A 226,255-nucleotide genomic window follows, 5' to 3' on the forward strand; every position below is an offset into this window, starting at 1 on the left:
CCATCCGCCTCGCTGGGCAAGGGCACATCGGCGTGGCCCGGCAGGAAACGGTCGGACAGGCCCTGATACATCAGCGGCCGGTCGGTCTCGATCGGCGGCAGGTCGAAGGCGCGCTGCATAAGCTCGCCATGCTGCGGAAACGCCGATCCATCGAGCCATTGCCAGGAACGCGGCAGGGGAGCCAGCAGCGCTGCGGGATCCAGCGCCTCTCCCTCCCCCGCTTCCAGCCGGGCCGCCAGCCCCCGCATCGCCCGTTCGGCCTCCCCCCAATGCTCCATCGCCGCAAGGAGGCTCGCAAAGCGCCCACCAACCGGCAGCAGGCGATCGCCACCGGCCGATATCACCACAAGTTCGCCATCCGCCTGACCGTTGGCCCGCGTTGCAACCCTCATGCGGACTGTTCCCCCTTGATCATCATTTGCAGCTTCCGGCGCGCCCGCGTCCCGCCGGAGTCTATGCCCAGCGAAAGCGGCTTTGCCGTCCAGAAATCCTCACCCTCCAGATTCTCGTAGGCGGCCTTGATGATCGGCTTGTCCTCCTCATCAAATGCCTGGGCGAAAAGCGCCTTGAGAAACGCGTCCGTCTCCGGCGAGTCCAGATCATGCGCGCGCGCGGAGGCCCAGAAATAATGCGCCGTCGTCGCGCTCGCAGGCGTCAGCACATGCGCCTGGTGCGCAACCACCCCCGTCTCGCGCAGCCCGCCCGACGGACAGGAGCCGATCTCCAGCAGCATCGTCGCGGGCGCGTTCCACCGCATCTCCAGCCAGTGGTCGGTAATCATGTCGGGGGGATAGATGCCCATCGTGTGGCTCGGGGCGGGCACGCCGGGCATCCACCAGTTGGATCGCAGCGTGTCGCCTTCGTCGATCACCTCGTGACGGCCGGCAAATATGACGCCACCCCCGGCAAAGGACCCCTTGTGCACGAACTCGATATGCGAAAGGTCCATCAGATTGTCGGTGCCGAACTCATAGGGCGCCTCCAGCAGCGTATAGCCGCGCACGACGCGCACGGTGTCGCTGTCCTCGACCAGGCCAAGGTCCGGTATCATCGCGGGATCGGCGGATTGCGGCTCGCCACCCCATAGCCAGATCGCGCCATGACGTTCGGCGCACAGCCACGCGTCGATGCGGGCGGCTGCCGGAATATTCTCCGAAAAGGGGTTGCGGACGCAGCCGCCCGATCCATTGAAGGTCAGGCCGTGATAGGGGCAAACCAGCGCGTCGCCGTGCACCTCTCCCAGGCTCAATGGCGCAAAACGATGGGGACACCGGTCCGCCACCGCGCTGACGGCGCCCGCATCCGTCCGGAACAGGGCAATCCGGCGGTCACGGATGCGGCGGCTGATCACCTGGCCGGGACCAAGTTCCTCGCTCCATCCGGCCATGTACCAGACGTTGCGCAGATACTCGGCCATGGCCTTCACTCCTCGAAAATGGCGACGGCGCGGGTCCAGCCGGCCGAGGCGCCCTTGATCTTGTGCGGGAAGCAGCTGACGGTGAAGCCATCGGGCGGCAACACCTCCAGATTGTGCAGCTTTTCAAGGTGGCAATAGCCGATGTCGCGGCCCGCCTTGTGCCCTTCCCAGATCAGCGAGGTATCGCCGGTTTCCTTCACCTTTTCCGCCGTGTGGACGAAGGGCGCGTCCCACGACCATGCGTCGGTCCCTGTCACCCGCACGCCCCGGCTGGTCAGGTAGATGGTGGCCTCATAGCCCATGCCGCAGCCCCGGCTGACATAGTCCGGATCGCCCAGCGCCTTGCCCGCAGCCGTGTTGACCATCACGATTTCCAGCGGCTTCAGCTCATGTCCGATGCGCTTGAGCTCCGCCTCGACATCCGCCGCCGTGACCACATAACCATCGGGAAAATGACGAAAGTCCAGCTTGACCCCTGGCTGGAAACACCATTCCAGCGGCACCTCGTCGATGGTCAAGGCCGGTTTGCCGCCATCCTGCGTCGGATGGAAATGCCAGGGCGCATCAAGATGGGTGCCGTTATGGGTGGTCAGCCTGACTGATTCCACCGCCGCAAAACCCTCGCCCCCCGGCGTTTGCTCCGCCGTCACGCCCGGAAAGAAAAAGCCAAGCTCCTGCATGGTTTCGCCATGCTTCTGATAGGTGATCTCCGGTCGCAGGAACGGCGGATCGCTCACCACCTCATTGCACAATGTGATCGACAGATCGACGAAGCGGCGCGTCATGCCGTATGTCCTCCCAGCGTTTCGGCAAACCAGTCGGCAATGCAATCACGGCCATAGCTCATATTGTCCGCGCCGACATGCTCCACCCCGCCCTCGCGCGCGGTGAAGATCACCTTCTCGCGCCGGGGGGAGTTCACGAGCTGCTCATAGAGATCGTCGGCATAGCTGACGCTGATCTGCCGGTCCTGCGCGCCATGGGTGACGAGGAAGGGCACCTTGATGCGGTCCATATGGCCGTTGAGGTTCATGCCCCGCGACTTTTCCAGAAATTCGTCCATGTCCTTCGCGCCGAATGCCCACATGACATGCGCCCAATAATGCGGCACCGGGTTCTCACCCTCGCGCTTCATCCGCTTGTCCTGCACCTCGCGCCAATTGTGGTTGGCGCCCCAGACCGCGCCGGAGGCGAAGCGGGGTTCATAGGCGACCGCGCGGGGCGCGAAATGGCCGCCCAGCGAAATGCCGGTCATGCCGATGCGCCTGGGATCGACGTCGGGCTGCTGCTCCAGCCAGTCCACCGCCCTGCTCGCCCAGCTTTCGCTATGCGGATCGACGGGAAGATTCTGCAGGCGAAGCGCCTCGCCGCTGCCCGGCTGGTCGACGCAGAGCGTCGAAATCCCCCGCCGGGCGAGAGCCTCCGGCAGGCGCGACCAGTAAAGCAGTTCCTTGCAGCTATCGAGGCCGTTGCAATAGACGACCACCGGATGCGGCCCATCCCCCGGCGCGCGGGTGTAGAGTGCGGGCATGGTTCCCCTCTCCAGCGGAATGTCCACCCGTTCCCGGTTGATCCTGCCCAGGACCGTCGAGCGGTCGAAGGTCTCCCGCGCCTTGGCATAGGTGGCCTGGCGTCCCGGATGACCATGGCCCTGCATCCGCTCCGCATTCAGGAGGTAGAGCGCGGCGCGTTCCAGCTTGTTCGACGCCGAAAAAGCCCGTCCCTTCGCCTCGTCCTCGGCGGCGAGGTCAATCAGCTTGTCGCCCATCGCCGCCCATTGCGCCATGAACTGCGGCGTCCCTGCATCCGCGCCGCTTGCGGCCGCGTCCCGGATCGGCTGGCACATGTCCACGATCTCGCCGATCTGGCCGCCGCTCTCCATCGCGATGGCAACCGACAGGTTCCAGATATAGTTGGGGAAATATTCGAACAGAGCCATGCGATCAGGCCTCCACCGCCACGAACAGCCCCGGATTGGGCGTAGGATGCGGCAGGGTCTGCGGCCCGCCGGTGCCGATCCCCCATTGGTCCATGACCATCGGCGCGGGCGTGTAGACGGTCGGCTCCCGCGCCTCGAAATCCACTTCTTCCAGCTCCGACGTATATTCCGTGACAAAACCGTTCGGCGTCACGAAATAGCTGAACGTGTTGTTGCCGGCCGTGTGCCGCCCCGGACCCCAGCCGATGTCGACATTCTTCAGCTTCAACCGATGCGCGCCGCGCATCATGTCGTCGACCGAAAGCATGTCATAGGCCACATGGTTGAGGCACGGCGGCCCCGGAAGAATGGCGATGCGGTGGTGCGCCGAATTGCAGCGCAGGAAACACATGAAATCGCCCAGCCAGTCGGAGATTTTGAAGCCCAGCACGTCGGTGAAGAATTTGACCAGCGCCGGATGGTCCGGCGAATGCAGCACGATATGGCTGATCTTGACCGGCAACCCTTCCCAGCGCGCCAGTTCGCGCTTCGGCCCGGTTTCGACATCGCTCGAAATCTCGAACTGAAGGCCGTCGGGCGAGAAGAAGCGAAAGCCATAGCCGCCGCCCGGCGTCGTCAGGTCGCGCGGTTCATGCACGATCTTCGCGCCCGCCGCCGCCACCTTGCCGCACAGGGCATCGACATCGGCACGACTCTCCGCGGCGAGGGCGATGACATCCACCCGGTTTTCATCGGATTGCCGCAGCCGCACGACATGATGCTCGCCATGGCCGGGCGCCTTGAACCAGGCAAGGCCATCGTCGGAGGGAACGGGATCAAGCCCGAAGACTTCGCCATAATAGCGGCGTTCGGCCTCGATATCGGTGACGCCATAACCAATATAGCGGATTTCAGTGACGCGGCTCATTGCCGGCTTCCTTGTTGCATGAGGGATTTCACAGCGGCTGGGATACGACGGCGAACATTTCCGCCGTCGCCTTGTGGTTGTCCACCAGCGGGCCCTTGCCCAACTGGCCGTAACAGATGGCCAGGCTGCTCTCGACGATATAACGGCAACGCTCATGGCGGCGATCGCGATAGGCCTTCAAGGCCGCCTCGACATTGTCGTGCTTCCCAAGCTCGTCGACGATGACGATCGCATCCTCGATCGCCATGCCCGCCCCCTGCCCCAGATGCGGCGTCGTGGCATGGACCGCATCGCCCAGCAAACCCACGCGTCCCCTGCTCCACGGACCATGAACCATCATGCCTTCAAGCGGGCGGTAAACGACGCCATCATCGTCGGTGATCTGTTGGGCCAGTGCGCGGATCGCCGGCGCGCAATTGGCGAGCTTGCCGCGCATCGCCGCCGCCAGCCCCTGGCGCGGATAGCGCGGATTGTCCGGCTCGGGCGTGGTGACATACATATACATGAGTTCCGGCCCGATCGGCACCAGTCCCACCCCGATAGGGCCGTTATAGGCCCGCAACGCATCCAGATCGGTATCGCGCGGCAGATTATATCGCCATACCGCCTGCCCGGTGAACACCGGGCGCTCCGCGTCGGGCAGGATGAGGTCGCGGACCTGCGAATAGACGCCGTCCGCGCCGATCACCAGGTCGAATGCGCCCGCCGAACCATCGGAAAAGGTCACATGGACTTGCGCACCATCATCCGAGAGGCTCTCCACTGTCACGCCGAGCCGGATTTGCGCACCCAGCCCCTTGGCGCAGTTCCCCAGCACGCTCTGCAGGGCGCGCCGGCCAATCCCGACATTCGCCGGCTTGCCCTCGACCAGCCGGGGCGACGGAATACGCGCCACCCGAGCTCCGTCAGGGGCAAAAACCTCGACGGCGTCGAAACCGCAGGCCGCATCAAGGAAATTCTCCAGCACGCCAAGCTGATCCATGGCCCGCAGGACATTGGATTGCTGGATGATGCCGACGCCATAGACCGACCATTCAGGATCGCGCTCGATCACCAGCACGTCATGGCCGGCGCGGCGTGCCGCAATCGCGGCGGACAGGCCGCCAATGCCCGCTCCGACGATCAGCATGATCAATTTTTGCATTCCAGGCTCTCCGTGAAGGCGTCGCACGGACCGATGCCGCCACCGCCGCATCCCTCCCCGCAGGCAGACCTTCTTCCAGGTCACTGCCGCACGCCGTCTTTTCTATTGCCCAAAAACTAGCCGGAAACGGATCATCCTCAAAAATAATTCTTTTTATAGTCTTTTATCGATTTCATGGATTTTGAGGGGCAGCCTCCATCAGCGTCCCGATCAACCAGCGCAGACCCGCATCGTCAGCCCGCGCCCTGTGATATTGCACCATTTCCCGCATGCCCGGCATGTCGAACGGCAGCGGCGCCGATTTGATCGGATAATGGAGCGAAGCCCTCTCCGCCAATCGTCGATGCATGACAGCCAGACGAGCCGTTCCGACCAGAAATTCAGGAATGAGGGTGAAGGAGGAAACGCGAATCTCGATCCGCCGCTCTATTCCTCGCGACCGCATGAAGGATTCGGCAAAGGACGCGCGGTTGACGCGCCCGATCTCCACGGCGACATGGCCGGCGGCCTGAAACTGGTCCATGTCGATCGCGCCTGCGAACATCGGGTTTTCATTCCAGCCGGCAACGACATGTTCTTCCTCGAACACCAGTTCGGCGGGATGATCCTCGCTGATATAGATTTCAGGCGCCAGCAGCATGTCGGTCTCGCCCCGGTCGAGCTCCGCCGTGGCCTCGTCACTCAGGGGCACGAGTTGTATCCGCAAATTGGGCGCCACCAATTCCATCTTCGGCAGCAGCGGCGCGATCAGCACGCTGGACAGAAAGTCCGACACGCAAAGCTTGAACGTCCTGTTGCTCGTGGCCGGATCGAAATAGGGGGACGTACTGATGAGCGAATCGACGTCGCCCAGCAAAGCCGTGATCGCCGGCAGCAGCCGCATCGCATGCGGCGTCGGCAACATCCGCTTGCCATGCGGAACCAGCAGCGGATCACCGAAGAACGCCCTGAGCCGGGACAGGGCTGCGCTGATGGCAGGCTGGCTGAGATTGAGCTGCTCGGCCGCGCGCGTGACGCTCTGCGCCTCCAGCAACGCGTTGAGGCAGACCAGAAGGTTCAGATCCAGACCCTTGTACCGCATTGTCGCTCCATTTTATCCATAACCAAATTTGTTACATAACAATAAAAACTAATCATTTCCATTATGACAACTCCCCTGCAAGGATGAAAATAACGATAGTCAAGAACATCTGGGGAGAGAGAAATGCTGTGCAGAACCTTGTTCCGCTCATCAGTCGCAATCACCGCGCTGGCGCTGGCAAGTCCGGTTGTCGCGCAGGAAGGAAGCGATGCCCGGCCTGATCCTGCCGCCTCCGGCAACGGCCTTTCCGATATCATCGTCACCGCGCAGCGCCGCGAGGAAAATCTCCAGCGCGCCGCCCTTGCGGTCAGCGCCGTGAACGGCGATGTGCTGGTCAACCAGAGCGTCACGCGGGCCGATGACCTGACCCGCCTCGTGCCCGCGCTGCAAGTGGCGCCGGCTTCCTCCTTTACCCAGATCTACCTTCGCGGCATCGGCACCTTCGGGGCGAACGCCTTTGCCGAACAAGGTGTCGCCTTCAACCTCGACGGCGTCTATCTGTCCCGTCCGGCGGCACCGGCCGCCCTCTTCTATGACCTGGAGCGGTTGGAGGTGCTGAAAGGGCCGCAGGGCACGCTCTATGGCCGCAACGCATCGGGCGGCGCCGTCAACGTCATCACCGCCAAGCCGAAGCTGGGGGAAAGCTCCGGCTTCCTGACCGGCGAATATGGCAATTACGACACCTTCAAGACCTCCGGCGCCATCAACCTGCCGCTGGGCGACCAGGCCGCCCTGCGCATTTCGGGCCAGCGCGCCAGGCATGACGGCTATATGAGCGACGGTTATGACGACGAGGACACATGGGCGCTGCGCGGCCAGTTGCGCTTCGATACGGGCGGCGGGTTCAATGCCAATCTGATGGTCGATTATGGCCATGTCGGCGGCATGGGATCGGGCGGCACGATCATGCCTCTGCTGGCCGGCAAGAAGCGGCTGGGCCCAAGCGACCCGGCCGTGATCGCCGCCTATCTGGCGAGCCCGCCCACACTTCCAGTGCCTCAGATCATCGCCCGCGACGATGGCTATCAGGACAATGAATATTATGGCGCGATCGCGACCCTCAACGCCGATCTGGGCTTTGCGGAACTGACGGTCATTCCTGCCTGGCGCAGGACAAATCTGGATTTCCTCGGCTACGCTTCCAGCTTCCTTATCGACGTGACCGAGAAATCGGACCAGATGTCGCTGGAAACCCGCCTCGCCAATCAGAGCGACAGGCTGAAATGGGTGCTCGGCTCCTATTATTTCGTGGAGGACGTGTCGGCGCGCCAGTTCTTCGACCAGGGCAGCAACGGCACGCGCATCAACTCGGAACTGGAAACAAACAGCTATGCGGTATTCGGCGAGGCGACCTATTCGCTGACCGACCGTTTCCGCCTGACCGGCGGCTTGCGCTATACCCATGACAACAAGAAGCAGGATACGGAAGCGCACACCTATCCCTTTGTCGGCTTCGTGCCGCCCGCCTTCCCCAACTTCACGCCAATCATCCTCGACCTGCGCACCGACGCCACTTCCGACGTGAATTTCAGCAAGGTGACATGGAAGGCGGGCGTCGAATATGACGTCGCCGACCGCTCGCTGCTTTACGCGACCGTCTCCACGGGCTTCAAATCAGGCGTGCTTTTCTCTGCGCTGGGGCAGAATTTTTCCCGCCCCGAACGGCTGACCGCCTACACCATCGGCAGCAAGAACCGGTTCCTGGACAATCGGCTGCAACTCAATGTCGAGGCCTTCTACTGGGATTACAAGGACCAGCAGATTTCGCATCTGGCGCCGGTCCAGGTCGCCATGACGCCGGGCGGCCCGATATATGGCCCTGTTTTCGCGACGGAGAATGCGGGCGCCGCGACCCTCTATGGCGCGGAACTGGAAATGCTGTGGAAGGTCATGCGCGACGGCGTCCTGTCGCTCAATGTCCAGTATCTCCACACCAAATATGACGACCTCAACTATCAGGCCTATTCCACCAGCGGCCCCGCGCCGGTGATCGGTTGCGCGGTGACGCCATCATCGCTGACAGGAGCCTCGCCCGCCGCGCGCATCTACAATGTCGATTGCTCCGGCCGTCCGCTGGTGAATGCGCCGAAATGGGTGGTGAACGCCGGCTATGAACATAGTTTCGACCTTGGCGGCACCGGCCGGATCAGGGCGGGCGTCGACACCCGCATCGAAAGCTCGCGCTATCTGTCGCTGGATTATCTGTCGCTGGGCCGGCAGGGCAGCTACATGATGTCCAACGCGCGCCTCACCTATGAAACGGCTTCGGGCAAGCTGGCGGTGACCGCGTTCGTGAACAATATCGAAAATAAGCTGGTATTCGCCAATTCGGTCCAGAGCCCCGCCAAGTCGGGCGTGATCTACAATCAGATCCGTCCACCGCGCACCTATGGCATCCGCGGTACGGTACGCTTCTGATCGCGTCGCGGGGCGGGTTGGCACCCCCGTCCCGCGCGCTTCTCTCGGCATGAAGCCAACGGGTTCGCAACAGCAGACTGGCGGAACAACCGGCATAGACCGGGCCAGCAATATACAGGTCAGCAAATGGAGGACATCATGGCAGGGACCGGACCGACTTTCCCAGGCGTCAGCATGGATCGTCGCGCCCTGCTAGCGGCTGGCGGCGCGACCGTGGCGGGGGCATTGGCCACACGCGCCGCCGCCGCACCCCCCTCCCCCCTGCGCCTGATCGCCGTCGAAGAGGCCTGGGCCTGCCCGGAGTGGATGGAGGCGATGGCGGCACTGCCGGCGCGCGGGCTGGAGGAGGATGAGGTCCGCGCCTTCCAGATGCTTGCGCATATCGGGGACATTCATGCGCGCCTCCTGGACATGCAGCTTCGCCAAGCGGCAATGGACGAAAATGCCGTGGACATGCACGTGCTCAGCCTGACCGCGCCGGGCGTGCAATCGTTCGACAATGCTTCCGCGCTTCGGCTCGCGCGGCTGACCAATGACCGGCTGGCGCGGATCGTCGCGGACCAGCCCCGCAGATATGCGGCGCTTGCCTCCGTGCCTCCCCAGGACGTTCCGGGCGCGATCATGGAAATCCGCCGCGCCCGGCGCGAACTGGGGCTGAACGGCATCATCATCAATTCCCACACGCGCGGCGAATATCTGGACGACCGCAAATATTGGCCGTTGTTCGAAGCCGCGGCCGAAACCGGCGCCCCGGTCTACATCCACCCGCGCACGCCCAATCCGACCATGGCGCCGCTGTTTCGCGATTATAATCTGTGGGGCGCGATCTACGGATATGGCGCGGAAACCGGGCTTCATGTGATCCGCCTGATCTCCAGCGGCCTGTTCGACGCCTATCCCGACCTCAAGGTCGTGATAGGCCATATGGGCGAGGGATTGCCTTACTGGTTCTACCGCATCGACCATATGCACCATAATATGGTGACGCTGGCCAAACCGCCGCTCCGGCCGGTGCTCAGGAAAATGCCCAGCGAATATTTCAGGTCCAATATCTCGATCACCACCAGCGGTGTGAACTGGCACCAGGCCCTGGCCTTCGCGGAGGAGGTCGTCGGCGCGGACAACATCATGTTCGCAATCGACTACCCCTATGAACGAACGGAACCGGCGGTTTCGTTCATCCGCTCCGCCCCCCTTCCTCCCGACAAGCTGGAGCGGATCGCCTATCGAAATGCCGAGAGAATTTTCGGCATCAAACCGGTCTCCTGAAAAGATTTGCGGGCGGACACCATGGGTGCCGCCCGCAAATCATATCCCTTTGGTCGCCGACTTTTTTTCAGCGTGACGCGTATTGGCGGCCCCTGGTCGCCAACGCCCAGCGCTGCGGCGTTGCGTCGGCCACATTTTCGCGCACGAAGCACTGGCCACGACGCGCCTGGATCGCGCGGCAAAGCGCAACCGCCTCGGCACGTGCGTCGAAACCGCCGACCGCCAACCGCGCGAAAGTGGCGCCGTTCACCGTGATCTGGCTGGTAACGACCGGCAAATTCGCCAGCACGCCGTTGCGGCGAGCCATGGAGAACCATTTTTCCTTGGCAATGGCCGCATTGTCATAGGCGCCAAGCTGGACCACCCAATGACCATCGTCCTTTCCGCTGAAGCGGAAGGCAGCCTGCTGGAACCGTGCGGCCGCCGTGGCACGGACGGGCGCCATCCCACGCGAAACCTCGCGAACCGGTGCGGCGATCGCCTGGATCATCGGTGCCGGCGCCTCGGATATAACCGGGGAAGGTGCGGGTGCCGGATCGGCGGCGGCGATTTCGACTGGCGCGACCTCGACGGCCTGCTCGGCCGGAGCGGCTTCGGCGGACCGGACTTCGGCGGACTGGACTGGCGACGACTCAACGGGTGCCGACACCGGCGCCGCCAGCGCAAGGGCAACCGGCTGCCCGGCGTCCGCGCCGTCGATCGTCACGCCCATCAGGGCGGCGACCCGCTGTTGCGAAAGGCCCGGCGCGGCGGTCTGCGCCCATTGGGTGATGCGCTGGTTGGCGGCAAGCGGATCAAGGTCGAAGCCCGCCATCATGCGCGCATCCTTCCATCGTCCGGCCAGCGCATAGGCATAGGCCAGGTTCTGGCGGGTGCGGGCATTGGCCGACGGATCATGGATCATCTCGGACAGGATGCGCACGCCCTCCGGCGCGTCGCCCGCCATCGCCATGGCCAGGCCATAATCGGCGGCGGGCAGGACGTCGGCATGGCTTGCGAGCAGATCGCGCGCGGCGCGATCCTTGCCCAGCCCTACCTGCACCAGCGCAAGGGTGATGATGGTCCGCGCATCGCCATTGCCCAGCGTCATCGCGTCAGACAGAGCGGTTTCCGCCGATGCGAAGCGACCGTCAGCGACATAGGCGCGACCCAGCAACTGGCGGTAGCGGGCATCCTGCGGCGCCGCCTGCACGGCCGCCTCGGCCAGGTCGACCGCGCGGGCGCCGTCGCGATCCGCCAGCGCCTTCTCGACGCCGGCCGCAAGACGGTCGGGCTGTTGCGGCGCGACCGCGGCGGTGCGGAACGCCGCCCCGGTGCATCCCACCATGGTCGTGCCGATCATCATCGACGCGACCGCTGCTTTGGCGAAGGCGTTGCGCTTCATCGCTTCCCAACCCTTAATTGTCGCCGCGGGCGCGCGGCAGTTGCTGGGCCAGCCGGTCGACGTCCGGCAGGCTGCCAAGATAAGCGTCCAGTGCTTCGGTCACCATCTGCTGCGCGGACCGGCCGACAATGGCACTGGCCAGACGCAGCTTCAGATGGCGGTCGGCATCCAGCCGCAGGGTGAAGGCGGCCTTGCGCCCCTTCGCCACGGCGGAGGCGCGGGGCTTTTTCCCGGCCTTTTCGACCTTGGCGGGCACAGCCGCTTCGGCAATGCGTTCGGCCAGTTCCTCGCGTTCGGTGACCACGGCGGGCACCGGCGCTACGGCGGGAACCGCCGTCATGGGCGTCAAGCCGGCAACGGAGCGGGCTTCGGACGGCGCCGGTTCCGGCTGCGTCACGTCAAAGCCCATGTCGTTCCAGCCCAGATCCTCCTGCAGCGCCGTCGCTCCGGCGGTCATGCCGAAGACGGGGCGGCGCATGGCGGGCGAGGCGGCGCCCTTGCGCGCCAGCAGGCCGGAAGTCAGCGAAGCGAGAGGTTTCGGTTCGACCATGATGCTCCCCTTCCCTTATTGCGAGACCCGGCGGCCGAAGCCACCGCTTGTCGGACGGGCCGTCCCCGCCGCGCCGACCGCATTGTGCGGAACGGAAAAGACGGTGCGACGGAAATTCTTTTCCAGCCGGTCGGACACATAGGTCCAAAGCTGCGCGACTTCGCCGGCGGATCGACCATTGGGATCGACCTCCATCACCGTGCGGCCATCGATCATCGATGCGGCGAAATCCGTGCGGTGGTGCAGCGTGACCGGCGCGACGGTGCCGTGCTGCGACAGCGCGACTGCCGCTTCGGATGTGATGCGCGCCTTGGGCGTGGCGGCGTTGACCACGAAGATCAGGGGCTTTCCCGCCCTTTCGCACAGGTCCACCGTGGCGCCCACGGCACGCAGGTCATGCGGGCTCGGACGGGTTGGAACGACAATCAGCTCGGCTACGGAAATGACGCTCTGGATCGCCATGGTGATGGCCGGCGGCGTATCGATGACGGCCAGCTTGAAGCCCTGCTGGCGAAGGATTTCAAGATCCGCCGCCAGACGCGCGACCGTGGTCTGGGCAAAGGCGGGATATTCGGCCTCGCGCTCGTTCCACCAGTCGGCCAGCGAACCCTGCGGATCGATGTCGATCAGCACGACCGGACCAGCGCCAGCCATCTGCGCCTGAACGGCCAGATGCCCTGACAGGGTCGTCTTGCCAGATCCCCCCTTTTGCGATGCCAATGCCAAAATGCGCACGCAACTTCCCCCAGAAAACCAATGCATGGCAGGATTGCCACAGGCCCGCCTAAGAATTGGTTAATCCGCGTGGAAGCCTGACAGCCGGTAAAAAGGCGATGTTCTTAATGCTAAGTCGCTATTAACCTTGCCGTGGCATAGACCGGGCAGGAACCCTTGGGAGCATGAGCATGAAGCAGATCTGTGGCGTGCTGGCCGCCGGCGCGGTGTTGATCCTGGCGCAGCCTGCGCTGGCCGACGTCAAGGCAGGCGTCGATGCCTGGCAGCAGGGCGACTATGCCAAGGCCGTCGCCATATGGCAGCCGCTGGCGCAGTCCGGCGATCCCGACGCGCAGTTCAACATGGGCCAGGCCTACAAGCTGGGCCGTGGAGTGAAGACCGATCCGTCCGCCGCGATCGACTGGTACGGCAAGGCCGCAAGGCAGGGCCATGCGCGGGCCGAGGACAATCTGGGGCTGCTGATGTTCCAGCAGGGTGACCGGGCTGGCGCCCTCCCCTATCTTCAGCGCGCCGCCGAGCGGGGCGAGCCGCGCGCGCAATATATCGTCGGCACGGCCCTGTTCAACGGAGACCTGACCGCGAAGAACTGGGTGCGCGCCTATGCGCTGATGACGCGGGCGTCCGAATCCGGCCTCGCCCAGGCAACAGCCAGCCTCCGCCAGATGGACAAATATATTCCGCAGGATCAGCGCGACCAGGCCATCGCCATGACCCGCTCCATCGGCCAGCAGAACAGCAGCCTGGCGGCGGATGAGCCTCGCCGGCCCGCGCCGGTCATGCGGGAAGCTCCCGCCCCGGTGCGGAGCGCGCAACTGCCGCCCTCCGCTTCGTCCGCACCCAGGACGGCCGAACCGGCCCCCCGGCCCGCACCCGCGAAGACAGCCGCAGCCAAGCCCCCGGAAGCCAGGCCGACCGCCTCCAAGCCCGCTCTCCCCAAGCCCGCAAGCGGCGGCTGGCGCGTGCAGATCGGCGCCTTCAGCGCGGAAGCGCGCGCCCGCACGCTCTGGACGCAACTCAGCGCGAAGGTGGGCGGCCTGTCCGGCTATCAGCCCTATATCATGACCAGCGGCGGCGTGACCCGCCTGCAGGCAGGCCCCCTGGCGAGCAGCGCGGACGCCACCCGGCTGTGCAGCGCGATCAAGGCGGCCGGCGCGGAGTGCATGCCAAAGAAGATGTAATTCTTGCTACGACTTGGAATTTTATTTCAACCATGCGATAATGGAAACTCAGCACGGAGCGTCCCATGTCGGTGGAAAATCTGTCGGTGATCAATGCGCTGGTCGAGGGGTTTCTTGGCCCCGAACCGGCCCGGGCGGCGCTGGCCGCGCTCGATCTGGACAGCCGCCTGACCGAACAGAGCGGCCCCCATGTTTCCCGCGCCGCCTTCGCCATGGCGATGAACGTCGCGCTGTTCCACGATCTTCTCCAGCGCGTGCCGAGCGGGGCGGCCTATGTCGCGGACCGGCTGGCGCGCGGCGGCAGGGTGGTGTTCGACCATGGCGCGCTGCGCACCGTAAGGCTGGTCGAGGGTGCGACCGGGCAATTGCCGCCGGGCGAGGAGGCCTTCACCCGCATATTGCTGCCCCTGGGCTATGAGATGGCGGCGGTCTACCCGCTCGACCGGCTGCGGATGACGGGCCGGGCCTATCGCCATGTCGACCTGCCCGAATCGATCCCGCAATTCTTCCTGTCGGAACTGCATGCCGACCGCTTCGACCCGGAATTTGCCGAAGCCGCGGCGCGGGTGTTCGGCACGTCCCGCGATCCGCTGACGCCGGAAGCGCAGGCCGTGCTGGAAAAATTCGCGGACAATCGCCCCGTCACGCGGGCGGAGGCGGCCGCCGCCCTGCCCGCGATCGTGGCCGCCTTCGACCGACAGCACCAGCCGCCAAGCATGGAGGATTATGAACTGCTGCTCTCCCGATCTCATGAGGCGGGCTGGATCGCGACGGAGGGCAATGCCTTCAACCATGCGACGGACCGGGTGGCGGACGTCGCCGCTTTGGCGGAACGGCTGAAGACGCAGGACTGGCCGATCAAGGAGCGTCTGGAGATCTCGATCACCGGCCGGGTGCGGCAGACCGCCCTGCGCGCCGACACGGTCGAACGGCTCTTTGCCGGCAACGAACTGCGCCGCGTTCCCGGCTCATTCTACGAATTCATCAGCCGCGACATCGATCCGGAAACCGGCAGGCTGGACCTTGCCTTCGACACCGGCAACGCCACCGGCATCTTCGCCATGACCAGCGCGGCGGACGAGGGACGCCCGCAACAGGGTTGATCGGCGGGCGCGCTTGAGGCAACGGGTTCGCCGAATTTGCGGGGAGATGCACGTTGACTGATCCGGTTGTCCCATCCTGGGTGCTGACCCTGGCCTGCGCCGACCGGGTCGGCATCGTCGCGGCCGTCAGCCAGTTCCTGGCGGAACGTGGCGGCTTCATCACCGACAGCCAGCAATATGCCGACCGGGAGGCAGGCCGCTTCTTCATGCGCGTCGCGTTCGAGGCGACGGACCAGCGCATGGGCGACACCGACCGGCTGCGCGGCGAATTCGGCGATATCGGTACCCGTTTCGCGATGGACTGGCGGTTGACCAGCGCCGATGAAAAGCCGCGCATGCTGATCGCCGTGTCCAAGGGGTCGCACTGCCTGGCGGACCTGCTGCACCGATGGCAGACGGGAACACTGGCGGTCGACATCATGGGCGTGGTGTCCAACCATCCCGACATGCGCCGGATCACCGAATGGCACGGCATCCCCTATCATGAGCTGCCCCAAAATGGCGACAAGGCCGCGCAGGAGGAGGCGCTGTTCAACCTGTTCGAACGGACGCGCTCGGAATATCTGATTCTCGCCCGCTATATGCAGGTGCTCTCGGGCGAACTGGTCGAAAGGCTCGCCGGGCGCTGTGTCAACATCCACCACAGCTTCCTCCCCGGTTTCAAGGGCGCGCGCCCCTATCACCGCGCGCATGAGCGGGGCGTGAAGCTGATCGGCGCCACTGCCCATTTCGTTACCGCCGACCTCGACGAAGGGCCGATCATCGAACAGGCGGTGGAACGCGTGGACCATCGCGCGACGGCGGAGGACATGATCCGCATCGGACGCGACATCGAAGCGCAGGTGCTCGCCCGCGCCGTGACATGGCTGGCGGATCGCCGCGTCCTGCAGAATGGCGGCAAGACGGTGGTGTTTCGCTAGGCTGTTATGCCCCCACCGTGCTCCTGCGAAGGCAGGAGCACGGCAGACATGGGGTACCCTGCGTTTGATCGGAAGGCAGGTCGTGAATCGCCCGATCCCGCCTCCCCCATATCAAGCCAGCTTCCGCGCCCGTTCCCGCCATGCCTCGGCCAGCACCGGCATGTCCGCCAGCGCCCGCACGGCGTCCGGCTCACCCTTGTGCCCGCCCCCGATCAGCAGCCGGAACACTCGTGCGATCGACCATTGGGGCAGGGGCCGCTCCAGCAATTCCATCATCGCGCCGGCCTCCGCCTCTCCCTCCCGCAGCACGCGGAAATAGATGCCGCAGCGGGCGGTCTTCACGATCGTCGCCATGACGTCGCGCGCGCCGAAACGATGGTCGAGCTTCCAGCAGGGCTGCCGGCCATGGCTCACCTCGACCACTGCGCTGCCCAGCGAAAAGCGGTCACCCAGGCAGACCTCCTCCTCCGTCATCCCGTGGGAGGCGATATTCTCGCCAAAGGCGCCGGGCTTCTCCAGCAAGGGATGGCCGGGCTTGCGCTCGCGCCACCAGCCATAATGGTCCTGCGGATAAAGGTGGATCGCCTTGTCCCACCCGCCATGATGCACGGGGTCGGCCACGCTGTCGCCCGCCAGGCCCAGCCAGCCGATCCGCACCGCGCCCGACACCGGCTGCTTCGCGATCGCGCTGTAATCGCCATCGCGGAAGGGAACGGGTATCCCCGTCAGCAGCGCGTCAACAGTCATGGAGGAAGCGGTCATGCCTCCCCATGCCACGGAAGCAACCGTGAGGAAAAGGCCGCCTGATGGAAAAAGGATTCAGCCGGGGGAAAGCTCCGAACCCAGCTTCAGCACTTCGGAACCGCTGTCGGTGGTCACCAGATAGGCGGGATTGCGGCTGGACCCGTTACGCCTGATGACCGCGCCTTCTATCCGGCACTCCACCTGCCGCTCGAACCGCTCCGCTATTCTCCCACGGCCGACGCCCTGCCCCCAATTCCACTTGACCCTCGCTCCTTTTCGAAAGCTTTCGGTCATCAAGCATCTCTCCTTCGGGGAACAACCACGCCGGCCGTCATCGCTGCCGCAAAGGCAAAAATCCCGAATGCCGCGCTGGTTCCCTTGGGTTTTGCGCTTGCCTGGGTTAAGGGCGGCGGATGGATGTCACGGGGCTTCGCGTCGCACTCTTCAGCGGCAATTACAACTATGTGCGCGATGGCGCGAACCAGGCGCTCAATCGCTTCGTCGGCTACCTGCTGCGGCAGGGAGCGAATGTGCGCGTCTATTCACCCACCACCGATACGCCGGCCTTCGAACCGGCGGGCGATCTGGTCAGCACTCCGTCCTTTCCGGTTCCGGGCCGCCGCGAATACCAGGTTCCCTACCGCATGTCGGGCGCGGTGCGCCGCGACCTCAAGGCCTTTCGTCCGAACCTGGTCCACGTCTCCAGCCCCGATCCGCTCGGCCATCGCGCCGTCGCCTGGGCGCGCCGCCACGGACTGCCGGCGGTCGCCTCCGTCCACACGCGCTTTGAAACCTATCCGCGCTATTATGGCCTCGCCTTTCTGGAGCCGGTGATCGAATCGCTGCTTCGCCGTTTCTACCGCCGCTGCGACGCCATCGTCGCGCCGTCCGAGTCGATGGCGCAGCTCCTGCGCGAACAGCGGATGAGCTATGATGTCGGCATCTGGACGCGCGGCATCGACCGCGAAATCTTCCATCCCGGCCGCCGCGACATGGCCTGGCGCCAGTCGCTCGGCATCGCCGACGATGAACCGGTGATCGGCTTCATCGGCCGCCTGGTGATGGAAAAGGGCCTCGACGTCTTTTCCGACACGATCGATCATCTGGCGGCGAAGAATGTGCGGCACAAGGTGCTGATAATCGGCGAAGGGCCGGCGCGGGAATGGTTCGCGAACCGCCTGCCGAACGCCGTCTTCACCGGATTCCAGAAGGGCCCCGACCTGGGCCGCGCCGTCGCAGGCATGGACATGCTGTTCAACCCCAGCGTCACGGAAACCTTCGGCAACGTCACGCTGGAGGCGATGGCCTGCGGCCTGCCCACCGTCGCCGCCCGCGCCACCGGCAGCGAGAGCCTGGTCGCGGACGGGATCACAGGCCGGCTGATCCGGCCGGGCGCCATCACCGCCTTCGCCAACGCGCTGACCGTCTATTGCACCGATTCCGCTGCCCGCGCAGCCGCCGGTGCCGCCGCCATGGCGCAGGCGGAACATTATGGCTGGGATCAGGTGAACCAGGCGCTGGTCGACACCTATCTGCGCATCATCCGCCAGCGCGAACATGGCGCGCTGGTCCGGTCGAGCCCTGTTCCCTGAAAGCAAAAGCCTGACTATATCCGGGGCAATGGCCGATCTTTTCGCTCCCCACGATCTCCCCCCTGTTCCAGCCGACGCGCCGCTGGCCGACAAGCTGCGGCCCCGCACCCTGGCGGAGGTCGTCGGCCAGGATCATCTGACCGGGCCGGAGGGCGCGATCGGCCGCATGGTCGCCGCCGGCCGCCTCTCCTCGATCATCCTCTGGGGCCCGCCGGGCACGGGCAAGACCACCATCTCACGCCTGCTGGCGGATGCCGTCGGCATGCGTTTCGAACCGATCTCCGCCGTCTTCTCCGGCGTTGCCGACCTCAAGAAGGTCTTTGCCGCCGCGAAGGAACATGCCCGGCGGGGCGAGAAAACCCTGCTCTTCGTGGATGAGATCCACCGCTTCAACCGGGCGCAGCAGGACAGCTTCCTCCCCTTTGTGGAGGACGGCACGGTGACCCTGGTCGGCGCGACCACCGAAAATCCCAGCTTCGAACTCAACGCCGCACTGCTCTCCCGCGCACAGGTGCTGATCCTGCGCCGCCTGGATGCGCCCGCGCTGGAACAGTTGCTGGAACGCGCCGAAACGGTGATGGAACGCGCCCTGCCGCTCGACACCGCCGCCAGGGACGCCCTGCTCGCCAGCGCCGACGGCGATGGACGCTTCCTGCTCAATCAGGTCGAGACCCTCTATTCCATCGACATTCCGCAGCCGCTCGATCCGGCGGGCCTTTCGGCCCTGCTCCACCGCCGCGTCGCGGTCTATGACAAGGATCGGGAGGGCCATTACAACCTCATCTCCGCCCTTCACAAATCCCTGCGCGGTTCCGATCCGCAGGCCGCGCTCTATTATCTGGCGCGCATGCTGACCGCGGGTGAGGAGCCGCTCTATGTCCTGCGCCGCCTCGTCCGCTTCGCCGTGGAGGATATCGGCCTTGCCGACCCGCAGGCGCTCGTCCAGTGCCTCGCCGCCAAGGACAGCTACGACTTCCTCGGCTCGCCCGAAGGCGAACTCGCCATCGTCCAGGCCTGCCTCTATTGCGCCACCGCGCCCAAATCCAACGCCGCCTACAGTGCCATGAAATCCGCCTGGAGGTCCGCCCGCGACACCGGCTCGCTCATGCCGCCGCAGAATATCCTGAACGCCCCGACCAAGCTCATGAAAGACGTGGGCTACGGCAAGGGCTATCACTATGATCATGACGCGGCCGACGGCTTTTCCGGTGACGATTACTGGCCCGAAGAGATGCAGCCCCAGACCTTCTACGCCCCCACCGAACGCGGCTTCGAGGCGCGCATTGCCGAACGCATGGCCTATTGGGACCGCCTGAGGACCGAACGCCGCCAGAAATGACGCCCCGTTTCACCCGCTACGCTGTCATCGACTGGTCCGGCGCAAAGGGATCGCGCCACAAGGGGATTGCCGTCGCCCTGTGCGAAGCCGGCGATGCGGCACCCCGGCTCCAGCATCCCGACGGCGGCGGCTTCTGGTCGCGCCGCGCCGTCGCGGACTGGCTTGTCCGAACCGCGCGGGAGGCCCCGACCCTGTTCGGCTTCGATTTCAGCTTCGCCCCGCCCTATGTCGCGCGCCAGAGCTATCTGCCCGGCGACATCGTGCCCACCACCGCTCCGGCCTTCTGGGCCTATGTCGACAGCATTTGCGCGGATGAGGATCTGGGCGCCGCCAGCCTGCTCGAACACACCCACCGGCGGCATTTCTATTTTGGCAAGGTCGACGGCATCAAGGCGGACTATATGCACAACCGCGCCTGCGAGGCGCACTATAATGCCCAGGGCGGCGGCAAGCCCTCCACCGTCTATGACGCCATCGGCGCGGCGCAGGTCGCCAAGGCGAGTTTTTCGGGGATGCGCCTGCTCCACCACGTCCATCCCCATGTCCCGGTCTGGCCGTTCGACCCGCCGCCGCCAAAGGGCTCCCTGATCGTGGAGATCTACACCAGCATCGCCGCCCGCGCCGCCGGACGCCCCAAGGGAAAGGCCAAGATGCGCGACCTCCCCGCGCTGAACGACGCGCTCCTCGCCGTCGGATCGCAACCGCACAGGGGCCTCCCGCCTGACGATCATGGCGCCGACGCGATCCTGACCGCCGCCTGGCTGCGACGCATGGCCCCGCGCCCCGGCCTGTGGAACCCGCCGTCTCTCGACGAAAAAATCGCCGCAACAGAGGGCTGGACGTTCGGCATCATCTGATAGTAAGGCGCTCCCCGTCCGAAACGGATATGCCGGATTAGCACAGCGGTAGTGCAGCGGTTTTGTAAACCGAAGGTCGGGGGTTCGATCCCCTCATCCGGCACCATATTCCCCTCGCGCCCACGACGCGACGATCGCCACCCCAACGCACTCCAGCTTTCAACCGATCCTGCCGCCGCTTCACGCGCTGCCCCGGATCGCCCGCCGCGCCAGAAAAATAGCCCGAAAAGCAAAATGGGGGCCGGCATTTCTGCCGGTCCCCACTTCCGTCGTGTCTCTCGATCCGCTTCTCTTTCAAGATGCGATCATCGGACTCGGCGCGCGATAGGTCCGCCGCAAGGGCTTTGCTATCGTGTCGGCTCCGTTTGTCCGGCCGGTCGGCCGTTTTCCCGCAGCCTGTCCTCTTTATTCGATGCCCGACGTTCACTTTCGCGCGTGCACAGCATCGTCTATTGAGGCTCATCGGATTTCCGCATTTTCCTTCCGGTCCATGCTTCTTTCCCGACGCTCGAAAATTCCTTCAAGTCGCTGATTTCTCACCGACTTTGGCATCCAGATTTCTCTGTCTCCCGGTCTTTCCGATAGGGAGATCGTCTCACCAAAAGCGAGTCGCTCAAAGCGGAATCTTGCACCCTGAAGACCGTGTCACGCTAAAGCTGTGGATAAATGTGGATAAATTTTCCAGAAGGCTCGGCGGCCATGCGATCAGCCTCGCGGCGCCGGCGCTACCCCCCGAAAATTCTGATCGCCGAACCAGGCCGCGCCCTGGCAACGTCCAGCCCTCTACACGCGGCCAGATCAACCAGCAGATCGATGCCGTCCCCGCTTCATCGGAGCCGCCCATCGCCTCGTCTCAAAATTTATTGCTTCAGAAACAACATGCTGCACCGTTGTCGCAGGTTCATGCAACCTCCATCAATATGCGCGGGTTGAACGATCAAAACACGCCTTTTTGGAGGAGAAAAAATGCGTAAAGCCCTTATGGCACTGGCCGCCGTCTCGCTGGCCATTCCCGCTTCCATGGCGATCCCGACAGAGGGCGCCAATGCCCGCCGTCATTATGAATATCGCGAATGGCGCGGTCGCGACGGCCGCATGTACTGCCGCAAGTCCAATGGCACGACCGGCCTCATCGTCGGCGGCGTGGGCGGCGCGCTGGTCGGCCGCGCGATCGACACCCGCGGCGACCGCGCCACCGGCACGATCCTGGGCGCCGCGGGCGGCGCGCTGCTGGGCAAGGAAATCGACAGCAAGCGTCGCTGCCGCTGAGATATGCGAAAAAAGGGGGGCGGCTTCCGATCGGAAACCGCCCCCCCCCTTTTTAATCCGAAATGCCTGGGGCTTATTCGGCCGAGGCGCCGCGCGCGTCTTCGACCTTGAACGTCACGGCCTGACCGCCGGACATGCCCGACACGCGGCCATTCTTCACCGCAAGGTTGAAGGCAACGGCATCGGGGTAACGACGGCCCGAAATCACCCTGCCGGTCTTGGTGTCCTTGACGGCATATACATAGGTATAGCCCTCATGCGTGAACTTCTGCTTGGCAGCGTCTTCGGCATGGGCCGGGGCGTTGGCGGCGCCGGCGGCGAACAGGGCGGAAAGAACAAACTTGGACAGCATTCGCATGGGTAAACTCCTTGTGAATGCCGATCAAACACCTCTGGAATATTCTTTTCTGTTGACGTCGATTTATGGAGCGCCGCCAAAGGAGCACAATCGCAAACAAGGGCGGAACGATTGCGTTTCCCGCAATCGCCTTTCAACCCTTTGGCCTTTCAACTCTTTGACAGGGCGACGATATGCCTGAACTCCGCCTCTGTAAGCGGGGACACGGAAAGCCGCGACTGGCGGATCATCGCCATATTGGCCAGCGCCGGATCGGCCTTCATCGTCTTCAACGTGACCGGCTTGGCGAGCTTTTCCTTCGGCCCGACATGCACCGCCATCCACTTGCCCGTTTCGTCCGTGCTGTCTGGCGCCGCCTCCTCGACGATCTCCATGATGCCGACCGCCTCGACCCCGATATTGCTGTGGTAGAAGATGGAAAGGTCGCCCTTGCGCATCGCCCTCATATGGCCCTGCGCGGCATGATTGCGCACGCCGTCCCACTCGGCCTTCCCCTTCTTGACCAGATCGTCATAGGAAAAGACATCGGGTTCCGATTTCATCAGCCAATAGTTCATGGCTTCTCCTTGCATCAGCCGCCAAGGACGATCAAGGATGCTCGCATGGCCAGCATGGCGCCGGACGGCGCGTCGGCTCTATCCAGTTGAGTTTCGGAGAATAACGTGTCGCAAACGGTGCCCGGACAAGTGCCCGTCCTGTCCATGGGCAATATGGACAAGGCCGACTTCGCCGCGGCTTTCGGCGGTTCCTTCCAGCGCTTCGGCTTCGCCATGGTGAAGGATCATGGCATGGACCAGGCGCTGATAGACAGGGGCTGGGCACTGGTCCGCCGGTTTTTCGCCCTGCCGGAGGGGGTGAAGCGCCGCTACGATGCCGCCAATAATGGGGGTCAGCGCGGCTACACGGCCTTTGGCGTGGAAATCGCCAGGGGCGCGAGCGAGAATGATCTCAAGGAATTCTGGCATGTCGGACGCGACCTGCCCGCGGGCGATCCGCTGGCGCAAAGCATGCCGCCCAATGTCTGGCCGGACGAACTGCCGGAATTCCAGGCGACATTCGCGCCTCTCTATGCCGAATTCGACCGCGTCGGCGGGGAACTGCTGTCCGCCATCGCCCTGTTTCTGGGGCTGGAGGAGCAGTGGTTTGAAAAGCCGGTCAAAAACGGCAATTCAATCCTGCGCCTGCTCCATTATCCGCCCGTCTCTGCGGAAGCGCCGGGCATCCGCGCCGGCGCGCATGAGGATATCAACCTCATCACCCTGCTCCTGGGCGCGGAGGAAGGCGGGCTGGAGCTCAGGGATCGCGACGGCAACTGGCTGCCCGTGGTCCCGCCGCCCGGCGCCCTTGTCATCAATGTGGGCGACATGCTCCAGCGGCTGTCCAACCATTATCTCCCTTCGACCAGCCACCGCGTCGTCAACCCGCCGCCGGAACGGCGCGGCCATTCGCGCTATTCCATGCCCTTCTTCCTGCACCTGCGACCGGATTTCCTGATCGACGCGCTGCCCCAATGCGTGGATGCGGACCACCCCCGCCGCGACCCGCCGATCACCGCGCACGACTATCTGTCGGAACGGTTGCGCGAAATCGGCCTGATCAAGGGGTAAGGGCGGCGATTCAGGAAAATGTGGGCCGGGAAAACCCGATGGAACAGGCTATCTGCGCCCGCGCGCCATGGTGATCCCGATCTCCTCGCCCTTCTCGCTCAGGGCCAGCTTGACGATCTTGACCTCGACATGGGTCACCTTGTCATCCTGCAGGAAGATCGTCTCGATGATATGGTCGGCCACCGCCTCGATCAGCGTGAAATGCTGCCCCTCCGGCAGAGCGGTGGTCGCGGCATGTTTCAGGTCCATGTAATTTTTGGACCGCGACAGCGGCGTGTCGGGATCATAATGATCCGCGATCTTCAACCGCGCCCTGATCGATATGCGCAGCGGTTGCGGCAGGTGCGTCTCCTCCGAATAGATGCCGGTCAGGACATCCACGTCCAGATTATTCACCTCCAACGTCAGAAAATCGTCAAATACGCTGTTCATAGCTCGCCACATTCGGGCCCTCCCTGCCGCGGGCGGGCCCCAGTTTAGACTTTTATTTTGCCAGCCACGCGCTAAAGCCCGCCGCTCTCGGCGCGTCCATGCGCCATTGAGGACGGATCGGCAAGACGTGTCTGTGATAGTGCCCCTCAAGATAATGTCGCATGACGCGGTTGAGCGGTTGCTGGATGCGGCCTTCGGCCCTGACCGGCACGGGCGCACCGCCTATATGATTCGCGACGGCATGCCCTGGCTTCCCGAACTCTCCTTCGGCATGAGGGATGAGGACGGCCGGCTCATCGGTTCGCTGCAAAGCTGGCCCGTGGCGCTCGTCCATGCGGACGGCGGCCGGATGCCGCTCATCATGGTCGGCCCGGTCGCCGTCGATCCGGCGGTGCAGGGCACCGGGCACGGCCGCGCGATGATGGACGCCGTCGTCGCGGCCGCCCGCGCGCAGAACAGCGCCCCGCTGATGATGATCGGCGATCCGGAATATTATGGTCGCTTCTGGGGCTTTTCGGCGGAAGGGACCGGCGGCTGGAACTGCCCCGGCCCGTTCGAGCCGCGCCGCCTGCTGGCGCTGTCGGTCGACGGCCGGCCCATAGGGGGCACGGGCATGCTGGGTCCGCGCGCCATTGCCCGCGCCTGAAATTTCCCTTTTGCCTTCGCCTTCAAGCGCCCCTATCTCGGCCCCATGCCGATGGAGCCGCCCCCTGATCTTTCCAGCCTGTCGCTGACCGACGTCGCCCGCCTGCTGGCGGAAAAGCGCCTGCCGCCGGTCGAGAAATGGAATCCGGACCATTGCGGCGACAGCGACATGCGCATCGCCCGCGACGGCATCTGGTTCCACCAGGGTTCGCCCATCGGGCGGGAAGCCATGGTCCGCCTCTTCTCGACCATCCTGCGCCGCGAACCCGATGGCGGCTACGTCCTGGTCACGCCGGTCGAAAAGCTCTCGATCGAGGTGGAGGACGCCCCCTTCCTCGCCGTGGAGCTCAAGAGCGAAGGCGAAGGCCGGGCACGCAGCCTCGCCTTTCGGCTCAACACGGGCGATCTGGTCGCCGCCGGGCCGGACAACGCCCTTGTCCTGCGCGAAACGCCTGACGGACCGCATCCCTATCTCCACGTCCGCGGCGGGCTGGAGGCGCTGGTCGCCCGCAGCGTCTATTATGAACTGGTGAACCTGGCGCTGGACGAAGGCGCCGAACCAGTCGGCCTCTGGAGCAACGGCGCCTTCTTCGCGCTGGACGGGTCGGCATGACGCTGGCGGAACGGCTGCGGATCGCCCTGAAGGAGGGGCATGAGCGGGAGATCGGCCTGATGCCGTCCGACACCCGTGATCCCCGGATCGACGGCGACATCATGCTGTCTCCTGCGGCCGTGCTGGTCGCGATCACCGACCGTCCCGAACCCGGCCTGATCCTGACCCAGCGGTCCGCCAGGCTGCGCAAGCACGCCGGGCAAGTCGCCTTTCCGGGCGGCCGGGTCGACGACCACGACCCCGACGAAATCGCCGGCGCGCTGCGGGAAGCGCAGGAGGAAATCGGTCTCCTGCCTGACCTGGTCGACATCATCGGCACGTCGGACCGCTATCACACCTTCACCGGCTTCGACATCGTCCCCGTGCTGGGCGTGATCCCGCCCGACCTTCCCCTCCTCCCCCAGGAGGCCGAGGTCGCGGAACTGTTCGAACTACCCCTCTCCTATGCCCTCAATCCCGCCAACCGGATCAGAAAGTCCATGGAGTTTCAGGGCATTGAGCGGCATTATTACGAAATATTCTGGGAAGGACGACGCATCTGGGGCATCACCGCCGCCATCCTCGCCAATCTGTCGCGCAGGCTAGGCCATGACCAGCCTGCTGCCTGACGCCGACTGGCGCCACCGCCCCGGCCTGGACGCGCTGCTCGACGCGCTTGGCGCGGAACAGGGCCTCGTCCGCTTCGTCGGGGGCGCCGTCCGCGACGGCCTTCTGGGCCTGCCGGTCAACGATCTCGACATCGCCACCATATCGGAACCGCAGTCGGTCATCGACCGCCTCAGGGCCGCCGGAATAAAGGCCGTGCCCACCGGTATCGACCATGGCACGATCACGGCCGTCATCCATGGCTGGCCGGTGGAGATCACGACCCTGCGCCGCGACGTCAGCACGGACGGCCGCCGCGCCACCATCGCCTATACCCATGACTGGCGCGAAGACGCCGCCCGGCGGGATTTCACCATCAACGCGCTCTATGCCGACCCGCTCACCCACGCCATCACCGATTTCTTTGGCGGCGTCGCCGATCTGCGCGCGCATCGCGTCCGCTTCATCGGCGATGCAAACGCCCGCATCGCGGAGGATCATCTCCGCATCCTGCGCTATTTCCGCTTCCTGGCCCGCTTCGGCCATGACGAGCCGGATGTGGAGGCTTATGCCGCCTGCCGCGAAGCCGCCAACAGCCTGATGGCCCTGTCGCGCGAACGCATCGCGGACGAACTGCTCAAGCTGCTCGCCCTGCCCGCCCCGCTGGCCTCGTTCCAACTCATGGTCGACGGCGGCATATTGCTGCCCGTCCTTCCGGAGATCGACCAGGACGGGCTGGCCCGCCTGTCCACACTGATGCAGCGGGAAGCCGCCTCCGGCACCAGTCCGTCAGCCCTGCGCCGTCTTGCCGCCCTGCTCGCCCATGATCCGCGCACCGCCGAACAAGTGGGCGCGCGCCTCAAATTGTCCAACAAGGCCCGCAAGCGCCTGGCCACCGCGCTGGAGGGCGCCACGGCCCCCATGCCCCCTCGCGCCCTCGCCTTCCGAGTCGGCTTGGAGGGCGCGATCGACCGCATCCTGCTCGATCCTTCGGCTCCGCTCGACGGCCTGAAGACACTCGCTGACTGGACGCCGCCACGCCTGCCTCTGGGCGGCGGCGCCCTCATTGCCCGCGGCCTTCAGCCCGGCCCGGATGTGGCAAAAGCCCTGGCCGAGGTCCAGGATATCTGGGTTGCGGAGGGTTTTCCCGACGAAGCCCGCCTCGCCGAAATCGCGGATCAGACCGTTTCGAAATTCCAGCGCGCCCGCCAATAGTCATAGGCGTCGCTCTCCGGCATCGGCCGCGCGAAATAATATCCCTGCCCCTGCCAGCAGCCCATATTCTGCAGCGCATGGGCAAGCTGCTGCGTCTCGATCCCTTCGGCCGTGACACGCAGTCCCAGCGATTCGGCCAGCGACAGGATGGTGCGGACCATGACCACCTTGTCCCGGTCCTCCAGCATGGAGGTCACGAAACTGCGGTCGATCTTCAATATGTCGATCGGCAGGCTGTGCAGGCTCGCCAGGTTGGAATAGCCGGTGCCGAAATCGTCCATGGCGATCGGCATTTGCAGGTCCTTGAGCGCGAACAGCAGCTTACGCGCCTTTTCCGGGTCCGCCACGATCGCGCTTTCGGTCAGCTCCGCGGTCAGGCGATTGCCCGAAATTCCCGAATAACGCAGCGCTTCCTCGAACATGGAGGCGACATCGTCCCGCGCCATCTGGATGGGGGACAGGTTCACATTGATGCCGACGGGCAGCGACTGTCCGAATTTCGCGTCCCACCGGCTGAGCGCCTGCGCCGCCTCATAGGCAGCCCAGCGACCCAGCGAGGTGATCTGGCCACTCTCTTCCGCCACGGCAATGAACTCGGCGGGCGACACATGGCCCAACTCTTCATCCTGCCATCGAGTCAGGGCCTCGAAGCCCGTGATTTCACCAGTCTGCAGATGGATCAGCGGCTGGAATGCCAGGGTCAGTTCTCCCTGCGCCAGCGCGTCGCGCAACCGGCTCTCGACGGAAAAGCGCCGCTGCGCTTCCTTCAGCACGCCGTTGCGATAGATTTCCACCTTGCCGCTGCGCTTGGCGATCTTCACCGCGGCCTGCGCCTTGCGCACCACATCTTCCGGGTCTTCGGTCAGGCTGGTCGACAGGGCGCATCCGATCGCGCAATCGACCCGGATCTGCAAATCGCTCAACCTGATCGGATAGCTCAGCCCATCACGAATACGCTGAACAATATGAAGAGCGTCCGACAAGCCATTGTTCAGGCGTGCAAAAATAGCAAAGTCATTACCGCCGATGCGGGCCAGCACGTCCCCCTGCCGCAGGCTGGACTTCAACCGCTTGGCCACGGTGATCAGCAATTCGTCGCCGGCCATTGGCCCCAGCGACTCATTGACCCGACTGAACCGGCTCAGGTCGATGGCAAGGATGCCGAACTGCGCATTGTCGGGCCAGCTCGTATTGGCCAACCGGTCCTCGATCTCCTCGCCGAACCCCGTCCGGTTGGGCAATGCCGTCAGACCGTCGGACAGCAATTCTCGCCGGAGATTCTTCTCCATCGTGCGGTCGCTGGTGCGATCAAGCGCCGTGAACAGGAAAAGGTCGGACTCGCCGTCCCGCTTGGGCAGGCGTCCGACCGAGCAGCAGAAATATTCCGGCCCCAGCGATCCGTCGCGGCGCAATTCGAAACTTTCCGAATCACGGCCCGACCGGACGCTCTGCACGATCCGGTCGCGCCATTCGGCCGCGTGCGGTTTTTCCGGCTCGCCTGAACCACTCACCCTGAAACGGTGGTGGAACGGCGCATTGGCAACTACCGTTGATAAATGATTGTTTGCAAAGGAAAGTACCGCTGCGGGATAAGGCAACGCCGCCAGCCATTCGGTGATCGCCAACCCATGCGAAAGATGCGCTCCGTCCTGCCCCGCAAGGAGCTGTCCGCCCGGCATTGAGATTGGCCGATCGCGCATCGACATGGATTCCATAGGGCCGGCGATAGGCCCAAAGGGTAAATTTTCGGGAAACAACATTCCCGATTCCGACGCGATGGCAACAAAAAATCGCTTTCTCAGAAACGGTTATCGCGTGGAAAGCCGGTTGGCGGCATCCGCCCCGCCGCGCCCCTTGCAACGCGCCATGGCGTCATGTCCGCTTCCGTGCGAACCCGCCCGGATTCTCCCCCCATGGCCCAGCTCAGGCCATCCGACAGGCGGAACGCGATCGCGTCGGACAGGCCGCCGTCACGATAGCGCTGCATCTGCACGCCCTGCCCCCGCGCCATGCGCGGCATTTCGATCAGCGAGAAGACCAGCAGCTTCCGGTTTTCACCCACCACGGCGACGCTGTCCGCCTCCGGCGCGATGGGATGCACGACACTCAGCTTCGCGCCGGTGCGTACATTGACCACCTGCTTGCCTTTGCGCGTCTCCGCGATCACATCGGCGACCGTCGCAACGAAGCCGCGCCCGTCCGAGGATGCAAGCAGCAATTCGCCGCCGACGCGGGCAGGCAGAAGCGCCACGATATTGCCGGTGCCGTCCATGTCGACCAGCGATCGCACCGGGTCGCCAAAGCCGCGCCCGCCCGGCAGCTTGTCCGCGCCCAGCGTGAAGATGCGCCCGGTCTCCGTCGCCAGCAGCAGCTTGTCGGTGGTCTGCGCGTGGAAGGCGATCATCGGACCATCGCCTTCCTTGAATTTCAGCGTGTCGGCCGAGGCCAGGTCGCGATGCCCGCTCATCGCCCTGATCCAGCCGCGTTCGGACAGGATCACGGTGATCGGCTCGCGCTCGATCATCGCCTCCAGCGGGATTTCCCGCGCCGGCGCCGCTTCCTCGACCAGCGTGCGCCGGCGGCCGAAATCGCTTTCGGGCGAATAGCGCTTGCGAAGGTCGGCCAGGTCCTTCTTCAACCGCGTCCGCTGCCGCGCCGGGCTTTCGACCAGCCTGGTCAGCTCGTCGCGTTCCTTCAGCAATTCGGAATGCTCGCGCCGCAGCTCCATCTCCTCCAGCTTGCGCAAGCTGCGCAGCCGCATGTTGAGGATCGCCTCGGCCTGCCGGTCGTTCAGGCCGAACTCGGCCATCATCACCTCCTTGGGCTCATCCTCGGTCCGGATGATCTCGATCACCCGGTCCAGGTTCAGATAGGCGATAATATAGCCGTCCAGCAGCTCCAGCCGCGCCGCGATCTTGTCCAGCCGGTGCTGCGCGCGCTTCACCAGAACGTCGATCTGGTGCCTCAGCCATTCGACAAGGACGGTCTTCAGGCCCAGAACGCGGGGCGTGCGCGTCGCGTCGAGCACATTCAGGTTCAAGGGAAAACGGTTTTCCAGATCGGTCAGCCGGAACAGGCTGTCCATCAGCACGTCCGGATCGACGGTGCGCGCGCGCGGCTCGATGACGATGCGGATCTCCGTATCGCTCTCGTCGCGCACATCGGCCAATATGGGCAGCTTCTTGTCGTTGATCAGCACGGCGATCTGCTCGATCAGCTTGGATTTCTGCACCTGAAAGGGGATCTGCGTGACCACCGCGACCCAGGTACCGCGCCCGCCATCCTCCTTGTGCCAGCGCGCACGGGTTCGAAACGATCCCCGCCCCGTCGCATAAGCCTCTGAAATTATGGAAGCACTGTCCACCAGCACGCCACCAGTGGGAAAGTCCGGACCGCGCACGATCTGCATCAGCTCGGCATGTTCGGCTTCCGGATTTTCAATCAGCAGGCTCGCCGCATCGATCAGTTCCGCGACATTGTGCGGCGGAATGCTGGTCGCCATGCCGACAGCGATACCGGTGGCGCCGTTGGCCAGCAGATTGGGGAACAGGCCGGGAAAGACCTCCGGCTCCTGGTCCTCGCCATTATAGGTCGGGCGGAATTCGACGGTGCCTTCGTCCAGCCCCGCCATCAGGTCGGCCGCGGCCTGGGTCAGCCGCGCCTCGGTATAGCGCATCGCCGCCGCATTATCGCCGTCGATATTGCCGAAATTGCCCTGCCCATCCACCAGCGGCGTGCGCAGCGAGAAATCCTGCGCCAGACGCACCATGGCGTCGTAGACCGAGGCATCGCCATGCGGGTGATATTTGCCGATGACGTCACCAACCACGCGGGCGCATTTCTTGTACGACGTGGTGTTGCGCGCCGGATTGGCGACCAGCACATCGGGCGACGCGCCGCCCGGCTCCATCCGCAGCAGCCGCATCGCCCACAGCAGCCGCCGGTGCACCGGCTTCAACCCGTCGCGCAGGTCCGGCAACGACCGCGCCGTGATGGTGGAAAGCGCATAGACGAGATAGCGCTGGGACAGCGCATCGTCGAACGGGTGATCCTTGATAGCGTCGAACGGGTCGCGAAATTCGGTCATCGCAGGGGGGAATAGCAGTGCCGCGACGAAACGGAAACGGGGTTTAATCCCGAAGATGCCGACCGGAATGGCTCAGGCCGGTCGCCACCTGCCCCGCGACCGCCACGCGCGCCTGCCACTCCGCCGTGCTCCCACCGCCCTGCCGTGCTCCTGCGAAGGCAGGAGCCCAGTTCCGACGCCGCGATTTCATGCCGCGACAGAAACAGCATCCCATAAACCGCTAGCCCGCGTCCCACCCCTCCGCAACACCACCCCCATCATCGCGGCAGAAACCGGGCCTCCGGGTCCGCGGCGATTTCCCGCCTGAATTCCGCGGAAATCCAGTCGCGAAAGGCCTTCACCTTGGCCGTGTTGCGGGCGTGGGCAGGATAGACCACCCAATAGCTCGCCCGTTCCCGGACATAGGATGGCACCGCCTCCACCAGCAATCCCGCCTCCAATTCCGTCCTCCACATGAAGGGATTGACGATGGCGACGCCATGCCCGGCCATCGCGGCGCGGCCCTCCATTACCTGGGAATCGAGCGCGATGGCGGGCGGCAGCCCCCTGCCGTCCTCGTCCACCCCCATGGCGACGAACCATTCCTGCCACCAGCTATCGCCGGGCGACAGCCGCGGCATGGCGTGCAGCACCCGCGCATCGGCAATCGGCCCATTGGCCGCCAGCCATGCCGGGCTGCAAAGTGGCGCCAGCCGGTTATGGGTCAGCAGCTTGGCCTCCAGCCCCGGCCATTCGCCCCGCCCGCCCCGCACCGCCACGTCGACGCCGTCGCGGGCGAAGTCCACCACCCGGTCGGTCGCGTCGATCCGCACGGCCAGCCCCGGCTGGCGCATCTGGAACGTCCCGATCCGCTGCGCCAGCCAGAGATGGGCGAAACTGTTGGTGCAACTGATCGTCAGGATGGTCGAATGATCCTGCGTCAGCGCGGCGAACCCCTCCCGCATCTGGTCGAAGGCGCGGGACACGACCATGGCGATCTCGCGCCCCTTCTCGGTCAGCGTCACTTTCCGCCCCGTCCTCTGGAACAGGCTGATGCCCAGCCGCTCCTCCAGCAATTTCACCTGATAACTGACGGCCGCCTGCGTCATCCCCAACTCCTGCGCGGCGGCTGTGAAATTCTCCAGCCTTGCCGCGGCTTCGAACACGCGAACGGCCGACAGGGGAGGCAATGGGTTCATCCGGTTCAGATAAGCCAGACTTATGATTCGCGTCCATCCTTTTGTTGGCTGCCGCTACGGAAATCAGCGATAGGAATTGCCACGAAACGCAATCCATTCACCGGATCATTCATGGAAAGGCACGTCATGCACTTGTCGAACGACGCCCGGTTGCCCACCCGCAGCCTTGAAACCACCAGCGGCCTTTCAGGCCTCCTCACCTCCATCATGCAGGCCTTCTGCGCGCTTCATCGCATCAGCTGGTCGGCCCCCTGGACGGAACAGGGGCAATGAGATCCGCCAAAAATCGCCAGGATCGTTCAACAGGGCTTGCACTATCCGCGCCACGCGCCAACTTGCGCCCGTGCCCGATTCCCGTCTTTCCCCTGTTCCCGATCTTCCCCCTCCGCCGCCCGGGCTGCTGACCGGCGCCGCCTTGTTCCTCGATTTCGATGGAACCCTGGCTCCCATAGCGGATACGCCCGACGGGGTGGTGGTCGATGACGATCTGCTCACCCTTCTGGAGCATTTGCGCGACCGGCTGGATGGCCGGCTTGCCATTGTCAGCGGCCGTTCCGTCGCGACGCTGCGCGATTTCGGCTTCGACCAATTCCTGCTGGCCGGCACGCACGGACTTGAGCTGGCGGAACCCGGCCGCCCGGTCGAGGCGCCTGCCCGCCTCCCCGCCATCAACGAGGCCGAAGCCGCCTTCCAGACCTTTGCCGCCGGAAAAGCCGGCGTCCTTGTCGAACGCAAGACAATCAGCGTCGGCCTTCATTTCCGCGGCGCACCACAATGGGGTCAGGAGGCCGGCGACCTCGCCACCGGCCTGGCGGATCGGCTCGACCTTGCCCTGCAACCGGGCAAGATGCTCTACGAATTGCGCCCCGGCGGCGCCGACAAGGGCAGCGCCATCCGCGCGCTGATGCGCCGCGCGCCCATGGCAGGCGGCACACCGCTGTTCATCGGGGACGACGTGACCGACGAAGAGGGTTTCGCCGTGGCGCGCGACCTGGGCGGCGCCGGCATTCTCGTCGGCGTGCCCAGGGCAACGCTCGCCGCATTCTCTTTGGAACAGGTTGCCGCCGTCAGGCATTATCTTGCCCAGGGGGTTGCTGGCGCCGTCTGATCCGATCGTCCGGCACCCCTGTCATGCACGAACAAGGGGGACGGACCAATAGCAACGCAGAAAAACGAACTTCCGGGCGGGAATGAACGCTCGCTCGACCTGTGGCCCATCGGCAATTGCCAGGCATCGGCGCTGATCGACTGCGCCGGGCGCATGATATGGGCCTGCGTGCCCCGCGTCGACGGCGACCCCGTATTCTCGGCCCTGCTGGACGATGGGGCCTGGGACGAGCCGGATTCGCGAGGCTTCTGGGCCATAGAGCTCGAGAATTGCGTCCGGATCGAGCAGCATTATATCCGCAATACTCCCGTGCTGGTGACGCGCCAGACCGATGGGCAGGGCAATGCGATCGAGCTCTATGATTTCTGCCCGCGCCACAAGCATCAGGGCCGGATGTACCGCCCGGTGGCGTTCGCCCGCGTCGTCCGGCCGGTGTCAGGCAGCCCGCGCGTACGGGTCAGATTGCGTCCCACCACCTCATGGCATTCGGAACGGGTGCCGATCAGCTATGGCTCCAATCACATCCGGCTGGTACTGTCCTATATGGCAATGCGCGTTTCCACCAATGCGCCCATCGGCCTCATTTCCCAGGAAAGCTGGTTCCGGCTGGAACATGACATGCATTTCTTCCTGGGTCCGGATGAGAGCTTTTCCGACGCCCTTCGCCCCGCCGTGGAGCGGATGCTGGACGACACGATCCACGAATGGCAAATCTGGGTCCGCGGCCTGGCGATTCCGGCCGAATGGCAGGAGGCGGTGATCCGCTCCGCCATCACGCTCAAGCTTTGCCAGCATGAGGAAACCGGCGCCATCGTCGCCGCGCTGACCACCAGCATCCCCGAACATGCCGACAGCGGCCGCAACTGGGATTATCGCTATTGCTGGATCAGGGACGCCTATTACACGGTGGAGGCGCTGAACCGGCTGGGCGCGCTGGACGTTCTGGAAAGCTATCTCGTCTATCTCCGCAACATCGTCGATGGCGCGCGGGGCGGCCATATCCAGCCCCTCTACGACGTGCGCGGCAAAGCCACGCTGGAGGAGCGGGAGGCGCAGAACCTGCCCGGCTATCGCGGCATGGGGCCGGTTCGCGTCGGCAATGCCGCCTATTCCCAGGTGCAGCATGACGCCTATGGCCAGATCGTCCTGTCCTCCGTTCAGGGTTTCATTGACCAGCGCCTGCTGCGCATGGCGGGACTGTCGGACTTCGAGGCGCTGGAGGCGGTCGGCGAACGAGCGTGGCAGGTCTATGACCAGCCTGACGCCGGCCTGTGGGAATTGCGCACCCGCGCCCATGTCCACAGCTATAGCGCGGTGATGTGCTGGGCGGCATGCGACCGCCTCGCCCATGCGGCAGCTGCTCTCGACCTGCCGGAACGCGAGGTTCATTGGCGCGAGCGGGCGGAGGTCATGAAGGCACGCATCCTCCAGTCAGCGTGGCGGACCGACAGCAATGCCATCTCCGCCAATTTCGAGGACGATGCCAGGGACGCCTCCCTGCTCCAGTTGATCGACCTGCGTTTCCTGACGGCCGACAATCCCATGTTCCTGGGAACGCTGAAGGCGCTGGAAAAGGATCTGCGCCGCGGCAATGACATGTTGCGCTATAGCGCGCCGGACGATTTCGGGGAGCCGGTCACGGCCTTCAACGTCTGCACCTTCTGGCTGATCGAGGCGCTGCACCGTACGGGACGCGGCGAGGAAGCCCGCGCCCTGTTCGAGGAGATGCTGTCCCGCCGCACCGCCGCCGGGCTGCTTTCCGAAGACATCGATCCCGTTACCGGAGAATTGTGGGGGAACTATCCCCAAACCTACTCATTGGTCGGCATCATCAATTGCGCCGTGCTCTTGAGCAAACCGTGGAGCGTGATGCGATGAGGCGATTGCTGTGGAGGCGCTCGGCATGAGCCGCCTGATAGTCATTTCCAACCGGGTCAGTCGCCCGACCAAGACCGGCAACCAGGGCGGCCTCGCTGTCGCGCTTTCCCAGGCCCTTAGGGAAAGCAGGGGCATATGGGTCGGCTGGTCCGGAGAGGTCACCGAGAATTTCACCGGCCAGATCGGCTTTTCCGAGGATGAAGGGGTCAAGACCGCGACGATCGACCTGGAAGAGCAGGATGTCGACGAATATTATAATGGCTATGCCAACAAGACGCTGTGGCCGCTGTTCCACTTCCGCATCGACCTGGCCGAATATGCCCGCGATTTCGAGGGCGGCTACAACCGTGTCAATCAGCGCTTCGCCGACACGACCAGCCCGCTGATCGAACCGGACGACATCATCTGGGTCCAGGATTATCACATGATCCCGCTCGGCCGGATGCTGCGCGACCGGGGCCATGACAATCGCATGGGATTCTTCCTGCACATTCCCTGGCCGCCGACGCGGCTGCTGGTGTCGCTGCCCCATCACAGCAAGCTGGTTCAGACGCTGTTCGCCTATGATGTCGTCGGCTTCCACACGGAGGAATGGCTGGAGTCCTTCCGACACTATGTGGAGCGGGAGATGGGCGGATCGGTGGACGGCGATTTCGTGACGCTGGGAAACCGCACGATCCAGGCGATCGCCTGCCCGATCGGCATCAACGCGCAGGAATATGCCAGCGCCGCCGTCAGCGACGCGGCGAAGGATATGTATGAAAAGGTCCGCCGTTCGCTTCAGGATCGTCCCATGATCGTGGGCGTCGACCGCCTCGACTACAGCAAGGGGCTGGAAGAGCGGTTCAACGGCTATGCCCGCTTCCTGAAGGATCATCCTGAACAGCATCGCAACATCGTGCTGACGCAGATCGCGCCGCCCTCCCGCGGGGAGGTGGAAAGCTATCAGCAGATCCGCGCCACGCTCGACGCGCTGGCGGGCCGCATCAACGGCGAATATAGCGACGTCGACTGGACGCCGATCCGCTACGTGAACCAGGGCTATCCGCGCGACAAGCTGGCAGGGATATATCGCGCGGCGAAGATCGGCCTGGTCACGCCGCTGCGCGACGGCATGAACCTGGTCGCCAAGGAATATGTGGCGGCACAGGATCCCGACGATCCGGGCGTCCTCATCCTTTCGCGCTTCGCCGGCGCCGCGCAGCAGCTCAAGGACGCGCTGCTGATCAACCCCTACAGCCCGGAGGAGATGTCGGACGCGATCACCCGCGCCCTTGCCATGCCGCTCGACGAACGCAAGCGCCGCTGGCGCGCCATGATGGACATCGTCGAGAAACAGGACATCAGTTGGTGGCGGCAGCGCTTCACAGAACGGTTGATGGCGGTACAGCGCAATGGCGAGCTGAAGCCGGAGGCGCAGCCCGCTTAACTTTCCCGCACATGCCGCTACTGTAGGTGTAATGGAAGACGAGGAAGAAGCGGGCGGCACCCTTGCCGCCATTCGCGCCAGATCAGGTGTCATATTGGGCATTCTCGGCCTCGCGGCGTGGCTGGCACTGATCTGGTTCATGTTCGGTGACGTGTTGTAACGAACTTCCGGGCCTGAACGGGGCCATTTGCACCCCCGCCCCTTTTGGTCTAAGGGCCAGCCCAAGCAGCCCCGGCACCCGCTGATCCTTCCCGATTCGCGTTTGCCGGGGCACATTCTTTCCGGAGCAGGCCATGATCTGATTCATCGGTTCTGGGCCTGCTCCAGTTTTTGATTCACCGCGTTTTTGAAGCAGGTGATTCCACCTGCTTCAAAAACGCTCCAGGGAAGACAGGAACCGCATATGGCCCGTCGCCGCCAGATCTATGAAGGCAAGGCAAAGATCCTTTACGAAGGCCCCGAGCCGGGTACGATCATCCAGTATTTCAAGGATGACGCGACTGCCTTCAACGCCCAGAAGAAGGGCACGATTTCAGGCAAGGGCGTCCTTAACAACCGCATTTCCGAGCATATTTTCACGCTGCTCGGCCAGATCGGCGTTCCCACCCATTTTATCCGCCGGCTCAACATGCGCGAGCAGCTCGTCCGCCAGGTCGAGATCGTGCCGATCGAGGTCGTGGTGCGCAACGTTGCCGCCGGCTCGCTCAGCAAGAAGCTCGGCATCGAGGAAGGGACGCAGCTTCCCCGCACCCTGATCGAATATTGCTACAAGGACGACGCGCTGGGCGACCCGCTGGTGTCCGAAGAGCATATCGCCTGCTTCGGCTGGGCCAGCCAGGACGAGATGCACGACATTGCCGACATGGCGATCCGCATCAACGACTTCATGTGCGGCCTGTTCGCGGGCATCGGTATCCGCCTGATCGATTTCAAGCTGGAGTTCGGCCGGTTGTGGGATGGCGAATATAGCCGCATCATCCTGGCTGACGAGATCAGCCCCGACGGTTGCCGCCTTTGGGACATGGCCACTGGCGAAAAGCTGGACAAGGATCGTTTCCGCCGCGATCTGGGCGGCGAAGTCGAAGCCTATCAGGAAGTCGCCCGGCGCCTGGGCCTTATGCCCGAGGGCGTTGATACGACGGTCCTGGACCTCGACACCCACCGCAAGAAGCGGAGCAAGGACTGACGCGAATGGCGGACGCGCCGTTCAGGCGAGCAGCGCGTCCGCCATCAGCTTGATCCCCAGCAACACCATCAGCACATAGATGAGCGTGTAAAATCGCGCGGCATCGACGCGACGCACCAGTACGACGCCCGCCAGAGTCGATGCGATAGCCACGGGGATCAGGGCCGCCGTCGCCAGCAGATTGGCCCTGGTGAACTGCCCCAGCGCCGCATAGGCGGGCACCTTGATCCAGTTCACCGCGGCAAATGCGATGGCGGTAGTCCCGATGAGCGTGTCGCGCGGCAAACGCTTGGGCAATACCCACATCTGGAACGGCGGAGATCCGGCATGGGCAATATGGCTGGTGAAGCCGCTCGCCACGCCGAACAGCATACCGATCCAGCCCGGCGAATTGGACGGCAGCACCATCGCGCCGCCGCGCTCGGCCCATAGTCGTTGAAGCCCGAAAAGAGCCGAAATCAGGCCCAGTACACCGAGCACCGCGACTTCGGACACCTGGGCCGCAAAAAGATAGCCGATCGCAACCCCTGCGGCCATTCCCGGCAACATAACCATCAGAACATGCCTGTCCCAATGATGGCGGAACGACCAGACGCTGACGACGTCCTGCAGGATCAGGATAGGCAGCATGATCGCCGCCCCCCTCACCGGATCCACGCCCAGTGCCATGATGGGCATGGCGAGTGCCCCGATCCCGGCAAATCCGCCCTTGGCGAGACCAGTGAGGATCACGGCGGTGATGGCGCAGGCATAATAGAAATAGTCCGGATTCATGGAGCCCGCCTAAAGCAAAGCATCCCATCCGGGGAGCAAATTTTGTTGTCGAACAATCAGCTCTGGGCGCGATAGCCGATCAGGACGCCGAAGGTGAAGGTCGCAAGGAGCGTCAGTTGAACCCGGCCATGAGGATCATCATAGCCCATGATCTGCTGACCAAAGGCGAAAAGCCCCACGAACATCGCCAAAGCAAGACCGGCCATGCGAAAATCCTTCCCTCCGCTGGCCACCATAGGGGCACGGCGCTAACAAAAGCATAATGCCAGGGTTAAGGCCGCGCAGCACCTGGGCGTTACCAAGAGGCTGATGCCTCAGCATCACTGCATCCTGGTATAATGCCTTGCCTGCGGAGCGCTCCGCGACTAGAGGGCTGGACGATTCAAACGATCGCCAGCCCTCCGGTTTTCGCGGCTTGTGCATTCTGCAAGCAGGATGCCCTGGGGGCGCGAAAGACTGTCTTATGGAGTCCCACGCTCATGAAAGCCCGCATCTTCGTCACCCTCAAGGGCGGTGTCCTCGACCCGCAGGGCAAGGCGATCCATCACGCGCTCGAAGGCCTGGGCTTCGCTGGCGTCAATGATGCGCGCGCGGGAAAGCTCATTGAACTGGATCTGGCCGACGGCACCAGCGACGAGGATATTGACGCCATGTGCCGCAAGCTGCTGGCGAACACGGTGATCGAAAATTACCGCATCGAAAAGGTGGCCTAAGCCATGAAGAGCGCCGTCATCGTCTTTCCCGGCAGCAATTGCGACCGCGACCTCGCCGTGGCGTTCGAGAAAGCGACCGGCGCGAAGCCTGCCATGATCTGGCATCGCGATACGGAACTGCCAGACGATATCGACCTGATCGGCGTGCCGGGCGGTTTTTCCTACGGCGACTATCTGCGTTCGGGGGCGATGGCGGCCCGCTCGCCGGTGATGCAGGCGGTGGCGAAGGCGGCGGATCGGGGCGCCTATGTGCTCGGCATCTGCAACGGCTTCCAGGTATTGACGGAAAGCGGGCTGCTGCCCGGTGCGCTGCTGCGTAATGCGGGCGGGCATTTCGTCTGCCGCGACGTGGCGCTTACGGTTGATAATGCGCAAAGCGCTTTCACCAGCCGTTATGGGGCGGGGGAAGCGATCAACTTCCCGGTGGCGCATCATGACGGCAATTATTTCGCTGACGCGGAAACGCTGGACAGGCTGGAAGGCGAAGGCCGCGTGGCGCTGCGCTACGCGGAGAACGTCAACGGATCGGCGCGGAACATTGCGGGCATCCTGAACGAAGGTGGCAATGTGCTGGGCATGATGCCGCACCCGGAGCGCGTGATCGAGACCGCCCATGGTTCGACCGACGGCCGCCGGCTGTTCGAAGGATTGGTGGAAGGGCTGCTTACCCAAGCCTGAGTCCGACGGATATCGCGTTCGACAACTCGACCGGGTCTGGCAAGCAGGGACGGCCTTGTCCCCGTCATTCGCACGATCATTCTTAGCGCACTAAGAAAATTTGCCGTCTTAGTCGCGCCGCGCTACTTGGCTCACCCGCCACGATGATAGTCATATTCAAAGGCACGGCCTTCCTGTTTGGTGAGGATCGCGCCAATGATCGCCCCGCCCGCCCGGCGCAACCGATCGACGGCGACGCGCAGGCCGCCATGATGATTGCGTCCCCATTCGACGACCAGCAGCGTCACCTGCGCCTTGCTCGCCAGCAGGCAGGCGTCGGACAGGCCCAGAACGGGCGGCGCATCGATCAGCACGGTGTCGTACCGCCCCCGGACGGTTGCCAGCAGGGAGTCCATCGCGGGCGTCACCAGTAATTCGGCGGGATTGGGCGGGATCGCGCCGCAGGGCAGCAGGGCTACCCCCGGCAAGCCGCTGTCCACGACAACCTCCTCCATCTTCGCCTGGCCCGTCATCAGTTCGCTGATCCCCCGCGCCGGCGAGATGCCGAACAGGCTGTGCTGCTTGGGCCGACGCATGTCGGCATCAATCACCAGCACGCGCTTGTCCAGCTTCGCCAACGCCTTGGCCAAGGCATATAGGGTAGAGGACTTCCCCTCCCCCTCCTGCGCGCTGGTGACCAGGATGGAACGCGGCAGCCCCGCCGCAGACCCCAGAAGCAGGGAGGAAGCCATCGGCGCGAAAATCTCCGCCGCCGGCTTCTCGCCCGCCGGGACCGCGCCGAGCAAAGGCAGGTTCACCCGCTCCGCCAGCGTGTCGGCAGACGTAACGGCGTCATCAAAAATATGCCGCCCGACCACTGCCATCAGCCCGAGGATCAGCCCGCCCAGCGAAGCGAACAGCATCGTGATGCCGATATTGGGCGAGGATGGCCGGGAGGGCACGGCCGCCCGGTCCAGCGGCTGGATACGCCCCGCCTGGAACCCGGCTTGCGATGCCATGTCGCGATAGCGCTGGAGCAGGCTGTCGTGCAGCAGGCGATAGGTATCGACCTGCCGTTCCAATATGCTCATCTGCACGCCGCGCCCGCGTTCCGCCGTGGCCTGCCGCTCGACCTTGGCGATCTCGGACTGGATCTGCTTTTCGCCATGGACGGCGACGTCATATTGTTCCTTGAGCGACGCGCGGATCGTGCCCGCCATTGCTTCGGCCTGATCATCCAGCGCCGCGAGCCGGGCGCGCGCCTCGCGCATCTCAGGATGGGCGTCCTTGCGGAACTGGCGTTCCTGCACGACCTGAGCCCGCGCCTGCGCCCGTTCCGTCATGATCTGCTGCATCGCGCCATTGTTCAGCACTTCGGGCAGGGTCTCGACACTCGACATGCGGGCGCTTTCCCAGCGCTTTTGCGCCGCGATCCGATCCGCCGTCGCCTGCGCGCGGAAGGCGTTGAGCTGGGCAAGCCGCGTTGCCGTAGTGCCATCGGGCGCGGGATCGGCGCCGCCATTGCGATCGGATTCGGGTGGCATCATGGCTCCGGCATTGGCCGCATAGACCGCCAGGTCGCGCTCCGCCCGTTCCAGATCCTTGCGCGCGCCGTCCAACTCTCCCAACAGGAATCGTCGGGCCTGAACCCCGGATTCGAATCCACGCTTCAAGTCCGTCCGGATCAGGCTGTCCGCATAGCTGTTGGCAACCCGCGCCGACAGCACCGGATCAGCGCTTGTGAAGCTGATGCGGATGACCCGCGACTTGCCGGGCAACTCAACGTGTAGATTGTCGCGTAGCAGGCTGACGACGGTTTCGGTTTCGACCTGCCGCTGGCTGAGCGAGCCAGTCCCCTGTTCCGGCCGCCGGACATTCATGCCCTCGAAGAAGGTGCGACTGCCGATCAAGGCCAGTTCGCGCGCCACATCTTCAGCCAGAGCACGGCTGCGCAGCACTTCCAATTCGGTCTGCATCAGCGCTTCATTGTCGGACGGCGCCGTCTGCCGCTGCGCTGCGGCAGCTCCCGCGGCACCCGCCGGGACATCCTCTACCTCCACGGAAGCGGTGGCGCTATAATCAGGCGTGGACAGCAGGATGAAGACCACGCCAGCCAGCACGCAAAGCGCCATGGTGACGAACAGGATGATGCGATGCCGCCGTACCGCCGTCCACGCCGCGCCGGCCGTTGTCGCGAAACGCGCGGCGCGCCCCTCCATGGAGGAAGACGCGCCGCTGTCGTCGATCAGCAGTCCCGATCGCGCCATCAGAGCCCTCCATCCAGCGCGACGAACCCTGCACCAACGGCAGGAAGCGCCAACAGCGCGCCACCCAGGATCGCCTTCGCGCGCGACAGGCCGACGATGATGGTGTCGCCCGGCAGGATTTCGGGATCGGGCGCCTCTCCCTTGCGAATCGCGCCAAGGTCGAACATCGCGGCCTTGCGCTCTCCCTCCGCTTGCCGGACCACGACGATCTGCCCCATGCTGGCAAGGCGGGTCGGGCCCCTGGCCATCGCGATCGCCTGCAGGAGTCCGACGCGACCGTCCACGGGAAACAGGCCCGGCTCGCGAACCTCTCCATCCACGGTGATGCGGCGGCCCACCGCCTTCTTGATGAACACCGTCACCTGTGGCGAGACGAGATAGCGCTCACCGAGGCGCCCGGCGATGACATCGGATGCTTCACTGGCGGAGAGGCCAGCCACGGAAACGTCGCCGACCAGTGGCATGCGCACCATGCCTGCGGCTGTCACCTGGGCGTCCTCAAGGGACAGGCCCGGTTCGTGATAAACCTGTATGCGCAGGACATCGTCGGGCGAGATGCGATAATCCATCCCCACGGCAGGAGCGGGCGGGATGACGGCATAAGCCGCCTCGCCCTTCGGCGCATCCTCCACGGTCGAGCAGGCGCTGAGCAAGAGGCAGGCCGTGACCATGATCCTCGCTCGGCTCTTGCTGTCGGTCGGCCACCTCATGCCGCTAAAGTCCCCCGCAATTCAGTGGGCACGCGCAAAGCCTGCCATTGCGGGCGGGGTTAACGACGCGACGGGGACATGGCAACCATTCGCCGGGCGAACGCGGCGCCGATGCGCCGGATCAGATGGCGATCCGGGCCTGTTCCAGGACGGCCTGACCCGAGGTCGGCCGTCGGGGCTGATCCGGCCAGACGCCGCGGGTGTCGTAGACCGCCTTGTCGGCGCGTTCATCCACCGGAACCGATTTGAACATGTCATGATCGACAAGAATGACGAAAACGCCGCATTGTTCCAGAGCCGTATCGAGATCGGTCAGTTCAGCGCCGGTTCCGGCAAATTCCATCGGCAGGTCATGGGCATAGGGTTCGACCAGCCTGATGCGGCGGCCATAACGCTTGGCGAGGCGCGCCGCGACCTTCACGGCCGGGCTCTCGCGGAAATCGTCGATATTGGGCTTGAAGGCAAGACCAAGGCAGGCGACCGCTTCGCCCGGAAATTCATCGATCAGGTCGGACGCCTTTGCCACGACATAGTCGGTCTTGCCGTCATTGACTTCGCGAGCCGTGCGGATGAGACGGCTGTTTTCCGGATCGCCATGGACGATGAACCAGGGGTCGACAGCGATGCAATGCCCCCCGACGCCAGGCCCAGGCTGAAGGATGTTGACGCGCGGGTGACGGTTGGCGAGGCGGATGACCTCCCACACGTCGATGTCCATCCGCTCCGCGATGACGGACAGTTCGTTGGCAAAGGCGATATTGACGTCACGGAAGCTGTTCTCGACCAGCTTCACCATTTCAGCCGCGCGGGCGGACGTGGTGATGCAGGCACCGCGAACGAACTGGCGGTAGAAACCCAGCGCCTTGCGGGCACAGCGCGGCGTGATGCCGCCGATGCAGCGGTCATTGTCGATCAGTTCGACCAGGATGCGTCCGGGAAGGACGCGCTCCGGACAATAGGCGACGGCGATGTCGCCCGCGACGCCAGGCTCCGGCATTTTGAGATCGGGGCGAAGTTGCGCGAAAAGGTCGCGCATGGCTTCGGTGGTGCCGACGGGGGAGGTGGATTCGAGGATGACGGTGTCCCCAGCCTTCAGAACCTGCGCGACCGTACGAGCGGCCTTGAGGACATGGCTGATGTCAGGGGCGCGATCTTCAGCCACGGGAGTTGGCACGGCGATGATGAAGACGTCGCTGGCTTCCACTTCCAGGCTGGCGCGGAGATTGCCGCGCGACACGACACCCTGGACCAGGCCATCCAGGTCAACTTCCTCTATATGGACGCGGCCGGAATTCACCGTCTCCACGACATGGGCGCTGACATCCACGCCGACGACCTGCGCGCCGCCGCGGGCGATCAGGGCGGCGGTCGGCAGGCCGATATAGCCGAGGCCGATGACGGATACCTTCTGCTGGAGTTTATCGAGGGGCATTGGGAGGGGTCCTGGGGAAGCCGATGATCTGCACCGGTTTGTGACGGGAAATGCTGAAGATTTGGGTAACAGAACGTCGAGTCCCATCGCCAGTTCGTCGCGGGCCTGCGCTCAGGCGGCCCGTTCCAAATTCCCTTGCGATCTTGCGCTTGCGGCTATGATGCCCGCAATGCGTTCCGACGCATGACCGTCGCCGAAGGGATTATGCGCGCGCGACATGGCGGCATAGGCAGCTTCATCATCCAGCAAGGTGACAACGGAGCGGACGATCCTGGCGCGATCCGTGCCAACCAGCTTCGCCGTGCCGGCCTCCACCCCTTCCGGACGTTCGGTGGTTTCGCGCATCACCAGCACCGGCTTGCCGAGTGAGGGAGCCTCCTCCTGCACGCCGCCGCTGTCGGTCAGAACCAAGTCGCTCATGTCGAGCAGGCGCACGAAATGCGGATAGTCCAGCGGCTCGATCATCGCGACGTTGGCAAGGCCACCCAGCACGGCGTCCATCACCGGACGGACATTGGGATTGGGATGGACGGGGAAGATCACGGCGACGTCAGGGCGCGCCGCGATGTCGGCCACCGCACGCGCAATCGCCTCCATCCCGCCGCCGAAATTCTCGCGGCGGTGACTGGTGACCGCAATGATGCGCTTCCCGGCGAACCGCCGGGCAAGGCCGTCCAGGCCCGATGCAAGAGGGGGTTCGGACAGCACCCGTTCGCGAGTGGCGAGGAGAGCGTCGATCACCGTATTGCCGGTCACGAATATGCTGGCCGGATCGCGATTTTCCGCCAGCAGCGCATCCGCGGCCGCCTGGGTCGGCGCGAAATTCATGTCCGCAATGCAGGCGACCACACGGCGGTTCACCTCTTCCGGCCAGGGGTGATGAATATCGCCGCTGCGCAGGCCCGCCTCGACATGGGCCACGGAAATCTTGCGATAATAGGCCGCCAGGCTGGCGACCATGGTGGTCAGCGTATCGCCATGCACCACCACACGGTCGGGCTTTTCCGCGTCGAACGCCTTCCCCAGTTCCACGATCAACTTCGCCGTCAGGCCATCCAGAGTCTGGTTCGGCGTCATCACGTCGAGGTCTATGTCAGGCACGATCCCGGCGATCTCCAGGACCTGATCCAGCAGGCCTCGATGCTGCGCGGTCACGATGACGCGCGGCTCTACATCGTCCCGGGCCTGAAGCGCGTGTATCACGGGAAACAGCTTGATCGCCTCAGGGCGCGTCCCGAACACCAGAGCAACCTTCATATCTTACCCTTTGCAAGCCGTCTTTCGGGTAAGTGCCTGGCAGAAAATGGTAACCATCCCCTGAACATGAGTACTCCCGACGCCCGCTTTCGCTTAGGCAAGCAGCTGTGCTAGAGGCCAGTCGGACCTTTTCCCATTCGAGGGCTCAGTTACTATATGAAGATCACGATGATCGGCACGGGCTATGTTGGGCTGGTGTCAGGCGCCTGCTTTGCCGATTTCGGCCATGACGTGGTGTGCGTGGACAAGGATGCCGGCAAGATCGCCGCCATCGAATCGGGCCGCATGCCGATATATGAGCCGGGCCTCGACCATCTCGTCGCAAGCAATGCTTCGGCAGGGCGGTTGAACTTCACCACCGATCTGCCGGCAGGCGTGAAGGGCGCGGATGCGATTTTCATCGCCGTTGGCACGCCTTCACGACGCGGCGATGGGCATGCGGATCTGAGCTATGTCTACGCAGCGGCGAAGGAAATCGCGGATTCGCTCGACGGGCCTACCGTCATCGTGACGAAATCCACCGTGCCGGTCGGCACTGGCGATGAGGTCGAACGGATCGTCCGGGAAGCCCGACCCGATCTGGACGTACAGGTCGTGTCCAACCCGGAATTCCTGCGCGAAGGCGCAGCCATCGGGGATTTCAAGCGGCCAGACCGCGTCGTGGTCGGCACCACCGGGAGCCAGCGCGCGATCGACGTCATGGGGCAGATCTACCGTCCGCTGAACCTCAACCAGGCGCCTGTCATGTTCACGGGGCGGCGAACCGCTGAACTGATCAAATATGCCGCAAACGCCTTCCTTGCGACGAAAATCACCTTCATCAACGAAATGGCGGACCTGTGCGAAGCCGTGGGCGCGGAGGTACAGGACGTGTCGCGGGGGATTGGGCTCGACAACCGCATTGGCGCGAAATTCCTGCACGCGGGTCCGGGCTATGGCGGCTCCTGCTTCCCCAAGGATACGCTGGCACTGGTGAAGACCGGCCAGGATTATGACACACCGATCCGTATCGTCGAAACCGTGGTGCAGGTGAACGATCTGCGCAAGCGAGCCATGGGACGAAAAATCGTGAAGGCCTTGGGCGGCGACGCGCGTGGCAAGAAAGTTGCGCTGTTGGGCCTGACCTTCAAGCCCAATACCGACGACATGCGCGATGCACCGAGCCTTGCCATCGTGCTGGCGCTGGAAGATGCGGGCGCGCAGATCGTCGCCTATGACCCGGAGGGCATGGATGTCGCCGCGCCGCTGATGCCGGGCGTGACCATGACGAAGGATGCCTATGAAGCCGCGACCGGTGCCGACGCGCTGGTGCTGGTGACGGAATGGGATGCATTCCGGGCACTGGATCTGAAACGTCTGGCCGCCTTGATGAACGAACCGGTGCTGGTCGATCTGCGCAACATCTATCCGCGTAGGGAGGCGGAAACGGCCGGCTTTGCACTCACGCGGGTCGGCGGCAAGGGCGTCCTGGCCTGATGCTGCTGAAGCCGAGGGAAGGACGCGATGAGCCCGCCCTTCCCCGGTTGCATCATTGGCTGGTGGCAGCCATTGCCTTGTTCGCGATCATGCTGATCGTACCCGTCATTGCCGGGCTGACCTGATCCGGTCCGGCCGGTTTCAAGTTCAGGCTTACGCCTTCAGCTTCCAGCCGCGCTTGAGCAGCACATAACACAGCACGCCCAATGCGACATTGAGTCCCAGCAGAACCACGCTGCCCACCACGACATCGCCGTCCGCCGCAGCGACGAAACCATAGCGGAAGCCCGAAATAGCGTAGAAGAAGGGATTGGCATGACTGATCGCGCGGAAAATAGGGGCAAGGCGATCGATCGAATAGAAGGTGCCCGACAATAGCGTCATCGGGCCGATCACGAAATTGGTGATGGCGGCGGCATGATCGAACTTTTCCGCCCAGATCGACGTCAGCACGCCGATAAAGGCCGTCAGCCCTGTACCCATCAGACCGAACCAGAGGATGGCCCAGGGATGCGCCGGGGTTACGTGCACGCCCGGCCACAGCGCCATCGCGCCCCATAGGGCAAGGCCGACGCAAAAGGCCCGGGTCACCGCCGCGCCGACCAACGCCAGCAGTAGCTCGCCGACCGACAGCGGCGGCATCAGATAGTCGATGAGCGTCCCCTGCATCTTTCCCGCAAGCAGGGAGAAGCTGCTGTTCGCGAAGGCATTGTTCATCATTCCCATGATCATCAGGCCCGGCGCGATGAAGTCGGCAAAAGGAACGCCCAGCACATGGCGATTGGCTCCGCCCAGCGCCAAGGTGAAGATGACAAGGAACATCAGCGTCGTGACGGCTGGCGCCCAGATCGTCTGGAGCTGCACCTTCATGAAGCGTCGCACTTCCTTGCGATAGAGCGCGCGCGTGCCGGCCCAGTTTACATTGCGTATCACCAGCTCTCCAGGTTCGTGGAAAGGCGCCTGATGCGATGGGGAGGCAGCAATTTTGGACTGGTCGTTCATGGTCGGATCGACTATCGGCTGAGGGGTTGTGCCGCAAGGGCGTTGTGCACGGGAAATTGAACCCCGCGCCGGCGCGCCCCATATAGGGTGCGAATTTGAAATTTTGAGGAGTCATTCATTGTCCTGGACCGACGAGCGCATCGACCAGCTCAAGGCAATGTGGGAAAGAGGCCTGACCGCCAGCCAGATCGCCGACGAACTGGGCGGCGTCAGCCGCAACGCCGTGATTGGCAAGGCTCACCGGCTGGGCCTGCAATCGCGTCCTTCGCCGGTGAAAGCCAACGAAGTACCCAAAAAGGCGGCCCCGCCTCTGCGCAAGCCAGCGCCCGAAGCCGAAGCGCCAAAGCCTGCCGCGCCTGCGCAGCAGGCCGCACCCGCGCCCGTTCGTCCGACCGCGCCTGCGCCAACCCCTGCCGTTGCAGCTCCCGCAGCAGAAGCGCCGGCCACGCCGCAGCCGCGCATTATCTCGGTCGGCCCCGGCGGCTTTCTACGCCAGGGTCCGGGCGACCAGCAGGCACCGATCCCGCCCGCCCCACCACGCCGTCTGGTGCCGGCAAAGCCCAGCCCTGACATTGCCGGCAAGACCACGTTGCTCGATCTCACGGAACGCATCTGCAAATGGCCGATGGGGCATCCGGGCGAGCCGGATTTTCATTTCTGCGGCGAAGCGGTGAACCCTGGCTTTCCTTATTGCGTCGAACATTGCGGGCGCGCCTATCAGGCACAGTTGCCGCGCGGCACCCGCCGTCCGCCGCCGCCCCTGCCCTTTGGTGGCCCGCGGGTTCGCTGATCGCTGGCTCCCCAACATGAAAAGGGTCGCCCCTCCGGGAGCGGCCCTTTTTGCTGGGCAATGCAGCGATCAGCCCCAGGCTGCTGCTTTGCGGACCAACGCGCTTGCGCCCGCCGTCCGCCGGCTTATAGCTTGTGCCCATGTCTGAAGACCTGTTCGCAGCCAACACCTCCTCCACGCCGCAATATGACGCCTCCGCCATCGAAGTGCTGGAAGGGCTGGAGCCGGTCCGGCGCCGCCCCGGCATGTATATCGGCGGCACGGACGAACGGGCGCTGCATCACCTGGCGAGCGAAGTGCTGGACAACAGCATGGACGAGGCGGTGGCAGGACATGCGACGCGGATCGAGGTGTTGCTGGAGCCGGGCAACAGGCTGACCGTCATCGACAATGGCCGCGGAATCCCGGTCGATCCGCATCCGAAATTTCCGGGCAAGTCGGCGCTGGAGGTGATTCTGACCACGCTCCATTCCGGGGGCAAGTTCACCGACAAGGCCTATGCCACCTCTGGCGGTCTGCACGGCGTGGGCATCAGCGTGGTCAATGCGCTATCAGTCGTCACCGTCATCGAGGTGGCACGGAACAAGGAATTGTTCCGCCAGAGCTTTGCCCAGGGCTTGCCCACCAGTGGGCTGGAAAAGGTCGGTGCCGCCCCCAACCGGCGCGGCACGTCGGTCAGCTTCATCCCCGACCACGAGATTTTCGGGGAGCAGAAGTTCAAGCCCTCTCGCCTCTATCGCCTCGCGCGGTCCAAGGCCTATCTGTTCGCGGGCGTGGAAATCCGCTGGAAATGCGCGCCGGAACTCATCACGGACGACACGCCGGTCGAGGCGGTGTTCCAGTTTCCCGGCGGCCTTGCCGATCACCTCAAGGAACAGGTGGGTGACCGGGAATGCGCCACCAGCGCCTTTTTTTCCGGATCCCAGGATTTTCCAGACGCCGCAGGCCGGGTGGAATGGGCCGTGGCGTGGCCGCTCTGGTCGGACGGTTCCTATTCCTGGTATTGCAACACCATTCCGACGCCCGACGGCGGCACGCATGAAACGGGGCTGCGCGCTGCATTGGTTAAGGGCATCCGTGCCTTTGGCGAACTGGTCGGAAACAAGAAGGCGAAGGACATCACCGCCGACGACATCGTGACTTCTTCGGAAATCATGCTGTCGGTCTTCATCCGCGATCCCCAATTCCAGAGTCAGACCAAGGACCGACTCACCAGTCCGGAGGCAGCGCGGCTGGTGGAAAATGCGGTGCGTGACCATTTCGACCATTACCTCTCCGACCATATGGAGCGTGGCAAGGCGCTGCTCGCCTATGTGCTCGACCGGATGGACGAGCGGCTGAAACGCAAGCAGGAGAAGGAGGTCAAGCGCAAGACCGCCACCAGCGCGCGCAAGTTGCGGCTGCCGGGCAAGCTGACCGACTGTTCGAACGACGATCCGGAGGGAGCGGAAATCTTCCTGGTCGAAGGTGATTCAGCCGGCGGCTCGGCCAAGCAGGCCCGTGACCGCAAGACGCAGGCAATCCTGCCCCTGCGCGGCAAGATATTGAACGTCGCCTCCGCCAATACCGCCAAGATCCTGGCCAATCAGGAGATTGCCGACATGATCCTGGCGCTGGGCTGCGGCACGCGCAAGGACTGCAATCCCGACAATCTGCGGTACGAACGCATCGTCATCATGACCGATGCCGACGTCGACGGCGCGCATATCGCGACGCTGCTGATGACCTTTTTCTTCCAGGAAATGCCGGAACTGGTGCGGCGCGGCCATCTCTATCTGGCGCAGCCGCCGCTTTACCGCCTGACCGCCGGCGGCAAGAGCCTCTACGCCAGGGACGACGCCCATCGGGAAGAAATACTGGCCAAGGAGTTCAAGGGCAAGAAGGTCGACATCAGCCGCTTCAAGGGCCTGGGGGAGATGAACCCGGCGCAGCTTCGCGAAACGACAATGGATCTCAAGACCCGCAGCCTGATCCGCGTCACCCTGCCCGACGACATTGAGGACCGGCAGCAGGTCCGCGAACTGGTCGACCGGCTGATGGGCACCAACCCGGCGCATCGCTTTGCCTTCATTCAGGAGAATGCGGCAACAGTCGATGAGGGGGCAATCGACGCCTGACGAGTGATTTTCCGGGAAATTCCGGAAAACCGGATTGTCGTGATTTGCCTGAAAAATGGCCGGGCAAAAATTTGCCGGCAATTTTTTGCCTACTGCCGCGTTAACCAGCGCGGGGCACCGGATGTTCAATTTTCGGCGCGATACGGGCAAGCATGTCAGGCTTCGTCCCGCTCACTCGCTCATCGGCCCTGCGCCGCCTCGCGCTTGGCGCCACCTCCTCTCTGCTATTGGTTGCAGCGAGCGGGCATGCGCTGGCGCAGGCGCCCCTGGGGGCGTTTCCGGACGTCTCCGCGCAAAATCGAACGGCCTACGCGCCCGCCGACCGCGTCACCGCAAATCTCCTCGCGGGCGGTATGAGCCGTCTGGCGGCCATCAGTGCGCAGCAAGGGGGCGCGGTCAGTTCGGTGCCCTGGGGCACGCAGCCGGTCGCTCCGGATACGATCGTCAACGATCGGCGCATCAACGACTTCAGCGGCAAGTTGCACGGCTGGCGGCTGGAGGGCATCCAGCTTTCCGTGCTGAGCTTTCGTCAACCAATGCTGGTGCCGGGCTTCATGCAGGGATTTTTGACGACGCAGACGGCTACCGCAATGCCGCAGGCCAGTGCCTTCGTCACGCCGGCACGATCGATCCACGCGCCTTCGGACCGGATGATCGCACCGCGCAATGGGCAGCCTGACGTTTTCAGATCGGTCGCCATGCCGATTTCCCGAACATTGCTCGACAGCAAATGGGCTTCCGTTTCGACAGCGCTGCCCGGCAAGGGGGTGTGGAGCGCTATTCTGAACACGGCGCGCGGTTCGGCGGCGCAGCAGCAGGTGGAAACGATCAACAGCTGGGTCAACCGCCGGCTGCATTTCGTCGACGACAGGCAGGGTGGCGACAACTGGGCATCGGCAGCGCATACATTGCAAAGCGGCACCGGCGATTGCGAGGATTATGCCATCGCCAAGATGAAGCTGCTGGAAGCGGCCGGCTTCGACCGTCACGCCATGTTCCTGGTGATCGCCCGTGATCTGGTGCGACAGGCTGACCATGCCGTCCTGGCGGTGCGGATCGGCGATGAATTGATGATCCTCGACAATATGACCGACCGGGTGCTGCCATCCTCCAGCGTCAGCGACTATCGCCCGATCATGAGCTTCAACGCCTTTGGCCGATGGACCCACGGCTATCGCGTGACGTCGCCTGCAAAGGTGCAGTTCGCGTCGCGGTGAAACTCAAGCGCACCCACCCTTTCAAAGGAAAGTGCCGCTCTCTGGCAGGCTCAGAGCGAAGGGTGAATTTCGTCACCTTTCCCTGAGCGCTTCCGATCGAGCCTTCATGATCGGCTTCAGCAGGTAGGCCAGCACTGATTTGCGGCCGGTCAGTATCTCCACATCGCATACCATGCCGGGCGTGATCGGCAGCTTGTGCGCGCCCGATCCGAGCCAGGCGCGATCCGTCTCCACGACCACGGTGAAATAGGCCTCCCGCGTCGCTTCGTCATAGACGCTGTCGGCCGACACCTGCTGCACCGTGCCGGTCAGCCCCCCATAGATCGAGAAGTCGTAGGCGGTCACCTTCACGACCGCCCGGTCGCCGGTCTTGATGAAGGCGATGTCGTTCGGCTTGACCCGCGTCTCTACCAGCAGCTTTTCGCCAATGGGCACGATCTGCATGATCTTCTGACCCGGACTGACATAGCCGCCGATGGTCGTCACCTGCACGTCATTGACCACACCGTCGACGGGCGAGCGGATCTCCGCCCGCTGCGCCCGTCCCCTCGCGCCCCGAAGAGACTCGCTGTTGACGGCGATCTTCGCCTCCAACTGGCTACGCTCGTTGAGCGCGTCCTGACGGAACTGGAAATTCGCTTCCGAAAGCTGTGCCTGCGCCTCGCGGATCGCAGCCCCGGCGCGGGAGGCCTGCTGCTGCGCAGCGTTCAGGCGACCCTGCGCGTCGACCAGATCACGCCGGGCATCGAGCAATTCGGTCTGCGGGATGATCGACTTGGCGGCGAGCGGTTCCAGCATCGCCACGCGCTGACGGGCCAACTGGACGCTGCCGGTCAGGCTGTCGATGGTCGCCTGCGCCTCGCCCTGTTCGCGGCGGCGCTGGTCGACCTGGGCCGCCATCGCATCCTGCTTGCTGCGAAGCGCCGACTGGCGAACGGCGGCGAGGGCCTGCTCCTGCTGGCATTCCGGCCCGCCGGTCGTGCAGGCGGCGCCTTCACCTGTACCCTCCCTCTCCAAACGTCCGGCGCGGGCGGTCAGCGAACGCGTCTCCGCCTGAAGCTGGCCCAGTTCGGAGGCGAGCATCGCATCGTCAAGCCGAACCAGCAGCTGCCCCTTGCTCACCTTCTGACCGGAGCGGACCAGGATTTCCTCGATCGTGGTCGGCTCTGCGGACTGTATGACCTGCGCCTTGCTGGACGGGATCACCCTGCCCTGCCCGTGTGTCACCTCATCCACTGGGGCGAGGCTGGCCCACATGAGGAAGACCAGCAGGCCGCCGCCGCTGTAAAGGATCACCTGCTTGTTGCCCGGTTGCCCCCGCAGCCAGCTTATCCAGCGCGAAATCATGGTTGCACCCCTTGGATATGATGGTCGTCAGCGGCCAGCGTCACTGGCGCGGCCTTCTGCTGGGCGGCGAGCAAATTGCTCAGGGCGCCCTTTGTTTCTGCAGGATCGGGAATGGACAGCTTCCACCCCTTGGTCGGATCCATGCGCCCGCCGACATCATTGACCGCCCGACGTTCGGGCAGCGCAGCGACCGGCGGATAGTCGATGACTGGCTGGGACGCGGCGGCAAAGCGCGACGGATCGAAGGCCGGAATGATCTCGCCGCCGGCATAGCGGCCCGTGAAGGCCGTCGGCTGGCCCCAGCCTCCTGGCCAGCGATAGAAGATATGCGCGCCGATCTGCGCCAGCTTCGCCAGATGCGGCGCCCAGCGCGGGAAGACATAATCGGCGTGATAATGGGTCGCGGTGCCCACCTGCTTCTCGACCCGCCCACTCAGCGCGTCGGCAGCGATCCGCTTCGCCCGATTCCAAAGGTCTGGCAGGGGATGCCGCGCCAGCGATCCGTCACAGACGAAGCTGAACTGGCAAACGGACGCGTCGAAACGCTGATAGACCACGCCGCATACGGTCTTCGCAAAGGCGGGATGGCGAACGCGGTTCAGCACCACTTGCGCGACGGCACGCTGACCGCTTTCCGGCTCGCGGGCGGCTTCATAATATACCGCCTGGGTCAGACATTGGAGCGCGTGATCATGATCCTCACCAGCCGCAATCAGCGCGCGAAACGGCTTGGCGACGCCGATCACACCGCCGGAGAAGCCGAGACGCTGATTTTCCTCGCGAGCCCTGTCACCTTCTGCGGCCGGGGTGCCCTGCTCCGTCATCTGAACAAGAGCGAGATATTGGCGGGGAATGGCGGGGGCGGTTTCCACGATCTTCGTCTGAATGGCAGGGTGCTGGGACTCTTGAGGCCAGAGAGCGACCGTCGCCATCGTCGCGATTCCAAGCCCAAGGAACCACGCGCTCCAGGTTCCTGCGAAGGCAGGAACCCAGTTCAGACGGCGGGGCTGGGTCGAGCCAAGCGACTTGTCTCGCCCCGATGCCTTCGCAGGAGCACTTCGGATGGAATGGACGGGATGAGTGCTCATTGCCCGGCCACCCGCTGGAGTTGGCCAATGATCTCGTCACGTGGCCCATCCGCCAGCACGACACCCTGATCGATCACGATCAGTCGATCCACGATCCGCAACAACGCATGACGGTGTGTCGACACCATCAGTGTCTGGCCGGGATCGAGCGCCTTCTCCAGATGATCGATGAAGAGATTTTCGGTCTGGTTGTCCATCGCGCCGGTCGGCTCGTCGAGGAAGAGCAGCTTTGCAGGCTCCACCAGAGCGCGCGCCAGCACCAGAAAGCTGCGCTGACCGCCGGACAGGCGGTTGCCGCGCTCTCCTATATGCAGGTCGAACCCCGCCGCATCGCGTCCGAAGAACCGCGCCGCCCCCGATCTCTCCAGCGCTTCCAGTAGCTTTTCGTCGCTGGCCTCGCGGGCGCCCAGCAGCAGGTTTTCGCGCACCGACCCGCTGAACAGTTCGGAATCCTGCCCGACATAGCGGAAGGCGGAGCGCAGTTCATGGGGATGATATTGACGGCTGTCGATCTCATCCAGGTTGAGGGCGCCGCCGGTCGGCGGATAGAGACCACAGATCACGCGACCCAGCGTCGACTTGCCCGACGCCACGCGGCCGATGATGCCGATGCGCTCGCCCGGCTCGATGCGCAGGTTGATGCCCTTGAGGCTGGGCTGGCTGGAGCCCGGATAAGCAAATTCAAGGCCCTCTGCGACGATGGCGCCCTTGCGGATCCTGGGGATGATGCCGCGCGCGCCGTCCAGCCTTTCGTCGGGCTGGTCGATCAGCGTCTGCAGGCTGTCGAGCGTCGTCATCGCCTGCCGCGCCCGCACGATCACGAAGGCAAGCTGCCCTACCGGCGCCAGCGAACGGCCGGCCAGCATGACGATGGCGATGATCGCACCCATTGAAATGTCGCCTGCCGCGAACATGTAGAAGCCGCCGATGACCAATGCGATGCTTGTCACCTGCTGGCACAGCGACGCCAACGTCACGCTCTTGGACGACAGGCGCCGCAGCTTTTCCTGCGTGGCCGCGCTCATCCGGGCATAGCGGCGCCAGCGCTCCAGCATTCGTCCTTCGGCACGGCAGGCCTTCAGCGTCTCAATGCCGCCGATGGCCTCCACCAGCGCGGCGCTTTGCAGGCTGGAATCCGCCTGCGCATCGCGGGACAGGCGGGCCATGGACCGCTGCAGGAACCACCCCGCAGTCGCCATGATCCCCATCATCACGACCGGTACGATCGCGAGCCAGCCCCCCAGGAGCGCGATGATGGCGACGAAGAAATAGAGGAAGGCGATGTCCACCACCAGGACCACGGTGGTCGAGGTGAAGAATTCGCGCACGGATTCGAATTCCGACACGCGCCGCGCCAGCGCCCCGGTGCTGCCGGAACGGCTTGCGAGCGGCGTGTTCAGTACCTTTTCAAACAGGCGTTGCGAAAGGCGTTCGTCAATCTCCCGCCCCGCCTCGTCCACCAGTCTTGCCCGGGCGATGCGCAGTGCGAAATCCAGGCTGAAGGCCAGCATCACGCCGATGCCAAGCACCCAGAGGCTGGAGGCCGCCTTGTTCGGAATGATCCGGTCATAGACGTTCATCGTGAACAGCGGCAGCGCGAAGGCGAGCAGGTTGATGATGCCCGCCGCCAGCATGACATAGCCAAAGCCGCCGCGTGCACGCCAGACTTCGCGCCAGAACCAGTGCTGCCGCACCCGTTCGTCCCAGGGACGCTCCTCTGCCCGTTCACGACCGTGATCGGCCATGACGACAAGCGCTTCCCCGGTGAAAACGCCTTCCAGATCGCTCAACGGCGCCCAGACCGCTTCATCCGCATGAGGAAGCTGGACCAGCGCGTCGCCGGCCTTGATGTCCATCAGCAGCAGGAACCGCCCGCCCCGTAGAGGCAGGATGGCCGGCAGATTGCCAGGACGCCATTTGTCCAATCGACCGCGGACGTGGTCGCTCAGCAAGCCGATCTGGTCGAGCGCCGATTCCGCCTGATGAAAGGGCAGGCGCCCGGATTCATCGACGGCGAGGCCGGCTCGCAGTCCCACTATGCCGGGCGAACGGTCGAAATGCCGCGCCGCGTGGGCGATGCTCTCGACCAGTTCGTCACCGGGCGTGCCTTGATGGTCCAGCCATTCGGCCAGACTGAGTGTGCTTCGTTCCAACATTGTTTACCCCGCGCCATCCCGGCTTGCGCCAGGATGGCCCCCAATAATGAAACTCAGCCCGGATAGCGCCGCCGCTGCAATTCAGCGGGCGGCAGATCAGGGACATTATAGGTCTTCCGCGCATCGGCCTTGGCGTCCGAAGGCGTGGCCAGGCCCAGCGTATCCAGCAGCGTGTTGGTGGCCGCCAGGATCTGATATTGCGCGAACATTTCCGAGAAGCGGGCCGTTTCCGTCCGCACCTGCGTGTTGAAGCGGGTGTTCTGGCTGTCCAGAACGTCCAGCAGCGAGCGCCGGCCCACGTTGAACTGCTCGCGATAGGAAACCAGCAGTCCGTCGGAGACCGTGCCCTGACGCGACAGGTCGGTGACGCGCTTCTTTTCCGTATCCCAACGGTTCCAGGCGGTGCGGACATCCTCCTCCGCCTCGCGCAACCGCTGGCTCAGGCGGAAGCGCGCTTCGCTTGCCCGGCGGGTCATTTCCTGGACCTTGGCCCGGTTGATGCCGCCATTGTAAAGCTGCCAGCGCAGGACCACCCGGCCCTGGATGTCGTTGGTGCTGCCCCGGAAGCCGTCGACATCCTGGCCGACGCGGCCGGTGCCCTCCACGGAGACCGTCGGCCCAAGCTCCGACTTGGCCTCATCCACCACGGCATGCGCGGCCTGGATATCGGCCTCAGCCTCGCGAACCAGCGGATTGTGCGTCCGCGCGGCGGCTATGGCTTCGTCCAGCGTCGGAGGCAGAGCGCTCGTCACAGCATCAGGCATGGTCACCTGATCGATCGACAGGCCGGTCAGGGTGCGGAACTGAATGGCCGCATTGGTCATGTCCTGCTCCGCCTCGCTCTTGCGGACGAGGGCGGCCTGCAGCCTTTCCTCCGCCTGCTGCTGGTCGGCAATGCTGATGGACCCCTTGGTCACGCCCTCGCCCAGATCACCGAGCAGCTTGCGATGGAAGGCGATATTGTCCTCCGCCGCCGCCACGACCCGCTGCTGGAGCATATAGTCCAGATATTGGCGGGTGACGTTGAGCGCCACGAACTGCGATCGTTCGCCGACCCGCAACGCAGCGCCATCGGTGCGGGCGGCCTGCCGGCGCTTCTCAGCGCTGCGATAGCCCGAATCCCAAAGCGTTTCCTCGGCGCGAACGCTGGCTTCAAGCGGCCAGAGAGTCTCATTGTCGAGATTGAGCGCGCGGCGGGTGGCGTTTTCCAGGCGGCGGACGCCAGCCGACCCCTCAACGCTGACGCGGGGCAGGTAAAGGCCCTGCGCCTGTTCGCGTTCGAATTCGATGGCCTGCTTGTTCTCTATCGCCTGGTTGATCTCCGGATGGCTGTCGAGTGCAGCAGCGATCGCGCTCTTGAGATCCGTCGTCTGGGCCCAGCCCGTACTCACCATGGCCGCCGCACAAAGGGCGATCAGGCTGCCACATGTTTTGCGCATGATAGTCATGCCGTCCTCCCCTTAATTCGCGCTGGCGGTGATTTCGACCCGACGGTTCATCGGTTCGCGCACACCATCGGCGGTTTCGATCTTGAGCTGGGTTTCGCCCAGGCCGTTGACGGTCATGGCATCCGTGGGGATGCCACCCTGGCTGAGCAGATTGGCGACATTCTGCGCGCGGCGCAGCGAAAGGCCGTCATTATAGCGGTTGCTGCCCGAAGTATCGGTATAGCCGGTCACGCCAAAGCGCTTCCACCCGCATTGCGCCGCCGTCTGGGTCAAGGTCGTGACAGTGTTCACCCCTTCCGGCAGCGGCATGTCCATGTTCCAGTCGAAGAAGATGGACACCGCCGGCGCCGTGCAGTCCAGCGCGGGTGGGGCTGAAGCTGCCGACACCGGCGGCGGTGGCGGCGCCGTGAGGCGTGCCACAAAGTCGTCGCACTTGTTGATGCTTTCCGCATCCTTCGTGCCGGATTTGATGAAGCCGATGGCGATGCCGCACTGGTTCTTCGCCTCCACGGCGTAGGTCCAGCGGCTGTCCTGGGCCGCGCGGATGCTGGCGTCGCCCACGGCCTTGACCGCCGTGTCGTAACGGCTGTCCAGCGCATCCCGCAATTCGGACTTGCCCAGTTGCAGCAAGGGCGAAGCAGGCGCCGCCCAGGCCGCTGTCGTCGTCAGCATGGCGGTCGTCAGCCCAACGGCCACCGCCTTTCCAACAGCATTTCGCATATTCACTCTCCCCAAAATTCCCCGCGAGAAAATTTCTAGATCAACCCCAAGTTCAGGCATGCCCGGCCGCCATCGCTTCATGCGCGACCATCGCCGCGTCGAAGATGGCTGTCGCCGCCGCCAGATGCCCGCTGTCCACTGCCTCGCCCGCGACGGGGTTGAGCAGGAAGGGCGCGGCGGCATGTTCGCCGCCCGGCAGCGCCGCCAGCAGCGCATCGATGTTCGGCGCGTCATGGGCGCCCAGCGCTTCCTTCACGACCTCTGCCGCATCGGCAGCCGGAGCCGCCTGCTGCGCCGCCAGAACCGCCGCGGCATTGCCGTCGAAGGCGGGAGGCAGGTCGATCGATTGCGCCAGCAGCCCTTCATGACCGCTGAGCTCGGGCTGAGCCGCATCCGCCGTTTCGACAGCAGCATGCGCGTCGTTGCCGTCGGACAGGCTGGCATGTTCCGGCGCGGCTTCCTCGCTGGCATGGCCAGTCGGCGCAGGCTGCTCATGCACGGCCTGATCGTCGTTCGCGGCGAGCGTGGTCGGCGCGCTTTCCTGCGTGGCGGTCGGCTCGTCCGAAACGGTAGCGGTCGGCGCGGTTTCCGTGACTGGAACGTTGCTTTCGGTCACGGTCGGCTCAGGCTGCTGCTCGGTCGTCGCCTCGGCGGCGCCCGCCACCGCAACCAGGCTTGCCGCAACCAGCGCCTGGTTGAAGCCGCTGCTCGTGCTTTCCGTCTTGCTGGCATCGCTGCTGGTGCCGGTGCGGAAAGTGACGTCGCCGATCGTTCCGGTTGTGCCATCGGTGCGGGTGAAGCTTGCCTCGCCCAGAACCGTCACATCGCCATCGGCAGCGACATAGCCATTGCCATCGGCCGTCAAGTTGATGGAGGCGATGCCCATGTCGGCAAGCGACTTGAACTCGCCCGCATCCACAACGCCGTTGCTGTTCGCATCCTGCCACACGCCGAACTCGGCAAATGCGGTATCCGTTGCGTCGAACACGCCGTCGCCATTGCTGTCATAGGCAAGGCGCAACCCTTCCAGGTCGCTCGACGCATTGGGCGCGTCGTCGGCGAAGACGATGTCGTAGCCGCCGCCCGTCGCATGGGCGAGCAGGCCGTCGTCGGAGGACACCCAGGCGGTGTTGACCGCACCGGCGCCATAGTCGTGCGTGACACCAGCGGAAAGGCCCAGAAACTCCAGCCCGTCTCCATCCAGGTCGATGGCGACCGGTGGAACGGCGACCGGGTTCAGCGTGACGCTGATCGCGCTGTTGACGCTGTCGCCATCGGCATCCGAAGCCACGATGGCATGGTTGATGTTGATCGGCGTGCCGCTGTTCAGCGTCTCGACGGAGAAAATGCCGAGGTCGAACGGATTGTTGACGTGCGGCGATTCCACCAGCACCGCGTCAAAGCCCTGGGCGCCGACAATCTCATATTTGTCGTTCACCTGCAGGCCGGAGATGAAGACGCTGCCTGAGGAGAAGGTGACGCCGAAGCCCGCCTGGGTGCCATCGGCGGTGAAGGTATAGACATTGCCCGTGCTGAAATCGGTCACCGAGACCTTGACGATGCCTACGAAGCTTTCACCCGCCTCTGGAGATGCGGACGAGTAACCCAAATCCTGGTCATTGTCGGCATTGATCGCCGTGACCTTGACCGTCACGGTATTGCCGGGGCTGCCACCGACCTGGGCGATGCTCTGCTCGAAGCTGATAACGCTCTGGTGATCGACATAGGCAAAGCCCGTCGTCGTGCCCGCGCTGGTTGTCAGGGTCTTCACCAGGTCGATGCGAACCGCTTCGTCGGGATTGACCGAGTTGTTATCGACGCCGATGGAGTCAGCGTCGGTATTGACCGACCCACGCCCACCGGAAGAGTTGCGTCCGGAGAGGAGTACGTCGATGGCGTCGGTGGTGTCGACCCCCAGCCCGCGATAATCGGTATTACCGGCCTTGGCGGAACTGAAGCTGCTGATCGAGATTTCGCTGCCATTGGTGATCGTGCCATGCAGGTCGAACACATATTTGTCCGTCCCCGGCTGCAACGTCACCGTATAGCCAATGTCGCCATCGGCCGTCCTGGCGGTCAGCACATTGGTGCCATTGCCGAAGATGAACAGGTCTTCGCCATTGAACCGCAGCGTTGCGCCGCTGGTGTCCTTGGCGGGCGCACCATCGGTGATGTTGAACAGCGCATCGCCGACACCGTCAGCCCCCGCCACGCTGGCAAAGTTCAGGTTGAAGGCCGTCGCCGGGCTGTCATTGTTGGCGACCGCCCCCGCCGCGGGCGTGAAGGCGCTGGGCATATCGTCGTTGAAGACGATCCGGAGCTGGCCGACAGCCGAGGAGGTCGGGTTGGTCGTCGCGTCATAATCGCTGTCGGTCACCAGGAAATTGAGGTCGACCTGCGGCGCGTCGTTTTCATTGCCGCCCGCAGCGTGCAGCACATTGTCGAGCAAGGTCACCGTGTAGGCGCCGGTCGTGGGGTTGACGACCACCTGGAACAGCGGCGTACCGCGCCCGCCAACCGTCGTGATGGTCGCGGTCAGCGTGTTGCTGGCGCCGTTCCAGCTATAGGAAACCGTGTCCGTGCCAACAGTGCCGGTCAGGCCGTTCATGTTGGCGAAGGTCACGCTGCCGCCGCCGTCATCACCGAAGGTGAATCCCAAAGTGCCGCTGAAGCTGGCCTCGCTGGGGCCTGCGTCGTTGTCGCCCACATTGGCGTCGACATCGCCAATCGTGCTCAGCGGATTGCCGCCCGTCAGGCCGTCATCGTCGACCTTAGCCGCCCTGTTGTCCGCCGTCGGCTTGTTCGCGTCGCCCTGGAAGGTGAACTTCAGCGTCGCGCTGGCCGTATCGTTATCGGCATCGCGCATGACATAGGTGAAGCTGTCGGTCGATCCCGAAGGGACCGAAACCTTGGGCGTGTAGATGTAGCTGCCGTCTGAGAACAACTGCAACGTACCATAGGTACCGACGATCGTCTGGCTGCCGCCCAGCGTTATGGCGCTGCCGCCAACCGAAACCACCGCGCCGGGCGTGTCCGCGCCGACATGATCGTTGGTGAGGACATTGCCGGTCGATGCCAGCGCCTTTTCGATGGTCGTAACATTGTCATCGGCGGCTGTCGGGCTGTCATCCTCGATAGTGACGGCTATGCTGGTGCCGACCGTCGTGGTGCCGTCGCTGACATTCACGGGGACCGAGAAATTCTTCAGATCCTCTACATTGATGCCGCTGTGATCGACGGACTGGAGCAGCGTGACCGTATAGGCGCCCGCATTGTTGATCGTGATCGTGATGACCGGCACACCGCCAGCCGATCCGGTCAGGGACTGCGTGCCGACACCAGTCCAGGTGACGGGCAGGCCGTCAGCGCTGAGTACCGCGCCGGGGTCGCCCAGGGTCATGGTGACGGCATCGCCATCCACATCGGTTGCGGTGATCGTGCCGCCCGCCGTCACCGAGTTCGTCGTATCGCTGGGGGTGCCGGCCGTGTCCGCATTGGCGCCTGACAGCCCCTCTTCGGAAACCACCGCAACCCCGCTGCCAACCTGCGGCGCGTCATTCGTGCCCTGGATCGTGATGGTCAGCACGGCAGTGGTGCTGTCCCCGTCTCCATCGGTGATGGTGTAGGTGAAGCTGTCCTGCAGCGTTTCGCCATCGTCCAGTTGCTGGACGGCGGCCAGGCCGTTGTTCAGCGTATAGGTATAGCCGCCCGTGGAATTGAGGACGAGCGTGCCGTAGCTGCCGATGGCATTGCCGCCGATGGCGCCCCCGGTGACCGCCGTGACCGCGCCGCCCGCCGCCGAGCCATCAGCGCCCAGCGAGTCCGCACCCGCCGGATTGCCGTCGCTGCCCGCGCCCGTCAGCACATTGCCGCTGGCGCTCAGCGTGACGTCTTCCTTCACGACGTCGGTATCGTTGGCCGCGACCGGCGTGTCGTCGTCGACATTGATGGTCAGCGTGCCGGTGGCGGTGTCATTGTCGGCGTCGCTCACCCGATAGGCGATGTCGAAGCTGACATTATTCTCGTCGCCGCCAAGCGGATGGACGATGGCGGCATTCTGCACCACCGAATAGGTGCCCGCGACCGGATCGGTCAGCGTCACGGTCAGCACGGTGGTGCCGCCCTGCTTCACCAGCAGGACAGTGCCATTGCTTTCATAAGTGAAGCCGACCGGCGCGCCCGTGCCGAGCAGGGTAATGCCGCCCGGACCGTCCGCGCGATAATCATGCGCGAGCGTGCCCGTGGCGTTGACGCTGTTCGCATCGTCGCCCGTGCCATTGGCGTTGCCGCCCAGCGCATCGTCGTCCAGTTGCACGGTCGGATTGGCGCTGACGACCGGCAGATCGTCGGACACGCTGACCGACACGGTGCCGGTAGCGGTGTCGCCATCGCTATCCTGCGCGATCACCTGCACCGAACCAAGCGCGACCAGATCGTCAGCATTGATGCCCGGATGGGTGTCGTAATTGTCGTTCAGCGTGGCCGTCACGGTTGCAACGGTGCCGACGACCGACAGGTTCAGCGTTACGACGACGCCGCGCTCATCCGAACCGGTGATCTGCGTGTCGGACACCCGCAGCCAGGTCAGGTCGCCCGTCAGGCTGCCCGTGCCGCCGAAAACGATCGAGACGATCGCATCCGAACCGGGTGTGAAGGTGATGGAGCCGCTGTCGAAATCAGGGTTAGCCTCGCTGGTACCGCCAGCCAGGTTCTGGTCGTCCAGCGCCAGGCTGATCGGGCCGCTCGCGGTCGGAATCGCACCATCGGTGACCGTGATCGGCTGGTTCGCCGTCGACTGGTCGCCATCGCCATCGGTGATGACATAGGAGAAGCCCGCGTCGACACCGCTCGCATTGTTGAGGTTGGTGGACGGGTTGAAGGTCCAGGCACCCGCCGCCGTGAACGTGTAGGCGCCGAACGCCGTGTTCACATTGGTCGTGCCCACAGCGTTGATCGCCGTGGTGACGCCGCCGATGGTGACCGAAGTCAGCGTGGCGCCATCCGCGCCCAGCGTGTCGTTGGCCAGGACATTGCCGTTGATGTCTGCGCCATCCTCCGCCACGGTCCGGGCCGCGTCGTTCACGGCGGTCGGAACATCGTCCACCACATCGATGGTGATGGTGCCATTGGCGACATTGCCCGCACCGTCGACCGCCTGATAGGTGAAGACTTCGGCGCCCAGGAAAGTCTGCGGACCGTCATTGGTGGTCGGGCCATCGACAGGCGAAGTCAGCGTATAGGTATAGCTGCCATTGCTGTTCAACTGGATCTGCCCATAGCCGCCATTGGCGGAGCTGGTCAGCGTGTAGCTGACGGCGCCGGTGACATTGAGCTGGCCAGTCGTCGTCTCGGTGGTTTCGCCGGGCGTGCTGCCGGTCACGCTGCCCGCCGCAATGTCGTCGCCGGTCACGCTGGTGTCCAGTGCCGCCTCATAGACAGTCTTGGTCTGGTTGTCTGCCGGCAGGGCAACGTTCGCGACGTCGATGGTCAACGTCGCCGTCGCCAGATCGCCGTCCGCGTCGCGGATCGTGTAGACGAACACGTCCTGCTGATCCGCAGAGATCGCGTTGGGCGTCGCATCATAGCGATAGCTGCCGTCCGCGAAGAGGGTCAACGTGCCGTAGTTGCCCGCGACCGCCGTGCCGACATGGCCGCTGACGGGGGTGTTCGCATCGCTGCCCTTCGCCACGCCGACCACGCCCGGCGCATAGCCGTCCGCGCCCGGTTGGTCGTTGACAAGCACGCCATTGGCCGCCGAGACGATCAAGGAGCCGCCCTCATCGACCGAGCCGCTGTCCGCTACCGCGATGGGCGCATCGTCCAGCACGGTCACGTTGATCGCATCGGCTGGCGAGACATCGCCATCGCTGTCCGTCACGCGCACGGCGAAGGCATCGCCCGCCTGGGGGTCGGCCGCGCCGCTGATCCCGTCGCCGTCCAGCGGATCATTGTCGGGATGGGTGGGATCGTTGACCGCCAGCGTATAGCTGTAGCTGTAATGGCCCGCCCCGTCCGAAGTCACGGTCAGCGTGCCCGCCGCGCCCGCGACCACGACCGGCGTTCCCGCCGTCGCCGCGGTCACATCAACCCAGGCACCGTTCTTGTCCTGCACCTCTACCTTGGTCAGCGTGTCGCCGCCGGTCGCGATGGTCATGGAACCGGTCGCCGTCTCGCTGTCCCCGGCTGCCTGCGTGCCGCCGGGCAGGCCGGCTTCCGACACAGTCATGTCGGTGACGCTGACGGTTGGCGTCGAATCCCTGAGCAGGTTGATCGTCACCGTCGCGGTCGACGTGTCGCCATCGCCGTCGGTGATGGTGTAGGTGAAGCTGTCGCTGCCCTCAGCGCCCGCATTGGGGGTATAGAGGAATACGCCATTGCCCTGATAGACGACGCTGCCTTTGGCCGCGCCGGTTTCCAGCGCGACGCCGCTGGCGAGGTCGACGCCATCGGCCCCGGCCACGTCATTGGCGAAGACATTGACGGTTACCGACGCATTTTCAGCAAGCTGGCCTGCACTGTCGTTCACCGCGGTCGGCACATCGTCCACCACGCGGACGTCCAGGCTGGCCGTGTCAGTCGATCCGTCGGTGTCGGTGACGACCACCGCAAAGCTGTCCGTCAGGCTGCCATCATTGGCGCCCGCATGCAGCAGCGTATTGTCGTTCAGCGTATAGCTATAGCTGACCGTCCCGCCGGTGACGTCGCCATCCGCGCCGATAACGGGCGTGAAGCCGGTGATGGTCAACGTGCCATAGGCGTTGGACAGGGTGACGCCGCTGATGAAGCCGCTGGCACCGAAGATCGGCTGGCCGCCGACGGTTATGGTCGCCACGCCGTCCGGCGCGGAGAGGGAGAGATTGCCCGTCTGGGTCAGCGCCGCCGCATCCGCCGAGCTGCCGTCCGCCAGATCGTTTTCGAAGACGGTTTCTTCCGCGCCCTCGCCGTCCAGGCCATTGATGGTCACGCCATCATCGCTGCCCTGGATGGTGATGGTGATGGTCGCGCTGGACGGATCGCCATCGCCATCGGTCAGCGTGTAGGTGAAGGTTTCGGTCAGCGTCTGGTTCTTGTCCAGGCCCTGGACCACGCCATTTTCATTGTCCAGCGTATAGGCATAGCTGCCGCCCGGCTGGATCACCAGCGAACCATAAAGACCGGCGAGTGGTGCGCCGACCGTGCCGTTCGTCCCGGCAAAGGCGATGGCGGTGACCTGCGCGCCGTCGGCGCCCTGCACGTCAGCATTGCCGTCGGTGGCGTTGGCGTCCGTGCCGCCCGATCCGGCGATGACATTGCCGTCGGCGACCAGCGGACCATCCTCACGCACCGAATCCACGTCATTGGTGGCAGTCGGAACGTCATCGATGATCGTGATGGTCAGCGTGTCGGTCGCCTGGTCGCCGTCCACATCGGTGACGGTGACGACGAAGCTGTCGGTCACATCGTCGCCATCGGTATTGGTGGTCAGCGTATAGCTGTAGTCGATGCTGCCGTCGCTGATGCCGGTGACGGTCAGAATCCCCTTGTCGGTAACGATCTGCTGGCCGGGGCCAGTGATCAGGACACCGTTGATGGTGACGGTCGCGGGGCCGTCCGGCGCGGTATAGGTGATTGTGCCGTCAGTGGTCTCGACATCGGTGCCCGCCTCTGACCCGACCGGGTCGTTGAGGCCTGCTTCGTCGACGATCGTGCCCTCGCCAACCTTGGGGATGGAGATGATCATGACGTCGCCATCGGCGATATCGATCCGCAATATGGCGCTGGACGTGTCGCCATCGCCGTCGAGCAGCGTGTAGCTGAAGCTGTCGCTGACGCCACCCGGCGTGCCTGCGGCACGGACATAGCTGTAGCTGCCATCCGCATTGAGCGTCAGCGTGCCATATTCGCCTTCAAAGGTGCCGGTGGTTGAAACCATCGCCCCGTCCGCGCCCTTGACGTCATTGGTCACGACATTGCCGGTGACCGGGCCATAGGTGCCCGCGGCAATCGACCCGGCATCGTTGTTGGCGGTCGGGACGTCATCGACGATCTGCACGTCGATACTGGCATTGGCGGTCGATCCGTTGCGATCGGTCGCCACCACGGCAAAGCTTTGCAGGATGCTGTCCGCGCCCGACGCGTCATGGTCCAGGCTGTTGTCGGTCAGCAGAAAGCTGTAGGTGAAGGTGCCCGCGGTCGGCACGCCGCCCTGGGTCGCCGTCGCGGTGAAGCCGGTGATGGTCAGCGTGCCGAGCGGCGTCGTAACCACCTGTCTGGCAACGAAGGCGCCATTGGCCAGCACCGAAACGCCGCCAATGGTGACGCCCGACAGGCCGTCCGCGCCGCTGACGGCAAAGGAACCGGTCTTCGTCAGCCCGGTCGCGTCAGGCGAACTGCCGTCCGACAGGTCATTTTCCAGCACCACGAGTTCGGCGCCCTCAAGGCCGGGCGCGCCGTTCAGGCCGGTGATGGTGATGCCGTCATCGGCGCCGTTGATGGTGATCGTCAGCGTTGCGCTGGACGTGTCGCCATCCGCGTCGGTGATCGTATAGCTGAAGCTGTCGGTCAGCGTCTGGCCAGGCACCAGGAACTGCACCGCCGGGTTGGCATTGGCCAGGGTATAGCTGTAGGCGCCCGACGCCGTCAGCGTCAGCGTGCCATAGGTGCCCTGGAAGGTGCCGGTGGTCGTCACGGCCGCGCCGTCCGCGCCCTGCACGTCGGCCACGCCGTCCGTGCCGTTCGCGTCGCTGCCACCGCTGCCGGTCATGACATTGCCATCCGCGACCAGCGGGCCATCCTCGGTCACGCTATCGGCATCGTTGACGGCCGTCGGCGCATCGTCGGCGATGGAGATGGTCAGCGTGGCGCTTGCCTGATCGCCGTCATTGTCGGTGACGACGACGGTAAAGACTTCCGCAGGCGGCGCGCCGACGACATTGTCGCTCAGCGCATAGCTGTAGCCGATCGAACCATCCGCGATCGAGGTGATGGTCAGCACGCCCAGCGGCGTCGTTACCGTCTGCCCCACGGTCGTGATCGCCACACCGTTGATGGTCACGCTCGCCAGCCCGTCATTGGCGTTGATCGCGATGGTGCCGATCGTCCGCTCGCTATCCCCCGCAGCCGCCGAACCGGCCGGTTCGTTGCCGCGCGCGGGAAGGCCCGCCTCGCTCACACCGGCCGTCGCGGCCGTCGCCCCAGCAGGCTGATCGGGCGTGATGATGGTGACTTCCGGCGGATCGTTCGGCGCAATCGGCAGGATCTCGCGCTCTTCGGGCTGGCTGAAAAGCAATTCGGTCGGCGGCAACAGGTCGCCCAGGCCATGGGGATCGCCCACATCGCCGTCAGGACCGATGAAATTGCCGCCGGAACTGCGCGGCGGACCGGCCGCAGGCTGCGGTTCCTCCCCGATCAGGAGAGCCGCCAGGTTGACGGAAGGAATTTCGACATCGCCGACAACCAGGCGCGGCATGACCACCGCCCCCTCCAGGATCACCAGATCGGTGCCATCGGGCAGGTGGACGATCAGATTGCGGCCGGAAACCTCGATCTGGTCGATATCCGTGCCCGCAGGCAGAACAATGGTACCGTCCGGATTGGGCGCGACCGTCCTGACGACATCCGCGGCATGCGACTTTCCGGGCTGGGCCAGCTTGGGCTTCGCCGCCAGTGCGGCTGCCTCCGGGTGAAGGGCCTGCTGATGGTCAGCGGTATCTTTGCCATCCCAATCGCGCTCGTAATCCATTGTCCATCCCACCTGTCGCCATGGGGGCATGGAAGAAGCGCGCAAAAGGGCTTGCCCCGAATGCCTGATGCATTCGGACCTGACGCCTTTTCCCGACATTGCGGCAATCAGCGGATCAGCTATTGCCCCTAGTCAACGTTCTCCCGCCGGCAGGACCGTTTGAAAGTCGGCTGCCGCCCCGGATTAACATTTTGCATCTGTATTTTTACTGACCCGATGGCTGATCTTATTCGTCGTCCTCGAAATGAGTCACGCAGATTCCAGTTTTGTTAACCATTTTAATACGATACAGCCGAAAAAATAACTTTGGTATTATTACTAAAGATATATATAGTTTCAGAAAATTATATCTTTTCGACTATGCCGATCTTGGCCTTGGTTAACAAATTGGGCTGAGGGCATATGCGACTCGGACAATTCGTTTGCGGTTCGACTCGTCGCGAACCTGGCACGAGCGGACTTTGGCAAATAACGAATTTGGATCGGGACCAGATGAAACGACGGGCGCTTTCCATCCGGAAATGGAAACGGGCGGCCGGTTTACGCAACCGACCGCCCGCCCTAATGCGACCCATAGGCTTATCTTTCGGAGCCGTGCTTTCCTTCCCGCGGCTTCGTCCAGTCGGCCTGTGACCGGCGATAAGCTATGGAAATTCAATCCCCCTCCGACAAGAATCAGGAATAACGGTTGCGTAATTTTAAACAATTGACCCGATGACTTATATCCAAGGTTAATCGTTCAAACCACTGCGGCAGAACGCAAGGATATTCTTCGTCAGGGACGAATTTGGTCTATGGCCGTTGCTGCATCGGGCGAAGGTTTTTCCACATCATTCCCCTGCCCTGTGGATTGATCGGACGATTTGATTGCATGATCCTGTTCATTCGCCCCGCCGCCCGCGACAATTTCGACCGATCCGGCGGAAGGGAAGGAATCCATCGTCACAGCGGGCCTGGGCATGTCGGCCAATATCCGTTCCATCCGCTGACTGCGTGCGCTCCCCGAACCGGTGGTGCGCCGGAAACTGGCCAGGGCATAACCCGCCAAAGGCTCAGCTGCGTCATAGCGTTTGCGCGCCATGTAGAAATCAACAAGATTTTCCAGGGCAAGCTGCGTGTTGGGATCGTCACCCCCCCTGGTCCGCAAATAGCTGTCGAACACGCGCCGATACAGGCTTTCCGCCTCCCTGAACTGCCCGATGGATTCCAGTTGCAACGCCAGGTCGTTGGCGGAAATCAGCGAGCGGGGATCATCCGGGCCGAATAGTTCATCGGCCAGCGCCAGGCCTTTCCGTGCGGGATCGATGCCATCGGTCGCCTTGCCCGACGCATAGGCAGCCTGGGACGCCGCCACCAGCTTGCGCCATTCCTTTTCCCGCGCTTCGGTCACGTCCGGGACATAAGGCGCTTGCGCGTGCGCGGGCGAAGCAATGCACAGCAGCAGGGCGCCTCGCACCATCCAGACCCTTTTGCCGACGCCCAAGCCACTCTCCCTTCGCAATCTTTCGGCTGATGGATGCTATGTCCAACAGGCTTAAGAAAGTGCAAGCGCGGACTTTTACGCTGTCAGCGCCTCGACCAAAGCCCTGACCTTCTTTTGCCGCCATTGCGGCAGGGGCGCGATCAGCCAATAGGCCAGTATCGAAGGCGCAGCGTCGCCCACCTGCCGCACGCGCCCAGCCGCGATATCCGCCTGGGCCAGCAGGAAGGGCACGCAGGCATGGCCGAATCCGTTGGCGGCCGCTTCGATCGCCAGCCCCGCATCGGCGACGCGGATCGTTGATGGCACATCCTCCTTGGGACAACCGGGCCATTCGATGCGATAATCGGAACCGTCCTTGACCGCTTCCACGGTTACAAAGGCCGCCTCGCCCAGCTTCACGCCCTCATTCTCGCCCGGCCCCTCGGCCAGACGCAAGGCGAGGTCGAGATTGGCTTCGGTGAAGTCCAGCGCCTCGTCAGCCGCGACTAGCGCGAACTTGAGGTCCGGCTGGCTGGCCGCATAGCCCGCCAGACGGGGCTGGAGCCATTTGGCCGTGATGTCTCGCGGCGCCGCTATGGTGAGCGAACTGCTGGACTGACCCGCCTGCATGGCGCGCACCGCTTCCTCGAACTCCAGGAAACCGGCACGCAGGGCAGCGAGGCCCGCTTCGGTCTCAGGCGTCAGTTCCAGCCCCTTGGGAGTCCGGCGAAACAGGACGACGCCCAACAGATCCTCCAGCGCGCGAATCTGCTGCCCCACGGCAGCTGGCGTCACGGCCAGTTCATCCGCGGCGCGCGTAAAGGACAGGTGCCGCGCCGCGGCATCCAGCACGCGCAGGCCGTTGAGCGGCAAATGGGTACGCTTCATTCGGCCACCGCCGGCGCGATCAGCGCGAAATGCGGGATGGCGATGTCGAACGTCTCGCCGCTGGCGCCGATCATGTGATAATGCCCCTTCATCGATCCCGTCGGCGTATTGAGCGGGCAGCCTGATACATAGTCATAGCTCTTGCCTGGCTGCACCACTGGCTGTTCCCCCACGACACCGTCTCCATCGACACGATGCTGCGTGCCGCGCCCATCGGTAATGATCCAATGACGCGTCAGCAGTTGCACCGGCTGGTCCCCGTCATTCTCGATACGGATATGATAGGCCCAGAACCATCGGCCCCGGTCCGGCTCCGACTGTTCGGGCAGGAATGTGACCGCGACGTGCACGTTGATGTCGCGCGTTGTCGCGTGGAAGGGAAAAAGTGCGTTCACGGGTTAAGAAATGCGCCTTTCACCCCTGTCCCGTCAACGCCCTATCGACTTCAGCGCGCGATCCAGATCCTCGATGACATCCTCCGGATCCTCCAGCCCGACGTTGAGGCGCAACATGTCCTCGGTGATGCCGACCTCCAGCCGCGCCGCTTCCGCCATGCCGTAGTGCGTAGTGGATGCGGGGTGCGTCATCAGTGAGCGGGCGTCGCCGATATTGTTGCTGATGTCGACCAGTTCGAGACCGTTGAGCAGACCATGCGCTTCGGCCCGGCCGCCGCCGACATAGAGCGAGAAGATGGGCCCGGCCATCGCCATCTGCTTCATGGCGAGCGCGTGCTGGGGATGGCTTTCCAGACCCGGATAGAGCACCCGAGCCACCCGGCCTTCCAGGAATTTCGCGACCTTCAATGCATTTTCGCTCTGTCGGCGGATGCGCAGGTCGAGCGTCTCCAGCCCCTTCAGCACCACCCAGGCGTTGAACGCACTGAGCGTCGGCCCGGTGTTGCGGTGAAAGGGCAGCAGCGTGTTGATGATGAAATCTTCCGTGCCGCAGATCGCGCCCGCGAGGACGCGGCCTTGCCCATCCATCATCTTGGTCGCGCTATAGGCCACCACGTCCGCGCCATATTCCATCGGACGCTGGAGCGCGGGCGTAGCGAAGGCATTGTCGACAACGCTGGTGATGCCATGGGCCCTGGCGATGCCGCAGATGGCGGCAAGGTCCGCCACGTCCATCGTCGGATTGGCGGGCGTCTCAAAGAAAAACACCTTCGTATTTGGCCGAACGGCAGCTTCCCATGCAGCCTTGTCGGTCGCATCGACCGTGGTCGTCTCGATACCGAATTTGGGCAGCAGCGTGTCGGTCAACCAGCGGCAGGACCCGAACAGCGCCTTGCCCGCTACCACATGATCACCCGCGGAAAGCTGGCACAGCAAGGCAGCCGTCATCGCCGCCATCCCCGTTGCGGTCGCGCGGCAGGCTTCGGCCCCTTCCAGCAGGGCGATGCGCTTTTCCAGCATCTCGACCGTGGGGTTCTGAAGGCGCGAATAGGTCATGCCCTGCTGCTCGCCGGCAAAGCGCGCCGCAGCGTCCTCAGCCCGGTCGTAGCTGTATCCGCTGGTCAGGAACAGCGCCTCGGACGTCTCGCCATATTCGGTCCGGGCACTGCCGCCCCGCACAGCAAGGGTCGCGGGACGCCAGGTCCGGGTGATTTCGGGATTCTGCCCGCTCTTGCGCTTCATTTCCTTATCCTCGGATCCCGAAATTTCAGACCAGAGCCGCCAGCACGGCATCGCCCATTTCAACCGTATTCATCGTGCCGCCCAGATCGAAACTGCGCGCGCCATCGGCAAGCGCCTTCGCCACGGCGGCGTCGATCCGGTCGGCCTGCTCCGGCATGCCGAGCGAGTAGCGCAGCATCATGCCCGCGGACAGGACCGTTGCCAGCGGATTGGCCTTGCCCTGTCCAGCAATGTCGGGCGCGGAGCCGTGGATCGGCTCATACAGTCCCTGATTGCTATCGTTGAGCGTGGCCGAAGCCAGCATGCCGATGGATCCCACACACATGCTCGCCTGATCCGAAAGGATGTCGCCGAACATATTGCCGGTGACGATGACATCGAACTGCCCAGGATTGCGCACAAGCTGCATCGCGGCATTGTCGACATACATGTGGCTAAGCGCGACGTCGGGATAGTCCGCCGACACCTCTATCACCACGTCGCGCCAAAGCTGGCTCGTCTCCAGCACATTGGCCTTGTCCACCGAGCAGAGCTTACCCCGGCGCGCGCGCGCTGCCTGGAACCCCTGATGCGCGATCTTGCGCACCTGCTCCTCATTATAGGACATGATGTCATAGCCTTCGCGCAGCCCCTCCGGCGTTTTGCGCATGCCCTTTTCGCCGAAATAGACGTCGCCATTGGTCTCGCGCACGATCAGCAGGTCGATGGCGCTCGCCACCTCCTGCTTGAGGGCGGAGGCGTCAGCCAGCTCGGGAAAGACCTTTGCCGGGCGCAGGTTGGAGAAGAGACCGAGTTCCTTGCGCAGGCCCAGAATCGCCTGTTCGGGGCGGAGATGGCGTTCCAGTGAGTCGCAATCCGGATCGCCCACGGCGCCGAAGAGGATCGCGCTGGCACGCCTGGCAAGGTCCAGCGTTTCGGGCGGCAGCGGATGGCCAACGGCCTTGTAGGCCGCGCCGCCGACCAGCCCTTCCTCATAAATGATGCCATCGATCGCCAGCGCATCGAGCACGCGCCGTGCCTGCGCGACGATCTCGGGACCGATACCGTCTCCGGGGAACAGGGCGATCAACATGGGGCAACTCCTTCAAACGCGTGGCTGCCCCTTATGAAGCGCGTGCGGCCAGCGCAAGCGTTTAGGCGAAGGAGAAAGCGCCCGCTCCCGCAAAGGCAGAAACGCGAAACAGGCAAATTCAGGCAACAGCTCTTTTGAGCCGCTCCACCAGACGCTCCCGCGCGGCCAGCACATCGCTCCGCCAATCGGTCAGCACCGATCGTTCGAGGAAGAAGCCCGTCAACCGCAGCCCGTCCAATATGGCGGGCCAATCCCCTGCTCCACCCTCCAGCAGAAAAGCGGGCAGAGGCAACAGCCGGTCCTCATAGCCCGCAGCGCCCGCGCGGCTGACTCCCGCCGCACTGCGAGGACTGACATAGGCGAGGTCGTCGTTCCCGCCAGTCGCAGCGCACCGGGTTAGATCCAGCCCGAAGCCCAGTTCCGCCAGCAACAGCAATTCATAGCGGACCAGCGCCACTGCCCAGCCCCGCGCGGCGGGCGCGGCCTCCACAGCGCCCAGCACGCCGTCCAGCGCCGCATAAAGCGCTGGATAGGGCGTCCCCTCGGGCAAGGCCACGGCCGTGAGCGCGCAGACCCAGTCGATCGCTGCCGCAGGCAAGGGCTCCGCCAGAAGAGGAGCGCGGCTATGGTCCAGTTCGACTGTCAGTCCGGCCAATTGCTCCTCGGTCCGGGCGCGGAACTCGGCCTTGACGGCATTGCCGGGAAGCAGGACGGGGCGGAGCTGGCGCGACCGCCCGCCTCGGACGTAGCCTGCAAGCAGGCCATGATCGGGCGTCAGAAGACGCGCGACCGCCCCATGTTCGCCATGGGGCCGCAACGCGCACATCAGGGCCGGAGTGATCAGCGTTGCCATATCCCTTCATATCGGCCCGCAGCCCCCCGCGCCATCCATCTCCTCTTCGGCTCGACTGTCCCAGAATCGCGCAGAAATCGCCGCCCAGGGCAAGGCCGCCTTTTGATATAGGTTGCTTTTCCATCAGGCCATGCGCACAATCATGCGGGGACTTGTCGGGGGACAAATTTCACCATGTATCACATGCCCTTGGCATCATCTTCCGCGATGGACCGCCTGGTGCTTTGGCTGGGACGTTCGCCGACGCTGGGTTTTGCCATATCCCGCGTCGCCTTTTCGGCTGCGGCGACGTGGCAGATCGAAGCGATGTTCAGCAACGAGCCGGATTTCGCCCACACGGCCTTGCTGCTGAAGGCTGCCGTGTGGACATGGACGGCGATCAGCATCGCGCAAAATTCGCTGACGCCGCCTCTGGGCCTGCTGCTGCGTCCCATTTTCCTGATATTCGACCTTATCGCCTTCCTGACGGTCATCGTGCTGTGCGAACCCTTGCAGATCGCGGCGCTGGGTTGCCTGTTCTTCGTCGCCTGGTCAGCATCCGACCGTTTCGGTCGCGGGGCGGTCCTCATCCTGGGGATATGCCTGATCTTCGCTTTCATCGCGCGGGGATATTATGAAAGCTGGGCTTCGGCCCGCCACGTGGCCGCAGTGGACCGCGCGATCGACAGCCTGACCATCGTCATCGGCTGCGTCATCGCGGCATCCATGTTGAGCATGAACATATTGGAGCGGCGACTGATAAGCTGGTCGGAAAGGCTGCAAGGGGTCGGCCTGTCCTTCCAGAAGTCGCTGGCGCAATTTCTGGTGGAGCAGGTCTCCCAGTTGATGAACTCCCGCTATTGCGCGTTCGTGTGGGAAATGATGGACGATACCACCGTCCACTGCGAACTGTACGACGGCGACGGCGTGCGGCATCTCATTCTGCCACAGAAGCAGATTGACGGGCTGTCGAATGTCACCCCGCGCGAAGCGCCCTTCCTCTATTCCACCCAGTCGCCACGGCTGTTGCTGCGCAGCCGCCTCGGCATATTGCGGAACGAGCGGGCACCGGATCTGGTCGACAGCATATCCGACGTCTTCGGCGCAGGTCAGGGCGCGAGCATCCATATCCAGGCGGGCGAACTGCGCGGCAGGCTGTTCATCGGGACCAGCCATGGCTGGTCGCCCGCCGTGCTGTTGCGTTGCCTTCGCATACAGGAGGGGATCGACCTTTTCCTGGAGCGCCATTTCTTCTTCCTCGCCTGGCGCCAGCGCACCTTTGCCGAAGCGCGCCAGGCGCTGAGCCGCGATCTTCACGACAGCGTGCTGCAGACATTGGCCGCGCTTCGCGTCCGGCTGGCGACCACTATCCATGGCCTCTCCAACGCCGCCGTTCCTGACCAGTTGACGGAACTCAGGTCGATGGAGGAACTGGTGACGGCCGAACAGGCGCATCTGCGTCGGTTGCTAAGCCAGCAAAGTCCGGTTGCGGCTGAGACGGATGTCGACCTTGGCCGGGAGGTCGAACGCTGCTGCCGCTTCATCGCCCTGCAATGGGCGATAGATTGCCGCCTGAACCTGGCCGAACGTTCGATGACCGTATCCGCCGAAACGGCGGCGGAAGTCGAATATCTGATCCGCGAGGCCGCGGCCAATGCCGTCAAGCACGCAAATGCGCGCCACATCACCGTATCGATCGCACAGGTCGAGGATGAGATATTGATTGCATTGAAAGACAATCCCGGGCCGCAGGCGGTCGCCCGCGAAAACTATACCGGCGATTTCGAACTCCAGTCGCAGTCCATCATGAAGCGACTGGGCAAGATCGGCGGAACAGCATATTTTCATAATCTGAGTATGAATTCGCTGATCTCGATCAGATTACCCTCCTCCTTACCAAGGTCTCCGATATGATGGCCCAGATAGCGATAGTCGACGATCATCCGATCTTCCTGGATGGCATGGCCCAGTTCCTGAGCTCCCACGGCCATGACATATTGTTCTGCGCCCGGTCGGTCGAAGAAGCGCTGGAACGGATGCAGGCGGGCGAGCCCGACCTGCTCATCCTGGACGTCAGCATGAAGAGCGGCGGCGGTCTTGCGATCCTTTCTGCCGTCCGGAATAGCGGCAGCACCGTACCGGTCATCTTCATGACCGTGCATATCCGCCCGGAACAGACGCTGGAAGCGATCAAGCTGGGCGTTGACGGGGTGGTGCTGAAGGACAGTGACCCCAATGATCTGCTAGGCTGCATCCAGCAGGTCCTGAGCGGCAACAAGAGCATCGCACCCTTCGTCATGGAACAGGCGCTGGTGCACAGCATTTCCGCTCCCGCCAGCGAAGCCAATGTGCTTGCCGTCCTGACCGACCGGGAACTGGAGATCGCCGGCCTGATCCGCGCAGGCCTGCGCAACCGCGAAATAGCGAACCGGTGCGGTTTGACCGAGGGGACAGTGAAGGTCCACCTGCACAGCATCTTCCAGAAATTGAACATCAAGTCGCGATCGGAACTGATCATCATGATGATGTCGATGGACAGCGAAATACCCGCCGTCGGCATGGAGCATTAGAGGACGCAGATCGCGCGCTTCAAATCGTTGCTCTCACATCATTTGAAGCGTAATCCGATCCCTACCTTTCTGCTCGATGCTTCCTTGTTTTCAGCGATTTTCTTAACCAGCAACAGGTTGCGATCGCGTGAAAATCGCCATTGTCTTTTAATGCCGCATTTTCCGAGCCGTTGACCGTAAACGGTCGACTTGAAAATACTCTAGCTGAGCCCGCGAACAAAATCGGGCAGGCGTGCCGCGCCGCTGGGATTGGGGCCGGCCATGTAAAGGGCCATGATCGTGCCCAGGGCAATCGCTACGCCATAGGGTATCGGTCCCTTCTTGTCGAACAAGGCAATGGGGGAGCCTTCCCGTACTCTCTGCGGCACCAGCCGCCGTCCGGCCATGAGCACCAACGCCAGCAAGCCGCCGCCTATGGTGACATAGATCAGCCACGGTATCACGCCCGTCCAGTCAAACCACAGCGCGCATGCTGCCATCAGCTTGACATCGCCACCGCCCATCGCGCGCATGGCGAACAGGCCGCAGCCGACCGCGAACATCCCCAGGAAAACGGTGCCGTTACGCCATATGTCATTTTCCCAGCCGACCGTGGCGACCCAGACCGCATAGAGCCCGACAACCAGCAGGGGAAAGACATTGGATATGCGCAATCGGGCCATGTCCTCCACCGCCGCCGCGATGAGCAGGAGTGAAAGGGCAAGCAGAACCAGATCCTTCATCATTTCCCCGCAGTTTTCATGCCGTCCAAAGCCGCAGCGGCATCCGGCACGAAGCTGTCGCCTTCGGTCATCGCCCGGCTTAGATAGGCCTGCGCCTTGGGCAGGTCGCCCATTCGCATCGCAACCTGTCCGGCGTTGCTGAGCCGGCGCGCCCATTCATCGGCTGTGTCGCCGGGCCGGCGGCTGATATCGCGGCCCGCCATGACATAGGCGGTGTCGCCATTGGCGATGATCCGTACATCGTCCGGCGCGGTTTCGCGCGCCTTGTCGAATATCACCGCGGCCTTCGCTGCCTTCCCCTGCTTGAGCAGCGACAATCCGTAATTGTTGAGAACCTGGGACGGCTTGTCCGTCAATTGATACGCCCGCTCATAAGCGGCATTGCTCAGCGCCCAGGATTGGGCCTCGTCATAAGCAACGGCCAGCGCATTCCAGGAACGCCAGCGTCCCTCGCAATCCGCCACGGCCCGCCGCAACGACTCCAGCGCCTCCTGTGCCCGGCCCAGCCGCAGCAAAGCGATCCCTTTTCCCTCACCGACGCGGCAGTCATTGAGACCGCCCCGCTCCAGCGAGGAGAAACGGGCCAGCGCCTCCTCGTCACGCCGTTTTTCGAGCGCCATGCGCGCATCGGCGATCTCTATCGCCTGCAGCGCGTCCGGTTGCGCGGCGACCCGCCACTGGCCCAACATCGCATCCGCCTGGATGATGCGGCCACCGTCAATCGCGTCATCCACCAGCCGGGCATAATCGAGCGGCGCAGGCGCCGCCCCGGCGACCGGTGTCGCGGCCGCCAGAAGCAGCGCCAGGATCATCCCCTCCGGCCTTTCCGATCGGGCTGCGCCATCGACTTCCACAGCCGTTCAAACAGTCCGTCATAAGCCGGCTTGACGTCCTCGCCTGCGGCAAACTTCGGCAAAGACGCCGCATCCGGCCTGCCGACGGTGATGATCGGAGCCGTCAGTTCAGACCGTGCCTGGCTTTCCGCCACCGTGACGATCCGGGTCGTCAGTTGCGGGTTTGTACGTTCCGTCGCGGCCGCATCCATCGTCCGCAACCGCACTTCTCCCAGAGACATGCGTTCCAGCTCGACGCTTGCCGTTCGTACCGGAGAGCCGACCGGAACCGCCGACGCCAGTTGCGCCAGGGTCGGACGAGCGACGACAGTCGCGCCCTTTGGCGCTGCGCCTGCCTGGGCGAGCAAAGCGTCAGCTTCGCTGTTGAAGCCCTGCGCCGACAGACTCCGCGCGAAATTGCGGGCAATGCGCTGATCTTCCGGCGCACGCGACAACGCCAGTTCGAAAAACTCCCGCGCCAGATCATGCCGTCCCATGGCCGCATAGCTGATCGCGACCCCGTTCAGCCCATGCGCATCGGTCGGATCGCTGCGCACAGCGCGGCGGAACGCATCCAGCGCCAACGCATACTCTCCGCGCGAAAACAGCACGTCACCCCGGACCAGCGCATCCTGCGCTGGTCCGGAGGCTTGCTGGTTGACGGGCCTGATCGAAAGGACGCCCTTTTGCGGCCCGCTGCACGCCGCTGTCGCAATGATGAGAGCGACTGCCACTATAGCTTTGTTCATGGTCCCCCCTCCCCCTTTCTAACGAGTCATGACTGGCAGGATGTCGCGCGCCACGCGAACCACCGCCGGCAACATCAGCACGCCAATCATCACCGGCAGCATGCAGGCGACCAGCGGCACCGACAGCAGAACCGGCAGGCGATGCGCCTTTTCCTCGGCGCGCATCCGCCGCTTCTCGCGCATCTCCGCCGCATAGACGCGCAAGGTCTGTCCAATGCTCGACCCCAGTTGATCGGACTGGATCAACAGCGTCGCAAAGGAGCGGATCTCGTCCACATCGACATCATCCGCCATGCGCCGCAAGGCGTCCTGCCGGCTACGCCCCGCGCGCAGTTCCAGAACGACCTTGCCGAGCGCAGCCGATACCAGCGGATGCGATACCGCCAGTTCCCGGCCCACGCGATCCATGGCCGCCTCCAGTCCAAGCCCCGCCTCGACGCAGACCAGCATCAGGTCCAGGGCGTCGGGAAAGCCGTGTACGATCGCCTCCTGACGCCGCGAAGCCTTTGCCGAAATGTAGAGGTTGGGCATGTAGAGCCCGAGTACCGCCAATATCGACGCCACCATATAGAGCGTCAGCGGAGTGGGCGGTTCCGGATTGCCGAGCGATGTCAGCACGAATATCGCAGGCAAGGTGAATGTCAGCACGAGACGGAAAAAGGTGAAGAGCTTGGGTGCATCCGGCGACATATAGCCGGCCGCGATCAGCCGCCGGCGCAGAGTCACATTGTTCGTGTCGACCAGCGAGATGCCCATTTTCTCGATGCGGTCGATCAGCTTCTTCCATTCGCTGTTGTTGCGATCACCACGCAGCGTCTGACTGCCGGATTGGGATGAGTTGCCTTCACCTACCACGTCCAGCCGGCTGCGCACCCGCGCGTTGCGCATCACCAGTTCCGACAGGCCGAAAACTAATGCAACGATGGCGATGAACAAAAGGCCGAGAATGAACGGCCGCAACTGGGTCAGGAATGCGGGATTCAGCATCGCATCACACCTTTAGATCGACCATGCGGCGTATCGTGACGAAGCCGATGATGTAGAGCAGGATCAAGCCGGTAAAACCGATGATGAACATGTTGTCCTGGGCAACGTCCAGATAAAAGGCCGGATTGACCAGGAACAAGCCACAAAAGGTCAGGATCGGCAATGCGGTCAGCATCACCGCAGTCATTCGACCTTCCGAACTGAGCGCCCGAACCTTCATGAACAGGCTGGCCCGCTCCCGGATCACGGTCGAAAGATTTTCGAGGATCTCGGCAAGATTGCCACCCGTCTCGCTCTGCACCGACAGGGAAATGACGAACATGTGCATCTCGTTCATATCCCAGCGCTCCGCCATGCGCTGCAACGCATCGCGCAGGTCGGCGCCATAGGTGACTTCGTCCACCACGATACCGAATTCGCTGCCGATCGGATCGCGCATCTCCTTGGTCAGCAGGTCGAGCGCAGCGGCGATTGGATGCCCGGCACGGAGACCGCGGACGAAGGTATCCAGCGCCACCGGGAACTGCTCCTCCATCTTCTTGCGCCGCCGCTGGGCAAGGCGGGTCAACACCATCATCGGCAATGCGATGCCCAGCGCACCCGCGAAGGCCAGGGCCATCACGAACATGCCCGCCGTCAGCGCATAACCGGCGACCATTCCGCCGATCATCACCAGCAGGAACAGCACGCCCGCAGCAATCAGCATCAGGGTCAGCACGGTACGCGCCGGAAAAGTCAGTCCGGCGCCATGCAATACCCGCATGACCCCCAATCCAGCACGGCCGAAAAGGGAGCCGCGGTCGAAACTCACCGCCTCATCGCTGCGCCGCAATTTGGAGAGCACCGTGCTGCGTTCGAAACCGGCCGCAATCATCTTCAACCGCCGGTTGACCACGCGATCCGTAGTCGCGCGAGCGCGCATCCAACCTGCAATGCCTTCTATCGTCAGGATCACCGCCGCGAACAGCAGGACGAGGACGAAGGCGCGGATATAGAGCGGTGTCATCAGTGGATCACCGCATCGGGCCGGAACAGTTCCGCCGGAAGCGCGATGCCCCGATCGGCCAGTTCGCTCATGAATTTGGGTCGAATGCCCGTTGCTTCGAAATGACCGCGCACCATGTTGTTCTCATCGCGGCCGGTCATCTTGAAGCGGAAGATTTCCTGCATGGTGATGACTTCCCCCTCCATGCCGGTGATTTCCGAAAGGCTGAGCAGACGGCGACGCCCGTCGGCCAGCCGCCCCACCTGCACGATCACGTTCAATGCAGACGCGATCTGCGCACGGGCGGAGCGCGGCGAAATGTCGATGCCGCTCATGCCGATCATCTGCTCGACACGGGAGAGCGCGTCGCGCGGCGTGTTGGCGTGCACTGTCGTCATCGACCCGTCATGACCCGTATTCATCGCCTGAAGCATATCGAACGCCTCACCTGCTCGGACTTCGCCCACGATGATGCGGTCGGGACGCATGCGCAGGGCATTCTTCACCAGATCGCGCTGGGTGACTTCTCCCTTGCCCTCGATATTGGCGGGACGGGTCTCCAGCCGCGCGACATGGCGCTGCTGCAACTGCAGTTCGGCCGAATCCTCGATGGTGACGATGCGCTCATGCTCGTCGATAGCGGCGGACATCGCGTTGAGCAGCGTCGTCTTGCCTGAACCAGTACCACCGGAAATCAGCACATTGCGCCGCGCCTCCACCACCGCCGACAGGACCTGCGCCATGGGCGCCGGCACGCTGCCCAATTCGGTCAGGCGCGCCATGCTGATCGGCACCTTGGCGAATTTGCGGATGGAAAGCAGCGATCCGTCGATGGCCAGCGGTGGAACCACCGCGTTGACGCGGGAGCCATCGGCCAGGCGGGCATCGACAAAGGGCGATGACTCGTCGATCCGTCGACCAACCGCCGCCACGATCTTCTGGATGATACGCAGAAGATGCTTCTCATCCTTGAACCGGGTGGGCGTTTCGACCAGTCGGCCGTTTCGCTCCACGAAGACGACCTTATGGCCATTCACCAATATGTCGGTGATGCTGTGGTCCTTCAGCAGCGGCTCGAGCGGCCCCAGGCCCAGCAGTTCGTCCAGAATGTCGGAGACCAGGCGGCGGCGCTCCTCCAGGTTAAGCGCATGTTTCTGAAGCGCGAGTTGCTCATGGACGATCTCGCCCACTTCGGCTTCCACCTGTGCCCGCGACATGTTGTCCAGAGCGGAAAGATTGATGAGGTCAATCAGCTTGTGATGCAGCGCCACCTTGAGTTCGGTGTGCCGGTCCTCCTCCAGATGCGAGGCCTCCATCTCGGTCGGCCCGACCTCATCGCGGGGATCGCCACGTTCGCTCTTTCGAATCTGCCACATCAGCCCTTCTCCGCCTGACGTTCGGCCTCAGCGGCCTGAACGCAGCAATCGACAATGTCCTGCATATCCTTGCAGATACGGCTGCGCGCCTTCAGTTCCTGGATCAGCACGCCCTGATCAAGCGCAGAGCTGACCAATGGAAAGTCGTTGGCGATGCTGAGCTTCACCGGATGGTCCAGCGCCGCCGCCGCGTCCTCCAGACCGATGGCGCGGAAGAATTTTTTTTCCACGCGATTGGCGATGACATGGATGCGGGCGGGATCGATGTCCTGATCGCGCAACAGCGAAATCTGGCGCCGCGCCTGCCGCAGGCTGGCGATGGTGAGTTCGCACACCAGGAAAACGACCTGCGAACGGGCCACAAGCGACATTGACCAGTTTGTCCAGTTGCCCGGCAGGTCAAGATAGACCGTATCGAACTGCCGTTGTGCAAGTTCGACGATGCGGAAGACCTGATCGGCATTCACCGCTTCGATCGGCATGATCTCGGTCGGGGCAGTCACCACTCTCAGGCCGGTTGCGGTTTCTACCGTGACACTCCGCAACAGTTCATTGTCGACGCGGCTGCCCGCGTTGAGGAGGTCCGCCAATGTCAGCGTGGAGGAAATCCCCAGGAAGGTGCCCGCATTGCCGAACTGGACATCGAAATCGAACAGGCAGACTTCGCCACCTTTCGCCTTGGCCGAACGCGCGTGCAGGCTAGCCGCCTGCGTCGCGATGGTCGTTGCGCCGACGCCGCCCACGCTCTTGATGATCGACACGAGCTGGCCGGTCTTTACTTCATCCTGCCGACTGGCCGCGATGCGGCTGCGCAGATCGTCCAATATCGCCGTCAGGTCATGGGCGCGCAGGGGCAGTTCGATGACGTCGTTGATCCCGCTGCGCAACAAGGCGCGCACCACGGCGATCTGCGCACCACGCACGGCCGCCACCAGCATCAGCCTGGGATTGGCTGCCCGCAGCCCCGCGAGCCTGATCATGGATGCTTCATCGTCGGGCTGAACCTCGATGATGATCGCCTTGGCTTCGGCCACCAGTTGCGCGGGCACGGCCTCGTTGGCGTCGAGCATGGACAGGGCGAGCGACTGGCCCACCAGTTGATCACCCAATATGTCAGACGCCTGGACCTCCTGCTCCGACAGGATGAGATGAAGCCCCTCATCCCCGATATTGAGGGTCCAGTTCTCGGCGGGTTCCGCTGTGTTTGTCACGATGCCCACTATCTTGTCCCTCAATTTGATGTCGTGCCCTGGCCGTCTTCCATGGTCAGAGCGGCGCTGAAGCTGGGTAGAGTGATGGTGCCTCTGAAAAGCATCAAAAGCATGGGTCGGAAGGTAAGCTGCTTCAGCGAAACCTTCACCAACGGGGAAACGTCCGATCCATTGGGATCGCCTGCATAACCCAGACCCGAATAATCATAATCGACGGTAACATTGGTCGAAGCGATTTCCGGCATGAACAGGCGCATTCGGTTGACGATGTTATTAAATGCCGTCAGCGCGTTGGCTTGGTCGCTATTGCTGGTACCAATTAAATTAGTCGGGCAAATCGCGCCAGTCTTGCAGGAACAATTCACCGCACCGGCATTGATCAAGCAGGACGCACCACCGAATGCCGACTGCGGAATAGGATCGCCTTGGGTAATCGTCGAACCATTTACGAAACTGTAACTTGCAAGCCCATTAGGCACCATATCCGTCGCCACAGCGTATCGCACGCCCATCTGGGTAGCTTTCTCTGCACGGTTCCAAGTCCACATCAGTCGGCCCACATCAACGATGCCGAGCAAAAAGATGATCAGAAGCGGCAAGATCAACGCAAATTCCGCTGCCGAAGAAGCTCGTGTATCGCGAAAGAAGAGAAAGATCTTTTGCATCAAATTCCCTGCACCGTAGCTTCCGATTCAGAAACAAGTTGAGGCGTCAATCTTGTAAAACCAAGCACGTAGAACAGCGATCGATATGGAACGATAGCTGAAACCTTTACCTTGGGTAGATTGGGCATACCCTTGTATATGCCAGAATAATTACCACCCGAAATTGCCGTGCAACTCACGGTTACAGATACGGTCGTGGGAGTTGTCCATCCTGCAAGGCGCGCAGTTCCGCCACTTGTTACCTGACCTGTACGTGTCAAATTCTGCGTGTTCGTGACAACGCTGCTATTGACGCTGCTAGGACAAGTGAAATTGGCGAAAGCCTGCCGCGACGCATAACGTGCGCCATCCCGAACCGCTTTGGCAACGACATGTTCGCTAAGGAAATAATTGCCGAGTTCAAACGAACCGAACATCAGGATGATCAGCAATGGTGTCACCAAAGCCATTTCAGCAGCCGCGGCTGCTTCGGTGCTGTGAATGAGGCGAGAGAGAATCGACCGTGGCATCCCGTCACTCGATCAAATAGGGGACGTTGCGCAGAAATGCCTGCGCAGCGCCGGTTTCACTCAATGGCTCCGCTTCACCTTTGATTTCGACGTAGATATCGCCTTTGTCGGTACGACTCCTGGTCAAGGAAGGTTCTACCAAGAAAACATCGACAAATTTTTCTACTTGGACATTTTTAGTTTGCCCCTGAACACCCTGCGCTGCGCAATTAACCACTGCAACCGACAATATCCGGCGATCGCGAATCTGCGCGCTTGGCGCAACGCCCGTGGCACATACGGGCGCTGAATAGGAATAATAGTTGGTCGTGTTGCCATTACCGTTACCTTGCGAAACCGCAGAGGCAAATTTTGGAGCGAGCGCGCCTGAGGTGGCCTGTTCCCAACGATAGACATCGTATCTCGTCAGGTTGCTGATGCCGCTTTTACCCGCCCAACTGGCTACGGTTGCGGGCGATATACCCGGATGGTTGACTTGGAAATAAAGCGCTCGATCCCACAAACCATCGCCTATGCGGCCATTAGCACAATCTCCGGTGGAACTGACAGCGTGGCATATGTCGCGGGGAAAGCCCATATTGCTTGGTGTGCTCGACACTCGCGATACAGGATCGGGTAAATATTGTGCAGATGGCAACTGCCAGGGATCCGTACCATTACCCACGGAACAATTTAGAGCTGATCCGTTCCCATTACCATTACCATTACCATTGCTAGTTATATCTGGCCGGACCACATCTTTACGAGTATTAAGTGCCGGGCTGCAATTACCTGAGCCGCTCGCGCAATAATTAACCAGTCCATTTTCGTAAATGTCGAACCGCGTATTGACTGCATCGGTCACCGAAACAGACAAACCGGGCTTGGTGGTGACCTGATCAGCGCTGATGCAATCTCCGCCAGGAACGTTCGCCCCCAACGCAGCTTCAAGCACATTGGCGCCAGAACCAAGATTTGTTTCTAGATATCCAAAATTTCCGGGTGCCCAAGTTCCCCCGCTGCCTCCTGCGACCAGTCGAATACCCTTGCCGATGTCGGTGCTAAGAGGAAAATCCTGCCCGGTTCCTTCCGCCGGGTTGCACATCATCACCGGTGGCACCTTGCAGATCGCGCCGCCCACGCCAGCATAAGCCTTGGCCGATAAGGGGCCGGACGAAAACATCGCCACAATAGGCGTCAAGGCAAAACGAGCCGTGCGCGAATTGACAGTAACCTCGACGAAATTGACATCCGCATCGGTCAGCGTCCCCGTGTCGCTACGATCCTTATTCTTGTAGAATTTGATGAAGCCGGTGCGGTCGCAGGTCGCCTCGTTCGCAACGGTAATGGCGAGACCACTTGCATTGCCATCGTTGGCGAAGCGGGCATCGTTCCGAACAAGCGCACTGGCCGCGCTCGCGGCACGGCTGCATGCTCCCGTCTTTCCATCCAACTGCGTCGCCGCCGCCAGCGCCGCCTGATCCGCTGCGTTCTGCAACTCCGAATCCAGCCCCGCCATCCGCGCATAGTCAAAAGCGATCCCGCCCGCCGCGATCAGGCCGAAAAGCGACAGTGCAACCGTCGGCGCAACAGCGCCGCTAGTCGACTGCAACAGGCCTTTCCCACCGCCGGACATGAATTCACTCCTTCTCTCTCGATCAGTTCGCGCCGCCGCCAGAGGAGCCCCCGCTAATGCCGCTGGTCGTACGGATCGACTTGGGCTGTTTCACCTTGTCGGTGCGATAGCGTTCGACCGCCGCCGCGGAAGTCTGCCCGTTACCACCCTCGACCAGCGTTCCTTCATAATGGGGGTCGGGATTGATGACCTGCATCGCGTAATTGCTGCGCACCGCGCCGCCGAAGGTCGGGTCGTTCGCCGTACAGCCCGCCAACAGCGGCAGCAGCAGGGCGCTTCCAAGGTAAAGTGCACGCATCGTCAGCCTCCTGCTCACAGCTCATAGCCGCTGGGCGCCTTGCCCGAAGCGGGCGCTTCCTTCGCCGGCGCCGGTGCAGGCGCGGGTGCATTTTTCGGCGCCTCGGGCGGCATCGCGTTCGGATCGAGCGGATTGATACCCACCGCCTTGTCCGTCCGTCCCATCAGGAACAGGTCCAGTTCATGCGGCGGCGCCACGCGATCGGTGGGCAGGCGCACATCCTCCGCGCGCATCGGTTTCACGAGGCGGGGCGTCACGATGATGACCAGTTCAGTCTCACTCTTCTGGAAACCACTCGACCGGAATAGCGCGCCGATGATCGGGAGCGAACCAAGAATCGGAAATTGACGCACCGTATCCTGGAAATCCTTGCGCAGCAGGCCCGCCAAGGCGAAGGATTGGCCATCGCGCAGTTCTAGCGTCGAACTGGCCCGACGGGTCTGCAGCCCAGGAACGGTGAGGCCATTGATCGTTACCGACGCCGAAGGATCAATGGAACTGACCTCCGGTTGCACCACCAGGTTGATGATGCCGTCATCCAGCACTGTCGGCGTGAAACCCAGGCTAACGCCGAAAGGTTTGAACTCGACGGTGATTGCATTTGAACCGCCAGTGCCGCCCGTGCCGCCGCTGCTGCTCTGAGCGACTGGTATAGGAAATTCGCCACCTGCCAGGAAGGATGCAGTCTCGCCGGAAAGCGCAATCAGCGTCGGCTCCGCTAATGTTGTCGCCAAACCTTTGCGTTCGAGTGCATCAAGTGCCGATGCAATATTCAGACCTGCAAATTCCGTCAAACGGCCCAAAACCCCCGCACCGTTGGTCAACGGAGTGAGATCGACAGTGCCCCCCGACACTATAGCAGCAGCACCTTTTGATCCTACATCGCCGATACCGCCTACGAATTTGCCACTATCATTCACGAAGCTATGATTAATGTTCAATTGCTTGGCCGCGTTGCGCGACATTTCAGAAAAGCGCACTTCCAGCATCACCTGCTGCGCCGCGCCCACCGACATCATGTTGACGACCTTGTCGCCCGCATAGGTCTTGGCGATCTGCATCGCCCGATCGACCGCCGCCGCACTCGACACCGTGCCGGTCAGTACGACTGAATCATTGGAGATCCGCGCCCCGATGGGCTGACCGGGCAGCAGTTCCGACAATTGCCGCTTCAGCGTCACGACATCCGGCCCCACGGCGACATCGACGACCGCGATCATCATATTGCGGCTGTCGTAGAGTGTCAGGCTGGTCGTGCCCATCTTCTTGCCCAGCACATAGACCGATCGGTTGGTCATGGGCAGGACATCGGCGATTTCCGCGTTGCCGACCAATGCCTTCGCAAAGGGCCGGTCCACGGTCAGCACCTGGCTCTTGTTGAGCGGCACGTCGAGTTGACCGGCATGACTGGCGTTGTCGACGCCCAGCGAGGCGATCTGCGCCTGCGCAGGCATGGGCAGCATCGACGCTCCGGCGCCCAGCGCCAGCACGGATGCCAGCATCGGCAAGGATTTAGCGGGAACCATAGCGCTTCACCTCATAGCTGGTGCCAGTCGTGCCGCGCACGATCTCGACCGATGCGGTCGAAGGCAGGGCGTTCGTGTTCTTGGGAACGGCGCGCCGGGCGGGCCGGAGGCCGGATGCGACACGTGGTGGCAGATAGGCAAGGTCCGCGACGCGGGCACGAGGGCCAGCATAGCCGCCGACATAGGCGCCGTCGCGCAAATCCTCTATGCCGACGGTCTGTACCGCCGGATTGGGTTTGTCGGTAAGGTTGCGCAGCACGAGCGTGAGTTGCCCGACCTGTTGCGCCAGAACCAGCTTCTGCGCATCGACCTGGTTGACCTCCAGCGTGGCCGTCTTGCCGACCGCGGGGTCTTTCGTGCTGTCATTGGCGTTCTGGTCAATCGCGATCACCCGCGTCCCTTGAAGCAGAACGTCCGTGATCTGCTGGCTGCCACCACCCATGGGATCCTGAAGCGTGCGCGTCACGAACACATCGACGGTGTCGCCGGGAAGCACAAAGCCGCCCGCGGCGGCTACATCGCTTACGCGTACGGCGACGGCCCGCATTTCCGGGGCCAGGACTGCCGACATTGTGGCTCGCCCCCCTTCGCCGGAGAGCTTGGAGGCCAATATGGGTTCGCCCGGTTCGATCTGCCGGATGACCACCCGCCCCTTGCCCAGCGATGTCAGCTGGATAGGGTCACGGAATGATCCGGGTGGCACGGAACTGGCAGGCCAGTCGACCATCCGGATCTTTTCAGGAGTTACTGCCGTGCCAAAGGGCAATGGTACAGTTGCAACGACGATTTTCGCCATACCGCCATCCGCCTGCTGCACCTTCTCGGCGCTGGTCAGATAGCTGTTGGCGATGAAAACGGCTGCGAGACCCAGCAAGATCGCGAAGGCCAAGACAATGAGAGATCTGCGGTGCCCCACGACAACTCCCCCCGGAATTGCAAAGTTTGTTGGAAACCAGCAGCCATCTGGCTGCCAGCTTCCAATCGATAATTAGCAGTTGGCGGTGCCAGTGCTGGAAGTCGGCGGAGTTTTGATGCAGTTGCTCGCCTCGTTCATCGCGGTGGAAATAGACTCACCGAGACCGACAGCAGCAAGTGCAATACCTGTGCCCACGATCGCAAGGATCAGCGCATATTCAGCAGCCGATGCGCCATTCTGGTCGTTCCACAAGTTCCTAAAGAAGGTCATGTCACTACTCCCCTTACACGAATTAGCAGTTGGAGGTGCCAGTGCTGGACGTGGGAGGCGACTTGATGCAGTTGCCAGCTTCATTCATCGCGGTTGAAATGGACTGCCCCAGACCAACAGCCGCAAGTGCGATGCCAGTGCCAACAATCGCCAGGATCAACGCATATTCAGCCGCCGAAGCGCCGCTCTGATCATTCCAAAGGCTCTTGAAGAAAGTCATGTCTTTTACCCCTATTTCACCGGAAACCATTTCCCCGGCCGCTCTTGCTCCGCTCCACGGTAGGGGCCTGTCCACCTCGCGACCCCGGTGCCGGTATGCTCCGGTCACCAGGCAGTTGGCAGTTCCCGTAGAACTTGGGCTCAAATTGAACCAATGCTGACCCAAGTCAACATGGTAAAAAATATCTCTATTTTTCAATCTGTTACGGCAATTTTTTGTTAACCATTTGCCTCAACTACGTTCGTTACCATAAGTAAATGATAGTAGTCACTGAATATATCTTTGGATATATACTTTTGGAAAATGACGGGTTTAAATGAAATTTATTGTAGTTTTTATTTCTCTATATTTCTTACAAAGACAATAAAACGCCCAATAAACAGAATATATCGTGTTTTTTATTTGGAATACGTTAAGATATCTGCGTGATCCGATCGAACCTATTTGCGTATAATATTTGCCGTCGGAAAGCCGAATTACCGGGCAGACTAATACCTTCGGTGTAGGCTATTCGGGACAGTCTGGTTCGAAGACTTGAGCAGCAGAGACGCCCGCCAGCGCACGGGTCGTCGCGAATCAGATACGACTCGGCGCACAAAGGCCCGTAAACAAAGAGCTTTGCATCTGTCCCGTTCAGGGACAATATTGCCGATATCGTTACGTGACACTCACCCGATGACGGAAGGTGAGGTTCACGCGATCGGACAACAGCAGATAGGGCAGCCAGATCGCGGCACTGATCAGGACCTTCTTCACATTGCCCGTCAGCATGTCCAGCAACGCGGCGTCCACGCCCCGCGGCACTTCATTGATCCCCGCGACCAGATGCGCAATGCCCAACTGGGCAAGCAGATCAACACCCCATACCATGACCAGAAAGCGCGGGAACAGAGGCACCAGGCGCAGCGCCATGGCGAAGGCAAACATGTAAAGGCTGGACAGGATCACCACATCGGCGAGCATCACGGAATAAAGGCTGACGAACCAGGTCGGCGAATAACTGCCCAATGCCGGAATGGAACTCAGAAATTCCAGCGTGCGCACCGGCACGTTCACGGCAATTCCAACCAGCAACGACGCCATCACGCCGTAAAGGCCGAATTGGGACATCTCCCGCGCCTTGAGGCAGTCGACCTTGCGCCAACGTCCTACCTGCGCCAATCGAAAGGCGGGCTGCGCATGGATGCGCCCAGCCGGAAACAGCTTCAACCCCAGCAGCAGCGATCCGACGGGTGCACCGACGACCAGCAGATAGGGCAGCAGACCCACACCGCTGCCCCACGGCGTTCCGCTATAGGGCGTTGCCGGAAAGGCCAGCCGCATGCCGCAGGCAAAGGCAGCGATCATGATCCAGATTGCAACGATCCGTTCCAGATTGACCTGCATGGACAGCACGACGGTCACGCTCTTGCGGTAAAGATGATCCCTCACCATTCGCACCATGGAACCGGACCCCCTTCCCAACGCCGAAATCTGATCGCGACTATCCGCGATGTTGGTAAACGCCGGGTAAATGCGCAGCCGCGAGGAAAGTTCTGCGCGAACTTCAGATATGGTCTGCAAAAGAAGAAAATAAAGCCCGCCGGCGGCTCATTTACGGGGCACGGTGATGCGGATCGTCGTGCGGCCGCCAATATTCTGAAGGAACACTTCCCCGCCCAGCATCTGTATCCGCCGCATCAGTGACCGCGAAGGCACCGCCCCGCTCGACCCGAGCCGGGCCATATTCGGCACGCCATCGTCGCTCACCTGAAGGGCAATGCGGTTCCCGTCCGGTTCCAGCGCGAAATTCACGCTGGCGGCCCCGGCATGGCGAACGGCATTGGCGACGATCTCCCGCACGGCGAAACTCAGTTCCCTGCCGATCAGCGCGCTGGTCGCGCAATTGCCGTCCTCCACCTTCAGCTGGCAATCTATACTCCACTGTTCGCCAAGGGAGCGCACCACCATCGCCAGCGTCTCTGGCAGATAGGCGAAATCCTCCTCATCGACCTCCGGATTGATGATCCAGCGAATGGTGGCGATCTGGTCCTTGGCGATGCGGTCGACATTTTCGATCACGGGACGCGCCTCGACCTCGCGCCCGCCCAGCAAGGGGGCGATCTGGAAACGGATGCTGGCCAGCGCCTGCAGGACGCTGTCGTGCAGTTCGCGTTGCAAGCGCTCCCGTTCCCGCGCGCCGGCAATGACATGGGCCAGGTCCAGGCTGTTGCGAACGGTAAGTTCCTCGCACGCGCTTTCGAAAACGCGCTGGGCGATGGCGGCGCGATCTTCATGACAGGGATCGTCCAGGCAGGCCGCGCCGACCGCCTCGAAGGTGCCGATGGTGACCCTGACCGTCAACAGCGTTTCGGCATTCAGCAGGGCCGCCCATGCCCGACCGCCTGCCGACAATGATCCCAATGTGGCTATCCCGTCCGCCGCCAGCGAGATCGACGCGTCCCGGGCTCGATCGTGCCAGCCGGTCTGAACGGCCAGAAAATTGCCGACGCCCATGGAAGGCATTTCCCGCGCAGCGCTGCTGGCGAAGCGCAAGGGCTCATGACTCGCCAGCCGGAACAGCACCGCTCCCCCCTGCCCGCCGGTGGCAAGCCGCAGGGCATGGAGCAGGAACGGCCCGTAATCACGCTTAGCGGGTGGCAACTCCCCCTCCAGCAGCAGCCGGTCGCGCTCGAATTCCAGCAATGTTTCCCGGCGCGGCCCCAGCAGCACCCCCGTCACGAGGATCGCCACCGCCAGATAGCAGGCGCGAAGCACGACCCGCTCCGCTTCCGGTTCTGACGGCAGGGAGGCGATCTGGTCCAGCCATGTCATGGAAACCGCAGCCAGGCCGGCCGCCACAGCGACAAGCAGATGGAGCCGCCGCCGCACGATCAGCGCCACCTCCACCGCAACGAAAAAGCTGCCCGAAAAATAGGGGCTGTTGGAGGGATTGGTGACGAGCAGCAGGGTCAGGAACAGCAAGGTATCCAGGCAGATGACGGGCCGCCTGATCCGCATGTCCATCACCCATGACCGCGACGACAGGAAGACCGCCGAAAGCGCCAGCGCCAGCATGAGCAGGATCACCCCATGCTCCGCAGGCTCCGCCCAGTGACGCGCGCTGGAAAAGCCGAAGCTTACCGCCGCGTAGATCATGGCCAGCAACAACCGCGTATAATCCAGCGTCTGCCAGGGCCGCAGCGCCGACAGGGTCCGCCTGTCCCACCTGCTCAAGCGCATCGCGATTTCGTTCCGCCCGTTCATCGCGTGACGCACATCCCCGATCCGACCCGACGCATGTGTCTGCCGGGCAGCTTCTTATGGAAAGGAAATCATGTTTCGGTCAAATGCGATGATGAGATGCCGACGGGTTCATCGCAAGCGCGGCGGACGCTTCGCGCAGGGCAGCGGCCATCCGCCCCCTCCCCTGCAATCGCTCAGCCGTGAAAATAGTCATAAACCTGCTGCGCCACGGCCTTCGAAACACCCGGCGCCTTCAACAGATCTTCCAATGCCGCGCTTTTGACGGCCTTGGCGGTTCCGAAATGCATCAGCAGCGCCTTCTTGCGGGAAGGACCGATGCCCGGCACCTCATCGAGAGAACTGACGGTGATCGCCTTGCTGCGTTTCTGCCGATGCGCGCCGATGGCGAAGCGGTGCGCTTCGTCCCGCAGACGCTGGAGGTAGAAGAGCACGGGATGATTGAGCGGAAAATTGATCTCCCGCCCGTCAGGCATGTGAAAAACCTCCCGCCCTTCGCGCCCGTGATGGGGCCCCTTGGCGATGCCGATCATGCAGACATCCTCTATGCCCATATCCTCCAATATCGCGCGAGCCGCGGACAATTGCCCCTTGCCGCCGTCGATCAGGACCAGGTCTGGCCATTCGCCGCTGTCGCGATCCGGATCCTCCCGCGCCGCCCGGCCGAAGCGTCGCTCGAACATCTCGCGCATCATCGCGAAATCGTCCTGTGAGATTTCGGGATTTTTCATGTTGAACTTGCGATAGGCGTTCTTGCGGAAACCCTCCGGACCCGCCACCACCATCGCCCCCAGCGCATGGCTGCCCTGGATATGGCTGTTGTCGTAGACCTCTATCCGGTCCGGCACGCCGTCCAGGCCAAATGCCTCGACCATTTCCTCCAGCACCTTCGCCTGCGTCGTCGTTTCGGCGAGACGGCGGTCGAGCGCCTCCACGGCATTGCGCTGCGCCTGTTTGATGAGACGTGTACGGTCGCCGCGCTGAGGGACTTCGATCCTGACCTTCGAGCCGATACGCTCGCGGAGCGCTTGCGCAATCAGGTCGCATTCCGCCGGAGCGCGATCGGCGAGAATCAGCTTGGGCGGTGGCACCTCCTCGTAAAATTGCGCCATGAAGCTGGCCAGCACCTCCTCCTCCGCCACTTCCGCGGTGTGGACGGGGAAAAAGCTGCGATGCCCCCAATTCTGCCCGCCGCGGATGAAGAAGGCCTGTATGCACATGGCGCCGCCCTTGGTCGCGAGCGCGAAAATATCGGCGTCGCCCAGCCCTTCGGCATTGATGGCCTGGCTACCCTGGATGAAGGTCAGCGCCTTCAGCCGGTCACGCAGAACCGCCGCCTGCTCGAAATCCATCGCATCGGACGCCGCCTGCATCGCCTCGCCCAGCTTCTTCTGCACGGCTGTCGATTTGCCGCCGAGGAAGTCCTGTGCATCCTTCACCAGTTCGCCATAAGCGGCATCGTCGATCCGGCCCACGCAGGGGGCGGAGCAGCGGCGGATCTGATAGAGCAGGCAGGGCCGGGAGCGATTGGCGAAGAAACTGTCGGTGCAACTCCTCAGCAGGAACAGCTTTTGCAACGCATTGATCGTTCGCGTCACCGATCCGGCGCTGGCAAAGGGCCCATAATAGCGTCCCTTAAATTTGCGCGCGCCGCGATGCTTCTGAACGCGTGGAAAATCATGATCTTCACGCAACAGGATGAAGGGGAAGCTCTTGTCGTCGCGCAACAGGACATTATAGGGCGGCCGGAAACGCTTGATAAGTTGCGCCTCCAGCAACAGCGCCTCCGCCTCGCTGTTGGTGGTCACGATCGTCATGGACCGGGTCTGCGCGACCATGCGCTGGAGCCGCTTGGGCAAGCGATCGACCTGCGTATAGTTGGTGACCCGGTTGCGCAGCGCCCGCGCCTTGCCCACATATAGCACGTCGCCCCGCGCATCCTGCATGCGGTAGACACCCGGTCGCGTCGGCAGGGTTTTGAGCGTCGTGCGGATCGCCTCCACGCCAGCGTCGATGTCGGGCTGACTGCCGGTGACGGTAAAGGTAGCCTTGTCTTCGTGAAAGCGATCGGGTGACTGGGGACGCGACATGAGGCAGAAATAGCGGCGTACGCCCGGATCGCAATGGCATGCAGCCAAATTTAGCGTCCGCGTCGTTGATCCCTCGCCAGCTCCGATCCGAATGGGCGGCACGCGCTATCCCTGCGTTTCCGGGCATGAGGTCGTTGATCATGTCACCGCCGTCGGCGGCGCAGTCACCCGGTTCAGGGTCAGCGACACGGTGGGCGTCGGGTGTATGGTCGACAGTTGCCAGCTTGTTCGGCCTGCAACAAAGGGGCGGAGCAATATTGCGAGAACGGCTTTGTCGGAACCTATAATGATGCACGCAGGACGCACCTGGCCATATGTTCGGCGCTATTCGCAGAGCATCACCATCAACGAAAAGTTCGTCCTGAGGATCAGCCATCCCGCGGATCAACTGGGGCCGGTGCCCCCGCTGCTCCGCGCAGGCATGATCACCTACTCGCCATTGGCCGGACCCGGCAAGAAAGTCGGCATCGTCGGGATCGGCGGATTGGGTCATATGGGGATGAAGCTCGCCCATGCCATGGGCGCCCATGTCGTGGCCCTCACGACGTCAGAGAATAAACGGCAGGATGCGCTGGACCTTGGTGCACGACATCGAAAGCGCCTATGGCAGGATACTGAAAAGCGACGTCAAATATCGCTTCGGCATCGACAACGCGTCACTCGCGGGAAGCTGATAACGGGATCGATGGTCAACCTCATCGCTGGTGCTTGATCGACCCCGCATATGTACAGCTTGAAGACGCCACCCAGAGACGTGCAGAGGAATTTAGTCCCTGTCGATTAAGGTCATGCGGAGAAGTGGAAACCGGCTTTCCGTCGAAATGATGCAGTAACATAGTGAGCGGATTTCGATCTGATTGAAGCAGACCAGCATCCAGATGCTTTGCTTCCCACGATGTCTTGATCAGCAAATGGTTTCTATAGCTTGGGAATCGCACATGAGAAAAAACCGGCGCGTACACCGCACCGGCTTTTCTTTCAGTCTTTGCCGGCCGGTCAGACGGTCGGACCAAGTCCCTTGATCGCATCATCGATCAGCAGTTTGTCTGCCTTGGCATCATGGCCCTGGACGATCAATGCTGCGGCTGCTCCGGTTGCGGCGTTCACAGCTTTCGTCCGAATAGCTGCGACCGCTGCCCGCTCTGCCGCGCCGATCTTGTCCTCCGCCATTTTGTGACGGCGAGCCACCAGCGCGACAGCATTGGCCTTCGCGTCCTCCAGCAGCGTTTCCGCTTCATGCTCGGCCGATTTGCGCATCGCTTCGGCCTCGCCTGCGGCAGCCGCCAGCCTGGCCTCATATTCGGCCTTGAGCGCTTCCGCTTCGGCACGCAGCTTGGAGGCTTCCTCCAATTGCGTCTTGATCTGGGCGATCCGACCATCCAGCGCACCGCCGATGAGACCGGGAACCTTCTTGATCACCAGGATCAGGATGAACACCGTCATCGCCAGGCTGACCCAGGCAGTGGCGTCCATGCCAACAGCCTTGGGGTCGGTATGCGGAACCACGCCCTCATGAGCCACGGTACCGACCGGCTCCATCCCCTCGGAATGGATCGCCTGGTTCAAATGCGGGGCGTCCGCCTCGCTATGCTGTGCTGCTGCCTCAGCCATGGACCAGTGCCGCCTTTACTGCGTTGCGGGCCGCATCCTCCGACGCGTTCACGCCGGAAATACGAGCCACCATGTCGCGCGCTGCATCAGCGGCAACGGTTTCAATCTCTGCCATGGCTGCATCGGTTGCAGCCTTGATGCGGGCTTCGGCCGCATTGATCTGGCTTGCAATATCCGCATCCGCGGCCGCCAGCTTGGCTTCGGAAGCCTTGGCGGCCTCCGCCTTCGCCCTGGCCAAACTTGACTGGGCGGCAGCGCGGCTTTGGGCGTCACGGGCGCGATAGTCGGCCTCCGCCTCGTCGGCGCGAGCAAAAGCTGCCTTGGCGGCGTCCAGATCGCCGGTGATCTTCGCGTCGCGCGCATCAGCCGTCGCCTGGACTTTGGGCACCATGCCGAGGCCGATGACGAAGAAAACGAAACCAAAGGTCAATAGCAGCCAGAAGATCTGCGATGAATAGGTTTCGGCAATTTGCGCGATTTGAGGCATTTTTCGGGTCCGTCCGATCAGGGCGCGGTCAATCAGGGGATAGGCGTGGCGACCAGGCGGCCGTCCATGCCCATCCCAAGGCGACTGTTCAGGCCACGAACACCAGGATCATGGCGATAACGAACGCCAGCAGACCCAGAAGTTCTGCGGCGGCGAAGCCGATGAACAGGCGGCCCTGCTGACCGTCGGCGGCGCCGGGATTGCGCAGTGCGCCTTCGAGGAATGAGCTGAAGACGTTGCCCACACCGAGGGCAGCGATGCCCGCACCGATTGCGGCCAGACCAGCACCGAGCAGCTTTGCGGCTTCTGCGTCCATGTTCTAAACTCCTTTTCTAAACTCTATTCGAACGTTGAGGTAATGGCGGAAAATCAGTGCAGGTTCTCGGCATCGTTGATGTAAACCGAGGTCAACAGCGCGAAAACATAGGCCTGGATCACTGCGACCAGCACTTCCAGAGCGCTGATGCCGATCATCAGGATGAAGCTGGCGCTGCCGACGGTGAGGCCATAGCCGACACCCGCATTCGATGCGTTGATGACGAAGCCCGCCAGCACCTTGAGCAGCACGTGACCGGCGGTCATGGCGACGAACAGTCGCAGGCCGAGACTGAACGGACGCACCATGAACGAGATCAGCTCGATCGGGAAAATGACCGGGATCATCGGCAATGGCGTGCCGTGCGGCACGAACAGCGAGAAGAAGTGCAGGCCATGCTTGTAGAAGCCCACCGCCAGCACGATCGAGAAGCTCATGATCGCGAGCACGCCGGTCGCGGTGAAATGGCTGGTGAAGGTGAAGGGGTGGAGGCCGACGAGACCCAGCGGCAGCAGGCCTAGCAGATTTGCCAGCAGGATGAACATGAACAGCGAGAAGACATAGGGAATATACTTCTTGCCGCCTTCGCCAACATTGGCGATCAACAGGCTCTTGATGAAGCCGGTCATATATTCGACGGCCATCTGCCAGCGACCGGGCACCAGCTCGCGCTTCATGCCGCCCACGACGAAGATCCAGAGCACCACAGCAGCCGCCACCATATAGAGCGCGCTGTTGGTGAAGGCGATGTTGAAGCCGCCGACCGACAGATGATCCGTACCGAACAGCGGTTCGATCGCAAACTGGTGCATCGGATCGATTTTACCGGATTCTGCCACGCTGGACCCCTGTAACGTCTGTGCAATCGGACTAAGACAAAAGCGTCCCTATTCGTCGGGACGCTTTGTCGTCGTCAATCTGATGATGTTCCTGAACGCAGCCACGATCCCAAGACCGAGAAATGCCAACAGGAGCCAAGGGGATGTCCGCAGAAAGTAGTCCAGAGTCCCACCAACCACGGCACCGCCAGCAAGACCACCGATCAGTTCCGCGAGAACCCTGTTGCCGAGGCGGGACCCATCGTCCGCCTGCTGCACCTGTGTCCCCTGTCTGACCTTTTCGGCATGTTCGGCCTGCGCGATCCGCTCCTCCAGAGAAGCGATCCGCGCATCTTCACCCGCCGGGTCCTGCCCCGGTGCATCCGCCGCCATCCAGCCATCCTTTCCGTTCGGGCTTTGAACCCAACGTCAGGCGGCATGGCGCTTGCGGCTGCACCCGTCAAGGCGCGGCCCGTTTAGAAAGGGCTTTCAGGAGTGTCAACCATCGTTGGACAGGAGAATTTCCTGTCCGAACGAAGCCGGGTCCAAAGTCCACTAGCCGGGCGAGACCGGCGTGAAGTAAATCAGCCGGCCGTGGCGCAATAACCCGGCAGCGCAATAGGCCCTGCGCCCTTGGTCTGCCACGCACCCGCGCCGATCCGATAGACCTGTCCGGGCTTCACCCGACTGCTGAGCGTCTGGCAACCCGTTGCGGCCGCCACGTCCTGCACCGTCACGCCCCGCTTGCCGGCGAGGTCGGTATAAGCGGCCCTCCGCTTGATGTTGATTGATTCGACTTCCTGCCGGACCGCATCGCTTACCGAACCGGCAATGCCCAGATAGCCGTCGGCCTGCTCGCCCACCGTCCCGGCGCTGAGCGCCGCGGCCACAGCACCCGACTGAGCGCGGGCCGGAGAAGTCATGATCAGGCCGGTGGCCAGCGCGACCGCGACCGAGGCGGCGATCATCAAAAACTTGCGTGTCATTGCGGGAACAACTCCGGGTTATTCTGGATCAAATCCTGCGCATCGCGCTGGAGCCGAACGACGACCTCCTGCTGCACCTTCACATTGAGGTTGATTTCTATCGGCTTGTCGGGCGCCTTCACCTGGATGCAGCCTCCCAGGGCCAGACCGGCGAAGCCCGCCGTTATGATCGTTCGCTTCTTCATTTCTGCTCCCCGTTTCGCATAGTCTCGCTTTCGGCAGGCTGAACTGCAACCCCCTGTTGCCCGATCCCGGCACGCATCTTTTCCTGCATCTGGTCGCCTATACTATTTTGTATGAGCGTCGAGGGGTCGATGAAGGATTGCGCGGTTCCCAAAAGTCCCCGGAAGGGCGCCGCGATCCGCACGTTGAATATGAAGGGCAGCCCCGTGAAATTCCGCGCCAGACCCGCTGGCGCCCCACCGATCTGACCGCGATTGACGCCGTTGAAGACGACGTTTGTGACCATCTCTCCATCCAGCGCGCCGTCCATCAGGATCGTCAGACATTTATACTGCAGGTTCTTCAGCGCGTCGAAGGCCAGACGCCCCATTGCACCCAATTGCTCGTTCGACACCGGTCCTACATAGGAAAGCGTGCCTGACTGTCGCGACGGATCACAGGGGACGGTGGGCAACACGCCTTCCGGCATCATCAGGGGCGGCATGCCTTGCTGCCTTGCGGTCAGAACGCCGCCCGCGACGCGTCCGCCCTGCCCATTAAAGATCAGAGGCATGATGCCGTCGAACGTACCTGTCGCGGAAATATTTTTGAGGTCCATCGCCTGAATGAAGGCGCCCGCATCCAGGCCGATGACGCGGAAAGTCAGATAGCGGTCCACATCGGCGCTGAAATCCATGGTCGTCGGCAACAGCACCAGTTCGCCGCCGGAGAACGGCCAGCCGCCGCCTTCGACGCGCACCTTCTGCCCTGCCTCCAGCCGGTAACGCACAATGCCGTCGCGAACTTCAACGCCGGGGTTGACCGATCTGATTCGCGCTTCCTGCCCTGGCGCGCTGACCAGTCCAAGCAGGTCAGTGAAGCGCAATTGTCCCGACAGCCCCTCCACCGGACCGAAGGCCGCGGCAAGGCTGGCATTGTCTGTCCGGAACACCCCATCGCTGGTCACATGCGTTCCATCCCAGCGAACATGCCCTTCCCCGCTGACCCGCGCAGTCACATTCGCCACTACGCCCAGCGCAAGGCGAGTCACATCTTCCGGCTGAAGACCAGGACCAAAGGATAATCCCGGCACCGCCAGATCTGCCTTGCCCCGCCCATTGCCCAGATCATGTGCAATGACGGCATGCGCCACCAACGTGTCGTTGCGCGGCGCCTGCAACGATCCCGTGGCGGCAATCTTCCCATCCTTCAGAATCAACGCGAAATCAGGCACCTTGAGCGGCTCGAACCGACCCGGCGCCTGCGCGTCACGCACGGTCATTCGCGCCGCCAGCTTCAGTATTCCTGCGGTAAAGCTCCAGTCCCCCGCACCATTTTCCACGATCAACGGCACGGACCCGATCCGACCGCCCGCTCCGGTCAATGTGCCGCCCAGCCCCTTGTCCGTCGCTTTCCCGGCGAGCATCGCCGCGCTCAGTCGAACCGGCGAATCCTGCGGCCCGATCGCCAGATCGGCATTGACGAGCGCGAAACCCTGCTGCCCTATGGCAAAGCGCGCCTTGTCGGCGGAGAGCCGCATCGGGCTGTCTCCGCTCTTGCCATCCAAAGCGAGCTTGCGGATTTCCGCACCACCGCGCACACCGCCCGAACCCATGGCAATCAGCGATTGCCCGATCGGACAAAGCGTCTGCTGCGTGCGGCCGAGGGAGAAATTGCCGTAACGCGCCTCTATCAGCGAGACCGGGACACATCGCTGGTTGATCGCCAGCGCCCCATCGGCGCTCACCTGCCCTTCGACCGGCGCCACCAACCCACGCAGCCTTCCTCCGGGGAGTGGACCATCCAGCCGCACCTGCGTCACAAAGCGTGTATCGCCCTTCGGCCCGGCAACGAAGCGCACCGGCTCCAGAGACAGCCGGGCATCCCCCGCGGCATAGGGTTCAAGAAATAATTGTCCGCCAAAGCCTCCGCCCTGCCTGCGCCCAAGCCGAAGCGCAGCCCTTGGCAACCCGCCGCCTTCTGTCGTGATCGCTCCATCCAGCGCCCAGTCGATCGCCCGCCCGCCTTTGGCCGGCCAGCCGATGGTCACGCGCCCTTCCCGAGCCACAGCAATCTTCGCACCGCTGCGCGCCCAAAACCGAGTGCCTGTCAGGACCAGACTGCCGCCCTTCCCCTGCTGCGCAAAGGCCAGGCTGGTTTGCAGGATATTGTTCTCGGCCGCCCGTCGCACCGCATCAGCCAATCGCGCCGCGAGCGGCCCTACAGGGGTCCCGGTGGTCGATTCGCGCACAGATCGCAGGGGATCACGGCCCGCAGTCCGCAATTGCCGGACATCCAGTTGCCCCTTCAACGCAGCATTGCCTTTGTCGATGTGCCAAGCGCCCTGGAACCTTGAAGTGCCTGCCATCGCGCTCCCGAATGACAGGGCGGTCGCCCCGATTCGGGCTCGCCCGGCGGTCGCGGCGGCAGTCCCGTCCAAGTCAATCAGGCCCGAAGGCTCGACCAGGACCATCTTGCCGGCTCTGAGCGCCTCCCCCGACAGATAGACATGGCCAGTCCAACGATCCAATGCCTTGCCAAATCGCACATCCACGTCCGCCGCTGGTTTTGCGACGGCAATGCCGGCATCGCGACAGGCCAGTGCCTTGCCGCGCAACGGGCCAGAAAGATGCGGGCGGCCCTCCTGCATCGCCACCTCCAGCGTCGCCCGCAGATCAGCCAGGCCGCAGCCCCCGGCCCCGGCATCAGGCATGACCGCTATCAGCCGCCCACGGAAGCCCGAGTGAAGATTTCCCCGCCCGTCGATCTGCATGCTGACCGGCCCGGCATCGGTGTCCAGCTTCAGCCGCGCATCGCTGAGGGCCAGCAGGACGTCGGGCAGGCTGAAGGGAGCCGTGGATCGGACATCGCGGAACTTGTCGATCTCTCCCAGTTTCAACATGCCATCGTGAAGCGAACCGCGCATCCGAACGCCCCCCGCCCGCACGGCCGCCACTTGCGGTGTAAGTCCAGTGAAGGCGATGTCGACCTCTACCCAGCGCGCGGTCAGGTCGGGATGGGCAGGATCGCCCAGCACGATATTCTCGATCCGCTGGGTCCGCAGGCCGATATCCGCCAGATCGTAGCTGCCCTGCACGCCGCGCCTGTTAAGTTCGCGGCTGATGAAGTTTTCGGCGATCGGCGCGCGCTGCGTCCACAGCGCGGCCAGGATCAGCGCCAGCGACCCTGTCCCCACTCCAAGCCAGCGAAGCCAGCCCCGGCGAACCTCCTTTTCGCCGTCCTCGTCGTCCATGCCTATGGTCAAACCCGCGTGCTCAATTCCGTAACGCCTGCATAACGTATGATCTGTCCTAAATATCCTTGCCCGATAAATCCGCAATGAATAGCGTCGATCCGAATGTGGGGAACAGGTAAGACCTTGTCGGATCAGGATTTGAAGTCCACGCACGATGGCGTGGGGCACCGTGCCCGACTACGCCAGAAGCTGGCGGAGAACGGTGGCGAAGCTCTGCACGACCATGAACTGATCGAATATCTGCTGGCGCTTGCCATACCCCGCCGCGATACAAAACCGCTGGCCAAGGCGTTGCTGCGGGAATTCGACGGCATCGGCGGGTTGATGACCGCGGACTGGCAGGCGATTGCCCGCGTGCCCGGCATGGGCGAAACCAGTATTGCCGCGATCAAGATCGTCCAGGCCACCATGTTGCGGCTGCTGCGGAACGAAGTGGCGGAAAAGCCCGTGCTGGCAAGCTGGCAGGCGCTGCTCGATTATCTGCGCACCGACATGGCTTTCCTGACCGTGGAAAGGGTGCGCGTGCTGCACCTCAACAGCCGGAACATGCTGATCCGGGACGAGCATATGGGCGACGGGTCGATCGACCAGGCGGCGATCTATACGCGGGAGGTTATCAGACGGGCGATCGACCTCGGCTCCGCAGCGTTGATCCTGGTCCACAATCATCCAAGCGGATCACCTGAACCCAGTCGGCAGGACATAGAGATCACCCGGCAGATCGCGGAGGCGGGCAAGCGACTCAACATCGCCGTGCACGACCACATCATCATCGGAACCCAGGGGCACAGCAGCCTGCGCGCCAAAGGATTGATCTGAAGCATTTTCAAGGTGACGGTTTGGAGTCAAAGGCACGGGAAATGCGGCATAGGCCGTGCCTTTGAAGGCTTCAGGCAAGCACCTCAGTAATTCCACTGCACCTGCGTGCGGACGAGATTGCCCCTGGCGCGCCCGGTTCGGCGTTCATCGGCTTCGGCGCGCCTCATGCGAGCGAAGGCGAGAGTGAATTCCAGTACCTTCCACGGTTGCCATTCGATGCCCAGTTCCAGTTCGTCGGTTGCCAGGCGCGGGGCGTTGGTGCCGGCCTTCCACCCTCCGCGATAATATTGCCAACGCGCATAGGGTATCAACACGCCAAGAGAATCCGTGGGCGCGCGGTACATCATCTGGACATATCCGCCATTCAGGTTCCTGGTCAGGATAGACTGAGCGACGCGGTCATATTCAGGCCCTTTGCCCCAGTTCCATTCAGCCTGAATGCCGAAAGGTTGCGGATAGAGCATGGCATGGATGCCGACCCGATCATCATCATAGGCCACCGCACTGATCGTTCCGCTGCGCAGTTCGGGCTGAACCTCGTTCATCATCGCAGAGCCACCGATTTCGAACACCTGCCCGGCAAATGCGCTGCCCAGCCCGTCCAGCTCGAACGGCCATGTGGCGAAAGCCACCTTCATAAGGCCGCGATTTTGTTCCGTCCTGTTGGTGCCTTGTCCGTTGAAGGCGCCGATGCCGAAAGCGCCGTAATTGCCAAACAGCTTTTGCCCGTCATGCGCCAGCCGGTCCCAGATCTTCTGGACCGAAGGCGGGGTATAGTAGCCAACGATGCCGAGGTCTCGCTCGCTGGGCACCGCGCTATTGACCGCATCGCTGCGGTCGAGGGTGAGCCGGTTGGAGGAGGATTGCATGTTCTCCCAGCCGAAGGGGACCTTGGACTGACCGAAGCGCAGGCGAAAGCTTTTGCCCTTGTCCAGAAAGACGTCGGCATAGGCGTCACGCAGTTGCGCAAAGCCCTCCCGCCGCTCGCTGCCCGCCTGATTGTTCACGGCCGTGGCGAAATCGGATTGCAGATAGAGCGAGACTCGATCGGAAATGTCGCCCTGAAGAACCAATCTCGCCCGGCGCAGCGAGAAGCCGCTGCGATCGGAGATCGAACCGTCATGCACCGAACGAAGACGGGAAACACCTGCCGGAGCAACATCGTCGCCGGAGAGGAAGGCATTGTAGCGCATCTGGGTATAGCCACGCAGCGAGAGCCGTTCATACCATGGCTTCGACTTTGGTGCGGGGGTCGATGGGGGGGCGGCCGCCGGCAATTGGGCGGAGGCGGCAGCCAGTTCAGGAGACGGCACAGCAGCAGGCGCAGGAGCGGCCGCGAGAGGTTCGGCCGAGGCGGCGACTTGCCTGCTCTCGGCGAGTGCGGACGTCAGCACCTTTACCTGCGCCTTCAATTCATCAATCTGGCGCTGCAGGTCCGCATTGCTCTGGGCGAGCGCCGCCTCCGGCATGAGCGCCAGCAGGCTGACCATCAAAATTCCGCCACCAAATGACTTTCGCCGCACTATCCGACTCCCCTGAACAAGTCGGATGAGGCAGCTATGGCATTTCAGTGACAGAAAAGTGACAATGTTATTTCATTTTGGTGACAAACCCGCCGAAACTGAAAGTCATGAGGAGCGACAGCCCTCCTCCGTCAATGGCCCCTGAGGCGTGTAGATCGCCCAGAAACCGCCATCGAGTCCGCCCTTCTTCATGCGCGGCAGGTCGACCTGGGTATAGTCACCATGGACTTGATGCTCCTCCTCGATCGACCAGCCGGGCAGATCGAGAGAGGTGGGCGTATCGAGATAGCTGTCGAGCGTCAGCATCTTCTGATGAAGCTGATAGACCTTCTTCGCCACTTCCTGCGCCTGAGCCGCAACAGGAAGGAGCGCCATCAGCGCCGCTTCCGCCATCAATCTTTTCCGCATCAAATCTCGCCCGAATTGGTGAACTGGAAAGTGCGTGGAGGCTGCGACCGGGAGAAGCCGTCGCCCGTTGTGGAAGAGGAGATAAAGGACAGTCTGTCCTTATCGACGATATTATCGACATCGAACCGCGTCCTCATGACATCAATGTTGAACATGATGAAACTCTCAATCTGCGCTAGGCTGACGGTAGACGGATGACGGAATGGATTTCCTCCATACGCAGGCAAACCCGCGATCACTGTCATTTCCAGCACCCATGATACTACTGTTTCTAAGAACCAGAAATTATGATACATATGAATCATGAAAATGACCGACGCCACCGCATGGCTTGCGCTGCTGCATCAATTGCCTGCCAAGCCGCCTTATCTGCGCGTGAAGATTTGGCGGAGGCTCCAGGCCATAGGTGCGGTACCGCTCAAAAATGCGGTCCATGTACTGCCTCGTTCAGAAGAAAGTGCAGCCGCCTTCCACAGCCTGATGACGGAAATCCTCAACAATGGCGGCGACGCGACGCTCGTCGAAGTGCGGTTGCTGGCCGGCCAGTCAAATGGCGACGTACGCGCCCTGTTCGATGCGGCGCGGCGCGCGGATTATGAAGAGATCACCCAGCTTGCCCGCCGGTTGTTGGAAACCGGCCCCCCCAGCGGAACGGACATCGCGCGGCTGCAGAAGCGGCTGGAGGATGTCGGACGGCTCGATTTCTTCAACGCATCCGGTCGACAGCAAGCCGAAGCGGCGCTCATGGAACTGGACCAACGGCGCTTCCAGCATCCGGACGTCGGCCGAACCCATCCTGCCGTCGGAACCGAGCCGATCGATCTCGCCGAAAAAACATGGGTGACGCGCAGCGGCGTCCATGTCGATCGCATCGCCTGCGCATGGCTGATCCGCCGCTTCATCGACCAGAACGCCCGATTCAAATTCGTGGATAAGCGCCGTTATGATCCGGCCGACGGCGAGCTGCGCTTTGACATGGCCGACGCCGAATTCACCCATGAAGGCGACCGGTGCAGCTTTGAAACATTGTTGCTGCGGGCGGGTCTTGCGAACGACCCCGCGCTGGTTGCGATCGGCGAGGTCATCCATGATCTCGACATCGGCGACAGCAGGTTCGGGCGACCGGAAACCCCCGGCCTGGGAGCCATATTGGCGGGCGTCTGCGCATCGACCGACGACGACCTGCAGCGCATCGCCATGGCAAGCGATGCGCTCAACCAGTTTTATTCCTTTTTCAGCAGCAGAAGGGCGGACCGATGACGTCCAAGACATCCTCCACCATTCCGGCACATTCTCCGTCCGATGGTCATCACGGAATATCGTTGAGCGAAGCAACGCGCCTATGGGCGCGGATCGCGGCGCTCAGCTTCGGGGGACCGGCAGGACAGATCGCCGTAATGCATAGGCTGCTGGTCGAGGAAAAGCGCTGGATCGGCGAGGAACGGTTCCTCCACGCCCTCAATTATTGCATGCTGCTGCCGGGACCGGAAGCGCAGCAGCTTGCCGTCTATATTGGCTGGCTCCTGCACAAGACCAGGGGAGGGCTGATCGCTGGGATATTGTTCGTGCTGCCGGGCTTCCTGGCTATCCTAGCGCTCAGCTACATCTATGTGCTGCTGGGCCATGTTCCAATCATCGAAGGGCTCTTCTTCGGCCTTAAGGCAGCGGTACTGGCCATCGTCATGCAGGCGGTGGTGCGGGTGGGATCACGCGCGCTGAAGAACAATGCGATGCGCGGGATCGCGGTCGGCGCCTTCCTCGCCATTTTCTTCCTTGGCGCGCCTTTTCCGCTGATCATAGTGGCGGCTGGCCTCATCGGCTTCCTCGGCGGGCGCAAAGGGCTTGCAGCCTTTCGGGGCGGCGGCGGTCATGGCGCTGCGAGCGGACATGTGGTCCATGATTGCGACACGGCATTGGGCGAGCGATTACCGGATCATGCGCGCCCTTCCCTCAGCTGGTCGCTGCGTATCTCGGCGCTGTTTCTGCTGCTGTGGCTGGGGCCGGTGCTGGCGCTGTTCCTGACGCTGGGGCCCGACAATGTGTTCACCCATATCGCCAGCTTCTTCAGCCAGATGGCCGTCGTCACTTTTGGCGGTGCCTATGCGGTCCTTGCCTATGTCGCGCAGGAGGCGGTCGGCACCTTCGGCTGGCTTCGGCCGGGCGAAATGCTCGACGGCCTGGGCATGGCGGAAACGACGCCGGGGCCGTTGATCATGGTCACGCAGTTCGTGGGATTTCTGGCTGCGTTCCGCGAGTCCGGGGCGATGCATCCGCTGCTGGCAGCGACCCTGGGCGCCATGCTGACCACATGGGTGACGTTTGTGCCCTGCTTCCTCTGGATTTTCGCTGGCGCTCCTTTCGTCGAGCGCCTGCGCGGCAACCCCGCGCTTTCGGCGGCGCTGACGGCGATCACGGCCGCCGTGGTGGGCGTGATCCTGAACCTTGCCATCTGGTTTGCCATTCACACCCTCTTTCGGCAGGTCCAGCGGCTGGGTTGGATCGACATGCCCGTGCTGTCCAGCGTCAATATTCCTGCTGTCCTGCTGTCGGCGGGCGCAATGATCGCGGTATTCCGGTTCAGGATCGGCGTGTTGCCGGTCCTGGGTGTCTGTGCGGGCATCGGTGCCGCTTATATCCTGCTGGTCTGAACATGGGGCCGACATGAAAGAGCCGGCGGAGCAACGCTCCACCGGCCCTTTTCATATGAGAGCTTTGAGAACTTCCCCGGTTGCGGGCGAGCCGCTGGCCCGCCCGCAACGCGATCTTAAAAGTCCATGCCGCCCATGCCGCCCATGCCGCCGCCGGGCATGCCCATCGGCGCCTTGTCGTCGGAGGGCAGTTCAGCGATCGTGGCTTCGGTCGTGATCAGCAGGCCGGCCACCGAAGCGGCATCCTGCAGCGCGGCGCGGACGACCTTGGTCGGGTCGATCACGCCAGCGGCGACGAGGTTCTCATAGGTGTCGGTCGCAGCGTTGAAGCCCTTGGTCTCGTCATTTTCACGCAGCAGGTTGCCGGCAACGACCGCACCATCGACGCCCGCGTTCGTGGCGATCTGGCGCAGCGGCGCTTCGATGGCCTTGCGGATGATGTCGATACCGCGGGTCTGGTCGTCATTGGCGCCCTTGAGGTCCTTGAGGGCCTTGACAGCGTACAGCAGGGCCGTGCCGCCACCGGGGACGATGCCTTCTTCCACAGCCGCGCGGGTCGCGTGCAGCGCGTCGTCGACGCGATCCTTGCGCTCCTTCACCTCGATTTCGGTCGCACCGCCAACCTTGATGACGGCAACGCCGCCAGCCAGCTTCGCCAGACGCTCCTGGAGCTTCTCGCGGTCGTAGTCCGACGTGGTCGATTCGATCTGCGCACGGATCTGCTCGGTGCGGCCCTTGATCGCGTCGGCGTCACCGGCGCCATCGACGATGGTGGTGTTGTCCTTGTCGATGGTGATGCGCTTGGCGGTGCCGAGCATGCCGAGGGTCACGTTCTCGAGCTTGATGCCGAGGTCTTCGGAGATCACTTCGCCCTTGGTCAGGACGGCGATGTCTTCCAGCATGGCCTTGCGGCGGTCGCCGAAGCCCGGAGCCTTGACCGCAGCAACCTTCAGGCCGCCGCGCAGCTTGTTGACGACCAGGGTCGCCAGCGCTTCGCCTTCGATGTCCTCGGCGATGATGAGGAGCGGACGGCCCGACTGCACCACGGCTTCGAGGATCGGCAGGATCGACTGCAGGTTCGACAGCTTCTTTTCGTGGATCAGGATGTAGGGGTCAGCCAGTTCGACCTGCATCTTTTCCGGATTGGTGATGAAATAGGGCGACAGGTAGCCGCGGTCGAACTGCATGCCTTCCACGACGTCCAGTTCGAAATCGAGGCCCTTGGCTTCCTCGACGGTGATCACGCCTTCCTTGCCGACGCGCTCCATCGCTTCGGCGATCTTCTGGCCGACTTCAACGTCGCCATTGGCCGAGATGATGCCGACCTGGGCGACTTCGTTCGAACCGGCAACCGGCTTCGAGCGGGCCTTGATGTCCTCGACGACCTTGGTGACGGCGAGATCGATGCCGCGCTTCAGGTCCATCGGGTTCATGCCGGCGGCGACCGACTTCATGCCTTCGCGAACGATCGCCTGGGCGAGGACGGTCGCGGTGGTGGTGCCGTCACCGGCGATGTCGTTGGTCTTCGAAGCGACTTCGCGGACCATCTGGGCGCCCATATTCTCGAACTTGTCCTTCAGTTCGATTTCCTTGGCGACCGAAACACCGTCCTTGGTGATGCGGGGCGCGCCGAAGCTCTTGTCGATGACGACGTTGCGGCCCTTGGGGCCCAGGGTCACCTTGACCGCGTCGGCCAGGATGTCGACGCCGCGCAGGATGCGCTCACGAGCGTCACGCGAAAACTTTACGTCCTTCGCTGCCATGATCTTCTACCTCTCTTTGAGAATTGCAAATCTTGCGAAGTTCACACCGTTACAGGCACGAAAATCCGCCAAAAACTGGAATGTCAGTCCGGTTCGCCGCTTTACGCGACGATGCCCAGAATGTCCGATTCCTTCATGATCAGCAGGTCTTCGCCATCGACCTTGACCTCGGTGCCCGACCATTTGCCGAACAGGATGCGGTCGCCGGCCTTGACGTCCAGCGGGGTGACCTTGCCGTCTTCCGACTTGCTGCCGATGCCGACGGCGACGATTTCGCCTTCCTGCGGCTTTTCCTTGGCGGTGTCGGGGATGATGATGCCGCCGGCAGTCTTCTCTTCCGCCTCTACGCGGCGAACGAGAACGCGGTCATGCAACGGACGAAATGCCATGTTGAGTGCCTTTCCCTCTTTACAACGTTGAAGGGGATCGGATGGAATCGCTGCGCGAATCCGGTTCCTTCTCCCCGATGAACCCGTGTCTGTTAGCACTCCTCTTCAGGGAGTGCCAGCGCCGTTGCATATGGACAGGTCGGATCGGGGATCAAGGGGGGACGAGGAATTTTTCCGCGAAGATTTTCCCTGCGTGGCATCGCCGCCGGTCGCCATCCTCTTCAGGCAAATAAACACGGACGCCGCCCATAGCACAGCCCCGTCCCCTCGGATGCCGGAAACTGTTGCAGATATGCCTCAACGTGCAGAAAATGCGACAAGTGATTGAAGTCGGCCGAAGATTGTTACTTTACGATAATAAAACAGGAAGGCACCCTTTCCCGCAGCCATAGTCCATATGGCGTAAAGCAGGGGTCGCGCGATGACCGGCACGCATAGCCGGCGCGCGCGCAACAGGGGTATTTTCATGTCCATCAAGAAGACGTTCGCCGGGCTGCGCCATGGGGTCGCCATTTCCGCCTTTGCCATCGGCACCATCGGGACAGTGCCCGCTTTGGCCCAGTCGTCACCGCAGACCGCGACCCCAGACGAGGAAGGCGCAACCATCGTCGTCACCGGGTCGCTGCTGAGCCGCGCAAATGCGGAAACACCCTCCCCCGTCAGCGTGATCACCGCCGAAACGCTCAAGCGCGCGGGCGTTACCAACATGGCCGACGCGATCCGCCAGGCCTCGGCCGATGGCGCCGGCTCGATCGGCATCGGCTTCACCAGCGGCTTCTCCGCCGGCGGCTCCGCCGTTTCGCTGCGCAACCTGGGCGTCTCGTCGACGCTGTTGCTGGTCGATGGCCTTCGCTCCGCCAACTTCCCGCTCAGCGATGACGGCCACAACAGCTATGCCGACCTTGCCAGCATCCCGCAGGTCAACGTCCAGCGGGTCGAAGTGCTGAAGGATGGCGCATCGTCGACTTACGGCGCCGATGCGATCGGCGGTGTGGTGAACATTATCACGCGCAAGCAGTTCAATGGGATCGAAGGCAGCGCCGAGTCCGGCGTCAGCCAGGAGGGCGACGGCCAGAAATACCGGCTGAGCCTGCTCGCCGGCTATGGCGACTATGACAGCCAGGGCTGGAACCTCTATGTCGGCGGCGAATATGAGAAGGGCGGAAAGGTCACGGCCAACTCGCGCGGCTTCCCCTTCAACACGCAGGACCTGCGCGCCATCGGCGGCATCGACAACAACCGCGCCGACGACACGCTGACCAGCCCGACGACCAACGCCGTCGTCACGCGCGTCACCCAGACCGATCTCAACAATCCGCTGGCGGGCAGCGTCGCAAACGCCACGTCGCCGGCGATCTTCACCTCGCTGACGCCGCTCGCGAACTGCCCCTACGGCACCTTCTCGGAGAATACGACATCGCGCGTCGGCACCGCCTGCGCGCACGACCTGACCCGCGAATATGTCCAGATACTGCCCAAGCAGGAACGCTATGCTGCCGTCGCCCGCTTCAGCTTCCGCCTGAGCGACAATATCGAGGGCTATGTCGCGGGCAGCTATTCGCACAACAAGGTCGACATCACCCTGCTGCCGCGCGGCATCCGGCAGAACCAGGCGTTTGGCGGCTCGCCATCGACCTCGACGTCGAACCCCGGCATCGTGCTGCCCGTGTGGATCTGTCCGTCGGGCGTCAACTGCGCCGATCCCGCGACGCCGGGCCGCACGCTGAACCCCAACAATCCCTATGCCGCCGCCTATGCCAACAATCCCGCAGCCGGCGCGGCGCGCATCTATTATCTGTTCGGCGACGTGAAGTCGGGTTCTGTCCGCACCAACGAGTTGTATCGCATCACCAGCGGCCTCAACGGCACGTTCGGCGACAGCTGGAAATGGAATCTGGAAGCAGGCTATTCGCGCGACGACCTGAAGCTGGTCCAGACGGGCTGGGCCAATCTCGCCGGTCTCACGCAGGCGATCAACACCGGATCGTACAACTTCGTCAATCCAGCCCTGAATTCGCAGGCCGTCCGTGATTCCGTGCTTCCGCCGATCACCTCGCTCTCCAATTCGAGCGAATTCACGGTCGATGGCTCGCTCAGCCGCAGCCTGTTCACCCTGCCGGGCGGTGACCTCCAGGTCGCCGTGGGCGGTCAGTATCGCAAGGAGAAGCTGACCAACCGGAGCGCCAACCCGAATCTCGACGTTCCTGGCCTTTCGACCGCGCAGGCCTTTGGCAACCGGGACGTCTGGGCCGGCTATTTCGAAATCGACGCGCCGATCCTCGACTCGCTCGAAGTGAACGCGTCGGGCCGCTACGACCATTATTCGGAAGGCTTCAGCCACTTCTCGCCCAAGTTCGGCGCGAAGTTCACCCCGATCAAGCAGATCTCGCTGCGCGGCACCTATTCGGAGGGCTTCCGCGCCCCGACCTTCGCCGAAAGCGATCCGCGCAGTTCCTTCTCGGGCTTTGTCGGCTACACGCCAAATGCGGCGTTCCGCGCCGATCATAGCCAGAATGCAGCCTACTTCGCTCCCTATTCGGTCGGTCGCGGCTTCGTCGGCAATCCCGATATCAAGCCGGAAACCTCGACCAGCTACACGCTGGGCGCGGTGTTCCAGCCGACCAACAGGATCAGCTTCACCGTCGACTATTTCCACGTGAAGAAGAAGGGGCTGGTCACGGCCGGGCCGTTGGCGGGTGACGCGATCAATGCCTATTACTCGGTCGCGGGCCAGACCTTCGCCTCGGCGGCGGCGGCTTCGGCGGCCGGGTGCGCCGCGGTCGCTGCGGTCGGCGCGGGCTATTCGTGCAACGTCATCGACGGTGCCGATCCCTTCGCGCTCAACGCCCTGCCGCGCCTGCTGGTGGTCAATGCGCCTTATGTGAACTCGAACTTCGACGTCACCACGGGTCTGCAATTCGGCGCCGACGCGCAGTTCAATATCAACGACAACGTTCAGTTCCAGAGCCGTCTGGACCTGCAGACGACGCTGAAGTTCAACCGCCACCTCGCCAGCGGCGCGGTGCAGCGCTTCGCCGGCACGGTCGGCCCGGCGGATCTCTCGTCGGGCGGCGGCACGCCGAAGTGGCGCGGCAACTGGCAGAACACGCTGACCGTCGGCAAGGTCTCGCTGACCGCGACGACCTATTATGTGGGCAGCATGAAGGGCGTCGCGACGGACCAGGGCAATCTGGACACGTCCTGCGCCGCCACGCTCTACGGTGGCGGACCCGCTTTCTGCAAGATCAAGACCTTCGTCTATGCCGATCTGAACGCCACGGTGGAGGTGAACGAGAATTTCAGCTTCTTTGGCTTCATCGGCAACTTCACCAATGCCGGGGCGCCGCTTTATGCGAACACGCTCTATACGACGCAGCCCAACTATCTGGCCTCGTGGCACTTGCCGGGCCTGATCGGCCGCACCTACCGCGTCGGGGCGAACTTCAAGTTCTGATCCTCGGCAAGGGGAAAGGAACGGAAAGGGCGGTCTCCCTTGGGCCGCCCTTTTTGCAGATCGAGATAAGGTAAATATGGGCGGGCTGCGCTTGCGGCCTACCCTTCTGCTCCCTACCTGCAGGGCCATTGCCAATCAGCGGAGCACGCCTGCATGAGCCAAGACTATATACCACCGCGCGTCTGGACCTGGGACAAGGAGAATGGCGGCGCCTTCGCCAGCACCAACCGGCCGATCGCGGGTCCGACCCATGACAAGGAACTGCCGGTCGGCAAGCACCCGTTCCAGCTCTATTCGCTCGCCACGCCCAACGGCCAGAAGGTGACGATCATGCTGGAAGAGCTGCTGGCGGCGGGCAAGGATGCCGAATATGACGCCTGGCTGATCCGCATCAGTGAAGGCGACCAGTTCGGCAGCGGATTCGTGTCGGTCAATCCCAACAGCAAGATCCCGGCATTGATGGACCACAGCGTCTCGCCGCCGCGGCGGGTGTTCGAGTCCGGGTCGATCCTGGTCTATCTGGCCGAGAAATTCGGCGCCTTCCTGCCGACCGATCCGGCGAAGCGGACCGAGACGCTCAACTGGCTGTTCTGGCAGATGGGCAGCGCGCCGCTGCTGGGCGGCGGATTTGGGCATTTCTTCGCCTATGCGCCGGAGAAGTTCGAATATCCGATCAACCGCTATGCGATGGAAGTGAAGCGGCAGCTGGACGTGCTCGACCGGCAACTGGCCGAGCATGAATATGTCGCGGGCGACGAATATAGCATTGCCGATATCGCGATCTGGCCCTGGTATGGCGGGGTCGTGCTGGGTCGCGCCTATGATGCGGCGGAATTTCTCGACGCGCAGAGCTACACCAATGTGCTGCGCTGGGCGCGGCAGATCGATGCGCGGCCCGCAGTGGCGCGCGGACGCATGGTCAACAAGGCGAACGGGCCGCTGGAAGGACAGCTTCGGGAGCGGCATGACGCCGGCGATTTCGAGACGCGGACGCAGGACAAGCTGGAGCCAGCGGACTGAGACTCCCGTCGGAGGGGCGGGTCCGGCACGGCCGGGGCGCCGCCCCGCCCTTCAGTCCCCTCCCCTGACGGGGAATTTCGAGTGCCTGTCTAGCCGGCGGCCTTGACGATTTCTGCCCAGGCGGCTTCATCGATGACGTCGATGCCCAGCGCCGCCGCCTGCTTGAGCTTCGATCCGGCGCCGGGGCCCGCGACCACAAGGTCGGTCTTGGCGCTGACCGAACCGGCCGCCTTGGCGCCCAGCCTCTCGGCCTGCGCCTTGGCCTCGTCGCGGCTCATGGTTTCGAGCTTGCCGGTGAACACCACCGTCTTGCCCGTGACGGCGCTGGCCGTGGTTTCGACCACATAGTCGGGCGGGGAGACTTCGTTCAGCAGGTCGTTCCAGACGTCGACATTATGCGGTTCGTGGAAGAAATCGGCCAAGGCGTGGCCGACCGCCGATCCCACATTCTCGACGCCGATATGTTCCGCAATCGCCTTGTCGAGGCGGTTGCGGAAGCGGGATTCCTCCTCCCCCTCCGCAGGGGCGGCGGCATCGCGCAGCGCGATGATCCCGACAGCGAGCGCGCGGACCCCCTCCAGCGTGGTATAGCGCTTGAGCAGGTCGCGGGCAGTGACCGCGCCGATATGGCGGATGCCCAGGCCAAAGAGCAGGCGCGCGGCGTCGGGCTGGCGCTTTGCCTCTATCGCGGCGAGGAGATTGTCGACCGACTTTTCCTTCCACCCCTCCCGGCCCAGCAGGTCGGCCCGGCGTGATTTCAGGCGGAAGATGTCGGCCGGTTCCGCGATCCAGCCGAGGTCGAGAAATTCCTCGATGCTCTTTTCGCCCAGCCCCTCGATATCCAGCGCGGCGCGGCTGACGAAATGGCGCAGGCGTTCGAACCGTTGCGCCGGGCAGATGAGGCCGCCGGTGCAGCGTATGTCGACCTCCCCTTCCTCCCGCACGGCCTCCGACTGGCAGACGGGGCATTGGTCGGGAAAGGCGAAGGGCGCGCGCGGTTCGTCCCGCGTGAGGTTGTCCACCACCTGCGGGATGACGTCGCCGGCGCGCTGGACGATAACGCGATCGCCGGGGCGGACGCCCAGCCGCGCGATCTCATCGGCATTGTGCAGGGTGACGTTGGAGACGACGACGCCGCCGACGGTGACGGGAGTGAGGCGACCCACGGGGGTCAGCTTGCCGGTGCGGCCGACCTGTATGTCGATGGCCTCCAGCGTCGTCTGGGCGCGTTCGGCGGGGAATTTATGAGCGATCGCCCAGCGTGGGGCCTTCGCGACGAAGCCCAGGCGCTGCTGCCAGTCGAGGCGGTCGACCTTGTAGACCACGCCATCAATGTCGAAGGGCAGGTCGGCGCGAGCGGCTTCGATGGCGCGATAATGGGCGATGAGCGCCTCCAGCGTGTCGACGCAGGCCAGGCGGTCGGACACGGGCAGGCCCCAGCTTGCGATCGCCTGCATGACGCCAAGCTGGGTCTCTGCGGGGACGGCGCTGACCTCGCCCCAGCCATGAGCGAGGAAGCGCAGCGGGCGGCTGGCAGTGACGGCGGCGTCCTTCTGACGCAGCGAGCCGGCGGCGGCGTTGCGGGGGTTGGCGAACTGGCGGGCCTTTTCAGGGTCATCGGCTTCGGCGAGAAGGCGGGCGTTGAGCGCGACGAAATCGGCCTTCGCCATATAGACCTCGCCCCGCACCTCGAACAGGTCGGGGATGCCGGGGCCGGCGAGCGTCTGGGGAATGTCGGCGATGGTGCGGACATTGGCGGTGACATCCTCCCCGGTCGTGCCGTCGCCTCGCGTGGCGGCGAGGACCAGTTCGCCCTTTTCATAGCGCAGCGAGCAGGACAGGCCGTCGATCTTCGGTTCGGCGGTGAGCGCCACGGCGGCGTCCTCCGGCAGCGCGAGGAAGCGGCGAACGCGGGCGACGAACTCGGCAATGTCCTCATCGGAAAAGCCGTTGTCGAGGCTCATCATGCGGACGGCGTGCTGGACCTTCCGGAGGGCGGAGGTCGAGGCGGCGCCGACCAGGGCATTGGGGGAATCGCTGCGGACGAGATGCGGGAAGGCGGCTTCCAGCGCGTTGTTCTCGCGGATCAGGGCGTCATAGGCGGCGTCCGTGATCTCCGGTGCGTCCTGGTCGTGATAGAGCCGGTTGTGGCGCGCAATCTCCCGCGCAAGGCGCATCAAGCGGTTGGCGGCTTCGGCTTCTGTCATTTGCGCGGGGTCGGTCATGGACACGTCTTTAGCGTCGGCCTTTGCGCGCGGGTAGCGGATATTCGGGGGTGGCAGGGGAGAGCGGGCGTTGTGGCGGTGATGGGTGAGAGTGGACCCGCTGAAGGAGCGCAACGTGTTCCTGCGCAGGCAGGAACCCAGTCCCGCCGGCAGAACTGGGCTCCTGCCTGCGCAGGAGCACGACAGCGTTTGCGGAAAGGGTGGTTTGACGACGGGCGGCTTATGTGCCGATAATGCAACAGATAATATTGCAGTAGGGGAGCATTCATGAGCGTGGCTGTTGGATTGCTCGTTGCGGCTTTGGCCGCCAACCCTGACAGATGGATAGACGAACATGGCCCTGCCAGCGCCAAGACAGTGATCGGGGAGTGTCTTACAGAGGCCAACCGCCCACTCTCTGATCCCTTGGTGTGCGTGCGCCGCGCCTTAGATACCTGTGAAAATGAGCATGGAACCTATCAGAGAGCGATGAACGATTGTGCGACATTCTCGCGTTTGGCGTGGGAAGCTCGGCGCGCGGCGGTTGCGAAGCAGCTTATGACCGCGCAACAGGTTTCCACGAACTTTCATTCGCCAGACCGGCTCGTTGCTCTGTTGGCCGAGAGTGAAAAGCACTGGGATGCTTGGAATAGCCCTGACTGTGAAATGCAGGCAGCGTTAAGCGAGGGCGGCACTTTCCACCGCTTCGCTCGCGATATGTGCCTTTCGGATCACGCGGCCTACCGCACCCTCGAACTTGAGGCGCTGGCCGAAGACTGGGGAAAGATTTTCAATGTTGATGGTTATGACTGGCCAGGCTGAATGTCCGCAAATGGTCGAGAGTTGCCGTTGCGAGGGTGCTCGTCGTGCGGCAGGGTTCGCGAAAACCGGTCAGTCGGGAGGCTACATTTGTGGACGGCCCCCTGGGGCAAGTCTTTTGGCCGGGCGTGGTTCTGATCGCGAATGGTGCGTTCATATGTCCGGTCTCAAGGGAGCGCCGAACCCCCATCCATTTGACTTGCCCCGCTCGATATCAGAGGCCTGATTGCTGGAGTTCGGCATGATATGCCGCATAGGCTCGTCCCGAGCGACTGGCGCCTTCCAGATATTCCGCGGGGACAAGATGGTATGGCGGACGAGGGTCGCCAATCCGCACCCAACCGGCCGCGTTCATCCGCCCCCTTTCGAGCCCCACGGCGAACTTCGAAAATTCCGTGAACTCACCACGCGGGAACAGGCCCTGTTCGCATTGCTGGAAACGGTCGGCGATCGCCTTGGCATTGCTCCAGTCACCGCTGACTTTGGCCTTGGCCACCGCGTCGCGCAACGCCAGCGCCGGGCGTGGCCCACACAGCGCGCTGCTTGACCAGAACGCAGTCATCCTGTCCGGAGCAATACGCGAGGCGGCATAATAGTCCGCCTCGTGCGTCAGGAAGCGGATATCGGGAGCAAGGTTGAGGTCGGCCGCCAACAAACCGATTCCGAGATATTTGCAAGCAACGACCTGCGGCAGCTTGCCGACCTGGGCCCAGAACGGACGGGGGAATTCGAACTTGAATGCCTCACTGTTGGCATAGATCATGATCGCCGTGTCGGGGCAGGCTTCGCTGACATCATTATAGAATTGAACGGCTGTCGCGACATCGTTCTTGCACCACATCGGCACGCCCAGCATCGTCCCCGAAACGCCAAGCTCGTGCATCGCCCGGGTCTGGGCAATGACCTCACGGGTATTGAGTGCTGTCGTGCCAGCGAAAAACGGGATGCGTCCGCCAATGGTCTCCATGACGCAGCCGACGAAGGCCAGCTTCTCATCCCAGGTCAGGCTATGGCACTCACCATAGGTGCCCAGGCTCAAAAGCCCATCGACTCCCGCCTCGATCAATGCCTCAACCATTCGCGCCGTTTCGTCGAGATCGACAGTATCGCGGCTACGCCAGTCCGAAGCGCCTTCCTTCGACGGCGTGGGCAACATCGGCCACAGGCCATTGATGCCGGCAGATTCGATCCTGAGCTTCGGGGCGGACATTATCTTCTCCTTGAAGGGTCATCCGGGGCACTAAAGCGATTTCCAAGCGATCGGAACCGGTCGCTGATAAAAAATCGCGGCAAACAAGGATCCAGAGCGGCAATCTGATTCAATCAGATCGAAACCCGCTCTAACGCGGGTAATGCTGTCAGAACAATCGCCATTGTCTCCGTTTGACGCGAAGGGGACCAATGCGGGTGCTATTTCTGGATGGACGGGCGCGTTACAGCTTTTCGAGCAGCCGTTCCGCCTGTGCCCGCGCTTCTGCCGTGATCTCCGCGCCGGACAGCATGCGGGCGATTTCCTCGCGGCGTTCGCCGTCGCTCAGCGCGTGGACGCCGGTTCGCGTTACGGTACCGTCGCTGGATTTTGCGATCAGCATATGGTCCTGCCCCCGTGCCGCGACCTGCGGGCTGTGGGTGACGACGAGGATCTGGTTGGTCTGCGACAGGCGGGCGAGGCGTTCACCGATGGCGGAGGCGACGGCGCCCCCTACCCCGCGGTCGATCTCGTCGAAGATCAGCGTGTCCGCGCCGCCCTGCTGTGCCAGGGCGACCTTGAGCGCGAGGATGAAGCGGGACAGTTCGCCGCCGCTCGCGATCTTGACCAGCGGGGCGAAGGGCGCGCCGGGATTGGTGGAGATTTCGAATTCCACCCGGTCCATGCCATGGGCGCCCCATTGCCCTTCCTCCTGCGGCGCGACGACGGTGCGGAAGCGGGCGGCGTCCAGTTTCAGCGGGGCGAGTTCGGCGGCGACGGCGGCATCGAGCTTTCCGGCCGCCATCTGGCGTTCGGCGGAAAGGGCCTGCGCGGCGGCGCGATAGGCGGCGGCGCGTGCCTTCACCTCGGCCTCCAGGGCGGCGAGATGTTCCTCCCCGCCTTCGATCGCGGCCAGTTTCGCCGCCATGTCGTCGCGCAGTGCGGAGAGATCGTCGGGCTGGACATGATGCTTGCGGGCGAGGCCGCGCAGGTCGAACAGGCGGGTTTCGATGGCGTCGAGTCGGGCGGGGTCGAAGCTGAGCGCTTCGGCGGCTTCATTGAGGCGATCCTCCGCCTCGCTCGCCTCGATCACGGCGCGGTCGAGGGCGGCGAGAACCTCGGCCAGCGGTTCATATTCGCCGGCGATGCGGTCGAGGCGGCGGGCGGCCTGCCGCAACTGGGCAAGGCCGCCATCGGAGCCGGTGAAGCATTGGGTGACGGCGGAAAGATCGTCGGAAAGGCGCGCGCCCTTCTGCATGGTGGCGCGTTCTTCGGCCAGCGTCGCTTCCTCACCGGGTTCGGGGGCGAAGCGGGTGAGTTCGTCCACCGCATGGCTCAGATAATCGCGGTCGCGGGCTTCGGTCTCCACGCTGGCGCGGCTTTCCGCAAGGCGGTCGGCGGCGGCGCGCCATGCATGATAGGCCTGCGCCGCCGCGCCCGTGTCGCAGCGGCCATAGGCGTCGAGCAACGAGCGGTGCCCGCGCGGGTTGAGCAGGCCGCGATCGTCATGCTGGCCGTGGATTTCGACCAGCGCGCTGCCAAGGTCGCGCAGCAGCGCCGCCGAGCAGGGCTGATCGTTGACGAAGGCGCGGCTGCCGCCATCGGCCTTTACCATGCGGCGGATGATGAGCGGTTCGCCGGGTTCCACGTCTATGCCATTGTCGGCCAGCAGGTCCGTCGCGCGATGATCGGCGGGAGGCGCGTCGAAGGTGGCGGTGACGCTGGCCTGCGCCTCCCCGCTGCGGACAAGGCCGCTGTCGGCGCGGGCGCCCAGTGCGAGGCCCAGCGAATCGAGCAGGATCGACTTGCCCGCACCCGTCTCACCGGTCAGCACGCCCAGGCCCGACCCGAAATCCAGGTCCAGCGCCTCTATCAGCACGACGTTGCGGATGGACAGGGCAGTCAGCAAGGGCGAGCGACTCCCCCCTCCCGCAGGCGGGAGGGGCCGGGGTGGGTGCACCGCGCCAGCGGCGCTGAATTGGGCAGGAGGGAACGCTCGCTTTGCTCGCGATCCTCCCCTGAACAGAGGCGCGTGATGCCGTTCGACCCCGCCCGCCTGCGGGAGGGGGAACAGGACAGGTCAGGCCTTGTTCGGATGTTCGCGCATCAGCTTGAAGCTGCGCTCATACCATTTCGAACCCGGATAGTTCCGGCCCAGCACCGCAGCGGCCTTCTGCGCTTCGGCGGGGATGCCGAGCGAGAGATAGCTTTCCACCAGGCGCTCCAGCGCCTCCGGCGTGTGCGTGGTCGTCTGATATTTGTCGATGACCGTGCGGAAGCGCAGAGTCGCCGCCAGCCACTGGCCACGACGCTGGTAGAAACGGCCGATCTCCATCTCCTTGCCGGCAAGGTGATCGTTGACGAGGTCGAGCTTCAGCCGGGCATCGGCGGCGTAACGCGTGTCGGGATAGCGGCGGATCAGTTCGCCCAGCGCGTCCAGAGCCTGTTGCGTGATCTTCTGGTCGCGGGTGACGTCGGCAATCTGTTCATAATAGCAGAGCGCGATCAGATAATAGGCGTAGGGCGCGTCCTTGTTGCCGGTGTGGATCGACAGGAAGCGCTGCGCCGCTCCGATCGATTCCGGATAATCCTGATTCATGTAATAGCTGAACGCGGACATGAGCTGCGCGCGGCGGGCCCAGGGCGAATAGGGATGCTGGCGCTCCACTTCGTCGAAGAGCGCGGCGGCAAGCTTGTACTGGCCGCGATCCAGGCGGTATTTGCCCGCATTGTAGAGCGTCGACACGTCGCGGGCGACATATTGCGTGTCGGATTTGTTCTTCGACGTCGCGCAGCCCGAGAGCAGGGCGGCAAGCAGAAGCGGTGCGGTAGCCGCGCCGATGCGCGTCATGGTTTTCGTCAGCATGGCCGGGTCATAGCGGAGCGAATGCGCCTCGCCAAGCGGCAGAATGTGCATGTCGGTCGCTATGCGCGGGCAGGCAGGTCAAGCCGTGCTATCGCGCCGCCCTTTACCGAGGGCATCAGGGAGAAGCGGCCGTTCAGTTGCAAGGCCAGTGCATTGGAAATCCGCAGGCCCAGACTCTGGCTGAAGCCGGGATCGAAATCGGCGGGCAGGCCCCTTCCATCGTCGGTGACGTCAAGGATTATCGTGCCGTCGCTGACGTCCAGGCTGACGTGGATGCTGCCGCCCCGATGCGGCAGGCCATGTTCGATGGCGTTGTTGACCGCTTCGGTCACGATCAGCGCCATCGACACGGCGATGTCGGGTTGCAGGGTCAGCGCATCGGGCGCATCGACAGTGAGAGCGATGTCGTCGCGACCGCTGGCCGCCAGCACGTCGGCGGTCAATGTCGTCAGGAAGGCGCGGACGTCCTGCCCCTCCCCCGATGGATTGTAGAGCTCCCGGCTGATCCGGCCGACCAGCGCGAGCCGGGCCGAAGCGTCGTCCAGCGCCCGGCGGGCCAGGTCATGGTCGACATGGCGTCGCTGGAGCGAAAGCATGGCCGCGACGACCTGAAGATTGTTGGACACGCGGTGCTGCAATTCGTGGAACAGCAATTCGCGATTTTCCGCCAGGGCGCGGCTGCGTTCCCGCTCCAAGGCCAATTTGAAGTTCGCCTTCTGCAAGAGATGGATCAGCGCGATGTCGATGATCACGACGATGCCGTAGAAGGCGAGCGCCAGCAGCACGCCTGGATGGAAGTCGAACGTCATGCGTGGCGGAATGAAGAAATACCAGGACAAGAGGCCGCACAACACGCCCGCATAGATGCCCGGCCGCACCCCGAACAGGAAGGAGGTCAGGATCACGACGGGAAAGAAGGAGACGAAGGGATAGCCGACCGGCATGGCGATTTCGGCGACGGCGCGAATGGCGAGGGCGATCAGGCAGAAAACGGTCGCCAGCAGATAGGCATGCCAGGGTCGACGCAGGGCCAGCGGCAGGCGCTCCACGAATCGTTCGTTCCTGCGCTGCATAAATCCCCCCACAGCTTGATCGTTACCCTATCACAACTTCCGCCCAGGCCAATTGGAGATCAGAAAAGCATTCAAATTCATCAAAAAGGGCGCCCGGATGACCGGGCGCCCTTCCTGTATTATCGGGCCTGATGGACCGGGATCAATCCTGGGTCAGGAAGTCCGGCAGACCGGCATTGGAGCCGTCGTCATCGCCATTGCCCCGGCCTTCGCCGCGCGGGCCGCGGTCACGGCGGGGGCCGCGATCACCCCGGTCGCCACCGCGTCCGCCGCGGTCGCCGCCACGGTCGCGGCGATTGCGGTCGCCACGGCCGCCTTCACGCTCACCGCCGCGATCGCCCCTGGGTTCGCGGGGAGGACGGGTATCTTCCAGTTCCTCGCCGGTTTCCTGATCGACGACGCGCATGGACAGGCGAACCTTGCCGCGCGGATCGATTTCGAGAACCTTGACCTTCACTTCCTGGCCTTCGGAGACGACGTCCGTCGGCTTTTCGACGCGCTCATTCTTCATTTCGGAGACGTGGACGAGGCCGTCCTTGCCGCCCATGAAGTTCACGAACGCACCGAAGTCGACGATGTTTACGACCTTGCCGGTGTAGACCTTGCCGACTTCCGCTTCCTCGACGATGCCGAGAATCCACTTCTTGGCGGCTTCGATCTGGTTGATGTCGGACGAGCTGATCTTGATGATGCCCTCATCGTCGATGTCGACCTTCGCGCCGGTTTCCGCGACGATCTCGCGGATGACCTTGCCGCCGGTGCCGATGACGTCGCGGATCTTCGCCTTGTCGATCTGGATCGTCTCGATGCGCGGGGCATGGGCCGACAGCTCGGTGCGAGTCGAGGACAGGGCCTTGCTCATCTCACCCAATATGTGGGCGCGGCCTTCCTTCGCCTGGCGCAGAGCGACCTCGAAGATTTCCTGCGTGATGCCGGCAACCTTGATGTCCATCTGCATGGTGGTGATGCCCGCTTCCGTGCCCGCCACCTTGAAGTCCATGTCGCCGAGATGATCCTCGTCGCCCAGAATGTCGCTGATGACAGCGAAATCCTTGCCTTCCAGGATCAGGCCCATGGCGATGCCGGAAACGGGGCGCTTCAGCGGCACGCCGGCGTCCATCATCGAGAGCGAACCGCCGCAGACCGTCGCCATCGATGACGAGCCGTTGGACTCGGTGATGTCGCTGAGGACGCGGATGGTGTAGGGGAATTCTTCCTTGCTGGGCAGCACGGGGTGCAGAGCACGCCATGCCAGCTTGCCATGGCCGACTTCGCGACGGCCCGGCGCGCCGAAGCGGCCGACTTCACCGACCGAATAGGGCGGGAAGTTGTAGTGCAGCATGAAGCTTTCATAATGAACGCCGGTCAGGCCGTCGACCATCTGCTCGGCGTCCTTGGTGCCGAGCGTGGTGGTGCAGATCGCCTGCGTTTCACCGCGGGTGAACAGGGCCGAACCGTGGGTGCGCGGCAGGAAGCCGACCATCGCCTCGATCGGGCGGATCTGCGTCGTGTTGCGGCCGTCGATGCGCTTGCCGTCCTTGAGGATGGCGGTGCGGACGATTTCCGCTTCCAGCTTCTTGGTCAGCTTGATGCCGGCCATGACCGTCTGGGCGTCGAGGCCTTCCTCGGCGAACCAGGCCTTTGCCTTGGCGCGGGCCTCGTTCAGCGCGTTGGAACGGGCGGACTTGTCGGTCAGCTTGTAGGCGGCCGTGATGTCCTTGCCGATCAGCTTCTTCAGCTTCTTCTTGAGGTCGTCGAGATTGTCGCCCTTGGCAACGTCCCACGGATCCTTGGCGGCCTGCTCGGCGAGGTCGATGATCGCATTGACGACCTTCTTCGACGCTTCATGCGCGAACAGCACGGCGCCGAGCATGACGTCTTCCGACAGTTCCTTGGCTTCGGATTCGACCATCATCACGGCATTGCCGGTGGCGGCGACGACGAGGTCGAGTTCGCCTTCCTTCGCCTGGTCCAGCGAGGGGTTCAGCTGATATTCGCCATCCTTGTAGCCAACGCGGGCGGCGCCGATCGGACCCAGGAAGGGAACGCCCGACAGGGTCAGCGCGGCCGAAGCGGCGATCATCGCCACGATGTCGGGCTCGCTTTCGCCGTCAAAGCTCAGAACCTGGGCAATGACGTTGATTTCGTTGTAGAAACCTTCGGGGAAGAGCGGGCGGACCGGGCGGTCGATCAGGCGGGAAACCAGTGTTTCCTTTTCCGTCGCGCCGCGTTCACGCTTGAAGAAGCCACCCGGGATGCGGCCGGCGGCGGAATATTTTTCCTGATAATGGACGGTCAGCGGGAAGAAGTCCTGCCCTTCCTTCACCGACTTGGCGGCGGTCACGGCGCACAGCACCACGGTTTCGCCATAGGTCGCCAGCACGGCGGCGTCGGCCTGACGCGCAATACGGCCGGTTTCGAGCGTGAGGGTCTTTCCGCCCAGCTCGATTGATACCTTCTTTACATCGAACATGTTGTTTTCCTTCGCCCGCCTGGCCCTATTGCCGGGCGGGGCCTGTCATGCGGGCTAAACCGGCCCGCAGCGGTTTCGGAGCATCGTCTGGCCCCTTGGTCGGAACATCCTGCCGAATTGCAGGAACCCCGGAATCGGAAACGGCCCCGACATGGGGGCCGCTCCTTCTTTAGCAGGCTTACTTGCGCAGGCCCAGCTTGGTGATGAGGTCGGTATAGCGACCCGCATCCTTTTTCTTGAGATAGTCCAGCAGCGAACGACGCTTGTTGACCAGCATCAGCAGGCCGCGACGGCTGTGGTTATCCTTGTGATGACCCTTGAAATGCTCGGTCAGGTTCGAAATGCGCTCCGAGAGGATCGCAACCTGGACTTCCGGCGAACCGGTATCGCCTTCGGCGCGGGCATGTTCCTTGATCAGCGCTTCCTTGCGCTCGGCAGTAATCGACATCGGCTTCCTTTCGTAACATCTAGAGATTGAAGCCGCGCACCACCCTGATTTCCCTAAGGGTTTCTGGGCCACTGGCCTCCACCAGCGCGACGGGCGTTTCGCCCTCCATCGCCAGTAACAAGCCGGTATGCGGTTTCCCCACGAGCACCTTCCCCTGTCGGAGAGCCAGCGCATCGTCGGGAGAGACTGCTAGAGCCGGGATGTCGTCCAGCCCTGCGGTCAACGGCAGCATAAGCTGCGCGATGCCGCCGCCCGTAGCAGCTTCGTCCAATTTGTCCAGCGAAATCGCGGTTTCCAGGGTGAACGGCCCGGCCTTCACCCGGCGGAGCATGGTGACATGGCCGACCGTGCCGAGCGCCAGCGCGATGTCGCGCGCGAGGGAGCGGATATAGGTGCCCTTCGACACATGGGCGCGCAGGGTGACCTCCCCTACCATTTCCTCCTTCGCGATCTCGCGGGAGGGACGAAGGTCAAGGCGGTGGATGGTCACGGCGCGCGTCTTCATTTCCACCTCCTGCCCCGCGCGGGCCAGGTCATAGGCGCGCCGGCCGTCGATCAGGATCGCGCTATAGGCGGGCGGCACCTGTTCGATGGGGCCGGTGAAATCGGGGAGGACGGCCTCCACCTCCGCCAGGGTGGGGCGATGCGCGCTGGACGCGACCTCCCTGCCCTCCCGGTCCAGCGTGTCGGTCTGCACGCCCAGGCCGATGGTGAAGTCATAGATCTTGTCGCTGTCGAGCATCCGCCCGGCGAGCTTCGTCGCCTCTCCCACCGCCACCGGGAGAACACCGGTCGCCAGCGGATCGAGCGTGCCGCCATGGCCGACCCTAAGCTTTCCCGCGCCGCTTTGCCGCAAGGCGCGCTTCACCGCGCTCACGGCCTGCGTCGAGCCGAGGCCCAGGGGTTTGTCGAGGATGATCCAGCCATGCATGGCGGGCCCTCTATAGCGGGCGCCGCCTGCTGTCAGCCCTTCTTTGTCCTGGCGGGCGGGCCGGCGCTGTAGGTGAAGCTGGTGATCGGGCAATGCTGGCCGCGCACGACCAGCGTGCCGAACCTGTCGAGCGTATCGATGCCGCGCGTTTCGAAGCCGATGGCGTTGGCGAAGGGCAGGTCGAAACAGTTGCTCATCAGCTTCGCATAATACCATTGGCGATGCTGGTCCTGCACATAGACGCCGCGCGATCCATCGGCTTGCCAGTTCCAGACCCCGCCATGATTGACGAAGGGAATGGATGCTTCACCGCTTGCCGGCTGCTGCATCGCGGCCATGGCCGGGACGCTCGCGAACATAAGGGGAAGGGCCAGGAAAGCGGCCCGATATCTGGCGAACATGCTCTGTCTCCTGCAAGAGCGGATTTCGATCTGATGGGATCAGATCGCCGCTCCATCTTCATGACGCCGATATGGGTAGAAGGCCGCTCCGTCGGGAGGACGAGGCGACAATTTGATACAAGATTCAGCGCTGCATCCGCTCCGCGAAATGGCGGCGGCAGAGCGCGACATAGCGGTCATTGCCGCCGATTTCGGTCTGCTCGCCCCGTCGGATCGGCGCGCCCTGCGCATCGACGCGCAGGTTCATCGTCGCCTTGCGCCCGCATTCGCAGATCGTCTTTATCTCGTTCAGCGTGTCGGCCAGGCCCAGCAGCGCGGCGCTGCCCTCGAACAACTTGCCCTGGAAATCGGTGCGGATGCCGTAACAGAGTACCGGAATGTTCAGCCGGTCGCAGACAGTGGCGACCTGCCAGACCTGTTCTTCGTTCAGGAACTGCGCCTCGTCGATCAATATGCAGGACAGCGGGCTGTGCGCCTGCTGGGCGGCGATGGCGGCAAAGAGATCGGTCGCGGCATCGAAGATATGGGCCTGCGCCTCCAGCCCGATGCGGGAAACGATGCGTCCGGCTCCGTAACGATCGTCCACGGCGGCGGTCCACAGCATGGTTTCCATGCCGCGCTCTCGATAGTTGAAGCTGGACTGGAGCAAAGTGGTCGATTTGCCCGCGTTCATCGAGCTGTAGTAGAAATAGAGCTTCGCCATGGTCAGCGCGCCATTGGCGCGATCTGCTTGAGGAAACGGACCAGGGCGTCGGCCAGCGCGATACGCTTGTCGGAAAAGCTGTGATCGGTCGGCCAGACCATCAGCCGCGTGTCGGGATTGGCCGATTGCGCGTCCGCCGTCACCTTTCGCGCCATGGCGCCGATGCCCCGCTCCGCCCCGATGATGACCAAGGGGCGGCGGCCATAGCCCACCAGCCTGCGGCCGAGGTCGAACTTTTCGACGTTGCCGCTGATTTCGGCGGTCAGGCTGTCATAGCTGGCGCCATGGAGCGGGGGCAGGTCGTCGGCAACTTCGGCCTTCCAAGCGGCTTCGCCCTGCGGCGTGGAGAGGGCGGCGGCGGTTTCGGCCGGATCCCAGGGATCGATCAGGAAGAGGCCCGCGACATGGGGTTCGGCGGCGGCGACGTCGGCGGCCATGAAGCCGCCCATGCTGTGCCCTGCGACGACGATGGCGCTCGTGTCGATGCGATATTTCACCACCGTGGCGGATTGCTGGAGATATTGCAGCGCGTTCCAGGCGTCTTCCGAAGCGTGGGTGAAGGAGAAGTTTCCGGGACTGCCCCAGGAGCCGCGATAGTGGAGCGTCAGCACATTCCAGCCGGCGCGGCGGGCCGCCTGCGCTAGGTCCAGATTCTGCTCATTGCCGGGAAAACCGTGGAGGAGGAGGAGCGTCGGGTGCAGGCCCGAACCGGCGGCGGTATAGAGGACAGCGTTGAGCGCGCCGTCCCCGGAGGGGATGACGAAGGCGCTCATGCCGGCGGGATAGGCGGGATCAGGGGCCGGGTCCGTGGTGACAGCCGGATGGACCGGCGCTTCCCTGGCGGCGGCGGGCGTGGCGAGCGCCAGAAGCGCGGTTGCGAATATGCCCGTTCTTTTCATCTGCCCTGCCCCTTGCCTTGCCTTGCCTTGCTTTGCCTGCGGACAAGACGCTGTTAGCCGGGCTGCGCCGTCGCGTCGATGGGGACGATGTTTGTCGGGCAGCGGCCTATTCGCCCTCGGCCTCGGGCTTGTCCAGATCGCGCGCTACCTTGGGATCGCGCAGCAGCCTGTCGATATGGTTGCCTTCGTCGAAGCTTTCGTCCGCAAGGAATTTGAGCTTTGCCGCATATTTGAGGCGCACGCGGGTCGCGACTTCGCGCTGGAGATAGGCGGTGTTGGTGCGCAGCGCCTTCAGCACGGCCTCCTCATCCTGGCCGAGCAGCGACTTGATGAAGACCGTCGCGTGGCGCAGGTCGGGCGACATGCGAACTTCCGTCACGCTCACCACATGGCTGGCGAGCACATCGTCATGGACGTCGCCGCGCTGAAGGATCTCGGAGAGCACATGGCGCACCTGTTCGCCCACGCGCAGCAGGCGGACGGAGGGACCTTCCTGCAAATTGTTCATGCCATTCACTCCGGCAAATCGGTAAAGAAGGTCAAATTATTTCCGGCCGGGTCCGTGATCGTGATTTCAAGGCTGCCCCATTCCGTCTCGACCGGTTCCCCCGGCCGGGCGTTGCCGAAATGCTTGGCGCGCAGCTCCGCCGCATAGGCCCGCACGTCATCGACGGCGATGCGAATGCCCGAACCCGGCGTCCCGTCACCATAATGTTCGGACAGGTGCAGTACGCATCCCTCACGCGCCACGCCCATGTAGAGCGGCATGCCAGGTTCGAAGCGATGTTCGAACACCACCCCGAACCCCAGGAAGTCGCAGTAAAAGGCGCGCGTCCGCGTTTCATCGAAGCTGCGGAGGATTGGCGTGACCTTGCCTAGCATGACCATGTCCTTTTCCTCCGCGCCGCGTCGCGCGCGCTGTTGTTACAGCGTCCGGGCGCGTTCCTCGACCTCGAACAGCTCGAGCGTGTCGCCAGGCTTGATGTCGTTCGTGTCCTGAAGGACCGCGCCGCACTCCATGCCGGCGCGGACTTCGGCCACGTCGTCCTTGAAGCGACGGAGCGAGGCGATGTTGGTGCGCGACACGATGACATCGTCGCGGGTAAGGCGCGCGGACAGTCCCTTGCGGATGATGCCGTCGAGGACGAGCAGGCCCGCCGCCTTGTCCTTCTTGCCCGCGGGGAAGACCTGAAGCACCTCGGCCCGGCCGACGATGGTTTCGATGCGTTCGGGGGCAAGCTGGCCCGCCATTTCGCCGCGAACCTCTTCGAGCAGGTCGTAGATCACGTCATAATAGCGCAGCGAGATCTTCTCGCGCTCCGCCAACTGGCGCGCCTTGGCATTGGGACGGACGTTGAAGCCGATCAGCGGCGCGCGGCTGGCGGCGGCCAGCGTGACGTCGCTCTCGGTGATCGCGCCGACACCCGAATGCAGGATGCGCACCTTGATCTCGTCGGTCGAAATGCGGTTCAGCGACGACACGATCGCTTCAACCGAGCCCTGCACGTCGCCCTTCACCACCACCGGATATTCGATGACGGTCGTGTTGAGCGCCGAGAACATGTGCTCGAAGCTGGTCGGCGCGGCAGTGGTGCGCTTCTTGGTCGCCTGTTCCTGACGATAGGCGGCGACTTCGCGGGCGCGCGCCTCATTCTCGACAACGGTGAGCTGGTCGCCCGCCATCGGCACGCCGGAGAGACCCAGCACCTCGACCGGCGTCGAGGGACCGGCGACCTTCACCTGCTGGCCCTTGTCGTTGATCATCGCGCGGACCTTGCCGCTTTCCGAGCCGATGACGAAAGTGTCGCCGATCTTCAGCGTACCCTTGCGCACCAGAACGGTGGCGACGGCGCCGCGCCCCTTGTCGAGCTGCGCCTCGATCACATTGCCTTCGGCGGCGCGATCCGGATTGGCGGTCAGTTCGAGCAGTTCGGCCTGGAGCAGGATCTTTTCGATCAGCTCGTCAAGGCCGGTCTTCTTGAGTGCCGAAACCTCCACGTCCTGGACGTCGCCGCCCATATCCTCGACCACGACCTCCTCGCTCAGCAGGCGCTCGCGCACCTTCTGCGGATTGGCATCGGGCTTGTCGCACTTGTTGATCGCGACGATCATCGGAACGCCGGCCGCCTTGGTATGGTTGATGGCTTCGATCGTCTGCGGCATCAGGCCGTCGTCCGCCGCCACCACCAGGATGACGATGTCGGTGACGTTGGCGCCGCGGGCGCGCATTTCCGAGAAAGCCTCGTGACCCGGCGTATCGAGGAAGGTGATGATGTCGCCGCTCTTCGCCTTGATCTGATAGGCGCCGATATGCTGGGTGATGCCGCCGCTTTCGCCGGACACGACATTGGTGCCGCGCAGCGCGTCGAGCAGAGAGGTCTTGCCGTGGTCGACATGGCCCATGATGGTCACGACCGGCGGACGCGACTTCAGCGTTTCGGGTGCGTCAACCTCACCCTCCATGCCGATTTCGACGTCGGCATCGGACACGCGCTGGATGCGGTGACCGAATTCCTCCACCAGCAATTCGGCCGTATCCTGGTCGATCGCCTGGTTGAGCGTGACGGCGGTGCCCATCTTGAACAGGGCCTTCACCAGGTCCGCGCCCTTTTCGGCCATGCGGTTGGCGAGTTCCTGGACAGTGATGCTTTCGGGGACCACCACGTCGCGCGACTGCTTTTCCCGCTGCTGGGCGCCGCCCGAATAATGGGCGCGGCGTTCCTTCTCGCGGGCGCGCTTGAGCGCGGCGAGGCTGCGGGCGCGGGCGCTGTCATCATCCGCGAGGGCGCGGGTGACGGTGAGCTTGCCTGCCTGACGGCGATTGTCGTCGCCGCGCTTGGCCCGCTCCGGCTTGGCCGGTTCGGGGCGCTTGACCGGGGCGACCGGCGTGAAGCGGCGCGGCGGGGGCATGGTGGACGTTGCGGGCTTCGTTTCGGCAGCGGCCGGCGCGGCCTCGGCCGGGGCATCGGCCGCGACAGGCGCGGCTTCCTCAACGTTCGCCTTGGCCGTTTCCTCGACGGTCCCCGCGTCCACTTCGGGCTGGCGCGCGACTTCGGCCTCGGAAGCCTCTGCGGCCAGGCGATTTTCCTCGGCGCGGCGCTTTTCCTCCTCGCTTGCGGCAAGGCGCTGGGCGTCTTCGCGACGGCGCGCGTCCTCCAGCGCGGACATGCGGGCTTCCTCCGCCTCGCGCAGCAGCTTCGCCTGCAATTCCTGACGGGACATCAGGCTCTGCGGCGGGGCCGGGCGTGCGGGAGCCGGCTGCGGCGCGCGCGCCTGCGGCTGGGGCGCCGCCGGAGCGGCGGGGGCAGCCGCGGGCGTGGGATCAGCCTGCGGTTCAGGCGCAGCGTGGCCGGCTTCGCCCGGCTTGCCCAGGATGCGGCGCCGCTTCACCTCAACCACGACCGTGTTCTTGCGGCCGTGGCTGAACTGCTGCTGCACCTGACCGGACTCGACCGTGCGCTTGATCCCCAGCGGCTTGCGGCCCAGAACCGGCTTGTCTTCCTTGCTGTCACTCATACGACTGAACTATACCCTTCACATCAACCCGACCGGCAAGGCCCGTCGGCGCCTTCATTCCAATGCCAACTCAGGCATTCCAATACCAACTCAGGCGCCCAATGCCCCTGCGGAGTCCTGCTCCCCATGCACCGGCGCTCCGTTAGCGCAACCCAGATAGCTTTCCAAGCGGCCTATGGCGCCGCGCAGACGTGACGCCGCACGCGAGTCGGTCACCGCGATATGGACGACATTGTCCCGCCCCATTGCCATAGATAGGGCGTGTCGGTCCACAGGCAAGACGATGCCTGCCAAATCCGTGCCTTCCGCCTCCTGCCCGACGCGCAAAGCCTGGTCGAGCTTGCGGTTGCCGTCGGGGGCGGCGTCGGCGGCGTGGAGCAGCATCGTCACTTCCCCCTTGCGGCAGGCGACATCGATTTTTTCAGAGCCCGTGAGGACCATGGACGCCTTCGCCTCCAGTCCCAGCCGGTCGAGCAGCGCCTTGCGCAGGCCGTCCTCGATCAGCGCGGGGAGGTTGTCGGGGATTTGCAGGTCGCCGGTCTTGAACGCCCGAGCGAGCGCGCCCTTGAGCTTGCCCCTGGCGAGCGCCTGTTCGACTTCCGCGCGGGACACTCCGATCCAGGCGCCACGGCCGGGGGCCTTGGCGCGGATGTCGGGCAGGATTTCACCATTCGGGCCGCAGGCGAGGCGGACGAGCATGTCCGGGTCGGCGCGGTCGCCCGACAGGATGCATTTGCGTTCGGTCATGACGCGCCCTTTCCGAACGAAATCCGTGTTCCTGCCAAGGCAGGAATCCGGTTCCACCTTTTCGGGTGCGCACGACCTCTGGACTGGGCTCCCGCCTTCGCAGGAGCACGGCTGTCCGTCAGTGTTGGGGAAGCGCTTAGCCTCTCATTGGGAAGTGACCGCGGCATTGGCGTCCTCCCCTGTCGGCCGGGGCGCGACCCGATCGGCCATGAGCTGGCCGGCCGAGCCGTAATTTTCCATCGAGATTTCCGAAATCACCACCTGCACGGCAGAGGCCGGCTTCCCGAGACGCTCGACGAGCGACCGGGTGACGTCGGCGACGATGGCCGACTTCTGTTCGCGGGTGGCGTTTCCGGCCAGACGGATATCGACGAACGGCATCTGCGCTTATGCTTCCTCGTCTTCGAACCAGTGGGCGCGGGCGGCCATGATGATCTCATTGCCCTGCTCTTCACTGAGGCCATATTCGGCCAGGATGCCGCCCTTGTCCTCGCTGCCTTCGTTGCGGCGGCGGCGCTGGTCGACGCGCTTCTTGGCGATCAGTTCGTCCGTGGCCAGATCGGCCAGATCGTCCAGCGTCTTGATGCCCGCCTTGCCCAGCGTCACCAGCATCGCCTCTGTAAGGTGCGGCATGTCGGCCAGCGCATCCTCGACGCCCAGCGCCTGACGCTCCTCGCGGGCAGCGGCCTCGCGGCGGTCCAGCGCTTCCTGCGCGCGGCTTTGCAGTTCCTGCGCCAGTTCCTCGTCAAAGCCCTCGATCGCGGCCAGTTCGTCGATGCCGACATAGGCCACTTCCTCCAGCTCGCCAAAGCCCTCGGCCACGAGGAGCTGCGAGAGGGTTTCGTCGACGTCCAGTTCGTTCTGGAACAGTTCGGAACGGGCGACGAATTCCTTCTGGCGCTTCTCCGACGCGTCGGCCTCGGTCATGATGTCGATGGCCTTGCCGGTCAGCTGGCTGGCGAGACGGACATTCTGGCCGCGACGGCCGATGGCGAGCGAAAGCTGATCGTCGGGGACGACGACCTCGATGCGTTCCTCTTCCTCGTCGATGACGACGCGGGCGACCTGCGCGGGCTGAAGCGCGTTGACGACGAAGGTCGCGGTATCCTCCGACCAGGGGATGATGTCGATCTTCTCGCCCTGCATTTCCTGCACGACGGCCTGCACGCGGCTGCCCTTCATGCCGACGCAGGCGCCGACCGGATCGATGCTCGAATCGCGGCTGATGACGCCGATCTTGGCGCGGCTGCCCGGATCGCGGGCGGCGGCCTTGATCTCGATCACCCCGTCGTAGATTTCGGGCACTTCCTGCGCGAACAGCTTCTTCATGAATTCGGGATGCGCGCGGCTGAGGAAAATCTGCGGCCCGCGGTTTTCGCGGCGGACGTTCAGGATCACCGAGCGGATGCGGTCGCCGACGCGGACGACTTCGCGGGGGATCTGCTGGTCGCGGCGGATGACGCCCTCGGCCCGGCCGAGATTGACGACGACATGGCCGAATTCGACGGACTTGACGACGCCGGTGATGATCTCACCCACGCGGTCCTTGAATTCCTCATGCTGGCGCTCGCGCTCTGCGTCGCGGACCTTCTGGAAGATCACCTGCTTGGCCGACTGGGCGTCGATGCGACCAAGGTCGATGGGCGGCAGCGGATCGACGATGAAATCGCCCACGACCGCGTCCTTCTTCAGCTTGGTAGCCTGCTTCAGGTCGACCTGCTTGAAATAGTCGTCGACCTGCTCGACCACCTCCACGACTCTCCAGAGACGAAGATCGCCGGTGTCCGGGTCCAGCTTGGCGCGGATGTCGTTCTCCGCGCCGTAACGGGCGCGGGCTGCGCGCTGAATCGCGTCTTCCATCGCCTCGATGACGATCGCCTTGTCGATCATCTTCTCGCTGGCGACGCTGTTCGCAATGGCGAGCAGCTCGGCCTTGTTGGCGGAAATGGCGTTGGCCATGGTCGTAAACCCTTATTCTTCGGTTTCGAACTCGTCCGCCCCATCGGAGGAGAGCGGCATGCTAGCAGAAATCAATGCGTCGGTCAGTATCAGCTTGGCGTCGCCTACCAATGCGAAGGGGATCACCACATCGCCCGCCTTGACGTCGGTGAAGAGAATGCCCTCCCCCTCTATCCCGTTCAGAACACCACGGAAGCTCTTGCGGCCCCCGACGGCTTCGGTGGCGGAAATCTTCGCCTCATGCCCGGCCCATTCGAGAAAATCGGTGAGGCGGGTCAGCGGACGGTCGATACCGGGCGAGCTGACTTCGAGGCGATAGGCCTCCTCGATCGGGTCGGCTTCGTCCAGCACGTCGGACAGGCGGCGGGAGATGGCGGCGCAATCCTCAATGACGAGCTGCTTCGTCTCCGGCCGCTCGGCCATGATCTGCAGCGTATACTCGTCACCCGAGCCGAACAGCTTGATGCGCACGAGGTCGAAGCCCAAGGCCTTCACCTCCGGTTCGATCAGGGCTGTCAGTTCGGCGATGTCCGCCATGGGGTCTCCAAAAGAACAAAATTGCAGCTTCCCGTCGCCGCAGGCGATCCGCCCGCGACCCCGACATGTTTGACGATGTAAGGAAGCAGGGGCGATATAGGCGGGATGCCGCAAAGCTGCAACATTATTTGTCGCGAGGCATTTGATAAGCCTTCTGTTAGCGTCATCAGCGCCGAAATTCAGCCCCGGAGGAGACGATATGCGCCATCTTGCCCTGACTGCCCTGCCGCTGGCCCTGATCGCCTGTTCGGCTGACAATGCCGTGGGGCAGAACAGCACCACCTCCGCGACGAAGCCGTTCAAGACCTCCGTGATCGCGGATTTCGATGCGCCCTGGGCCATGACCTTCATGCCCGACGGGCGGATGCTGGTCACCGAAAAGGCGGGCGAGATGATCCTGTTCGATCCGAAGAACGGAACGAAAATTCCCGTCGCGGGCATTCCGCCGGTCGACAGCGAGGGTCAGGGCGCGCTGATGGACGTGGTGCTGGCGCCCGATTTCGCGCGGAACCAGGCGGTCTATTTCAGCTTTTCCGAGGCGGGTCAGGGCGGCAAGGGCGTGGCGCTCGCCACCGGCGCCTTCCACCAGGCGAGCGATGGGACGACGAAGCTGGACGGCGTGAAGGTGATCTTCCGCGCAAGCCAGTATGTGGATGGAAACGGCCATTATTCCGGGCGGATCGCCTTCTCGCCCGATGGCAGATATCTGTTCTTCACCAATGGCGAGCGGCAGAAATTCGATCCCGCGCAGGATCCCAAGTCGACATTGGGCAAGGTGCTGCGGCTGAACCTGGACGGCACCCCGGCGGCGGGCAATCCGCTGGCGGCGAAGGGCTTTCATCCGGCGGTCTGGTCCTATGGCCATCGCAATCTGCTGGGCATCGCCTTCGACAAGGACGGACGGCTGTGGGAACAGGAAATGGGGCCGAAGGGCGGCGATGAGGTGAACCTGATCAAGCCCGGCCTCAACTATGGCTATCCGCGGGTTTCCAATGGCAGCCATTATGACGGGCGGGACATTCCCGACCACAAGGCAGGCGATGGCTATGAGGCGCCCAAGCTCTGGTGGAACCCGGTCATCTCGCCGGCGGGGCTGGCCTATTATTCGGGCGACCTGTTCCCGCAATGGAAGGGGTCGCTGTTCATCGGCGGGCTGTCGAGCCAGGCGCTGATACGGGTGAAGCTGGACGGGGACAATGCGTCCAAGGCGGACCAGTGGGACATGGGTGCGCGAATCCGGGAGGTGGAGCAAGGGCCGGATGGCGCGCTCTGGCTGCTGGAGGATGGCGGGCGGGGTTCTGAGGGGCGGTTGTTGAAGTTGACGCCTGCCCAGGGTTAGGGTGAAACGGGGCCATTCCGGCCCCGATCCTCCTTTATACCAGCCGGCTCTGCTTCACCGCCGCTTCGATGAAGCTGGCGAAGAGCGGATGCGGGTCGAAGGGCTTGGACTTGAGTTCGGGGTGGAACTGCACGCCGACAAACCAGTGATGGTCGGGACGTTCGACGATTTCCGGCAGCGTGCCGTCCGGCGACATGCCCGAGAAGATGAGGCCGCCCTTTTCCAGCGGCTCGCGATAGCCGGCATTGACCTCATAGCGATGGCGGTGCCGCTCGCTGATTTCGGTCGCGCCGTAAATGCCCGCCACCACGCTGTTGCCAGCGAGCCTGGCCGGATAGGCGCCGAGCCGCATGGTGCCGCCCAGGTCGGTTTCGGCGGTACGCTTCTGCAGGCCTTCCTTGCTCATCCATTCGGTGATGAGGCCGACCACCGGCTCGCTGGTTTCGCCGAACTCCGTGGTGGAGGCGTTCGCGATTCCCGCCGTGTTCCGCGCGCCTTCGATGCAGGCCATCTGCATGCCCAGGCAGATGCCGAAAAAGGGCACGTTGCGTTCGCGGGCGAATTTGACCGAGGCGATCTTCCCCTCCGACCCGCGCACGCCGAAGCCGCCGGGGACGAGGATGCCGTGCATCGGCTCCAGGCGAGCGGCGATGTCCGCGCCCTCTTCCTCGAACAGTTCGGCGTCGAGCCATTTGATGTTGACCTTGACCCGATTGGCGAGGCCGCCATGGGTCAGCGCTTCATATAGCGACTTGTAGGCATCGGGCAGGCCGACATATTTGCCGACGACGCCGATGGTGACTTCGCCCTCCAGATTCTGCTGCCGGTCCATGATGTCGTGCCAGCGGTCGAGCTTGGGCGCGGACGCGCCCTCCATGCCGAAGGCGCGCAGCACTTCGTCGTCCAGCCCCTCTGCATGATATTGCATCGGGACCGCGTAGATGCTGCTGGCGTCAAGCGCCGGGATCACCGCTTCGGGGCGGACATTGCAGAACAGGGCGATCTTGCGCCGCTCGCTTTCCGGCAGCGGATGTTCGCAGCGGCAGAGCAATATGTCGGGCTGGATGCCCAGCGACGTCAGTTCGCGCACGCTGTGCTGGGTCGGCTTCGTCTTCAGTTCGCCCGCCGCCGCGATATAGGGGACCAGCGTCACATGGACGAAGATCGACCGGCCGCGGCCAAGGTCGTTATGGAGCTGGCGGATCGCCTCCATGAAGGGCAGCGATTCGATGTCGCCCACGGTGCCGCCAATCTCGCACAGCACGAAATCGAGATCGTCGGATTCGGCCATGGCAAAGGCCTTGATCTCGTCCGTGACGTGCGGGATCACCTGGACCGTCGCGCCCAGATAGTCGCCGCGCCGTTCCCGCTGGATGATGGTCTGATAGACCCGGCCCTGCGTCACATTGTCCGACTGCCGCGCCGAAACGCCGGTGAAGCGCTCATAATGACCAAGGTCGAGGTCGGTTTCCGCCCCGTCGTCGGTCACATAGACCTCGCCATGCTGATACGGGCTCATCGTGCCCGGATCGACGTTGAGATAGGGATCGAATTTCCGAATGCGCACACGGAAACCTCGCGCCTGCAGCAGTGCTGCGAGCGAAGCGGCCATCAGGCCCTTGCCAAGCGAGGAGACCACGCCGCCGGTGATGAAAATATACCGCGCCATGGGGGGAGAGGCTTAGCCTTTTACAAACGAGTTGGGCAAGCGCGCGAATCATCGCGCGTGCGAAAAAAGCGAAATTGGGAGTGTCGCGCGCCTAGTTGGCGAGCGGGACAGCGCCGTTGGAAGCCTTGCCGCTCGCCGCGCCGGCAGCGCCCGCCAGCGGATCCTTGCCGGTCGCCGGGGCCGGCGCGGACGCCGGAGAAGATGTCGGAGCCTGGGGCGCCTGCTTCACCAGCGAGGTGTCGATGTCGCTCGGCCGGTGCTGGATGGAGGCGATCACCGCCAGCACGATCGACAGCGTCACGAAGATGCCGGCGAGAACCGTGGTCGAGCGCGTCAGGAAATCCGCCGCGCCGCGCGCCGACATGAACCCCGCCGGGCTGCCGCCGACGCCCAGGCCGCCGCCTTCCGACTTCTGCATCAGGATGACGGTGACAAGCAGGGCTGCGACAAGGGCCTGCACGACGAGGAGGAAGGTGAACATGAGACGAATATCTGTCCGGTAAAGGGAGCGTTGCCGCGCACATAGCGATGATAGGGCGCGGGGGCAACCGCCCCTGTCTTTCCCGCCCCCCTCCCACAGGCGGGAGGGGATTGTCATCCGTCGGCGGTCAGGCGGCAGCCGCGATCACCGGAGCGAATTTCGCCGCCGCAAGGCTCGCGCCGCCGATCAGGCCGCCGTCGACGTCCGCCAGCGCCAGAAGCTCCGCCGCATTGTCGCCGTTCATCGATCCGCCATAGAGGATTCGCGTCGCGTCCGCCTGCGCGCCGATCCTGCCCGCAAGAGTGGCGCGCAGGGCAGCGTGCATCGCGGCGACCGCTTCCATGGTGGGGATTCGGCCCGTGCCGATGGCCCAGATCGGTTCATAGGCGATGGCCAGCCAGTCCGCCGCCGCTCCATCCGGCAGGGAGGCCAGCAATTGCGCCGCAACCACCGCCTCCGCATTGCCGGCGTCGCGCACGTCGAGGCTTTCGCCCACGCAGAGGATGACCTTCAGACCCGCGGCCCGCGCCGCCAGCGCCTTTGCCGCGATGTCGGCGTCGGTTTCGCCCTGGTCCTGTCGCCGTTCGCTATGGCCGACGATGGTCCAGCTTGCCCCTGCCTCCGCCAGCATGGCCGCGGACAGGCAGCCGGTATGCGCGCCGCTTTCCTTCATGTGGCAGTCCTGCGCGCCGATGAAGGCCGCACCCTTGACGCCGTCCGCCGCCGCAATCAGCGTCGCGGGCAGGCACAGCCCGACCTCCACCGCCGGATAGTCGCGCGCCAGGGCGCCGATCGCCTCCACCTCGCCCAGCTGGGCGCGCAGGCCGTTCATCTTCCAGTTACCGACAATCAGCTTCCGCCTGCTCATCGATCTTTCCCCTTATTGTTTATTGCTGCACGGTCCCCCGCGGCGCAGCTCTCCAATCCGAACCGCCGGGTTGGCCGAGCCGATGAACGGCGTGCGGCCATTTGTCCAGCCTTGCAGCCCCAGCGCCCCTTGCCCGCGCGACGATCCGCCCTTAAAGCGGGCCGCCATCAAAGCCGCTTTTACGGACTTTCCTCCATGCTTTCAGTCTTTCGCCGTTTCATCCACTCCAAATTCGGCGCCTTTGCTGCGCTGATATTCCTGGGGATCATCGCGGCCGCCTTCATCATGGGGGACATTACGAGCGGCAAGTTCGGATCGTCCCTTGGAGGCGGCGAAACCGCCGCCAAGGCAGGCGGCGCGCGCCTGACCATGACCGAATTCCAGGACCGTGTGCAGCGCGTGTTCGAAAATGCGCGCCGGTCCAATCCGGGGTTGCAGATCGGCGATTTCCTGGCGCAGGGCGGCGCGGCGCAGGTCTATGACCAGCTTGTCGCGTCCCTGACGCTGAAGGAATATGCGAGCGACCAGAAGGTTCATATCTCCAAGCGGCTCGTCGACGCCCAGATCGCGCAGATTCCCGCCTTCCAGGACGCAGCGGGCAATTTCAGCCAGGAAAATTTCCGGCAATTGCTGCTGCGCGAGCGGATCACCGAGCAGGCGCTGCGCGATGACATCAGCCGCGAGATATTGGAGCGGCAGATGCTGGCGCCGCTGGGACTGGGCGTGAAGCTGACCGATTCCCTGGTGCTGCCCTATGCCTCGCTGTTGCTGGAGGCGCGTCAGGGCACCATCGCCCTTGTCCCCGCGACGGCGTTCAAGGACATCGCGGAGCCGACCGACGCGCAACTCGGCGATTTCTACAAGAAGAATGCCGCGCGCTATACGATCCCGGAACAGCGCCGCATCCGCTATGCGGTGATCGACGCCGAACGCTTCGCCCAGGCGGCACAGCCCACCGATGCGGAGATCGCGGGCTATTACAACCAGAACAAGGCCGTCTATGCCGCGAAGGAAAGCCGCAGCTTCGAGCAGTTGATCCTGCCGACGCAGGCGGCGGCAAAGGCGATCGCGGAACAGGTGAAGGGCGGCAAATCGCTCGCCGCAGCGGCGCAATCGGCCGGCCTTTCGGTCGCCGAACTGGCCGACCAGAGCCGCGAGAAGCTGGCCGCCGCAGCGTCCGCCTCCGTCGCCGATGCGGGCTTTGCCGCGAAGCAGGGCGATCTGGTCGGGCCGCTGCGCGGGTCGCTGGGCTGGGTGCTGCTGCGGGTCACGGCGGTCAGGACGACCCCTGCCCGTGCCCTGGCCGCCGCGCGGGACGAGATCGTCACCACGCTGCGCGCCCAGAAGGAAAAGCGGCTGCTCAACGACTTCACCGGCAAGATCGAGGATCAGATCGCCAATGGCGGCAGCTTCGAGGAAGTGGTGAAGGACAATGGCCTGAAGCTGGAAACGACGCCGTTCCTCCTTTCCTCCGGCAAGCAGGTAGAGGATGCGGCCTATCAGGTGCCGGCCGACGTCAAGCCGCTGCTTGCCCCTGCCTTCGGCATGAGCCAGGACGATGACGCGCAACTGGTGCCGATCGCGGCGGACAAGCGCTATGCGCTGGTTGCGCCCGGCGACATACAGGCCCCTGCGCCGCCGCCGCTTGCCAAAGTCAAGCCGCTGGTGGCGATGCAGTACAAGCTCGCCCAGGGCAATGAAAAGGCCAAGGTGCTGGCCGAGCAGATCCGCGCCAAGGTCGCCAAGGGCATGACGCTGGACCAGGCGGTCGCCTCCGCCGGCATCGCCCTGCCCAAGCCGCAGATGGTGGGCGGGCGCCGTGCCGACATCATGCGCGACGGCCAGCGTCCCCCCGCGGAAGTGGCCATGCTGTTCACCATGGCGACCAACAGCGTGAAGACGCTGCCGGCCGGGCAGGATCGCGGCTATTTCGTCGTGCAGTTGAACGGCATCAAGCGCGGCGATGCGGGCACGGACAAGGCGCTGGTCAATCAGGTTCGCGACCAGCTCAGCGAAGTGGTGGGCCAGGAATATGACCAGCAGTTCGAGCGCGCGGTCGAGAAGGAACTGGGCGTGAAGCGCAATGCCAATGCCGTCGCCTCCGTCCAGCGCGCCCTGGTCAGCGCCAATGGCAGCGGTCAGTAAGATGGGCGCAGGGGGACCGGCGGCAATGGACGGCATAGAAAGCGCACGCAGGGCACTGGCGGCGGGACAATCCGCGCTGGTGTGGCGGCGCCAGATTGCCGACACCGATACGCCGATCTCCGCCGCGCTCAAATTGTTCGAGGCCGATCGCGGCGACTTCCTGCTGGAATCGGTCGAAGGCGGGGCGGTGCGGGGCCGTCACAGCCTGATCGGCCTGGCCCCCGACCTCGTTTTCCGTGCGCAGGGTCATGCGGCGGAGATCAACCGGCAATGGGCGACCGATCGGGATGCCTTCGTGCCGGAAGAGGCCGATGCGCTCGACGCGCTGCGGGCGCTGGTCGCGGAATGCCGGGCGGAGCTTGACCCCGTCCTGCCCGCCGCCCTGGCCTGTCTGGTGGGCTATTTCGGCTATGAGACGGTCGGGCTGGTGGAGAAGTTGCCGCGTCCTCCCGAAAATTCGATCGCGCTGCCGGACATGCTGTTCGTGCGGCCGACCGTCATATTGGTGTTCGACCGGCTGGCCGACGCGCTGTTCCTGGTCGCGCCCGTTTGGAAGGGCAGTTTTGCCGATGCCGACCGCGCCGTCGAACAGGCGCTGGAACGGATCGACGCCGTCGCCGCGCGGCTGGCGGCGCCCCTGCCCGCACAGACCGCCCCGGCCGAAATCGCCGATGTCGCGGTGACGCCAATGCTGGAACCCGGGCGCTATGCCGCGATGGTCGAGAAGGCGAAGGACTATATCGTCGCGGGCGACATTTTCCAGGTGGTGCTGGCGCAGCGCTTCACCAGTCCATTCACCCTGCCGCCCATCGCGCTTTACCGGGCCTTGCGACGGATCAATCCCTCGCCCTTCCTCTATTATCTCGACCTGCCCGGCTTCGCCCTGATCGGGTCGAGTCCGGAAATCCTGGTCCGGGCGCGTGATGGCGAAGTGACGATCAGGCCGATCGCCGGCACCCGTCCGCGCGGCCGCAATGCCGTCGAGGACGCGGCCAATCGCGAGAGTCTGCTGGCCGATCCCAAGGAACGGGCGGAACATCTGATGCTGCTGGACCTGGGCCGCAACGATGTGGGCCGGGTGGCGACGGCGGGCAGCGTGACGGTGACGGACAGCTACAGCGTCGAATTCTACAGCCATGTGATGCATATCGTGTCGAACGTGGTAGGACGGCTGGCGCCCGGCAAGGACGCGCTGGATGCCCTGTTCGCGGGCTTTCCGGCCGGCACGGTGTCGGGTGCGCCCAAGGTGCGGGCCTGCGAGATCATCGCCGAACTGGAGCCGGAAACGCGGGGCGCCTATGCCGGCGGCGTCGGTTATTTCGGGCCGGACGGCAATATGGACAGTTGCATCGTCCTGCGCACGGCGGTCCTCAAGGACGGGGTGATGCACGTGCAGGCGGGCGCCGGCATCGTCGCGGATTCGACGCCGGAATATGAGCAGCGGGAATGCGAGGCGAAAAGCGGCGCACTGCTCGCGGCCGCGCGGGAAGCCGTGACGCTGGCCCGTGCTTCGGGATTTGGGCAATAAAAGTTGGATGGGCGACGGCGGGGAGCGAATAGTCCGTCGCTGACATTCGCGGTTCCCTGAACCGGGCAGAGCTGGGGGACCAGAACCGGCTGCCGCCTGTAATTCGCTATCGCAACGACCGGATCAGACCCAGCCTTCCAGCACCTGATTGGGCGGTCGATGGCCATCGACCCAGCTGCGGATATTGGCGATCACCCGTGCTCCCGTGGCGTCGCGACCTTCGATGGTGGCGGACCCCATATGCGGCAGCAGCACGACGTTCGAAAGGTCCAGCAGGCGCGGATCAACAGCCGGCTCATGGGTGTAGACGTCCAGCCCCGCCCCCGCGATCCGTCCTTCCGCGAGCGCGCCGATCAGCGCGGATTCATCCGTGATCTCTGCCCGCGACGTATTGATCAGATAGGCATCGGGTCGCATCAGCGCGATCCGACGGGCATCGATCATCGCCCGGCTGTCGGCATTGAGCGGACAATGTATCGACACGATGTCGCTCGCCGCCAGCAGGGAATCGACATCCTCGTGCCAATGGGCCTGCAATTCCTGTTCGACCTCAAAAGGCAGGCGATGGCGGTTGTGATAGGCGATGGACAGGCCAAAGGCCGCCGCGCGGCGGGCGACGGCGCGGCCGATGCGGCCCATGCCGATGATGCCCAGCTTCTTGCCGCCGATGCGATGCCCCAGCATGCCCGAGGGGCTCCAGCCGGTCCACGCGCCGGATCGCACCAGCTTCTCCCCCTCCGCCAGGCGGCGCGGCACCGACAGGATCAGCGCCATGGTCATGTCCGCCGTATCCTCGGTCAGAACGCCGGGCGTGTTGGTGACGATGATCCCCTTCTTCCGCGCGGCATTGAGGTCGATATGGTCGACGCCGCTGCCGAAGCTGGCGATCAGTTGCAGCCGTTCGGGCGCCGCATCGATCAGCGCGGCGTCGATCTGGTCGGTGACCGCGGGGACCAGCACGTCGCATTGCGCCATGGCGCGGGTCAGCGCTGGCCGGTCCATCGGCACGTCGCCGATGTTGAAGACGGTGTCGAACAGTTCGGCCATGCGCGCCTCGACATTGGGAGGCAGGCGGCGCGTGACAATGACGCGCGGCGTGGCGGGGCGCGGTTTCTTGGCCATGTCTGGCCGCTATTCCCCGTGAGGACGATGGTCAAGCGCTTATCCATATGCGCAAGAGAGCGGTTGTCGCTGGCGGCCGCGAACGGCTATGGTCGGGCGGTCAGATGATGGGGACGATATGGGCATGAAGGGCTATCTGGGCGCGGGCATGGTCGCGGCGCTGTGCTGGGCGGGCGGAGCATGGGCCACGCCAGCGAAGCCGGTGCCCTATTGGGCTTCGCTGACGCAGGCGGAGGCGCGCATGCGGGTCGGCCCCAGCCTCGATTACCCGTCCAGCTGGGTCTATCGCCGCCGCGATCTGCCGGTGAAGGTGGTGCAGGTGCTGGGCCTGTGGCGCAAGGTCGAGGATTCGACCGGCACGCAGGGGTGGATGCATGTCCGCTTGTTGAGCGATACGCCGACCGCCATCGTCACCGCCGACATCGCGCCGATGCGCGATTCCCCCAGTGACGACGCCCGCGCCCTGTTCCGCGCGCAGAAGGGCGTGGTGGGGCAGCTTTCCTCCTGCGGCAAGGGTTGGTGCGCATTCGACGTCGGCGGCCAGAAGGGCTTTGTCCGCGCCAGCGACATATGGGGCGCGACGCAGTAGCGCGGCCTTATTCGCCCTCTTGATCGAAGCGGTCGGCATGCATCAGGCGCTTCGCCAGGGGCGCCAGCGCCATGACGGCCAGCCCCGCGCCCACCGACCACCAGCCGATCGTCCCGTAGACCGCCAGCACATCGCCGCGGGAGGCCGCACCGCCCTCCCCGCCCGTGGCGGCCGCGATCAGCCCGGCGGCATATTCGCCAAGAGCCATGGCCAGGAACCAGATGCCCATCATCAGGCCGATCATGCGCGAGGGCGCCAGTTTCGACATGGCGGACAGGCCGACCGGCGACAGGCAGAGTTCGCCCAGCGTGTGGCAAAGGTAGAGCAGGAAGATGAACAGCACCGGCGTGAGCGTGCCGGGCGCGCCGGCCCCCGTCACCAGGATAAGGAAACCGGCACCGACAAGGGTGAGCGCGATGCCGAACTTGGCCGGGGTGGAGGGTTCCCATCCCCGCTTCGCCAGCCATATCCACAAACCCGCCAGCACGGGTCCGAACATCAGGATATAGGCCGCGTTGACCGACTGGAACATCGATGCGGGAACATTGAAGCCCCATATGTTGCGATCCGTATAGCGGTCCGTGAACAGGCTGAGCGATGATCCGGTCTGTTCATAAAGACCCCAGAAAAGCGGGTTGATGACCAGCAGGAACAATGCCGCCAGCATCCGGTCGCGACCGATCCGCTCCATGCGGCCAAAGGCTTCCCACAGGATGTACAGCACGACGGCGGCGCTCGCCATGGCAAGCATCCAGCCGACGATCACATGGTTCTGGATCAGGGCCCAGCACAGCCCGATCGACGCCAGGCTGGAGAGATAGACCAGCCATTCGCGGCTGACGATGCCGCCGACCCGTTCCTTCAGATGAACGGGATCGCGGGGTTCCCCCCTTCCCTGCAACAGTGGCTTGCACAGCATGAAGCCGATGACGCCGGCGATCATGCCGACCGATGCCGCGCCGAAGCCCCAGTGCCAGCCCCATGTCTGGCCCAGATAGCCGCAGATGACGGGACCGATGGTCGCGCCGGCATTGATGCCCATGTAGAAGATCGTATAGGCCGGGTCGCGCCGCATGTCGTCGCGCGGATAAAGCTGTCCCACCAGCGCCGACGCGCTGGACTTCAGGAAACCCGTGCCGGTGATCACCGTCGCCAGGCCGAGCCAGAACAGGCCAAGGCCCATGGCGCCCGCATCGTCGCTTTCCATGCCCAGGATGAGGTGGCCGATGGCGATCACCACGCCGCCGAACAGCACCGCCTTGCGCTGGCCCAGATAGCGGTCGGCCAGATAGCCGCCCATCAGCGGGGATATGTAGATCAGCGACATATAGGCGCCATAGGCATGGCTGGCGTCGCGGTCGGAAAAGAGGAAATGCTGCGTCAGGTAGAAGATCAGCAGCGCGCGCATGCCGTAGAAGGAGAAGCGTTCCCACATTTCCACGAAGAACAGCAGGAACAGCCCGCGGGGGTGGCCGAGCCAGGTCTTGCCCTTACCCGGCGCGTCGGCATTTGAAACTGAGGTCGCCATCCGGCCCCTTATCCTATCCTGTTGCGGACGCGCGAAGGGCATCCCTGGTCGGCCCCAGCCTGCCGCATTTTCCGGGCGGATGGAATCATCTGCGCGCCGGGAAAACACTGCAAAACAAACATCTGGAGCAGCCGAGCCGACAAGGCCGGACCGGCACCTGCTCTTCTAGAACCCGAATTATTCATCTGTCAAAGAGCGGCCATGCCCTTGCGTCATGGTCTCCGCCGCTCCATTTGGGCCAGCATGTTCAATGATCGCAGCTCCCCCCTCTCGCTCCTGCAGACCCGTCGGTCCGGCAAGCCGCGCGACCTGATCGCGCCGGGACCGGACGAAGACCAGCTTCGCACGATATTGGAAGTCGCGCAGCGCACGCCCGATCACGGCAAGCTGGCGCCATGGCGCTTTGTCATCGTGCCGCTGGAAAGGCGTGACGCTCTGGCAGCGCTGCTCGAACGGGCCTATCGCGCCGAGAAGCCCGATGCCGGGCGGCTGGAGATAGAGGCCATGCACCAGTTCGCGCACCAGGCGCCGACACTGGTCGTCGCGCTTTCCGCGCCGGTGGAGGGCAGCAAGATCCCGCTGTGGGAACAGGAGCTTTCGGCGGGTGCCGCGATCATGAACCTGCTTCACGCGACCCATGCCCTGGGATTTGCGGGCGGCTGGCTGACCGGCTGGGCCAGCTATAATGAGGATGTGCGCGCGGCTTTCGCCAAGGGGCAGGAAAGGATTGCCGGCTTCATCTTCATCGGCACGCCGGGCCGGCCGCAGGACGAGCGGCCCCGGCCAGAATATGACAATATAGTTTCGGTCTGGGACAGATAGTTACAGGATTGACGGGGTATTAGGTAAGGCCATCGCTTGACGCGCACCGCTGTATTATGGCACTGATGCACCCATGGCCGACGATACAAAACCCGTCTATCTCCGCCTTCGGGAGATCATCGCCGCTTCGATACTGGACGGGGAATTTCGCGACGGAGACATGCTGCCGTCGGTGCGCGCGCTTGCCGCGCAGCAGGGCGCCAATCCGCTGACGGTGGCGAAGGCCTATCAATGCTTTCAGGACGATGGACTGATCGTGGTGAAGCGCGGCGTGGGCATGTTCGTTGCCGACGGCGCTACCCGGCGACTGCGGGAGGCCGAGCGCATGCGCTTCCTGGAAACCGTCTGGCCGCCCGTGGCGGAACAGATCAGGCGACTGGGGATCAGCGCGGCCGATCTGGGGGTCGAGCGGGTCTAGGGATCGGCATTCTGTGCCGGGCAGGGGCGGAAGGCCGGGCCGGGTGGATGAATTCGGGATGTCGGCAAACGACCAGTTGCGGACGTTTAGAGCTATTCAGGTTGATGCTGTTTTACGGACTTATCCCGGCCCGACACACTCCCTTTGGCAAATTTCTTGGTCACGCCTATGAGACAGAGGAGTGCGAATTCTATCAGGATAAAATAAGCGTTAGCATGTTCCTCGCCGACCATATTTTCAAAGTGCCGCCAAAATATGGCGGCAGCAAACACCACACCTATCGCTATGCCGCAGGTCACGTCATAGATTAAATTTCTCATGGCGGTATGTCTGCCATAGCTTTTGTTTAGCCTCAACCTGCTGGTCGGTTCAGGGTTAGAAAGTTGCCCAGCGGCAAACGACCATTTTTCGCCGTCAGCGCCGATCTGCGCAATTCGCGATTGCCGACATTCGACCAACGATGCAGTTTGGTCGAATGCAACACTCCTCAATTGTCGGATTCTTGTCAGGTACTGTCTCACCGGAAATTCTGGCCGCAGAGATCGCTGCTGAGGTCGCGGCCTTTAGAGCATCCCTCAAGGCAACTGCGAGCGGGCATATCGTGATTTCTGACGGCCCGTTGTATCTCGTGACAAGGGACGGCGCGCGTAGACTGCTTGAGGCAGTCGCCAACGGACAGTTAACCTTCGACGCGGCGAACTACGTCGCAGATTGCATCGTCATGAATGATGATTTCGACTTTGCAGACGAGGCTGTGCGGGCTGCCATATACTTTGTGGAAGACGATAGCGGGCGCTTTGTAGCGGGCGAAGATGATTGGAGTCCGACACGCGACGAAACCCTTGCTGCGCTGGCATGGCTCGATTGAACGTCCGATTATATGGTTGTGATTACCGGAAGGAGACAGTCTCCTACCCACCCAGATCAGTCAGTCCGCACAGCGGGGAACGCCCTCAATTCTGCATCTGATATTGCTTCAGCAGGTCGTAGAGTGTCGGCCGGCTGATCCCCAGCATCTTCGCCGCGCCTGATATGTTGCCGTCCGTCCGGGCGATGGCGCGGCGGATCGCGCGGCGGTCCGCCATTTCGCGTGCCGCCTTCAGGTTCACCGCATCGCCCCCTTCGGCGCGATCTCCGTCGAGGTCGAGATCCGCGGCGGTGACGTGCTTGCCGTCCGCCATGATGACCGCGCGCTTCATGCGGTTTTCCAGCTCTCGCACATTGCCGGGCCAACCCCAAGCGTCAAGCGCCGCCAGTGCATCCGGCGCAAGGCCCTTGACCTGCGGATTCATGTCCTTGGCGAAGCGGCGCAGGAAATGTCGCGCCAGCAGCGCAGGGTCGCCCGGCCGCTCCCTGAGCGCGGGAATGCGCACAACGATCTCCGCCAGGCGGTAATAGAGGTCCTCGCGGAAGGTGCCTGCGACGATCATGGCGTCGACATCCTGGTGCGTGGCGCAGACGATCCGCGTGTCGACCGCAATGGGCTGGCGTCCGCCGATCCGCTCGATCGCCCGCTCCTGCAGGAAGCGCAGCAATTTGACCTGCAAGGCGAGCGGTATGTCGCCCACTTCGTCCAGGAAGAGGGTGCCTCCCTGCGCCTGCTCGATCTTCCCCGGCACGGTCTTGATCGCGCCGGTGAAGGCGCCCTTCTCATGGCCGAACAGCTCTGCCTCCAGCAAGGCTTCGGGGATCGCCGCGCAGTTGATCGCGACAAAGGCCCCTTCCCGGCGCGGGCTGGCATCATGCAGGCCCTGAGCCAGCAATTCCTTTCCGGTTCCACTTGCCCCCAGCAGCAGGACGGAGACGTCCGCGGCCGCCACCCGCTCTATGGTGCGCGCGACCTTCATCATTTCCGGCGCGGCGGTGATCAGCCGACCCAGCACGCGCCCGCTTTCCGGCGCGGTTTCGGCCATCCGGGCATTTTCCCGCTCCAGCGCATGGACGTGGAAGGCACGGCGGACGATCAGCCCCAGTTCGTCAATATCCACCGGCTTCTGGTAAAAATCATAGGCGCCGCCGGAAATGGCCTGAAGCGCGCTTTCCCGCGCGCCATGGCCGGAAGCGACGATGACCTTGGTATCCGGCTTGATGCGCAGGATCTCAGCCAGGGTCGCGAACCCCTCGCTGGTGCCGTCGGGATCAGGCGGCAGGCCGAGGTCCAGCGTCACCACATCGGGCGCCTGCTCGCGCAGCATCTCGATCGCTTCCTCGCGGTCGCCGGCGATGAAGAGCTGATATTCCTCATAGGCCCAGCGCAATTGCCGCTGCAGGCCCGGATCATCCTCCACGATCAGCAATTTCGGTCGCGTGTCGCTCATCAGGCGGCCTTCCCCCTCATATCCTGTTGCGCCAAGGGCAGGCGCAGCGTGAACCGGCTTCCCACGCCGGGCTTGCTTTCCACATCGATGCTCCCGTCCATGGCCTGCGCAAGCGCCCGTGCCTCGAACGCGCCGATGCCAAAGCCCCCCGCCTTGTTGGAGGAGAAAGGCTTGAAAAGTTCGCGGCGAATGAATTCCGCGGTCATCCCCCGGCCCTGGTCGATCACCGCCAGCGAAGCGCCCTGGTCATCGGCGGACAACCGCAGTTCGACGGAACTTTGCGGCTCGCTGGCGTCGATCGCATTCTGAAGCAGGTGGGTGACGATCTGTTCGACCCGCGCAGGATCGGCCATTACGGGCGGCGCGTCTCCGGTCACGCTTATCTCATGCTGGCGCGAGCGGGTGCGCGCGACCTGTTCCGCCACATCGCGCAGCGCCATGGGACGGGGTTCCTCCGCACGCCCCTTGTTATGCTGCGACAGGCGGGCGAGCATATCGTTCATCTTGCCCACCGATTCCTTCAGCGTCAGCACCATGTCGGCCCGGAAATCCGGATTGTCGGCGTGCCGCTCCGCATTGCGGGCAAGCAGGGAAAGCTGGCTCACCAGATTCTTGACGTCATGCATGATGAAGGCAAAGCGGCGGTTGAACTCCTCGAAACGCTGGGCATCGTCCAGCGCCTGTTGCCCCTGCGCCTCGCTCAGATAGCTGGCCGCCTGCCGCCCGGCGGCGCGCAGCATGTCGAAATCCTCCCAGTCCAGGCGCCGGTCGATCGGCGGGCGGGCCAGCAGGATCGCGCCGATCAGCCGGCCGAAATGGATCAGCGGCACCAGCGCCCAGGCGCGGCGGTCGAGGCTCATCCAGCCCGGCGCGCTGATTTCCCCGGCGCCCGAAGGCGGGCGGTCGATGTCGATGATCCAGCCGCTCCGTTCGATCAGGGCGGCGAGCGGTGCGGGCACGACCGATCCGTCAGGCCTCTCGCCCTGCCAGTTCCAGTGCGTTTCGAACGCCAGCGCGCCGTCATCCGCGCGCAGCATCAGCAGCGCTGCGGGAGAATCGGTGATGTCGGCCACTGCCTTCGCCACCCGTTCCCCCAATGGCAGGGCATTGTCGCCCGGACGGCCTATGGTGTCGCCAAAACGCATCCATTCGGTGCGATAGTCATAGCGGTGCTGGAAAAAATGCTTGGCCACCTGCACCTTCCAGAAGGCGCGCAGCCGGCGGGAGGGCAGCAGCACGAGCGCGCTGACGGCCAGGAAGAAGACGCAGCCGATCTCCACGACCCGCGCATAGGGGCCGGCTACCAGTTCCAGCAGCACCGCCGCAGCAGCCAGCACCACGACGTAGAGCGCGATCGCCGCGAGCGAAAGCGACTGGAAGGTCAGCGCGCGCGACAGTTGCAGCCGTCCGGCCATGTCGGCGCGCATGCCCGCCCCGATCACCGGCGCCAGCAGCGCCATCATCGCCCCGCGCAGGGCATAAAGGTCGCTCGCCCGATCGATGGCAAAGGTGGCGATGGCATAGAGATTGAGGTCATATGTCCACATCGCCGCCAGCGCGCCCAGCAGCAGCGCCACCCGTTCCTTTTCCCGCGCCGGCCAGCTGACATAGAGGTGATGGACCAGCATCAGGCCGCCGATGGCGGTCATCATGTGCAGCACCAGCGAGACGTGAAGAAGCGCGCGGTGCAGATCGCTCGATGTCGGCAGTTGCCGCCAGATGAGATCGGTAAATGTCTGGAGCAGGATGATCCCCGCCACGGCGGCGTAGACCGAGCCGATCGCCAACAGGGGTTCGCCCCGCGCCGCGCCGTTCCGGCGCATCATCGCGAAGAGCAGCAGCAGCCAGGCAGCGTTGCGGATATTCTCGCCGATGCCGGTCAGCGGCTTTTCGACCCCGCCGAAGGAAACATAGAGCGACCAGCAGGAGGTCAGCAACAGCGCGGCCGCCAGCAGGCGCTGTTCGGCTGCGTCGTCCCGGCGGCGCAGGACGAAGATACCGAGCGCCGCGAACAGCACGGCGGCCAGGGCATGACCCCAGTCCCCGATGAAGTGCAGCAGGCTGCTCACCGCGCCCCCTCTGGCCAGAGCACGACGCGCAGGGTCTGGATGAGGATCAGCAGATCAAGGAACGGCGTGTAGTTCTTGGCGTAATAAAGATCATATTCCAGCTTGTTGCGGGCATCCTCTATCGATGCGCCATAGGGATAGTTGATCTGCGCCCAGCCGGTGATGCCGGGCTTTACCATATGGCGTTCCGCATAATAGCGCAGATGCTGTTCCAGATCCTCGACGAACTGGCGGCGTTCGGGCCGCGGCCCGACGAAGCTCATCTCGCCCTTCAGCACGGTCCAGGTCTGGGGCAGTTCGTCGATGCGCAGCTTGCGCAGCCAATAGCCGAGGCGCGTGATGCGCGGATCATCCTTTTCCGCCCACACCGCCTGGCCTGACAGTTCGGCATCCTGCCGCATCGTGCGCAGCTTCACGATCCAGAATTCCTCGCCATAGAGGCCGATGCGCTGCTGGCGGTAAAAGGCAGGCCCCTTGCTGTCGAGCTTCACCAACAGCGCGGCCAGCAGGATCATGGGCCCGGTCAGCAGCAGCAGTATCGAGCTGGCGATCACGTCGAACAGCCGCTTGGCGATGCTGGACAGGCGGCGACCGGCGGAAAAGCCGTCGGAGAAGATCAGCCAGCTCGGATTCACGCTGTCCAGGTCGACGCGGCCGGTTTCCCGTTCCAGGAAGGTGGAGATCTCGTTCACATGGACGCCAGTGGTCTTGATGCGCAGCAGGTCGCCCAGCGGCAGGGCGTTGCGCCGTTCCTCCAACGCCAGCACGACCTCGCTCGCTGCCAGGCGGACCACGAAATCGGCGAGATTGTAGATGGCGCTGCGGTTGATCGCCTCCGGGATCACCTGCACGCCATCGTTCATGGCGATATAGCCGACGACGAGGAAGCCCGATCCCTTGCGCTGCTCGATCTCGCGGATGCGGTCGGCGCGATTGCCCGCGCCCAGCACGACCAGACGGCGCTTGAACGCCTCGCCACCCAGCATCGAGCCCAGAAGAATGCGGATCGCCAGCAGCAGGGCAATGGAAAGCCCCATGGCATAGAGCGAATTGGACCGCCACAGGGTGATGTCCGGCAGCAGGAAATGCATGACCGACAGGAACAGCACGCCCAGCGAAATCGCCACCAGCAGGCGCGCCAGCGCGTAGCGGATCGATTGCAGCGCCTCCGGCCCATAGACGCCGACCGCGATCATCGCGGTCTGGATGGCGATGCTGAAGCTGAGCAACGGCGCGATGCGAGTCGCGATATGATCGACGTCCATGCCGATCTGGCGCGCGCGCAGGATCCACCCGCCCTCGGCCGCCGCCATCAAGAGCATGAAGTCCAACAGGCCGAGCAGCAGAACAGCGTGCGGCACATAATGTTTGAACAATCTGATCATTCGTCGCGCGTTCCCGCTGCGCCCTGCGGGCAGGTGATGGCCGGATCATCTTACAGGCACTGTAAGAAAATCCGACACTGGCCGGCAGAATGCACGACAATCACAAAGATTTTCTGAACGACATCATCGCTGCGGGCCTTTCCCCCGCGACAGCGCGCTGGAAATGGGAACCCGTTTTCCGCTTGTTACGAATGACCATGAAGGCGCAACGCGCTCCATGCCCGGCTGGATGCCGCGGGGCGATCAATTGCGCTTGTGGAGGGTGTCGGCCGCGTTCCTGGCAGCATCGCCCACCACATGGGCGGCGCTGTCGACGGAACCCGCCGCCTGCGTCAACGCGTCGGCGCGGCTCGCATCGCGTTCCTTGGTCATGTAGAAGAAGCCGATTGCCAGCACGAGGGCGATGGCGACCAGCAGGAATATGATCAGGCTCCCCCGTGACCGGCGTGGCAAGGACCCCGGCCCGAAGGATTCGTCGTCACGACCTCCGTCCATTCTCCTTCTCCTGATCCTCGTATGCCGAGGTGGAGAGTATAGCACAGATCAATCGGGATCGGAGTCGGTATCTGCGTTGCCTTCCCTGACTTCCCGGCCGCGGCTCAATCTGTCCACATCGTCCATGATCTCGTCCAGCACGGCGCCCTCGCTGCTTTCCTGGCTCCGGCGTGACGGCAGTTCGCCATTTTCCAATATATGTTCGAGCGCGGCCCGACCGCGCGCCACCCGGCTCTTGATCGTGCCCACGGCAACGCCGCAGATTTCGGCGGCCTCCTCATAGGCGAAGCCACCCGCGCCGACCAGGATCAGCGCCTCCCGCTGGGGCTGCGGCAATTGCAGCAATGCGCGCTGCATGTCGGACAGTTCAACATGCTTGTCCTGTCCGGCGGGCGCCGCGAGCAGGCGGTCGGCCGCCAGATCATCCCAGTCGCCCCGGAAGCGGGAACGGCGCATCTGCGACAGATAGTGATTGCGCAGGATGATGAAGGTCCAGGCACGCATGTTGGTGCCCGCCTGGAAACGGCTGCGCGCGGCCCATGCCTTCAGCAGCGTTTCCTGCACCAGGTCGTCGGCAACGTCGCGATTGCCCGACAGCGATCGGCCGAAGGCGCGAAGATGGGGAATGACGGCGGCCAGTTCCCGCTTGAAGTCCGTGTCGGACAGCGTCTCCCGCTCAACATCCTGACCTACGCCTTCGCTCATGGAAACAACCCCTTCACCGGCTGTCGCCCTCGCTGCATGAACGGAAGTCGTCAAAGCCATATGTCCGCCCGCATCCCAATCTTTTTCTTCTCAAGGACCAATTGCCGCAGAAGCATTCAATAGCCCCACAATATCACAATCATCACGATGATCGCGAGTGTCAGCGAAACGCCGAGAATATATCGCACCACATGCGGCGTGGAGCCCGCACGGGCCTCTTCCGTCGTAATGTGCCGCTCCTGTTCGGCCATGGAGTCTCTCCCGATCGTTACGCATCAATAACGCGAGTCGCGGACGGGGGTTCCCCTTTTTCCAGCCTATTTCGAACGCCGACCTGAATGTCAGGCCGGGGCGGTGGCTTCGTCGAAGAACAACGCCTGCGAAATCGCGGCCTTGACCGTCGAGCGCTGAAAGGGCTTGGTGATGAGGAAGGTCGGCTCCGGCCGCTCGCCCGTCAACAGGCGTTCAGGGAAAGCGGTGATGAAAATCACCGGCACGGAGAATTCGGCCAGTATGTCCTTTACCGCGTCGATGCCGCTCGAATCATCGGCGAGCTGGATGTCGGCCAGCACCAGGCCCGGCCGTTCGGCCATGGCCTCGCGAACCGCATCTTCCCGCGTCACGGCGATGGCGGTGACTTCGTGGCCCAGGTCGCGGACGATGGTTTCTATGTCCATCGCGATGATCGGCTCATCCTCTATGATCAGCACCTTGGCGCGGGTCTGCGCCTCGATCTCGCCCAGCGCTTCCTTGACAAGCGCCTCGACATCGTCGCTGTCCAGGCTGATCAGATAACCGACGTCGTCGACGGTAAAGCCCTCCAGCGCGGTGAGCAGCAGCGCCTGGCGCGGCAGCGGCGTGAGGCGGGCAAGCCGCGCCTGCGCGATCGCCTCCTGCCCGTCCGCGCCGTTCAGCACCGGCACGTCTTCCAGATGGGATGACGACCAGATCGCGTGAAAAGTCTTGTAGAGCCCGAGACGTGGGTCGACATTCGACGGAAATTCGTCGGGCGCCGCCACGATCGCTTCCAGCGTGGCGCGGACATAGGCGTCGCCATGCGCCTGGCTGCCCGTCAACGCGCGCGCATATCGCCGCAGGAAAGGAAGGTGGGGGTGCAGTTGCTGACCAAGCGACATCTGTAAAACTTCTCCCAGCCCATCGGGCGCCTTGTCCCATGTTAAAGCGATGCCTTAACCCAATTCCGAAACATTCGCCGGATCGGGAGGATGGATGGACGATGCCGACGTGGCAAGCCCCCTGCCCCCCTTTTCAGAATGGAATAGCTTCGGGCATGAGCGCCCAAATCCCCTCCATTCTCGCCGCCGACTGCGCGCGGCGGGCAAAAAATGCTTCGCGAAGGGAACCAACAACCCACCGATTTGTTTCACTGCCGTTCGGTTTTTTCGAAAAACTTTGGAATTTTGTGTTTTTATTTCCCGGACGTCGAATTGACGTCAGTCGGGGAAAGCCGCAAACAGAGCAGGCTGGCATGACATTGGCTGCAGAGGGACGTGTTTTGGTTGCTTCAACGACGGAACGGAATGTGACGGGAGGGGACAGGAAAGATGTCGGCACCAACACTCCGGATTCTGGTGTGAAAGGCAATGTCGCCCGAAAGAAGCGCGCCTTGGCCGCAAAGGACGAGGGGCAGGTCGCCAACGCCCTGCGATCTGTCTATCAGCGCGCAGTCGATGAGGATATTCCTTCGGAAATGCTTGACCTTCTGAGCAAGCTCGACTGACTCTCTCTGACGGCCGGACCCGGGGAGCCGGCAAAAAGCGGAGGGGACATGGGGCATCTGGTAAAATCCGGCAGGCGGGTAACGCTTCCTCGAACAGATCGGCGTTTGATGTTCAGCGTCAGATAAATGGACAAAAGCCCTCCTCCGCCGCCAGAAGCAGGCCCGCCGTCAACGGCCGCCGCTTCCTTGCTCAAAAGACTGAACACCCTGTCCCAATCGACCGGCGTCAAGATGTTCCTGATCCTGACGCTGGCGCTGTTGCCGCTGGGCCTGATCGCGCTGGTGGCCTCGCTCCAGGCGATCCGCACCACTGATCTGGAAAAGGAAGCGCTGCTGCGCATCGCGGTGACGCAGAGCGCGCGGAAATTGTCCGCCGACCTTGCGTCGGATCGAACGGCGCTGATGCTGACCGCCAATGCTTTCGAGACGTCGGGGCTTGATCCGGCGATGTGCGCGCGCCTTTCCGACTTCCTGTCCTCTCACGATCGTGGCGGGGGCCGCTATTATATCTACGACCGGCTGGGCCGGAAGTTCTGCGGATCGAGCCTGCCCGAGCCGGCGGGGCTTTCGCTGTCGGACCGCTTCGACGATGCCGCGGCGCAACTGCTGCCGGGCTCGCCCTATCTGGTCAGCCGGGCCAGGAGCGCCAATGGCGCGGTGGTCGCCATCGCTTATTATTCGCGCGCGCGTCTGGAGACCATGACCAACCCGGCGGGCACCATGCAGAACCGGCAGATCAGCTTGCACGACGGCGAACGCAGCCTGCTCATCACCCACCCGGCCAGCCTTGAGGGCGGACGGAGCACGACGCTGTCCGCCCGGCTCGACCCGCCCAACATCGTCCTGACGATGACCGTGCGCGATCCGCCGGTCACGATCGCGCGCATGTTGTCGCTGTTCCTGCCGCTGGTGATGTGGTTCGCCGCGGCGGCCATTGGCTGGTTCGTCGTCAATCGCCTGCTGATCCGGCCCCTTGTGCTGCTTCGGCGCACGGTGGCGGCCTATGAGCCGGGCGAAGTTCTGGAGCCGATGCGGCGCATCCGCACGCCGGCGCAGGAGATCGTCGCGCTGGGCAACACATTCCGCGCCATCAGCGAGGATGTCGCCACCCATGAGGCGGAGATGGCAGAGGGCCTGGAAACGCAGCGCAAGCTGACACGGGAAGTCCATCACCGGGTCAAGAACAACCTGCAGATCATTGCCAGCCTGATCAACCTGCATGCGCGATCAGCCCATGACGCCGAAGCGGTCGAAGCCTATGCGACCATCCAGCGCCGCGTCGACGCACTGTCGGTCGTGCACCGCAACCATTATGCGGAGCTGGAGGAGCATCGCGGTGTCGGCGTCCGGTCGCTGATCAGCGAACTGTCGGCGAGCCTGCGCAGCACTGCCCCGGCCGAAGCGCGCCGATTCGGCATTCAGATCGACAGCGACAATCTGCATATCAGCCAGGATGTGGCCGTGCCGGTCGCCTTCCTGCTGACCGAACTGGTGGAACTCGCCATGCTGTCCGATCCACGCACGGCCATGCGCATATCCGTGCAGCTGGAACAGGGCCGGACGGACCGGGCGGTTCTCCATATCCTGTCCCCTGCGCTGCGCGGATCGCCGGACATGACCGCGCGGCTGGAGGAACGCTATGGCCGCGTGCTTACCGGCTTGTCGCGCCAGTTGCGCGCGCCGCTGGATCATGACCCCGACACCGGCGACTATGCGATCGCCATCACCGTGCTGCAATAGCCGCCGGGAAGGCCATCCATCCGGCACATTGCGCGAATTCCCAAGGCGTCAGGCCGTCAGGCCCGCTGATAATCCCGCCGGAAATCAGCCGCGAAGCGCGCAAAGCGCCCAGCGGCGATGCTGTCGCGGATTTCCTGCATCAGCGCCTGGTAGAAATGGATATTATGCTGCGTCATCAGCATCGCGCCCAGCATTTCTCCGGCCTTGACCAGATGATGCAGATAGGCGCGGCTCCAGGTCGCGCAGACGGGGCAGGCGCAGCGGGGATCGAGCGGCCCCCTATCCTCTGCGAAGCGGGCGTTGCGGATATTGAGCGGTCCGGCCCATGTGAACGCCTGTCCGTTGCGCCCGCTGCGCGTCGGCAGGACGCAGTCGAACATGTCGATCCCGCGCTCCACGGCACCGACAATGTCATCGGGCTTGCCCACGCCCATCAGATAGCGCGGCTTGTCGACGGGCAGCATGCCGGGGGCGAAATCGAGCGTGGCGAACATCGCCTCCTGCCCCTCACCCACCGCAAGGCCGCCCACGGCATAGCCGTCGAACCCGATATCGATCAGCTTTTCCGCTGAAGTCCGCCGCAGCCCCTCATCCAGCGACCCCTGCTGGATACCGAACAAGGCGGCGCGTTCGGCATGCTCGCCCCCCGCGTCGAAGCCGTCGCGCGACCGCTTCGCCCAGCGCATCGAACGCTCCATGGACTTGGCCGCCTCGTCATGGGTGCAGCCGTTCCGTGTACATTCGTCGAAGGCCATGACGATGTCGCTGTCCAGCAACCGCTGGATCTCCATCGATCGCTCAGGGGTCAGCATATGCCTTGACCCGTCGATATGGCTGGAGAAGGCTACGCCATCCTCGCTCATCTTCGTCAGCGCGCTGAGGCTCATCACCTGGTAACCGCCGCTATCGGTCAGGATCGGGCGGTCCCAGCCCATGAAACCGTGCAGCCCACCCAGGCGGGCCACGCGTTCCGCGCCAGGGCGAAGCATCAGGTGATAGGTGTTGCCCAGGATGATGTCGGCACCGGTCGCACGCACCTCGGCCGGGCGCATTGCCTTGACCGTGGCAGCGGTGCCCACGGGCATGAAAGCGGGTGTGCGAATCTCGCCCCGGCGCATCTGGATGGCGCCGGTGCGGGCCTTGCCGTCAGTCGCGGCGATCGAAAAGGAAAAGCGGGAATGGGTCACGACCCGCGCTGTACGGTCCAAAGACGCGCCAGACAAGGTCGCAAAGCGGGGGTTCACCCCTTCTTGCGCAAGCCGTCCAGCGCCACGATGGCGTCTATGTTGAAGCCTTCGACGCGGCGATAATTGCCGATGAAGCCCAGGCAGTCGGCAGCCAGGCTGAGCTGCCATGACTCCCCTTGCGCGTCGTGCAGCAGCAGCGTCACAAGCTGCCTGTCGGTTCGGTGCGTGTTCATGACTCGGAGGGGTAATTAATAAAGGTTAACAAAAGGCTGAAGCGATTTTCGGTCGCTTGCCCCCATGACGTGAATGTTGCACAAATGCAACATTCAGCGATTAAATGCTGATATAACGTGATGTTTTCGCAACTTGCGCCGATTAATTGGTTAATTCCGGAACAATCTGCACCGCCGCGATTGCATAAGCGCCGCAACCCTGTTTTGTTTGCTGGCAGTCGTAATTTGGGGGCTCATATGGTTGATTCCGGGCGATTTAATTCCGCGCGCGAACATATGGATGACCTGACGCCCGCCCATCTTCCGGCAGAGGAGGATGCGGCCTTGGTTGCCGTAACGGAAAGCCTGGTGACCGCGCCGGATATCGGCACGTCTTCGATGTTCGACCTGGGCCAGATCGATGTCAGATGGGAGCCCGATGCGGCCACGCTCTGGGCGTTCATGACACCTACGAATCGACCGAATTTCAGCCCCGCCATGTTACGGGACGTGCGCTATTGGTACGTGGAGACAAAGCGACTCTTCGACGCAGGCAAGCTGCCGGTAAAGTATATGGTCGCGGGTTCCCGCTTTCCCGGCGTTTTCAACCTGGGCGGAGACCTGGAACTGTTCGCCGGCTGCATTGAGCGCGGGGATCTGCCCGGCCTCGTCGACTATGGCCATGCCTGCATTGATGTGGTGCATCGCACCTGGCGCAATGGTGACCTGCCCGTCGTCTCGATTGCACTGGCGCAGGGAGATGCCCTGGGCGGCGGCTTCGAAGCCTTGCTTTGCTTCGATGTCGCCATTGCCGAACGCAGCGCGCGCTTCGGCCTGCCCGAAATGCTGTTTGGCCTCTTCCCGGGCATGGGGGCATATTCCATCCTGTCACGCAAGCTGGGTCGAATTGCGGCCGAACGGATGATCCTGTCAGGCAAGGTCTTCACCGCGCAGGAGATGTACGACATGGGCATCGTCCACACGTTGGTGGAGGATGGCGAGGGCGAACAGGCCGTGCGCGACTATATAGCCGCCACCCTGCCTCACCACGCCGGTCATGTTGGCGTGTTCCAGGCGGGCCGGCGCGTTCATCCCCTGGAATATGAGGAACTAAAGGACATTGTCGAGAACTGGGCCGCCACGGCGCTCAAGCTCGACCTGAAGAGCGTGCGGATGATGCGCCGCCTGGCTTCGGCCCAGACCCGCTTGCACAGATAGGATCAGGCGCGGCGCCTGTCCTGCAGCATGGCAATGCTGCCGCTCTCGCTATCCATGCTCTGCATCATCCTCAGCACCTGCGCTGCGGGAATCGGCCGGCTCAGCACGAAGCCCTGGACATTGGTGAAGCCCATCTCACGGGCGCAGCGCAGTTGATCATCGGTCTCGATCCCCTCGGCCACCGTTTCCACGTCCAGAGAATGGGCCAGATAGGCAACCGACTGGACGATCGCCCTATGGCGTGAATTGCCATCCACGCCGCGCATGAAGCTCTGGTCGACCTTGATCGTGTCGAAGGCATAGTCCCGCAGATAGCCGAGGGAGGAATAGCCCGTCCCGAAATCGTCCAGCGCCAGCCGCAGGCCAATGCGCTGGAGGTCGGACAGGATGAGGTTGGTCCGGCCGCTATCCTCCAGGAAGATCGACTCGGTCACTTCCAGCTCGAGCCGGCGAGCCTTCAGCCCCGATAGCATCAACGCCGCGATCACCGCACGGGGCAGGCCGTCACTCTTGATCAGCGCCGGGGATATATTGACCGCGACGCGGACATTCTCATCCCATTCCATCGCGTCCTGGCAGGCTCGTTCCAATGCCCAGGCAGTGATCGGCTCGATCATCGAGCAGCTTTCCGCGATAGGAATAAACTCCGCCGGAGAAATACGGCCGAGCGTCGGATGGTCCCAGCGCATCAACGCTTCGCAGATCGCGATCTTGCCCGTCTTCGTATCGAAGATCGGCTGGTAGTGCAGCATAAGTTCATTGTTCGCCATGGCGCTGCGCAGACCCATTTCCAGCTCATAGGTCCGGTTCTGCCGCTCCTTCATCGACCAGGTGAAATGCGCGTGACGATTTCGCCCGGCATGCTTCGCCTGGTAGAGCGCCATGTCCGCATGCTGAAGCAATTCGTCGCTATCGCCGCCGTCTCCCGGTGCAACAGCTATCCCCATGGAGGCAGTCACGCCCAGCGTATAGCCGCCCACGTCGAAGTCATGGGTGAATTCCCCCATGACATCACGGGCAATCAACTCCGCATCCTGCCGGTCCGCGTCCGGACAGATCAGCACGAATTCGTCTCCGCCAAAGCGCGCGACATGGCCGCGCCCGTCCAGCGCATGAGACAGTCTTTCGGCGACCCTGCACAAGAGCTGGTCGCCGATCATATGTCCAAGGGAGTCGTTGATTTCCTTGAAGCGATCGAGATCCATCCAGAACACCGCCATCGGATCGTGACTGGATCGTCGTCCGTCGAACAGTTCGCGCAAGCGCATCTGCATCGCCATGCGATTTTCGACGCCGGTCAGGCTGTCGAACCGGGCCAACCGCTCGAACTTGGTGGCGAGCTGGGATTTCTCATATTTGCCCTGCAACGCCTCCAGCACGATGCGGTGCGTCGTCTTGGTGATGTCCGCCATGGCGAAGATCATCAAAAAGCAAAGGATTCCAAGAACTTTATAGCCGATCCCTCCTGCAAGAACGAGGCCCAGCGATGTTGGCAGCAAAGAGAGACATGTCTGGCCCACGGCAACATGAATGCGACCCGCATTACGACCGGAGATACCACCGGAATAGGATGCCACCAGACAAACGGCCAGAACATGGAGCGTGGCATCCGGCGACATGAGCAAGGTCGCGAACGTCAATATGCCCAGAAGCGCGGCGTAGCACCATGCTCCCAATTCATAAGCCAGACCCCAGATCGGCTGTGTCACGCCTGTTTGGTGGGCAAGCTGCCGTTGGAAATAGACCGCCGAAATCGACCGGCTGAGGCCGACGAGGCAGATCAGGATCGCGATCACGGTGATGGCGGTGAGGTGCGCATGCCAGGCAATCACCAGCCCAAGCGCACCGCCGGCGACCGCGCCGATCATCAGGGAAGCCGGGGAAGCGTAGAGAGATTTGACGAGATTCGCTTGCACTTCAGCACTTTGCTGAGTGTCGGGCGTCATGCGCCCGCGCAAGAATGCGATCAAGTTTCGTCCAGGGCGTGACACGTTGGCACCACCATTGCCCAAACATGATTTCCATTTGGTAAATCGGCGCGCCCGGAAGTGCCGTAAAAAAGGGGATCGTTACGGAATCGATCGGGCATTGAGGATGATCCGGCAGGGTGATGCAGCAAGGGCTTGCTTTCCCGGACTCCAACCAGGAAAATGGCGCCATCATGTCATTCCATCCTCTTCACCGCCCCATCTGGCACGCCCTCAACAGCGGCTGGGCGTCATTGGCCGAAGGGGATGGGTTCGCGCTGCGGATCGACCCGCGTTATGGCCCATTCGCCGCCGCGGTCGACGGCAGCCCCGCAGCGCAGGCGGCGCTGGCTGCCCTGGTGCCCGAAGGGGGCGAGTTGTGGATCGTGGAACCCGAGCCGCAAAGCCCCCCACCGGGTACGCGCCTGATCCGGGAGGCGATGCTGGCGCAGATGGTGGCGGAAGATATTGCCGGCGAGGCCCCTGCCCTGGAACCGGCCGTTCTGACTGACCAGGATGCCGCGGAGATGCGTGCCCTTGCCCTGATGACGAAGCCCGGGCCGTTCCTGCCCCTCACCCATCGTCTTGGCCGTTTCGTCGGTATCAGGGAAGAAGGCAGGCTGATCGCCATGGCCGGCGAGCGGATGCGCGTGCCGGGCTTTGCCGAGGTCAGCGGCGTCTGCACCCACCCCGACCATCGCGGACGGGGCCATGCGAAAGCGCTGATGCAGGTCGTCGCTCGCGCCATGCTGCAACGCGGCGAAACGCCCTTTCTCCACGCCTATGCCGCGCATGAGGCGACAGTGGCGCTCTACGAAACGCTTGGCTTCCGCATAAGGGCGCGGATGCACATGATGGTGATCGCCGCCGGCTGAATTTCCTGGCGGCACTCGCTCAGGGCGCTTGATCAGGCGACGTCAGCCTGACTTTCAGCTGATATGCGTGAAGCGCTCCAGCGTGACCCAGCCTTCGACATAATTGGCGTAATAGAGGCCGAACAGGGCAGCCGAGAGGATCGTCGCGCGAATCGCCACGCTGCCGGGGCGGAAATTGCTCGGCGCGCTGTCCGCCTGTCCCGGGTGCAGGACCTCACCCGTTTCATCGGGCGTGCGGATGCCGAAGGGCAGCACGATGAAGGCGCTGATCACCCAGAACAATATATATATCGCAAAGCTGGCATACCAGTTCATGGGCGCAGGCTTAGGCCCTAATGAGCAGCACGTCCACCACCGGCTTCTTGCCGGTCCAGCGCGTCGCGGTGCGCCGTACCGCCAGCCTTACCCGCTCGCGAAGCGCCTCTTCTTCCTGCGATCCCTTGGCAATGGCGCCCGCCGCCTCTTCGGCAGCTTCCTCAAGAAAGGCGGCCTTGTCTTCCTCCACAGGCACGCCCTGGGTGCGCAAGGCCGGAGAACCGATGACCCTGCCCTTGCCGTCCAGCGCCACCGCGACGCTGATCTGGCCATGCAGCGCGACCTTGCGCCGCTCGTTCATCGTCGCGCCGTCAGCCGGCAGGATGACGTCGCCATCCAGCACCAGTCGCCCTGTCCCCTGATTGCCGATAATCTCCGGCCCGTTGGGCGCGAGCCGCAGCACATCGCCATTGGATTGGACCACCGCACGGGGCACGCCGCTCGCCAGGCCCAGGCGGGCCTGTTCCGCCATATGCCGCCGCTCGCCATGGACCGGCAGCAATATCTGCGGCCGCACCCAGCGATACATGGCCTCCAGCTCCGGCCGCCCCGGATGGCCCGATACGTGGACCTCCGCCTGGCGGTCGGTGACCATCAGCACGCCCTTGGCCGCCAGCGCATTCTGGATGCGGCCGATGGCGATTTCATTGCCCGGAATCTGCTTGGAGGAGAAGACGACCAGATCGCCCTCGCCCAGCTTGATCGGATGGCTGTCGAAGGCGATGCGCGACAAGGCCGCCCGCGCCTCCCCCTGCCCGCCCGTGGCGATGATCATCACCTCATCATGCGGCAGTGCCATGGCATCGTCCCAATCGACGGTGGGCGGGAAATCCCGGAGATAGCCAGCCGTCCGCGCCGTCGAGATGATCCGGTCGAGCGAGCGCCCGGCCACGCAGAGCTTGCGCCCGACGGTGTTGGCGACCTCGCCCAGGGTCTGCAGGCGGGCGGCATTGGAGGCGAAGGTGGTGACAAGCACGCGCCCCTTCGCGCCCCTGATCGTCTCCATCAGTCCTTCGCGGACATCGCCCTCCGACCCGCTCGCCTCCGGATTGAAGACATTGGTGCTGTCGCACACCAGCGCCAGCACGCCCTCGTCGCCGATCGCCGTCAATTCCTCCGGTGTCGAGGGCTGGCCCAGCAGCGGCGTCTCATCCAGCTTCCAGTCGCCGGTGTGGAAGACCTTTCCAAAAGGCGTGTCGATCAGCACCGCATTGCCCTCGGGAATCGAGTGGGCAAGCGGCACATAGCGGAAACCGAACGGCCCCAGCGCGAAGCTGCCCTCATTGTCGATGACGTTGAGTTCGACCTCCGCCGTCAGCCCTTCCTCTTCCAGCTTCAGCCGGATCAGCCCCGCGGTGAACGGCGTCGCGTAGAGCGGCACGCCGAGATCCGCCGCGAGATAGGGTATGGCGCCGATATGGTCCTCATGCCCATGGGTCAGGACGATGCCCAGCAGGTCATCCTTCCGATCCTCGATGAAGCTCAGGTCCGGCAGCACCAGTTCCACGCCGGGATAAGCGGGATCGGCAAAGGTCAGGCCCAGGTCGACCATCACCCATTTGCCCTGGCAACCATATAGATTGACGTTCATGCCAATCTCCCCCGAACCGCCAAGGGCCAGGAAGATCAGCTCATTTCCAGGTGTCATTCTGATTTCAAACTCCGTTCATACAGCAATGCGAGGCCCTGGATCGTGAGATCGGGCGCGATCGCATCGAAAATATCGCTATTGTCGTCGAAGAGGACCGCGAGGCCCCCGGTTGCAATCACCTTCGAAGGACGGCCGATTTCGGCGCGAATACGAGCGACCAGCCCTTCCATCATCGCCACATATCCCCAGAATACGCCGATATGCATCTGCGCTTCCGTGGTGCGGCCGATGACCGATCGGTTTTCCGGCGGGGCGATCGCGATCTTCGGCAACTTCGCGGCCGCAGCAACCAGCGCGTCCAGCGACAGGTTGATGCCCGGCGCGATGATGCCGCCCTTGTAGGCGCCGTGATAGTCGATGACGTCGAAGGTCGTGGCCGTGCCGAAATCGATGACGATCAGGTCTTCGGCATGAAGATGGTGCGCGGCGATGGCATTTACAACCCGGTCCGCACCGACCGACGCCGGTTCGGCGACGTCCAGTTGAATGCCCCACTCCACTGGCGCCTGGCCCGCAAGAAGCGCCGTCGTCTTGAAATATTTCTCCGCCAGCACCTGGAGATTGTGCAGCGCGCGCGGGACGACGGTCGCTATGATCACCGCCTCGACATCCGCGATCCTGTAGCCTTCCAGCATCAGAAGCTGGTTCAGCCACACCGCATATTCGTCGGCCGTGCGCCGGGGATCTGTCGCGATCCGCCAGCGGGCGCGTATATCCCGCCCTTCGAGCAGCGCAAAAACCACATTGGTGTTACCCGCGTCGATCGCGAGAAGCATGGCCGATCCCCGATGTCAGATGAGAAGGATATCGCCGGCATGAATGGCACGGCTCTCACCGTTCGCCAAGCGCAGGATCAGCATGCCGTCGCGGTCAAGGGTATCGAAGCTGCCTTCGACCGTCGCGCCGTCGGGCGGCACCACCCGCATCAGCGTGCCGGCGGGATGCGCGTTGGCGAGCCAGTGCGCGCGCACCGGATCCAGCCCCTGCACCCGCCAGATCGCCAGCCAATGGGCAAAAAGCTCGGCAAGCCGGACCTGCAGCGCGGCCGCGTCGCCATCCGGCATTCCCTGCGCAAGGAGGCTGGTCACTGGCCGGTCCAGTCCGACCGGATGCCCCGTCACATTGATGCCAATCCCGGCGACAACGGCATCGCCGGTCCGTTCGAGCAGGATACCGGCGATCTTCGCGCCGTCGGCCAGCACGTCATTGGGCCATTTGATCCGCACTTCTCCCGCGCAAAGCGGCGCCAGCAGGGCATGGACAGCATTGGCCGCGACCAGGGCCAGCGTATGCGGCGGGGGATCGCCATCTCGCAGGCGGATCACGGTCGAGCAGTAGAGATTGCCTTCAGGACTTTCCCAATGGCGTCCCATTCGACCGCGTCCGCCGGTCTGCCGCCCCGCGCGCAGCCAACAGCCCTCAGAAGCGCCTTGCCCCACCAATGCAAGCATGTCGGCATTGGTGGAGCCAGTCTCCGCAACGAAGCGAAGCTCGGTCAGAACAGCGACGCCGCTGCCGCCGCGCTCGCCTTGTCGAGGACGGGATTGAGGAAGTAACCAAGGACGATCACTGCGGCGCATGCCGTCAGGATGATATTCTCGACAGCACCGCCGCGCGCTTCATAGGGCGCCGCCGGCTCATCGAAATACATCGTCTTGATGACCTTCAGATAATAGAAGGCGCCGATCACTGACATGGCGATGCCGAAGGCGGCCAGTGCCGTCAGGCCGGCCGCCACTGCCGCGTCGAACACCAGGAACTTCGCCCAGAAGCCGAAGAGCGGCGGAATGCCAGCCATGGAGAACATGAAGATCGCCAGCGCCGCCGCCAGTCCCTTGCGGGAGCGCGACAGGCCGGCAAGGCTTGCAATGGTCTCGACCGGACGACCATCCGCATCGCGCATCTGCAGGATGCAGGCGAAACCGCCGATGGTCATGACCACGTAGATCGCCATATAGCTCATCGTCGCCGCCGCGCCGGCAGGCGTCCCGGCAGCGAGACCGATCAGCGCGAAGCCGACATTGTTGATCGACGAATAGGCCATCAGGCGCTTGATATTGGTCTGGCCGATAGCCGCGACCGCGCCGAAGAGGATCGAGGCGAGCGCCACGAAGATCACCACCTGCTGCCAGTCAAGTCCGGCCGGACCGAGCGCCTCTATCGCGACGCGGACGGTGAGGCCCATGGCCGCAACCTTCGGCGCGCTGGCGAAGAAGGTCGTGACCGGCGTCGGCGCGCCTTCGTACACGTCCGGCGTCCACATATGGAACGGCACGGCGCTGATCTTGAACGCCAGGCCCGCGAGCACGAACACCAGGCCGAACAGCTCGCCCTTCGACACGCCATCGCCCAGCGCGACCGCAATGCCGTCGAACGCGGTGCTGCCGGTGAAACCGTAGAGCAGCGCAATGCCGTAGAGCAGGATGCCGCTCGCCAGCGAACCGAGAACGAAATATTTGAGGCCCGCTTCGGAGGAGCGTTCATCCTGACGCATGAAGCTCGCCAGCACATAGGAGGCAAGGCTGTTCATTTCGAGGCCGACATAGAGCGTCAGCATGTCGCCTGCCGACACCATCATCCCCATGCCGATGGAGGCGAAGAGGATCAGGATCGGATATTCGGGACGCAGCGCCCCGCCGGTGATGAAATAGCGAGGCGCCAGCAGGATCGCCGCCGCCGCTGCGCCATAGATCAGCGCCTTCGCAAAGACCGAGAAGGCGTCGGCCCGCACCAGCCCGTCAAAGGCCACCGGCCCATGGGCGAGCGAGCAGGACAGCGCCACGCCCGCAACCGCCAGCGTCAGCACCGACAGCCAGTTGATGACGCGGGCCGTCGCATCACCGCCATAGGCCGCGACCAGCATCAGGATCAGGCCACCGGCCGTCAGGATGAGTTCCGGCAGGACTGCCAGAAGGGAAGCGGAATCAATCATCAGTGCGCCTCCCCATGCGCGGCAGCAGCTTCTTCATGATGGGCCTCCGCAGCCGGGATGGCCGGACCCATTTTGATCTTGGAGTCTCCCGCAGGCGCGGCAGAGGCGATGCGCGCTTCAAGCGCACGGATGTCGGACCGCATGGGCGCCAAGAAGCTCTCGGGATAGATGCCCATCCATAGCACGGCGGCGGCAATCGGCGCCAGCAGCCAGACTTCGCGCATCGACAGATCGGGCATGGCGGCCGCGTCCGCATTCTTCTGCTCGCCATAGCAGATGCGGCGATAGAGATAGAGCATATAGGCCGCGCCCAGAATGATGCCGGTGGTGCAGACCAGTGCGACCCAGCTCGACGCCTGATAGATGCCCATCAGCGAGAGGAATTCGCCCACGAAGTTGCTGGTGCCCGGCAAACCGACCGACGCCATGGTGAACAGCATGAACAGAACCGCATATTTCGGCATGTTGATGCTGAGGCCGCCATAACGGCTGATCTCGCGGGTATGCAGCCGGTCGTAGATGACGCCGACGCAGAGGAAGAGCGCGCCCGACACCAGGCCATGGCCCAGCATCACCATCATCGCGCCTTCGATGCCCGCCTGGTTGAACGCGAACAGGCCGGCGGTGACGATGGCCATATGCGCGACCGACGAATAGGCGATCAGCTTCTTCATGTCGGACTGAACCAGCGCGACGAGGCTGGTATAGACGACCGCGACCATCGAGAGGCCCCAGACCAGCGGCGCGAGTTGCGCGGACGCTTCGGGGAACATCGGCAGCGAGAAGCGGATGAAGCCGTAGCCGCCCATTTTCAGCAGCACACCGGCCAGAATGACCGACCCCGCCGTCGGCGCCTGCACGTGCGCGTCGGGGAGCCAGGTGTGGACCGGCCACATCGGCATCTTCACCGCGAAACTGGCGAAGAAGGCGAGCCACAGCCAGACCTGGACATGCGGGTCGAAATTATAGGCCATCAATGTCGGGATGTCGGTCGTGCCCGCTTCATGCACCATCCACATCATCGCGATCAGCATCAGCACCGAGCCGAGCAGCGTGTAGAGGAAGAATTTGTACGAAGCGTAGATGCGATCCGCCCCGCCCCAGATGCCGATGATGAGGTACATCGGGATCAGGCCGGCTTCGAACATGATATAGAAAAGGTAGAGATCCTGCGCCGTGAAGACGCCGATCATCAGCACCTCCATGAACAGGAAGGCCGCCATATATTCGCCGACGCGCTTCTCGATCGCGAGCCAGCTCGCCCCGATGCAGATCGGCATCAGGAACACCGTCAGCATGATCAACACCAGCGCGATGCCATCGATGCCCAACGCCCAGGCGAAGCGGCCGAAGATCGGCGCATATTCCTGGAACTGCCACTGGGCCGCCGTGCCCGACTGGTCGAAATTCATCCAGAGCACGACGCCCAGGACGAGATCGACCAGCGTCGCCACCAGCGCGATCAAACGCGCCTGACTGGCTCCTGCATAGAGACAGGCGATGGCCCCCGCCATCGGCACTGCCATCATCAGGGAAAGGATGGGGAAGCCGTCCATTATCGTGTCATCGCCCAGGTTGCGGCCGCGGCGAGGCCAATCAGCATCACCAGCGCGTAAGTGTAGAGGTAGCCGGACTGAAGCCGACGGGTGACTTTATTGCCCTGCACGACCAGCGCAGCCAGACCATTCGGGCCGAAGCGATCGATGAAGCCCACATCACCGAACTTCCAGAAGAAGCGGCCGATGGCGAAGGCAGGCTTGACGAACAGGAAATGGTACAGCTCGTCGAAATACCATTTGTTGAGCAGGAACTGGTACAGCGCGCCGAAGGTGGCGACGAAACGCCGCGGCCAGTCAGTGTTCTTAATGTAGCTCAGCCAGGCGATCGCGAGGCCGGTGATCATCACCGCGAAGGGACCGAATTTGACCCAGGTCGGAACTTCATGGCTCGCATGCATCAGGTGACTGTCGAACGCGAGCGCGCCCTTCCAGAACTCGATGCCGCCTTCCGGACCGATGAACTGGTCATGGAAGAGGAAGCCGGCAAACACCGCGCCCAGGCTCAACAACACCAGCGGGATCAGCATCACCCACGGACTTTCGTGTGGATGATAGCCCGCCGTGCCGGTCTGCTCATGAGCATGGTGGTCATGATCGTCATGACCGTGGGCATGGGCATCGTGACCATGGCCGTCCTCTTCGTCCACACCCTCATGATGGCCGTGGACGGCATGCTGGATATGTTCCGAAGCGGCCCAGCGAGGCTTGCCGAAGAAGGTCAGGAACACCAGGCGCCAGCTGTAGAAGCTGGTGAGCAAAGCCGCGAACACGCCGACCAGATAGGCGCCAACGCCCGATCCGCCCGAAGCATAGGCCGCTTCGAGAATGCCATCCTTCGAATAGAAGCCGGCAAAGCCATAACCGGCCAGCGGGATGCCGACGCCCGTGATGGCGAGCGTGCCCAGCGTCATCGTCCAGAAGGTGATCGGGATCTCCTTCCTAAGTGCGCCATAGTAACGCATGTCCTGCTCATGGTGCATCGCGTGGATGACCGAACCGGCGCCCAGGAAGAGCAACGCCTTGAAGAAGGCATGGGTGAAGAGGTGGAACATCGCCGCGCCATAGGCGCCGACGCCCGCCGCGAAGAACATATAGCCAAGCTGCGAACAGGTCGAATAGGCGATGACGCGCTTTATGTCGTTCTGCACCGTACCCACGGTCGCCGCGAACAGGCAGGTCGCCGCGCCTATGAAGGTCACGAAACCCAACGCCGTCGGCGAGGTTTCGAACATGGGTGACAGGCGGCACACCATGAACACGCCAGCGGTCACCATGGTCGCGGCGTGGATCAGCGCCGACACCGGGGTCGGGCCTTCCATCGCGTCTGGCAGCCAGGTGTGGAGGCCAAGCTGCGCCGACTTGCCCATCGCGCCGATGAACAGCAGCAGGCAAAGCACGGTCATGGTGTCGAAACGGTGACCGAGGAAACCGATGGTCGAACCCGCCATGGAGGGCGCTGCCGCAAGGATTTCCGGGATCGAGATGGTGTTGAACACCAGATAGGTACCGAAAATCCCCATCATGAAGCCAAGGTCACCGACGCGATTGACGACGAACGCCTTGATCGCGGCGGCATTGGCCGATGGCTTGCGGAACCAGAAGCCGATCAGCAGATAGGAGGCAAGGCCCACGCCTTCCCAGCCGAAGAACATCTGAAGCAGGTTGTTCGCCGTCACGAGCATCAGCATCGCGAAGGTGAAGAGCGACAGATAGGCGAAGAAGCGCGGCTGGTCCGGCTCCTCCTCCATATAGCCCCAGCTGTAGAGGTGGACGAGGCTCGACACGCTGGTGATCACCACCAGCATGACCGCGGTCATCGTGTCGACCCGCAGGGCCCATTGCGCGTCGAAGCTGCCTGACTGGATCCAGGTGAAGGCCGGCGCCACATAGGGTTCGGCATGGCCGGTCAGGAAGCTGATGAAGATCGGCCAGCTCATCGCGCAGGAGGCAAAGAGCGCGCCGGTGGTGACGATCTTCGCCGGCAATTTGCCAAGCGCCTTGTTGCCAAGGCCGGCGATGGCAGCAGCCAGCAAGGGGAGAAGGACGATAAGCTGGATCATCGAGCTTTAGCCCTTCATCCGATTGACATCGTCGACGGCGATGGTGCCGCGACCGCGGAAATAGATGACGAGGATGGCAAGGCCGATGGCCGCCTCACCCGCCGCGACGGTCAGCACGAACATGCTGAACACCTGTCCGACCAGATCGCCGAGGAAGGCGCTGAAGGCGACAAGGTTGATGTTCACACTGAGCAGGATCAACTCGATCGCCATCAGGATGATGATGACATTCTTGCGGTTGATGAAGATGCCCAGCACCCCCATCACGAAGAGGATCGCGCTGACCACCATATAGTGCTGAAGGCCGATCACAGCTCCACCCCCTGCCCGACTGGCTGATTGACGTTACGCACGGCGTCTTCGGGACGACGGCGATTCTGGCGGGCGATGTTCTGGCCGCGCACGCCGCCACGGGCACGATGGGTCAGCACGATCGCGCCGATCATCGCCACCAGCAGGACTATGCCCGCCGCTTCGAACAGGAAGATGTAGCGCGTATAGAGCAGCGTCCCGATCGCCTGGATATTGCTGAGCTCCGGCTTCATCGGCGCCGCGCGCTGCGCCAGTTCGATGGGCCCGGCACGCCAGAGGCCGATGCCCAGCACGATCTCCGCCAGCAGCACCAGCGCGATCAGCAGCCCGAAGGGAAGATAATCAACGAAACCGGCACGCAGTTCGGCGAAGTCGATGTCAAGCATCATGACCACGAACAGGAACAGCACGGCGACCGCCCCTACATAGACGATGACCAACAGCATCGCGATGAATTCAGCACCCAGCAGGACCATCAGCCCCGCCGCGTTGAAGAAAGCGAGGATCAGCCACAGCACCGAATGAACCGGATTGCGCGACAGGATCGTAAGCGCGCCGCTGCACACCACGATCGCGGCGAACAGGTAAAAGGCAAGCACGTGAATCACAGGATCATGTTCCCCTTCGGCGGCTGCGGCTTAACGGTAGGGTGCATCGGCGGCAAGGTTCGCGGCGATCGCGCGCTCCCACTTGTCACCATTTTCAAGGAGCTTGGCCTTGTCGTAGATCAGCTCCTCGCGGGTTTCGGTCGAGAATTCGAAGTTCGGACCCTCGACGACCGCGTCCACCGGGCAGGCTTCCTGACAGAAGCCGCAATAGATGCACTTGGTCATGTCGATGTCGTAGCGCGTGGTGCGACGGCTGCCGTCCTCGCGCGGCTGCGCCTCGATGGTGATCGCCTGCGCCGGGCAGATGGCCTCGCACAGCTTGCACGCGATGCAGCGCTCTTCCCCATTGGGGTAGCGGCGCAGCGCATGCTCGCCCCGGAACCGCGGCGAGATCGGGTTCTTCTCATAGGGGTAGTTGATCGTCGCCTTGGGCTTGAAAAAATATTTCAAGGTCAGGGCGTGCGCCTTCACGAACTCCCAGAGGGTGAAGGATTTGACGTAGTAGCCGAGGCTCATTGAGCGCCTCCGTAACGCGTGAACATGAGGAAGCCCGAAACCAGGAAGACGAAGAAGAGCGAGGTCGGCAGGAAGATCTTCCAACCCAGCCGCATCAGCTGGTCGTAACGGTAGCGGGGCACCGTCGCCTTCACCCAGGAGAAGACGAAGAAGAAGAAGGCGATCTTGGCGAGCAGCCAGATGATGCCCGGCACATAATAAAGCGGCGCCCAGTCGAGCGGCGGCAGATAGCCGCCCCAGAAGAGGATCGCGTTGAGCGCGCACATCAGGATGACGTTCGCATATTCGCCGAGCCAGAAGAGCGCGAAGGCCATGGACGAATATTCGGTCTGGTAACCCGCGACGAGTTCCGATTCCGCTTCGGTCAGGTCGAACGGCGCGCGGCCGGTTTCCGCCATGGCGGAGATCAGGAACATGATCGCCATCGGGAAGAGCAGCGGGTTGAAGCCGTTGCCGTTCAGGAAGCCATAATAGCCCTTCTGGCTTTCGACGATCGCGGTCAGGTTGAAGCTGCCGGCCCAGAGCACGACGCAGACCAGGATGAAGCCGATCGAGACTTCATAGGAGATCATCTGCGCGCTGGCGCGGATCGCGGAATAGAAGGGATATTTGGAGTTGGACGCCCAGCCCGACAGCACGATGCCGTACACGCCAAGCGAGCTGACGGCCAGAATGTAGAGCAGTCCGACATTGATGTTGGCGACCACCACGCCGACCTGGAACGGGATCACCGCCCAGGCGATCAGCGCCACCGTGAAGGTGATGATCGGCGCGATCAGGAAGAGCGCGCGGTTCGCGGCCGACGGGATGATGGTTTCCTGAAGGAAGACCTTTGCGCCGTCCGCGAAGGACTGGAGCAGGCCAAAGGGACCGACGACGTTGGGACCACGGCGCAGCGCCATGGCCGCCCAGATCTTGCGGTCGGCATAGATGATCATCGCCACCGCCAGCATCAGCGGCAGGGCAATCACCAGAATGCCGATGATCGTCGAAAGCAGCCAGGCGCCTTCAAAGGGGAGGCCGAGACTTTGGAAGAAAGCGGTCACTCTGCGGCCTCCGCATAGGTCTCGCCATGGACCAGTTCGGCCGAGCATTGCTGCATCGTCGGGCTGGCGCGGCAGATGGCGTTGGTCAGGTAGAAATCCTTGATCGGCGAACCGAATTCACCGGTGGCGCCGGTCGGAAGCCTGGGGCTGGACCAGCCATAATCGGCCAGGCCCTCGACGCCCAGCGCGGGAACCGCCTTGGCCATTTCGGCGCGCAAAGCCTCGAAGCTGTCGAAAGGCAGGGTCGCGCCCAGCACTTCCGACAAGGCCCGCAGGATCGACCAGTCCTCGCGCGCGTCGCCCGGCGCGAACACGGCCTTTTCGCCACGCTGCACGCGGCCTTCCAGGTTGACGTAAGTGCCTGCCTTCTCCGCATAGCTCGCGCCCGGCAGGATCACGTCCGCCGCATGCGCTCCCTTGTCGCCATGGTGGCCGACATAGACCTTGAAGCTGTCCTCGAACGCCGAATAGTCGACTTCGTCCGCGCCGAGCGAGAAAAGCAGCTTCGGCTTGGCCGCCGCCACCGCCTTGACGCCGCCCTGCGTCGCATAGCCGAGCATCAGCCCGCCCATGCGCGCCGCCGCGAAGTGCAGGACGTTATAGCCGTTCCAGCCATCCTTGATGAGGCCCAGCGTTTCGACCAGCGCCAGCGTGTCGCCATGTGCGCCGTCCTTGGCCAGCACGCCGCCGCCAACGATCATCGCCGGACGCGCGGCCTTGCCGAAGGCTTCCACCACTGCTTGCGGAAGCTTCGCGAGCAGCGAGGCGTCATTGCCCAGCCATTCGACCTTGTAGGTGAGGTCGACCTGCGGGCCGAGAGCGAAGACCTTGGCGCCCTTCTTGATCGCCTTGCGGATGCGGGTGTTCACCAGCGGCGCTTCCCAGCGCAGATTGGTGCCCACCAGCAGGATGACGTCGGCCGTCTCGATGCCGTTCAGGGTGGTATTGAAGTTGACCGCGCTCAGGCTGGACACGTCATAGGCAAGGCCGGTCTGACGCCCTTCCAGCATGGTGCCGCCGAGCCGTTCGACCAGCAGCTTGCCGGCGAACATCGTCTCGCAATCGAGCAGGTCACCCGCCAGCGCCGCAACGCTGCCGCCATGCTGGACCGCGGCGATGGCGGCAAAGGCCTCTGCCCAGGTCACCGGAACCAGCTTGCCGTCCTTGCGCACGAACGGCTTGTCGAGACGCTTGCGGACCAGCCCGTCGACATTGTGCCGGGTCTTGTCGCTCGCCCACTCCTCGTTCACATCATCGTTGATGCGCGGCACGGCGCGCAGCACCTGGCGGCCGCGGCTGTCGAGGCGGATGTTGGTGCCGACAGCGTCCATCACGTCGATGGCGTGGGTCTTCTTCAGTTCCCAGGGACGCGCCTCGAACGCATAGGGCTTCGACGTCAGCGCGCCGACCGGGCAGAGATCGACCACATTGCCCGACAGCTCGCTCTTGGCGGCATGTTCGAGATAGGTGGTGATCTGCATATTCTCGCCGCGATAGATGGCGCCGATTTCCGGCACGCCCGCGACTTCCTCGGCAAAGCGCACGCAGCGGGTGCACTGGATGCAGCGGGTCATGACCGTCTTGACGATCGGACCCATATATTTCTCGGTAACGGCGCGCTTATTCTCTTCGAAGCGGCTGCCGCCACGGCCATAGGCCACCGACTGGTCCTGCAGGTCGCACTCGCCGCCCTGGTCACAGATCGGGCAGTCGAGCGGGTGATTGATGAGCAGGAACTCCATCACCCCCTCACGCGCCTTCTTCACCATCTCGGTCTGGGTGAAGATTTCCTGATTTTCGGCAGCGGGGAGCGCGCAGCTTGCCTGCGGCTTGGGCGGCCCAGGCTTCACCTCGACCAGGCACATGCGGCAATTGCCCGCAATGCTGAGGCGCTCATGATAGCAGAAGCGCGGGATTTCCTTGCCCGCCAGCTCGCAGGCCTGGAGGACCGTCGCGCCCGCCGGAACTTCGAGTTCTACGCCGTCTACTTTGACCTTCGGCATGGTTACTCCGCTGCCTCCATGACCGGGGCGTTACCCTTGTTTTCATTGATCCGCCGCTCGATCTCAGGCCGGAAATGCCGGATCAGGCCCTGGATCGGCCAGGCCGCCGCGTCGCCGAGCGCGCAGATGGTGTGGCCTTCGACCTGCTTGGTGACCTGGAACAGCATGTCGATCTCGCTCTGGTCGGCATCGCCGGTGCGCAGCCGCTCCATCACCCGCCACATCCAGCCGGTGCCTTCGCGGCAGGGCGTGCACTGGCCGCAGCTCTCATGCTTGTAGAAGTAGGAGAGGCGCGAAATGGCGCGGACGATGTCGGTCGACTTGTCCATGACGATGACGGCGGCGGTGCCAAGGCCCGAGCCCAGCGCCCGCAGGCCGTCGAAATCCATCGGCGCGTCCATGATCTCCTTGGCCGGCACCAGCGGCACCGACGAACCGCCGGGGATCACCGCCAGCAGATTGTCCCAGCCGCCGCGAATGCCGCCGCAATGCCGGTCGATCAGTTCCTTGAAGCTGATGCCCATCGATTCCTCGACGACGCAGGGCTTGTTCACATGGCCGCTGATCTGGAAGAGTTTGGTGCCCTTGTTGTTCTCCCGCCCGAAGCTGGAGAACCATGCGGCTCCGCGACGCAGGATGGTCGGCGCGACCGCGATCGATTCCACATTGTTGACCGTGGTCGGGCAGCCATAGAGGCCAGCGCCGGCCGGGAAAGGCGGCTTGAGCCGGGGCTGGCCCTTCTTGCCCTCCAGGCTTTCGATCTGCGCGGTTTCCTCGCCGCAGATATAGGCGCCCGCGCCGCGATGGACGAAGACGTCGAAATCATAGCCCGAACCGCAGGCATTCTTGCCGAGGAAGCCCTTTTCATAGGCCTGCTCGACGGCAGCGAAGAGCACCTTCGCCTCGTAAATGAACTCGCCCCGAATATAGATGTACGCCGCGCGCGCGCGCATCGCGAAACCGGCGACCAGCGCGCCTTCGATCAGCTTGTGCGGATCGTGGCGGATGATCTCCCGATCCTTGCAGCTACCCGGCTCGGACTCGTCGGCGTTGATGACGAGGAAGCTCGGACGACCGTCCCTGCTTTCCTTGGGCATGAAGCTCCACTTCATGCCGGTCGGGAAGCCAGCGCCGCCACGGCCGCGCAGGCCGGACGCCTTGATGCGCTCGATGATCTCGTCCTGGCCGATTTCCAGCAGCTTCTTGGTATTGTCCCAATCGCCGCGCTTGATCGCCGCGTCGATGCCCCAGTCCTGGAAGCCATAGACGTTGGTGAAGATGCGATCCTTGTCGCTGAGAGGCGCAATCACGTCGCTCATGCCTCCGCTCCCACATTCCATTGGCCGCGATAATCGTGATTTTCGCTGACCATTTCCCTGAGGGTCGTCGGCCCACCTTCCGGCGCACTCGTCTGACGCTCGATCTGCGGCCCGATCTTCGGTTGCTTGCCAGCGGCGAGATCGTCGAGGATCGCGCTCATGCTGTCATAGGTCAGATCTTCGAAATTATCGTCGTTGATCTGGACCATCGGCGCATTGGCGCAGGCCCCCAGACACTCGACCTCAGTCAGTGTGAAGAGACCGTCGGGCGTGGTACCGCCCTTGACCAGCCCCTTGTTCTTGCAGGCGGAGAACACGTCGTCCGAACCGCGCAGCATGCAGGGCGTCGTGCCGCACACCTGCACATGGTAGCGGCCGACCGGCGCGAGGTTGTACATGGTGTAGAAGGTCGCGACCTCGTAAACGCGCATATAGGGCATTTCGAGCTGGTCGGCGATATATTCCATCACCGGCACCGGCAGCCAGCCCTGCGTCCGGGTTTCCGCGCCGACCTGCCGCTGGGCGAGGTCAAGCAGCGGCATCACCGCCGACTGCTGACGCCCGGCGGGATAGCGGGCGATGACCTTCTTCGCCTGCTCGGCATTTTCGGCCGTCCACGCGAACGCGCCCCAGCGCGCGCGGGTCTCGGCCTCGTCCGGGATATGAACTGCGTCAGCCATTAGCGGTCACATTCTCCAAACACGATGTCCATGGCGCCCAGGACAGCGGTCGTATCGGCCAGCATGTGGCCCTTCATCATGAAGTCCATCGCCTGCAAGTGCGAAAAGGCGGTCGGGCGGATCTTGCAGCGATAGGGCTTGTTGGTGCCGTCCGCGACCAGATAGACGCCGAACTCGCCCTTGGGGCTTTCAGTGGCGACATAGACTTCGCCCGCCGGGACGTGGAAGCCCTCCGTATAGAGCTTGAAGTGGTGGATCAGCGCTTCCATCGAGCGCTTCATCTCGCCACGCTTGGGCGGCACCACCTTGCGGTCGAAGCTCGCCACCGGACCTTCGGGCATTTCGTTCAGGCACTGCTTCATGATCCGCGCGGATTGGCGCACTTCCTCGACGCGAACCATGAAGCGGTCGTAGCAGTCGAAATTGGTGCCTACCGGAACGTCGAACTCCATGCGGTCATAGACGTCATAGGGCTGCGCCTTGCGGATGTCCCAGGGGATGCCCGAACCACGGATCATCGGGCCGGAGAAGCCCCATTTCAGCGCATCTTCCTTGCTGACCACGGCGATGTCGACATTGCGCTGCTTGAAGATGCGGTTGTCGACCACCAGGCTCATCGCATCCTCGAACAGGCGCGGCAGGCGGGTATCGAGCCAGTCGGCAATGTCGGTCAGCAGCTTGAGCGGCACGTCCTGATGCACGCCGCCGGGACGGAACCAGGCCGCATGCATGCGGGCGCCCGAAGCGCGCTCGAAGAAGTTGAGGCAATCCTCGCGGATTTCGAACAGCCACAGGTTCGGCGTCATCGCGCCGACGTCCATGACGTGCGAACCGAGGTTCAGCATGTGATTGCAGATGCGGGTCAGTTCCGCGAAAAACACGCGCAGATATTGCGCGCGCAGCGGCACTTCCAGGTCCAGCAGCTTTTCGATGGCAAGGACATAGCTATGCTCCATGCCCAGCGGCGAACAATAGTCCAACCGGTCGAAATAGGGCAGCGCCTGGAGATAGGTCTTGTATTCGATCAGCTTTTCGGTGCCGCGATGCAGCAGCCCGACATGCGGGTCGCAGCGCTCGACGATCTCCCCGTCCAGCTCCATGACCAGGCGCAGCACGCCGTGGGCAGCGGGATGCTGCGGACCGAAGTTGATCGTATAGTTCTGGATTTCCGTATCGCCGAACGACGGGTCCGCCGCATCGGTAACATGGTCCAGCTTTTCCAGATAATCGGACATCAGGCCTTGTCCTCGGACTTCTTGTTCGCCTCGCTGTCGGCCGGCTCCCCTGCCCCGCTGACGCCTGGCTTATCGGTCGTCTTGGGCGTGCCGCCCTTGGGAGCGGCGGGCGTCGGCGGAGCGGCGGCGGGCGTTGGAGCTCCGGGCGCCTGTGGCGCCTTCTCATCGCCCGGCAGCACATATTGCGCGCCTTCCCACGGGCTCATGAAATCGAACTGGCGGAAATCCTGCGCCAGCTTCACCGGCTTGTAGACGACACGCTTGTCCTCTTCGGAATACCACATCTCGACATAGCCGGTCAGCGGGAAGTCCTTGCGCTGCGGATGGCCCTTGAACCCATAGTCGGTCAGGATGCGGCGTAGGTCGGCATTGCCCTCGAAGATGACGCCGTACATGTCGAACACCTCCCGCTCCAGCCAGCCGGCGACCGGCCAGATGTGCGTGACGGTGGGAACAGGCATGTCCTCATCGGTCTGTACCTTGACCCGAACGCGGTGGTTCCGCGTGACGCTCAGCAGATGATAGCAGACCTCGAACCGCTCCGGGCGGTCGGGATAGTCGACGCCGGCGATTTCCATCAGCTGCTGATATTGCGCGCGGTCGCGCAGCAGGACCATCGCGTCCGCCAGCTTTTCCCGAACGACGGTGAAGCTCAGCTCATCGGCATGGTCGACGGTTTCGACCAGCATCGATCCCAGCAGGCCGGCGATTTCCTGCGCGATCCCGTCTATGGTCGCGATTCTAGGAGCAGAATGACCCATATCAGCGCTCAATCGTCCCGATGCGGCGGATTTTCCGCTGCAGCTGCATTACGCCATAGAGCAGGGCTTCCGCGGTCGGCGGGCAACCCGGCACATAGATGTCGACCGGCACGATGCGGTCGCAGCCGCGCACCACCGAATAGCTGTAGTGATAATAGCCGCCGCCGTTCGCGCAGCTGCCCATCGAAATCACATATTTCGGATTGGACATCTGGTCGTAAACCTTGCGCAACGCCGGAGCCATCTTGTTGCACAGGGTGCCTGCCACGATCATCACGTCGGACTGGCGCGGGGAAGCGCGCGGCGCGGCGCCGAAGCGCTCCATGTCGTAACGCGGCATGTTGACGTGGATCATCTCCACCGCGCAACAGGCGAGGCCAAAGGTCATCCACCAAAGCGAGCCGGTGCGGGCCCATTGGAACAGTTCCTCTGTCGAGGTGACCAGGAAGCCCTTGTCGCTCACCTCGCTGTTCAACGCGTTGAAGAAATCCTGGTCGGGCTGGGTTCCGGCGGGCAGCAGGGTGCCAGGCGCGGGCCGCTCAAGTTCTACTCCCAATCGAGTGCTCCCTTCTTCCACGCATAGACGAGGCCGAGCACCAGCTCCGCTATGAAGATCATCATCGTCGCCCAGCCGGCCCAGCCGATCTGCTGCAGGCTGACCGCCCAGGGATAGAGAAACGCCGCCTCCAGATCGAAGATGATGAACAGGATCGCGACGAGATAGAATCGCACGTCGAACTGGCTGCGCGGTTCCTCGAACGCCGGGAAACCGCATTCATATTCGCTGAGCTTGGCCGGGTCGGGCTGATGCGCGCCGGTAAGGCGCCCCACCAGCATCGGCAGGAACACGAACGCGCTAGAAAGCAGCAAGGCGATCCCGAGAAAGATCAGGATCGGCAGATATTGGGCTAGATCGACCAACGGAATCCCCTGGGCGAAAATGATTTACGGCCGCGCTTTAGGCCCGCTGCATATGCGAAGCAAGGCCCGGAGGCATGAGAATGATTCGCAACAATTGCTGCTATGTCTTCACGCTATCAAAGGCCCTGCCTCAGCGCAGCGCTCCAGCCACCAACTTATGCAATTTGCTGTGGATGGCATCGTTGCCGGCGATCACTTCCTTGCGCTCGATCGGCTGGTCACCGCCGCGGAAGTCGGACACGAAGCCGCCCGCCTCCCGCACCATCAGCAGGCCCGCCGCGACGTCCCAAGGCTGAAGGCCGCTCTCCCAGAAGCCGTCATAGCGACCGGAGGCGACATGGGCGAGGTCCAGCGATGCCGCGCCGAACCGCCGGATGCCCGCCACCGAAGGAGCGACCGCCCCGAAGATGCGCGTCCATTGCGCGAAATCGCCATGTCCCAGGAAGGGGATGCCCGTGGCGATCAGGCAATCACCCAGATCACGCCGCGCCGAAACGCGCAGCCGCTGGTCGTGGCGCCAGGCGCCCCTGCTCTTTTCCGCCCAATAGCTTTCGTCGGTCACCGGCTGATAGACGAGGCCGGTCGTCACCTCCCGCTTGCCGCCATACAGCGGCTCCTCGACTGCGATGGAGATCGCGAAGTGCGGGATGCCGTGGAGGAAATTGCTGGTGCCGTCGAGCGGATCGATGATCCAGCGCGGCTTGTTGGGGTCGCCGGCGATCTCGCCGCCTTCCTCCAGCAGGAAGCCCCAGTCGGGCCGGGCCTTCTGCAATTCCTCGACCAGCGTCTTTTCCGCCTGCTGGTCGGCCTTGGACACGAAGTCCGCCGGTCCCTTGCGCGACACCTGCAGATGTTCGACTTCGCCAAAGTCGCGGCGCAGCCTGGAGCCTGCCTTGCGCGCGGCGCGTTCCATGACGGTCAAGAGGCCCGAGTGCGATACCATTTTTTTGTCTCCCCCCTCCCGCAGAGGGAGGGGCCGGGGGTGGGCGGCCGGGTCAGCGGCCTTTTTGAAAACGGAAAGGGCAGGAAGCTCGCTTATGCTCGCCACCCACCCCTTGACCCCTCCCGCCAGCGGGAGGGGGAATCGGATATCAATCCGCGCGCTTCACATATTCGCGCTCATACACGTCGACGACGATGCGCGTGCCGGTGACGATGTGCGGCGGCACCATGACGCGCACGCCATTGTCGAGGATGGCGGGCTTGTAGCTCGCCGAAGCGGTCTGCCCCTTCACCACGGCATCGGCCTCCACGACGGTCGCCTCGACCGTTTCGGGAAGCTGCACGGAGATCGGGCGTTCCTCATACATTTCCAGCATGACCATCATGCCGTCCTGCAGGAAGGCCGATGCGTCGCCCACCAGATCCTGGGGCAGGTTGATCTGCTCATAGGTTTCCGTGTCCATGAAGACGAGCATGTCGCCTTCCGCATAGAGATACTGGAAATCCTTGGTGTCGAGGCGGATGCGCTCCACCGTCTCGGCGGAACGGAAGCGGACATTGTTCTTGCGCCCGTCGATCAGGTTCTTCAGTTCCACCTGCATATAGGCGCCGCCCTTGCCGGGCTGGGTATGCTGGATCTTCACGGCGCGCCAGAGGCTGCCGTCATATTCGATGTTGTTGCCGGGACGAATCTCGACGCCGCTGATCTTCATGGGAAGAGCCTGCCTATATGTCTGAAGGTGAAAAGAGCCGGCCTCTGGAGGCTGGCCGCGCCCTTACATGGATGAGGGCGAAAGGGCAAGAGGCGGCGCCTATCGCCTTGCCGCCAGCAACGGATAGGGATTGATCGCCCGCCCCCCATGCCAGGGTTCTCCCGGACGCATTTCATGCACCGCGAAGTGCAGATGCGGCGCCGCCGGATCGGCATTGCCCGTGCTGCCGACGCTTGCGATGCGCTGTCCGCGCCTTACCGCCTGCCCTTCCGTGAGATCCGGCGCATAGCTGTCCAGATGCGCATAATAATAGATGCGCCGACCGTCCGCCGACCGTTCATAGATCGTGCGCCCGCCCTCCCCGCTCCAGAACAGCTTTTCGATCCGTCCGTCCGCCGCCGCCAGCACCGCCCTGCCCCGCGCCGCCATGATGTCGATCGCATCATGCGGGCGCGCGCCGCTTGCCCGCGCCTGGGTGAAGCTGTCGTTGAGCGCGGAGGGCGGCACGCCTTCGACCGGGATCAGCAATCCCCCTGCCCGCACCGTCGCGGGACGGGACGGCTCGGGCGCTCCCGCCGGGACGATCCGCACGCAACTGCGCAGCACGGCAGCGCCGATCAGCACGGCCAGGCCGATACCGGCCCAACCGCGCGCCCTCATGGCTGGAATACCGCCTTGACGCCGGACTTCACCATCTGCGCCAGCCGGGCGGCATCCCAATTGGTGAGCCGGATACAGCCATGGCTTTCGGTCCGCCCAATCAACTGCGGCTCGGGCGTGCCGTGGATGCCATAATGCGGTTTGGAAAGGTCGATCCACACCACGCCCACAGGGCCGTTGGGACCAGGCTTCAACACCGCCTTCTGATCGGTCGAGGCCGCATCCCAGAACAGGTTGGGATTATAATGGAAGTCAGGATTGCGGCTCAATCCCTTGATTTCCCACGTTCCGATTGGCAGGGGATCGTGCTGCGACCCCATGGTGGCGGGGAGCTGGGCAATGAGTCGATTGTCGGCGTCATAGGCCCTCAGCACCCCGTCCGACTTGTCGACGACTATATGGTCGGCCTGCGGCTGGTCCCGGGCGACGGCAAGGCTCGCAAGCGTCGCGCCCCATCCCCGCTCGTCACCCTCGATCCGGGCGACCGGCTGGTTGGCGATGGCGGGCACGCGGACCGTGGCGCCTGGCCCGATCCTGCTGTTCGGCGGGTTGAGCGCGACCAGCGCCTCCGGCCAGGTGTGGAAACGCTCGGCCAGCTTTTCCAGCAGATTGCGATAGCCGAGCGCGGGCAGCTTCGCCTGATCGTTGAGATCCCTGGGGATGGCGTAGAACGGGCCGCGGGCAAAGGCGGCGGGTATCTTCACCAGCCAGGTGGCAGGAGGCGGCCTGTCACCCAGAAGGGCCTTTGCCGTCGCGTCATCATATTGCCCCGTCGGTGGCAGGCCCCTGGCCTCCTGAAAACCCTTGAGCACGGTGGAGAAGGACATGCCCTCCTTTCCATCCAGCACGCCCGGCGAGAAGCCGGCCCTGTCCAGCGCCACCTGCGCCTGCAACACCCGATCCGCACGCGCTGGCGCACCGACCGGCTCTGGCAGGATGACGAAGGCGTAGGGATCGCCGGCTGGCGCGGACGGGCGCGAGGCGGTCTCCTTCGTCTGCTTCTCCGGCGCGCTGTCGTTCGCGTCCGTCACCGTCATATTGCAGGCCGCACAGAGCAGCGTCAGGATCAGCGGACAGGTTTTCAAGGCGATACTCTCCCTATTTCGGCCCTGTTGTGGCCCTATTGCGGGAGAGAAAACGCGTGAAATGCGGGAAAGCTGCCTGCCTGCTTTCCTGGCTGCCTTCCTCACATGCGCCTGCCAGGGCAGGAGCGGGAGAAACTATGGCTGCGCCAGCACCGGCCCGAACGCCGCCACGCCCGCCTGCGGCCCCTGCGGATGGGCCCATACCGCCGAACTCACCGCCAGGAAATCCGCGCCGGCCTTCACCAGCGGCGCGGCATTGTCCGGCGCGATCCCGCCGATCGCCACGCAGGGCAGTTCGAACAATGCGGTCCACCAGCCCAGGATAGACGGGTCAGGCCGGTGGAGCGTTTCCTTGGTGGTCGTGGGAAAGAAGGCACCGAAAGCGACATAGTCTGCGCCCGCCTCCCCCGCCTCCATCGCCAGATGGCGGCTGTCATGGCAGGTGATGCCGATCTGCACCGAAGGACCGAGCAGCTTGCGCGCTTCACGCGCATCGCCGTCGCCCTGCCCCAGATGGACGCCGTCGGCGCCCAGGCGCTTTGCCAGCGTCATGCTGTCATTGATGATGAAGGCCACGTCCCGATCCGCGCAGAGCCTTTGCAGCGGCTCTGCGGCGCGGGCGACGGCATCTTCGTCCAGTCCCTTCAACCGCAACTGGAAGGCCGCAACCCCGCCGCCGTCAAAGGCAGCGGCAAGGTTGCCGACAAAGCCCGTATCGATTGCCTGCGGGGAAATCAGATAGAGCTGACAGGGCGGCCGCCGGTCGTTGCTGTCGAACCGGGCCGCAAAATCGGGATCGAGCGCCAGCTCTTCATCGGTAAAGTCGGTCATGGGCTTCGCCTTAGCCGCTTTTGATGGCGTTGGAAAAGGGTGGAGCCGATCCGCCCTCGCCTGCGTTCCTCCCGCATGATCAGGATGGGATGTTCGGGATGGAATTACCGGGATTGGCGCGGCCGCTTCTACCCGGAGAAAATGGCGGCGATCATGACGCGCAGGCGATAATCGATGCCCGCATCTTGAAGGAGTTGACGGAGGGCAGTTAGTCTTTGCCCTGCCGGAGCCGAACCGTGCTCCGGCGAAGGCACTCGAACGAGACAGGCGGCTCGTTAGGGCCCAGTTCAGCCGCTGGGGCCATTAACTGGCGTCGGAACTGGGCTCCTGCCTTCGCCGGAGCACGTTGCGCCTTGGCCGTATGACGGCCACGAACGCTTAACCCGCGCTCGCGGCCGTCATCATGGATCAGGCCGCCTTCTGGGTCGAAGCGCCGTGGATCTCGTCGATCGCTTCACCCAGCGAGGCGTTGAACTCGGCGTCGCTCATCTGGTGACGCAGGTCATTCAGCAGCGCACGGCTGAAGCTGGCAATGATGCCGCGATTCCTGGCCAGCTCGTTGCAGGCTTCCGAACGCGAAAAACCGCCCGAAAGCGCCACGACGCGCAGCACGCGGGGATGATCGACCAGCGGATCGAACAGGCCGGCCTTGGTCGGCAGCGACAGCTTCAGCATCACCTTGTCGTCGCCCGGCAGCGCGTCCAGATTCTTGAGGATCTCTTCCAGCAGGATCTGGTCGGCCTCGGCACGTTCAGGGCTCTTGATATTCACTTCCGGCTCGATGATCGGGACCAGGCCTGCGGCCAGAACCTGGCGTCCGACCTCGAACTGCTGCTTCACCACGGCGGCGATGCCCTCCCGATTGGCGAGGTTGATCACCGAACGCTCCTTGGTGCCGAACACGCCCAGCGCCTTGGCGCGGTGCAGCAGCGTGTCGAGCCCCGGATTGGGCTTCATCAACTGCACGCCGTTCGCTTCGTCCTCCAGGCCCTTGTCGATCTTGATGAAGGGCACCACGCCGCGCTCGATCAGCGCCTGCGGCACGGATTTGCCGCCCGCTTCGCCGTCCATGGTACGCTCGAACAGGATCGCGCCCAGCACCTTTTCACCCGAAAAGACGGGCGCGGTGATGATGCGGCTGCGCATGTCGTGGATCAGTGCGAACATCTCCTCTTCGCTGCCCCATGCATCTTCCTCGATGCCATAGCCCTTCAGCGCCTTGGGCGTCGATCCGCCGCTCTGGTCGAGCGCCGCGATGAAGCCGTTGCCGCCCTCGATCTTCGCCTTCATGTCCTCGAACTGCATCTGCACATACCTCTTCGTTGGATGCGCCGCCCTCCCGGCAGCGCGTCTAGGGGAAAGGACGCCCTTGCACGGCGTCCACGGTCGAGCCGGACCGGCCACTCTCCACAGGCCGGTCCCGCAATCCGGTTCAGGCCATCAACGCCTTCACGCCCGGCAACTCCTTGCCTTCCATCCATTCCAGGAAAGCGCCGCCGGCGGTCGAGACGAAGCTGAAATCGCCAGCCACGCCGGCATGGTTGAGCGCCGCGACGGTGTCGCCACCGCCCGCGACGGAGGTCAGGCCGCCTTCCTTGGTGAGCGCGGCGGCCGTCTTCGCCAGCGCCACGGTCGCCTTGTCGAAGGGCGCGATCTCGAACGCGCCGAGCGGACCGTTCCACACGAGCGTCCGGCAATTCTTGATCGCGTCGCCCAGCGCCTCGACAGCGGCGGGGCCGACGTCGAGGATCATCTCGTCCTCCGCCACTTCATGCACGTTGCACGTGCGCAAGGACGGCGGATTGGCGGCGAATTCCTTCGCCACGACGACATCATAGGGCAGATGGATGGTGCAACCCGCCGCTTCCGCCTTGTCGAATATCGCGTCCGCGGTCTGCGCCAGGTCCTTCTCGCACAGCGACTTGCCGACATCCACGCCGCGCGCGAACAGGAAGGTGTTGGCCATGCCGCCGCCGATGATGAGATGATCGACCCTGGCGACCAGGTTGTTGAGCACGTCGAGCTTCGTCGAAACCTTCGCGCCACCGACGACCGCGGCGACCGGCTTCACCGGCTCGCCCAGCGCGGCCTGCAGCGCGTCCAGTTCCTTTTCCATCGAACGGCCGGCGAAGGCAGGCAGCTTGTGCGCCAGCCCCTCGGTCGAGGCATGCGCGCGGTGCGCGGCGGAAAAGGCATCGTTGACATAGAGGTCGCCAATCGCCGCCATCGCCTCTGCCAGTGCGGGATCATTTTTTTCCTCGCCGGCATGGAAGCGGGTGTTTTCCAGGATCGCGATGTCGCCGTTGCGCATCACCTTGATGCCATCGGCAGCCGCCTCTCCCTGGCAATCAGGGATGAACTGCACCTCGCGGCCCAGCACGGCGCTGAGCGGGCGAGTGATCTTGGAAAGCGAAAATTCCGGGTTCTTCTGTCCCTTGGGGCGACCGAAATGCGCGAGGATCAGCACCTTGGCACCGCGATCCGCCAGTTCCAGCACCGTGGGCATCGCCGCGCGCAGGCGGGTGTCGTCGGAGACGGAACCGTCCTGCATCGGCACGTTCAGATCCTCGCGCACCAGCACCACCTTGCCCGTGATGTCTCCCATGTCGTCGAGTGTCTTGAACGGCTTTGCCATGATCGCTCCCTGCTGCGAAATAAGGATGATGTTGAAAAACCCCGCCGGAGCGGTCCGGCGGGGTTCGTGTCGTTTTAGAGGAACTTCGCCACGACGCCGGTGGTGTCGATCATGCGGTTCGAGAAGCCCCATTCATTGTCGTACCAGCTGAGCACGCGGACCAGCGTGCCGTCGATTACCGCCGTTTCCAGGCTGTCGACCGTGGAGCTGCGCGGGTCGCCATTATAGTCGATCGACACCAGCGGCTCTTCCGAATAGCCCAGAATGCCCTTCAGCGGGCCGGCTTCCGAAGCGGCCTTCAGCAGTTCGTTGACTTCCTGGACGGTGGTGGCGCGCCTGGCGATGAACTTCAGGTCCACGACCGAGACGTTCGGGGTCGGCACGCGCACCGACGAACCATCCAGCTTGCCCTTCAGTTCCGGCATCACCTCTCCCACGGCGCGCGCGGCGCCGGTGGTGGTCGGGATCATCGACAGGGCAGCGGCACGGGCGCGGCGCATATCCTTGTGAAGCTGGTCCAGCGTGTTCTGGTCGTTGGTGTAGCTGTGGATCGTGGTCATGAAGCCCTTTTCGATGCCGATGGCATCATGCAGGACCTTCGCCAGCGGCGCGAGGCAGTTGGTGGTGCAACTCGCGTTCGAGATGACGACGTCGGCGGCGCTCAGCGTCTCGTGATTGACGCCGAAGACCACGGTCTTGTCGACGCCCGTGGCGGGTGCGGAGATGACGACGCGCTTGGCGCCCGCGGTCAGATGCGCGCTGGCCTTTTCCTTGTCCGCGAAAATGCCGGTGCATTCCAGCGCGATGTCCACGCCCTGCGCCGCATGGGGCAGCTTGGCCGGGTCGCGTTCGGCGGTCACGGCGATACGCTTGCCGTTGATGATCAGGGCATCGCCGTCGACGCTCACCTCGCCGGCCCAGTTGCCGTGCACGGAGTCGCGCTTGAACAGCAGGGCGTTCGACTTGGCGTCGCCCAGGTCGTTGATGCTCACCAGTTCCAGATCATGGTCGGTGCGCGAAAGGATCGCCCGGGCCACCAGACGGCCGATGCGGCCGAAACCGTTGATTGCTACCTTCGTTGCCACTGCACTTGTCTCCCGGTTGGTTTGAATTTCAGTCGAGCGCGGCCACGATCTGCGGCGCGATCTTGGCGGCGGTCAGGCCGAAATGATCGTAGAGTACCTCCGCCGGAGCCGAAGCGCCGAACGTATCAATGCCGAAACGCAGGCCGGCGATGCCGACATAACGCTCCCATCCGAAAGTGGTCCCTGCCTCAATCGAGGCGCGAAGGACATGGTGCGGAAGGAGATCATCCTTATACGCCTGCGGCTGCGCATCGAAATGCGCCCAGCTCGGCATGGAGACGATATCGGCGCCGATGCCCTGCTCTTCCAGCAGCGCGGCGGTGGCGACGGCGATCTCGACCTCCGACCCTGTGGCGACCAGCACGACCTTGCGCTCGGCCGTCGCCGCCTTCAGGCGATAGGCGCCCCTGGCGGAGAGATTTTCGCCCGCCTTTTCGGTGCGAAGCTGCGGCAGGTTCTGGCGGGTCAGCGCCAGAACCGACGGGCCGTCTGCATCCTTCAGCGCCAGTTCCCAGCACTCCGCCGTCTCGACGATGTCCGCCGGGCGATAGACGTCGAGGTTCGGGATCATGCGCAGCGACATGACATGCTCGATCGGCTGGTGGGTGGGGCCGTCCTCACCCAGGCCGATGGAGTCATGGGTCAGCACATGGATGACGCGGATCTGCTGAAGCGCCGCCAGGCGAATGCCTCCGCGCATATAGTCGGAAAAGACCAGGAAGGTGCCGCCATAAGGGATGACGCCGCCATGCAGCGCCATGCCGTTCATCGCGCAGGCCATGCCGAACTCGCGAATGCCGTAATAGACGTAACGGCCGGCATAATCGTCCCTGGTCAGCGGCCCGGTCGACTTGGTCTTGGTATTGTTGGAGCCGGTGAGGTCCGCCGAGCCGCCCAGCGTTTCAGGCAGAAGGTCGTTGATCGCGCCCAGCGTCAGTTCGCTCGCCTTGCGGGTCGCGACCTTCTGCGGATTGGCGATCAGCGTGTCGATATAGGCGTCGAGCGAGAAGCCGGCGGGCAGTTCGCCCGCCATGCGGCGCTCGAACTCGGCCTTCTGCGCGCTGGAGCCAAGGCGATCGGCCCAGGTCGCATGGGCGTCGCCACCCTTGGCGCCGATGGCGTTCCAAGCGGCGGCAATGTCTTCGGGGATCACGAAAGGTTCGGCCGACCAGCCGAGGAACTCGCGGGCGGCCGCCACTTCGGCTTCACCCAGGGCAGAGCCGTGGACGCCCGAAGTGCCCGCCTTGTTGGGAGCGCCATAGCCGATCTTGGTGGCGCAGGCGATCAGCGAGGGACGCGGATCGGCCAGCGCTTCGTCGATGGCGCGGCGCACATCGGCCACGTCATGACCGTCGCAGGACACGACATGCCAGCCGGTCGCGGCATAGCGGGCGCGGACATCCTCGCTGCTCGACAGATCGACCGCCCCGTCGATGGTGATCTTGTTGTCATCCCACAGCACGATCAGCCGGCCGAGGTTCAGGTGCCCCGCAAGACCGATGGCCTCATGGTTGATGCCCTCCATCAGGCAGCCGTCGCCGGCCAGCACCCAGGTGCGGTGGTCGACCAGATCGTCGCCGAACTGGGCATTGAGATGCCGTTCGGCGATCGCCATGCCGACCGCGGTGGCGAGGCCGGAACCCAGCGGCCCCGTGGTCGCTTCCACCCCAGCCAGCTCGAAATTCTCCGGATGGCCGGCGCAGGGGCTGCCCAATTGACGGAAATTCGCGATATCCTCGATGGTCGGACGCGCATAGCCGGTCAGGTGCAGCAGCGAGTAGATCAGCATCGATCCATGGCCCGCCGACAGCACGAAGCGGTCGCGGTCAGCCCATTTGGGCGCCTTGGGATCGAACTTCAGATAATCCTTGAACAGCACGGTGGCGACGTCGGCCATGCCCATCGGCATGCCCGGATGGCCGCTGTTCGCGGCCTGCACCGCGTCCATGGAAAGCGCCCGGATGGCGTTGGCGAGGGACTTGTCGGAAACAGTCATGGAAGCGGCGTCTTTCCTGGCTTGTCTATGGCCCCCTGTTAAGGCCAGCGAATCGAAATTGCGCCCCCTTTGTCGCCTCCGGGACAAGGCGTCAACCACGGGTGGCCCCCAGGCTGCGCCAAGCCGCCGAATGACGGCTTTTGCGCGGTGAAAACTTTGTCTATGCGTAGGGCATGGCAAGTGACCGAATGATGCAGGCGATCCGGGCCCTGGAAGGCGCGATCGACCGGCTCGAACAGGATGTGGAGGGCCTTGTTTTGGCCGCACCCGGCCCCGCCTCCGGCATCGACGCTGCGGCCGCCCGCGCGGCGCTGCGGTCGCTGGATGGCCTCATCACCGAGTTGAAGGGGCAGGATGTGAAGGAGCAGGCAAGTGGCTGAAACCACGTTGCACATCGCCGGGCGCGTCTATGACCTGCGCTGCCGTGACGGGGAGGAAGCGCACCTGGCGCATCTCGCCAATCTGATCGAGCGCAAGGCGCGGCTGGCGCAGCAGAACACGCCGGGCCTGACCGAAGTGCGCACGCTGCTGTTCGCCGCGCTGTTCCTGGCCGATGAACTCAACGAGTTGAAGCGCGAAGCGATAGGGCGGCAACAGACCCTGGCGCTGGAGCCCGAGGACGAGCCCGCCGTCCGTGCAGTCGAATCCCTCACCACGCGCATAGAAAAGCTGCGCGAGAGGCTTGTCGCCGCCGCGTCCCGAGCCTAAATAGGGAAGCGACGGGTACTGCGCGGTATCGAGCTTTAGCGAACATCCCTGAGGCGATAATCACATCCACGGGGGCTGTCCCTGGGCGGGCTCTGGCCCGATCTACATGGTTCCCACCTGACGTTGAGGCGTCAGAGGATTTTCCAGCACACGGCCGAGGCGGTCCCGTCACCCTCCCTCCCCCGGTTCAAGGCCCCCGATGAACGACGATACCGACAAGGCGACCCTGCGTGCCATCGCCCGGCAGAGGCGGCGCGCCTTTGTGGCTTCGCTCGATCCGCTGGCGCACCGGCTGGCCTTCAAGGTGGTTCCTTCGCCCCTGGCACAGCGGCTGGCGCAGGCCAGGACCGTGGCTCTCTATATGGGACTGGACGATGAGGCGCCCGCGCAGAGGCTGGCCGCGCCCTTGCAGGCCATGGGCAAGACGCTGGCACTGCCGCGCGTGCTGGATCGGCTGGGCAGCATGAATTTCGTGCACTGGAACCCGGAGGATCAGCTTTTCCCGGGCCTGTTCGGCACCAGCCATCCCGAACCCGTGGGCGATCCGGCGACGCCCGACGTCATCATCGCGCCCCTGGTGGGATTTGACCGGGCGATGAACCGGCTGGGCCAGGGCGGCGGCTATTATGACCGGGTGTTCGCCCGCTATCCCGATGCCTTGAGGGTGGGGCTGGGCTGGTCGGTGCAGGAACATGACTCCCTCCCCGCCGATCCATGGGACTTGCCGCTCCACCTGATGCTGACCGAAGTCGAACTGATCGAAGGATATGAGGCATGAACCCGGACCCACGGCCCGCCTACAAGCCAAGCTGGCGCAAGCCGGCGGGCATGTTCATGATCCTGGGCCTGATCGCGCTCTGGGCCGTGCTGGTGGGCAGCCTGTCGGGCCCGATCGGGCGGCTGCCGATGGTGGTGCAGGTGCCGGTTTACGTCTTTCTTGGGCTGGTCTGGATATGGATATTGCCGCTCAAGCGCCTGCTAGCCTGGATGGAGACCGGACGCTGGCGCGGTTTTTAGGCAATTTTGGGTGGGAAGCGGACGGTCCGGTTTCGACTTTATCGAAGCAAAAGCAGACGCAGCCTTCAGTCGATAAATTTGCCGGTCGTAACCGCTGTTGGTTCCTCTAGCTCAGAACCAAAGCTCCTGAAAATCTCGCGAAGCGCAGTGTCCCGATTTCGAAGTCCCTCTTTGGCAAGGGCATCTGCGAGATGCTTGGCAACATCAGCCAGTATGATGCCCCACGCTGTGTCTTCGGGTATTGGGCCATTTTCTTCGTAGACGCCGACCTTCAACGAGCAATGTAGCTTTTGCTCAGCAATCCAAACGCGGAGAGGCTCCCACGCATCAGAGTCACGCAATGCCGCATCGGGGATCGCTCGTTCGTCCATGGTGACTCCAATTCACGACCACTGCTAATTACATGCTGGTTGTCCGTCCGCAATTAGGAAGTGATGGCGATGCCTCGAACGGCAAAACATGGTCGCTTCCAGACCGTCTGTCATCCCCACCGTCCCTGACGGCCGCCGGGAATGATGCGTGACCCATCGGCCACAACATCCTCGAAAAACTTCCTATTTTTCCAACAGCCCGAAATTCAGCCTGTCCTATTTCACCCCGACCGGCCTATCCTCCCAGCCTCTTTGAAATGTCCGATACGCAACGCATACGCGCGCCCAGGCACGCGCGCGCATACACTGTGAACTTCGACGAAAAACGTCGGAAATCAGCCATTGTTGATGAACGAAAGGCGAAGGCCTCGTCCAACAGCATATCATTTTGATCTTGAAGAATGGCGCGAGTGACGGGGCTCGAACCCGCGACCTCCGGCGTGACAGGCCGGCGCTCTAACCAACTGAGCTACACCCGCGCAGGGCGGCATCTTGGCGTGACCCATGCGGGCCACCAGACGATGCTGATCTGGAAAACCTTCCAACTCTCCTGAAGAGAGTGGCGCGAGTGACGGGGCTCGAACCCGCGACCTCCGGCGTGACAGGCCGGCGCTCTAACCAACTGAGCTACACCCGCGTTCGGTGTGGGCGGGCATCTATGCGGCCCCGTTCCCCCTGTCAACTGCCTGCAACATCAGTTTCGCGGCTTTCGTCATTTTCTTTGCGCGGGTCGACCGTCAGCGTCCCGCGCTCGAACAGGAAACCGGCGATATCCGGCGTTCCGGCGGCTGACACGACGGTCTGGATGATGATCAGCAACGGCACGCCCAGCAAGGCGCCCGGCGTTCCCCACACCCATCCCCAAAAGGTCAGCGACACCAGAATCAGCAGGGGATTCATGGTCAGCCGCCGGCCCAAGATCGTCGGCGTTATGACATTGGCCTCCACCAGATGGAATCCGACCTGCAAGGCCGCCGGCAGCAGCGCCTTCCACACATCGTCGAACACCATGAGCCCGCCGAGCGCCAGCAGCGCCGCCGCCAGCATCGGCCCGAAATAAGGGACGAAGTTCAGCAGCGCGACGATACCGCCCCACATCAGCGGCGAAGGCATGCCGATCAGCCATAGCGCCAGCGCGACCGCCAGGCCGAGGCACAGGTTGATCGTCGCGATGGTGAGGACATAGGCGGATGTCGCGTCGACCACATTCTGGATCACCCGCGCGACCGCCATGGCGCCGTCGAAACTGCCCCGGCTGTTGATCGTCCGCCGCCGCAGCCGCGTCCAGCCCGCAAGGAAGAAATAGATGATGAGCAGCGCGAACACCATCTGGATGATGGCCGCCGGGGCGGAGGTGGCCGCGAACTGAAGCAGCGATCGGGGCGCGTCCACCGCGGCCGTCTGCGCCGCTGCCACCGGGCCGGTCGCCAGCATCTGCACCGTCTCGTCCACGAAGCGCTGGAGCTGCGAATAGAAATCGATCAGGGGCGCGAGATTGTTCTGAATCTGGGGTAGACGCTCTGGCAGCAACCGGAACCAGTCGGCCGCCGGCACGACGATCAGCACCAGGGCCGTATTCGCCACCACCAGGAAGGCGATCAATGCCGTCAGCGCCGCCAGCGTGGATGGCACGCCTCGCCGTTCCATCCACTCCAGGAACGGCACCAGCGCAATGGCGATCACCAATGCGGCCGTCAGCGGCAGAAAAAATTCCGCCCCTTCCCGCAGGGCAAAGGGCAGCGCGAGGATCAGCCCGATGCCGGTCGTCAACGCTATCGACGCCAGCAATCGGTCCCGCCGCCGGTTGATCTCCTGCTGCTCCTGGGGTGTCACGCCTGAAAATGTCCTTGCCCGCCGCCCCGTTTCTGCACCGGCAGTTCCGATCCGTCAATTTCGAGCATCGTGCGGGAAAGCAGGAACCGGTTTTCGGCTTGAAAAGAGGCGGCAATGAAATCTGGAGCACGCGACCTGCGCCTGATTCAGCGCAGCGCTCCCCCGACCGGGCGATTTACATCAGCGAAACGGACGGATAGCAAGGGAAACAAGGTTTTAACCAAATCTTCGGCACCTGCTGCCACATTCGGCCACGCAACAGCATGGGGGACTGTGATGAAATCGGGGGCTTTGCTCATCGCCCTGGCCTGCGTGGCAGTGCCGGAGGCGGCGTCAGCGCGGCAGGACGTCCGGCTGGACCGGCAGATGTTCGTGGAACGGGTCAGCACCGACATCAACGGTCGCGCCCGCCGGGTGCTGGAAAGCGCCGATCGGGCGGGATCGGGCGACCAGCTTATCTTCGTCGTCAACTGGCGCAATGAGGGCAGCCGTCCGGTGCGCGGCCTGGCCGTCACCAACGCCGTGCCGCGCGGGACGCAGCTCGACCTCAGCGATCCGGCCATGCAGGTGTCTGTGGATGGCGGCGCCCATTGGGGCCGCATTGCCGACCTTTGGCTGCCGACTCCCCTTGGCGGCAGCCGCCGGGCCGTGCCCGCCGACATCACCCATGTCCGGTGGACCGTGCCGGACGAAATCTCACCGGGGGAGAGCGGCCGGCTGAGCTATCGCGCTACCGTTCGCTGAGCGATATGGCGACCGGGACAGGATCGGCAGATCCGGCGCGGTCGCCTTTTTCTGAACGGGAGGAGAAACGGCTTGGAACCGCCCCTCCCGACATATCAATCCGCAAACAGCAGGACCGGCGTCTCCAGCAATTTCCGCACTGCCTGGACAAAGCTCGCCGCATCCCAGCCGTCGACCACCCGATGGTCGCAACTGATCGACAGATTCATGAGCTTGGCGGGGACCACTTCCCTGCCGCGGAAGACCGGCCGCTCGATGATGCGGTTTGGACCGATGATCGCCACTTCCGGCCGGTTGATGACCGGCGTGGTGGCCACTCCGCCTAGCGGCCCCAGCGAGGTCAGCGTCAGGGTCGAGCCGGACAGTTCCTCCGGCTTTGCCTTGCCGGCGCGCACCGTATCGGCCAGCCGCTTGATCTCCGCCGCGAGCTGCCAGACATTGCGGTCCTGCGCATCGCGGATCACCGGCACCATCAGCCCGGCGTCGGTCTGGGTCGCGATTCCCATGTGCACGGCGCCGTAGCGCGTCACCACCCCCAATTCATCGTCATAGCGGGCATTCAGCATCGGAAATTCGGGCAGCGCGCGGCAGATCGCGACGATCAGGAGCGGCAGCAGGGTAAGCTTCGGCTTGTCGCCGCGATGGGCATTCAGCTGCTCGCGGGTTGCCTCCAGCGCCGTGACGTCGATCTCCTCCACATAGGAGAAATGCGGGATGGCGCGTTTCGAAGCGGCCATGTTCTCCGCGATGCGGCGGCGCAGGCCGATGACCTTCACCTCCTCATCCGCCCGCCTTGCCCCACGCCCGGCCGGGCGATAGCCCTGCCCCGATCCGTAAAGGAGGAAAGCGTCGAGATCGGAATGGCGGATATGATCGCCGCTCGGCTTCACCTGCGACAGATCGACGCCGAGTTCCCTGGCGCGCGCGCGAACGGCGGGGGAAGCCAGCACATCGGCCTTCGCCGCCGCCCTTTCTTCCTGCGAGGGGGCGGCAGAGGGAGTGGCCGAGGGAACCGGTGCGGCAGGCTTTACTTCTGCGACGATCGGAGCAGGCTCGCTCTGCCCGTTACCCTTCCCCGCCGGTTTCGCAAGGGACGTCATGGCGGCTGGGGCCGGAGCCACCTCGGCACGGGGAGCAGGCGCTTCGCCCTCTCCTTCCGTCTCGATCTCCACCAGCATCGATCCGATGGCGATCTGCTGCCCCGGCTCGCCGGCCAGCCGGACCACCGTACCGGCAACCGGCGATTCCATTTCCACCGTCGCCTTGTCGGTCATCATGTCGGCGATCGGCTGGTCTTCCTCGATCCGGTCGCCGACCTTCACATGCCAGCCGACAATCTCCGCCTCTGCGATGCCTTCGCCGATGTCCGGCAACCTGAACGTATAAAGCGCCATGACAGCCCCTCAATCCTTCAAAATCTTGTTGATGGCCTCGCGAATGCGCACCGGGCCAGGGAAATAGGCCCATTCCAGACTGTGCGGATAAGGCGTGTCGAATCCGGTCACGCGCTCGATCGGCGCTTCGAGATGGTAGAAGCACCGCTCCTGCACCAGCGCGGAGAGTTCCGCGCCGAAACCGCTCGTCCGGGTCGCCTCATGCACGATCATGCAGCGCCCGGTCTTGCGCACCGACCGCTCGATTGCGCCGATATCCAGCGGCACCAGCGTGCGCAGGTCGAGGATTTCCGCGTCGACGCCCATTTCCGCAACGACGTTCTCGACCACATGGACCATCGTGCCATAGCAAAGCACCGTCAGCGCCTCGCCCGAGCGGGCCACCCGCGCCTCGCCCAGCGGAATACGGTAATAGCCCGTGGGAACCTGCGCCTGCGCATGCCCGGCCCAGCTTCTGGCCGGGGTGTCGTAATGTCCGTCGAACGGCCCGTTATAGATGCGCTTGGGTTCGAAGAAAATCGTGGGATCATTATCCTCTATGGACGCGATCAGCAGGCCCTTGGCGTCATAGGGGGTCGATGGAATCACAGTCTTCACGCCCGACACATGGGTGAAGATACCTTCAGGCGACTGGCTGTGCGTCTGCCCCCCGAAAATGCCGCCGCCAAAGGGCGAGCGTACCGTCATGGGCGAGATGAACTCCCCGGCAGAGCGGTAGCGCAGCCGAGCCGCTTCGGACACAAGCTGGTCGAGCGCAGGATAGATATAGTCGGCAAACTGGATTTCCGGCACCGGCCTCAGGCCATAGGCGCCCATGCCCACCGCAACGCCGATGATGCCGCATTCGGTGATCGGCGTATCAAAAACCCGGTTCTTGCCATATTTCTGCTGCAACCCCGCCGTCGCGCGGAAGACGCCGCCGAAATAGCCGACATCCTCGCCCATCACGACCACATCGGGATCGCGCTCCATCATCACGTCCAGCGCGCTGTTGATCGCCTGGATCATGTTCATCTGCACGGTATCGCCGCGGGCTTCCGTCACAGCTTCGCTCATCATGTCGCTCACAGGCCGGCTGCCTTCCATTCGTCGAGCATTTTCTGCTGCTGCTCGCGCAGGTGCCAGGGCATCTCCTCGAACACATCCTCGAACATCGATTCCATCGGATGGTGGAGACCATGACCCAGAATGCCGTTCTTCTCCGCCTCCCGCGCAGCGTCGCGGACCATTTCGGCCAGTTCCCTGTCCATCGCAGCGTGCCGATCCTCGTCCCAGATGCCGAGCGCGATGCAATGCTTTTTCAGGCGCGCGATGGGATCGCCCAGCGGCCAATGGCTCGCCTCGTCAGCGGAGCGATAGGCGCTGGGATCGTCCGACGTGCTGTGCCCTTCGACCCGATAGGTGAAATGTTCGATCAGGGTCGGCCCCGCATTGGCCCGCGCCCTGTCCGCGGCCCAGCGCGTCGCGGCATAGACCGCCAGCGCGTCGTTGCCGTCGACCCTGAGGCCCGCAATGCCATAGCCGATGGCCCGCGCCGCGAAGGTCGTCGCCTCTGCCCCTGCAAAACCGGAAAAGCTGCTGATCGCCCACTGGTTGTTCACGACATTCATGATGACCGGCGCCCGGTAGACGCTGGCGAAGGTGCAGGCCGAATGGAAGTCGCCCTCCGCCGTCGATCCTTCCCCGCACCAGGTTGCCGCGATCCGCGTATCGCCCCGCGCCGCGCTGGCCATGGCCCAGCCGACCGCCTGCGGATATTGCGTGGTGAGATTGCCGGAGATGGAGAAGAACGCCGCGTCCCGCGCTGAATACATGATCGGAAGCTGGCGGCCCTTCAGCCGGTCGCCCTTGTTCGAATAGATCTGGTTCATCATGTCGATGATCGGCCAGCCCCGCGCGATCAATATCCCCTGCTGGCGATAGCTGGGGAAGCACATGTCATCGCTCGCCAGAGCCGCCGCCGCGCCGATCGACACTGCCTCCTCGCCGGTCGACTTCATGTAGAAGCTGGTCTTGCCCTGCCGCTGCGCCCGGAACATGCGCGCGTCGAACGCCCGCGTCAGCGCCATGGCGCGCAGCATCCTGAGCAGCGTCTCAGGCGGCAGTTTCGGGTCCCAGGGGCCGACGGCGGCGCCATCTTCATCCAGCACCCTGACCAGCCCATAGGCCAGGTCGCGCATCTCGCCGGGCTGGGTCGTTTCATCCGGTCGCGCCTGCGCGCCAGCGAGCGGGATATCAAAATCGCTGAAATCGGCGGTGTCGCCCGGCCTGAACTTCGGCTCCGGCACATGCAGCCGCAGCGGCGGCAGATTGCGTCCCGCCCCAGCCCTCGCCGCGTCCGAATCGATCCGGTCGCTCATCCTGCCTCCTTTGTGCATTGCAATATTATTGCTGACTGCAATTATTATATTACAACGCCGGTAAAGGCAAGCCTTACTGACCCATTTCGTCGCGTTTCCGCTCTGCGCTAAACAGCGACGGGCGCGGCGATATGCCTTTGCGGCGCGTAATCAAGGACCTCGAAATCCTCGATCCGATAGTCGAAAATGCTTGAAGGCCGCCGGTTGATCCGCAGCCGGGGATGGCCCGACGGATTTCGTCCGATCTGTTCCTCCACCAGATCGGCATGGTTGAGATAGAGGTGCACGTCGCCACCCTGCCAGACCACCTCGCCCGCCTCCAGATCGCATTGCTGCGCGAGCATCCGGGTGATCATCGACAAGCCGAAGATGTTGAAGGCAAAGCCCAGCCCGAGATCGCAACTCCGCTGGAACAGCAGCCCGTTCAGGCGCCCGTCGGCAACCTGGAACTGATAGGTCATGTGGCAGGGCGGCAGCGCCATGCGCGAAACCTCCGCCACATTCCAGCCCGTGAACAGCAGGCGCCGCGAACCGGGACTGGTCCGAATCGCCTCGACCAGGTCGGCGATCTGGTTATGCCCCTGCGCAGCCCGGCGGTAGAGCCCGTCCCCGGCCTCTTCATAGCGCGGCCAGTTCACCCATTGCGCGCCATAGACCGGGCCCAGATCGCCCCAGCGGGCCGCGAAGGCATCGTCCTCGATGATGCGCGCCTCGAACGCGTCGCGGTCTATCTCCTCCCCCGTCGCCCTGCGGTAGCTGTCCAGCGGCCAGTCCGTCCAGATATGCACGCCCTGGCGCACCAGTTCGCGTATGTTGGTGTCGCCGGTCAGGAACCACAGCATTTCCCGCGCCGCGACCTTCCAATAAACCCGCTTGGTCGTCAGCAGCGGCACGGCCTCGTCAGCCAGCGAGAAGCGCATCGTCGCGCCCAATATGGATCGCGTGCCCACGCCCGTCCGATCGATCCGCTCATCTCCATGCAGCCAGATCTGCCGCATCAGGTCCAGATATTGCTGTTCATAATGGGGTGCGGAGGATGCCATGCGGACACTTTCATGATTCTGGCGGATACTGTCCCCCTGTAACGAAGCGACCGGCCGACGCCAAATGCTGCGAAACGGATGAGATTGCCCGCGCTTCACTCGAAAAGGGACCAGCCTTCCCCTACCGGCCGCGTGGCGCAGGCCCATTCTGCGCGCCATGCGCGAACCTGCTTCCCTCAACCTGCTCGTCCTGGATGACGAATGGCGTGCACTCCATCGGCTGCCCGTAGACCTGGACTGGCAAAGGACAGTGGATGCGCTGCTGCGGTGGGACAGCCATTGGTTGGCGATCGAGCAGCAGCGGCCCGGCAGCCCCCTTCCCTGCTGGACCGACATCCGGCTGACCCGGACCTTGTCGAAGCGCCTGCGACCGATCGAGATCGCATTGGCTGACCATGTCATCCGCACCGGGAAAGGCCGGTTCAGCTTCCGCCAGGCCGGGCTTTTATAGCATGCCCCAAAAAAAACGCGTCGGCCGCTTGCCAGCCGGAAAAGCCGCCTCTATAGGCTGCGGCCTGCCCGGCGGGACCGCCTTTAAACGGACCCGCCATCGGTCGGGGAGTAGCTCAGCCTGGTAGAGCACTGTCTTCGGGAGGCAGGGGCCGGAGGTTCGAATCCTCTCTCCCCGACCAATATTTCTATCAGAAAATCGGCGGCTCTCCGCGACCACATGCTGTCACAGCAAAATCCGTCTCTGACCTGCCCCATATCGCCAGCGCGTCCGCCTATGGCCTTGCTGGGCGCGAGCGACCATAACCGGCGCAGCAACATAATCTGACGCGGTGCACGGGCATGATGGCGGATTTTGCTTAGTATCGGTCGAGCTTCCCGTTACCATTACGCGCATGGAACCGAGAAGCTCTAGGCGGCAGCGCAACGCCCCTACCATCAATGATGTTGCCAAGCATGCGGGCGTGTCGCCCATGACCGTGTCGCGGGTCATCAACGGTGAACAGATCGTAAGGAGCGCCACCAGGGAAAAGGTGGAAGCGGCCATCGCCGCGCTCAACTATTCGCCAAGCGCCGCCGCGCGCAGCCTGGCCGGCGGGGAAGACACCCGCATCAGCCTGCTCTACAGCAACCCGTCGGCTTCCTATCTGAGCGAATTCCTGGTCGGCAGCCTGGATCAGGCCAGCCGCAGCGGCGTCGATCTGGTGGTGGAGAAATGGGACGAGGAAACCGCCGTCGACACGGTCGTCGAGCATTTGCTGCGCGGCCGGATCAACGGTGTCATCCTTCCGCCGCCGCTGTGCGACCACCAGGCGATGAAGGATGCGCTGAAGGCGGCGGACATCGTGGCGGTCGCCGTCGCCACGGGCGAAGCGCCCGCCGACATGTCGGCCGTCAGCATCGACGATCATGCGGCGGCACTGGCGATGATGCGCCATCTGATCGCGCTTGGGCATCGGCGCATCGGTTTCATCAAGGGCCACCCGAACCAGAGCGCCAGCCGGCGCCGCTTCGAAGGCTATGGCGACGCGCTGGTCGAAGCGGGCATCACGCCGGACGAGACGCTGGTCCAGCAGGGCTATTTCACCTACCGCTCCGGGCTGGATGCGGCGGAGCGAATCCTGGCGCTGCCCGAGCCTCCGACCGCGATCTTCGCCAGCAATGACGACATGGCGGCGGCAGCCGTGGCCATTGCCCATCGCAGCGGGCTGGACGTGCCGGGCGACCTGACCGTCTGCGGCTTCGACGACACGTCGCTGGCGACCACGATCTGGCCGGAATTGACCACCATCCGCCAGCCGATCAGCGCCATGTCGCGCGCGGCCGTCGAATTGCTGGTGAAGCGGATCAGGGCGCGCAAGGGCAAGTCGGACGAAACGCCCTCTCATCTGCTGCTCGACTATGAACTGGTCCGGCGGCAATCGGACGCCGTTCCGCATTGAATCCTTCGAGAAGGACGGCCCGGCATGACGTGCCGGGCCCGCGCGATCCCTATTCCCCGAACACCCGGCGGAAGATCGTGTCGACCTGACGGAAATGATAGTCGAGGTTGAATTTCTCCTCGATCTGCTCGGCCGGGAGCGCCGCAGCCACGTCCGCATCGGCCTTCAGCAATTCCATCAAAGATAGCTGGCCGTCCGATTCCCACACCTTCATCGCATTGCGCTGGACATAGCGGTAGCTGTCCTCGCGGCTCACGCCGGCCTGGGTCAACGCCAGCAACACCCGCTGCGAGTGGACGAGGCCGCCCATCTTGTCCAAATTCTTCATCATCCGCTCAGGGTAGACCAACAGCTTGTCGATGACGCCGGTCAGGCGGCCCAGCGCGAAGTCCAGCGTGATGGTGGCATCCGGCCCGATATAGCGCTCCACGGACGAATGGCTGATGTCGCGCTCATGCCAGAGCGCCACATTCTCCATCGCCGGCAGCGCATAGCTGCGGACCATGCGGGCAAGGCCGGTCAGATTCTCCGTCAGCACCGGATTGCGCTTGTGCGGCATGGCGGAGCTGCCCTTCTGGCCGGGCGAGAAATATTCCTCCGCCTCCAGAACCTCGGTGCGCTGAAGGTGGCGGACCTCGGTGGCGAGCCGCTCGATGGAGGAGGCGATCACGCCCAGCGTCGCGAAGAACATCGCGTGACGGTCGCGCGGAATGACCTGCGTCGACACCGGCTCGATGGCTAGGCCCAGCTTCTCGGCCACATGCTCCTCGACGCGCGGGTCGATATTGGCGAACGTGCCGACCGCACCGGAAATGGCGCAGGTCGCAACCTCGGCCCGAGCCGCGATCAGCCGAGCCTTGCAGCGGCTGAACTCCGCATAGGCCTCGGCCATTTTCAGGCCGAAGGTGACCGGCTCGGCATGGATGCCATGGCTGCGGCCGATGGTGGGCGTCAGCTTATGCTCATAGGCGCGGCGCTTGATGACCTCCAGCAGCTTGTCGAGATCGTCGATCAGGATGTCGGCGGCGCGGCTCAGTTGCACGGCAAGGCAGGTGTCCAGCACGTCGCTGGAGGTCATGCCCTGATGCATGAAGCGGGCTTCCTCTCCCACCTGCTCCGCAACCCAGGTCAGGAAGGCGATGACATCATGCTTGGTCACGGCCTCGATGGCATCGATGGCGGCCACGTCGATCGCGGGATTTGTCGCCCACCAGTCCCACAGCGCCTTGGCGGCGGACGGCGGCACCACGCCCAGTTCGCCCAGCTTTTCTGTCGCGTGCGCCTCGATCTCGAACCAGATCTTGAAGCGGGCCTCCGGCTCCCAGAGGGCGGTCATTTGCGGGCGGGCATAACGGGGAACCATCGGGCGAATCCTGCGTGCATGAGTTGAAAGTCGATGCGCGGCCTAGCAGCAGCGCCTTTCGGGGGCAAATCAGCCGGAAAGGCGGGATGGAACCCACTGAATTCCCGTACTTCATCCCATTAATCGCAGCATCGGCGGCGAACCGATGCGAATCGAAAGACCAGTGGTGCAACATGAACAAAAATTCAGGAACCACATGTTTTATTTGGCTATTGTCCAGGATGACATCAGACGGTGGATGTGGAGCAGGTGATGATCCGCGCATTTTTTCTGGCGAGCGCCCTTTTGGTTGCGCCATCGGCATGGGCGCAGGCGGCCGCGCCCCAGCAGGCGGCTCCCGCCGCGCCGGAAGGAAAACAGGCGCAGCCTGCGACATCGGGCGACGCGGTGGCGTCGATCGTGGACACGGAATTCCCCGCCTATGACCAGAATCATGATGGGCAGCTCGACAAGGCGGAATTTTCACGCTGGATGGTGGCGCTGAAGGATCAGGAACTGAAGGCGACCGGAAAGTCCCTTCCCCCCGCAGAAGTCACCGCCTGGGCCGACGGCGCGTTCGTCACCGCCGATACCGACAAGAGCGCGACGATCAGCAAACCGGAGTTGATCGTCTATCTCAGCGGCGGCGCCGCATAGGATAAAATAGCCCGCCCAGGCGGGACAGAGCCCCGTGAGGGTCGCATCATGGGGCGGCATGGAGCGAAGGCCATGCCGCCTCTTTTTTTGCCATTTGCAGGGCGCGCGGGCATGCGGCGTCAGATATGACGCAGGTCGGGCGCTCCTGGTTTTCTGTCGCGCCACTGTAAGCGGAAAACCGTTGCCGCTTTCCCGCGCAATGCGTCAGCCGCGCTTCTTGTTCGCGTAGAGCAGCGCCGCGACGATCGCAGCCGATCCGATTCCGACGGCCGTCCCCATCCAGACGGCCTTGCCGGCTGATTTGCGCGCTGCGGAAGCCATGTCGGGCTTGGCGGTGGTGGAGCTAGGGGTTGCCGCGCCGCTTTCGGGCGCTTCTTCGATCGGCTTCGTCATGGTGATTCCCGATATGCAACAAAGCGTCGGCGCAGAAAAGGCGGATGCGGCGAAAATCCGTCAGAGTATCCAGCGCCGGGCTGGATCGGCCAGAATTTACGCTGCGTGCCTAATGCGACGGCAGCACCTGATGCGCTTCGCCCCAGCCGCGCAGGTCTCGGGAGGATTGGCGATCCAGCAAAAGTGCGACATCCTTCACGGTGAAGTGGGCCGCGCTCTCAATCCCGTCCAGTTCCTCCCAGGTGACCGGAGCAGCGATGGAGGCATGTTCGCGGGCGCGCACCACATAAGGAAGCACCGCCGTCGCGCCGCGCTGATTGCGCAACCAGTCGATGAAGATGCGGCCCTTGCGCTTCGCCTTGCTCATCGTCGCGGTGAAGCGATCCGGTTCCTGGACGGCAAGAGCGCGGGCGAAGCGGTCGGCGAAATCCTTGACCTCCGGCCATTGCGCCTCCGGCTTCAGCGGCACGACGACATGAATGCCCTTGCCCCCCGACAACATGGCAAAGCTGGTGAGGCCCAGATCCTCCAGCGTCCGCCGAATGTCCCGCGCCGCCTTCTTCACATCCTTGAAGTCCAGCCCTTCGTCCGGATCGAGGTCGAATATCATGCGGTCCGGCCGCTCGACATCCGCGATGCTCGAACCCCAGCCGTGAAATTCGATCGCGCCCATCTGGACGCAGGCCAATATGCCGTCGCCATCCTCTATATAGAGATAATCCTCCTCATTCCCTTCCTTCTCGCGGATCGGCACATGTTTGACATGGTCGCCGAAACTGCCGCTGTCATGTTTCTGGAAGAAGCATTTCTTCGCTCGGCCCTGCGGACATCGAACCAGGCTGATGGGCCGATAGGCGATCCAGGGCAGCATCACGCTCCCCATGCGCGCATAATAATCGGCCAGTTCGCCCTTGCTGATCTTCGCCTCCGGAAAGATCAGCCGGTCGGGATTGCTGATCCGGATCGAGCCTTGGGCTTCGGGTATCTCCATCATTTCCTCGCGCTCGACCTCGTTGGCTGCCTTGTCCTCACGAAGACCCAGGAAACTGGCATGTCGGACGACATTGTCCGCCGTGAATTCTGCGAAGGCGACTTCCGCCACCAGATCTGGTCGGACCCATCGGGCGCCCATGCTTTCGCTGCGCGGCACAGGGAGCGCGGCGGTCTTGCGCTCCCGCTTGCCCAATAGCGCGATCAGTCCGGCGCTGTTGGCGGCATTGAACCCCGTGCCGACCTTCCCCACATAGACCAGCCCGGCCCCTTCCCGCTGACCGAGCAGCAGGTTGCGGATGGACCGGCCGGTCGCGCTGCTGGGGGTCCAGCCGACAATGACGAATTCCTGCCGGCGGGTGCATTTGACCTTCAACCAGTTCTTCGTGCGTGCACCCCGATACGGAGCGTCGGCACGCTTGGAAATGATGCCCTCCTGCCCTGCGTCACACATCGCCTGAAACAGCCTCTCGCCTGCGCCGACCACATGGTCCCCGACATGGACATGCGCGGAACCGTCGCCCAGAAGGGCGGCCAGCTTTTCCTTGCGGCTGACATTGGGCATGCCGGTCAGGTCCTGCCCGTCCAGATGGAGCAGGTCGAAGGCGAACAGGTGCAACGGCGCCTTCCCCTCCCCCTTCAAGGCCCGTTGAAGCGTGGAGAAATCGGGATTCCCTCCGCTGTCCAGCGCAACGATCTCTCCGTCGATCAGGGCGCCCGGAAGGTTCATCGCTGCTATTTCCGCGGGAAGCGGTGCGAACCGATCCGTCCAGTCGAGACCAGATCGGGTGAACATCCTGACATGCTCGCCGGATGCCGAAACCAGGCACCGATAGCCGTCATATTTGATCTCGTGCATCCAGCCATTGCCAGTCGGCACGGCGTCGACCAGCGTTGCCAGTTGCGGCGGCCGAAAGGCTGGCAGGCCCCTCTTTCCCGGCCCTCGCTTTCCCGGCCCACTCTTGCCCGACAGAGCGCGCCGCTTGACGGGAACGGCGCGATCCGCCTGCGCCATGGCCGCGTCAAATGCCTTCCCCTTCTTCCCCTTCAGCGATGTGGCCGGCGCACCCGCTGCGATCTCCGCCATGGTGCGTCCGCTCTTGATGCTGGTCAGGTTGCGGGCAGTCAGATCGTCCGCGCTGCCGGCATGGCCATCCTCGACCTTGCGCAGCAGCCAGTTTTCGCCCTTCTCCCGGCCCCGCGGCTTCAGCCGGATCAACAGCCATTCGCCGCGCATCCGATGCCCATGCAGGATGAAGTGGAGATGGCCATTTTCAAGGTCGCGGGCGCTCTTTCCGGGAATCGGCTCCCATATACCCTCATCCCAGAGCATGACGGTGCCGCCGCCATATTCCCCCTTGGGAATCGTCCCCTCGAATGTCGCATAGGACAGGGGATGATCCTCCGTACGGACAGCGAGCCGCTTGTCGGCGGGATCGATGCTGGGGCCGCGCGTCACCGCCCAGCTTTTGAGCACGCCGTCCATTTCCAGGCGAAAGTCGTAATGCAGGCGAGTCGCATCATGCTTCTGCACGATGAAGCTGTTGCCCTGGCTGCGCCCCCGCCTGCCCGCGGGCTCCCGGGTGCGGGTAAAATCGCGCTTGCGGTTATAGGCGCTGAGCGGATCGGCATCGGCCATCGCTCAGGCCCGTTTTCGGCTGGCCGGCCTTGCAGGCGCCTTTCGCGCCGCAGCCTTTGCGGGAGCCTTGGCGGCGGGGGCTTTCTTCGCCGCCGGTTTCGGGCCCGCCCCGGAAGCGCCCGTGCTTACCGATTTCTTGAGCGCCGCCATCAGGTCAATCACATTGCTGCCGCGCGCGGCCGTGCCTTCCTCCTGATCCTCGATGATACGGCGACCCTTCGACTTTTTCTTCTTTTCGATCAGGCGCTCCAACGCGTCCACATAGCGATCGTGAAAACTGTCGGGTTTGAAGGGCGCGGTCTTCTTCTCGATCAGCGTCTCGGCCAGATCGAGCAGTTCGCTATCGGGCTTCGCATCCTCTATATCGCGGAAATAGCTTTGGGCGCGGTTCACCTCATCGGCATAGCGCAGCGTTTCCAGCACCATGCCCCGGCCGCAAGGCTTCAAGGAGACGATATATTCCCGTCCCCGCATGGCAAGCTGGCCCAGCCCGACCTTCTTCGTCCGCCGAAGCGCCTCCCGCAGGACTATGAAGGCTTCCTCGGCCAGATCGTCTGCGGGGACGACATAATAGGGTCGTTCATAATAGAGCACGTCGATCTCGCTCGCGTCGACGAACTGGATGAGTTCGAGCGTCTTCTTGCTCTCCAGCTTGACTGCCTCGATCTCGTCGGGCTGCAGCAGCACATAATCGCCTTTCGCCACCTCATAGCCCTTGACGATGTCATCCGGATCGATGGGACCAAGTCCTGGCACCGTCTTTTCGTACCGGACCCGCTTTCCGCTAGGCTGGTGGATCTGGTGGAAGGCGATCTGCGCGCCGGATTTCGTGGCGGCGTAGATCTCCACCGGAATCGACACCAGCGCCAGGCGAATCTGCCCCTGCCAATATGCGCGAGCGGCCATGATCGTGCTGCCTCCTTTTCCAGGGGAAATGCGCGGATCAAGACGCAGTTCCCGGTGTACCACCCCAGCACCCTTGACTTCCGCCGCCAGTCATGTTGGTAGCGCTATCAATAACCTATTGTCTTAGGAGTCGATAATGCCGGGGGTCTCCACTTTGCTCGATTGCCTTCCCGCCGACTGGCGGTCCGGCCTGTTTCTGGGCCGCGTGGAAACGGCAGAAGGCCCGACGCCCCTGCTGGTCGAGGGTGGTATCGCCTATGACATGAGCCGCGCCGCCCCCACGGTATCGCAGTTGATCGACATATTGCCGACCGAAGGGCTTTCCGGCTTCGGCGCGGCAAAGGGCGTGTCGCTGGGCGCGCTCGGCGCGCTGGACCTGCCGCTGCTGAGCCCGGTCGACCTGCAATGCATCAAGGCGTGCGGCGTGACCTTTGCCCTGTCCGCGATCGAGCGCGTGATCGAGGAACGGGCGCGTGGCGACGCGGGCGCGGCGGCCGACATCCGGTCGCGGCTGGAGGGCCGGGTCGGCGGGTCTATCCGCGCGGTCAAGCCGGGCTCTACCGAAGCGGCGGCGCTCAAGCAGGCGCTGATCGAAGACGGGCTCTGGTCGCAATATCTGGAGGTCGCGATCGGTCCCGACGCTGAGGTATTCACCAAGGCGCCCGTGCTCTCCACGATTGGTGCGGGGGAGGAGATCGGAATCCGGTCCGATTCCACCTGGAACAATCCGGAGCCGGAGATCGTGCTGATCGTGGGGGCGAATGGGCAGGCCGTCGGCGCCACGCTGGGCAATGATGTCAATCTGCGCGATTTCGAGGGGCGTTCCGCCCTGCTGCTCGGCAAGGCGAAGGACAATAACGCCTCCTGCTCCATGGGGCCGCTGATCCGGCTGTTCGACGGCGGTTTCACCATCGACGATGTGCGCGATGCAGTGGTGGAACTCACCATCGATGGCCCGGAGGGCTACAGGCTGGAAGGCACCAGCAGCATGAACCAGATCAGCCGTGATCCGCTGGAGCTGGTGCGCCAGACGCTGTCGGAACATCAATATCCCGACGGTTTCGCGCTGTTCCTGGGCACGCTGTTCGCGCCGGTGCAGGATCGGGATGAGCCGGGGCACGGCTTTACCCACAAGGTGGGCGACAGCGTCGCCATTTCCACTCCCCGGCTGGGCAGGCTGGTGAACAGGGTCGTGACATCGAAGGAGGCGGCGCCCTGGAGCTTCGGCCTTGCGGCGCTGATGGCCAATCTTTCCAAAAGGGGTCTCCTCGCATGAGCGGCGCAGTCTATCCCAGCCTGAAGGGCAAGCGCGTCTTCATCAGCGGCGGCGGCAGCGGAATCGGCGAAGGCCTGGTCCAGGCCTTTGCCGCGCAGGGCGCCCGCGTGGCGTTTTGCGATATTGCGCAAGAGGAAAGCCGGGCGCTCGTCGAACGGCTGAAGGATGCGGATTTCGCGCCGGCCTTCCATCCCTGCGACCTCAGGGACATCGAAGCCGTGCAGGCGATGATGGCCGCGGTCGAGGAGCAGCTTGGCGGCATCGACATATTGATCAACAATGCGGCCAATGACGACCGTCACAGCATAGAGGAAGTGACGCCCGCCTATTGGGACGAGCGGATGGCGGTGAACCTGCGCCACCTCTTCTTCGCGGCGCAGGCCGTGGTGCCCGCGATGAAGCGCGCTGGCGGCGGCGTGATACTGAACTTCGGGTCGATAAGCTGGCATCTCGCCCTGCCCGACCTGGTGCTGTACCAGACCGCCAAGGCGGCGATCGAGGGCCTGACGCGCAGCCTGGCCCGCGATCTGGGACGCGACAATATCCGCGTCAACACCATCATTCCCGGCAATGTGAAAACGACGCGCCAGATGAAATGGTATACGCCCGAAGGCGAGGCAGAGATCGTCGCTGCGCAATGCCTGGATGGACGGATCCTGCCAGCCGACGTGGCGGCGCTGACTTTGTTCCTGGCGTCCGAAGATGCCCGCATGTGTACCGGGCATGATTATTTCATCGACGCGGGCTGGCGCTGAAGCCATGGGCAGCGTTCCGGAAAGCGTACTGGCCATCGGCGCAACGCTGGGCGAAGGCCCCGTCTGGGTGGCGCGGGAAGCGGCCCTCTGGTTCGTCGACATCAAGGAGAAGCGCATCTATCGCTTCGATCCCGGTCTGGGCGTGGCGCGCAGTTGGGATGCGCCCGCGCAGGTCGGCTGGATATTGCCGACGCAGGACGGCCTCTTCGCGGCCGGGCTCCAGTCCGGTGTGCATCGTTTCGATCCGGACGACGGCAGCTTCGCCCTGCTCCATGCGCCGGAGGCCGACCGGCCCGGAAACCGACTGAACGATGCCACCGTCGATCCGGCCGGCGGCCTGTGGTTCGGGTCGATGGACGATGGGGAAGAGGCCGATGAGGGGCGCTTCTACCGCCTGTACCAGGGGCGGCTGACCGAAAGTGGGCTGCCCCCCGTTTCCATTACCAACGGCCCTGCCGTCTCGCCCGACGGCACTCTGCTCTATCACACCGATACGCTCGGCAAGCGGATCTGGCGGACGCGGATCGCCGCCGACGGCACGCTGCATGATACGGCTGCGTTCGTGGATATAGAGGAGGGCGCCGGCTATCCGGACGGCCCGACCATCGATGCGGAAGGCTGCCTTTGGACAGGGCTGTTCGCCGGCTGGGCCGCGCGGCGCTATGATCCCGCCGGAAAGCTGATGTCGGAGGTCCGCTTTCCCGTCGCCAACGTCACGAAGATCGCCTTTGGCGGGCCTGACCTGTCGGTCGCCTATGCCACCACTGCGCGGAAGGGCTTGACGAACGACCAGCTTGTCGCGCAGCCCAGTGCGGGTGATCTTTTCGCTTTCGATCCCGGCGTACGCGGCCAAACATCCCATATCGCAACCATTTAGAATATAAATCGGAGGAGGAGCAGGAATGTCGGAAGGGAGTGCCGAGAAGGTCAATATGGCTTTCATCGCCGCCATCGTCGCCGTCGCGACCATCGGCGGTTTCATGTTCGGTTATGACAGCGGCGTCATCAACGGCACGCAGAAGGGGCTGGAAAGCGCCTTCGACCTTGGCAAGCTGGGGATCGGCGTCAATGTCGGCGCCATTTTGGTGGGCTCCTCCGTCGGCGCATTTCTGGCCGGGCGCATGGCCGACCTGATCGGGCGGCGCGGCGTGATGATGCTGGCGGCCGTGCTTTTCCTGTTCAGCGCATTATTGGCGGGTGCGGCGGGATCGTCCGCCATCTTCATCATCGCGCGCATCATCGGCGGCCTTGGCGTGGGCGCGGCGAGCGTGATCTCCCCGGTCTACATTTCCGAAGTCACGCCCGCTGCGGTGCGCGGCCGGCTGTCCAGCGTGCAGCAGGTGATGATCATCTCCGGCCTGACCGGCGCGTTCGTCGCCAATTTCGTTCTGGCGCGCTATGCCGGCGGATCGACGGCGCAGTTGTGGCTGGACTTTCCGGCCTGGCGTTGGATGTTCTGGCTCCAGGCCATTCCGGCCGCGATCTACTTCCTGGCGCTGCTGGTCATCCCGGAAAGCCCCCGCTATCTGGTGGCGCGCGGGCAGGAAGAGCGCGCCCATGCCGTGCTCACGCGCCTGTTCGGTGCGGAGGCCGCATCGCGCAAGGTGGTGGAAATCCGCAACAGCCTGGCCGCCGACCATCACCGGCCCAAGCTCAGCGACCTGGTCGACAAGGCCAGCGGCAAGATCCGCCCCATCGTCTGGACCGGCATAGGCCTGGCCGTTTTCCAGCAGCTCGTCGGCATCAACGTCGTCTTCTATTATGGGGCGACGCTGTGGGAAGCCGTGGGCTTTTCCGAAGATTATGCGCTGCAGACCAACATCCTGTCGGGCGTGCTGTCGATCGGCGCCTGCCTTGCCACCATCGCGCTGGTCGACAGGATCGGGCGCAAGCCGTTGCTGCTGATCGGATCGGCTGGGATGGCGGTGACGCTGGCCACTGTCGCCTATGCCTTTTCCACGGCGGTCACTGCGCCAGGCGGGGCGGTGACGCTGCCCGGCAATAACGGCGTGATCGCACTGGTTGCCGCCAATCTCTACGTGATCTTCTTCAACATGAGCTGGGGTCCGATCATGTGGGTCATGCTGGGCGAGATGTTCCCCAACCAGATCCGGGGATCGGGCCTTGCCGTATCCGGCTTTGCCCAGTGGATCGCCAATGCGCTGATCTCCGTCAGCTTTCCGGCGCTGGCGGTGTCGCCCGGCCTTGCGATCACCTATACCGGCTATGCCTTCTTCGCAGCCATCTCCTTCTTCTTCGTTCGCGCCCTGGTGCATGAAACAAAGGGTCGCGAGCTTGAGGACATGGTCGGCTGACCGGCCTGATCACCTTGAAGGCGGGCGCGGCGGAAGCCGTGCTCGCCCCCGCCGTCGGCGGATCGCTGGCAGCGGTACGCTTCGCGGGTGCGGACATTTTGCGGCCCGCTGCCGCGAACAATGTCGATCCATTGCAGATGGCCAGCTTTCCGTTGGTGCCCTACACCAACCGCATCGCCCATGGCCGCTTTCGTTTCGGCGGTCGCGACGTGCGATTGCCGCTCAATTTCGGGGACCATCCCCACAGCATCCACGGCTTGGGCTGGACCAACGCATGGCATGTCGAGGCGGTCATGCAAAACAGCGCGCATCTGACGCACCATCATGGCGGCCATGACGGCTGGCCCTGGGCCTATGAGGCGCAGCAGCATTTCACCCTGTCGGACAATGCGATCGAGATGCGGCTGATGCTGCACAACATCAGCGATGCGCCCATGCCGGCGGGCCTTGGCTTTCACCCCTATTTCCAGGCGGATGAAGGCACATCGCTTCAATTCCAGGCGGACCGGCTGTGGCTTGCCACGGCAGACATGCTGCCCGTGCAGGAGGTTGCGGCAGATATGCTGGGCGACTGGTCCGCCGGCGCGCCGGTGCGGGGCGACAGGCTGATCGACAATGTCTATGGCGGTTGGAACGGAAGCGCCGCCATCCAGCGGGGAGACGGGACGCGAATCCTGCTGAGCGCGGTGGGCGCTGGCTGGTTCCATGTCTATCGGCCGCCTCTCTCAGGCCATTTCTGCCTTGAGCCGGTCACCCACATGCCCGATGCCGTCAACCGCCCCGGCGGCATGGAAAGCATCGAACCGGGCGCGGAAAAGACGCTTTCCCTGCGCATCGCCGTCTCTCAGGCCGACGAGGTGCTTCCGCAGCGCGACAAAATCGCCTAAGCTGCGCGCTCAGCAGCTATAGGAGCGTTGATGCAATTTCTGCGGACTGCCTTCTGGGTCGTCATCGCCGTCGCCCTCGCGCTATTCTGCGTCGCCAATTACACGCGCGTGGAAGTGAACCTCTGGGGCGACCTGGTCATGGAAACCAAGCTGCCGGTCCTGCTGATCGGCGCCTATTTGCTGGGAGCGCTGCCCTTCTGGATCATGGCGCGTGCGACGCGGTGGCGGATGAAGCGCAAGCTGGAAAACACGGAGCGCGCTCTCGTCGCGGCAACCACTGCGCCCTCTCACCCCCTTTCATCGTCCCTCGCCGTTGCGGACGACACGTCCGCCTCTCCTACCCTCTCCAGCACAGGACCAGCATGACCAGCCCGATCTATGTCGCCATCGATACGCCCGACCTGCGCAAAGCCCAGGAACTTGCGCAGCAGGTGCGCCATCATGTCGGCGGGCTGAAGCTGGGCCTCGAATTTTTCTGCGCCCATGGCCATCATGGCGTTCATGAGATGATGAAGTTCGGCCTGCCGATCTTTCTTGACCTGAAGCTGCACGATATTCCGAACACCGTCGCCAAGGCGGTGCAGGCGCTGCATGTGCTGGAACCCGCGATCCTGACCGTCCACGCCGCGGGCGGACGCGCCATGCTGGAAAATGCGAAGGCGGCGGCCGGGGTGAATACGAAAGTGGTTGCAGTGACCGTGCTGACCAGCCTGGATGATGGCGATCTGCTGGATATCGGCATTGGCGGCAGGGCAGAGGATCAGGTGGCGCGACTGGCTGACCTGGCGCGCAGCGCGGGGCTGGATGGTATCGTCTGTTCCGGCGAGGAGGTTGCGCTGGCGAAGAAGGCCTGGCCCGATGGGTTCTTCGTCGTGCCGGGCGTGCGGCCGGCGGGCGGCGCCATGGGCGACCAGAAGCGCGCAGTGACGCCGCGCGAGGCGCTGGACCGAGGCGCTTCGATCCTGGTGGTCGGGCGGCCGATCAGCCTTGCGGACAATCCCGACATCGCCGCGCGCGAGATAGAGGCGACGCTTTAAGAGCAAGGCGAGATTGACAGGAAACCCTCCCCGCGCAAGGCGTGGGGAGGGTTTTTCATGCCTGCTTCCGATTGCCGGTTCCAGGCTATCGAAAAGGGCGGCGTGAAGGGGCTGAGCCCCTCCCGCCCTTCCCAGTCAGAACCGCCAACCCAGGCTGGCGACGACCTGGTGCCTGTCGGTATCGATGCCGAATTCATCGGTCGTCGTACCATTCGCAAAGTCGATATGCGCATCCTCATATTTGGAATAGCGATATTCAAGCTTGGCAAAGCTGTTGGCGCTGAGGGCGCGTTCCACGCCCGCGCCAATGCGCCAGCCGTCCAGTTTGAAATTGGTATCGGTCTCCACATTGGTGTTGCCGGCGAGCACGTCCAGCTTCGTATTGGTGTAGCCGCCCTTCACATAAACCAGCGTGTTGGGGCTGGCGAGAATGCCCGCGCGTGCCCCGATATAGAGGTCGCGGCCCTGCTTGACGCGGCCGAAGCCGAACTGGTCGGTCGGGTCGGTGCGGCTGCTCTTGGCGGTGGAGTCGGTAAATTCACCCTCGACGCCAACCACGGCGCTACCAAGGTTCACGTCATAGCCGGCACCCACGCCGTAGAGCAGGCCGTCGATCGACTGATCGTCGCGGCTATTGTCATTGTCGACGCTGCTGCCGGCACCGGTATGGTCATAGCCCAGAATGGCCTCGACGCGCGGCCCGGTGAAAGTGGGATTGGCGTCCTGCGCCATGGCGGGGCTCGCGACCGCTGCGCCGGTGAGGAGGGTTGCGACCAGGATCTTACGCATATTCAATACTCCACCTTGTCTTCTCAATTCCCTGTCAGTCGGGAAGACGATGAAGTCGCGAGCGTCCCGTCGGGTTTCATGAACCCAGGATAAACAATTGAATTTGTGTCATTTATGCCACAGAAACAATGTAGTCTGTCGCGTGATCGAGCCAATGGAGCGATGAGTCGATCAGCATGTGACGACGTTGCTCCATGCCCATCGCCCTAATTGGATCGACGCGGCAATCGGCCGCGCTCAATAATCCTTCGAAATGCGCACATTGGCGCTTTCGCGGCCCAGGGTGGAGATGGCGGCAAGCAGCGACAGCCAACGAGTGACCTGATATTCGATGCGGGTGGCGGAATAGCCCTGACCGTCGGTGATCAGCTCCACATAGGTCTTGCGGGTCAGATATTTGCCCGCCGCGATCGATGTTCCCTGGCCCTGCGTCGGGTCGGCAGGAATGATGCGGAGCCGGTCGAGCCCCGCCGCCTTGCGCACCGCATTGATCGGATCCAGGCCACCTTGTCCCTGGAGCGAACCCACCGCCGACGCGAGTTGCAGCGCTTCGGGCGCGGACAGGCTGGTGATCGACGTGCCGAACAGGATCCGGGACAGCAGCTCGTCCTGCGGCAGCGCGGGCACGCTGGTGAAGCTGATCACGGGTTTGAGGCCCGTGCCGCCGACATGGATGGTGGCGGTCAGGTCGCTGACATTCGCCTCTGCATCAATGTCGAGCGTCGGATTGACCGGGGTGCGGCCATCGAACTGGATCTTCCCTTCCCTCAGGTCGAAGCGGCGGCCGGCAAAATCATAGGTGCCCCGGACGAGGTCGGCCGTACCAGCGATGGCCGGGCTGGTGACGGTGCCGCCAATGTCCAGGTCGGCACGCCACTCGCTCTCCAGGCCGAGGCCGGTGACGGTCAGGCGGTTGCGGGCGCGCGCCTTGATGGCGAGGTTCCAGGGAATGCTGGTGCGCGGTCGCTCCAGCTCGTCGCCGCGACGATTGGTTTCGATCACGCGCAGTTCCGGAATTTGCGCGACGGCGGCCGCCCGCCCCATGGTGAAGCGGCTGCGGTTGAGGATCAGGTCGCCACCGATGGTGCCGCCCTTGCCCGTGGAAATGATCGTGATGGGGCCTGTCACGGTAGCGGCAATGTCGTCCCGTTCCAGCAGCGCGGCATTTTCCGCCTGGAGGCGCAGGTCCATCCCGACGCCCGCTATGCCCTTGAAGGTGAAGCTGCCCGTACCCGTAACCGTCCCGCCATTTTGCGCGGCTGCGCTGAAACTGGTCATGACGAGCTGCGCGCCGGAGAAGCGGCCGCGGGCCTTGACGTCGTGCAGCCGCATGCCGGTGACGGGGCTGTTGATCGCCGCGGCGTCGGTTGCCAGCGATCCGGCAATGACGGGATTGCCCAGCGTGCCGCGCGCGTCGGCAGTGATGCTGACGGGGCCGGAAATGTCGACAATCTCCACCCCCGTGAGGCGCCAGAGCGTGTCGGCAGTGCCATTATAGCGAAGCTGCGCGAAGAGGGGCGCGCGATTGAGGCGCTCGACCAAAGAGCCTTCCGAGCCGAGCGGCGTCAGCAGCACCTGCGCGCGGCCGATCGTCTGGCCGTTCGCCACGAAGACCATGCGCGTGGCAAGCCGGTCGTGCGTCAAGATCGCGTTGACGCCCGCATCGACCGGACGGGAACTGAGCGACAGGCCAGATCGGGAAAGACCACGCACGCGCAGTTCGGCCTTGCCCGTCGGCATGTCGCCCCGCCTGTGCACATAGCTGAGCGAGCCCGTCGCCGTGCCGCCCAGGCCCAGATCGTCATAGGCGATATCGAGCAGCGACAGCGGCAGTTTCTGCAACCGCGCCTCTATGCTGGTCGTCCCGCCGCTGAGTTCACCGCCAAGCTGGAGCGAACCGCCCGCGAAGCTGATGGAGGCGGGGTCGAGCCGCCAGCCGTCCTGCGTGCGGCTGACGAGGGCCGGACGATTGAGCTTGATGGGCCGTTCGTCGATGGTGCCGCCGGCCTGGATCTGGATACGGTCGGGCGTGACCTGCGCCTCGCCGCTGAGGTTGAAGAGGCGGCCGCGCTGGCCGGAAAGGCTGGCCGTCACCTTGCCGCTGCCGTCGACCAGATCGGCATTGGCGGCAAGGCGCCCGATCTGGACGGCGCCGATGCGCAGGCCCCTCGCCTGCGTCGTCGCGTTGATCGTCGTACCCGAAGGGTCAAGCAGGATTGTCGCGTCCAGCTTGCCCCGGCGTACGGCAATGCTGGTCGGCCCATCGAAACTGGCGTCGGTCGCGGTCAGGGCCAGCTTCAATTGCTGGACGCCATTTACCGGGGCGAAGGCGATCGAACCGGTCACCGGACCACCGACGTTCAGCACGCCATCGAGCCCGCCTGTCACCGGGCGCAGGTCACCGCCGGCGCTGACGCCCGATGCGGTGACCCGCGCGATGCGGACGATCGCCTGGCCGCCCGGCGGCAGCAGGATCGCGCCATTGCCGGTGAAGGGACCGAGCGTCGATCCGCCCTCCGCCGTGAAGCCGTAACCCGCCGCATCGGGGACCAGATGGGCGTGCATGTCCGTGACGCCGAGCGCCTTCAGCGGGCTTTGCAGGACGACATCGACCGTCGGGCGATCGATCTTGCCGTCCAGGATCAGGCGCAGCGGGCCATAGCTTCTGTGCTGACCGCTGCCTTCGAAATGGAACGTGCCGTCACGACGGCGATAGCCCTTGGCCGCCAGCTTCAACAGCGGCGCGTCAAGGCGGAGATTGGTGAACTGAAGCTGGCCGTCCGGACCCAGCGACAGGCCGCTGCGCAGCACGGGCAGGCCGCCCCCCAGCGACCGCAGGAAGCTGTTGTCCAGCCGCCGCATCCGCGCCATCGCGTCGCCGCTCAAGGAGAAGGCGCCTTTGGCGCCGGGGACAGCGCGGAGCTTAGACGTCAGGTCGACAATGCCCAGGCCGCGAATGGCAAGGCCGCTGACCTGACCGTCCAGGCCAATGTCGTACCGTCCGGATTTCAGGTCGGCGAGGAAGAGCAGCTTGCCCCGCAGCTTGTCGGACCGCACCGTCATCGGATTGCTGACGATCTGCTGGTTCCTGAGTTGCAGCACGCCGTTGAGTTCGAAATTCCGGATGATGCCTTCCACCAGCGGCCCTTGACCGTCGAGCCGGCGGGCACGCAGGTGGAGCGGGATCAGCGCGACGCCCCCTTTGGCCTTGCGACCCTTCCCCTCGGCACGGACGTCGTTGATCACGGTCTTGCCGAAGGCGAGCTGTCTGGCGGTGAGCAGATATTCATAGCCGAAGCCGGATAACGGACCATCCAGCCGGACGCGCGCCGCAACGTCCCGTCCCCCCATCGACCTGAGCAAGGCCTGGGGACGGGCCAGCTTCACGTCGACCAGCAGGTTGTCGAGCGCATTGTTGCGCAGGTCGATGGCGCCGTCCGCGCTGAGATGGATGGCGGCGGAACGGAGCAAGATCTTGCCGTCGATGACACGGTCGGCCATCGACCCGCTTGCCTGGATGGCAAGGCGCGGCGCGGAAAGACGCTGGACGAGGCCCTGCCCTGCCATGGCCGACCCTTCGAGGGTACCGGTGGCCGCATAGGCGCCGCTGCGAGCCGTCAACTGCAGGTCGATCGCCGGATCGCCGTCCAACGTACCGGCCAGCCGACCATCCCAGCGGGTCCAGCTTCCCCTCCCCTGGATGCGAAGATTGGCGTCCTGTCTCAAGCCCGCCATGATCGCCAGCACGCCGCCCCTGGGAGCATTCACCGTGACGTCCAGGTCGAACTTGTCGTCGTCAGGACGGCTGTCGAGCGCGAGGTTGAGCGCATCCTCCCCGTTCAGCACCCGGGCGGCAAGGTCGATAATGGCGCGGCCGCCGCGAATATCGGCATCGCCTGAGAGCGTCGCCTGCTGTAGCTTGCCGGTGATACCCCGCTCCAGGGTGAGGCGGCCGACCGAAAATTGCATCAGGCGAATGTCGAAACCGGGCAGGATCGGCCCTTCCCGTTCGCTGGGATTGAGCTTCGGCAGCTTGTGCAGCGTAGCCTGCGGAATGAAGAGGCGGTCGATGTCGAGCCGGTTGGAAAGCCACGCAAAGGGCCACCAGTCCAACTCCACGCGCGGCGCGTCAAGGAACGCCCCCTTGGGATCCGACAGGGTGACGCCCAGAAGAACGGCCTTTCGGTAAATGCTGCCGTCGATCCGGTCGACATGTATACGCAAGCCCGAAGGCGGACTGATCCTGGCGATGCGGGAAATGAGGAAGCGATGCCCGGGCGCGGTGTCGAGCCAGGCAAGCGCACCCGCGACGATCAGCAGCAGCGCGGCGAGCACGCCAGCGACCCAGCGCTGCCAACGGCCATCCCAGGCGCGGCGGCGACGCGGCGGCTGCGTTTCGGGCGCTTCGTCAGCCATCAGAAGGCCTGTCCCAGCGAAACATAGACCGCGATCTTCGGGTCGCCAGACTGCGGGTTGAGCGGCGTGCCCAGGTCGATGCGGATCGGACCGAAACTGCTGTAATAGCGCAAGCCCATGCCTGCGCCGATGCGCAGGTCCCGAAAGCGCGGCAGGAAACTGGCCGAGATGTTGCCGGCATCGACAAAGGGCACGACGCCGAAATTGCCGAAGCGTATGCGCGATTCCAACGAAAATTCCGCCAGGCTCTTTCCGCCCACCGGATCGTCATTGGGACCGTAGCGGGGACCAATGGCCTGATAGCCATAACCGCGCACCGACGCACCGCCACCTGCGTAGAAGCGCCGAGAGGGCGCGATCCGGTCAACCGTCGACCCCAGGATCGTGCCGAAGCGGGCGCGGGCAGCAAGTACGATGCGGTCGCTCATCGGCTGATAGACGCTGCCGTCGAGTTGCACGCGGGCATAGCCGAAAGTGCTGTTCTGGAAAGACAGTTCGGGGCTGAGGCGGCCGCCGAGGCGGAAACCCTTGCTGGGGTTCAGCAGATCATCGCTGCCGTCATAGGTAAGGCTCAACGGAATGGCGCTGATCAGGAACGTGCGACGGTTGCCGTTGCTGAACGCGTCGGCTTCATCCGATGCGATCAGTTCGCCGCCAATGCGCCAGACCCATTTCTTCTGGAATAATATGTTGGTCTGCCGCTCCAGCACGCCGGACAGGGTGATGGTGCGCGCATCATAGGCATCACGCTTGATATTGCTGACGGACAGCAGGCCCGTCAGCACATTGTCGCGTCGGCGGAAATTGTTGCGGCGATAGGTGAAGGACGCTGTCTGCTCCTGCGTGCCGAGCACGCCGCGCACCGTCACCGACCCCTCGGGCGGGAAGAAATTGCGATTGGTCCAGCTCAGTTCGGCGCGATAGCCCTCGCCCGTGCCATAACCCAGTTCGCCGGCGACGGTCCGCAGCGGCGCCGGCCGGGCATCGATCGCCAGGTCGACATGCTCCCCGTCCTCGGCATCCCTGGGAGTCATGGTCAGGGATGAAACCAGGCCGGTCGCGATCAACGCCTGCCGCAGATCCTCGACATCGGAGGCCATATAGGTGTCGCCCGGATGGAAACGAGCTATGCGCTGGACGTGACGGGCGCTGAACAGCGCGTCATTGGCCATGACGATCCTGCCGAAGGTGCGATATGCGCCCGGATTGACGACGATATCCAGGTCGCCCTTGCGCTCCTCATGATCGATACGGACTTCCGGCTCCTCCACCTTCCCGAAGGGAAAGCCGTTTTCGAACAGTGCGACCGCCAGGGATTGCTGGCCGGCAAGGATGGCGTCGGCGTCGACCGGGTCACCGACCTTGGGCGGGAAGGCAGCGCGCAATTTCGCCTCCCGCTCGCCCGTGGTTTCCAGGCCCGTCAGGTTGACGGCCGAAAGCAGGTAGCGCGCGCCCGGCACGATGCGGAACGTGACCGCCAGCCTGTCGCTGCCCGCCGGCGGAGCAGCGGCCGCTCCCCGGACGCGCGCGGCGTAATAGCCCTTGGCGCGCAGCAGGCGATCCAGCAGGTCGCTGTCTTCCTTTATACGGCGGTTGATCTGGGCAAGGTTGGCGGGCTTCCCCTCCCCCTGGCGCAGCGCCGACAATTCGTTGAAGCGGGTCGTGAACTGGTCGTCGGCAATGTCCTCAACGCCGGTCAGTGCAACCGTATAGCGGCGCTCCTCCCCCGTGTCCGCAAAAGTGGCGGCTTTCTCCTCCGGCTCCTCGGCGGTTTCGGGGGCAGTCGCCTGCTGCGGCGCGTCGGCGGACTGCGGCGGCAGTTCGACCATCGGCGTCACGATGTCGGGTTGCCCCATGTCAGGCCAGGCGACGCCGATGTCGGGCATGGGCGCCAGACCGGGATCGAGGTCGGGTTGATCGGGAACGGGTTGGGCGCCAGCCTGCGGCTTCTCCTGCGCATGCGCGACGGGCAGGAGAAGGAGCAGCGGCACGAGCAGAGCAGCTTGCGGCAGGCCTGAAATGCGGCGACAGGTCCGCAAACCGATGTTCATATCGCTGATCTAGACCAGTTATCGGGCGGATGGCCAGCCCCCAACAACATGGCGAGGCAGGCCGTGCGCGATTGTGCCTGGAGCGAGGAAAGCAGACCTTCAACCTCCGTTCGTTCCGAGCCGGTCGAAAGCATCTGCCGACCCCAGGGTCAGACATGGGAATGGTTCAGCAGGACCGCCCGTCAGAAAGCGGCGTTGAGGCGATCCATCAGTGCGCGGGCCGGATTGGGCTCCGCCTGCGCGCGCGGATACACCATGCGATCCTGCAGGCGGGCGACCCGTTCGTAAAGGTCCTGGCTTGCCTCTATCAAAGCGCGAGCGGCGAAGGGAAAGCTGCCGGCGACCGCCGGATCCGTGATCGCGGCATGGCCGAGGCGATATTTCTCGTCTCGCATCTCCGCATCGCTGACCTCCCCGCGCTGCCACGCGCGCTGGCTCAGCAACCAGGCGATGATGTGCATGAGGCGGGTCGTGACCTTGAGCGATTCGCAGGCGAAGGCGACGCGGCGAACAGGATCGTCAACCTCCGGTTCGTCTCCATCGCGAAAGTCGAAATAGGCGCGCGCTTCGTCAGCCATGACCATGGCTTCCACGTACAGACCATCGACCAGACGGCGATGCAGGGCCTGGTCAAGAGAAGCGGCGAGTTTCATGGCGGATATGTGGCATAGAGCAGGCGACTTGTCAGTCCCGATCCGCCGCCGTTAACCGCGAATTGTCTCATTCGGGATCAATGGGACAGGCATTAACTACAATTTCCTGCCGCTCAGGCTATGATATCGGGAACGAGTTGATCTTCCAGCAACGCCATTTCGTCGCGCAGGCGCAATTTGCGCTTCTTCAGGCGCGCAACCTGCATCTGATCGCCCGAACCGGACTCCACAAGGGCACTGATCGCGCCGTCCAGATCGCGATGTTCGATTCGCAGCAATTCCAGCCGACGCATGATGTCTTCGCGGCTCACCATACACCTACTTTCGCACCCATTGCCGTCCCATCGCCTCCTGATAGCCCGGCAGACCCGCACGGACCATCGCAAATTTCAACGCGGCCTGCCGCAAAGCACGAATCGACCGAAGACAAGGCCAGCGAATCATGATCTACTCGTTCATCCATTGCCCTCGTAAGGAGAATGTCATGGAAAATAGCCACATTTCAGCTCTTTCGGCCAAGCATGCCGGGCTTGAGGCGCGAATCAAGGCGGAGACGAGTCGTCCCATGCCTGATGCGATCCTTGTCGCCTCGCTCAAGAAGCAGAAGCTGCGGCTGAAGGAGGAAATGGAGGCGCAACACTGACAGCGGTGACGCCTGCGTGAAAGGCATGGATCGGCGGTCGTTTTGCCGCTGATCCTGCCCTTTCCAAAGCGGTGAACCGAACAGCTCCGGGGCTGATGAGCCTGCGGAGCTTTTTCTTTGCACGACGGGAAACGGGTGATCCCAGGTAGCTGAGCATTGGCACCCTCGTCCGCCGGCTTATTCAGGCCGGATTGGGGGACGCGTTTTCAGAAAGCGCCTGAAAAAGATCAGCGCACAAACCGCCGCTGGCGCAGATAATCAGGCACGGTCAACTGACCGGGCGACGCGGACGTGGGACGCCGCGCAAGTTGAGGATCGATCGCCACATCGAACGCAATGCCGACCCGGTCTTCCCGCGACCAGACCACCGAACCTGTGACCTGTCCGATGCCGCGCAGATCGAAGCGGACATTCAGACCGTTAGGTATGATGCGTTCGCAATCAGCCATGAGGCCCGTCGCGGAAAGGTTACGGACACGGGCGCGGCCGAGCGGAGCGCCGTCCGCCGAACTCAGGTTGGTAAGCAGGAAAAGACTGTCGCGCGGGCCGGAACGCGCCGGGCCACGGGCATCACCATCCTGATTGCTATCCATCAATAACGCCCTGCAAGATCACTGGAAATTCCAGGCGACCCTGCCATGGCGGCATGGACAAAAGGTTAATCGTCGCGAGAGACTTTTTCCTGCCGCTCGTGCCGTTCCTGCGCCTCGACCGTCATGGTCGCGATCGGCCGGGCCTCCAGGCGGCCCAGCGAAATCGGTTCACCGGTCACTTCGCAATATCCATATTCGCCCTCATCGATGCGACGGAGCGCGGCATCGATCTTGGAGATGAGCTTGCGCTGGCGGTCGCGTGTGCGCAGTTCGATCGACCAGTCGGTCTCGCTCGAAGCGCGGTCGTTGAGGTCGGGTTCGCGAAGGGGCTCATTCTGCAGGACCGCCAATGTCCCTTCCGCTTCGGCCAATATCTGCTTCTTCCAGTCCCACAGGCGCTGCCGAAAATATTCCAGCTGGAGCGGGTTCATGAACTCTTCGTCTGCGGAAGGACGATAGTCGGGCGGGAGTATTACAGCCGATTTCGGCGGATTTGGGCCGTCTTTATCGGAATTCAGGACCGATGCCATCTGGCTCTCCGACTCGCGGGACCCCCGGTGCTGAAAGTGCCGGGGTATCCGTGACTTGTGGTTGACGGCGCCTAATAGCCAGCGTCAAGGCCTGAGACAAGCGGGCAATCGTGGTACGGGCTGCCCGCCGCGCGCTTATCCACGAAAAATCGCGATTCCCGGGCATGGACCAATGATAAAAGAAAATGGACGAGCCGCATCAACCATGCGGCGGGGCTTCGTCTCACTATGGGACGTTAACCATATATGATCATAATTTATTAGTTTTTTCCTCGACTTGGCATCGATATTCAGAGTTAACGCCGTTGAAGTTAACGCTTTATTTTGCGTTGTTAGCAATAGGGAAGGCCCCGCTTCCGTTACTGCAGCGCAGTGGCAAGATTGCAGGGCCGAAAACAAACAAGAGTGGAACCTATGTCGGTACGGATGGCATTGGCTAAATTATGCGCTTGCGCCGCCGGGGGAGCGATCATCGGCGGTGGCGCGGTCCATGTCGCCGAAAGCGCGCGTCCGGCAGGGGTCCAGAGCACGAAGAGCGTCAAGGCAGCGCCGCGCAAGCATTATGCCGTGCGCAA

General features: G+C 63.6%; 210 protein-coding genes, 4 tRNA genes and 1 pseudogene (2 of these 215 running past the window's edge). 67 read left to right on the plus strand and 148 right to left on the minus strand.

Annotation, left to right across the window (positions count from 1 at the left end):
* The 7 genes from MRBLMA1_RS03530 to MRBLMA1_RS03560 form a co-directional block, all read right to left on the minus strand.
* Positions 1–392 carry the start of a fumarylacetoacetate hydrolase family protein gene (locus tag MRBLMA1_RS03530; RefSeq protein WP_363735039.1) on the minus strand. It extends 583 nt beyond the left edge of the window, so only the first 392 of its 975 coding nucleotides appear in the window; its start codon is at positions 390–392; its stop codon lies beyond the left edge, outside the window.
* The gene (locus MRBLMA1_RS03535) at positions 389–1,417 is read right to left on the minus strand and encodes an aromatic ring-hydroxylating dioxygenase subunit alpha (RefSeq protein ID WP_363735040.1); all 1,029 of its coding nucleotides are present in this window, start codon (positions 1,415–1,417) and stop codon (positions 389–391) included. Before MRBLMA1_RS03535 ends, MRBLMA1_RS03530 begins: the two co-directional genes overlap by 4 nt.
* A 5-nt stretch (positions 1,418–1,422) precedes the next feature.
* Positions 1,423–2,202 (minus strand): cyclase family protein, encoded by a 780-nt coding sequence (locus MRBLMA1_RS03540; RefSeq protein WP_363735041.1) that lies wholly within the window; start codon positions 2,200–2,202, stop codon positions 1,423–1,425.
* Positions 2,199–3,356: an alpha/beta hydrolase family protein gene (locus tag MRBLMA1_RS03545; RefSeq protein ID WP_363735042.1), complete on the minus strand. Its 1,158-nt coding sequence runs from the start codon at positions 3,354–3,356 to the stop codon at positions 2,199–2,201. Before MRBLMA1_RS03545 ends, MRBLMA1_RS03540 begins: the two co-directional genes overlap by 4 nt.
* 4 nt (positions 3,357–3,360) lie before the next feature.
* On the minus strand, positions 3,361–4,263 hold the full coding sequence (locus MRBLMA1_RS03550) for a VOC family protein (protein WP_363735043.1): 903 nt from the start codon (positions 4,261–4,263) through the stop codon (positions 3,361–3,363).
* Positions 4,264–4,291: 28 nt separating this feature from the next.
* A complete protein-coding gene (locus MRBLMA1_RS03555) occupies positions 4,292–5,407 on the minus strand; it encodes an FAD-dependent oxidoreductase (protein WP_363735044.1) in 1,116 nt (371 codons plus the stop codon).
* A 172-nt stretch (positions 5,408–5,579) separates the two neighbouring features.
* Positions 5,580–6,488 carry a LysR family transcriptional regulator gene (locus tag MRBLMA1_RS03560; protein ID WP_363735045.1) on the minus strand — a complete coding sequence of 303 codons (909 nt, stop codon included), beginning with the start codon at positions 6,486–6,488 and terminating at the stop codon, positions 5,580–5,582.
* A gap of 123 nt (positions 6,489–6,611) precedes the next feature.
* On the opposite strand from MRBLMA1_RS03560, the gene MRBLMA1_RS03565 reads away from it, so the two are divergent.
* Both MRBLMA1_RS03565 and MRBLMA1_RS03570 read left to right on the plus strand, forming a co-directional pair.
* On the plus strand, positions 6,612–8,906 hold the full coding sequence (locus MRBLMA1_RS03565) for a TonB-dependent receptor (protein WP_363735046.1): 2,295 nt from the start codon (positions 6,612–6,614) through the stop codon (positions 8,904–8,906).
* A gap of 138 nt (positions 8,907–9,044) precedes the next feature.
* Complete coding sequence (locus MRBLMA1_RS03570; RefSeq protein WP_363735047.1) at positions 9,045–10,175, plus strand: amidohydrolase family protein; 1,131 nt, start codon at positions 9,045–9,047, stop codon at positions 10,173–10,175.
* Between the two features lie 67 nt (positions 10,176–10,242).
* Here the strand turns inward: MRBLMA1_RS03570 and MRBLMA1_RS03575 are convergent, their stop codons facing one another.
* From MRBLMA1_RS03575 to MRBLMA1_RS03585, 3 genes are read right to left on the minus strand one after another with little or no spacing between them, the layout of a single operon-like run.
* On the minus strand, positions 10,243–11,559 hold the full coding sequence (locus tag MRBLMA1_RS03575; protein ID WP_363735049.1) for an SPOR domain-containing protein: 1,317 nt from the start codon (positions 11,557–11,559) through the stop codon (positions 10,243–10,245).
* Between the two features lie 13 nt (positions 11,560–11,572).
* Positions 11,573–12,109, minus strand: a complete 537-nt coding sequence (locus tag MRBLMA1_RS03580) for a hypothetical protein (RefSeq protein ID WP_363735050.1) — start codon at positions 12,107–12,109, stop codon at positions 11,573–11,575.
* 15 nt (positions 12,110–12,124) lie between these two features.
* Positions 12,125–12,844, minus strand: coding sequence for a ParA family protein (locus MRBLMA1_RS03585; protein ID WP_363735051.1), 720 nt, complete (start codon positions 12,842–12,844; stop codon positions 12,125–12,127).
* Between the two features lie 164 nt (positions 12,845–13,008).
* On the opposite strand from MRBLMA1_RS03585, the gene MRBLMA1_RS03590 reads away from it, so the two are divergent.
* The 3 genes from MRBLMA1_RS03590 (at position 13,009) to purU (ending at position 16,045) form a co-directional block, all read left to right on the plus strand.
* Positions 13,009–14,022 carry an SPOR domain-containing protein gene (locus tag MRBLMA1_RS03590; RefSeq protein WP_363735052.1) on the plus strand — a complete coding sequence of 338 codons (1,014 nt, stop codon included), beginning with the start codon at positions 13,009–13,011 and terminating at the stop codon, positions 14,020–14,022.
* 65 nt (positions 14,023–14,087) lie between these two features.
* A complete protein-coding gene (locus MRBLMA1_RS03595) occupies positions 14,088–15,125 on the plus strand; it encodes a 2-oxoadipate dioxygenase/decarboxylase family protein (RefSeq protein WP_363735053.1) in 1,038 nt (345 codons plus the stop codon).
* A gap of 80 nt (positions 15,126–15,205) precedes the next feature.
* Positions 15,206–16,045 carry a formyltetrahydrofolate deformylase gene (gene purU / locus MRBLMA1_RS03600; protein WP_414714751.1) on the plus strand — a complete coding sequence of 280 codons (840 nt, stop codon included), beginning with the start codon at positions 15,206–15,208 and terminating at the stop codon, positions 16,043–16,045.
* Between the two features lie 111 nt (positions 16,046–16,156).
* Here purU and MRBLMA1_RS03605 read toward each other — a convergent pair whose 3' ends face one another.
* Together MRBLMA1_RS03605 and MRBLMA1_RS03610 are read right to left on the minus strand one after the other, a co-directional pair.
* Positions 16,157–16,807 (minus strand): MOSC domain-containing protein, encoded by a 651-nt coding sequence (locus tag MRBLMA1_RS03605; RefSeq protein WP_363735055.1) that lies wholly within the window; start codon positions 16,805–16,807, stop codon positions 16,157–16,159.
* Positions 16,808–16,864: 57 nt separating this feature from the next.
* Positions 16,865–17,083, minus strand: coding sequence for a DUF2945 domain-containing protein (locus MRBLMA1_RS03610; RefSeq protein WP_133651874.1), 219 nt, complete (start codon positions 17,081–17,083; stop codon positions 16,865–16,867).
* 119 nt (positions 17,084–17,202) lie between these two features.
* Between MRBLMA1_RS03610 and MRBLMA1_RS03615 the strand changes: the two genes are divergently transcribed.
* The 6 genes from MRBLMA1_RS03615 to MRBLMA1_RS03640 all read left to right on the plus strand — a co-directional run bounded on the left by MRBLMA1_RS03615 (position 17,203) and on the right by MRBLMA1_RS03640 (position 21,846).
* Entirely contained in the window at positions 17,203–18,381 is a 1,179-nt protein-coding gene (locus tag MRBLMA1_RS03615; protein WP_363735056.1) for a glycosyltransferase family 4 protein, read from the plus strand.
* Between the two features lie 28 nt (positions 18,382–18,409).
* Positions 18,410–19,720 carry a replication-associated recombination protein A gene (locus MRBLMA1_RS03620; protein ID WP_363735057.1) on the plus strand — a complete coding sequence of 437 codons (1,311 nt, stop codon included), beginning with the start codon at positions 18,410–18,412 and terminating at the stop codon, positions 19,718–19,720.
* Positions 19,717–20,577, plus strand: coding sequence for a hypothetical protein (locus tag MRBLMA1_RS03625; RefSeq protein WP_363735058.1), 861 nt, complete (start codon positions 19,717–19,719; stop codon positions 20,575–20,577). Before MRBLMA1_RS03620 ends, MRBLMA1_RS03625 begins: the two co-directional genes overlap by 4 nt.
* Before the next feature lie 31 nt (positions 20,578–20,608).
* Positions 20,609–20,683 (plus strand) — tRNA-Thr (locus tag MRBLMA1_RS03630).
* Positions 20,684–21,203: 520 nt separating this feature from the next.
* Positions 21,204–21,551: a hypothetical protein gene (locus MRBLMA1_RS03635; protein WP_363735059.1), complete on the plus strand. Its 348-nt coding sequence runs from the start codon at positions 21,204–21,206 to the stop codon at positions 21,549–21,551.
* Positions 21,544–21,846, plus strand: a complete 303-nt coding sequence (locus tag MRBLMA1_RS03640; protein WP_363735060.1) for a glycine zipper 2TM domain-containing protein — start codon at positions 21,544–21,546, stop codon at positions 21,844–21,846. Before MRBLMA1_RS03635 ends, MRBLMA1_RS03640 begins: the two co-directional genes overlap by 8 nt.
* Positions 21,847–21,919: 73 nt before the next feature.
* Here MRBLMA1_RS03640 and MRBLMA1_RS03645 read toward each other — a convergent pair whose 3' ends face one another.
* Positions 21,920–22,204: a hypothetical protein gene (locus MRBLMA1_RS03645; protein WP_414714701.1), complete on the minus strand. Its 285-nt coding sequence runs from the start codon at positions 22,202–22,204 to the stop codon at positions 21,920–21,922.
* 149 nt (positions 22,205–22,353) lie between these two features.
* Positions 22,354–22,761, minus strand: a complete 408-nt coding sequence (locus MRBLMA1_RS03650; RefSeq protein WP_363735062.1) for an EVE domain-containing protein — start codon at positions 22,759–22,761, stop codon at positions 22,354–22,356.
* Positions 22,762–22,866: 105 nt separating this feature from the next.
* Between MRBLMA1_RS03650 and MRBLMA1_RS03655 the strand changes: the two genes are divergently transcribed.
* Complete coding sequence (locus tag MRBLMA1_RS03655; protein ID WP_363735063.1) at positions 22,867–23,811, plus strand: isopenicillin N synthase family dioxygenase; 945 nt, start codon at positions 22,867–22,869, stop codon at positions 23,809–23,811.
* Between the two features lie 48 nt (positions 23,812–23,859).
* Here the strand turns inward: MRBLMA1_RS03655 and MRBLMA1_RS03660 are convergent, their stop codons facing one another.
* Complete coding sequence (locus tag MRBLMA1_RS03660) at positions 23,860–24,243, minus strand: dihydroneopterin aldolase (RefSeq protein WP_363735064.1); 384 nt, start codon at positions 24,241–24,243, stop codon at positions 23,860–23,862.
* 133 nt (positions 24,244–24,376) lie between these two features.
* On the opposite strand from MRBLMA1_RS03660, the gene MRBLMA1_RS03665 reads away from it, so the two are divergent.
* From MRBLMA1_RS03665 to MRBLMA1_RS03680, 4 genes are read left to right on the plus strand one after another with little or no spacing between them, the layout of a single operon-like run.
* Entirely contained in the window at positions 24,377–24,889 is a 513-nt protein-coding gene (locus MRBLMA1_RS03665; protein WP_414714752.1) for a GNAT family N-acetyltransferase, read from the plus strand.
* A gap of 45 nt (positions 24,890–24,934) precedes the next feature.
* Positions 24,935–25,501, plus strand: a complete 567-nt coding sequence (locus tag MRBLMA1_RS03670; RefSeq protein ID WP_363735065.1) for a DUF1285 domain-containing protein — start codon at positions 24,935–24,937, stop codon at positions 25,499–25,501.
* Positions 25,498–26,109 carry a CoA pyrophosphatase gene (locus tag MRBLMA1_RS03675; protein ID WP_363735067.1) on the plus strand — a complete coding sequence of 204 codons (612 nt, stop codon included), beginning with the start codon at positions 25,498–25,500 and terminating at the stop codon, positions 26,107–26,109. Before MRBLMA1_RS03670 ends, MRBLMA1_RS03675 begins: the two co-directional genes overlap by 4 nt.
* Positions 26,090–27,301 carry a CCA tRNA nucleotidyltransferase gene (locus tag MRBLMA1_RS03680; RefSeq protein WP_363735069.1) on the plus strand — a complete coding sequence of 404 codons (1,212 nt, stop codon included), beginning with the start codon at positions 26,090–26,092 and terminating at the stop codon, positions 27,299–27,301. The genes MRBLMA1_RS03675 and MRBLMA1_RS03680 overlap by 20 nt, the downstream gene beginning before the upstream one ends.
* On the opposite strand, the gene MRBLMA1_RS03685 is transcribed toward MRBLMA1_RS03680, so the two are convergent.
* The 3 genes from MRBLMA1_RS03685 to MRBLMA1_RS03695 form a co-directional block, all read right to left on the minus strand.
* Positions 27,265–29,007 carry a putative bifunctional diguanylate cyclase/phosphodiesterase gene (locus tag MRBLMA1_RS03685; RefSeq protein ID WP_414714611.1) on the minus strand — a complete coding sequence of 581 codons (1,743 nt, stop codon included), beginning with the start codon at positions 29,005–29,007 and terminating at the stop codon, positions 27,265–27,267. The genes MRBLMA1_RS03680 and MRBLMA1_RS03685 overlap by 37 nt on opposite strands.
* A 92-nt stretch (positions 29,008–29,099) precedes the next feature.
* Complete coding sequence (gene parC, locus MRBLMA1_RS03690; RefSeq protein WP_363735073.1) at positions 29,100–31,388, minus strand: DNA topoisomerase IV subunit A; 2,289 nt, start codon at positions 31,386–31,388, stop codon at positions 29,100–29,102.
* A 257-nt stretch (positions 31,389–31,645) separates the two neighbouring features.
* Positions 31,646–32,566, minus strand: coding sequence for a LysR substrate-binding domain-containing protein (locus tag MRBLMA1_RS03695; protein ID WP_363735074.1), 921 nt, complete (start codon positions 32,564–32,566; stop codon positions 31,646–31,648).
* 111 nt (positions 32,567–32,677) lie between these two features.
* Here MRBLMA1_RS03695 and MRBLMA1_RS03700 point away from each other — a divergent pair, with 111 nt between their 5' ends.
* The 6 genes from MRBLMA1_RS03700 (at position 32,678) to purC (ending at position 38,167) form a co-directional block, all read left to right on the plus strand.
* Positions 32,678–32,839, plus strand: a complete 162-nt coding sequence (locus MRBLMA1_RS03700; protein ID WP_363735076.1) for a hypothetical protein — start codon at positions 32,678–32,680, stop codon at positions 32,837–32,839.
* Positions 32,840–32,909: 70 nt separating this feature from the next.
* Complete coding sequence (otsB, locus tag MRBLMA1_RS03705) at positions 32,910–33,674, plus strand: trehalose-phosphatase (protein ID WP_363735077.1); 765 nt, start codon at positions 32,910–32,912, stop codon at positions 33,672–33,674.
* A 99-nt stretch (positions 33,675–33,773) separates the two neighbouring features.
* Positions 33,774–35,552, plus strand: a complete 1,779-nt coding sequence (locus MRBLMA1_RS03710; protein ID WP_363735396.1) for a glycoside hydrolase family 15 protein — start codon at positions 33,774–33,776, stop codon at positions 35,550–35,552.
* A 25-nt stretch (positions 35,553–35,577) separates the two neighbouring features.
* A complete protein-coding gene (gene otsA / locus MRBLMA1_RS03715) occupies positions 35,578–36,981 on the plus strand; it encodes an alpha,alpha-trehalose-phosphate synthase (UDP-forming) (RefSeq protein ID WP_363735078.1) in 1,404 nt (467 codons plus the stop codon).
* Positions 36,982–37,012: 31 nt separating this feature from the next.
* Entirely contained in the window at positions 37,013–37,141 is a 129-nt protein-coding gene (locus tag MRBLMA1_RS03720; protein WP_363735079.1) for a hypothetical protein, read from the plus strand.
* A 243-nt stretch (positions 37,142–37,384) separates the two neighbouring features.
* Positions 37,385–38,167, plus strand: coding sequence for a phosphoribosylaminoimidazolesuccinocarboxamide synthase (purC, locus tag MRBLMA1_RS03725; protein ID WP_133651858.1), 783 nt, complete (start codon positions 37,385–37,387; stop codon positions 38,165–38,167).
* Between the two features lie 21 nt (positions 38,168–38,188).
* Here the strand turns inward: purC and MRBLMA1_RS03730 are convergent, their stop codons facing one another.
* The gene (locus MRBLMA1_RS03730) at positions 38,189–38,941 is read right to left on the minus strand and encodes a sulfite exporter TauE/SafE family protein (RefSeq protein ID WP_363735080.1); all 753 of its coding nucleotides are present in this window, start codon (positions 38,939–38,941) and stop codon (positions 38,189–38,191) included.
* A gap of 56 nt (positions 38,942–38,997) precedes the next feature.
* Positions 38,998–39,147 (minus strand): hypothetical protein, encoded by a 150-nt coding sequence (locus MRBLMA1_RS03735; protein ID WP_166666297.1) that lies wholly within the window; start codon positions 39,145–39,147, stop codon positions 38,998–39,000.
* A gap of 273 nt (positions 39,148–39,420) precedes the next feature.
* Between MRBLMA1_RS03735 and purS the strand changes: the two genes are divergently transcribed.
* Positions 39,421–39,654, plus strand: coding sequence for a phosphoribosylformylglycinamidine synthase subunit PurS (gene purS / locus MRBLMA1_RS03740; protein ID WP_133651856.1), 234 nt, complete (start codon positions 39,421–39,423; stop codon positions 39,652–39,654).
* A gap of 3 nt (positions 39,655–39,657) precedes the next feature.
* A complete protein-coding gene (purQ, locus tag MRBLMA1_RS03745; RefSeq protein ID WP_363735081.1) occupies positions 39,658–40,332 on the plus strand; it encodes a phosphoribosylformylglycinamidine synthase subunit PurQ in 675 nt (224 codons plus the stop codon).
* 131 nt (positions 40,333–40,463) lie between these two features.
* Here purQ and MRBLMA1_RS03750 read toward each other — a convergent pair whose 3' ends face one another.
* From MRBLMA1_RS03750 to wecB, 4 genes are all read right to left on the minus strand, one after another.
* Positions 40,464–42,578 (minus strand): GumC family protein, encoded by a 2,115-nt coding sequence (locus MRBLMA1_RS03750; RefSeq protein ID WP_363735082.1) that lies wholly within the window; start codon positions 42,576–42,578, stop codon positions 40,464–40,466.
* The gene (locus MRBLMA1_RS03755; RefSeq protein ID WP_363735084.1) at positions 42,578–43,288 is read right to left on the minus strand and encodes a polysaccharide biosynthesis/export family protein; all 711 of its coding nucleotides are present in this window, start codon (positions 43,286–43,288) and stop codon (positions 42,578–42,580) included. Before MRBLMA1_RS03755 ends, MRBLMA1_RS03750 begins: the two co-directional genes overlap by 1 nt.
* A gap of 121 nt (positions 43,289–43,409) precedes the next feature.
* Positions 43,410–44,720, minus strand: a complete 1,311-nt coding sequence (gene wecC, locus MRBLMA1_RS03760; protein ID WP_363735086.1) for a UDP-N-acetyl-D-mannosamine dehydrogenase — start codon at positions 44,718–44,720, stop codon at positions 43,410–43,412.
* A 111-nt stretch (positions 44,721–44,831) separates the two neighbouring features.
* Positions 44,832–45,977, minus strand: coding sequence for a non-hydrolyzing UDP-N-acetylglucosamine 2-epimerase (gene wecB / locus MRBLMA1_RS03765; RefSeq protein WP_363735088.1), 1,146 nt, complete (start codon positions 45,975–45,977; stop codon positions 44,832–44,834).
* A 156-nt stretch (positions 45,978–46,133) separates the two neighbouring features.
* Here wecB and MRBLMA1_RS03770 point away from each other — a divergent pair, with 156 nt between their 5' ends.
* Both MRBLMA1_RS03770 and MRBLMA1_RS03775 read left to right on the plus strand, forming a co-directional pair.
* Entirely contained in the window at positions 46,134–47,453 is a 1,320-nt protein-coding gene (locus tag MRBLMA1_RS03770; protein WP_363735090.1) for a UDP-glucose dehydrogenase family protein, read from the plus strand.
* A complete protein-coding gene (locus MRBLMA1_RS03775) occupies positions 47,453–47,578 on the plus strand; it encodes a hypothetical protein (RefSeq protein WP_363735092.1) in 126 nt (41 codons plus the stop codon). Before MRBLMA1_RS03770 ends, MRBLMA1_RS03775 begins: the two co-directional genes overlap by 1 nt.
* Before the next feature lie 28 nt (positions 47,579–47,606).
* Here MRBLMA1_RS03775 and MRBLMA1_RS03780 read toward each other — a convergent pair whose 3' ends face one another.
* Positions 47,607–48,455, minus strand: a complete 849-nt coding sequence (locus MRBLMA1_RS03780) for an ABC transporter permease (protein WP_133651849.1) — start codon at positions 48,453–48,455, stop codon at positions 47,607–47,609.
* A 118-nt stretch (positions 48,456–48,573) separates the two neighbouring features.
* Between MRBLMA1_RS03780 and MRBLMA1_RS03785 the strand changes: the two genes are divergently transcribed.
* From MRBLMA1_RS03785 to MRBLMA1_RS03795, 3 genes are all read left to right on the plus strand, one after another.
* Positions 48,574–49,245 carry a GcrA family cell cycle regulator gene (locus MRBLMA1_RS03785; protein ID WP_363735094.1) on the plus strand — a complete coding sequence of 224 codons (672 nt, stop codon included), beginning with the start codon at positions 48,574–48,576 and terminating at the stop codon, positions 49,243–49,245.
* A gap of 140 nt (positions 49,246–49,385) precedes the next feature.
* Entirely contained in the window at positions 49,386–51,362 is a 1,977-nt protein-coding gene (gene parE, locus MRBLMA1_RS03790; protein ID WP_363735096.1) for a DNA topoisomerase IV subunit B, read from the plus strand.
* A gap of 152 nt (positions 51,363–51,514) precedes the next feature.
* A complete protein-coding gene (locus tag MRBLMA1_RS03795) occupies positions 51,515–52,579 on the plus strand; it encodes a transglutaminase-like cysteine peptidase (RefSeq protein WP_363735098.1) in 1,065 nt (354 codons plus the stop codon).
* A gap of 72 nt (positions 52,580–52,651) precedes the next feature.
* Here the strand turns inward: MRBLMA1_RS03795 and MRBLMA1_RS03800 are convergent, their stop codons facing one another.
* The 12 genes from MRBLMA1_RS03800 to recO all read right to left on the minus strand — a co-directional run bounded on the left by MRBLMA1_RS03800 (position 52,652) and on the right by recO (position 74,971).
* Complete coding sequence (locus MRBLMA1_RS03800; protein ID WP_363735100.1) at positions 52,652–53,926, minus strand: HlyD family type I secretion periplasmic adaptor subunit; 1,275 nt, start codon at positions 53,924–53,926, stop codon at positions 52,652–52,654.
* Positions 53,923–54,858 (minus strand): cell wall hydrolase, encoded by a 936-nt coding sequence (locus tag MRBLMA1_RS03805; RefSeq protein WP_363735101.1) that lies wholly within the window; start codon positions 54,856–54,858, stop codon positions 53,923–53,925. The genes MRBLMA1_RS03800 and MRBLMA1_RS03805 overlap by 4 nt, the downstream gene beginning before the upstream one ends.
* Before the next feature lie 152 nt (positions 54,859–55,010).
* Entirely contained in the window at positions 55,011–57,170 is a 2,160-nt protein-coding gene (locus MRBLMA1_RS03810) for a type I secretion system permease/ATPase (protein WP_363735103.1), read from the minus strand.
* 53 nt (positions 57,171–57,223) lie between these two features.
* A complete protein-coding gene (locus MRBLMA1_RS03815) occupies positions 57,224–58,618 on the minus strand; it encodes a TolC family protein (protein ID WP_363735104.1) in 1,395 nt (464 codons plus the stop codon).
* A 12-nt stretch (positions 58,619–58,630) separates the two neighbouring features.
* Positions 58,631–59,338, minus strand: coding sequence for an OmpA family protein (locus MRBLMA1_RS03820; protein ID WP_208108027.1), 708 nt, complete (start codon positions 59,336–59,338; stop codon positions 58,631–58,633).
* Positions 59,339–59,390: 52 nt separating this feature from the next.
* Positions 59,391–69,059, minus strand: a complete 9,669-nt coding sequence (locus MRBLMA1_RS03825; protein WP_363735106.1) for a beta strand repeat-containing protein — start codon at positions 69,057–69,059, stop codon at positions 59,391–59,393.
* Positions 69,060–69,834: 775 nt separating this feature from the next.
* Positions 69,835–70,542: a tetratricopeptide repeat protein gene (locus tag MRBLMA1_RS03830; protein ID WP_363735107.1), complete on the minus strand. Its 708-nt coding sequence runs from the start codon at positions 70,540–70,542 to the stop codon at positions 69,835–69,837.
* A gap of 75 nt (positions 70,543–70,617) precedes the next feature.
* Positions 70,618–71,409, minus strand: coding sequence for a LysR family transcriptional regulator (locus tag MRBLMA1_RS03835; RefSeq protein ID WP_363735108.1), 792 nt, complete (start codon positions 71,407–71,409; stop codon positions 70,618–70,620).
* A complete protein-coding gene (apaG, locus tag MRBLMA1_RS03840) occupies positions 71,406–71,804 on the minus strand; it encodes a Co2+/Mg2+ efflux protein ApaG (RefSeq protein WP_025546552.1) in 399 nt (132 codons plus the stop codon). The genes MRBLMA1_RS03835 and apaG overlap by 4 nt, the downstream gene beginning before the upstream one ends.
* A 33-nt stretch (positions 71,805–71,837) precedes the next feature.
* A complete protein-coding gene (gene metZ / locus MRBLMA1_RS03845; RefSeq protein ID WP_363735109.1) occupies positions 71,838–73,046 on the minus strand; it encodes an O-succinylhomoserine sulfhydrylase in 1,209 nt (402 codons plus the stop codon).
* Positions 73,047–73,071: 25 nt separating this feature from the next.
* Positions 73,072–74,118 (minus strand): 3-isopropylmalate dehydrogenase, encoded by a 1,047-nt coding sequence (gene leuB / locus MRBLMA1_RS03850; protein ID WP_363735110.1) that lies wholly within the window; start codon positions 74,116–74,118, stop codon positions 73,072–73,074.
* Positions 74,119–74,236: 118 nt separating this feature from the next.
* Positions 74,237–74,971, minus strand: coding sequence for a DNA repair protein RecO (gene recO, locus MRBLMA1_RS03855; protein ID WP_363735112.1), 735 nt, complete (start codon positions 74,969–74,971; stop codon positions 74,237–74,239).
* A 174-nt stretch (positions 74,972–75,145) separates the two neighbouring features.
* On the opposite strand from recO, the gene MRBLMA1_RS03860 reads away from it, so the two are divergent.
* Together MRBLMA1_RS03860 and MRBLMA1_RS03865 are read left to right on the plus strand one after the other, a co-directional pair.
* A complete protein-coding gene (locus tag MRBLMA1_RS03860; RefSeq protein ID WP_363735113.1) occupies positions 75,146–76,864 on the plus strand; it encodes a sensor histidine kinase in 1,719 nt (572 codons plus the stop codon).
* Positions 76,861–77,520, plus strand: a complete 660-nt coding sequence (locus tag MRBLMA1_RS03865) for a response regulator transcription factor (protein WP_363735115.1) — start codon at positions 76,861–76,863, stop codon at positions 77,518–77,520. Before MRBLMA1_RS03860 ends, MRBLMA1_RS03865 begins: the two co-directional genes overlap by 4 nt.
* A 200-nt stretch (positions 77,521–77,720) precedes the next feature.
* Here the strand turns inward: MRBLMA1_RS03865 and MRBLMA1_RS03870 are convergent, their stop codons facing one another.
* The 18 genes from MRBLMA1_RS03870 to uvrC all read right to left on the minus strand — a co-directional run bounded on the left by MRBLMA1_RS03870 (position 77,721) and on the right by uvrC (position 95,735).
* A complete protein-coding gene (locus MRBLMA1_RS03870; RefSeq protein WP_363735116.1) occupies positions 77,721–78,245 on the minus strand; it encodes an A24 family peptidase in 525 nt (174 codons plus the stop codon).
* Positions 78,242–79,054, minus strand: a complete 813-nt coding sequence (locus MRBLMA1_RS03875; RefSeq protein WP_363735117.1) for a hypothetical protein — start codon at positions 79,052–79,054, stop codon at positions 78,242–78,244. Before MRBLMA1_RS03875 ends, MRBLMA1_RS03870 begins: the two co-directional genes overlap by 4 nt.
* Positions 79,051–79,824: a tetratricopeptide repeat protein gene (locus MRBLMA1_RS03880; protein WP_363735118.1), complete on the minus strand. Its 774-nt coding sequence runs from the start codon at positions 79,822–79,824 to the stop codon at positions 79,051–79,053. Before MRBLMA1_RS03880 ends, MRBLMA1_RS03875 begins: the two co-directional genes overlap by 4 nt.
* A gap of 18 nt (positions 79,825–79,842) precedes the next feature.
* Positions 79,843–80,811 (minus strand): type II secretion system F family protein, encoded by a 969-nt coding sequence (locus MRBLMA1_RS03885; RefSeq protein WP_363735119.1) that lies wholly within the window; start codon positions 80,809–80,811, stop codon positions 79,843–79,845.
* Between the two features lie 4 nt (positions 80,812–80,815).
* On the minus strand, positions 80,816–81,817 hold the full coding sequence (locus MRBLMA1_RS03890) for a type II secretion system F family protein (protein ID WP_363735120.1): 1,002 nt from the start codon (positions 81,815–81,817) through the stop codon (positions 80,816–80,818).
* On the minus strand, positions 81,817–83,172 hold the full coding sequence (locus MRBLMA1_RS03895) for a CpaF family protein (RefSeq protein WP_363735121.1): 1,356 nt from the start codon (positions 83,170–83,172) through the stop codon (positions 81,817–81,819). Before MRBLMA1_RS03895 ends, MRBLMA1_RS03890 begins: the two co-directional genes overlap by 1 nt.
* A complete protein-coding gene (locus tag MRBLMA1_RS03900; protein WP_363735122.1) occupies positions 83,172–84,383 on the minus strand; it encodes an AAA family ATPase in 1,212 nt (403 codons plus the stop codon). Before MRBLMA1_RS03900 ends, MRBLMA1_RS03895 begins: the two co-directional genes overlap by 1 nt.
* 20 nt (positions 84,384–84,403) lie before the next feature.
* Entirely contained in the window at positions 84,404–85,048 is a 645-nt protein-coding gene (locus MRBLMA1_RS03905; RefSeq protein WP_363735123.1) for a TadE/TadG family type IV pilus assembly protein, read from the minus strand.
* Entirely contained in the window at positions 85,048–85,557 is a 510-nt protein-coding gene (locus tag MRBLMA1_RS03910; protein ID WP_363735125.1) for a TadE family protein, read from the minus strand. The genes MRBLMA1_RS03905 and MRBLMA1_RS03910 overlap by 1 nt, the downstream gene beginning before the upstream one ends.
* Before the next feature lie 4 nt (positions 85,558–85,561).
* Positions 85,562–87,172: a pilus assembly protein TadG-related protein gene (locus MRBLMA1_RS03915; RefSeq protein WP_363735126.1), complete on the minus strand. Its 1,611-nt coding sequence runs from the start codon at positions 87,170–87,172 to the stop codon at positions 85,562–85,564.
* Positions 87,173–87,194: 22 nt separating this feature from the next.
* Complete coding sequence (locus tag MRBLMA1_RS03920) at positions 87,195–87,470, minus strand: hypothetical protein (RefSeq protein WP_363735127.1); 276 nt, start codon at positions 87,468–87,470, stop codon at positions 87,195–87,197.
* A gap of 14 nt (positions 87,471–87,484) precedes the next feature.
* Positions 87,485–88,972: a type II and III secretion system protein family protein gene (locus MRBLMA1_RS03925; protein ID WP_414714753.1), complete on the minus strand. Its 1,488-nt coding sequence runs from the start codon at positions 88,970–88,972 to the stop codon at positions 87,485–87,487.
* Between the two features lie 10 nt (positions 88,973–88,982).
* Positions 88,983–89,885, minus strand: coding sequence for a Flp pilus assembly protein CpaB (gene cpaB / locus MRBLMA1_RS03930; RefSeq protein ID WP_363735129.1), 903 nt, complete (start codon positions 89,883–89,885; stop codon positions 88,983–88,985).
* A gap of 99 nt (positions 89,886–89,984) precedes the next feature.
* Positions 89,985–90,182, minus strand: a complete 198-nt coding sequence (locus tag MRBLMA1_RS03935) for a Flp family type IVb pilin (RefSeq protein ID WP_363735130.1) — start codon at positions 90,180–90,182, stop codon at positions 89,985–89,987.
* 22 nt (positions 90,183–90,204) lie between these two features.
* Positions 90,205–90,402, minus strand: a complete 198-nt coding sequence (locus MRBLMA1_RS03940) for a Flp family type IVb pilin (protein WP_363735131.1) — start codon at positions 90,400–90,402, stop codon at positions 90,205–90,207.
* Between the two features lie 657 nt (positions 90,403–91,059).
* On the minus strand, positions 91,060–91,845 hold the full coding sequence (locus MRBLMA1_RS03945) for a DUF2569 domain-containing protein (RefSeq protein WP_363735132.1): 786 nt from the start codon (positions 91,843–91,845) through the stop codon (positions 91,060–91,062).
* 147 nt (positions 91,846–91,992) lie between these two features.
* Positions 91,993–93,624: a sensor histidine kinase gene (locus MRBLMA1_RS03950; RefSeq protein WP_363735133.1), complete on the minus strand. Its 1,632-nt coding sequence runs from the start codon at positions 93,622–93,624 to the stop codon at positions 91,993–91,995.
* A 197-nt stretch (positions 93,625–93,821) separates the two neighbouring features.
* Positions 93,822–95,735, minus strand: coding sequence for an excinuclease ABC subunit UvrC (uvrC, locus tag MRBLMA1_RS03955; protein ID WP_363735397.1), 1,914 nt, complete (start codon positions 95,733–95,735; stop codon positions 93,822–93,824).
* Between the two features lie 91 nt (positions 95,736–95,826).
* Here uvrC and MRBLMA1_RS03960 point away from each other — a divergent pair, with 91 nt between their 5' ends.
* Positions 95,827–96,447: an alcohol dehydrogenase catalytic domain-containing protein gene (locus MRBLMA1_RS03960; RefSeq protein ID WP_363735135.1), complete on the plus strand. Its 621-nt coding sequence runs from the start codon at positions 95,827–95,829 to the stop codon at positions 96,445–96,447.
* 284 nt (positions 96,448–96,731) lie between these two features.
* Here MRBLMA1_RS03960 and MRBLMA1_RS03965 read toward each other — a convergent pair whose 3' ends face one another.
* From MRBLMA1_RS03965 to MRBLMA1_RS04000, 8 genes are all read right to left on the minus strand, one after another.
* Positions 96,732–97,346 carry a F0F1 ATP synthase subunit B gene (locus MRBLMA1_RS03965; RefSeq protein WP_363735137.1) on the minus strand — a complete coding sequence of 205 codons (615 nt, stop codon included), beginning with the start codon at positions 97,344–97,346 and terminating at the stop codon, positions 96,732–96,734.
* Positions 97,339–97,833: an ATPase gene (locus MRBLMA1_RS03970; protein WP_363735138.1), complete on the minus strand. Its 495-nt coding sequence runs from the start codon at positions 97,831–97,833 to the stop codon at positions 97,339–97,341. Before MRBLMA1_RS03970 ends, MRBLMA1_RS03965 begins: the two co-directional genes overlap by 8 nt.
* Positions 97,834–97,921: 88 nt before the next feature.
* Positions 97,922–98,149 carry a F0F1 ATP synthase subunit C gene (locus MRBLMA1_RS03975; protein ID WP_004207392.1) on the minus strand — a complete coding sequence of 76 codons (228 nt, stop codon included), beginning with the start codon at positions 98,147–98,149 and terminating at the stop codon, positions 97,922–97,924.
* Positions 98,150–98,202: 53 nt separating this feature from the next.
* Positions 98,203–98,988 carry a F0F1 ATP synthase subunit A gene (locus MRBLMA1_RS03980; protein ID WP_133651818.1) on the minus strand — a complete coding sequence of 262 codons (786 nt, stop codon included), beginning with the start codon at positions 98,986–98,988 and terminating at the stop codon, positions 98,203–98,205.
* A gap of 48 nt (positions 98,989–99,036) precedes the next feature.
* On the minus strand, positions 99,037–99,360 hold the full coding sequence (locus MRBLMA1_RS03985; RefSeq protein ID WP_133651817.1) for an AtpZ/AtpI family protein: 324 nt from the start codon (positions 99,358–99,360) through the stop codon (positions 99,037–99,039).
* Positions 99,361–99,551: 191 nt separating this feature from the next.
* Complete coding sequence (locus MRBLMA1_RS03990; RefSeq protein ID WP_363735139.1) at positions 99,552–99,953, minus strand: YdbL family protein; 402 nt, start codon at positions 99,951–99,953, stop codon at positions 99,552–99,554.
* Positions 99,950–100,138 carry a YnbE family lipoprotein gene (locus MRBLMA1_RS03995; protein WP_363735140.1) on the minus strand — a complete coding sequence of 63 codons (189 nt, stop codon included), beginning with the start codon at positions 100,136–100,138 and terminating at the stop codon, positions 99,950–99,952. The genes MRBLMA1_RS03990 and MRBLMA1_RS03995 overlap by 4 nt, the downstream gene beginning before the upstream one ends.
* A complete protein-coding gene (locus tag MRBLMA1_RS04000) occupies positions 100,135–103,368 on the minus strand; it encodes an intermembrane phospholipid transport protein YdbH family protein (protein ID WP_363735141.1) in 3,234 nt (1,077 codons plus the stop codon). The genes MRBLMA1_RS03995 and MRBLMA1_RS04000 overlap by 4 nt, the downstream gene beginning before the upstream one ends.
* 126 nt (positions 103,369–103,494) lie before the next feature.
* Between MRBLMA1_RS04000 and radC the strand changes: the two genes are divergently transcribed.
* Positions 103,495–104,190 (plus strand): RadC family protein, encoded by a 696-nt coding sequence (gene radC / locus MRBLMA1_RS04005; RefSeq protein WP_363735143.1) that lies wholly within the window; start codon positions 103,495–103,497, stop codon positions 104,188–104,190.
* Between the two features lie 83 nt (positions 104,191–104,273).
* On the opposite strand, the gene MRBLMA1_RS04010 is transcribed toward radC, so the two are convergent.
* The 3 genes and pseudogenes from MRBLMA1_RS04010 to MRBLMA1_RS04020 form a co-directional block, all read right to left on the minus strand.
* Positions 104,274–105,680: a porin gene (locus MRBLMA1_RS04010; protein ID WP_363735144.1), complete on the minus strand. Its 1,407-nt coding sequence runs from the start codon at positions 105,678–105,680 to the stop codon at positions 104,274–104,276.
* A gap of 141 nt (positions 105,681–105,821) precedes the next feature.
* Positions 105,822–106,121, minus strand: a pseudogene (locus MRBLMA1_RS04015) (membrane dipeptidase); the annotation flags it as partial.
* Complete coding sequence (locus tag MRBLMA1_RS04020) at positions 106,121–106,366, minus strand: hypothetical protein (protein WP_363735430.1); 246 nt, start codon at positions 106,364–106,366, stop codon at positions 106,121–106,123. The gene MRBLMA1_RS04020 and the pseudogene MRBLMA1_RS04015, both read right to left, overlap by 1 nt.
* Positions 106,367–106,430: 64 nt before the next feature.
* Here MRBLMA1_RS04020 and MRBLMA1_RS04025 point away from each other — a divergent pair, with 64 nt between their 5' ends.
* A complete protein-coding gene (locus MRBLMA1_RS04025) occupies positions 106,431–107,381 on the plus strand; it encodes a chromate resistance protein ChrB domain-containing protein (protein WP_363735145.1) in 951 nt (316 codons plus the stop codon).
* Positions 107,378–108,769, plus strand: a complete 1,392-nt coding sequence (chrA, locus tag MRBLMA1_RS04030; protein WP_363735146.1) for a chromate efflux transporter — start codon at positions 107,378–107,380, stop codon at positions 108,767–108,769. The genes MRBLMA1_RS04025 and chrA overlap by 4 nt, the downstream gene beginning before the upstream one ends.
* 116 nt (positions 108,770–108,885) lie before the next feature.
* Here the strand turns inward: chrA and groL are convergent, their stop codons facing one another.
* Together groL and groES are read right to left on the minus strand one after the other, a co-directional pair.
* Positions 108,886–110,532, minus strand: coding sequence for a chaperonin GroEL (groL, locus tag MRBLMA1_RS04035; RefSeq protein WP_363735147.1), 1,647 nt, complete (start codon positions 110,530–110,532; stop codon positions 108,886–108,888).
* A 101-nt stretch (positions 110,533–110,633) separates the two neighbouring features.
* Positions 110,634–110,921 carry a co-chaperone GroES gene (gene groES / locus MRBLMA1_RS04040; protein ID WP_363735148.1) on the minus strand — a complete coding sequence of 96 codons (288 nt, stop codon included), beginning with the start codon at positions 110,919–110,921 and terminating at the stop codon, positions 110,634–110,636.
* A 466-nt stretch (positions 110,922–111,387) separates the two neighbouring features.
* Between groES and MRBLMA1_RS04045 the strand changes: the two genes are divergently transcribed.
* Positions 111,388–114,375, plus strand: a complete 2,988-nt coding sequence (locus MRBLMA1_RS04045; protein ID WP_363735149.1) for a TonB-dependent receptor plug domain-containing protein — start codon at positions 111,388–111,390, stop codon at positions 114,373–114,375.
* A gap of 153 nt (positions 114,376–114,528) precedes the next feature.
* Positions 114,529–115,395, plus strand: coding sequence for a glutathione-dependent disulfide-bond oxidoreductase (yghU, locus tag MRBLMA1_RS04050; protein WP_363735151.1), 867 nt, complete (start codon positions 114,529–114,531; stop codon positions 115,393–115,395).
* An 89-nt stretch (positions 115,396–115,484) separates the two neighbouring features.
* Here yghU and ligA read toward each other — a convergent pair whose 3' ends face one another.
* Positions 115,485–117,620, minus strand: a complete 2,136-nt coding sequence (ligA, locus tag MRBLMA1_RS04055) for an NAD-dependent DNA ligase LigA (RefSeq protein WP_363735153.1) — start codon at positions 117,618–117,620, stop codon at positions 115,485–115,487.
* Positions 117,621–117,887: 267 nt separating this feature from the next.
* Here ligA and MRBLMA1_RS04060 point away from each other — a divergent pair, with 267 nt between their 5' ends.
* The gene (locus tag MRBLMA1_RS04060; RefSeq protein WP_363735154.1) at positions 117,888–118,421 is read left to right on the plus strand and encodes a lysozyme inhibitor LprI family protein; all 534 of its coding nucleotides are present in this window, start codon (positions 117,888–117,890) and stop codon (positions 118,419–118,421) included.
* Between the two features lie 211 nt (positions 118,422–118,632).
* Here the strand turns inward: MRBLMA1_RS04060 and MRBLMA1_RS04065 are convergent, their stop codons facing one another.
* The 17 genes from MRBLMA1_RS04065 to rimP all read right to left on the minus strand — a co-directional run bounded on the left by MRBLMA1_RS04065 (position 118,633) and on the right by rimP (position 136,160).
* A complete protein-coding gene (locus MRBLMA1_RS04065) occupies positions 118,633–119,628 on the minus strand; it encodes a dihydrodipicolinate synthase family protein (protein ID WP_363735155.1) in 996 nt (331 codons plus the stop codon).
* Positions 119,629–119,851: 223 nt separating this feature from the next.
* Positions 119,852–121,516, minus strand: a complete 1,665-nt coding sequence (recN, locus tag MRBLMA1_RS04070) for a DNA repair protein RecN (RefSeq protein ID WP_363735156.1) — start codon at positions 121,514–121,516, stop codon at positions 119,852–119,854.
* A 171-nt stretch (positions 121,517–121,687) separates the two neighbouring features.
* On the minus strand, positions 121,688–122,473 hold the full coding sequence (locus tag MRBLMA1_RS04075; protein WP_133651988.1) for an outer membrane protein assembly factor BamD: 786 nt from the start codon (positions 122,471–122,473) through the stop codon (positions 121,688–121,690).
* Between the two features lie 59 nt (positions 122,474–122,532).
* Positions 122,533–123,546 carry a sensor histidine kinase gene (locus MRBLMA1_RS04080; protein WP_363735157.1) on the minus strand — a complete coding sequence of 338 codons (1,014 nt, stop codon included), beginning with the start codon at positions 123,544–123,546 and terminating at the stop codon, positions 122,533–122,535.
* A 142-nt stretch (positions 123,547–123,688) separates the two neighbouring features.
* Positions 123,689–126,019, minus strand: coding sequence for a polyribonucleotide nucleotidyltransferase (gene pnp / locus MRBLMA1_RS04085; RefSeq protein ID WP_363735158.1), 2,331 nt, complete (start codon positions 126,017–126,019; stop codon positions 123,689–123,691).
* A gap of 178 nt (positions 126,020–126,197) precedes the next feature.
* Positions 126,198–126,467 carry a 30S ribosomal protein S15 gene (gene rpsO, locus MRBLMA1_RS04090; RefSeq protein ID WP_046763409.1) on the minus strand — a complete coding sequence of 90 codons (270 nt, stop codon included), beginning with the start codon at positions 126,465–126,467 and terminating at the stop codon, positions 126,198–126,200.
* A gap of 19 nt (positions 126,468–126,486) precedes the next feature.
* Positions 126,487–127,398: a tRNA pseudouridine(55) synthase TruB gene (gene truB, locus MRBLMA1_RS04095; RefSeq protein WP_363735160.1), complete on the minus strand. Its 912-nt coding sequence runs from the start codon at positions 127,396–127,398 to the stop codon at positions 126,487–126,489.
* 32 nt (positions 127,399–127,430) lie between these two features.
* Positions 127,431–127,799 carry a DUF6491 family protein gene (locus MRBLMA1_RS04100; protein ID WP_363735161.1) on the minus strand — a complete coding sequence of 123 codons (369 nt, stop codon included), beginning with the start codon at positions 127,797–127,799 and terminating at the stop codon, positions 127,431–127,433.
* A 124-nt stretch (positions 127,800–127,923) separates the two neighbouring features.
* Positions 127,924–128,502 carry a thymidine kinase gene (locus MRBLMA1_RS04105; protein WP_363735163.1) on the minus strand — a complete coding sequence of 193 codons (579 nt, stop codon included), beginning with the start codon at positions 128,500–128,502 and terminating at the stop codon, positions 127,924–127,926.
* 2 nt (positions 128,503–128,504) lie between these two features.
* Positions 128,505–129,401 (minus strand): alpha/beta hydrolase, encoded by an 897-nt coding sequence (locus MRBLMA1_RS04110; protein WP_363735164.1) that lies wholly within the window; start codon positions 129,399–129,401, stop codon positions 128,505–128,507.
* Between the two features lie 106 nt (positions 129,402–129,507).
* Complete coding sequence (gene rbfA / locus MRBLMA1_RS04115) at positions 129,508–129,909, minus strand: 30S ribosome-binding factor RbfA (RefSeq protein WP_133651794.1); 402 nt, start codon at positions 129,907–129,909, stop codon at positions 129,508–129,510.
* A gap of 5 nt (positions 129,910–129,914) precedes the next feature.
* The gene (locus tag MRBLMA1_RS04120) at positions 129,915–130,289 is read right to left on the minus strand and encodes a glyoxalase superfamily protein (protein ID WP_133651793.1); all 375 of its coding nucleotides are present in this window, start codon (positions 130,287–130,289) and stop codon (positions 129,915–129,917) included.
* Between the two features lie 36 nt (positions 130,290–130,325).
* Entirely contained in the window at positions 130,326–132,917 is a 2,592-nt protein-coding gene (infB, locus tag MRBLMA1_RS04125; RefSeq protein WP_363735165.1) for a translation initiation factor IF-2, read from the minus strand.
* Between the two features lie 90 nt (positions 132,918–133,007).
* Positions 133,008–133,664 carry a DUF448 domain-containing protein gene (locus tag MRBLMA1_RS04130; RefSeq protein ID WP_363735166.1) on the minus strand — a complete coding sequence of 219 codons (657 nt, stop codon included), beginning with the start codon at positions 133,662–133,664 and terminating at the stop codon, positions 133,008–133,010.
* 144 nt (positions 133,665–133,808) lie between these two features.
* A complete protein-coding gene (locus MRBLMA1_RS04135; RefSeq protein ID WP_363735167.1) occupies positions 133,809–134,045 on the minus strand; it encodes a tautomerase family protein in 237 nt (78 codons plus the stop codon).
* A 6-nt stretch (positions 134,046–134,051) separates the two neighbouring features.
* A complete protein-coding gene (gene nusA / locus MRBLMA1_RS04140; protein ID WP_363735168.1) occupies positions 134,052–135,623 on the minus strand; it encodes a transcription termination factor NusA in 1,572 nt (523 codons plus the stop codon).
* 12 nt (positions 135,624–135,635) lie between these two features.
* Positions 135,636–136,160, minus strand: coding sequence for a ribosome maturation protein RimP (rimP, locus tag MRBLMA1_RS04145; protein WP_133651788.1), 525 nt, complete (start codon positions 136,158–136,160; stop codon positions 135,636–135,638).
* A gap of 199 nt (positions 136,161–136,359) precedes the next feature.
* Between rimP and MRBLMA1_RS04150 the strand changes: the two genes are divergently transcribed.
* Positions 136,360–137,499 carry a PQQ-dependent sugar dehydrogenase gene (locus MRBLMA1_RS04150; protein WP_363735169.1) on the plus strand — a complete coding sequence of 380 codons (1,140 nt, stop codon included), beginning with the start codon at positions 136,360–136,362 and terminating at the stop codon, positions 137,497–137,499.
* A 34-nt stretch (positions 137,500–137,533) separates the two neighbouring features.
* On the opposite strand, the gene MRBLMA1_RS04155 is transcribed toward MRBLMA1_RS04150, so the two are convergent.
* The 3 genes from MRBLMA1_RS04155 to tpiA form a co-directional block, all read right to left on the minus strand.
* Positions 137,534–139,168 (minus strand): CTP synthase, encoded by a 1,635-nt coding sequence (locus tag MRBLMA1_RS04155; RefSeq protein WP_363735170.1) that lies wholly within the window; start codon positions 139,166–139,168, stop codon positions 137,534–137,536.
* Positions 139,169–139,259: 91 nt separating this feature from the next.
* Positions 139,260–139,649, minus strand: coding sequence for a preprotein translocase subunit SecG (gene secG, locus MRBLMA1_RS04160; protein WP_363735171.1), 390 nt, complete (start codon positions 139,647–139,649; stop codon positions 139,260–139,262).
* 127 nt (positions 139,650–139,776) lie between these two features.
* Positions 139,777–140,517, minus strand: a complete 741-nt coding sequence (gene tpiA, locus MRBLMA1_RS04165; RefSeq protein WP_363735172.1) for a triose-phosphate isomerase — start codon at positions 140,515–140,517, stop codon at positions 139,777–139,779.
* A gap of 195 nt (positions 140,518–140,712) precedes the next feature.
* Between tpiA and MRBLMA1_RS04170 the strand changes: the two genes are divergently transcribed.
* A complete protein-coding gene (locus tag MRBLMA1_RS04170) occupies positions 140,713–142,662 on the plus strand; it encodes a peptidylprolyl isomerase (RefSeq protein ID WP_363735173.1) in 1,950 nt (649 codons plus the stop codon).
* Positions 142,663–142,687: 25 nt separating this feature from the next.
* On the plus strand, positions 142,688–144,190 hold the full coding sequence (gene trpE, locus MRBLMA1_RS04175; protein ID WP_363735400.1) for an anthranilate synthase component I: 1,503 nt from the start codon (positions 142,688–142,690) through the stop codon (positions 144,188–144,190).
* A gap of 123 nt (positions 144,191–144,313) precedes the next feature.
* Here the strand turns inward: trpE and MRBLMA1_RS04180 are convergent, their stop codons facing one another.
* Complete coding sequence (locus tag MRBLMA1_RS04180; protein WP_363735174.1) at positions 144,314–145,312, minus strand: 2-hydroxyacid dehydrogenase; 999 nt, start codon at positions 145,310–145,312, stop codon at positions 144,314–144,316.
* A 118-nt stretch (positions 145,313–145,430) separates the two neighbouring features.
* Between MRBLMA1_RS04180 and MRBLMA1_RS04185 the strand changes: the two genes are divergently transcribed.
* Positions 145,431–145,901: an SH3 domain-containing protein gene (locus MRBLMA1_RS04185; protein WP_363735176.1), complete on the plus strand. Its 471-nt coding sequence runs from the start codon at positions 145,431–145,433 to the stop codon at positions 145,899–145,901.
* Positions 145,902–145,908: 7 nt separating this feature from the next.
* Here MRBLMA1_RS04185 and MRBLMA1_RS04190 read toward each other — a convergent pair whose 3' ends face one another.
* Positions 145,909–147,429: a peptide MFS transporter gene (locus tag MRBLMA1_RS04190; RefSeq protein WP_363735177.1), complete on the minus strand. Its 1,521-nt coding sequence runs from the start codon at positions 147,427–147,429 to the stop codon at positions 145,909–145,911.
* A gap of 243 nt (positions 147,430–147,672) precedes the next feature.
* On the opposite strand from MRBLMA1_RS04190, the gene MRBLMA1_RS04195 reads away from it, so the two are divergent.
* Positions 147,673–148,251 (plus strand): nitroreductase family protein, encoded by a 579-nt coding sequence (locus MRBLMA1_RS04195; RefSeq protein ID WP_363735402.1) that lies wholly within the window; start codon positions 147,673–147,675, stop codon positions 148,249–148,251.
* 73 nt (positions 148,252–148,324) lie between these two features.
* Entirely contained in the window at positions 148,325–148,669 is a 345-nt protein-coding gene (locus tag MRBLMA1_RS04200; protein ID WP_133651779.1) for a GntR family transcriptional regulator, read from the plus strand.
* A gap of 92 nt (positions 148,670–148,761) precedes the next feature.
* On the opposite strand, the gene MRBLMA1_RS04205 is transcribed toward MRBLMA1_RS04200, so the two are convergent.
* Complete coding sequence (locus MRBLMA1_RS04205; RefSeq protein ID WP_133651632.1) at positions 148,762–149,160, minus strand: hypothetical protein; 399 nt, start codon at positions 149,158–149,160, stop codon at positions 148,762–148,764.
* An 11-nt stretch (positions 149,161–149,171) separates the two neighbouring features.
* Here MRBLMA1_RS04205 and MRBLMA1_RS04210 point away from each other — a divergent pair, with 11 nt between their 5' ends.
* Positions 149,172–149,537, plus strand: coding sequence for a hypothetical protein (locus MRBLMA1_RS04210; RefSeq protein ID WP_363735179.1), 366 nt, complete (start codon positions 149,172–149,174; stop codon positions 149,535–149,537).
* An 85-nt stretch (positions 149,538–149,622) separates the two neighbouring features.
* On the opposite strand, the gene prsR is transcribed toward MRBLMA1_RS04210, so the two are convergent.
* The 7 genes from prsR to MRBLMA1_RS04245 form a co-directional block, all read right to left on the minus strand.
* Positions 149,623–150,987 (minus strand): PEP-CTERM-box response regulator transcription factor, encoded by a 1,365-nt coding sequence (prsR, locus tag MRBLMA1_RS04215; protein ID WP_363735180.1) that lies wholly within the window; start codon positions 150,985–150,987, stop codon positions 149,623–149,625.
* Complete coding sequence (gene prsK, locus MRBLMA1_RS04220) at positions 150,987–153,056, minus strand: XrtA/PEP-CTERM system histidine kinase PrsK (RefSeq protein ID WP_363735182.1); 2,070 nt, start codon at positions 153,054–153,056, stop codon at positions 150,987–150,989. Before prsK ends, prsR begins: the two co-directional genes overlap by 1 nt.
* Complete coding sequence (locus MRBLMA1_RS04225; RefSeq protein WP_363735183.1) at positions 153,053–154,441, minus strand: TIGR03013 family XrtA/PEP-CTERM system glycosyltransferase; 1,389 nt, start codon at positions 154,439–154,441, stop codon at positions 153,053–153,055. Before MRBLMA1_RS04225 ends, prsK begins: the two co-directional genes overlap by 4 nt.
* Before the next feature lie 243 nt (positions 154,442–154,684).
* Positions 154,685–154,936 carry a hypothetical protein gene (locus MRBLMA1_RS04230; protein WP_363735185.1) on the minus strand — a complete coding sequence of 84 codons (252 nt, stop codon included), beginning with the start codon at positions 154,934–154,936 and terminating at the stop codon, positions 154,685–154,687.
* Between the two features lie 48 nt (positions 154,937–154,984).
* Positions 154,985–155,641 carry a sigma-70 family RNA polymerase sigma factor gene (locus tag MRBLMA1_RS04235; protein ID WP_363735186.1) on the minus strand — a complete coding sequence of 219 codons (657 nt, stop codon included), beginning with the start codon at positions 155,639–155,641 and terminating at the stop codon, positions 154,985–154,987.
* 116 nt (positions 155,642–155,757) lie between these two features.
* Positions 155,758–155,892 (minus strand): hypothetical protein, encoded by a 135-nt coding sequence (locus MRBLMA1_RS04240; protein WP_363735187.1) that lies wholly within the window; start codon positions 155,890–155,892, stop codon positions 155,758–155,760.
* A 90-nt stretch (positions 155,893–155,982) separates the two neighbouring features.
* Positions 155,983–156,777 carry a response regulator gene (locus tag MRBLMA1_RS04245; protein WP_133651773.1) on the minus strand — a complete coding sequence of 265 codons (795 nt, stop codon included), beginning with the start codon at positions 156,775–156,777 and terminating at the stop codon, positions 155,983–155,985.
* A gap of 155 nt (positions 156,778–156,932) precedes the next feature.
* Between MRBLMA1_RS04245 and MRBLMA1_RS04250 the strand changes: the two genes are divergently transcribed.
* Both MRBLMA1_RS04250 and MRBLMA1_RS04255 read left to right on the plus strand, forming a co-directional pair.
* Positions 156,933–157,382, plus strand: a complete 450-nt coding sequence (locus MRBLMA1_RS04250; protein WP_363735188.1) for a NepR family anti-sigma factor — start codon at positions 156,933–156,935, stop codon at positions 157,380–157,382.
* A gap of 231 nt (positions 157,383–157,613) precedes the next feature.
* The gene (locus MRBLMA1_RS04255; RefSeq protein WP_363735404.1) at positions 157,614–159,122 is read left to right on the plus strand and encodes a sensor histidine kinase; all 1,509 of its coding nucleotides are present in this window, start codon (positions 157,614–157,616) and stop codon (positions 159,120–159,122) included.
* Positions 159,123–159,178: 56 nt separating this feature from the next.
* Here MRBLMA1_RS04255 and tgt read toward each other — a convergent pair whose 3' ends face one another.
* Both tgt and MRBLMA1_RS04265 read right to left on the minus strand, forming a co-directional pair.
* The gene (gene tgt, locus MRBLMA1_RS04260) at positions 159,179–160,309 is read right to left on the minus strand and encodes a tRNA guanosine(34) transglycosylase Tgt (RefSeq protein WP_363735406.1); all 1,131 of its coding nucleotides are present in this window, start codon (positions 160,307–160,309) and stop codon (positions 159,179–159,181) included.
* Between the two features lie 53 nt (positions 160,310–160,362).
* Positions 160,363–160,542, minus strand: a complete 180-nt coding sequence (locus MRBLMA1_RS04265; protein WP_133651770.1) for a hypothetical protein — start codon at positions 160,540–160,542, stop codon at positions 160,363–160,365.
* 237 nt (positions 160,543–160,779) lie between these two features.
* Here MRBLMA1_RS04265 and MRBLMA1_RS04270 point away from each other — a divergent pair, with 237 nt between their 5' ends.
* Positions 160,780–161,739, plus strand: a complete 960-nt coding sequence (locus MRBLMA1_RS04270; protein WP_363735408.1) for a crotonase/enoyl-CoA hydratase family protein — start codon at positions 160,780–160,782, stop codon at positions 161,737–161,739.
* A 2-nt stretch (positions 161,740–161,741) separates the two neighbouring features.
* Here the strand turns inward: MRBLMA1_RS04270 and MRBLMA1_RS04275 are convergent, their stop codons facing one another.
* Positions 161,742–163,685, minus strand: a complete 1,944-nt coding sequence (locus MRBLMA1_RS04275) for a putative bifunctional diguanylate cyclase/phosphodiesterase (RefSeq protein WP_363735190.1) — start codon at positions 163,683–163,685, stop codon at positions 161,742–161,744.
* A 215-nt stretch (positions 163,686–163,900) separates the two neighbouring features.
* On the opposite strand from MRBLMA1_RS04275, the gene MRBLMA1_RS04280 reads away from it, so the two are divergent.
* Positions 163,901–164,581 carry a GNAT family N-acetyltransferase gene (locus tag MRBLMA1_RS04280; RefSeq protein WP_363735191.1) on the plus strand — a complete coding sequence of 227 codons (681 nt, stop codon included), beginning with the start codon at positions 163,901–163,903 and terminating at the stop codon, positions 164,579–164,581.
* A gap of 54 nt (positions 164,582–164,635) precedes the next feature.
* Here the strand turns inward: MRBLMA1_RS04280 and MRBLMA1_RS04285 are convergent, their stop codons facing one another.
* The 27 genes from MRBLMA1_RS04285 to tkt form a co-directional block, all read right to left on the minus strand.
* On the minus strand, positions 164,636–164,896 hold the full coding sequence (locus MRBLMA1_RS04285) for a DUF1467 family protein (protein WP_363735192.1): 261 nt from the start codon (positions 164,894–164,896) through the stop codon (positions 164,636–164,638).
* Between the two features lie 10 nt (positions 164,897–164,906).
* Positions 164,907–166,544: a ribonuclease J gene (locus MRBLMA1_RS04290; RefSeq protein ID WP_363735193.1), complete on the minus strand. Its 1,638-nt coding sequence runs from the start codon at positions 166,542–166,544 to the stop codon at positions 164,907–164,909.
* Positions 166,541–167,323: a type III pantothenate kinase gene (locus MRBLMA1_RS04295; protein ID WP_133651765.1), complete on the minus strand. Its 783-nt coding sequence runs from the start codon at positions 167,321–167,323 to the stop codon at positions 166,541–166,543. Before MRBLMA1_RS04295 ends, MRBLMA1_RS04290 begins: the two co-directional genes overlap by 4 nt.
* A 15-nt stretch (positions 167,324–167,338) precedes the next feature.
* Entirely contained in the window at positions 167,339–168,046 is a 708-nt protein-coding gene (locus tag MRBLMA1_RS04300; protein ID WP_363735410.1) for a biotin--[acetyl-CoA-carboxylase] ligase, read from the minus strand.
* Entirely contained in the window at positions 168,043–169,479 is a 1,437-nt protein-coding gene (gene nuoN, locus MRBLMA1_RS04305) for an NADH-quinone oxidoreductase subunit NuoN (protein WP_363735194.1), read from the minus strand. The genes MRBLMA1_RS04300 and nuoN overlap by 4 nt, the downstream gene beginning before the upstream one ends.
* Entirely contained in the window at positions 169,479–171,035 is a 1,557-nt protein-coding gene (locus tag MRBLMA1_RS04310; protein WP_363735195.1) for an NADH-quinone oxidoreductase subunit M, read from the minus strand. The genes nuoN and MRBLMA1_RS04310 overlap by 1 nt, the downstream gene beginning before the upstream one ends.
* Positions 171,035–173,098 (minus strand): NADH-quinone oxidoreductase subunit L, encoded by a 2,064-nt coding sequence (nuoL, locus tag MRBLMA1_RS04315; protein ID WP_363735196.1) that lies wholly within the window; start codon positions 173,096–173,098, stop codon positions 171,035–171,037. The genes MRBLMA1_RS04310 and nuoL overlap by 1 nt, the downstream gene beginning before the upstream one ends.
* A gap of 6 nt (positions 173,099–173,104) precedes the next feature.
* Complete coding sequence (gene nuoK / locus MRBLMA1_RS04320; RefSeq protein WP_004211745.1) at positions 173,105–173,410, minus strand: NADH-quinone oxidoreductase subunit NuoK; 306 nt, start codon at positions 173,408–173,410, stop codon at positions 173,105–173,107.
* Positions 173,407–174,018 carry an NADH-quinone oxidoreductase subunit J gene (locus tag MRBLMA1_RS04325; protein ID WP_363735197.1) on the minus strand — a complete coding sequence of 204 codons (612 nt, stop codon included), beginning with the start codon at positions 174,016–174,018 and terminating at the stop codon, positions 173,407–173,409. The genes nuoK and MRBLMA1_RS04325 overlap by 4 nt, the downstream gene beginning before the upstream one ends.
* A gap of 30 nt (positions 174,019–174,048) precedes the next feature.
* Positions 174,049–174,534, minus strand: coding sequence for an NADH-quinone oxidoreductase subunit NuoI (gene nuoI, locus MRBLMA1_RS04330; protein WP_022682896.1), 486 nt, complete (start codon positions 174,532–174,534; stop codon positions 174,049–174,051).
* Entirely contained in the window at positions 174,531–175,580 is a 1,050-nt protein-coding gene (gene nuoH, locus MRBLMA1_RS04335) for an NADH-quinone oxidoreductase subunit NuoH (protein ID WP_363735198.1), read from the minus strand. The genes nuoI and nuoH overlap by 4 nt, the downstream gene beginning before the upstream one ends.
* Entirely contained in the window at positions 175,577–177,583 is a 2,007-nt protein-coding gene (gene nuoG, locus MRBLMA1_RS04340) for an NADH-quinone oxidoreductase subunit NuoG (protein WP_363735199.1), read from the minus strand. Before nuoG ends, nuoH begins: the two co-directional genes overlap by 4 nt.
* 2 nt (positions 177,584–177,585) lie before the next feature.
* Positions 177,586–178,902, minus strand: a complete 1,317-nt coding sequence (gene nuoF, locus MRBLMA1_RS04345; RefSeq protein ID WP_363735200.1) for an NADH-quinone oxidoreductase subunit NuoF — start codon at positions 178,900–178,902, stop codon at positions 177,586–177,588.
* Entirely contained in the window at positions 178,899–179,582 is a 684-nt protein-coding gene (gene nuoE / locus MRBLMA1_RS04350) for an NADH-quinone oxidoreductase subunit NuoE (protein WP_363735201.1), read from the minus strand. Before nuoE ends, nuoF begins: the two co-directional genes overlap by 4 nt.
* Positions 179,582–180,817 (minus strand): NADH-quinone oxidoreductase subunit D, encoded by a 1,236-nt coding sequence (locus MRBLMA1_RS04355; RefSeq protein WP_363735202.1) that lies wholly within the window; start codon positions 180,815–180,817, stop codon positions 179,582–179,584. The genes nuoE and MRBLMA1_RS04355 overlap by 1 nt, the downstream gene beginning before the upstream one ends.
* The gene (locus MRBLMA1_RS04360) at positions 180,817–181,578 is read right to left on the minus strand and encodes an NADH-quinone oxidoreductase subunit C (RefSeq protein ID WP_363735203.1); all 762 of its coding nucleotides are present in this window, start codon (positions 181,576–181,578) and stop codon (positions 180,817–180,819) included. The genes MRBLMA1_RS04355 and MRBLMA1_RS04360 overlap by 1 nt, the downstream gene beginning before the upstream one ends.
* A gap of 1 nt (position 181,579) precedes the next feature.
* A complete protein-coding gene (locus MRBLMA1_RS04365; RefSeq protein ID WP_022682903.1) occupies positions 181,580–182,134 on the minus strand; it encodes a NuoB/complex I 20 kDa subunit family protein in 555 nt (184 codons plus the stop codon).
* Positions 182,125–182,499, minus strand: a complete 375-nt coding sequence (locus MRBLMA1_RS04370) for an NADH-quinone oxidoreductase subunit A (protein ID WP_133651754.1) — start codon at positions 182,497–182,499, stop codon at positions 182,125–182,127. The genes MRBLMA1_RS04365 and MRBLMA1_RS04370 overlap by 10 nt, the downstream gene beginning before the upstream one ends.
* A 130-nt stretch (positions 182,500–182,629) precedes the next feature.
* A complete protein-coding gene (locus tag MRBLMA1_RS04375; RefSeq protein ID WP_363735205.1) occupies positions 182,630–183,442 on the minus strand; it encodes an inositol monophosphatase family protein in 813 nt (270 codons plus the stop codon).
* 148 nt (positions 183,443–183,590) lie between these two features.
* The gene (efp, locus tag MRBLMA1_RS04380) at positions 183,591–184,154 is read right to left on the minus strand and encodes an elongation factor P (RefSeq protein WP_025549544.1); all 564 of its coding nucleotides are present in this window, start codon (positions 184,152–184,154) and stop codon (positions 183,591–183,593) included.
* Between the two features lie 99 nt (positions 184,155–184,253).
* Complete coding sequence (locus MRBLMA1_RS04385) at positions 184,254–184,814, minus strand: M23 family metallopeptidase (protein ID WP_363735206.1); 561 nt, start codon at positions 184,812–184,814, stop codon at positions 184,254–184,256.
* Positions 184,811–185,899 (minus strand): L,D-transpeptidase family protein, encoded by a 1,089-nt coding sequence (locus MRBLMA1_RS04390; RefSeq protein WP_363735207.1) that lies wholly within the window; start codon positions 185,897–185,899, stop codon positions 184,811–184,813. The genes MRBLMA1_RS04385 and MRBLMA1_RS04390 overlap by 4 nt, the downstream gene beginning before the upstream one ends.
* A gap of 135 nt (positions 185,900–186,034) precedes the next feature.
* Complete coding sequence (gene thiE, locus MRBLMA1_RS04395; RefSeq protein WP_363735209.1) at positions 186,035–186,730, minus strand: thiamine phosphate synthase; 696 nt, start codon at positions 186,728–186,730, stop codon at positions 186,035–186,037.
* A gap of 408 nt (positions 186,731–187,138) precedes the next feature.
* The gene (locus MRBLMA1_RS04400) at positions 187,139–188,035 is read right to left on the minus strand and encodes a fructose bisphosphate aldolase (protein WP_363735412.1); all 897 of its coding nucleotides are present in this window, start codon (positions 188,033–188,035) and stop codon (positions 187,139–187,141) included.
* Positions 188,036–188,162: 127 nt separating this feature from the next.
* Entirely contained in the window at positions 188,163–189,365 is a 1,203-nt protein-coding gene (locus MRBLMA1_RS04405; RefSeq protein WP_363735211.1) for a phosphoglycerate kinase, read from the minus strand.
* Positions 189,366–189,439: 74 nt separating this feature from the next.
* Positions 189,440–190,450, minus strand: coding sequence for a type I glyceraldehyde-3-phosphate dehydrogenase (gap, locus tag MRBLMA1_RS04410; RefSeq protein ID WP_363735212.1), 1,011 nt, complete (start codon positions 190,448–190,450; stop codon positions 189,440–189,442).
* A gap of 28 nt (positions 190,451–190,478) precedes the next feature.
* Positions 190,479–192,446, minus strand: coding sequence for a transketolase (gene tkt / locus MRBLMA1_RS04415; RefSeq protein ID WP_363735214.1), 1,968 nt, complete (start codon positions 192,444–192,446; stop codon positions 190,479–190,481).
* Between the two features lie 173 nt (positions 192,447–192,619).
* Here tkt and MRBLMA1_RS04420 point away from each other — a divergent pair, with 173 nt between their 5' ends.
* From MRBLMA1_RS04420 to MRBLMA1_RS04435, 4 genes are all read left to right on the plus strand, one after another.
* Entirely contained in the window at positions 192,620–192,826 is a 207-nt protein-coding gene (locus tag MRBLMA1_RS04420; protein WP_363735216.1) for a hypothetical protein, read from the plus strand.
* A complete protein-coding gene (locus tag MRBLMA1_RS04425; protein ID WP_363735218.1) occupies positions 192,819–193,154 on the plus strand; it encodes a cell division protein ZapA in 336 nt (111 codons plus the stop codon). Before MRBLMA1_RS04420 ends, MRBLMA1_RS04425 begins: the two co-directional genes overlap by 8 nt.
* 199 nt (positions 193,155–193,353) lie before the next feature.
* Complete coding sequence (locus MRBLMA1_RS04430; protein ID WP_363735220.1) at positions 193,354–193,932, plus strand: 5-formyltetrahydrofolate cyclo-ligase; 579 nt, start codon at positions 193,354–193,356, stop codon at positions 193,930–193,932.
* Positions 193,929–194,171 carry a DUF2842 domain-containing protein gene (locus MRBLMA1_RS04435; RefSeq protein ID WP_363735221.1) on the plus strand — a complete coding sequence of 81 codons (243 nt, stop codon included), beginning with the start codon at positions 193,929–193,931 and terminating at the stop codon, positions 194,169–194,171. The genes MRBLMA1_RS04430 and MRBLMA1_RS04435 overlap by 4 nt, the downstream gene beginning before the upstream one ends.
* A gap of 65 nt (positions 194,172–194,236) precedes the next feature.
* Here the strand turns inward: MRBLMA1_RS04435 and MRBLMA1_RS04440 are convergent, their stop codons facing one another.
* From MRBLMA1_RS04440 to MRBLMA1_RS04455, 4 genes are all read right to left on the minus strand, one after another.
* Entirely contained in the window at positions 194,237–194,542 is a 306-nt protein-coding gene (locus tag MRBLMA1_RS04440) for a DUF5076 domain-containing protein (RefSeq protein ID WP_363735222.1), read from the minus strand.
* Positions 194,543–194,944: 402 nt separating this feature from the next.
* Positions 194,945–195,021, minus strand: a tRNA-Asp gene (locus tag MRBLMA1_RS04445).
* Between the two features lie 81 nt (positions 195,022–195,102).
* Positions 195,103–195,179: transfer RNA gene (locus MRBLMA1_RS04450), tRNA-Asp, on the minus strand.
* Positions 195,180–195,220: 41 nt separating this feature from the next.
* Complete coding sequence (locus MRBLMA1_RS04455; protein WP_363735223.1) at positions 195,221–196,375, minus strand: AI-2E family transporter; 1,155 nt, start codon at positions 196,373–196,375, stop codon at positions 195,221–195,223.
* 276 nt (positions 196,376–196,651) lie between these two features.
* On the opposite strand from MRBLMA1_RS04455, the gene MRBLMA1_RS04460 reads away from it, so the two are divergent.
* Positions 196,652–197,119: a hypothetical protein gene (locus MRBLMA1_RS04460; RefSeq protein ID WP_363735224.1), complete on the plus strand. Its 468-nt coding sequence runs from the start codon at positions 196,652–196,654 to the stop codon at positions 197,117–197,119.
* Between the two features lie 95 nt (positions 197,120–197,214).
* Here the strand turns inward: MRBLMA1_RS04460 and MRBLMA1_RS04465 are convergent, their stop codons facing one another.
* From MRBLMA1_RS04465 to thyA, 4 genes are all read right to left on the minus strand, one after another.
* A complete protein-coding gene (locus MRBLMA1_RS04465; protein WP_363735225.1) occupies positions 197,215–198,513 on the minus strand; it encodes a dihydrolipoamide acetyltransferase family protein in 1,299 nt (432 codons plus the stop codon).
* A 9-nt stretch (positions 198,514–198,522) separates the two neighbouring features.
* On the minus strand, positions 198,523–199,527 hold the full coding sequence (locus MRBLMA1_RS04470; RefSeq protein ID WP_363735414.1) for an alpha-ketoacid dehydrogenase subunit beta: 1,005 nt from the start codon (positions 199,525–199,527) through the stop codon (positions 198,523–198,525).
* Between the two features lie 50 nt (positions 199,528–199,577).
* Complete coding sequence (locus tag MRBLMA1_RS04475) at positions 199,578–200,873, minus strand: 3-methyl-2-oxobutanoate dehydrogenase (2-methylpropanoyl-transferring) subunit alpha (RefSeq protein ID WP_363735226.1); 1,296 nt, start codon at positions 200,871–200,873, stop codon at positions 199,578–199,580.
* Between the two features lie 107 nt (positions 200,874–200,980).
* Complete coding sequence (gene thyA, locus MRBLMA1_RS04480) at positions 200,981–201,916, minus strand: thymidylate synthase (RefSeq protein WP_363735227.1); 936 nt, start codon at positions 201,914–201,916, stop codon at positions 200,981–200,983.
* Between the two features lie 157 nt (positions 201,917–202,073).
* Here thyA and MRBLMA1_RS04485 point away from each other — a divergent pair, with 157 nt between their 5' ends.
* From MRBLMA1_RS04485 to MRBLMA1_RS04495, 3 genes are all read left to right on the plus strand, one after another.
* A complete protein-coding gene (locus tag MRBLMA1_RS04485) occupies positions 202,074–202,367 on the plus strand; it encodes a JAB domain-containing protein (RefSeq protein WP_363735228.1) in 294 nt (97 codons plus the stop codon).
* Between the two features lie 104 nt (positions 202,368–202,471).
* Positions 202,472–202,548: transfer RNA gene (locus MRBLMA1_RS04490), tRNA-Pro, on the plus strand.
* Between the two features lie 213 nt (positions 202,549–202,761).
* Positions 202,762–203,808: a LacI family DNA-binding transcriptional regulator gene (locus MRBLMA1_RS04495; RefSeq protein WP_363735229.1), complete on the plus strand. Its 1,047-nt coding sequence runs from the start codon at positions 202,762–202,764 to the stop codon at positions 203,806–203,808.
* Between the two features lie 49 nt (positions 203,809–203,857).
* Here MRBLMA1_RS04495 and purB read toward each other — a convergent pair whose 3' ends face one another.
* Positions 203,858–205,171 carry an adenylosuccinate lyase gene (gene purB / locus MRBLMA1_RS04500; protein WP_363735231.1) on the minus strand — a complete coding sequence of 438 codons (1,314 nt, stop codon included), beginning with the start codon at positions 205,169–205,171 and terminating at the stop codon, positions 203,858–203,860.
* Positions 205,172–205,423: 252 nt separating this feature from the next.
* On the opposite strand from purB, the gene MRBLMA1_RS04505 reads away from it, so the two are divergent.
* Positions 205,424–205,807 (plus strand): EF-hand domain-containing protein, encoded by a 384-nt coding sequence (locus tag MRBLMA1_RS04505; RefSeq protein WP_363735232.1) that lies wholly within the window; start codon positions 205,424–205,426, stop codon positions 205,805–205,807.
* A gap of 204 nt (positions 205,808–206,011) precedes the next feature.
* Here MRBLMA1_RS04505 and MRBLMA1_RS04510 read toward each other — a convergent pair whose 3' ends face one another.
* The 3 genes from MRBLMA1_RS04510 to MRBLMA1_RS04520 form a co-directional block, all read right to left on the minus strand.
* Positions 206,012–206,200, minus strand: a complete 189-nt coding sequence (locus MRBLMA1_RS04510) for a hypothetical protein (RefSeq protein ID WP_133651734.1) — start codon at positions 206,198–206,200, stop codon at positions 206,012–206,014.
* Positions 206,201–206,309: 109 nt separating this feature from the next.
* On the minus strand, positions 206,310–208,829 hold the full coding sequence (ligD, locus tag MRBLMA1_RS04515; protein WP_363735233.1) for a DNA ligase D: 2,520 nt from the start codon (positions 208,827–208,829) through the stop codon (positions 206,310–206,312).
* Positions 208,830–208,832: 3 nt separating this feature from the next.
* Entirely contained in the window at positions 208,833–209,735 is a 903-nt protein-coding gene (locus tag MRBLMA1_RS04520) for a Ku protein (protein WP_363735235.1), read from the minus strand.
* Positions 209,736–209,871: 136 nt separating this feature from the next.
* Here MRBLMA1_RS04520 and MRBLMA1_RS04525 point away from each other — a divergent pair, with 136 nt between their 5' ends.
* The 7 genes from MRBLMA1_RS04525 to pyrF are packed head-to-tail and all read left to right on the plus strand — an operon-like array spanning position 209,872 to position 216,005.
* Positions 209,872–211,011 (plus strand): fumarylacetoacetate hydrolase family protein, encoded by a 1,140-nt coding sequence (locus tag MRBLMA1_RS04525; RefSeq protein ID WP_363735237.1) that lies wholly within the window; start codon positions 209,872–209,874, stop codon positions 211,009–211,011.
* Positions 211,008–211,766 carry an SDR family NAD(P)-dependent oxidoreductase gene (locus MRBLMA1_RS04530; protein ID WP_363735239.1) on the plus strand — a complete coding sequence of 253 codons (759 nt, stop codon included), beginning with the start codon at positions 211,008–211,010 and terminating at the stop codon, positions 211,764–211,766. The genes MRBLMA1_RS04525 and MRBLMA1_RS04530 overlap by 4 nt, the downstream gene beginning before the upstream one ends.
* A gap of 4 nt (positions 211,767–211,770) precedes the next feature.
* The gene (locus MRBLMA1_RS04535) at positions 211,771–212,643 is read left to right on the plus strand and encodes an SMP-30/gluconolactonase/LRE family protein (protein ID WP_363735240.1); all 873 of its coding nucleotides are present in this window, start codon (positions 211,771–211,773) and stop codon (positions 212,641–212,643) included.
* 25 nt (positions 212,644–212,668) lie between these two features.
* Entirely contained in the window at positions 212,669–214,081 is a 1,413-nt protein-coding gene (locus tag MRBLMA1_RS04540; RefSeq protein WP_363735241.1) for a sugar porter family MFS transporter, read from the plus strand.
* A gap of 14 nt (positions 214,082–214,095) precedes the next feature.
* Positions 214,096–214,968 carry an aldose 1-epimerase gene (locus tag MRBLMA1_RS04545; protein WP_363735242.1) on the plus strand — a complete coding sequence of 291 codons (873 nt, stop codon included), beginning with the start codon at positions 214,096–214,098 and terminating at the stop codon, positions 214,966–214,968.
* Positions 214,969–214,998: 30 nt separating this feature from the next.
* Positions 214,999–215,334, plus strand: coding sequence for a lipopolysaccharide assembly protein LapA domain-containing protein (locus MRBLMA1_RS04550; RefSeq protein WP_133651726.1), 336 nt, complete (start codon positions 214,999–215,001; stop codon positions 215,332–215,334).
* Positions 215,331–216,005 carry an orotidine-5'-phosphate decarboxylase gene (gene pyrF / locus MRBLMA1_RS04555; protein ID WP_363735244.1) on the plus strand — a complete coding sequence of 225 codons (675 nt, stop codon included), beginning with the start codon at positions 215,331–215,333 and terminating at the stop codon, positions 216,003–216,005. The genes MRBLMA1_RS04550 and pyrF overlap by 4 nt, the downstream gene beginning before the upstream one ends.
* Positions 216,006–216,140: 135 nt before the next feature.
* Here pyrF and MRBLMA1_RS04560 read toward each other — a convergent pair whose 3' ends face one another.
* The 5 genes from MRBLMA1_RS04560 to MRBLMA1_RS04580 all read right to left on the minus strand — a co-directional run bounded on the left by MRBLMA1_RS04560 (position 216,141) and on the right by MRBLMA1_RS04580 (position 224,207).
* Positions 216,141–216,794 (minus strand): outer membrane protein, encoded by a 654-nt coding sequence (locus MRBLMA1_RS04560; RefSeq protein WP_363735245.1) that lies wholly within the window; start codon positions 216,792–216,794, stop codon positions 216,141–216,143.
* Between the two features lie 237 nt (positions 216,795–217,031).
* Positions 217,032–221,210, minus strand: a complete 4,179-nt coding sequence (locus MRBLMA1_RS04565; protein WP_363735246.1) for a translocation/assembly module TamB domain-containing protein — start codon at positions 221,208–221,210, stop codon at positions 217,032–217,034.
* Positions 221,210–223,261 carry an autotransporter assembly complex protein TamA gene (locus MRBLMA1_RS04570; protein ID WP_363735248.1) on the minus strand — a complete coding sequence of 684 codons (2,052 nt, stop codon included), beginning with the start codon at positions 223,259–223,261 and terminating at the stop codon, positions 221,210–221,212. Before MRBLMA1_RS04570 ends, MRBLMA1_RS04565 begins: the two co-directional genes overlap by 1 nt.
* A 182-nt stretch (positions 223,262–223,443) precedes the next feature.
* Positions 223,444–223,914 (minus strand): DUF1465 family protein, encoded by a 471-nt coding sequence (locus tag MRBLMA1_RS04575; RefSeq protein ID WP_133651721.1) that lies wholly within the window; start codon positions 223,912–223,914, stop codon positions 223,444–223,446.
* Between the two features lie 113 nt (positions 223,915–224,027).
* A complete protein-coding gene (locus tag MRBLMA1_RS04580) occupies positions 224,028–224,207 on the minus strand; it encodes a YdcH family protein (protein WP_133651978.1) in 180 nt (59 codons plus the stop codon).
* A 191-nt stretch (positions 224,208–224,398) separates the two neighbouring features.
* Here MRBLMA1_RS04580 and MRBLMA1_RS04585 point away from each other — a divergent pair, with 191 nt between their 5' ends.
* Positions 224,399–224,557, plus strand: a complete 159-nt coding sequence (locus MRBLMA1_RS04585) for a YdcH family protein (protein ID WP_007684009.1) — start codon at positions 224,399–224,401, stop codon at positions 224,555–224,557.
* 227 nt (positions 224,558–224,784) lie between these two features.
* Here MRBLMA1_RS04585 and MRBLMA1_RS04590 read toward each other — a convergent pair whose 3' ends face one another.
* Positions 224,785–225,150: a PilZ domain-containing protein gene (locus MRBLMA1_RS04590; RefSeq protein WP_363735249.1), complete on the minus strand. Its 366-nt coding sequence runs from the start codon at positions 225,148–225,150 to the stop codon at positions 224,785–224,787.
* A gap of 65 nt (positions 225,151–225,215) precedes the next feature.
* Positions 225,216–225,680: an RNA polymerase-binding protein DksA gene (dksA, locus tag MRBLMA1_RS04595; protein WP_133651719.1), complete on the minus strand. Its 465-nt coding sequence runs from the start codon at positions 225,678–225,680 to the stop codon at positions 225,216–225,218.
* Between the two features lie 414 nt (positions 225,681–226,094).
* Here dksA and MRBLMA1_RS04600 point away from each other — a divergent pair, with 414 nt between their 5' ends.
* On the plus strand, positions 226,095–226,255 hold the 5' end (the start) of the coding sequence (locus tag MRBLMA1_RS04600) for a PEP-CTERM sorting domain-containing protein (RefSeq protein ID WP_363735251.1). 670 nt of this gene lie beyond the right edge of the window; the window shows 161 of its 831 coding nt (coding positions 1–161); its start codon is at positions 226,095–226,097; the stop codon falls past the right edge of the window.

Origin of the sequence: Sphingobium sp. LMA1-1-1.1 (assembly GCF_040676365.1) — a bacterium.
Taxonomy (GTDB): domain Bacteria; phylum Pseudomonadota; class Alphaproteobacteria; order Sphingomonadales; family Sphingomonadaceae; genus Sphingobium.

Excerpts from the sequence above, each read along its gene's own strand:
- MRBLMA1_RS03535 (WP_363735040.1), bottom strand. The coding sequence starts at position 1,417 with ATGGCCGAGTATCTGCGCAACGTCTGGTACATGGCCGGATGGAGCGAG.
- MRBLMA1_RS03540 (WP_363735041.1), bottom strand. The coding sequence starts at position 2,202 with ATGACGCGCCGCTTCGTCGATCTGTCGATCACATTGTGCAATGAGGTG.
- MRBLMA1_RS03545 (WP_363735042.1), bottom strand. The coding sequence starts at position 3,356 with ATGGCTCTGTTCGAATATTTCCCCAACTATATCTGGAACCTGTCGGTT.
- MRBLMA1_RS03550 (WP_363735043.1), bottom strand. The coding sequence starts at position 4,263 with ATGAGCCGCGTCACTGAAATCCGCTATATTGGTTATGGCGTCACCGAT.
- MRBLMA1_RS03555 (WP_363735044.1), bottom strand. The coding sequence starts at position 5,407 with ATGCAAAAATTGATCATGCTGATCGTCGGAGCGGGCATTGGCGGCCTG.
- MRBLMA1_RS03560 (WP_363735045.1), bottom strand. The coding sequence starts at position 6,488 with ATGCGGTACAAGGGTCTGGATCTGAACCTTCTGGTCTGCCTCAACGCG.
- MRBLMA1_RS03565 (WP_363735046.1), top strand. The coding sequence starts at position 6,612 with ATGCTGTGCAGAACCTTGTTCCGCTCATCAGTCGCAATCACCGCGCTG.
- MRBLMA1_RS03570 (WP_363735047.1), top strand. The coding sequence starts at position 9,045 with ATGGCAGGGACCGGACCGACTTTCCCAGGCGTCAGCATGGATCGTCGC.
- MRBLMA1_RS03575 (WP_363735049.1), bottom strand. The coding sequence starts at position 11,559 with ATGAAGCGCAACGCCTTCGCCAAAGCAGCGGTCGCGTCGATGATGATC.
- MRBLMA1_RS03580 (WP_363735050.1), bottom strand. The coding sequence starts at position 12,109 with ATGGTCGAACCGAAACCTCTCGCTTCGCTGACTTCCGGCCTGCTGGCG.
- MRBLMA1_RS03590 (WP_363735052.1), top strand. The coding sequence starts at position 13,009 with ATGAGCATGAAGCAGATCTGTGGCGTGCTGGCCGCCGGCGCGGTGTTG.
- MRBLMA1_RS03595 (WP_363735053.1), top strand. The coding sequence starts at position 14,088 with ATGTCGGTGGAAAATCTGTCGGTGATCAATGCGCTGGTCGAGGGGTTT.
- MRBLMA1_RS03605 (WP_363735055.1), bottom strand. The coding sequence starts at position 16,807 with ATGACCGCTTCCTCCATGACTGTTGACGCGCTGCTGACGGGGATACCC.
- MRBLMA1_RS03610 (WP_133651874.1), bottom strand. The coding sequence starts at position 17,083 with ATGACCGAAAGCTTTCGAAAAGGAGCGAGGGTCAAGTGGAATTGGGGG.
- MRBLMA1_RS03615 (WP_363735056.1), top strand. The coding sequence starts at position 17,203 with ATGGATGTCACGGGGCTTCGCGTCGCACTCTTCAGCGGCAATTACAAC.
- MRBLMA1_RS03620 (WP_363735057.1), top strand. The coding sequence starts at position 18,410 with ATGGCCGATCTTTTCGCTCCCCACGATCTCCCCCCTGTTCCAGCCGAC.
- MRBLMA1_RS03625 (WP_363735058.1), top strand. The coding sequence starts at position 19,717 with ATGACGCCCCGTTTCACCCGCTACGCTGTCATCGACTGGTCCGGCGCA.
- MRBLMA1_RS03640 (WP_363735060.1), top strand. The coding sequence starts at position 21,544 with ATGCGTAAAGCCCTTATGGCACTGGCCGCCGTCTCGCTGGCCATTCCC.
- MRBLMA1_RS03645 (WP_414714701.1), bottom strand. The coding sequence starts at position 22,204 with ATGCGAATGCTGTCCAAGTTTGTTCTTTCCGCCCTGTTCGCCGCCGGC.
- MRBLMA1_RS03650 (WP_363735062.1), bottom strand. The coding sequence starts at position 22,761 with ATGAACTATTGGCTGATGAAATCGGAACCCGATGTCTTTTCCTATGAC.
- MRBLMA1_RS03660 (WP_363735064.1), bottom strand. The coding sequence starts at position 24,243 with ATGAACAGCGTATTTGACGATTTTCTGACGTTGGAGGTGAATAATCTG.
- MRBLMA1_RS03670 (WP_363735065.1), top strand. The coding sequence starts at position 24,935 with ATGCCGATGGAGCCGCCCCCTGATCTTTCCAGCCTGTCGCTGACCGAC.
- MRBLMA1_RS03675 (WP_363735067.1), top strand. The coding sequence starts at position 25,498 with ATGACGCTGGCGGAACGGCTGCGGATCGCCCTGAAGGAGGGGCATGAG.
- MRBLMA1_RS03680 (WP_363735069.1), top strand. The coding sequence starts at position 26,090 with ATGACCAGCCTGCTGCCTGACGCCGACTGGCGCCACCGCCCCGGCCTG.
- MRBLMA1_RS03685 (WP_414714611.1), bottom strand. The coding sequence starts at position 29,007 with ATGTCGATGCGCGATCGGCCAATCTCAATGCCGGGCGGACAGCTCCTT.
- parC (WP_363735073.1), bottom strand. The coding sequence starts at position 31,388 with ATGACCGAATTTCGCGACCCGTTCGACGCTATCAAGGATCACCCGTTC.
- MRBLMA1_RS03695 (WP_363735074.1), bottom strand. The coding sequence starts at position 32,566 with ATGAACCCATTGCCTCCCCTGTCGGCCGTTCGCGTGTTCGAAGCCGCG.
- MRBLMA1_RS03700 (WP_363735076.1), top strand. The coding sequence starts at position 32,678 with ATGGAAAGGCACGTCATGCACTTGTCGAACGACGCCCGGTTGCCCACC.
- otsA (WP_363735078.1), top strand. The coding sequence starts at position 35,578 with ATGAGCCGCCTGATAGTCATTTCCAACCGGGTCAGTCGCCCGACCAAG.
- MRBLMA1_RS03720 (WP_363735079.1), top strand. The coding sequence starts at position 37,013 with ATGGAAGACGAGGAAGAAGCGGGCGGCACCCTTGCCGCCATTCGCGCC.
- purC (WP_133651858.1), top strand. The coding sequence starts at position 37,385 with ATGGCCCGTCGCCGCCAGATCTATGAAGGCAAGGCAAAGATCCTTTAC.
- MRBLMA1_RS03730 (WP_363735080.1), bottom strand. The coding sequence starts at position 38,941 with ATGAATCCGGACTATTTCTATTATGCCTGCGCCATCACCGCCGTGATC.
- MRBLMA1_RS03735 (WP_166666297.1), bottom strand. The coding sequence starts at position 39,147 with ATGGCCGGTCTTGCTTTGGCGATGTTCGTGGGGCTTTTCGCCTTTGGT.
- purS (WP_133651856.1), top strand. The coding sequence starts at position 39,421 with ATGAAAGCCCGCATCTTCGTCACCCTCAAGGGCGGTGTCCTCGACCCG.
- purQ (WP_363735081.1), top strand. The coding sequence starts at position 39,658 with ATGAAGAGCGCCGTCATCGTCTTTCCCGGCAGCAATTGCGACCGCGAC.
- MRBLMA1_RS03750 (WP_363735082.1), bottom strand. The coding sequence starts at position 42,578 with ATGGCGCGATCGGGACTGCTGATCGACGACAGCGGCGCGTCTTCCTCC.
- MRBLMA1_RS03755 (WP_363735084.1), bottom strand. The coding sequence starts at position 43,288 with ATGAGGTGGCCGACCGACAGCAAGAGCCGAGCGAGGATCATGGTCACG.
- wecC (WP_363735086.1), bottom strand. The coding sequence starts at position 44,720 with ATGCCCCTCGATAAACTCCAGCAGAAGGTATCCGTCATCGGCCTCGGC.
- wecB (WP_363735088.1), bottom strand. The coding sequence starts at position 45,977 with ATGAAGGTTGCTCTGGTGTTCGGGACGCGCCCTGAGGCGATCAAGCTG.
- MRBLMA1_RS03770 (WP_363735090.1), top strand. The coding sequence starts at position 46,134 with ATGAAGATCACGATGATCGGCACGGGCTATGTTGGGCTGGTGTCAGGC.
- MRBLMA1_RS03775 (WP_363735092.1), top strand. The coding sequence starts at position 47,453 with ATGCTGCTGAAGCCGAGGGAAGGACGCGATGAGCCCGCCCTTCCCCGG.
- MRBLMA1_RS03780 (WP_133651849.1), bottom strand. The coding sequence starts at position 48,455 with ATGAACGACCAGTCCAAAATTGCTGCCTCCCCATCGCATCAGGCGCCT.
- parE (WP_363735096.1), top strand. The coding sequence starts at position 49,386 with ATGTCTGAAGACCTGTTCGCAGCCAACACCTCCTCCACGCCGCAATAT.
- MRBLMA1_RS03795 (WP_363735098.1), top strand. The coding sequence starts at position 51,515 with ATGTCAGGCTTCGTCCCGCTCACTCGCTCATCGGCCCTGCGCCGCCTC.
- MRBLMA1_RS03800 (WP_363735100.1), bottom strand. The coding sequence starts at position 53,926 with ATGATTTCGCGCTGGATAAGCTGGCTGCGGGGGCAACCGGGCAACAAG.
- MRBLMA1_RS03805 (WP_363735101.1), bottom strand. The coding sequence starts at position 54,858 with ATGGCGACGGTCGCTCTCTGGCCTCAAGAGTCCCAGCACCCTGCCATT.
- MRBLMA1_RS03810 (WP_363735103.1), bottom strand. The coding sequence starts at position 57,170 with ATGTTGGAACGAAGCACACTCAGTCTGGCCGAATGGCTGGACCATCAA.
- MRBLMA1_RS03815 (WP_363735104.1), bottom strand. The coding sequence starts at position 58,618 with ATGACTATCATGCGCAAAACATGTGGCAGCCTGATCGCCCTTTGTGCG.
- MRBLMA1_RS03820 (WP_208108027.1), bottom strand. The coding sequence starts at position 59,338 with ATGCGAAATGCTGTTGGAAAGGCGGTGGCCGTTGGGCTGACGACCGCC.
- MRBLMA1_RS03825 (WP_363735106.1), bottom strand. The coding sequence starts at position 69,059 with ATGGATTACGAGCGCGATTGGGATGGCAAAGATACCGCTGACCATCAG.
- MRBLMA1_RS03835 (WP_363735108.1), bottom strand. The coding sequence starts at position 71,409 with ATGAAGCGTACCCATTTGCCGCTCAACGGCCTGCGCGTGCTGGATGCC.
- metZ (WP_363735109.1), bottom strand. The coding sequence starts at position 73,046 with ATGAAGCGCAAGAGCGGGCAGAATCCCGAAATCACCCGGACCTGGCGT.
- leuB (WP_363735110.1), bottom strand. The coding sequence starts at position 74,118 with ATGTTGATCGCCCTGTTCCCCGGAGACGGTATCGGTCCCGAGATCGTC.
- recO (WP_363735112.1), bottom strand. The coding sequence starts at position 74,971 with ATGGCAACGCTGATCACTCCGGCCCTGATGTGCGCGTTGCGGCCCCAT.
- MRBLMA1_RS03860 (WP_363735113.1), top strand. The coding sequence starts at position 75,146 with ATGTATCACATGCCCTTGGCATCATCTTCCGCGATGGACCGCCTGGTG.
- MRBLMA1_RS03865 (WP_363735115.1), top strand. The coding sequence starts at position 76,861 with ATGATGGCCCAGATAGCGATAGTCGACGATCATCCGATCTTCCTGGAT.
- MRBLMA1_RS03870 (WP_363735116.1), bottom strand. The coding sequence starts at position 78,245 with ATGATGAAGGATCTGGTTCTGCTTGCCCTTTCACTCCTGCTCATCGCG.
- MRBLMA1_RS03875 (WP_363735117.1), bottom strand. The coding sequence starts at position 79,054 with ATGATCCTGGCGCTGCTTCTGGCGGCCGCGACACCGGTCGCCGGGGCG.
- MRBLMA1_RS03880 (WP_363735118.1), bottom strand. The coding sequence starts at position 79,824 with ATGAACAAAGCTATAGTGGCAGTCGCTCTCATCATTGCGACAGCGGCG.
- MRBLMA1_RS03885 (WP_363735119.1), bottom strand. The coding sequence starts at position 80,811 with ATGCTGAATCCCGCATTCCTGACCCAGTTGCGGCCGTTCATTCTCGGC.
- MRBLMA1_RS03890 (WP_363735120.1), bottom strand. The coding sequence starts at position 81,817 with ATGACACCGCTCTATATCCGCGCCTTCGTCCTCGTCCTGCTGTTCGCG.
- MRBLMA1_RS03895 (WP_363735121.1), bottom strand. The coding sequence starts at position 83,172 with ATGTGGCAGATTCGAAAGAGCGAACGTGGCGATCCCCGCGATGAGGTC.
- MRBLMA1_RS03905 (WP_363735123.1), bottom strand. The coding sequence starts at position 85,048 with ATGCAAAAGATCTTTCTCTTCTTTCGCGATACACGAGCTTCTTCGGCA.
- MRBLMA1_RS03910 (WP_363735125.1), bottom strand. The coding sequence starts at position 85,557 with ATGCCACGGTCGATTCTCTCTCGCCTCATTCACAGCACCGAAGCAGCC.
- MRBLMA1_RS03915 (WP_363735126.1), bottom strand. The coding sequence starts at position 87,172 with ATGTCCGGCGGTGGGAAAGGCCTGTTGCAGTCGACTAGCGGCGCTGTT.
- MRBLMA1_RS03920 (WP_363735127.1), bottom strand. The coding sequence starts at position 87,470 with ATGCGTGCACTTTACCTTGGAAGCGCCCTGCTGCTGCCGCTGTTGGCG.
- MRBLMA1_RS03925 (WP_414714753.1), bottom strand. The coding sequence starts at position 88,972 with ATGCTGGCATCCGTGCTGGCGCTGGGCGCCGGAGCGTCGATGCTGCCC.
- MRBLMA1_RS03935 (WP_363735130.1), bottom strand. The coding sequence starts at position 90,182 with ATGACCTTCTTTAGGAACTTGTGGAACGACCAGAATGGCGCATCGGCT.
- MRBLMA1_RS03940 (WP_363735131.1), bottom strand. The coding sequence starts at position 90,402 with ATGACTTTCTTCAAGAGCCTTTGGAATGATCAGAGCGGCGCTTCGGCG.
- MRBLMA1_RS03945 (WP_363735132.1), bottom strand. The coding sequence starts at position 91,845 with ATGGTGCGAATGGTGAGGGATCATCTTTACCGCAAGAGCGTGACCGTC.
- MRBLMA1_RS03950 (WP_363735133.1), bottom strand. The coding sequence starts at position 93,624 with ATGCGCTTGAGCAGGTGGGACAGGCGGACCCTGTCGGCGCTGCGGCCC.
- uvrC (WP_363735397.1), bottom strand. The coding sequence starts at position 95,735 with ATGTCGCGTCCCCAGTCACCCGATCGCTTTCACGAAGACAAGGCTACC.
- MRBLMA1_RS03960 (WP_363735135.1), top strand. The coding sequence starts at position 95,827 with ATGGGCGGCACGCGCTATCCCTGCGTTTCCGGGCATGAGGTCGTTGAT.
- MRBLMA1_RS03965 (WP_363735137.1), bottom strand. The coding sequence starts at position 97,346 with ATGGCTGAGGCAGCAGCACAGCATAGCGAGGCGGACGCCCCGCATTTG.
- MRBLMA1_RS03970 (WP_363735138.1), bottom strand. The coding sequence starts at position 97,833 with ATGCCTCAAATCGCGCAAATTGCCGAAACCTATTCATCGCAGATCTTC.
- MRBLMA1_RS03975 (WP_004207392.1), bottom strand. The coding sequence starts at position 98,149 with ATGGACGCAGAAGCCGCAAAGCTGCTCGGTGCTGGTCTGGCCGCAATC.
- MRBLMA1_RS03985 (WP_133651817.1), bottom strand. The coding sequence starts at position 99,360 with ATGGCGGCGGATGCACCGGGGCAGGACCCGGCGGGTGAAGATGCGCGG.
- MRBLMA1_RS03990 (WP_363735139.1), bottom strand. The coding sequence starts at position 99,953 with ATGACACGCAAGTTTTTGATGATCGCCGCCTCGGTCGCGGTCGCGCTG.
- MRBLMA1_RS03995 (WP_363735140.1), bottom strand. The coding sequence starts at position 100,138 with ATGAAGAAGCGAACGATCATAACGGCGGGCTTCGCCGGTCTGGCCCTG.
- MRBLMA1_RS04000 (WP_363735141.1), bottom strand. The coding sequence starts at position 103,368 with ATGGACGACGAGGACGGCGAAAAGGAGGTTCGCCGGGGCTGGCTTCGC.
- MRBLMA1_RS04010 (WP_363735144.1), bottom strand. The coding sequence starts at position 105,680 with ATGGTCAGCCTGCTGGCGCTCATGCCGGAGGCGGCGCTCGCCCAGAGC.
- MRBLMA1_RS04020 (WP_363735430.1), bottom strand. The coding sequence starts at position 106,366 with ATGACAGTGATCGCGGGTTTGCCTGCGTATGGAGGAAATCCATTCCGT.
- MRBLMA1_RS04025 (WP_363735145.1), top strand. The coding sequence starts at position 106,431 with ATGACCGACGCCACCGCATGGCTTGCGCTGCTGCATCAATTGCCTGCC.
- chrA (WP_363735146.1), top strand. The coding sequence starts at position 107,378 with ATGACGTCCAAGACATCCTCCACCATTCCGGCACATTCTCCGTCCGAT.
- groL (WP_363735147.1), bottom strand. The coding sequence starts at position 110,532 with ATGGCAGCGAAGGACGTAAAGTTTTCGCGTGACGCTCGTGAGCGCATC.
- groES (WP_363735148.1), bottom strand. The coding sequence starts at position 110,921 with ATGGCATTTCGTCCGTTGCATGACCGCGTTCTCGTTCGCCGCGTAGAG.
- MRBLMA1_RS04045 (WP_363735149.1), top strand. The coding sequence starts at position 111,388 with ATGTCCATCAAGAAGACGTTCGCCGGGCTGCGCCATGGGGTCGCCATT.
- yghU (WP_363735151.1), top strand. The coding sequence starts at position 114,529 with ATGAGCCAAGACTATATACCACCGCGCGTCTGGACCTGGGACAAGGAG.
- ligA (WP_363735153.1), bottom strand. The coding sequence starts at position 117,620 with ATGACCGACCCCGCGCAAATGACAGAAGCCGAAGCCGCCAACCGCTTG.
- MRBLMA1_RS04060 (WP_363735154.1), top strand. The coding sequence starts at position 117,888 with ATGAGCGTGGCTGTTGGATTGCTCGTTGCGGCTTTGGCCGCCAACCCT.
- MRBLMA1_RS04065 (WP_363735155.1), bottom strand. The coding sequence starts at position 119,628 with ATGTCCGCCCCGAAGCTCAGGATCGAATCTGCCGGCATCAATGGCCTG.
- MRBLMA1_RS04075 (WP_133651988.1), bottom strand. The coding sequence starts at position 122,473 with ATGCTGACGAAAACCATGACGCGCATCGGCGCGGCTACCGCACCGCTT.
- MRBLMA1_RS04080 (WP_363735157.1), bottom strand. The coding sequence starts at position 123,546 with ATGCAGCGCAGGAACGAACGATTCGTGGAGCGCCTGCCGCTGGCCCTG.
- pnp (WP_363735158.1), bottom strand. The coding sequence starts at position 126,019 with ATGTTCGATGTAAAGAAGGTATCAATCGAGCTGGGCGGAAAGACCCTC.
- rpsO (WP_046763409.1), bottom strand. The coding sequence starts at position 126,467 with ATGTCGATTACTGCCGAGCGCAAGGAAGCGCTGATCAAGGAACATGCC.
- truB (WP_363735160.1), bottom strand. The coding sequence starts at position 127,398 with ATGCATGGCTGGATCATCCTCGACAAACCCCTGGGCCTCGGCTCGACG.
- MRBLMA1_RS04100 (WP_363735161.1), bottom strand. The coding sequence starts at position 127,799 with ATGTTCGCCAGATATCGGGCCGCTTTCCTGGCCCTTCCCCTTATGTTC.
- MRBLMA1_RS04105 (WP_363735163.1), bottom strand. The coding sequence starts at position 128,502 with ATGGCGAAGCTCTATTTCTACTACAGCTCGATGAACGCGGGCAAATCG.
- MRBLMA1_RS04110 (WP_363735164.1), bottom strand. The coding sequence starts at position 129,401 with ATGAAAAGAACGGGCATATTCGCAACCGCGCTTCTGGCGCTCGCCACG.
- rbfA (WP_133651794.1), bottom strand. The coding sequence starts at position 129,909 with ATGAACAATTTGCAGGAAGGTCCCTCCGTCCGCCTGCTGCGCGTGGGC.
- MRBLMA1_RS04120 (WP_133651793.1), bottom strand. The coding sequence starts at position 130,289 with ATGGTCATGCTAGGCAAGGTCACGCCAATCCTCCGCAGCTTCGATGAA.
- infB (WP_363735165.1), bottom strand. The coding sequence starts at position 132,917 with ATGAGTGACAGCAAGGAAGACAAGCCGGTTCTGGGCCGCAAGCCGCTG.
- MRBLMA1_RS04130 (WP_363735166.1), bottom strand. The coding sequence starts at position 133,664 with ATGACCGAACGCAAATGCATCCTGTCGGGCGACCGCGCCGACCCGGAC.
- MRBLMA1_RS04135 (WP_363735167.1), bottom strand. The coding sequence starts at position 134,045 with ATGCCGTTCGTCGATATCCGTCTGGCCGGAAACGCCACCCGCGAACAG.
- nusA (WP_363735168.1), bottom strand. The coding sequence starts at position 135,623 with ATGGCCAACGCCATTTCCGCCAACAAGGCCGAGCTGCTCGCCATTGCG.
- rimP (WP_133651788.1), bottom strand. The coding sequence starts at position 136,160 with ATGGCGGACATCGCCGAACTGACAGCCCTGATCGAACCGGAGGTGAAG.
- MRBLMA1_RS04150 (WP_363735169.1), top strand. The coding sequence starts at position 136,360 with ATGCGCCATCTTGCCCTGACTGCCCTGCCGCTGGCCCTGATCGCCTGT.
- MRBLMA1_RS04155 (WP_363735170.1), bottom strand. The coding sequence starts at position 139,168 with ATGGCGCGGTATATTTTCATCACCGGCGGCGTGGTCTCCTCGCTTGGC.
- secG (WP_363735171.1), bottom strand. The coding sequence starts at position 139,649 with ATGTTCACCTTCCTCCTCGTCGTGCAGGCCCTTGTCGCAGCCCTGCTT.
- tpiA (WP_363735172.1), bottom strand. The coding sequence starts at position 140,517 with ATGAGCAGGCGGAAGCTGATTGTCGGTAACTGGAAGATGAACGGCCTG.
- MRBLMA1_RS04170 (WP_363735173.1), top strand. The coding sequence starts at position 140,713 with ATGCTTTCAGTCTTTCGCCGTTTCATCCACTCCAAATTCGGCGCCTTT.
- trpE (WP_363735400.1), top strand. The coding sequence starts at position 142,688 with ATGGACGGCATAGAAAGCGCACGCAGGGCACTGGCGGCGGGACAATCC.
- MRBLMA1_RS04180 (WP_363735174.1), bottom strand. The coding sequence starts at position 145,312 with ATGGCCAAGAAACCGCGCCCCGCCACGCCGCGCGTCATTGTCACGCGC.
- MRBLMA1_RS04185 (WP_363735176.1), top strand. The coding sequence starts at position 145,431 with ATGGGCATGAAGGGCTATCTGGGCGCGGGCATGGTCGCGGCGCTGTGC.
- MRBLMA1_RS04190 (WP_363735177.1), bottom strand. The coding sequence starts at position 147,429 with ATGGCGACCTCAGTTTCAAATGCCGACGCGCCGGGTAAGGGCAAGACC.
- MRBLMA1_RS04195 (WP_363735402.1), top strand. The coding sequence starts at position 147,673 with ATGTTCAATGATCGCAGCTCCCCCCTCTCGCTCCTGCAGACCCGTCGG.
- MRBLMA1_RS04200 (WP_133651779.1), top strand. The coding sequence starts at position 148,325 with ATGGCCGACGATACAAAACCCGTCTATCTCCGCCTTCGGGAGATCATC.
- prsR (WP_363735180.1), bottom strand. The coding sequence starts at position 150,987 with ATGAGCGACACGCGACCGAAATTGCTGATCGTGGAGGATGATCCGGGC.
- MRBLMA1_RS04225 (WP_363735183.1), bottom strand. The coding sequence starts at position 154,441 with ATGATCAGATTGTTCAAACATTATGTGCCGCACGCTGTTCTGCTGCTC.
- MRBLMA1_RS04230 (WP_363735185.1), bottom strand. The coding sequence starts at position 154,936 with ATGGACGGAGGTCGTGACGACGAATCCTTCGGGCCGGGGTCCTTGCCA.
- MRBLMA1_RS04235 (WP_363735186.1), bottom strand. The coding sequence starts at position 155,641 with ATGAGCGAAGGCGTAGGTCAGGATGTTGAGCGGGAGACGCTGTCCGAC.
- MRBLMA1_RS04240 (WP_363735187.1), bottom strand. The coding sequence starts at position 155,892 with ATGGCCGAACAGGAGCGGCACATTACGACGGAAGAGGCCCGTGCGGGC.
- MRBLMA1_RS04245 (WP_133651773.1), bottom strand. The coding sequence starts at position 156,777 with ATGTCGCTTGGTCAGCAACTGCACCCCCACCTTCCTTTCCTGCGGCGA.
- MRBLMA1_RS04250 (WP_363735188.1), top strand. The coding sequence starts at position 156,933 with ATGAGCGCCCAAATCCCCTCCATTCTCGCCGCCGACTGCGCGCGGCGG.
- MRBLMA1_RS04255 (WP_363735404.1), top strand. The coding sequence starts at position 157,614 with ATGTTCCTGATCCTGACGCTGGCGCTGTTGCCGCTGGGCCTGATCGCG.
- MRBLMA1_RS04265 (WP_133651770.1), bottom strand. The coding sequence starts at position 160,542 with ATGAACACGCACCGAACCGACAGGCAGCTTGTGACGCTGCTGCTGCAC.
- MRBLMA1_RS04270 (WP_363735408.1), top strand. The coding sequence starts at position 160,780 with ATGGTTGATTCCGGGCGATTTAATTCCGCGCGCGAACATATGGATGAC.
- MRBLMA1_RS04275 (WP_363735190.1), bottom strand. The coding sequence starts at position 163,685 with ATGACGCCCGACACTCAGCAAAGTGCTGAAGTGCAAGCGAATCTCGTC.
- MRBLMA1_RS04280 (WP_363735191.1), top strand. The coding sequence starts at position 163,901 with ATGTCATTCCATCCTCTTCACCGCCCCATCTGGCACGCCCTCAACAGC.
- MRBLMA1_RS04285 (WP_363735192.1), bottom strand. The coding sequence starts at position 164,896 with ATGAACTGGTATGCCAGCTTTGCGATATATATATTGTTCTGGGTGATC.
- MRBLMA1_RS04290 (WP_363735193.1), bottom strand. The coding sequence starts at position 166,544 with ATGACACCTGGAAATGAGCTGATCTTCCTGGCCCTTGGCGGTTCGGGG.
- MRBLMA1_RS04295 (WP_133651765.1), bottom strand. The coding sequence starts at position 167,323 with ATGCTTCTCGCGATCGACGCGGGTAACACCAATGTGGTTTTTGCGCTG.
- nuoN (WP_363735194.1), bottom strand. The coding sequence starts at position 169,479 with ATGATTGATTCCGCTTCCCTTCTGGCAGTCCTGCCGGAACTCATCCTG.
- MRBLMA1_RS04310 (WP_363735195.1), bottom strand. The coding sequence starts at position 171,035 with ATGGACGGCTTCCCCATCCTTTCCCTGATGATGGCAGTGCCGATGGCG.
- nuoL (WP_363735196.1), bottom strand. The coding sequence starts at position 173,098 with ATGATCCAGCTTATCGTCCTTCTCCCCTTGCTGGCTGCTGCCATCGCC.
- nuoI (WP_022682896.1), bottom strand. The coding sequence starts at position 174,534 with ATGAGCCTCGGCTACTACGTCAAATCCTTCACCCTCTGGGAGTTCGTG.
- nuoG (WP_363735199.1), bottom strand. The coding sequence starts at position 177,583 with ATGCCGAAGGTCAAAGTAGACGGCGTAGAACTCGAAGTTCCGGCGGGC.
- nuoF (WP_363735200.1), bottom strand. The coding sequence starts at position 178,902 with ATGAGCGACGTGATTGCGCCTCTCAGCGACAAGGATCGCATCTTCACC.
- nuoE (WP_363735201.1), bottom strand. The coding sequence starts at position 179,582 with ATGGCTGACGCAGTTCATATCCCGGACGAGGCCGAGACCCGCGCGCGC.
- MRBLMA1_RS04355 (WP_363735202.1), bottom strand. The coding sequence starts at position 180,817 with ATGTCCGATTATCTGGAAAAGCTGGACCATGTTACCGATGCGGCGGAC.
- MRBLMA1_RS04360 (WP_363735203.1), bottom strand. The coding sequence starts at position 181,578 with ATGGGTCATTCTGCTCCTAGAATCGCGACCATAGACGGGATCGCGCAG.
- MRBLMA1_RS04375 (WP_363735205.1), bottom strand. The coding sequence starts at position 183,442 with ATGGTATCGCACTCGGGCCTCTTGACCGTCATGGAACGCGCCGCGCGC.
- efp (WP_025549544.1), bottom strand. The coding sequence starts at position 184,154 with ATGAAGATCAGCGGCGTCGAGATTCGTCCCGGCAACAACATCGAATAT.
- MRBLMA1_RS04385 (WP_363735206.1), bottom strand. The coding sequence starts at position 184,814 with ATGAGGGCGCGCGGTTGGGCCGGTATCGGCCTGGCCGTGCTGATCGGC.
- thiE (WP_363735209.1), bottom strand. The coding sequence starts at position 186,730 with ATGACCGACTTTACCGATGAAGAGCTGGCGCTCGATCCCGATTTTGCG.
- MRBLMA1_RS04400 (WP_363735412.1), bottom strand. The coding sequence starts at position 188,035 with ATGCAGTTCGAGGACATGAAGGCGAAGATCGAGGGCGGCAACGGCTTC.
- MRBLMA1_RS04405 (WP_363735211.1), bottom strand. The coding sequence starts at position 189,365 with ATGGCAAAGCCGTTCAAGACACTCGACGACATGGGAGACATCACGGGC.
- tkt (WP_363735214.1), bottom strand. The coding sequence starts at position 192,446 with ATGACTGTTTCCGACAAGTCCCTCGCCAACGCCATCCGGGCGCTTTCC.
- MRBLMA1_RS04420 (WP_363735216.1), top strand. The coding sequence starts at position 192,620 with ATGGCAAGTGACCGAATGATGCAGGCGATCCGGGCCCTGGAAGGCGCG.
- MRBLMA1_RS04430 (WP_363735220.1), top strand. The coding sequence starts at position 193,354 with ATGAACGACGATACCGACAAGGCGACCCTGCGTGCCATCGCCCGGCAG.
- MRBLMA1_RS04435 (WP_363735221.1), top strand. The coding sequence starts at position 193,929 with ATGAACCCGGACCCACGGCCCGCCTACAAGCCAAGCTGGCGCAAGCCG.
- MRBLMA1_RS04440 (WP_363735222.1), bottom strand. The coding sequence starts at position 194,542 with ATGGACGAACGAGCGATCCCCGATGCGGCATTGCGTGACTCTGATGCG.
- MRBLMA1_RS04460 (WP_363735224.1), top strand. The coding sequence starts at position 196,652 with ATGAAATCGGGGGCTTTGCTCATCGCCCTGGCCTGCGTGGCAGTGCCG.
- MRBLMA1_RS04465 (WP_363735225.1), bottom strand. The coding sequence starts at position 198,513 with ATGGCGCTTTATACGTTCAGGTTGCCGGACATCGGCGAAGGCATCGCA.
- MRBLMA1_RS04470 (WP_363735414.1), bottom strand. The coding sequence starts at position 199,527 with ATGAACATGATCCAGGCGATCAACAGCGCGCTGGACGTGATGATGGAG.
- MRBLMA1_RS04475 (WP_363735226.1), bottom strand. The coding sequence starts at position 200,873 with ATGAGCGACCGGATCGATTCGGACGCGGCGAGGGCTGGGGCGGGACGC.
- thyA (WP_363735227.1), bottom strand. The coding sequence starts at position 201,916 with ATGGCATCCTCCGCACCCCATTATGAACAGCAATATCTGGACCTGATG.
- MRBLMA1_RS04485 (WP_363735228.1), top strand. The coding sequence starts at position 202,074 with ATGCGCGAACCTGCTTCCCTCAACCTGCTCGTCCTGGATGACGAATGG.
- MRBLMA1_RS04495 (WP_363735229.1), top strand. The coding sequence starts at position 202,762 with ATGGAACCGAGAAGCTCTAGGCGGCAGCGCAACGCCCCTACCATCAAT.
- purB (WP_363735231.1), bottom strand. The coding sequence starts at position 205,171 with ATGGTTCCCCGTTATGCCCGCCCGCAAATGACCGCCCTCTGGGAGCCG.
- MRBLMA1_RS04505 (WP_363735232.1), top strand. The coding sequence starts at position 205,424 with ATGATCCGCGCATTTTTTCTGGCGAGCGCCCTTTTGGTTGCGCCATCG.
- MRBLMA1_RS04510 (WP_133651734.1), bottom strand. The coding sequence starts at position 206,200 with ATGACGAAGCCGATCGAAGAAGCGCCCGAAAGCGGCGCGGCAACCCCT.
- ligD (WP_363735233.1), bottom strand. The coding sequence starts at position 208,829 with ATGGCCGATGCCGATCCGCTCAGCGCCTATAACCGCAAGCGCGATTTT.
- MRBLMA1_RS04520 (WP_363735235.1), bottom strand. The coding sequence starts at position 209,735 with ATGGCCGCTCGCGCATATTGGCAGGGGCAGATTCGCCTGGCGCTGGTG.
- MRBLMA1_RS04525 (WP_363735237.1), top strand. The coding sequence starts at position 209,872 with ATGCCGGGGGTCTCCACTTTGCTCGATTGCCTTCCCGCCGACTGGCGG.
- MRBLMA1_RS04530 (WP_363735239.1), top strand. The coding sequence starts at position 211,008 with ATGAGCGGCGCAGTCTATCCCAGCCTGAAGGGCAAGCGCGTCTTCATC.
- MRBLMA1_RS04535 (WP_363735240.1), top strand. The coding sequence starts at position 211,771 with ATGGGCAGCGTTCCGGAAAGCGTACTGGCCATCGGCGCAACGCTGGGC.
- MRBLMA1_RS04540 (WP_363735241.1), top strand. The coding sequence starts at position 212,669 with ATGTCGGAAGGGAGTGCCGAGAAGGTCAATATGGCTTTCATCGCCGCC.
- MRBLMA1_RS04550 (WP_133651726.1), top strand. The coding sequence starts at position 214,999 with ATGCAATTTCTGCGGACTGCCTTCTGGGTCGTCATCGCCGTCGCCCTC.
- pyrF (WP_363735244.1), top strand. The coding sequence starts at position 215,331 with ATGACCAGCCCGATCTATGTCGCCATCGATACGCCCGACCTGCGCAAA.
- MRBLMA1_RS04560 (WP_363735245.1), bottom strand. The coding sequence starts at position 216,794 with ATGCGTAAGATCCTGGTCGCAACCCTCCTCACCGGCGCAGCGGTCGCG.
- MRBLMA1_RS04565 (WP_363735246.1), bottom strand. The coding sequence starts at position 221,210 with ATGGCTGACGAAGCGCCCGAAACGCAGCCGCCGCGTCGCCGCCGCGCC.
- MRBLMA1_RS04570 (WP_363735248.1), bottom strand. The coding sequence starts at position 223,261 with ATGAACATCGGTTTGCGGACCTGTCGCCGCATTTCAGGCCTGCCGCAA.
- MRBLMA1_RS04575 (WP_133651721.1), bottom strand. The coding sequence starts at position 223,914 with ATGAAACTCGCCGCTTCTCTTGACCAGGCCCTGCATCGCCGTCTGGTC.
- MRBLMA1_RS04580 (WP_133651978.1), bottom strand. The coding sequence starts at position 224,207 with ATGCGTCGGCTGGAATTGCTGCGAATCGAACATCGCGATCTGGACGGC.
- MRBLMA1_RS04585 (WP_007684009.1), top strand. The coding sequence starts at position 224,399 with ATGGAAAATAGCCACATTTCAGCTCTTTCGGCCAAGCATGCCGGGCTT.
- MRBLMA1_RS04590 (WP_363735249.1), bottom strand. The coding sequence starts at position 225,150 with ATGGATAGCAATCAGGATGGTGATGCCCGTGGCCCGGCGCGTTCCGGC.
- dksA (WP_133651719.1), bottom strand. The coding sequence starts at position 225,680 with ATGGCATCGGTCCTGAATTCCGATAAAGACGGCCCAAATCCGCCGAAA.